This is a genomic window from Flavobacterium sp. ZE23DGlu08, from assembly GCF_030505335.1.
GTDB classification, from domain to species: Bacteria; Bacteroidota; Bacteroidia; order Flavobacteriales; family Flavobacteriaceae; genus Flavobacterium; species Flavobacterium algoritolerans.
The window spans coordinates 3459381-3690066 of record NZ_CP130045.1; the positions used below are offsets into that span (position 1 = coordinate 3459381).

The following is a 230686-nucleotide window of genomic DNA, read 5'->3' on the forward strand; positions in this document are numbered from 1 at the left end:
GTTATTCTGGAGTTGCCCCATTTGAATGCAGCTCCGGCTCTAGTATAAAAGGCAGGACTAAAGTAAATCATATGGCTGATAAAAAAATAAAATCCTTGCTGCAAATGTGCGCTATGACCACATTGAAGTATGATCCTCAATTAAAAGAATATTACAATAAGAAAAAGGCTGAAGGAAAAAATTCTATGCTTGTTTTAAACAATATTAGATGCAAACTTATAAGCAGGGTTTTTGCTGTCATTAACAGAGAAACTTCATATATAAACACGTATAAATTTGCATCGTAGTTTTAACAATTTTTACTTGTTTTTCATCATAGAATGCGATATCGAACAGGCGAAGCAAATCATCCCAAATCCGTTGTAGGAGCTGTTATGGGCAGTTATTCTTCTGCAAAAGTTATTAAATCTTCATTGTCACATTTTTTGCAAACCTGTTTTATTTTGTCTTTCTCGTATTCTATCAATTCGAATTGTAAACTTCCACATTCTGAACAAGCTAATTCTTGATCAAATCCAAGGTGTTTAAAGAAAAGATTCTCAATTAAACTTACGGTTGTACAAGTAAATAATAATGCAATTTTAGCATCAGGATACTTTTTGTTTTGTGAATGAAGAATCATTGAATTATAACTCCATGTACTATCAACTATTTTTCTTGAATAATTTCTCAAGTCTGAATTTTCACTTCCAGGAATGTAATAATCTATGAAAGCGTTAGCAACACCTTTGAAGTCTGACTTTTTCAAACCTTTTTCCTTTACAAGTTCAGGATTTCTTTTACAAAGTTCTTTAGCCAAGTCGATTAGACTTTCTCTACATAATAACCCTATAGATTGAAATTCTTCTGGCTCTAAATCTATTGATAACTTTTCAGAAGCCATGTTTAGCTTTCTGTTAATTGATTTCAAATGACCTATATTTAATGGAATTTCCTCAATAATATGCTTAAATTCATTTTTCTGTCTCTTTTCTAATCTTTGCATTAATCCCATATGAAATGAGTATGCTTCATCAGCCGAAAAGTAATTTGCGTTATGAGTATACAAATTCATAGGTGTTTCTTCTCCTTCAACCACCCAAAAAGCTTCGTTTTTAGTTTTAACGTTCCAGACATTTACGATAACTCCTAAGTCAGTAAAAGTTTCTTCACACTTAATGTTTAAAATTTCTTTTATATCTTCAAATGACTTGAAATATTCTTTAATATGATTTTCGGCTTCAATTCTATATTCTGGTGTCATATTTAATATTTAGTTGTGATATAATTACATGTAACGTTCTGGTACTATAGCGGGTTTGGGGTTAAATCAATCTCATTATTCGAATTTGACAAATCATCCCAAATACAAATCCAACTTTTCATTAAGCCAATTGTCCAAATCCATTTTAGTGTCTGTTACCAGCAGTATTTTATTCCCATTCAGTTTCTGTTCCTAATTTGGTTAATTTTGAATACACAGCACTTAATCCATAAGTACCGCTTAATCCGTAATCTTTTATTTTCTTGACTGTACCATTTTCAAAAAAAATGTCAAGAGTCACTGTCGGAGCATCAGTATAATTTACTTCATAGTAATCATTCAATTTCTTGACTTCTATGTAATTTAACATATTAAAAATTTCGTCAACACTTTTTTGAATTAATTGTTTTATAGATTTTCCTTTAAAATTAGTCAGTTCAATACCAAGAAATTCTGCTTGACCATTTTTGTTAATAGTAAGTTTATAAGCAGGACAAATTCCAAAGCATAAATTTGTTTTAAATTCTATAAATTTAATTTTATTATCAATGATTGCTTTGTCGTTAAGTTCAATAAAAGAATCATACTTGTATGTTAAGGTGTCTATCTTGATATATTTTTCAATATTGTCATCAAAGTCAAAGGGCAAATTTACTTTTCGAATTCGTAATTCATTTTTATCTTGAACTTTTATTGGTTTAATGTATTCGCATTCATCAAAATTAATAATGTTTCTAATTAATTTGAATACGTTTTTTCCTTTATCAATTATTACATTTTGCGTGTATCCATAAAAGTGTGAAATGAAAATCAAATCTGTTAATCCGTCATTGTCAATATCAATTTTTTGCCAATTTTTGATTTCATCTATTTTGAATATTCCTTTACATTTTAATTGATTATAAATCGAGTCTATAGATTCAATATCAAATATTCCATATTTAAAGTCTTTATGTCTTATTATTCCATATTCGGGATAAACAGTTTTTACAAACTCAATAACATCGTTTGTTGTTTTAAGATTGTCAATTTTATTTCCAAAAACTATATTTGAAAATAAAAATGTTAATATGATTGTGAATTTTGTCATAATTTTGCCTACAAATTACATATAGACGAAATAGACCTTCGTTTATACACCTAAAAATGGGTAGATTATCGAAGTTTTGGTTCGCCTTATATTTTCTCAAATATATTAAAATTTTCTTACAAATTATCGATGAATTTTTTTATTCCAATATGATTTATAACACAATCTAACTTTAATAAAACACTTTTTTCAAAATTTTATTCTGGAAAAAACTCGTTGTCAAATAGCCCCGATGGGAGCAAGTATCCTTTTTATAAATGTAACCCGATAGGGTTGCGTTTATAAAAAGATACTGCGGACAGCGGGACAACTCGTGTTGAAAAATTAGAAATGTTCTGCTCCTAAAAAAGCATAAAAAAACACCAACCTTTTGACTGATGTTCTCCTAGTTTTTGAATTATGTATGGAGCTAAAATGTATTCAATTGCTGCTTACTTTTTGCCAATGATCTTTTTGAACAGGGTTACAATTCCCAAAACAATTCCCCCGATTATAAGTCCTATTAAAAATTCGGTTACGATGGAAGGTAATTGCGGTAATACGCCATGTAAAAAACCGATGTTGTGTACAAATATGCCACCAGCCACTAATAATAAAGCGATAGTTCCTATTACGGATAAACTTTTGATGACCTTTGGGAGTGCTTGTACCAGAATGTTACCAATTGTTTTTGTAAAGCTTTTTTCTTTGGAACTCAGTTGCATCAATTTCAAACCTGCTTCATCCATTCTTACAATTAGGGCTACAATCCCGTAAACACCTACGGTTGCTATTATTGCAATGATGGAAACAACCAGAATCTGTGACAAAATAGGTTTTCCAATAACGGTGCCCAGCGCAATAATTACGATTTCTACGGATAAAATAAAATCGGTTACGATGGCTGATTTTATTTTTTCTTTTTCAAAGGCTAAAATTTGTTCTTCGGTCATCGGTTCCAACAAAATTTCGTGCTTTGCATGTTCGTGCGGAAAGAAGTATTCGTATATTTTTTCGGCACCTTCGTAGGCTAAATAAAGTCCGCCAAGCACTAAGATTATGATAACAGCCACCGGTAAAAAAGCACTCAGCAGAAAGGCGATGGGTAAAATGATTACCTTATTAATGAAAGAACCTTTTGCAATTGCCCATAATACGGGAAGTTCTCTTGAGGAGATAAATCCGGAGGCTTTTTCGGCATTTACGGCTAAATCATCGCCTAAAATACCAGCCGTTTTTTTGGCTGCAAATTTACTCATTACTGCAACATCATCCATAATTGCTGCGATATCATCTAATAGTGCGAAAAAACCTGATGCCATTTTGATTGTTTTAGAAACTGCGTTTATTTTGGTATTGCTTTGCCAAAATCTAATCTGCGCGTTTTGATTGTTTATTGATGCGAATCTAAAACTTTTTTTATTTACTCTATTTATAAAACGGGTGAATTTTTAGTTAATATTCACCCAAAACCTTTCTGTAGTAACGATACTGTTTTTAATTACTTTTGAAATAAAAATAATTATGGGATTTAAACATGTATTTAAAGCTAAATTAGATTGGCTTTTTTCCGAAAAGGAAGCGGCGACGTATACTAAAAGTCATACCATAACGATTGATGGTAAGGCTGTTTTACATGTTTCGGCTGCTAAAGCTTTCAAAGGAGATCCGGCTTTGTACAATCCCGAAGACCTATTATTGAGTAGTGTGGTTTCCTGCCATATGATGTCTTACTTGTATGTTTGTAAACAAAATGATATCGATGTGGTGTCTTATACAGACGAAGCAGAGGCAACTCTGGAGGTTTCGGCTGACGGTAGCGGTCGTTTTATTGCGATTAAACTGAATCCGAAAGTTCGCATTACTAACAAAGAAAAAATAGAGGAGGCACTTAGCTTGCACAAAAAAGCGAATAAACTTTGTTTTATAGCCAATTCGTGTAATTTTCCAATTCTGCACTTTCCAACTTGTGAAATTGAAGCTATAGATTAAAGTGGTTTCGCATTAAATTGATCCTAAAACAGCAATTAAATCAGAGCTGGTTTACTTCTAAAAACAGAATGGTATAAAAAAAACACCAGCCTTTCGACTAGTGTTTTCATAAGTTTAAATGTTCAAGATTCTTAGGAAACTAACTCGGTTTGATTTCTAAAAACCAGTTTTCCATCAAAAGCATCGATCAAAACAATGCTGTCTGTTGTTATTTTTCCGGATAGAATTTCTTTGGATAATTCATTGAGAACGTCTCGTTGAATCACTCTTTTAACTGGTCTCGCTCCAAATTGCGGATCGTATCCTTTCTCAGATAAATAGGCAATAGCTTCCGGAGTAGCGTCCATAGTGATGCCTTGTTGTGCCAGCATTTTAGTAACACTTTTCAGTTGTAACCCTACGATTTGAGCAATATTTTCATTGGTTAATGGCGTGAACATTACGATTTCGTCAATACGATTGATGAATTCCGGACGCACCGTTTGTTTTAACAGCCCAAGAACTTCTACTTTAGCCAATTCGGTTGCAGCTTCCACGCTTCCTTTCAGGTTTTCAAATTTATCTTGAATAATCTGGCTTCCCATATTTGAAGTCATGATGATAATCGTGTTTTTAAAATCTGCCAAACGTCCTTTGTTATCTGTCAAACGTCCTTCGTCCAAAACTTGTAGCAAGATATTAAACGTATCCGGATGCGCTTTTTCAATCTCATCCAATAAGATTACAGAATACGGTTTTCTACGAACGGCTTCGGTCAATTGTCCGCCTTCATCATAACCCACATATCCCGGAGGCGCACCCACCAAACGGCTTACGCTATGGCGTTCTTGGTATTCGCTCATATCAATTCTTGTCATTGCATTTTCATCGTCAAATAGATACTCTGCTAAGGCTTTTGCCAATTCCGTTTTTCCAACTCCCGTTGTTCCAAGGAAAAGAAAAGTTCCCACCGGTTTTTTCATATCCTGCAATCCGGCACGGCTTCTGCGCACGGCATCACTCACGGCTTGAATCGCTTCTTCCTGTCCTACAACTCTGTGATGCAATTCATCTTCCAGTTTCAGCAGTTTTTCTCGTTCGCCTTGAAGCATTTTCATTACCGGAATTCCAGTCCATTTGGCCACGACTTCTGCAATATCTTCGCGTGTAACTTCTTCTTTTATCAATGAAGTTCCCGACTGGTTTTCTTGTAATTCTTTGAGTAAAATGGCTAAACGTTCTTGCGCTTCCTTGATTTTACCATAACGAATTTCCGCTACTTTTCCATAATCACCATCGCGTTCGGCACGTTCTGCTTCGTATTTGAAGTCTTCAATTTCTGTTTTTACGGTTTGAATATTATCGACTACATCTTTCTCTGATTTCCATTTGGCGTAAATTTCGTTGCGATCTTCTTTGAGATTCGCCAAATCCATTCCCAAAATTTTGAGTTTACTTTCGTCTTTTTCTCGTTTAATGGCTTCAATTTCAATTTCCAACTGCATGATTTTTCGATCCAAAACATCCAGTTCTTCGGGTTTTGAATTGATTTCCATACGCAGTTTTGAAGCTGCCTCGTCCATTAAATCAATCGCTTTATCCGGAAGAAAACGGTTCGTAATATACCGTTGTGATAATTCGACAGCCGCAATAATAGCGTCGTCTTTGATTTGGACTTTATGATGTGTTTCATATTTTTCCTTGATTCCACGCAAAATAGAAATGGCACTTTCGGTATCCGGTTCTTCGACCATTATTTTTTGGAAACGTCTTTCGAGTGCTTTGTCTTTCTCAAAATATTTTTGGTATTCGTCTAATGTGGTTGCCCCGATAGCGCGAAGTTCTCCACGAGCCAACGCTGGTTTCAGAATATTTGCTGCATCCATGGCACCTTCGCCACCGCCAGCTCCAACGAGTGTATGGATTTCGTCAATGAATAAAACAATATCACCTTCGGCAGAAGTCACTTCTTTTACCACGGATTTTAGTCGTTCTTCAAATTCCCCTTTGTATTTGGCACCGGCGATTAATGCACCCATATCAAGGGAATACACGATTTTATCTTTCAGGTTTTCAGGAACGTCTCCGTCAACAATTCGGTGCGCTAATCCTTCCGCAATGGCGGTTTTTCCCACTCCGGGTTCACCAACCAACATGGGGTTGTTTTTGGTTCTACGGGTTAGAATTTGTAACACGCGACGAATTTCCTCATCACGGCCAATAACAGGATCGAGTTTACCGGTACGGGCTAATTCGTTGAGGTTTTTGGCGTATTTATTTAAAGAATTATAGGTTTCCTCAGCAGATGCCGAAGTTACTCGTTCTCCTTTTCTCAATTCATCAATTGCTGCTTTTAGTCCTTTTTCGGTAACGCCTTGGTCTTTTAGGATTTGGGCGACTTTACTTTTAGAACCAAATATGGCTAAAATTAAATGCTCCACAGAAACGAATTCATCATTCATTTTTTTTGCAATAATCTCGGCTTCGTTCAGCGTTGAATTTGCAGTTCTGGAAAGCATAATTTCACCACCGGAAACTTTCGGGAAGCTTTGTATCGTGCTGTCTATTATTTGTTCCAATAAACTCACATTTACGTTGAGTTTTTTAAGCAGAAAAGGAGCCACATTTTCATCTACTTCAAAAATCGCCTTAAAAATATGTTCGTTTTCTATTTGTTGTTGCCCATGGCTTTGCGCCAATTGTTGGGAAAGCTGGATGGCTTCCTGGGATTTGATTGTAAATTTATTTATGTTCATGATGTTATTTGTTTTGTGGTTATTTGACTAACTTTGCGAATCAATATTCAATTTATATTCCAATACAATATTACCGACAAATTGACAGAAATTTCATGATTTTTATCATATTTCAAAGTCAAAATGTCTTAAAATAAGATAATTATGAGTTTTTTAAAAAATATGTTCAATAGTTCAGACGACAAGGATTTAAATGAAAATAAAATCAATTGGAATGAACTAACCGATTTAGGGCAACTGAATGAAATTATTGCTATTTCGAATGAAAAACCAGTAGCAATTTTTAAACACAGTACACGATGCAGTGTAAGTAGGATGGCACTGAAACAGTTTGAAAATGAGTTTAATAGCTCAGATAAAGTTACGCCTTATTTTTTAGATTTAATAGCATATAGAGCTATTTCTAATGCCATTGCGGATCAATTTGGAGTAACGCATCAATCCCCGCAATTGATTTTAATTAAAGAAGGAAAAGCCATTTATAATGTTTCGCACAGTGATATTGATGCGGAGGAATTAAGTAAAAAGGTATAAGAACCAACAGTCTAAATTTGGAATATAAAAAAATCCATCAGTCGCTGCTGATGGATTTTTTTGTGACAATTATTTTGGTCCTGAATTAATATGAATCGTCCATTTTCTTTTTTATGGCATCCAAACAAAGGTTGTTGATACTTCCTTCATGCGTATGCTTGGTTTCTTTTGGAGATTGAAAAGTGCCATTTTCTAATTGCTCAGCAACGGCTTTATAGGCATCTCTAAAAGGCATTCCTGCAACCACCATTTCGTTTAAGGAATCTACCGTAAACAAATAGTCGTATTTTTTATCGTCTAAGATATATTCTTTTACTTTAATGTCCTTGATAGCAAAAATTGCGATATCCAAACAGGCTTTCAGGTTTTGAATCGCTGGAAACAATCCTTCTTTCAATAATTGCAAATCCCTGTGATAGCCACTTGGAAGATTATTTGTGATTAAAGTGATTTCGTATGGTAACGCTTGAATTTTGTTGCATTTCCCACGAATCAATTCAAAAACATCCGGGTTTTTCTTGTGCGGCATGATGCTCGAACCGGTTGTAAGATGTGAAGGCAAAGTGATAAAATCAAAATTCTGACTCATATACAAACAAACATCCATCGAGAACTTTGCCAAAGTTGCTGCCACGCTACTCATAGCAAAAGCGACTGTCTTTTCTGATTTTCCACGGCTCATTTGTGCCGCTACCGAATTGAATTTTAAAGTCTCAAAACCCAATTCTTCTGTGGTGAATGTTCTGTTGATAGGAAACGAGCTTCCGTAACCTGCAGCCGAGCCTAATGGGTTTTGGTCTACAATTTTCAAAGCGGCATTCAACATCGTTATGTCATCAATCAAAGTTTCGGCGTAAGCAGAAAACCACATTCCGAAAGAAGATGGCATTGCAATTTGAAGGTGCGTGTATCCTGGCAATAACACATTTTGATGTTTTTCAGCTGATTCCATCAGTAAATCAAAAAGGCTTTTTACTTGCTCTTTCAACTCTTTAACGACATCTTTCAAGTATAAATTAACATCAACCAGAACTTGGTCATTACGGGAACGGGCAGTGTGAATTTTTTTTCCGGCGTCACCCAATTTTACTGTTAGTAAATATTCAATTTTGGAATGCACGTCTTCAAAGCTGTCTTCGATTTCGAATTTTCCGTTTGCAACGTCTTTTATTATTTCTTCCAAAGCTAAAACTAAAGAGACTGTTTCGGAGTCTGTTAAAAGCCCGATTTGTCCCAGCATTTTTGCATGCGCAATAGAACCCAAAGCGTCATATTTAGCCAGAACTAAATCCAGTTCTCTGTCGTTTCCAACGGTGAAATGTTCGATTTGCTTATCGGTTGGTATTCCTTTTTCCCAAAGTTTCATAATTAGATTTTTAGATTTTTAGACAATTAGATTTTTAGACTTCTAAGGAGTTTAAAAATCTAAGAAGTCTGAATAAAGAAGTCAGAAAGTATTTTGATATACAATTGAATTCCTTCTTCTATTTCGTTTATAAATATAAATTCGTCTGCTGAATGTGATCGCAGGGTTTCTCCTGGTCCTAATTTCAAGGATTGACAACTCAAAACCGATTGATCCGAAAGGGTAGGCGAGCCATACGTGGTTCTTCCCAGGGCAATTCCGGCTTGCACTAATCCGTGTGCAACAGGGATTGATGACGCATTCAAATGCATCGAACGCGGATTGACTTCTGCAGTCAAATGCTTTCTCACGGTATCTAAAATTTCTTGATTGCAGTAACAATCATTAACTCTAATATCGACAACCAAATGACATTCCGCGGGAACTACATTGTGTTGTTTTCCAGCAGATATTTGCGTTACGGTCATTTTTACGGGACCTAAAACCTCCGATATTTTTTCGAATTGATAGCTGTTAAACCATTCCATAACGGGAATCGCATTGTAAATAGGATTGTCCGGATTGTTGTGTGCAGCGTGACTGGCTGTACCTTTTACGATGACATCGAGTACCAATAAACCTTTTTCGGCTACGGCCAATTGCATCAAAGTGGGTTCTCCCACAATCGCACATTCCAGTTCAGGTAAATGTTTTAAAACGCTGTTTAATCCATTTTTTCCGCTGCTTTCTTCTTCGGCTGAAGCGACCATCACAATATTGTATGGCAGATTTTCATTCGAATAAAAATGTACAAAAGTGGCTAAAAGCGAAACCAAACAACCTCCCGCATCATTGCTTCCCAATCCAAATAATTTACCGTCTTTTACGATGGCTTCAAATGGATTGTTGGTATAGCCTTGGTTTGGTTTTACGGTATCGTGGTGAGAATTAAGTAAAAGCGTAGGTTTGGACTTATCAAAATTCTTATTGAAAGCCCAAATATTATTATTCTCTCTTTCGAAAGGGATACTATTTTGTCTAAACCAATTTTCGATTAAAAGTGCTGTTTGGTCCTCTTCACTTGAAAATGAAGGCGTTTCAATCAGCGACTTTAATAGCGCAATGGCTTCTTGTGTAAGGATTTCTATACTCTTCATAGTGTAATTGTAGTGTACAATGCGGTCTTGTCTTGCAACATGCGGTGATGACCAATTTTTATTTTTTGAACTCCTTTAGACAAACTATTGAAACAGTTGTCTAATTTAGGAATCATACCAGAATGTATCGCTTTTTCGGCTTTTAATTTGGAATATAATTCTTGATTGATGTTCTCAATTACGGAAGAATCGTCTTCGGCATCATATAAAACGCCCGGTTTTTCAAAGCAATAATTCAAAGTGACATCAAAAACTTCCGATAAAGCAATCGCTAATTCACTGGCAATGGTATCTGCATTCGTATTTAATAATTGTCCTTTACCATCGTGTGTAATCGCACAAAATACGGGTACTATACCGTTTGAAAGCAATGTTTCCAATAATTGTGTGTTCACTTTTTTCACATCGCCCACAAAACCATAATTGATGGTTGGGTGGTTTCTTTTGTCCGATTGAATTAAATTTCCATCAGCCCCAGAAAAACCCATTGCGTTGGTGGAATTTGCTTGTAATTGAGCCACAATATTTTTATTGATTTGACCTGCATAAATCATCACAACTACATCAAGCATAGCGGCATCGGTGATGCGTCTTCCATCAATCATTTGATGAACTAAACCAATGCTTTCGGCCATTTTGGTAGCTGATTTTCCACCACCATGAACGAGCACTTTATACCCTCCAATCTTCGAAAAATCAGATAAAAATTGTGATAATTCCGTTGGATTATCAATTATGTTTCCACCAATTTTTATTAGCGTTACCGGTTTTTTATTTTCCATTTTCCAATATTTTTTGCAACACTAATTGTGCAGCATAGGTTCTATTGTTGGCTTGTTCGATAACAATAGAATTTTCGCTGTCGATCACTTCATCAGTAACAATTACATTACGTCTTACTGGCAAACAGTGCATGAATTTAGCATTGTTGGTCAGTTTCATTTTATCGGCAGTTACAGTCCAATTTGGATCAGAATTTGTAATCTGACCATACTCATTATAATTACTCCAGTTTTTGGCATAGATAAAATCGGCATTTTCGAAAGCTTTGTCTTGGTCGTATTCAATCTTGGAATCTTTCGTGATTTCAGGATTCAATTCGTAGCCTTCGGGGTGTGTAATTACAAAGTCTGCATCTTGTAACTGCATCATTTGCACGAAAGAATTGGCAACTGCTTGAGGTAACGCTTTAGGATGTGGCGCCCAAGTCAAAACTACTTTTGGCTTGTGTTCTGTTTTGTATTCCGCCATAGTTATGGCATCTGCAAGCGATTGTAACGGATGTCCCGTAGCACTTTCCATATTGACAACAGGTACTGTGGCATATTTTAGGAACCCGGAAAGTACGATTTCGGCATTGTCTTTTTCTTTGTCTGTCAATCCGGCAAAAGCTCTGATAGCAACAATATCGCAATATTGAGAAACTACCGCAGCAGCTTCTTTAATGTGTTCCGAAGCACCAGAGTTCATGATGGCTCCATCTTCAAATTCTAATGTCCAACCTTCACTGGTAAAATTCATTACCATGACGTTCATTCCCAAATTCAAAGCGGCTTTTTGTGTACTTAAACGCGTTCTTAAACTGGAATTAAAAAACAACATTCCTAAGGTTTTGTTTTTACCTAGTTTTTTGTTTTTAAGAGGTTTTTTCTTGATTTTTAATGCTTGTTTCACCCATTTATCAAGTGAATCTATGTTTTGTATGGAGATGTAGTTCATTGTCTTATTTGTTTAATCGGTTATTTGTTTAATTGATTAACCGAATTAGCGATTAACCGTATCAACATTTTATAGAATTTTAGTAAAAGGTATTTCGTTTTTTAAAGCTTTCAAAATAAAATTGTCTTCTAGTCCATTGACAATCCAGGTTTCGATAGTGGCGTCTTTGGCAATTGCCGAAGCTTCTATTTTAGATTGCATTCCGCCGGTTCCGTGCGAGGATTTAGAATCGCCAATCTCTTTTTCCAATACTTTTAAATCGGTTACCAAAGAAATGGTTTCGGGAACGGCATCATTAATAGATGCTTTGGTGTAAATCCCGTTTGTATTGGTAGCGATGATCAGAATGTCAACATTTAATAAAACGGCCGTTAAAGCGGCTAATTTATCGTTATCACCAAACCGAATTTCATCCGTAGCCACCGTATCATTTTCATTGATAATCGGAATGTAATTATTTTTGACCAACACATTGATGGTGTTCACGATATTTACTTTAGATTGTTCTTTTTCGAAATCAGAATAAGAAAGCAAACACTGCGAAATCAGCAATCCTAAATCGCTGAAGTTTTCATGATAAATCCGCATTAAATGGGGCTGACCAATAGAAGCTAATGCTTGTTTTACAAAAACATCTTTGTCTTGATTTTCCAGTTTTACAAATTGTTTGGCTGCGGCAATCGCACCTGAACTTACAATGATGAACTCGTAATCGTCTTGTAAAGCGGCTATTTGCATCCCAATATCTTCAATCTTTCCTCTCGAAATGTGATTGGTTTCTTTGGTTAACGTATTGCTTCCTAACTTTAATAAAATTCTTTTTTTTGCCATTTTTTTAACCGCAAAGTGCGCAAAGTTAATTTTCAAACGTAACAGTGTTAAACGCTAAGTTCGCAAAGTGTTGTGTTAATATTCTGAATTCTTCTTTTTTCAATCTTCAATCAAAAATCGTTAATCTTCAATCAAAAATCCTTTACCTGATTTGTCCATTTCCGTAAATATACCACTTATTAGTAACTAAATGCTGCAAACCAATTGGTCCACGTTGGTGTAATTTGTCTGTGCTTATCGCCAATTCTCCTCCTAAACCAAATTGTCCTCCATCAGTGAATCGGGTAGAGGCGTTTTGATAAACAGCTGCCGTATCCACGTTTTCCATGAATTCCTGAGCAATTGCATCATTCTTTGTGATTATGGAAGCCGAATGTCCGCCACAATATTTATTTATTTTGTCAATCGCTTCTTGATCCGAGTTGGTTGTTCCAATAACAATTTTATAATCTAAAAACTCTTCGTACCAAATTAAATCAGATTCAATCTGAGGAACATTTGTTGCTCTGGAAATTGTTTCATCTCCTAAAACGGTTACGTTTCTTTGTTGTAATTCGGTAATTATTTTCTTTGCAAAAGCTTTCCAATTGTCAAGATTTGTATCAATTAAAACTTTATCTAAAGCATTGCAAACAGATATATTTGAGGTCTTTCCGTTAATAATAATGTCAATTGCTTGATCTAAATCAGCTTCCTTATTTACATACGCAAAATTATTTCCACGGCCACTTATAATCACTGGGCAAGTGGCGTGTTTTTTTACAAAAGCAATCAATTTCTCACCACCACGAGGAACGATTAAGTCCACTTTTTGTGTTGGTTTCTCCAAAAATGCCTGCGTTTCTTCTCGATTGTAATTCAAGTATTCCACCCATTCTGTAGCAACATTGTTTTCTTTTAAGGCTTGATGCCACAATTCCACAATTTTTAAGTTTGACAGTACCGATTCTTTTCCGCCTTTCAATAGAATTTTATTTCCGGATTTAAAGGCGATTCCGCCTGCTTCAACAGTAACATCAGGTCTGGATTCATAAATAATCATTATGGTTCCAAAAGCCGCTGTTTTATTGATGATTTTTATTCCGTTTTCATGGTCGAAATTAAAACGCTCCACACCAATAGGATCTTCTTGACGGGCTAATTGTTGCATAGATAAAATCATGCCGTCAATTTTGGCATCATCAACCAATAAACGTTTTTCCATGGCCAAGTCATCTCCAGAATAATTATTGATATCCTGTTGATTCACCGTTTTAAGGTTAGCTCTTTCTTCTTCAAGAAGTTCGGCCATGCGACTTAAAACTGCGTTTCGTTTTTCTATTGGTAATAAGTGGTTCATTAGTTTTTGGTTTTACTATTTTAGAAAAAAAATCTAAACATATAAGTCATAAGTCATAAGTTTAAGTGCTTATATGACTTATATGTTTAAAAAATCATTTCAATTCTGCCAATGTTTCTTTTAAAGCGATAATAAAAGTATCAATTGCTTCTTTCTTGATTGTCAATGGCGGAAGAATTCTTAATAAGTTTTTATTATTAGCATTTCCTGTAAAAATATGTTTGTCAATAATCATTTTTTTACGAAGTGTACTTACGTCAAAATCAAATTCTACACCTAGCATTAATCCTCTTCCTTTTACTTGGATCACTTCGGGAACTTGTTTGATTGCTTCTAAAAAATAAGCGTAAACGTCATTTACGTTATCCATTAATTTTTGGCTCTCAATCACATCCAAAACTGCTATTCCGGCAGCACAAGCCAAATGGTTTCCACCAAAAGTAGTTCCCAATAATCCATAACTCGCTGTGAATTTTGGAGAAATCAAGATTCCACCAATAGGAAATCCGTTACCCATTCCTTTCGCCAGACAAATAATATCGGCTTTGATGTCATGATGTTGGTGTGCAAAAAACTTTCCGCTTCTTCCGTATCCTGATTGCACTTCGTCCAAAATCAAAACGACATCGTAAGCGGCACATAGTTTTTCTAATGCCTGAAAAAATTCAGTTGTTCCTTGGTCTAAACCGCCAACTCCTTGAATTCCTTCGATAATAACAGAAGAAACATCTCCTTTTTTTAGTTCGTTTTCTACCAACTCGATATTATTCAATGGTAAAAAAGTAACGATTTGTTGTGCATTGATTGGAGCAACAATTTTTTTGTTATCAGTAACCGCAACTGCCGCCGAGGTTCTTCCGTGAAAGGAATTATCAAAAGCAATTACACGCGATTTATTGTTGTGAAAAGAAGCCAGTTTCAAAGCATTTTCATTGGCTTCAGCTCCAGAACTGCACAAGAATAAAGTGTAGTCTTCCAATCCGGAAAGTTTCCCTAATTTTTCTGCCAGTTCTACTTGCAATGGATTCTGAATCGCATTGGAATAAAAACCAATATTGTCCAATTGATTTTTTAATTTGGCAACATAATCCGGTTGTGTGTGTCCAATGGAAATTACTCCATGACCACCATATAAATCTAAATATTCCACTCCTTTTTCATCTGTAATAGTACAATCCAGTGCTTTTACAGGAGTGATGTTGTATAATGGGTAAACGTCAAATAAGTTCATTTTCTTTTTTTGTTTAAATGGTTTAAGGTTTCAAGTTTCAAGTTACGTGTGCAACCTTAAACTTTAAACTTGAAACAAATTTTTAGAATCCAGATGGTTTCAAATGCAATCCCGTGGTTTCATCCAATCCAAACATTAAATTCATGTTTTGGATGGCTTGTCCTGAGGCTCCTTTTGTTAAATTATCAATTACTGAAGTAATCAATAGCCGGTTTCCTTTTTTCATTAAACTGATGATGCATTTATTCGTTTGAACCACTTGTTTCATGTTGATTCCGGTGGTCGTAACGGTTACGAAAGGTTGGTCTTTGTAAAAAGCCTCATATTTAGCTACTACATCTTCCAAGTTTTCTTCGATTGTTGTGTATAATGTTGCAAAAATCCCTCTTGCAAAATCCCCTCTGTTGGGTACAAAAATCAATTCGTTTGTATAATCCGCTTGCAATTGGTTGACACTTTGGTTTATTTCTCCCAAATGTTGGTGTTCAAAAGCTTTGTAATGCGACATATTGTTCGATCTCCAGCTAAAATGCGTCGTTTCCGAAGGTGAAACTCCAGCTCCTGTGCTTCCCGTTGTAGCATTGATATGAACATCAGTCGTAAGCATTTCGTTTTTGGCCAAAGGCAATAATGCCAATTGAATCGCTGTTGCAAAACAACCAGGATTAGCGATAAATTGTGCGTTTTTGATAACCGTTTTATTCAATTCAGGCAAACCGTAAACAAAAGATTTACCTTCGAAATCTTTGTCTTTTGTCAATCTGAAATCATTTCCTAAATCGATGATTTTGGTATGACTTGCAAATTGATTTTGCTCTAAAAATGATTTTGATTTACCATGACCTAAACACAAGAAAACAACATTCACATTTGGATTTACAGTATCGGTAAAATTCATTTCGATATCGCCCATCAAATCATGATGCGCCACCGAAAGTGGTTTTCCAGCGTTTGTTGTACTGTAAACAAAATCAAGTGTAGCATTGGGATGAAACATCAATATTCTGATGAGTTCTCCCGCAGTGTAACCTGAACCGCCAATTATTCCAATATTAATCATGTGTCAGTTTGTTTACAGATGAAAATATGTTTTGGGCATTCCCAAGAATTTTGATAAATCCTTTAGCATCGTCAGATGTCCAAGCGTTGTTCATTTCTCCATATTGTCCAAAACCGGTATTCATTAAATCATTTTCAGATTCAATTCCGTCCAATGTAAAGTGATATGGTTTTAGAGAAACGATAACGGTTCCATTTACAGTCGTTTGAGTGTCTTCTAGGAAAGCCTCGATGTTTCTCATTACAGGATCTAAAAATTGTCCTTCATGAAACAACATTCCGTACCAGTTCCCCAGTTGTTCTTTCCAGTATTGTTGCCATTTACCCAGCGTATGTTTCTCTAATAAATGGTGCGCTTTGATGATGATTAAAGGCGCAGCGGCTTCAAAACCAACTCTTCCTTTAATTCCGATAATAGTATCGCCAACATGGATATCTCTACCAATTGCATATGCGCTGGCTAATTTTTCTAATGCAACAATGTTTTTTGTTGGTGTGTCCAATGTCCCGTTGATGCCTACTAATTGTCCTTTTTCAAATTGTAGCGTCACTTTCTCTTCACCCGTTTTTTGCAATTGAGAAGGATATGCTTCACTTGGTAAAGTTTGATTTGATGTCAATGTTTCTTTACCGCCTACGCTTGTTCCCCACAATCCTTTATTAATGGAATATTGTGCTTTTTCCCAAGAATAATGAACTCCGTTTTTAGATAAATAATCAACTTCTTCCTGTCTTGATAGTTTTAAATCTCTAATAGGAGTGATGATTTCAATTTCGGGAGCGATGGTTTGAAAAATTAGATCAAAACGAATTTGGTCATTTCCTGCACCAGTACTTCCGTGGGCAATTGCTTCTGCACCAACAGATTTTGCATATTTAATCGCTTCGATAGCTTGAAAAACACGCTCGGCACTTACGGATAATGGATACGTATTGTTTTTTAATACATTTCCATAAATCAAATATTTAATGGCTTTATCATAATATTTATCTACAATGGTAAGATTTGCATGTTGCGCACTTCCTAATTCGTAGGCTCTTTCTTCAATAGCGGCTAGTTCAGCTTCATCAAATCCTCCTGTATTTATAAGAACGGTATGAACTTCATATCCTTTTTCGTTTTTTAAATATTTCAGGCAATATGAGGTATCTAATCCTCCACTATAAGCTAATACAACTTTTTTCATGATATTATTTTTTTAAGAACAAGGCTTCTTTAATTGATTTTAATCTGTTTAATACTCTGACATTAAATGGATGTTTAGGCGGATCTTTAGGCTTTTCTTTTGGGTCATAAAGCATTCCGGTACACAAACACATTTTATTGTCTTTGCTTTTTAGGATTTCATAATTGGTGCACGTTTGGCACCCTTTCCAAAAACTTGGATCGCTGGTCAATTCTGAAAAAGGAACAGGTTTGTACCCCAAATCGGAATTTATTTTCATTACAGCTAAACCAGTAGTGATTCCGAAAACCTTAGCGTCTGGATATTTCTCTAATGAATAGTCAAAAACAAATGATTTGATTTTTTTTGCTAAACCTAAATTTCTGTAATCAGGATGTACAATCAATCCGGAATGTGCTACAAATTTTCCGTGTTGCCAACTTTCGATATAGCAAAAACCGGCAAATTTCCCATTATCTAATGCGATAACGGCATCTTTACTTTCCATCTTTTTTTGGATGTATTCAGGAGTTCTTTTTGCAATCCCAGTACCTCTCAATAAGGCGGACAATTCAATAGTATCGCATATTTCTTGCGAATACTTATAATGTTCTTCCTGAGTTACAATGATAGAAATTTTCATTTCAAGCGATTATTTTGAGTTAAAAAATGATTCGTGTATTTGTTTTTGAAATGCATTTTCGCCAAATTCAAATATAATACTAAAACAGTCGATTGTTTTGCAATAAATTGAACTACAATACGATAGTGATAAATAAGTATTAATTTTTGGATGTATTAATCCAATGGAAAATAGCGGTAATTTCAAAACGGAAAAAATGAAAAATGAATAAAGATACGAAACAGCTTTTGGGTACTATAGGGATAGTATCCGTACTTCGGGAGAAGTAGTGGGTCTGTTTGTCCGTGACAAAGAAGTTATATGTAAACTTGTTTTATTCATTGGTGCAAAAGTACACATATTTTTAAAACATAACACTAATTTTGTGTTTTGTAACAAAATTTTAATGTATTGTTGATTTTTTAAATTAAAAAACTCCTAGATAGGCTTAACTATCAAGGAGTTTTATGTAATGGTATTAATTTAAAATATTAGTTTCTAAACCTGTTTCTGCTGATTACATCTTTTATTTTGGCTTTTAAATCTTCTCCGGTATCATAAACTATTTGTTCGTTGCTAGGAAAAGCTACCGCTCTTTTGTCAAAATAAGAGTAATAATTATCGTCAGAAGCGCGTCGGTCTCCTTTATATGTTGCATAAATATTTTCGAAAATAAACTCACTGGCTATTGGGAAAGATTGTAATAATTGATTGCTTTTAAAGTTGATGTAATCTACTTTGGCAGTAATTTTACAGGATTTAAACTGTCTGAATTCATAAATGCGTACAGTTGCATTTCTCATATTATCCACCATCACCACTTTGCCTTTTTCGTCCAAAACTTCTTTTCCGTTGGCGTCAATTAGTTTTTTGACACCATCTTTTATAATGCGGTCTTTTACAAACTCTCTTTCTTTTATTTGCTCAGGCGAAATATAAATATGTCTAAAGTTAATTACCATTCCATAATCATAATCAATTCCTTTTTGTTTGTTGCTGTGGTAGACAGTCCATTTGTCGTTCAATCCATAGGTGCTAAAATCCAATAAGTCATTTTGAAGACGAACCGGGATAATCATATTCGTTTCGTTTTTGGTGTAAACCGAAACATAATCAGAACCTTTGAATTTAGCTTCATCCATGAGTTGTAAAACGTTTTTATAATTTGGAGTTATTTGGTTTAAATATTCCATATCATCATACGCTTTTCGGTAATTCATTTTGTCTGAAGTTCCCATTAATTTTTTTGCATTAGCATACAAATAAGCTGATAAGGCATTTTTGCTGTCAATGATTTGGTCGTTATAATTGTCAAATGGAAAAATTGCATTTCGTCCTTCTTTAAGTAGTTTTAAAGGAAGTAACGGTTTGATTTTTTCCTGACGGGAATTCAATTGTAAATACGTATTGTACATTTTTTCCAATTGAGCAGGATTAGCATCTTTTGCTAATAAATTAATGGCATTTAAATCACGTTCTTTTGCTTTGGCGAAAGCCTCTTCCAGCAAGTAAACATAATCTTGTTTGCCTTTTTTATCTTTATTGGTTCGCAAATTTGAAACGGCATTATCAATTGCTTGATCGTAATTTCCAGAGCTTAATAAATTTTGGGTTTGTTTCACGCCACAAGAGGAAATAAGGAGAAACAGGGATAATAAAAGAGTAATTTTTTTCATAAGCTTACAGTTAAGTAAATGATTTTTCGAAATTGTTTCTACTGTTTTTAAGCAGTTTTACGGGTTTTGAATTTTAAAATCCAAAAATAATGCCATAAAAAAACCTAACAAAAATAGAATAAATGTTAGGTTTTAAAAAGTGTATTTCTAATTTTTTATTGTCTCACAAAAGGAGGCAGTAATTTGCTGGAAACTTCACCAAAACCAATTCGGACCTGACCATTTTGGCAAAAACCTTTCATGATTACGGTGTCATTGTCATTGATAAATTTACGCTCTGTTCCGTCGCCCATTTTTATTGGATTTTTTCCGCCCCAAGTTAATTCTAACATGGAACCAAAACTGTCTTCAGTTGGGCCGGAAATAGTTCCTGAACCCATCATATCACCAGAATTTACACGACAACCATTTGAGGTGTGATGTGCTAATTGTTGGCACATTGACCAGTATAAATATTTAAAATTAGAGTGCGAAACTACTGTTGGTTTTGCATTTTCAGGCTGAATTGCCACTTCTAAATTGATATCAAAAGAATGTTTTCCTTTTTGTTGCAAATAAGGAAGTGGAGTAGGCTCTTGTTTTGGTCCTTTGGTTCTAAAAGGTTCCAAAGCATCCATAGTAACTATCCAAGGGGAAATTGAAGTTGCAAAGTTTTTTGCCAAGAATGGTCCTAATGGTACATATTCCCATTTTTGAATGTCGCGGGCACTCCAGTCATTCAATAAAACCATCCCGAAAATATAATCTTCAGCTTCAGTTACAGCAATGTTTTCTCCCATTATATTTACATCCGTAGTAATAAAAGCAGTTTCAAGTTCAAAATCGACTGAACGTGAAGGTCCAAAAACTGGTGTGGTTTCTCCGTTTGGTAACGTTTGTCCCATTGGTCTGTGAACCGGAATTCCTGATGGAACTATGGTAGAACTTCTGCCGTGATATCCTACAGGGATATGAAGCCAGTTTGGTAATAATGCATTTTCAGGGTCACGGAACATTTTTCCTACATTAGTTGCGTGCTCTTTACTGGAATAGAAGTCAGTGTAATCACCAATGAGTACCGGTAATTGCATTTCAACATCTTCCATTTTGAAAATTATTATATCTCTGTCTTTAGTATTATCTTGTAGTTTCGAATTTGTCACATCAAAAAGCTCCGCAATTCGGTTTCGAACCAAACGCCATGTTTTTTGACCATCAGAAATAAAATCATTCAAAGTATCCTGCATGAACATATCATCCGTCAGTTCAATACCTTCAAAATAATTTAATTGTTGTAAAGCTCCCAAATCGATTGCGAAATCTCCAATTCTTGTTCCTACGGTTACAATGTTTTCTTTGGTAAGGAAAACTCCAAAAGGAATATTTTGAATAGGGAAATCACTGTTGACAGGTACTTCTAGCCATGATTTTCTATTGGTATCGTTAGCTGTTATTGGCATATTTTGTTAATTATTTTGTTAAAAAATTACTCATCAAATATATTATAATCTAACTATTAACCAAACGTTTTTTTGTATTTTTGCATCAAATTAACGAAAATCAAAAAAATGCAACGCGACGAACAAATTTTTGACCTTATTCTAGAAGAACAAGAAAGACAAATTCACGGATTAGAACTTATTGCTTCGGAAAACTTCGTAAGTGACGAAGTAATGGAAGCAGCTGGTTCTGTTTTAACTAACAAATATGCTGAAGGATATCCTGGCAAAAGATACTACGGCGGTTGTGAAGTAGTTGATGTTGTTGAACAAATTGCTATTGACAGAGCCAAAGAATTATTTGGAGCTGAATATGCAAATGTACAGCCGCACTCTGGTTCACAAGCTAATACAGCGGTTTATCACGCTTGTATCAAACCAGGTGATAAAATTTTAGGTTTTGATTTGTCTCATGGAGGACACTTAACCCACGGTTCACCAGTTAATTTTTCGGGACGTTTATACACACCTTCATTTTATGGTGTAGATAAGGAAACAGGAAGATTAGATTATGATAAAATTCAAGAAATTGCAACTAAAGAACAACCAAAATTAATCATAGCAGGAGCTTCGGCTTATTCTCGTGATATGGATTTTGAGCGTTTCAGAGTAATTGCAGACAGTGTTGGCGCTATTTTATTAGCAGATATTTCTCATCCTGCCGGACTTATTGCAAAAGGATTGATGAATGATCCATTGCCTCATTGCCATATTGTAACTACTACAACGCACAAAACGTTACGTGGTCCTCGTGGTGGTTTGATTATGATGGGTAAAGATTTCGAAAATCCATTTGGTTTAACTACTCCAAAAGGAGAAATCAGAATGATGTCTTCTTTATTAGACTTGGCTGTTTTTCCTGGAAATCAAGGAGGTCCTTTAATGCACATTATTGCTGCAAAAGCAGTAGCTTTTGGTGAAGCTTTGAAAGATGAATTTTTTACATATGCTTTACAATTACAAAAAAATGCTAACGCTATGGCGGATGCTTTTGTAAAAAGAGGATATGAAATCATTTCTGGCGGAACAGATAATCACATGATGTTGATTGATTTAAGAAACAAGAATATTTCTGGAAAAGATGCTGAAAATGCATTGGTAAAAGCAGAAATTACCGTAAATAAAAACATGGTTCCATTTGATGATAAATCACCATTTGTAACTTCAGGTATTCGTGTAGGAACTGCTGCTATTACCACTCGTGGTCTAGTTGAAGAAGATATGGAAACTATTGTTGCTCTTATTGACAGAGTATTGGTAGACCACACTAACGAAGATGTTATCGAAGCGGTAGCAAATGAAGTAAACGAAATGATGAGCGAAAGAGCTATTTTCGTATACTAAAAAGTTCAAAAAAGTTTAAAGTTTAAGGTTTAAGGTTTTGTGTTTACGAAAAGTGATCGCAATTTTTTAAACTTTAAACTTTTTTTATTTTAATGTAACTTTAAACTTTAAACAAATTGTATAAATGTCTGTACTAAGATTAAAATTACCAACGGATCCAAGATGGGTCAATATTGTAGAAAAAAACATTGAGGAAATCTTGACAGATCACGCTTGGTGTGAACAAAAAGCTGCTACAAATGCCATTACGATTATCACAAACAATTCAGAGCATCAAGATTTAGTGAAGGATTTATTGACTTTGGCCAAAGAAGAAATCGATCATTTTGAGCAAGTTCACAATATCATTATTAAGCGTGGCTTGAAATTGGGGCGTGAACGCAAAGATGAATATGTGAACGAATTGTATTTGTACATGAAAAAAAGCAGTGATGGAAGCAGAGTGTCCAGTTTAGTGGAACGGTTATTGTTTTCAGCAATGATAGAAGCCAGAAGTTGTGAGCGTTTCAAAGTACTTTCGGAAAACATTCAAGATGAAGAATTATCTGTTTTTTACAGGGATTTGATGGAGAGTGAAGCGGGACATTACACTACTTTTATTACTTATGCAAGAAAATACGGAGTAGGAATTGACGTTGAAAAGCGTTGGAGAGAATGGCTCGAATTTGAAGAAAATATTATAACAAATTACGGTAAAAATGAAACAATTCATGGGTAGTTTTTTATTATAGCCGATTTTAGTTCTAATTTTTAGTAAATAATGAACGATTTAAGAAGCTTAATAATCAGTTATTTATATTTATTGCGTTTAAAAGAAGACAATGTTTTGTATTTAAAATAAATTATTTGTTACCAGATTAATATTTTTTGATTTACATTTATGATTTAATTTTAACCTTAACACTTGTTTATTGATATGAAACTCAATTTTAATTATGATGGAAATATTGCTTGTAAGGCAATATTACAAGATCAATTAGAAAAATTCGATATTAAATATCAACTGTTGGATTTAGGACAAATTGAAATTGGAGATAGTGTTTCTGAAGATGTTTTGGCAGAACTTCAAGTTGGTTTAACAAAGTATGGCATTCAGATTATTGATAATCCAAAAGGACAATTAATCCAAAAAATTAAAGACGCTATAATTGAGATTGTCTATGAAAAAGAGAAATTTCCAAACATAACGATTTCTCAATATTTATCGGATAAACTGAACTTTAGGTACGGTTACATTACTAATGTTTTTTCGGAATATACATTTACATCTATTGAGAATTTTATTATTATTCAAAAGATTGAAAGAGCCAAAAAGCTTATAATTGAAGAGAAACTCACCTTAACCGAAATTTCTCATGAGTTAAACTATAGTAGCGTAGCTTACTTATCAACTCAATTTAAAAAAGTAACAGGATTAACACCCTCAATGTTTAAAAGGATAGTAGGTAAAAAGAGAGAGTTATCTAATAATGATTAAATAAAAATTAAAAATATACCCTATATTTTATGATTACACACCAAGATTCAATGCATATTCTTTTAGCTGACGATGACGAAGATGATCGCACTTTTTTTAGTGAAGCTATACAAGAGCTTAAAATGAATAATAAGTTGACTCTATTTAAAGATGGTAATGATCTAATGGATTATTTAGTGCATCCTGAAATTAAGTTGCCTCATGTTTTATTTCTCGATTTGAATATGCCAGGAAAAACAGGAATTGACTGTCTGAAAGAAATTAGATCGAACACTCGTTTTAGAGATGTTTCGATTGCCATATATTCTACCTCTTCATCAGAAAAAGATATTGAAGATACTTTTATTGAAGGAGCAAATATCTACATTAAAAAACCCAATGACTTTTCTAAACTTAAAAAAGTAATCAAGGAGGTTGTAAATATGAATTGGCAATTTCATACCTCAGGTTTAAATATCGAGACTTTTTTCTTTAGCATATAATAAGGAATAAATGAAAATTCTTGGACTATATAAAAACTCACAAGTGTTTAAAATAGCTTTAGCTATTGCAATTGTTGTTGTTTGTTACATAGCCTCGATGTTTTATTCCCAAATGAAAAAGCTTGATTCAACGGTTGAATTAATTGCAAATTCAAATGAGACGCAACTCGAATTAGAAAAACTGTTATCCGTAATGAGTAATTACGAAACGAGCCTGCGAAGTTATATTATCACAAAAGATGCTGCTTATATACAAGATCGTTTTTTGAGCAGGGGTAAAATTGAAGAAAGCATTACAAAGCTTAGGTTGTTAACTGCAAATGACACTGCCAGATACAATGATATAGACCGATTAAAAAGACTTATTGATCTTAGATTCAAAATATTCAGGAAGACCTTACTTCTTGCACAAAGTAAAAATTCTGGTCCTGTAGCGATAAATGCGATGTTATTGGAGAACAGTAATGTTACTGAAATGATGAAATCCTTTGTCACTAAAATTATATTTTCTGAAAGTGCAAAAACGGAATTTGAAAACAATAATCATCAGTTTGAATTACAAGATTCAATCATTACCGCTTTTTTATTAGTTATTCTTTCGCTAATGATATTATTGCTTTCGTTCCAAAAAATGAATGTTGATATTGATGAACTCAAAAAGGCGAATGATCAACTAAAACTGCTGAATGAGTCCTATAATTCTGCTGAAATGACAGCCAGTTTTGGGCATTGGATGACTAATTTAGAAACTAATACCTATACTTTTTCAGATAATTTATTTCGATTGATGGGAGTTGAACCTAATTCTTTTGAACCTAATTTAGAAAATTCAATTAAATATATTCATCCAGATGATTTAGAATATGTGACTAAAGTACATACTGATTCTTTAGTTAACCATCAATCTACCTCAACGATTTTCCGATTTTTGACTCCAAACGGTGATATAAAATATATTATGGGCGTTGGTAGTTTTACTAAAAACGGTAATGGAGATTTGATTAAAATAGGAGTTAATTATGATATTACAAGCCAGTATAATAAAACACTCGAGCTTGAAAATAATAATAAAGAACTTAAATATATAAATACGGAACTCGAGGCTTTTAACAATATTGTAAGTCATGATTTGCAGGAGCCGCTTCGCAAGATTCAAATGTTTATCTCCAGATTAGAAGGAAAGGAATCGGACTTGCTTACCTCTCAAGGGAAAGAATATTTCTCAAAAATTCGTGTAACTGCCAATAGAATGCAGACCTTATTAATTGATTTAGTAAATTATTCCAGAACAATAAAAGGAGATAAGGTTTTTGTGAAAACGGATGTTAATAAAATTATAGAAGAAATACTTCAAGATTTATCTTCTAATATTGAAGATAAAAAAGCCATAATCACAATTGGAAATTTGCCTACAATTAAAGCGATACCTTTTCAGGTGAAGCAGCTTTTTATAAATTTAATTTCAAATTCCCTTAAATACAGTAAAGAAGATATTGCTCCAGAAATCAGTATTGCTTCTAAAAAAATTACAGAAAAAGAAATGCTTGATTATAAAATCGCCAATAAAAAAGATTACCATAAAATTGTAATTTCTGATAACGGAATTGGTTTCAAACAAGAGTATTCAGATAAAATATTCCTATTGTTCAAGCGATTGGAAACGGATCCTAAATATTCTGGAACTGGACTTGGTCTGGCTATTTGCAGTAGAATTGTAGATAATCACAAAGGATTTATAAAAGTAAAAGCAAAACCAAATGTAGGTGCTAAATTTTATGTTTTTATTCCAAAAGGAGATTTGCTTTAATTTCAATAATAAATCACAATGTTACTAATAGCTGACGCCGCCATACACGACTTTAAAACTATCCGAGAAATTGCCTATAAATCCTGGCCAATCGCTTACGGTTCTATTTTATCGAAAGAACAAATTGATTATATGCTCGATTTGTTCTATTCAGAGAAAACCTTACTTAAAAATTTAAACGAAAAAGGACATCGTTTTCTCTTGGTAAATGAGGGAGAAGTTTGTCTTGGTTTTGCTTCGTATGAACACAATTATTTAAACGAAAAATGCACTCGCCTTCATAAAATCTATATGTTGCCTGAGGCACAGGGAAAAGGAGCGGGTAAGTTGCTTATTGAAGCTGTAGAAAATTTTGCCAAGGAAAATCATTCGGTTGTAGTTTCATTAAATGTAAATAAATTCAATAAAGCCATTTCGTTTTATAAAAAAATAGGATTTGAAGTAGTTTCAGAAGAAGAGATTCTATTGGAGCATGGCTACAAAATGGAAGATTACAAAATGGAAAAGAAACTTTAATTATCCTATTGTCCTCATTACCCAACGCTTTTTATCTCATAATTTTACAACAATGAATTTTAACTTCAAAATGGATATTGTCGTATATTTATAGAAAGAATTTACAACAACCTATACCGTTAAATAAGAAGCGAAATGAGTTTGAAATTACGATCCCTATTTTGTTTATTAGTTCTTAGTTTATTTTCTTGTTCTAAAAAGGAAACAGATGGAATTAAGCCAACAGTAGGAGAAGTTACGGAAAGTGTTTATGCTTCCGGAGTTATAAAAGCAGATGGGCAGTACACGGTTTATGCAACCGTAAACGGCACATTACAAAAAGTAAATGTTATCGCCGGTCAATCCATTACTAAAGGCCAATCACTATTTGAATTGGAGAGTGGTAAAGCGGAACTTAATACGGAAAATGCTCGATTAGCGTATCAATTGAGTCTGGAAAGTAGTCGTTATATTCAAGATAAAATTGCCGAAATGGAAATGAAAGTCCAATCAAGCAGAGACAAATTGTCTTTGGACGAATCTATTTATAACCGAAATAAAAATATAATAAATCAAGGAGGAATTTCGGAAGTTGATTTTGAAAGAGTCGAATTAGCTTATAAAAGTTCCAAGATTAATTACGAATCGGCTAAAAATCAATTGGCACAACTCAAAGCCCAATTGAAGAATGATCAAAGCAGAAATAGTATCAACCTAAAAATCAATCAGAAATCCCAAAGTGATTTTATCGTTAAAAGCGTCTTCTCTGGAAAGCTATTTGATGTCTTGGTAAAAGAAGGAACATTAGTTACACCACAAACCCCTTTGGCAATAATTGGTCAGGAAAATTCATTTTTGTTGGAACTGGAAGTGGACGAAAATGACATGGTTCGCGTGAGAACGGGACAAAAAGTATTGGTGACAATGGACAGTTATAAAGGACAAGTTTTTGATGCCGTCATTGATAAAATTTACCCGATAATGAACGAACGTTCCCGTACTTTTAAAATCGAAGCGCATTTTATAAAACCACCCGAGAAACTCTATCCAAATCTTACCGCCGAAGCCAATATTATCATTCAGATTAAGCAAAATACCATTACGATTCCAAAAACATATTTAATAGAAGGCAAATATGTTTTAGTAAATAAAGACGAAAAACGCGAAATAAAAACGGGCTTAAGCGATTATCAGAAAGTGGAAATAGTATCGGGATTAACCGCGGAAGAAATGATTTATAAACCCAAATAATGAACTTTAAACTCATATTAAACATTGCACTACATTTGCTTCGGGCGCGATTAAAACAAACGATTGTCGCTGCTATTGGAGTAACGTTCAGTATAGCTATGTTTATTGCTTTGGTTAGTTTTATGAATGGTTTGAATGATTTATTGGATGGCTTAATGCTAAACAGAACTCCCCATGTGTTGCTGTACAACGAAATTAAACCTTCAGAAAATCAACCTGTCTATTTATCTAAAAAATTCCAAAAGAAGACCAATTTTGTTCGTTCGATTAAACCGAAAGATCGTGGGAAATCCATTTACAACAGTAAAACAATTTTGGATGTTTTAAAAAAAGATCCACGTGTCATTGATGTTGCTCCAAAGGTGACTTCACCGGTTTTTTTTAATTCAGGAACTATTGAAATCTCAGGGATAATTAATGGAATTGATGTTTTGCCCGAAGATAAGTTATTTAAAATCAGCGATTATATTACAGAGGGAAAAGTAGCTGATTTGCTTCAGAATAACAGTATTATTATCGGGAAAGGCTTGTCAGATAAAATGTTGCTTACCAAAGGAGATATCATCAAGATTACCACTTCTAAAGGGAATTTAGCTTCGCTCAAAATTGTGGGTATTTCTGAAATTGGAATTGCTGAAATCGACAATATAACGAGTTATACTTCTTTGGCTACAGCCCAAAAATTGCAAGGCGAACCTACAAATTACATCACGGATATACAGATAAATTTATATGATATGGCTTCAGCACCTGCTGTTGCAAAAGAGTTTCAGAATACTTTTAATTTGGATACGATTGATTACCAAACTGCAAATTCTCAGTTTGAAACCGGAAGTACGGTACGAAGTATTATTTCGTATTCCGTTGGAGTAGTGTTGCTGATTGTTGCCGGTTTTGGAATTTATAATATTCTGAACATGATGATTTATGAAAAAATGGACAGTATTGCAATTTTGAAAGCCACTGGATTTTCTGGGAATGATGTGAAATGGATTTTTGTTTCGCTTTCTATAATTATTGGACTTGCCGGAGGATTGTTTGGTTTGCTGTTTGGTTACGTTTTCTCATCTATTATAGATGTTATACCGTTTGAAACGGCTTCGTTACCTACGGTAAAAACTTACCCTATTAATTACAATCCCATATATTATGGAATCGGGATTACTTTTGCATTATTTACAACGACCATTGCCGGACTTTTCCCCGCTTTAAAAGCCAGTAAAGTAGATCCGGTAGAAATTATCAGAGGAAAATAACGATGGAAAACAATACTGTTTTAGAGACAATTGGACTAAGTAAATATTTTTACGACCCTGTAAAATTTCAAGTTTTAAAGGAAATTAGCATGCGTGTTAATCATGGTGAATTTGTTTCGATAGTGGGCAAATCAGGCTGTGGAAAATCGACGTTGTTGTATTTACTTTCTACGATGGATACGAATTATGACGGAGAGATATTGATACATAACGAACTTGTTACGGGGAAAACCGATAAAGAATTAGCATTAATCAGAAATGAAAAAATAGGTTTTGTGTTTCAGTTTCATTACTTACTCGCAGAATATAATGTGCTGAAAAATGTGATGCTTCCGGGGATGAAATTAGCTAAATATTCGGATAAAGAATTAGAGCATCGCGCCATGGAACATTTGAAAACACTCGATATGGAAGATCAGGCACTGAAAATGCCAAATCAATTGAGCGGTGGGCAAAAACAGCGCGTGGCAATTGCGCGTGCTTTGATAAACGATCCATTGATTATAATGGGGGATGAGCCTACAGGGAATTTAGACAAGAAAAACAGTGACTTGGTTTTTGATATTTTTAATAAATTGACTCAGGAGAAAAATCAGACTTTGTTGGTAGTTACCCACGATACTGATTTTGCTCAAAAAACGAATAGAATTATTACTATGGAAGATGGGAAAATAATTTCGTAATATTATTGCACTATAATTTCATGTTTGTAAAGCAATCCTTTTAATCCTTCTAAAGCAAAGACTGCTTTTTTTAACTTTGTTGTTTTTGGATCAATCGTATAGTTATAGCTTGTTTTGAAATCAGCCTTGTTAGCAATTGCTTTCGCAAATTCTGAACGATATAAATCGCAATTGTCAAAAATAACTTCGGTTAAATCAGTGCTCATAAAATCAACTGCAATAATACTACAATTGGTAAATGAAGTCCCTTTGATCTTTAGAGTGTAAAATTTGGAGAAATCCAAAATACAATTATTAAAAGTAATTTCGAAAATTAATTTATCGCACATAGCAAAATTGACATCTTTGATTTCACATCGATTGAAAGTCACAGTTCTAAAGGCTACATAATTTATTTTGGCGTTACTGAAAGTACAATCATTGAAGATGCAATCAATGAAAGTAACCGCTACAAAAGCACATTGAGAGAAATTACAATTGGTAAACGTACAGCACTCAAATTCCTTGAAATTGACTTCTTCCTCTTGGTACGTGATATCATTATACTCAATATCTAGAAAATATTCTGCCATTTATGGGTTTTAAATTCAGCTTTTAGTGCTGTTTTTCGGAACAAAGAAACAAAATTCTGAATCGTTATATTGGATAAATTGGAGTATTATTTTTTGTATTTAAACTCTTTCGTAGTCGCCTTTCCAGTGCTGAATCACTTTTTTAATTTCCTTTTTCGAAAGATTTTCATTCATCGCTTTTTGCGTAAGCTCAGGAAATTCATCGTCTGAGGCAAAACGTAACGCAAATAATTGGTCGTCATTTAATCGATGCTCAAAATCCTCCAATCTTTTTCCTGTAATTGAAAAATAGCGGTATCGAAGTTCCAGACGCACGATTCGGTTTTGCAAAGTCAAGGCATAATGTTGGCGTAGCATGAAAGCCAGACAAAACAGAACAACGAAAATTCCACTTATAAATGACCAAATTAATGAATCTTCGGTGGTGCAACTAAAATATATGCTGAATGCTAGAAATGTCATTATTATAGGATAATAAACAAAATGATGGGGTGGGTAATACCGAATATGATTTTTATAGGATTGTGTTTCCATGATTTTATTTTAACCCAACTTGCAGACTTTAGCTTGTAAACCTTTGTTTAAAAAGGAAATCTTGTTTTAGGATTTCAGATTTGGGGACTACAAATTTTTTCCTGGTAAAGGGACATTTTTTATAGTTTAGGGCTAAGTAAATTTCCTTTAGTTTAGGGCTTGGCTCTGAACATTTCTTAATTTCGATTGTGTTTTCAAGTACATCTTTTATCTCTGTTGTAACTAACTTTTGAGTATTTGCAATTCTCATAATTTCTTGCCAATCGTGATTTATTTTTTTTACTTTTAGTTGATATCTAATCGTATTTACGATCCAATAGGCTAACAATCCAAGGTTTAAATGTGCCATAGTTGACTCATCGTTCTGATGATAAATAGGTCGTAAATCCAAGTCTGTTTTTAACGTTCTAAAAGTACTTTCAATTTCTCGTATGCAATTGTATATTCTCCAAATTGTTTGCTCATCCCTTTCTTTTAGAGACGTTTTTATAAAATAAACGCCATGTTCTTTTTTCTGATTTATTTGACTTTCTTTGACCTCCCATTTCATAGAAGTTACCTTGCTCGTTTTTTGGTCAACCAATAAATCAATTTGGTAATGCTTGGCTATTGAGGGATATTTTTGTTGCAATCGCCCTATTTTTTGATTTATAATTTCTTGCTTTTTTATCCCCGATTTTTTGGCTAATCCATTGGCAAGTTTGGTTAATGTGTCTTCATAAAGGGTTTTAAATTTGCGATTCATTGAACGTTCTTTCATTGCTTTCATGTCGCTTTTCACCTTGAAAACACACTGATTTTGTTCTTCACCTTCAATTTCATTCAGCTCTATTTTCTGATTTTTTTTGTCATAAACTATTGTAGGGATTTCATTTTTTAAGGCATATTTTTTGGGTTTAGTACGGCTTACACATAAATAATCATATCCTTTTTCTGTCACCAATTTCAAGTTTTCGTCAGTGGCAATACCAGCATCCATAATCACCAAAGCCTTTTTTGTGGACTCACTCGTAGCCTCACGAAGGCTATCAATCATATCGGACAAGGTCTTGCAATCGGCCATATTCCCTTGGTAGATATTGGAATATTTCAAAAAGCCTTCTACATTTACAACAGCTGCCAAAACAACTAGTTTGGCATCGGTTCGCTTTTCCTTGCTACGTCCGTACTGAGCTAAATCACTGTTCTTTTTCTGACCTTCAAAATAGGTATTGGTTAGGTCATACAAATAAAATTTATCTTCAATATCAAATAATTCATTGGTCTTTTGAGACAAATATTTTTCCATCTCATCTTTAACTTGATACAAATTTAAGGCAGATTGATATAATTTATCCTTTGTTATTTTTTTGATAGGATAAGCGGTTAATTCACAAATAGCCGAATTTTCTTTTATCCATTTACTGGTTCTGTTTTCGCTCGCGGGATAAACGGCTCTGCTTATAATTTGAGTGAGTGCCAATTGAACTTGTTCTTCCGGCCAATTTTTATCCAATAAAAACTGGTCTATTTTTAGTTGCTTCAATGTTTGCAAACTCATCCATTCACCTCCTAGTTCACGTGCTTCAGTGTGTTTTAGTGTGTTCAAATCTACACTGTGAATGTCTTTTTGGGAAGAATGAGAATTATCTATTTTGTTTGATTTTAGTATTTTGGAATACAATTCATCAATATACTCCCAAAGATGTTCTTGAAAATCATCTTCAAACAAGCTGTTTTTTCCATTGAGTTTTTCAGTCAATTTTTTCTGGATATAATTCAATTCCTCAGCCGTTAAATGGTCTATAAATCCAGCAGTTACAATAGTTCTGTTTCTAACAATATCGTTTTGATCACGAAAACTCTCTACCAATCGGTAGTAGGATTCCATTTTGCCTGTTTCAGGATTTCGACGAAAAGTAGATTTGAAATACATTTAGTAAAAATCGGAAATATCCCCATTAAAGACAAGATTTGCTGGGGACTACAAAACGGAATTTACCTAAAAAACACCTGTTTTGAATACAAAAAATACCAATTTTTAAATAAAAACTTACAGAAATGATTGTTAAAATGATGTAATTAACAATTAATTAACTTTTATCGTCATTCAACCCTGCAAGTTGGGTTAAAGTTTTTTAAAGATAGTCAAAACAGCTTATTTTGAAGGCATCAGGTTTTTTAATTATGAAAATTCCAAAATTATATATGTTTTGGCAGCGGCTAATAATAAAAAATAAGACTTGATTTTTACAAAAAAGCCCTGTCATTTTACAATGTACAGGGCTTTATATTTTTAGGATTTAAATCCTAATACTGTAATAGATACACATTAGTTGCTTTATTTTTTTTCAATCGATCTTTCAAAAAACTCATACGTTCGCAGCATTTGATCTATTCGTTGACGGTTGTCACCATTTCTGGTAATTTCATGAGTTGCACCGGGATGTACTACAAATTCTACTGGACAATTCAATACTTTTAAACTGCGAAACATCATTTCTGCCTGAATAAAACCGGTACGACGATCGTTACCACCATGAAAAATAATGAAAGGCGTTGTGATATTTTGAACATAGCTTATCGGTGATTCACGAGTTAGAATTTCCTTTACTTTTGGTTCCCATGGATACCCTCCAAAATAATTTGGAACTAATCTCCATGCATTTCCTTCTCCAAAAAAGGTTGTAAGATCATAGACACCGCGTTGGGCGCAAGCCGCTTTGAAACGGTTATCATGACTTATAATCCAAGCTGTCAGGTAACCTGCATACGAACCTCCCGTAATGAGTAACTTGGATTTGTCTGCCCAGCCTTCTTCAACGGTTTTATCTAATGCTGTCAGTACATCACTAGCCGGACCTTTGCCCCAATCGTTGATATTGCCTCTTAAAAAATCCAAACCATATCCACCCGAACCTCTTGGATTACTATAAACGATGCCATATCCTTTACTGCAAAAATATTGGTACTCATGCCACATACTTTCTTCACCGGGACCCCACATTGCTGATGGACCCCCATGAATTTCTAACAATAATGGATATTTTTCTCCTTGCGTGTAGTTGGATGGTTTCATAATCCAATATTCTACAGTCATTCCTAAATCGTTAATGAATGTTTTCTTTTCAGGAAAGGATAGTTTTTTATTGATAACCCAATCATTAAAATTACTTACTTTTTTTTCATTTTTTAGATTAGCATCAGCAAAATATAATTCGGAAGGATTTGATACTTGAGTTTTTGAAAATACAATCGTATTGTTTACAATGTCGAAACTTGAAATACCAGTATCAACGCTTGACAAAGCCTCTATTTTTTTTGTTAATCGGTTAATTCTGTGCAAAACATTACCACCGTTCATCTGAGAGGTAAAGTACAGGTATTTATCATCTTTACTCCAGGTAAAATTTGTTTTATTACGATCAAAAGGGATTGTTACAATATCTTTCTCCGTACCGTTCAATGGCATTATTGACAATGAAGGAACACTAATAAAAGAAGTATTGCCGGACAAGAAAGCCAGCCATTTCCCTGAAGGCGATATTGTGGCGCCATTGTATCTTTTTCCGTTTTCCCCTAGTAGCATTTTAAAATTCTCGCCATTGGTATCCATTATAAAAATCTCACCTTCTAATGATCGGTCCTGATTTTCTTCAGTGTCTACATCTCCTGATACAATTATTTGTTTTCCGTTTGGCGTGTAGTCTGCATTGTTAAAACTATAAAATCCTTTAGTGAGCAAACGCGGTTCAGCATCTTTGGAGACATTTATTTCAAAAAAGTGATTGAAATTCATTTCTGAAGAGACATTCGATTCACTTTGGAAGTTTAATTTATTCAAGACAATTGCTTTTTTGTCTACTGCGTTTTTATCTAAATAAGCTCTTATTTCAGATAAACTTCCGTTAGGATTTGGTTTTTCTTTGTTCGTTAGTAAATGTTCATTTTTGTCAAAACCGGGCTTTTCCATTTTCCAAGTAGGAATTGCATTCGATTTATTTAAAGTAGAATCCTGAAGTAATTCTCGTAACGGGATGCTTGATGAAAAAAGTATTCTTTTACCGTCTGGTGACCACTTTGGATTGGATGCGCCGTATTTATGTTTTGTCAATTGCATGGGTTCACCACCTTCCATAGATAATATAAAAATTTGCGTTTTGTCTTCTACAGAACGGGTAAAAGCAATTTGTTTACCGTCTGGGCTCCATGCCGGTCTTGTCGCTCCATCTTTATTTGTGGTCAGTTGTACAGGTACGGAATTGTTTAAAGTATTGGTAGTGAAAATCTGTGTGCGGTATTTGTAATCTAATTTATTATTTTCATCGGCTTCGATAGAAGTCACCGTAAAAGCAGCTCGTTTTCCATCTTTTGTAAGTGTTATGTTGCCAACAGTTTTAATTTTTAACATATCAGTAATGGCAACAGCTTCTGTTCCATTTTGAGCGATTGAAGATTGTAATTGTATTAAAAAAAATAGTACGATTGAAAATTTTCTCATAGATAGGATTTTATAAGTATTGGTTTATTATCAGTTAAGCCTAATTGAGCCTAATGTGTTTTATATAATGGTTTAATAGGTTAACTATTTAGTAAAAATATAAAATAAAAATCGGTTATCTGTATAATTTCTACTCAGCAGTATTTATTGGTAACGGAACAAGTGATTATTTAATTTGTTCATTTTCCCAATTATCCATATACGTTTCAAACACGCTTAAAGGTACTGAACCAACCTGCAAAATGGCATCATGAAATTTTTTGATTTCAAACTTTGGACCCAAGCTTTTAATATATTTGTTTTTCAATTCCGTTATTTTCAATTCTCCTGTTTTATAGGAAAGTGCCTGTCCGGGCATTGCCATATATCTTTCTGTTTCAGAAACAGAAGCATTTTTCTCTCTTCCTCCTTTTTCCATCATGTATTGGATTGATTCTTCCCTTGTCATAATTCCGGTATGCAATCCAACGTCTGTTACTAATCGTATCGCTCTAAATAGTTCTGATTTGTATGCCGCCAATTTTTGATAAGGATCAGTGTATAATCCTAATTCTTCACCCAATGATTCCGTATATAAAGCCCATCCTTCAGAAAAAACGGAATATCCAGCAAATTTCCTAATTTTAGGCATCGATTGATTCTCTTGTTGAAGGGACAATTGAAAATGGTGTCCAGGAATGGCTTCATGCATAAAAAGATTATCCATACCTAATTTATTGAATTTAGCAGCGTCAACGATGGGAACATTAAAATAACCGGGTCTGCTGCCGTCCGTAGTGCCTCTTTCATAATTGGCTGCAGAAGTAGCCGCTTTAAACTTTTCAATTGCCCTTACCTCGAATGCTGTTTTGGGTACAATATTGAATAATTTTTTCAGGTTGGGTTCTATTATGGGCAAGATGGCTCTGTAACTTTCTAATATTTGTTCGTCAGTGGTAAAAGGAAAAAAGGAAGGATCGGTTAAGGCATGATTGAAAAATGCGGTTCTGTCTCCCTGAAAGCCAATTTTTATCTGGAGGTCATCAATTTCTTTGGTAATTCGTTCCACTTCCCTAAGTCCCGTTTGGTAAATTTCATCCGGTGTTTTATCAGTAGTAGTACTTACGCTAACCAAATATTCATACATTGCTTTTCCATTTGGTAAATCATTATAGCCTGACGTAGTTCTGGCTTTTGGCAAATAAACATTTTTTAAATAATCAGCCAGTTTTCGGTAAGTAGGGATTATTTTAGTAGTGATAGCATTTTGATAAGCCAATCGTATCGCTTTTTTTTCTTTTGCAGAAAAAGAGGTTGGCATATTTCGGGCGGGTTCATAAAAAATATTCTTAAGGGTATCTGTAGTAGTTTGCGCTTCCAGTTGTGGAATCATTTTAACAACTAATGCTTTGGGAAGTACCATTCCTATTGCAACACCTTTGTCAAAATTGGCTATAGCAGTATCAGCCCATATCGTAAAACCCTCTATTCGTTTGATCCAGTTTTCGTAATCTTTTACTGTTTTAAAAGGTTGAGCGCCCTTACCTGAACCTAGAGAAGGTAATGCTCCAGGAAATCCCCTAAACTGGCTAAAGGGCATGTATTCAAAATGGAATTTTTCTCTTTCCAGGGCCTGTCTTAATTGAAGGCTAGCAATATCGAAAGCAATTTTATCAAAGTAATTGAGGCTTTTTCTATCAAAAGTTTCTAACCGTTTTTGATATTTTATGGTGAAGTCGTGTTTCTTTTTCAGATACGGTTCTGCGATATCGTTTGGTAATAAATCGTTGTATCTGTTGTCGCCTCTTGACGTGGCAGAAATAGGGTCAAATAGCAATCCTTCTTCGTAATAATCATCCAGAAATTTATTGAATGTAGCATTGTTGGCTGGTTTTTGTGCCAATAGAAAAGTACTGCATAAAACGAACAGGATTACTGTCGTTTTTCTAAAAAGGCTTTTTACTAGATTCATGTAAGAATTGTTTAAAAAATGATTAAATGATGTGTATTAGATTTTAATTTTTATAAAAATCTGATAGTGTGGTGAGTATGCTTAAAAAAAACGTTGTTAGTATGCGCTAATTTATGCTTTATTTTATGAACTATAACAATTTTCTCCTTCAAAAATGGATTATATATTATACAAATGTTAACTATCTGTTATTTAAAAAGGATTTGGTCTTATCTGCTTTTTTGAATTTGATTTTAGCAAATTGTGCCAAAGAATTATTAGTGACGTACTTTGTTTGAACATTTTTTTTAGAGGCAAATAATAGAATAAAAGCAGCTTTTGAAGACTTCTTCAATACCTAAAAAATGATAACGAAATTCATGACAAACATCCTTTATTTCAGTTGTTTATTGGTGAATGTAATTTGATTTTACGTTCGTTGAGTTCGTAATCGGGAATAGCAGTAGCAACTACTTTATTTCATAAAAAAATCACGGTTAGTATGCTTTTTAAATACTTAATTTCTATCTGGTTTAGTTGTGATTGTACCTCTTTTATTTTTTCTTTTTTTACTGTCATACACTTTTTTGTTTTTGAAAAATTTACTTTTTGTTATTTCGCAATTAACATAAGTTTAGCAAATATCGATTCTATTTGTCCATTATAAATAAATTGATAAAAGATGAAAAAAATTAGATTTTTGATGCTATTCTTTTTAACCGTTTTCTCTGTTGCTGCTTGGGCTCAAACAGAAGTGGCAGGAGTAGTATTAGATGATGCCAATTTTCCGTTACCAGGAGTTAATGTGTTAGTAAAGGTGCAAATTCCAGTGATATTGACCACCCAATTCCAATTTAAAGTGAGCACCTGATTCCAATTCAAAATGACCACCCAATTCCGGGGCAAAATGACCACCCCATTTTTCATTAAAAACTACTCTTTTTCATCTGTTAATTAGTGTTCAAATATACTTAAATATTATCCTTTGTTTATCCCTCTTTTTTTTCTCATAGATTCTCCATGTAATTCGAGTCGATGAGATTGATGTATCAGCCTATCCAAAATTGCATCAGCTATGGTTTTTTCTCCAATGATGTCATACCAGCCTTGCACTGGGATTTGTGAGGTTACAATGATAGAACCGTTATTATGCCTGTCTTCAATGATCTCTAAAAGGGTAATTCGGTTACTGCTATCCAAAGCTTGGAGTCCAAAATCGTCTAATATAATAACATCTTGCCGTTCTATTTTGGCCAATTCTCTCAGGTAAGAACCATCTGCTTTGGCCATTTTTAATTTAGCAAACAGCTTCGAAGTATTAAAATAACTTACTTTAAAACCTTGGATACAGGCTTGATAACCTAATGCTGTGCCTAAATAACTTTTGCCTACACCAGTGCTTCCCGTTATTAAAATGTTTTCATTTTTTTCGACAAATTCACATTCTGCCAGACGCAGTATGGTATTTCGATCCAGATTACGGGTTTGGTCAAAATTGATACTTTCAATATTTGATTTGTAATGGAATCGGGCGTTGGTGATACTGCGGGCAATACGCCGATTGTGCCTTTCATCCCATTCGGCATCAATAAGCATCGATACAAACTGATCGAGCGTGTAATGGTCTGTTTTTCCGCTTTCAATGGCTGTTTTAAAAGCATTGTGCATGCCGTAAAGCTTCATTTGTTTCATTTTTGTTACTGTGGATTCATTCATGATTACTGTGTTTTAATTTAATTATAATACTGTTTTCCTCTTATGTTAGCGTGAATTGGAAGTTCCTGCTCAGGTTCTTGTTCAAATTCGATATGATCTAAGTTGTTTTCTAAAATATTTTGAATGGTCTTAAAATTGTAAATTTTAAAATCAAGTGCCCGCTTACAGGCATTTATTAATCGCTCTTTCCCTACCTTTTTCTCGAAGTTTAATATTCCCAAACAACTTTTATAAGCCTGTTCAGGATGGTTTCTACTTTCAATTATTTGCATAATATATTCTGCTACTGACTCGTCAATACTACTGGCCCAATCAATGAAGCGGGCAGCACTCCACTGAGCTACAAATTGATGCGTGCTAGCCATATGTTCCGGGATTGTGGTATAGATATAAGGTTTGTAATTCCTTGGATGGATGGCTATTCGATTGTATTTGTGATAGATCTCTACCGTTGATTTGGTATACAATAGTTTCGCTTTTTTCTTGACATATTGATACGGAACGCTATAGTAATTTTTGTCCTGACTTAATTGAACATGCCCATTTTGCATTACTGTTGCAAAGGATTGGTATTTGATTTCAAAACGTTCTTGTGGTAATGGACTTAGTTTTTGTTGTTCATCTTCTAAAAATAATTCTATCCGAGAGTACGGACGTCCTGTGAGTTTTCGACTGTTATGAGCATCCAATAAATCCCATATTTGCTGGTTTAATTCTTCCAGAGAAAAGAATTTAGTTTCTTTTAGATTTACATAAATCCTTCGATACAAGATCTTAACAGCTCCTTCAACCAATGATTTGTCTCGGGGTTTATAAGCCCTGGCAGGCAAGATTGTAGTTTGGTAATGTTCGGCTAAATCAGCCAAGGTTTCATTAATGGTGGGTTCAAAACGACTGCTTTTTATCACTGCAGATTTTAAATTATCCGGAACAATTGCCGCAGGAGTACCTTCAAAAAAACGCATAGCATTTTCTACCGATGTAACAAAATCTTCCTTTTGTTGGCTCATGGAAGCTTCGGCATAGGTGTATTGACTGGCTCCTAATATGGCTACAAAAAATTGTACTTCTTTAATTTCTCCCGTGTCTTTATCAATGATGGAGAGTGTTTTTCCAGCATAATCCACATACATTTTATCACCCGCTTTGTGATTCATGTGCATCACTGGATTGACTCGTTTGCTCCATATTTTATAATGATGTCCAAATTGCGAGCTTCGGTAACCATTAGGATTTAGGACAATATATTGCTCCCACATGTGCTGTATGGTAACGCCAACTTTTTTTAGTTCGCGTTCCATTTTAGGAAAAAAATCATAAAGAAGCTGCAGTTTGGGACTGATTGATTCCACGGTAGTGTGTGAGAACAAAAGTTCTAACTCAGCATCAGTTTTTTCACTAATTACTTCAAAACTTAATCCTAGCACTTCAAATAAAGAAATATACTTCTTTACCGTATTTCTAGAAAGAGATAAGTACTTACTTATGAATAACTTACTTTTTCCGTTACAGTAGAACTTAATTGCTTTTCTAATTTTACTCATGTCTGTTATTTTGTTTGCCATAATCCGTCTTTTTTTAACGAATGTATGGTGCTAACAACATGAAAAAGTAAGTAGTTTTTGATGATCAATTGTACCCCAAAATTAGGTGGTCAATTTGAACTGGAAAGTGGTGGTCAGTTTGCTCCGAAACTGGTGGTCAATTTGCACTGGAATAGGATGGTCAATTTGACTGGTTTTTCCAGTTAATGGGAAACGCATTGACAAAAGCACAGGTAAATATATTGATCCACTCAAATGGTCAGTAGAAGGAGCTAAAATGAAAGGAACATCGGAAGAAGCAAGAACAATAAACAGTCATCTTGATTTTCTAAAATCAAAAGTCTTAGATGCGGAAAAAGATTTGCAACGATTTGGTGAAAATGTAGTTGCGGACAAAATTAAAAAAAGCTAAATGGTATAGACGAGAGGGAAAGAATGTTACTTCAAATATTTCAAGATCATAATGATAAAATGGAAATTTTAGTTGGTCAGGAATATGCTCCAGGAACATTGGAACGCTACAAGACATCTTTAAGCCATACCAAGGATTTTATCAAATGGAAATACAGTCTTTCAGATATTAATATTCTTAAAATTGACCATGCATTTGTTACCGAATACGAGTTCTATTTGCGGAGCGAACGAAAGTGTGCCAACAATACAGCGGTTAAGTACATTAAAAACTTCCATAAAATCATCAATCAATGTTTGGCAAACGGATGGCTGGATAAGGATCCATTTACGAATTACAAATCTAAAGTGAAGGAAGTAATTCGCGAGTACCTTAGTGAAAACGAAATTGAAGAAATCATCAATAAAAAGTTTGCAATTGAGCGGTTAGAACTTGTGCGCGACATCTTGTTATTCAGCTGTTTTACCGGACTGGCCTATATTGATGTGAAACAGCTGACACAGGACAATATTTCAACAGGAATTGATGGCGACAAATGGATTTTTAAAACCCGCCAAAAAACAGATACTACTTCCAAAATTCCACTTTTACCAATGGCACATGAAATCATCAATAAATACCAGGATCATCCTACAAGTATTAATGAAGGTCGTCTTTTACCTATAGTGAGTAATCAGAGAATGAACTCTTATCTGAAAGAAATTGCAGCTGTTTGCGGAATCAACAAAGAACTTACTTTTCACATTGCCAGACATACTTTTGCCACTACCGTGACGCTCTCCAATGGCGTACCCTTGGAAACAGTTAGTAAAATGTTGGGGCATACGAACCTTAAAACCATCCAACATTACGCTAAAATCCTGGACAGTAAAATAAGCGAGGATATGAAGATTCTTAAATCAAAATTCAACGCTCCATTGAACAAAGAAAACGCTTCTTAAATAAATTTATTTTCTTTAAAAAGACAGTTATATATTGTCTTTTTAAATGTTTGATTTTCAACAATTTAAATAGTTAAACATTTTTTTATGTAAACATCCAATTATTTAATAGTATTAATCGTAATAATATTGTTATTATTGAGATGTATAGTCCCAAATAAACTCCAAAATATAAAAAACTATGATTATGAATTTTATTTATGAAGTATTTTTTAATGAATTAGAATTTAGCCAACTTAAAAATTCCGAAACTGAGCCAATTCTACAGGCCCAAGTGATACTTGTTTTTTTAGAAGAAAGGCTCAAGGTGCTTAATAAATGGCTTAAATACCATGTTTTTGAATCCGCTCAGGAGCAAATACATTTTTTCAAACTGTTGAAGCCCTCTTTATTTTCTAAAATCATTTTTTATAAATCTATGCTTAAAACAGAATCGCATGTCCCTATCAACAAAAAGGAAAGGTGAAATATTTCAAAAAATCATTGAAAAAAATTCATGATTTAACGGTCGAAAATCACACCTTCTACGCTTATTTTAGAACCGGTTCATCATTTATGGATAATGATTATTTCCTTCGAAAAACTTATAAAGACATAATTCAGGATGATCTGATGCTTTTGAGTTTCGATTCTAAAATATCCACCTTTTATGATTATCTGATGGCTCAAATGGTAACAGCTGGGATTTTGACAAAATATTTCGAAGGAAGAATTGATCAAATTCAATATAATACAGTCGTTTAGCTGGCTATTGTTTCGATGATCTTGGTGCCGAACAGCAAAGCAAGCATTACGGTAATGAGTGCAATGTAATGGGGGAAATTCTCCTGAGCCGATACTACCATTTCATAGGTAACAAATCCATCACGCATCTGACAACAAATCTATCGGCCACCGAAATCGAAAATTATTACGGCAACCGAGTCCGCTCCCGGATGCGGGCTATGTTCAACCTCATTGCCTTTGATAAAAACACCAAAGACAAAAGATGAAAATGTCACCAAAAGTGGGTATTTGAATAGTGGTATGGTAAGTTTTATTTGAATCGATTACGTAAATTTCAATCAAACTAAAATGTAAAAACAACAAACAAAAGAGTGTAGAAATTGAAACTTAAGTCAAGTTATTAGAAAAGTAAAAAGCATTTTTGGAAAGGCAAGCTGATGTTGCAGAAAAAAACTATTCTGTTTGATGCGATGATTGACTTGATAGAAAAGAATATGGTATCGATATATAAAAAACTCTTTATCTAACAATCGACTACTTGAAAGTAAAAACGCAATGAAATTTTTAGAATTTGTGTGTTTATAATTTAGGGTCGAATTGATTTTTACACAGTATTGAAGCTTTTTTTAGATTGTAAATTGACATTATAGTATCAATACTGGAATTAGAAAAACTTTAATTTTACATAATTACTATTTAAATTCCGTATAAAAATGATTTTTAAAAAAAAAATCTTGTTCTTACTTCTTTATCTTAGTTTATCTTGTTCTGCTCAAGTACATGAAACAAGACTCCCTTTTCATTATTCAGGAAGAGTGGAGCATCTTACCGATAATAAAGTGCTCTTAATTGGTTCAGCATCTTCTGTTTCTTTTTATTTCGAAGGGAATTATGGTGAGATAAGTTTGCAAAGTGTGGATTCTTATGAACACCATAATTATGTTTCAATAGAATTGGATGGAGAATATATTGGAAGAGTTCGAATTGAAAAAGGGGCTGTCCAACATTTTCCTATAACTGTAACGAACAAAAACAAAAAACATCATTTAGCCATTTATAAAGCTACGGAAGCTGTAAACGGAGCTATTTTGTTTGCAGGTACTACGGTAAAATTGATAAAAAGCACTACTCCAGAAAGAAAGAAAATTGAATTCATAGGTGATTCCATTACTTGTGGTTTTGGTAACGATACCGCCGAAATGCCCTGTGGAACTGGTGATTGGTACGATCAACACAATGCGTATTTAGCATATGGACCTGTAGCTTCACGTGCTTTGAATGTTGATTTTGTATTGAGCGCTGTTTCTGGATTTGGGATGTACCGTAACTGGAATGACGAACATAAAGACGAAGCTATTATCCCTGATGTTTATGAAAATTTGTATTTGAATAAAGACAATTCTAAACCTTATGATTTTGCTTTTCAGCCAGATTTAGTGAGTATTTGCCTAGGAACGAATGACCTTTCAGATGGCGACGGCAAAAAAGAGCGATTGCCTTTTGATGAAGATAAATACGTTTCGAATTACATCAACTTTATCAAAACAGTTTATGAACATACTCCCAATACCCGAATTGTATTGTTGAACAGTCCAATGGTTGATAAAGACAGAAATATTACAGTAGTACGCTGTCTGAAAAAAGTGATTAATGCTTTTGAGAATGACACACAAAATAAGGCTATTGCTTTATTCGAATTTCAACCCATGAAGCCAAATGGTTGCGGCTCTCACCCGGATATAGCTGATGATAAAATTATGGCAGACCAATTAACTCCTTTCTTTAAAAAATTACTAAATGAAAAATAATATAATTGCTTTTGTTCTTCTTCTAATCTTGTGTCATTCTGCTTTCGCAAATGTTACACTCCCGAATGTGTTTTCGGACAATATGGTATTACAACGCAATACCGAGGTTAGTATTTGGGGTTGGGCGAATCCTCAGGAAGAGGTAGTTGTCACTCCAAGTTGGGATCATGAAACATATAAAATAAAAGCCAGTAATCAGGCCAAATGGGAAATTAAGATGCCAACTCCAAAAGAAGGTGGGCCTTATACGATTTCCATAAAGGGCTACAACGAGATTGTATTGACGAATATTTTGATTGGCGAAGTCTGGATTTGTTCAGGGCAATCAAATATGGAAATGTCAGCGAGTTGGGGAATAGAAAATGGTGATGAAGCGGTAAAAAAAGCCGCTAATCCCATAATCCGTTTTTTTTCGATACCTAAATTAACCGCCACTTCACCGCAAAATAATGTGTCTGGAAACTGGACCGAATGTACACCTGCTACCATGAAGTATTTTAGTGCCAGTGCTTACTTTTTCGCAAATCGTTTACAAGAAGAATTACAAAATGTACCTATCGGTTTGATTTCATCTAGCTGGGGAGGAACTCCTGCGGAGATTTGGATGCCAGAGGAAATCATTCAAAACGATGCTGTTTTACTAGAAAGTGCCAAAACTAGAAAAGAAGAATCTTACGGACCCAACCAAGCGGGACGTGCTTTTAATGCGATGATTTATCCTTTGGTAGGATTTAAGATTGCAGGGGTGATTTGGTACCAAGGCGAATCAAATGTGGGTTCAGCGGTTTATGACAAAACCTTTGCGGCTTTGATTACTTCTTGGAGAAAATTATGGAATTATGAGTTTCCGTTTTATTACGTTCAGATTGCGCCTTATCAATATGGAGAAAATCATTTTGGTGGAGCTGAAATTAGAAATGCACAACGCAAAGTGCTGAAAGTAATTCGTAACACAGGAATGGTAGTGACAACTGATATTTCAACAATTGATGACATTCATCCAAAAAACAAAAAATCTGTAGGAACGAGACTAGCTAATTTGGCTTTGGTAAAAACATATAAGGCTAATTCGGATCTTGTTAACGGGCCTTTGTATAAGGGAATAAAAATAGAAAAGAATAAAGTTATTGTGGCTTTTGATCATGCAGAGGGATTGCATTCCAAAGATGAAAAATCAAGTCAATTTGAGATTGCAGCTACTGACAATGTGTTTTATAAAGCAGATGCCCGTATCAAGGGGAATACTGTGCTATTGCAATCTAAAAAAGTGAAACATCCTGTAAAAGTTCGTTTTTCTTGGAAAAACACAGCACAATCTGACTTGTTCAATAAAGCAAATTTACCCGCTTCGTCATTTATAACAGAATAGAAATAATTAAATAATAATACTGCGTGAGGGATTACTTCACTATACTCTTATTTTGAAGAGGAGTTCAGTGAATATATTTGAGGCGGTATCCTCGTAGTCCCGACCCTTCGGGACTACGAGATAAAGCCGAAAGCCCGACCCGAAGTTTTTACGGAGGGACACGCCCTAACCTAACCAAAATAAACTATGAACACTAAAAATTTAATTGCAACGGGGGTGTTTACCCTGATTACCATTGGAAATATGAATGCACAAAAAAAAACACATTTAGACAAAACAAAACCTACTGAGGAACGTATTAATTTGTTGATGAAACAAATGACACTGGAGGAAAAAGTGGGACAGATGAACCAATACAACGGTTTTTGGGAAGTAACTGGACCAGCACCAAAAGGAGGAAATGCCGAGTTGAAATATGAGCATTTGCGTAAAGGTTGGGTCGGTTCGATGTTATCTGTACGTGGTGTGAAAGAAGTAAAAGCGGTACAGAAAATTGCGGTGGAAGAAACGCGTTTGGGGATTCCGTTAATCATAGGATTTGACGTAATTCACGGCTATAAAACCTTGAGCCCTATTCCACTGGCTGAAGCAGCAAGCTGGGATATGGAAGCGATAAAGAAATCGGCTCAAGTGGCTGCGACAGAAGCTTCGTCAGTAGGTATCAACTGGACTTTTGGTCCAAATGTTGATGTTTCGCATGATGCGCGTTGGGGTCGCGTGATGGAAGGTGCGGGTGAAGATGCCTATTTAGGAAGTAAAGTGGCAATTGCCCGAGTTACGGGTTTTCAAGGCGATACAAGAGCTGATTTGGCTAAAGTAAATACGATTGCGGCTTGCGCCAAACATTTTGCAGCATATGGTTTTGCCGAAGCGGGAAGGGATTATAATACGGTAGATATCAGTAATTCAAGATTGTATAATGAAGTTTTGCCTTCGTTTCATGCAGCGGCTGAAGCAGGAGTTCGTACGTTTATGAACTCCTTTAATATCCTGAATGGAATTCCTGCAACGGGAAACAGTTTTTTGCAAAGAGACATTCTGAAAGGGAAATGGAATTTTGATGGATTTGTGGTTTCAGACTGGGCTTCGGTTCGTGAAATGATAGCGCATGGATTTGCCAAAGATGGTGCAGAAGCGACTCAAAAAGCAGTGATTGCAGGTTCTGATATGGATATGGAATCGTATTTGTATGTAGTTGAATTAGCAAATTTAGTTAAATCCGGAAAAGTAAAAGAAGCTTTGGTTGATGATGCGGTGCGCCGAATTCTAAGAGTGAAATTTGAGTTGGGATTGTTTGATGATCCGTATAGATATTGTGACGAAAAACGCGAAAAAGCGACTATTGGGAGCAAAGCTAATAATCATGGGGTTTTGGATATGGCCAAAAAATCGATCGTGTTGTTGAAAAACGAAAAAAACTTGCTTCCGCTACAAAAATCAGGACAAAAAATTGCTTTAATCGGTGCTTTGGCAAATGATAAAAACAGCCCTTTGGGAAGTTGGAGAATTGCATCAGATGATAATACCGCAGTTTCCGTTTTGGAAGGAATGCAACAATACAAAGGGAATCAATTGACTTTTGAAAAAGGAGCGGATTTGACAGTTGGGAAAACAGCTTTTGTGGATGAATTGGTTTTCAATACGACTGATAAAAGCGGATTTGATGCTGCCAAAAAAGTAGCTGCTAGCGCTGATGTAGTGGTTATGGTTTTAGGAGAACATGGTTTTCAATCAGGAGAAGGACGCAGCAGAACGAATCTTGATTTGCCGGGTGTGCAACAGGAATTATTAGAAGAAATTTATAAAGTAAATCCAAATATTGTTTTGGTTTTAAACAATGGAAGACCATTGGCTTTGCCTTGGGCAGCAGGACATATTCCTGCCATTGTCGAAGCTTGGCATCTGGGAACACAAACTGGAAATGCAGTAGCTCAGGTGCTTTATGGCGATTACAACCCAAGCGGAAAATTGCCGATATCATTCCCAAGAAATGTAGGTCAATGCCCCATTTATTACAACAATTACAGCACAGGAAGACCAACTAATGGGGAAGGAAATGTGTTTTGGTCTCATTATACTGATGTGGAGAAAACACCGCAATTTCCTTTTGGTTTCGGATTAAGTTACACGACTTTTGACTATAAAAACCTTAAAATTAATAAACCCGCTTTCGCAAAAGGGGAGTCTGTTCTGGTTTCAGTGGACGTTAACAATTCCGGAAATTATGACGGAAAAGAGGTGGTGCAATTGTACATTCATGATGATGCAGCGAGTTTGGCAAGACCGGTAAAAGAACTAAAAGGATTTGAATTGATCGACTTGAAAAAAGGAGAAACGAAAACCATTACGTTGACATTAACCGATAAAGAACTTGGTTTTTATGACAACGACGGAAATTATTTGGTTGAACCTGGAACTTTCAAAATCATGGTAGGAGGAAGCTCAGACAAAGGGTTGGAAAGTGGTTTTGAGTTGAAATAAGTCCTCATGACTTCTAAAACCTCGGGACGTTCCAAAGAATATGGAGAAGTAATGTTTACTGTCGCTAGTATCAATTATAATAAATTAAACCCGACTTGTTATTAAAACAGGTCGGGTTTACTTGCATTATATACTTATGAATGCGAATTTTACAAATTATAAAATTGAAAATCAAATCTTTAAATTGATACAATGAAATACAACAGATGTGGGAAAAGTGGTTTGTTACTGCCACAAATTTCTCTTGGATTATGGCATAACTTCGGTTCAGTAGATAGTTTCGAAAATGGGGAAAACATTGTTAAAGCCGCTTTTGACAAAGGAATTACGCATTTTGATTTGGCCAACAATTATGGACCGGTTCCGGGTTCAGCGGAAACTAATTTTGGTAAAATCCTGAAGAATAATTTTCAAGGAAACCTGCGCGATGAAATCGTGATTACGACCAAAGCCGGCTACACGATGTGGGACGGTCCTTATGGGGATTGGGGTTCCCGAAAATATTTATTATCGAGTTTAGACCAGAGCTTGAAACGTATGAATTTAGAGTATGTGGATATTTTTTATTCGCATCGTTTTGATCCGGAAACGCCTTTGGAAGAAACCATGATGGCGCTTGATTATGCGGTACGAAGCGGGAAGGCATTATATGCTGGAATTTCTAATTACAATGCAGAACAAACCAGAGAAGCCACCGAAATCCTAAAACGATTGGGAACACCTTGCCTGATTCATCAAGTGAAATATTCTATGTTTGTTCGCCAGCCAGAAGCTGGTTTATTAGATGTTCTGGAAGAAAAAGGAGTAGGCTGTATTGCTTTTTCACCTTTGGCACAAGGTCTTTTAACGGATAAATACCTGAAAGGGATTCCTGAAAATTCAAGAGCTTCCAATCCTAATGGTCATTTACAATTAGAAGAAGTATCTGATGAGAAAGTGGTCAAAATAGTAGCCTTGAATGAAATTGCAAAAAACAGAAATCAATCTTTGGCACAAATGGCTCTGGCCTGGTTGCTAAAAGACAATAGAATTACTTCAGTATTAATAGGAGCAAGCTCTGTAGGGCAGTTAAACAACAATATTGATAGTTTGCAAAATCTTGCTTTTACTCCAGATGAGTTGAATGAAATTGAGCAAATTTTAAAATAAACAAACGCTATTCCGTACTTACCAAATTTAAGATTAAAAACTAAGGCTCCGTTTTTTAGAATTGGAGCCTTTTTTTAATTTTAGGGTAAATTGATTTAAAACGATACCTAATTTTGAGGTATTGTCTAATCAACTGTATTAGTTTAAAATTAGTCTTTAAAAAAGTGTATTTCGGTAATTTACTTAAATTTGAATTAGAGTTGGTTTTAAAAATAATGGATTGGTTTTTAAATGTTTTTTTCTTTTTTCACCTCGTACGGAGCTGAGTTAAATATGTTGTCGATTTAGGGGCGGTGATTGCTTCTTTGGTTCCCCATCACTCATTTATAAATTGAGTAAAAATAAAACAAATAAAAGCCAAAAAAGTTGTATTTTTTTACTGTATTACAGGCTTGTTAGTTTGAGTAATATGCTTGTATGATTGGTAAAAATTCTAGATAAAAAAATAATATCCGCAGGGGTGATCTTATCTGAGAATCAATTGACAAAAAAGTATCATCATATTTAGGTTTATAAGCTTAATTTTCAGAATTCAAATAAATATTTTTAATTATGAATAAAAAAGTATTTTATAATACTCTATGTACAGTATCCTTTTTATTGGCAGGAAATTTTGTTTCCGGTCAGATCGACAAAGATGCAACTAAAGAAACCAAAGCCTTATACAAAAACCTGAAGGATATCTCTAAAAGGAGCATACTTTTTGCACATCAACATGCTACTGAATATGGCCATGGTTGGAGTGGTGATGCCAATCGCTCGGATGTAAAATCGGTTACGGGATCTTTTCCTGCAATGGTTGGTATCGATTTTAGCGGATTATCTGGGAGATCAGAAGCAGATATCGAAAAAACTAAAGAAGACTTAAGAAAAAATGTTGTAGATACCTACAATAGAGGTGGGGTAACTACAGCTGCATGGCATTTTTCAAATCCAGCTTCTAAAGATGGGTTTTATTGGAAAGATGGGGTATCTTTAGCTTCAATGCCATTGATCAAGCCTGGAGGTTCAAAACACGAAGAGTATAAAAAAATTTTAAAGACTATTGCAGATTTTGCTAATTCTGTAAAAGGGAGTAACGGCAAATTGGCTCCTATAATCTTTAGGCCTTATCATGAATTTGACGGAGAATGGTTTTGGTGGGGAAAACCGTATACCTCTCGTGAAGATTTTATCGCCGTCTGGCAGTTCACAGTTTCTTACTTAAGAGATACTTTAAAGGTTCATAATTTTATATACGCATTTTCACCCGATAACAAATTTAATACGGAAGAGGAGTTTTTAGAGCGTTTTCCCGGTAATGATTATGTGGATATGGTAGGGATGGATAATTATGGTGACTTTGGAAGAGATGGGAATTATAATATTGAAAGAGCTATCAAGAAACTTAAAATAGTTTCAGACTACGGTATTAAGAATAATAAATTAGCGGCGTTAACAGAAACTGGATTAGAATCGATTCCAAATCCAATATGGTGGACAGAAACTTTATTAAAAGTATTGAAGTCTGAAAACATGCAATTGTCATATGTGTTAGTTTGGAGAAATGATACACAAAGTCCAACACATTATTATGCGCCATTTCCTGGGCAAAATAGTGCTCCTGATTTCTTGAAATTTTATAATGACCCCTTTACTATTTTTGAAAAAGATTTAAAGAAAATATACAAGCGTAAATTTTTAGGAATATTCTAATTTTTCAAAATATACTGTCCAGAGCTGAAAGAGCGATAGTGGATTAATAAAAAATAAAAAGTATAATTTTTTAAACGAGGCCGTCTCATAACTTAAATGTGAGACGGTTTTTTTATTTATAGCTTTTGGTTAATTTTTCAAAGGAATTAAAAAAATGGATAAAATTGCCTTTAAGCGGCAATTTTCTTTCTTAGGTTGTGTGCTAGTGCCATTAATCCGAACTCTAATTCTACTTTTTTAAGTCCTTTTAGAGAAAATCGTCTAAAACCATGATTGTGCTTGAGTTGTGCAAATACAGGTTCTACATCGGCGGTGCGTTGTTTTCTTTTTTGTATCCCTTGTTCACTTAGCAGAAGCTTTCTGGTTTGTTCTTTATGCCTTTCCAGGTTATGGTTCCGCTCTATACTTCTGTTGCCTTTTGCTTTGTAGCATTGTCCCCTGAGTGGGCAGCCATTGCAGTTCTTGGCTTGATAATGGCTTAGATTTTGTTCATATCCCGCTGCTGTTGTACGTTTGCTTTGGTGGGTCTTTTCCATAGGTTGTCCCATTGGACAGATGTAAAGATCTTTTTCTTGATCGTAGTGTAAGTTTTTTTTACTAAATGCTTTGTGTTTTTGTTGATACCCCTTGTCTTGTTCCTTGTCAAAGGTGTTGTATTTTACAAAAGCAGTGAGCTGCTTTTACTCCAAGTAGTCATAATTCTCTTCGCTTCCATAACCTGCATCAGCAGTGATTTCTTCTAATCCTTCTAATGCTTTTTCTCCATAGAGCTGTTCAAAATCTTCTAAATGTGGTTTTAAAGTTTTTGTGTCGGTTGGATTCTGATGTATGGTATAATGTACAATGATTTGGTTTTCACTTGATATTTGAGCGTTGTAACCTGGTTTTAGTTGTCCGTTGAGCATATGGTCTTCTTTCATTCGCATAAAAGTAGCATCTGGATCGGTTTTACTATAGGAGTTTCTTTCCCCTAGAATTGCTTCTTGCTTTTCATATTTTTCAAGATTACTCACAAAGTTCTTCTTAATATAAAGCAGTTTAGCTTTGGATTTAGTACTGGCATTTTTATTACCAGTTAGTTTAGCATCTATTTGGGCTACGGTTTTTTCAATAACTTCTTTGCTGATTTCTTTAAATTTAGGTGGTTCTGGATTGTTATCATCTCCATCCTCTTTAGCCACACTTTGGGCATACTTCCATAATTCTTCCAACTGAATAAGCATTTTTGATTTATTGGTCTTAATGCTTTTGCCCCAGACAAAACTGTATTTATTGGCTTGTGCCTCTATTTTTGTACCATCTGTATAGACTTGCTTTAAGGTTATTAATCCTTCATCGGCCAACATTAAAACTACTTGTTTGAAAATTTCTTTAAAGCTCTCTTCTAGTTTTTTACCTCTAAATCGGTTGATTGTATTGTGATCTACTATGGTCATTGAAGATAACCACATAAAATTGATGTTCTCCCGAAGGGCTAGTTCTATTCTACGACTCGAATAGATATTGTTCATATAAGCATATAACATCACTTTTAACAACATCTTTGGATGGTAACTTGGATTGCCTTCCTTTTTGTATGTTTTTAAAAGCGGTTGGATATATATGGCTTCAACTACCAGGTCAATAATGCGCACAGGATGTTTCTCTGGAATTAAATCATCAAACGAATAAGGAAAAAGCGCTGTTTGATTTTGGTTATACGGTCTAAAATTCATAGCTAACTACTTATAAATCACTAGTTAAATATACGAAATAACCTGCAAACACGCAACAAAAAAGCATAAAAAAACCGTCTCAAATTTTTAGTTATGAGACGGCCTCGTTTTTTTTGTGTTATAAGTTCTTATTTTGATTTGATCATAAAATTAACCTGTTGGTCGTAATTCGAAAAATATTTCTTTTTACTAATGATTTTGGAGAAAGAATTTTTGCTGCAAAAGTAAATTTAAAACTACGTCCGGAACAAGAAAAAATTCATGAACTGGAGAATAGACTCAAAAATGCCTAGTTAGAGCGAGATATATTAAAAAAAGTAATAGGTGTTTTTGCCAATAGCGGTCGATGATCTATAGTTTCATTAAAAACAGGAAGTGCTAAAAATTAAAAAGGACAACATTAAAGCCTATGTCTTTATCTTATGAATTTAAAATAGTGGACTATGATTCTATTTAAGTTTCAAATTATATTTTTTTACCAATTCCAATGTTAATTTGTCTGTCGAGAAAACAGTATTTAAACCTTGTGGTTCCTGCGGTGGATCAGTAGTAAAAGGGTCACCAATATTCCATTTCCCGGAAGTATTAACAGCTTTTCCTTCGCCGCCAAAACCCCAAAAATTAACACCCCGCAACGTCTCATTATTGCTGCGACTTAAAACTAATTTTTCAAAGAAAGCTTTGTAAAATGCGTTTCTATCCAATACCGAGGAATTTGGTAGTAGGCTTTCATAGGCTCTTGGTAATCCAAATTCTTCAATAACAATGGGGCGACCTAATTTTTTGGCTACTTCGACATGCTCGTTTATGTATGCTGTAGCTTTTTCAATCGCAATTTGCAAAGTAGTTTTTGCGTCTTCAGCGTTGAACCAACCCCAGTTTTTTGGCCAGATATGCATAGTTAAATAATCAATTTTCGGATTCATATGCGTGCGTTCATAGGTAGCCAAATCATCATTTGATCCCGCTTTACCTTCAGAACCTGTTGAAATCAAATGATTGGAATCTAAACTATCAATCAAATCAACAGTTTTGTTCAACCAAGCCGTAAATTTTTTTTCGTTTTCGATACTAAGAACGCGGGGTTCATTGCCTATTTGCCAAGCCATAATCGCATTGTCTTCAGTATATTTCTTGTTCGTATAGGCATTTGTTCGGCCCAAAATATATTTTATATGATTTTCAAAAGCCACCATACAAGGCTCACAACTGTGGTACTGTTTTACATAATCCATGAATTGAGGCCAAGTGTTAGGAGCTATATTAGGAATAGGAATAGGGCCATGACCATTCCATTCTAAATATTGTGACATTCCGCCTGACCATTCCCAGTTATTAGTCAGGTAGAGTACTGCATACATTTTGCGTTTGCCCATTTCAGCTAATAAATAATCTAGTCCGTCAAGCAAGTCTTGATTGTATTTTCCTTGCTCGTATTGCAAAGCGGGTTTAACTGTAAAATCATAATTACCCCCTTCTGCACCCACTAATATCCTTAAATTGTCAATTCCATTTTTCTTCATTAAATCCAACTCACGACCCAAACGATCTCTATCACCAATTGATTTTGAAGCCAATAGAGAGCCGTACCAATAGTTAGTACCTACATAAGAATAGGGTTTGTCCCCTTTGAAAAATTGATTTCCTTTAACCGTTATTCTGGGCTGATTTTGCGCAAATGTAAAATTTGATGTTAAAAAGGAACTTATTAATAATAATGAGACTATTTTTTTCATATTAAATAATTTTTTATTGTGGCAATACATACATTTTTGGAATGGAGTTTAATAATGCTGCCTTTGGTTTTGTAGCAAATCCTGCAAAATCAGATACATTTGAGGTTCCAGGAACAGGTACATAGTAGTTTGATTTAGCACTTCCTGTATCTTTATAATTACCATTATTCCAAAACATAACAAAGCTTATTTGAATGTTGTTTGCCGTTAATGTATTGTATAAATAATTGGAAAACCAACCTGATACTGGGGCAGTAGTACTTGTTACTTGCCAGCCCGTTTCAGTCATAGCCGCAATTTTTACTTTAGAAATAGCATATTCAGACATGTACTTTAGTTTGTTGTTTGCCAAATCAGATCCTGTTTGACCTCTACCGCTCGCTAAATCACCGTAATTATCCATTCCAAGTACGTCAACATAACTATCTCCTGGATAGCGGCTTAAATAACCAGATTCAGTTGTATACGAATTGTCTGGGGAAAAAGAGTATAAAATATTATGTAGGCCTTTTGTGTTTTTTAAATAATCCACAGTAAATTTAAATGCTATTTTATAATCATCAGGTGTGCAATAACTAGCTCCCCACCAAAACCAATTTCCATCAAACTCATGAAAAGGTCTGAATATGATTGGAATTAATTCGCCGTTTGCTCCTTTAAGATTTGCAACTACAGCAGCTATTTTATCTAATTTTCCTTTATACCAATCATGATTTGAACCTCCAGGTAAAATACTTTTAAAAGCAGTAGCTTTCTCAGTTGCTGTTAAGTCTTTTGCATAAAAACTATTTTCATTGAAGGGTTCTCTAACATGCCAACAAAAAATATTAACCATTCCTTTAGCATAAGCTTCTTTTGTGTCAGCAATGATCTTCTTTTGTTCTCCATACCACCAATTTCCATCAATTCCAGTGTTTTCTTTAGCCGTAATTCTCTCTAAATCGGAGCCTAAAATAACAGGGTCAAATCCGGTTGCTTTTTTGATGTCCGTTGTTCCTGAATCATTATTATAGAAATAATTTAAAGCATCTTGTTGTCCTATTGCAAATTTTGTTTTCCCCAGTTTTTTTAGATTGTAAAATAGGGCCACTGTTTCGGCAGTTGCATTAGGATCAACCATGTAGGTTTTTACATTAGTAGTTGTCAGAACATCTGGAACAATTACAGGCGGATCAACTACAACAGGAGGAGTTGTTGGGTTCGTTTTTACCTCATCTTTTGAACAGCTACTAACCATAATGGCCATGATAGCACAAATAAATATTGAATATATATTTTTCATTTTTATAAAATTATTTTCTTATCATTTAATTCTGCTAATTAATTCTAAACAGCCTCTGCTATTGTGATAAGGGCACTTCCAAAATCCAGCTTTGTCTTTTTGCATTACGGAATAGTCTGCATTTACACCCCAAATCCATTCGCCCTTTAGGGTGTCAATGATATATTTTTTTACAAAATCCCAGTTTTCAAGAACTATGTTGAGATAAGCCTCATCACCAGAAATTTGATAGGCATTAAAATAACCAATCATAAGCTCAGCTTGTGGCCAGGAATGTTTTTCAGTAACTAATTTATTGTTTTCTGGATTTAATTCGTACCATAGACCACCATCAGTATCTATACCTTCTTGGGTTACATCGGCTATTTGAATTGCGTGTTTTTTATACCTCTTTATGAGATTTTCATCTTCAACAATTTCTGCACATTGCAATAGGAGCCATGCGGCTTCAATATCATGTCCATAGGATATAACGTCTGGTTTTTCGATCCAATTTTCATCAAAAAACATTTTTAAATGACCCGTAGTTTCATTCATAAAATAGGTGTCAATTACTTCAAGTAACTCGATGATGTCCTTTCTTAAAGTTGCATCTTTCCATATTTTATAAAGATTGGCATACCCTTCAACTATATGCAAATGGGTATTCATTGTCTTTTTCTCGTTGGCATCTTTATCGCTCAAACGCAAATCATCAATGGGCTGCCAATCACGAGTAAAAGCTTCAAAATAGCCTTTCATTAAAGGATCATAACTGTATTTTTGTATCTTTTTATACAAAGCAATAGATAGATGTAAGGCTTTTTGATCTTTAGAAATTTGATAATATTCAGACATGCCGTAAATTACAAATGCTATTGCATATATTTGATTTTTAGTATCATTTGGAGTAGCATCGTAATGCAAACTCCAAAAAACACCACCATATTCTTTGTCATAAAAGTGCTCTGTAATGAAGTCAAAGGCTCTTTTGGCAATTATTTTGTACTCTTTATTTTTTGTATGTAAATAAGCAGCCGAAAATGCCCAAAGAATTCTTGCATTTAAAACAGCCCCTTTTTCAGACTGATAATTTTTAGTATCATTATAATCTATTTGACCTATAAAACCACCGTTTACAGCATCTACAGTATTTTCAGACCAATAACTGAGTATGCGATTAAGTTCGCTTTCTAATTCGGTTTTTAGATGTTGTAATTTTGTAGACACAGCTTATTCTATTTCTTTATTCTTATTTACTTGCTCAATTATGGTATTTACAGATCCAGAAGAGATAAAGGTATCTTCGGGTGTATTTATAACATAATCTACTAATTGTTCAACAGAAGAAACGGCAACATGCATTCTAGTATCTGATGAAGCGTAATAGATAAATACAGTACCGTCTTCATCTTCAATCCATCCATTAGAAAACAATACATTCGAAACATCACCTACTCTTTCCCCTTCTTCAGGAGCCATAAAATGTCCTGCAGGCTTGTGAATTACTTTTGAAATATCATTTAAATCTGTCATGAACATATAAAGGGTATAGCGCAAGCCAGCGGCTGTGTTTCGTACACCATGTGCTAAATGCAACCATCCTTTGGAAGTTTTAATAGGAGCTGGTCCCAAACCATTTTTAAGTTCGTACACAGTATGGTATTGCTTACCGTAAATAATAGTTTCATCTTTTACTACTGGATTGCTCATATCATCGATATAACCTAGTCCAACACCACCACCGTTTCCGATGTCAATAAATCCATCTTGTGGGCGGGTATAGACGGCATATTTTCCGTTTACAAATTCAGGATGCATAACTACATTTCTTTGTTGCCCAGTATTTGAAATTAAATCAGGCAAACGGTTCCAATTAACTAAATCTTTAGTACGAACTATTCCTGCATTTGCAATGGCAGAGCTAGTATCTCCTTTAGGGGCATTAGGATCTTTTCTTTCGGTACAAAAAATACCATAAATCCATCCGTCTTCGTGCTTTACCAAACGCATATCGTACACATTTGTATCTGGGTTTCCTTCTATTTGTGGAAGTACACAAGGTTTCTCCCAAAACTCAAAATTGTCAACTCCATTTGGACTTTCGGCAATGGCAATAAATGATTTACGATCATAACCTTCTACACGAACAGCGAGAACATATTTGTTATTCCATTTTATAGCTCCCGAATTTAGAGTGGCATTGACACCGATTCGTTCCAATAATAAAGGATTTGTATTTTCGTTTAAATCATATCTCCATTCTATAGGAGCATGCTTAGCTGTTACAATAGGATTTTTATAACGTTTAAATATACCATTGTCAACGTTTGATTGAGGCTCATTTTTTTGCTCTATTAATTGTTGGAATTCATTGTTAATTTCAATTTTCCTTCTTTGGAAATCTGTGTTTATTGTTGTTGTATTCATGATTGAACGTTCTAAAATCAAGTATTAATTATTTAAATTTCTTTTTTCGTTAAGGTCTTGTTCGATGAGTTCTAATTTTTTTTCTGTAAGAGGGTAGAATAAAATAAAAAGCAAAGAAATAACTGCTGCAGCTGCGGGAAGAATACTTAGCATCAGTTGGATTCCGTTTTGTGTTACGGCTGTTTGTTCAATATTGGCCTTAAAACCATAAAATGCCAAAAGCCATCCTGTTGCAGCCCCTCCTATTGTCCAACCAAATTTTTGAGACATCGAGGAAGCTGAAAATATTAATCCAGTAGCTCTTCGACCTTGTTTCCATTCTGAATAATCAGCACTATCAGCATACATCGACCATATTAATGGAAAAATACATCCTGCACAAATGCTTATTAATACTTGGAATGCCATAATAAGTAAAAGATCCTCTTTTCCAAAAAAGTAAAAAATAACACTTAAGATAGCTGCTAAAAACATAGCCCCTAAAAAAGTATTTTTTTTACCTATTTTGTTGGCGATTGGTGTAGCGGCAATTACTCCAATAATATTAGCTGCTTGTCCCAAAACCAAATATAATGAGGTAGGCGTCATGGCAAAATTTTCACCAAAGAGATTAACACTATAACTTACCGTATCACTTACATAATATTTAAAGTAATAAACAGCGGCACCATCGCGGATCGAATTGAATACTAAGGCTCCGATTCCTGCACCTAGTAAAATCCACCAAGGTCTGTTTTTCAAAAGATCATTGAGGTCTTCCTTCAAAACATTTTTTTCATCCGAAATAGGCTGAACTCTTTCTTTAGTTAAGAAAAAACAACCCCAGAAGAAGATGGTAGTGATAATTCCAAAAACAATTATCGTATATAACCAGCCTTTTTCAGAATTCATGTTTCCTCCAAAATAATTGACCAATGGTTCAATTAGCCAAAGGGCCAATAAACTTCCAGCAAAAGCAAAAACCATTCGATAGGATGATAGCGTAGTGCGTTCTTTTCTATCAGATGATAGTACACCAAGCAATGATGCGTATGGGACATTGATGATAGAATACACCATCATCATCAATGAATAGGTTACATAGGCGTAGATGATTTTTCCTTTTTCATCAAAATTTGGGGTGTAAAAGGTTAGTACTCCTATAACGGCAAATGGTATAGCTGTCCATAGAAGATACGGTCTGAATTTTCCCCATCGTGTTTTTGTACGGTCAGCAATAATGCCTACCAAGGGATCAAAACAAGAATCCCAGATTCTAGTTATTAAGAACATAGTTCCAACTACGGCTGGAGCTAAACCGAAAACATCGGTGTAAAAAAACATGAGATACATACTGAAAATTTTCCAAAACATTGATGAAGCAGCATCTCCTAAGCCGTAACCAACTTTTTCTTTTATACTTATTTTATTGTGCATTTCTGATTGTTTAAATGTCTAAAGGTTAATTAATTTTTAAGATTTAGTTTTGCAGCATCTTTTTCGAATAAAATTTTATCAAGATTATAAAAATTGATAAAGTCTTTTTCACTTACTTGTCCTTTGTAAGGTGCATAATAATGCATTTTTTGTTCTTTTTCTTGCCATCCATGGTTTCTCCATAATAAAACATACGAAATTTTATAATCTCCTATTGCTTTCATTAATGTTTGAGTCCACCAATTAGCATATGGAATTGCTTCATAACCAGTTTCAGCAAAAGCCATAATTTTATTTTGATCCTTAGTCACTTCATCCATTATTTTAAATTGTCTTTGGCAATTTTCTATAAATGAATTGTCTTTTGTTGGATCACTGTATTGGTATTTGTCAAAACTCAATATATCTGCATAATCTGAACCAGGATAATATTCTAGATATTCTTCTTTTGAATTAAAGTCGGCTGTATTGTATACATATATTAAGTTATGTACTCCTTTTTTCTTAAAATAATCAACCGTAAATTTCCATAATGTTTTAAATTCTTCTGGGCTTCCATTGTTTTTACACCACCAAAACCAGTTACCTGTAAGTTCATGGTAAGGACGAAATAGGATAGGTATAGCTTTTCCATTTTCGTCTTTTAGAGATAAGATATATTTAATACCTTCATCTAACCATAATTTATATTTTTCATGGCTTTTACCTCCCGGTAAAGCAGATGCTAATGAGTTTGGAGAATTATCCCATGCATTTTTATTGGTCAAAGGATTATCAATATGCCAACTTAGAGTATTAATACCTCCTCTTTTATTTACTTCTTTAATGTATTGTTTCATTTTGTCAAAAGGAACGCCATCAATATTTTTAGATTCTTTTTTTTCTAGTCCAGATAAATCCCATCCATAAACTGCAGGATAGTCCCCAGTTATCTCTTTCACATCACTTCTACCATCTTCATATTTCCAGTTAACTCCATAGGCTAAATCATCTTGATGACCAAAAAAGATCCCTTTATCAATTGATTTTTTTAGATTTCTGTATAATTGTTGAGTTTCAATAGTTGATTTTGTATCGGAAAGAGACGATTTAGTATCATTAGGTTGTTTTTTTGAGACACAAGAAGTAAAAAAGTAAAAAAGAGTAAAAAGTGCAATAATATTTTTTTTCATTTTGGTAGTTGATTTGAGTATATATTAATTGGTACTCTGCTATTGTAAATTAATGTGAAAAATAGTTTTTTTAGGTTATCAAAATAATTGGTGTTTTAAGGAATGAAATTATTAAAACGATAAAAATAATGTATAATAAAAATGATTCGTATTTAATATTAATATAGTTTTTAAAATTTTGATAAACGTATTTTTCAAAGATAATTGGATGACCCACTTTTAATTAATATTATTTTATCAATTATATATCATATTATTGCAAATAAAAAAGTTAATATGAGTAATCTTAAAAATTTTTATAGAGAAATACCACCGTTATCATCAGGGGATAGTTTTTTAGTGTTTGATAGAGTCAAAGATAATTTTGATTTTCCTGTTCACTATCATCCTGAATTTGAGATCAATTTCATTCAAAATGGTAAAGGAGTGAAGCGTGTTGTGGGAGATAATATTGAGGAAATTGAAGATATTGAGCTGGTTTTAATAGGACCTAATTTATATCATGGATGGGAACTTAATAAATGTAAAAATAAACAAATTCATGAAATAACGATTCAGTTTCATAATGATTTATTTGATGACACCTTATTGTCTAGACGCATAATGAACCCTATAAAGGATATGTTCAATCGTTCGATTCATGGTATTTTATTTTCAAAAAAAACGGCTGAAGAACTTTCCTCCCGTCTTGTTAAAATTTCAAAACTAGACGGTATAGATTATTTTTTAGAGATTATATCTATTTTATATGATTTAGCTAACTCAAGGAATCAGAGGTTGTTGTCAACTTTTACCGTTGATCATGATACATTTGAAGATTATGACAAAATGAAATTGGTATATGAATATGTACAAAAGAATTTTGCTGAAAAAATTACTTTGGATGATGTCTCTAATGTTGCAAGTATGTCAAGTATTTCTTTTAATCGTTTTATAAAAAAGAGAACTGGAAAAACTTTTGTCAACTATATAAATGATATAAGAATTGGTTATGCCGCAAGATGGTTGGTTGAAAAGGACCTGAGTATTTCTGAAGTTGCATTTAAATCTGGATTTAATAATATCGCAAATTTTAATAGAAGTTTCAAGACTATTAAAAAATGTACACCAAGCCAGTACAGGGAAGATTTTTCTGGGTTAAAGCGCATTTTATAAGGTGTATTATTTGTTTAGACAATAATTTCCCTCTGTTTCTTATGTTTTTTTTTATATTAAGGACGTGTGTTTTTATCCTTCCTCAACTTTTACAATAACCTTTAATTATTAAAGGTTATATTTTTTTTACCCAAATTCATTTCTTTTTATCGCATTTTTTATATCAATTAATTATGTATTGTATAATTAAAAATGCATTTTTTTTGAAATACATATATTTTTCGGGTATAAAGTAAAAATATTATCATTAAATGATATAATACTATTAATATGATGCTTGCTTGTGTTATAGATTTGTTAATTATAAATAATTAAAATTAACATGTATTCTAATATCTAATTTTTTCCCTTTTAGAAATTAGTATTCTTAACTAACCAAACATTTATTATGAAAAAATTATTGTCTAATTTGATTCATTGGAAAATCAATCATCGCCTGTTTCCTTTGATGTTATTTTTATTACTAACAAGTAGTTTTGTAGTTGCTCAAACCAAAATTTCAGGAGTAATAAAAGATGCTAATGGGCTAACAGTCCCAGGTGCAAATATTGCTGTCGTAGGGGCGAATAAAGTAGTATCAACTGATATTGATGGTAAATATGAAATTGATGCGCCGTCTACAGCGACATTAACATTCTCTTTTATTGGATTTGATACTCAAAAAATTGCTGTAAAAGGCAGAACAAAAATCAATGTGACTTTAGTGAGTGACTCACAAGCTTTGAATGAAGTTGTTGTTATTGGATATGGAACTCAAAAAAGGGGAGATATCAATAGTTCAATATCATCTGTTAAAGCTAAAGACCTTGAGAATATTAAACAAGTTAACATTGATCAAATGTTACAAGGTAAAGCAGCGGGTGTATCTATAACAAATAATTCAGGTTCTCCAGGTGGTGCAGCTTCAGTAAGAATTAGAGGGACAACTTCTATATCTGGAACTAATGAGCCTTTATATATTATAGATGGTATTCCTATTTCTGGTGATGCTACTGGAAGATCTACAAGTGGTCAAGCATTAGCGGGAAAAGATGGATTTTCTTCTACAGGTGGAGGTGGTAACAGTGCTGTGAGTCCTTTATCAATGATAAACCCAAATGATATTGAATCTATTGATATTTTAAAAGATGCTTCTGCTACAGCTATTTACGGTTCTAGAGGTGCAAATGGTGTTATTATTATTACTACTAAATCAGGAAAAAAAGGAGCTGGTAAAATTTCATATGATACTTATTCATCTTTTATTTCAAATTCTAAGTCATTAGATGTGATGAATTTACGACAATTCGCACAAAATAAAACGGAATTAGCTAACTTATATGGCTTCGAAGTTAGACCTGAGTTTGCTCATCCAGAATTATTAGGGTCGGGTACTAACTGGCAAGATGAAGTATATAGAACAGCATTAGCAAAGAGTCACCAATTGTCATTTTCTGGTGCTAAAGAAGGTACAAATTATTATTTATCTGCAGGATATCTAGATCAAGAAGGAACTATTATTGGATCTGGTTATAAAAGATATACAGTTAGGTTGAATGTAGATTCAAAAGTTAAAGACTGGTTAAAAGTTGGTTCTAATTTAACTGCTGGTATAACAAATGAAAAAATTACTGTAAACCAAAGTTTTCAAGGTTTAATTAGTAATACGCTTTTACAATCTCCTGATATACCAGTAAGAAATTTAGATGGAACTTTTGCAGGACCTCCAAGTTCAGATCAGAGTGTAACTTATTACAATCCAGTTGCTGAAGCACTAACAAGAGAAAATTCATTAGTAAGAAAAAACTTTTTGGGAAATATCTATGCTGAAATAGATATCATGAAAGGATTAAAGTATCGTGCTGAAGTTTCGGCTAATACTGAATTTTCTGAAAATAATGATTTTAGACCATCTTATAAATGGGGATCTCAAGTTAATTTATTAGCTGATTTAAACATTAGAAGACAAAATTGGTATTCAACAAACATTAAAAACTTGTTGACTTACGATAAACAAATAAATAAACATAAAATAACGGTTCTTTTAGGACAAGAAGCAAATGATAGTCACTGGGAAGGGTTAATAACTTCATCAGAAGGATTTCAAACTAATGAAAACCATACTATAAATTTAGCTAATATAGATAATAACACAGTAACTGGATACCAAGGAAGTGCATCTTTATACTCACTTTTTGGACGTTTTATTTATGATTTCGATAGCAGATTTAGTTTGAATGCTTCTCTTAGAGCAGATAAATCATCAAAATTTGATCCAGCTAATGGAGATAAGCAGTGGGGAGTTTTTAGAGCGGTTTCTGGTTCTTGGAAATTGTCTAATGAAGCTTTCATGGAAAATACTCGTGATTATATTGACAATATTAAATTCAGATTAGGTTATGGTGAAACTGGAAATCAACAAATTGAAAACAATAGATATACTGCATTATTAGGACAGCAGAATTCAGGTTTAGGAAGTGGATTTTTAGTTTCTAACTCTCCAAATCCAGATTTAACATGGGAGTCTCTTAATCAAAAAAATGCAGGACTTGATTTTACTTTATTTAATTCAAAATTATCTGCTAGTATTGATGTGTATGAAAAAATATCTAAAAACTTTTTGTTTCAAGTGCCATTGCCAATTTATTTAACAGGTGGAGGAGGTCAATATGGAGGAATTTCGGCTCCTTATTCTAATCTTGGAACTATGAGTAATAAAGGATATGATATTACTTTAGGGTATAATTCAAAAGGGAATGATTTTAATTGGAGTTCATCTTTAGTGTTTTCACATTATGTAAATAAACTAGTGGATATTCAAAATGGAATTATTTTGACTCAACAAGTTAATACTAATGGATACCAGCCAGTTGTGGCAACTAATACAGTAGTAGGACAACCAATAGGGATGTTTTATGGCTATGTTGCAGAAGGAATTTTTAATGATATGACAGCTTTAAATGCAGCTCCATTACAATTTGGTCAAACTGTTGGAACCGGTGCTGGTCAAACATATTTAGGAGATGTTAAATATAAAGATGTAAATGGTGATGGTGTAGTTGATGCATTAGATAAAACTTTAATTGGAAGTCCACATCCTGATTTTACTTTTGGATTTACAAATAATTTTAATTACAAAAACTTTGATCTTTCTGTTTTCTTACAAGGTTCATATGGGAATGATGTAATGAATTTAACTAGAAGAGCAGGTACAACTAATGCTTCTTTATACGAAAACCAATTAGTAGAGGCTGCAAATTATTGGACTCCTACTAACACAAATACTGATGTTCCAAGACCAATTGCAAATTCATCTAATACCAACCTTGTAATTTCAAGTCGTTATCTTGAAGATGGTACTTATATGAGAATTCAAAATTTAACTTTTGGATATTCATTATCTCAAGATATTATTTCAAAATTAAAAATGTCAAGATTGAGACTTTACGGTTCAGTACAAAACTTGTACACGTTTACAAAATATTCAGGTTATGATCCTGAGATCGGTTCTTTTAATCAGAATCCTCTTTTGTCAGGTATTGATAATGGAAGGTACCCTTCTCCAAGAACATTCACAGTTGGAGTAAATGTTGAATTTTAAAAAATAACAAATAAAAAGATGAAATATAAAACTTTTTTTAACGTATATAAATTGCTTAGTGTAGCAATTGTATTTTTAGTTTTTGGGTCTTGTCAAGAAGACTTCACTAACAGACCTCCAGAGGATGCAATAAGTTTAGATTCTTATTATAGCACTAATGAGCAGGTAGCATCAGCCACTAATGGTATGTATAGTAGAACATGGTTTCAAATGTACAATAAGTTCTTTTGGGCTCTTGAAGTAGGATCAGGAAACATGTATTCAGGTTCACCAGATGTAAGTGGTTTAAGAACATTTTCTTTGAACGGTAGTGATCCAGAATTAGAAAATGGTTGGGCTTCTCTTTGGGCTAACGTTGCTCAATCAAACGCAATAATTAATTTCTTAGAATCAAGAGTAGGTTCAGCAGTTAATCCAGCTGTTGTTCAAAACACAATAGGAGAAGCGTATTTTATGAGAGCTACTGCTTATTTTGATTTAGTTAGAATTTGGGGTGCTGTGCCAATTATTGAAAACAATTTAGACTTTTCTAACAATCCAAATGTTAATACAAATACAGTTGAGGATATCTATAAGTTGATTACTTTGGATTATTTACAAGCTATAGATAAATTAGCTGATAGAACTAGAGGGGCTAATTATGGAGTGAATGGTCACGTATCTAAAGGATCTGCTAAAGCATTCTTAGCTAAAGTGTATTTATACCAAAAAGATTATGTTAATGCTAAATTGATGGCTGAAAGTGTAATTAATAGTGGAGAGTTCAAACTTCTTGGAGGTGATCAATTACCAGATAAAAGTTTTGCTGATTTGTTTTTGTATAAAAACAACAATAATGAAGAATCAATTTTTGCATTACAATGGAAAGGTGATGGGAATTATGGTTCAGGAAACAACTGTAATACCCAATTTGGTATAAGTTCTTCTACAGTATCTACTTCTAATGCTTCTTACGGTGGTGTATTTGGTCCTTCCCAAGAAGTGATGACTTTATATGTTTCAGGTGATAAAAGAAAACATGAAACAGTTATGACTCCGGGTGATGTATATCCTAATATGAATACAACTACAGGAATTGGATTTACTGTTCCTGATGAAGATAATGCACAAGGTTCTGGTGGAGGTATTAAAAAGTATTGTATTGGTGTAAAATCTGATGCTACTGGGCCTACTGATGCATGGGCTATGATGGATAATAATAGTTATGTAATGCGTTATGCAGAATTATTGCTAATTCATGCAGAAGCGGTTCTAGCTGGTGGAGCTAGTACTGGTGATGCAGCTGCATTACGTTCTTTCAATGCTGTTAGAAATAGAGCTGGTTTAGCTAGTAAAACTTCAATTACTTTTGATGATATCTTCAAAGAAAGAAGATTAGAATTGTGTTTCGAAGGTGATTATTGGTTTGATTTAGGAAGATTAGATAAAACTAAAGCAATTGCTATTATGGCTGCTCAAAATAGAGGAGATAAGAATGGTGCAGTTTATTACACTCCAAATTATGATCCAGTAAATAGACAAGCTAATGATTTTTTAATGCCTTACCCGGATAATGATGTTGCCAAAAACCCTAAATTATTGGAAGCTCCAGTTCCTTATACTTTCAAATAATATTAAAAAACAATGATTATGAAAAAATTAAAAATTAAGTACTTATTGAGCTTTCTGATGATAGCTTCAATATTTAGCGTACTATCATCATGTTCAAATGATGATAATAATGGTAGCGCATCATCAGTTTTGGCAATTGAAAGCGTTAGTAAGTCAGAAGCGGGTGATTTAGTAGCTACAGATTTTGGATTTGCAAATAACGTTTATATCATTAAAGGTTCTGGTTTTAGTTCTGTTCAAAAAATATATTTTAACGATACAGATACTTATTTTAATCCAACTTTAGTAACTGATACAGCAATTTTTGTAACTATTGATATTAATACACCCTATGCTAATGCATCTAATGAGTTAAAGATTGTTACTAAAACTGGATCTATAACTTATCCATTTGTTGTTGCTCCACCGGCACCAGTATTATTATATGGATTTACACCTATTAATGCAGCTGAAGGAGATGTTGTTACAATTTATGGAAACTTCTTTCTTGAACCTGTCGTGACTTTTGGAACAACTGCAACACCAGTTATTTCATCTTCTTTAACAGAGATTAAAGTTAAAGTTCCTGCAAATTCAAATAGTAAATATGTTACCGTAACGACTATTTCTGGCTCAGCTACATCTACTTCAGCTGTTGGTTCAGCACTTTATGATGATGCATTACAAGGCGATACTGGTCATTGGATGTGGAATGGAGCAGATACTTTTGATACTAATTTTACTTCAGATAAAGCACAAGGTTTAAAAAGTATAAAATTTATATTTGGAGGATGGAATGGAGCTGATATGAAGTTTGCTTCAAGAGATGTGTCTAAATATAAAGCTTTTAGAGTACGTGTTAAAAGTATTTCAACAAATGCTGATGCTAGTATTAAATTTGTTTTTGGAGGATGGGCTTATCAAATTACAAAACCATTTTCTACAGATTGGACCTATATTGAAATTCCATTTTCTGAAATAGGAAATCCTACTACATTTGATCAGTTGACTTTACAAGAATCAGGTGGTTTTGGAGGAAATACAATCCTTATGGATGACATGGGATTTGTCTTAAAATAATATTTTGTTTAAGTGAGTTTGGTTAAGATGTTCCCTAATTGAAAAGTTAGGGAATTTCTTTTTTATTAAAATAAATAAAAAATAAATGAAAAAGTATAATTGCTTATTAATGATAGTCTTACTGTCATTTACTACGTTTGGTCAAGGAAATAAATATGTTCAAGGAAATGGCAAATTTGAAGGTTTAGCTATGTCACCGCCAATGGGCTGGAATTCATGGAATACATTTGAAACTAATATCGATGAAAAACTAGTTAAAGAAACCGCTGATATAATGGTGGCTTCGGGGATGGCGGCTTCCGGATATAATTATATTGTTCTTGACGACGGCTGGATGGCCAAAGAACGAGATGCAAACGGAAATCTAGTGCCGGATCCTATCAAATTCCCAAACGGAATGAAAAATTTGATTGATTATGTTCATTCCAAAGGATTGAAATTTGGATTGTACAATTGTGCAGGAACCAGTACTTGTGCGGGGTATCCAGGAACACGAGGTTACGAATACCAAGATGCTAGGTTTTACGCTAATTTGAATATCGATTATTTAAAATACGATTGGTGTAATACAGCAGGAATAAATGCTTCGGAAGCTTATGCCACTATGAGTAACGCGCTTAAAACAGCAGGTAAACCTATTGTTTTTAGCCTTTGCGAATGGGGAGATAACAAGCCATGGGATTGGGCAAAACCAATTGGGAATCTCTGGCGAATTTCAGGAGATATTTATCCTTGTTTTGATTGCGAGTACCACCACGAAGAAGGTAACTGGTCGTCATGGGGATTTATGAAAATTCTCGAAATGCGCAAAGACATTCGTAAATATTCGGGTCCTGATCAGTGGAATGATTTTGATATGTTAGAAGTTGGAAATGGTATGACCGTTACCGAAGATAAATCTCATTTTGCAATGTGGTGCATGGTGTCATCTCCTCTTATTGCCGGGAATGATGTTAGGAAAATGTCAAAAGAAACATTAGCAATCTTAACAAATAAAGAACTAATTGCTGTAAATCAAGATAAATTAGGAATTCAAGGTTTTAAACTTTCTGAAGATGATGGATTAGAAGTTTGGGTAAAACCTTTAGCTGAAGGAAATTGGGCGATTACTTTTTTAAATAGAACTGAAGAGTTTAAAGAAATCAATTTTGATTGGAAAAAGAATCTAATCAAAGATGTTGATTTTGGCTTTGAAGCCGATTTTAATACAACAACTTTCAAAATTAAAAATCTTTGGAAAAACAAGGAAGTTGGAACTACTAAAAAGAATTTCTCTTCAGAGATTGCTTCTCATGATGTAATTGTTTTGAAATTAACTAAATAAAAAAAAGTATGAATATTATTAATAAGACTCTTGTAGTATTGCTCCTAATTTGTTTCACTTCCTCTAAAGCACAGTTTGTAAAAAAACATGGACAATTGAAAGTTGTAGGAACACAACTTGTTGATGTAAATAATGAACCTATTGTATTGCGAGGAATGAGCTTTGGTTGGCATAGTATGTGGCCAAGATTTTATAATGAGGGAGCTGTAAGTTGGTTAAAGAAAGATTTTAAATGTACCATAGTTAGAGCGGCTATGGGATTTGAAGCAGGTGATTATTCCTATATTAAAAAACCTGAATTCTCAAAAGAAAAAGTTGAGGCAGTAGTTCAAGGAGCTATTAAGTCAGATATATACGTAATTATTGATTGGCACAGTCATAGTATTAATCTCGAGGAATCGAAATTGTTTTTTGATGAGATGTCAAAAAAATACGGAAAATATCCTAATGTTATTTATGAAATTTTCAACGAACCAGTGCAACAAAGTTGGGAGGATGTCAAAGCCTATTCAGAAGAAGTAATCAAAGTAATACGAGCGAATGATCCTGATAATATTATTCTTGTGGGCTCTCCACAGTGGGATCAATCTGTCCATTTGCCGGCAGCAAACCCTATAAAGGGAGTCGACAATTTGATGTATACTATGCATTTTTATGCAGCTACTCATGAAAAATGGTTACGTGATAGAACAGATGAAGCTATTAAAAGTGGTTTACCCATTTTTGTTTCGGAATCTGCAGGTATGGAAGCTACCGGTGACGGTCCGTTAAACTATGTAGCTTGGAAGGAATATATAGATTGGATGGAAAGCCGTAAGTTAAGCTGGATTACATGGTCGATTTCTGACAAAGATGAAACCTGTTCAATCCTTAAGAAATCTGCAAAATCAGATGGGAATTGGAAGGAACGTGATTTGAAAGAATCTGGATTAAAAGTGAGGGAGTATTTACGAAAGTATAATACTAATAATTAATAATAAAACAAGAGAAGTAAAGTTGCATTGTAATTTACCTTACCCAATTAATAAAAATGGATCTTAACATACCAAATGAATTAAAAAAAAGTGCTGTTTTTGAAGAAATTTCAGCAGCTTTAAAAAAGGAGAATTTTACTATTGTAAACAAGATGAAGCCCGTCATGGTCCTTTAAAATATTTAGAAACATATAACTAGATTGTTTTGTTTTAGCTCTTCAATGTCCTGATGATAAATATTGGGACTCTGATCAAATATACTTATTAATAAAAAACATTTTAAAAATTATTTCCTTCTGCATTAAACAAATAGAATTAACAACAATTATTGAATACACAAAATAAAAAAGAAAATTATGAATTTTAATATCTCTAATGAATTAGAGAAAGACAGCGTTTTTGAACAAATTGCTTCCTTCTTAAAAAGTGAAAACTTAACTGTAGTACAACAAGATCAAACACGTCCTTGGGGTGGTTTTTTTGTAATTGCTGAAAAGCAAGCACAATCTTTTGTATCTAAATTTTTCCCACATCTGAAAATGTCAGAAATTCAAATAACCCATAAGTTGAGTCCAAAGATTTTAATTGTCGCACCCCAAAAACGATTGTCTTGGCAATACCATTATAGAAGAGCTGAAGTATGGACTATTCTTTCAGGTGCGGTGGGTGTAAAAACTAGTGCAACAGATGAAGAAGGAGAGCTACAAACGCTAACTCAAGGAAGTTTTATACAAATGGAAAAAGGAGAACGTCATCGTCTTATAGGGTTAGATTCTTGGGGGATTGTAGCTGAAATTTGGCAGCACACTGATTCTGAAAACCCTTCCAACGAAGATGATATCGTTCGTTTGCGGGATGATTTTGGAAGGTAATATTTTACAATAGATTTATGTAGCTGTGATGCTTTTCGATTAAAAGATGTAAAAAAGGAGGGAATTAAAAAAAGTAATTTTTAGTGACCTCTTTATTTATTCTGTAACACTTTCAATATTTTAATTAAGTAGATGTGTTATTGTTCGATACATTTCTTAAAGTATCCAATGGGAGTACAATACTGTTTATTGCCCGTGATGTTTATGAGATTCTGTTTTCTTATTTAAATGCATTAGTCATAAATTCTTGTTCTGCGCTTGAAATTCCAATTTCTTTAACGATGATTTTCTAGTTGGTATTTACTTGTAACACTTTTTGTATAATGGTTTGCATTAGGTTTTTGGATATGCAAACAAAAACTGCACATGTAGTTCAGCTACACTTTTGTAATGTCTTTAATTTTTATAAAAGTCTGATCCATTTTTTAGCGGGTTCCTATTTTCTTCTTCTTCTTTTGTTTCTTTTTTTGTTTCTTTTTTTGTTTCTTTTTTTGCGCCTCAATAATTTGCGCAAATTTATATTCCCAACGCTGGATTATAGAATAGTCAACTTGAACTCCTCTCATTTTCATTATCTCCTCAGTATCTCGATAGTCTAGCTTAAACCTAAATTTTAAATATACTGCCTAAAGAATAATATGCTTCGCTTAAGAATAAACTTTGGTATTCATGAATTTTAGAATTTAGAAACTTAAAGATACAACGTATCGAGGTGTTACAAAGCCGTACCTGCACCTTATACATAAATCACTATGCCATTGGGTGACTTATGGAATATTGTTTTATCATTTGTTTTAGATATAGGATTTTGGTTTTGCATTCATCACAAAAATAATTCCTAATACCAAACGTTACTTGGTGAAAAATCGTATTTGCTGAAGGGTTCTCAATATTATGACATAGATTACAATCTCTGGCAAAATTTGTTTTACAAAAGGTAAACTTAGTATGATTGCATTTTGAAGTTTTGAAGTATTTTTTCAATTATATAGAGGCTAGATATTTCAAATAATATAGATCTATTTTGCTGGAGTCGATAATATCTACAAACTCTCGCCTTAAAATGAATAGATCTGATAATAATTTTGTGAAGTCTAAGAAGACATCTTTACACCTCTGATATTAATTATTCTTGACATTCTAATTTATCACAGTTTATTTCGCTTCAATTTCGAACATGTATACAACTTGAGTATAATTTAAACATCAACTTCATTTTTATTATTGTTGTAAGTGTTTTGTTATCAGTTGATTAAGTTAAAAAATGACCATATTCAACAATTTTGAAATAGATTGCCACATCTGTAAGAGTAAATACTATTTTTTACGAATACTTTAGCAAAAGAGATATAAAATTATTGATACTATAAAAAAATATTAATAACAATAACTCGATTCCTTTGTTTTTGAAAAATTGTTTTTCAATAAAGTAACGGAATTTAAATTTACTAATTTTTTAATAGCCCTAAATAAATAATAGCGATAAAGTGGGATTTATCAATTCATAATGATAATTTAATATGATAAAAAAGTCGTTAATATTAGTGTTTTTTTTGGGGATAGTAGGATCCCTATTATTATGCAAAAAAAGTCTAGATAAAAATGAAGTAAGTAATCAAAAATCAATTTCCAAATCTTCAGAAGAAGAACTTTATTGTCCTAATTTTCACTTTTCACCAAAAAAAGGTTGGATGAACTATCCTAACGGAATGTTCTATTACAATGGTTACTACCATTTATATTTTCAATACAATCCTAATGAAAATACATGGGGATCAATGCATTGGGGACATGCTGTAAGTAAAGATATGATAACTTGGAGAGAGCAGCCTATTGCTTTATATCCGGATGTATTAGGAGATATATGGTCGGGTTCTATAGTCATGGATTCAAACAATAGTGCTGGTTTCGGTAAAGCAAATAATATCGAGCCGATCGTAAGTGTGTTTACCTATTCCAAAAAAGATAGTATAACAAATATTTTATCTCAAAACCAAGGTATTGCATATAGTTTAGATGAAGGAAGAAGCTTTACTAAATACAAGAATAATCCAGTTTTAAAAAACCCAGGAGTGAAAGATTTTAGGGATCCAAAAATATCATGGGATACTATAAATGAGAAATGGATTATGATACTAGCAGCTGGCGATAAGACTATGTTCTATAGTTCTAAAGATTTGAAAAAATGGGAACTACTTTCTGATTTCAAAAAGTATATAGGAAACCATGAGGGTAAATGGGAATGTCCTGATTTCTTTCCCTTACAGTTAGAAGGTTCCGAAGAAATAAAATGGGTTCTTTTGGTAAGTAAAAACTCTGGGGGATTTAATGGAGGCGGTGGTACTCAGTATTTTATTGGGGATTTTGATGGGACTCGATTTACGTTAGATGATAATTTCAAAAAATCCTTAAGTAAAAATAAAGCTTTTTGGATCGACTACGGTAGGGATAATTATGCAGGAGTCACTTGGTCAAACATCGCAGCTACAGATGGGAGAAGGCTTTTTTTGGGGTGGATGTCTAACTGGGACTATGCGCTTAAAGTACCTACTAAAGGTTGGAGAAGTTCAATGACGATTCCTAGGGAATTAAAGCTTGTAAAAAACGGAAACGGTTATTTAGTAAGTTCTATTCCAGTTAAAGAGTTGGGTAACTATCGTGAAAAAAAATATAAAAGAGAAAATATTACCATAAAAGGAGAAGTCGAGTTAATCAATTCAAAAATGACTGATTTATCAAGTGTTGAAATCAAATTCAATATTAGACAGTTAGGACACGGTGTATATACTTTTAAGTTTTCAAACAAAGAAGGGGATGTACTTTTATTTGGATATGAATTTTTAAAAAATCAGTTTTTTATAAATCGCATAAATTCAGGAAGAACGAGTTTCTCAGAAAAATTTGGGAATACTACAAGTATTGCTCCAAGAGTATCAAAAAGCAAAAATTTAGCAGCTACCGTTATACTAGATAAAACTTCCATTGAATTATTTTTTGATAATGGAAAAACTGTAATGACAGAAACATTCTTCCCTAATGCACCCTTCGAAAGACTGACAATATTAACGGAGAATCAAGAAGTAATACTTGATGATGTAGAAGTAAATCAATTAATATTTGAATAAATTAATTAATGTTAAACCTGAAATTTTTATGAAATTAAAACTATTAATCTGTAAACAAAATTTATTATGAAATTAAAACTATTAACCTTTAACCAAAATTTATTATGAAATTAAAACTATTTATTTTAACATTCCTCTTCATTCCTCTGAGTTATTTATCGGCTCAAGTTTCAACAGTTACGGGTAAAATTATATCTAAAGAGGATGGTATGCCCTTACCTGGTGCCTCAGTTTTAGTTGTGGGTACCACAAACGGAACTTCAACAGATATTGACGGTAATTATACGATTCAAAATGTGAGTAAAAACGCTAAATTATCATTTATTTAATTAACAGTAGTTATGATTACCTTTAACTCCAAAATAAAACCCTATTTTTTTTGTGCTAACCTTTAAACGATTAGTAATAGCAAAAAACACTTTTATTTAAGACTAATTTCTAATAAATAATTTGAATGTTTTAAAAATATTATCCTAAAAATTGATTTTGTTTTGCCAATTTATATTCATTAGTGTCTCTCAATGCATTCATAAATAAACGGATATTACCAATAGTCAATTTTGATAAAACCTCATAACTTTTTTTGTGGCATTTTCTATACTTTTTACCACTACCACAAAAGCAATCAGAAACTCTATCTATCTTTTTTCCTTCAAGTATTTGATTCAATCCAAACTCAATATTAAAGATATTTTCGGTCATAAATGTTTCTTCAAAAAACTCAATCCAACCTTTACTTCCGTGAGGCCTCTCTTTCAAAAAGTAACCATTTTGATTTCGGAATGTTTGACTATAAAAATAATTTTTAACTTGATTTTCAATAAATTGCAATAAATCAATTCCAGTATTACAAAGGATATATTCTTCCGGAGGAGAAGCAATACAACAATTTCCATTTTTTTCAAATATATGCCAGTCAATATTTCTTGGGATGCGTCCTCCTGTTTCAAATAGCAAAGGAAAACTATAAGGATAATCAATTACAGCCTTAATCTCAATTTGATAAGTATCTTCAATGCTCCCGGATTCATCAGCTAAAATAATAGCCCCGAATACACAAGGAATTCCATCTTCAATTTTAAAAGACAATTCCTTATATTTCTCAACAACAGCTGTTACTTGCTCTTCAAAGATTTTATAACCATTCATTTTTTATTTCCCCCAAGGTTTTGATAATGCAGCGCCGGTTGTCGTTGCAGAATTACTATTTGATTGTTCATTTTTATCTTCTCCATCGGAAAATCTATTCCCTAAATGTTTTTGCCATAATTTACTGGCTTTAAGATGATTTTGCTCTTTCAATGCAGCTTCTGCATCGGCGAGGAAACTATCCAAATTATTTAGAAAATTAGTTTTTCTTGTTTCATCATAATCAGCAAATAAGTTATCTTTTGGAGTGACAGGAACAATACATTCAAATTTTTGAGCTAAAGTTTTTTTAATTTCTCTCAAAATATCGGTCAATAAAATATCGTCTCTATCATTTAGAACAATATTATTTTTTGCATTCACAGCTAAAATAGTCATTGCAAGTCCGCTTGGCATTTTATTTCTTTTATAATCGCACCAAGCCTTCAATTCTTTTATGACTTTAACAATCTTGCCATTAGCATCTTTATTTTCATTAAACCAATCAATAAGTGATTTTGGATCGCTATCTTCCCAACCATTATTTTTAACAGCAATTTTATATTCTTGACCGCTCACTTTATAATAAACTGGAATATCAATTTCATAATCGCCGGAAAAGATATTTCTAATACATTTTTTTCTATGTTCTGGAGAAGTTACTGTATATCCATTAACGGCATCCCAAATCCAATTTTGTAATGTCGTTGCCGTAACATCTGGAGTCCTAAAAAAATAAACACCATCATCTAAATCACAAATATCATCTTTGGTTCTAATACCTGTTTTCATTTTATAAGAACCTTGTATATAAAACTTTGGGTTGTATTCAGAATGATTTTCTCTAAAATATTTTCTAATTCTTTCTCTAATACCGTCTTTAGAGGTTGTCATTTTTGATTTCTTATTCGATGTTAGAGAAATTTCGGTATTAAATCCTCCAAACAAATTGTGACAGTTTGCCATATTAATTGTTTTTATAATTTTTAATAGTTTTGAAAAATTCCAAGACTTCAGGTTTTGTAGCAAATGTATTGCCAACTTGATTTCCCAGCGTTTGTATTGTTAATAGTGTATTTTTATCCGCTCTATCCATAGTAATAACATTCATTTGAGCTTTCGACAATTCAGGAGACTTTATTCTAAAATAATTTCCTTTAGGAGTTATTTTTGGTACAATTTTCAGTAAAAAATAATCTGTAAAAAACGATTGTCCATCCAATGCTGTTTGAAACATCTTTTCTTTCCATCCAATAATTGACTTTGATTTATTTGAAGTAGATATCCAACCGTTTGGATTAGCTATACTAGAAATTGATAAAATACTAAAATCATCATATTCTTTTCCTTCTCCAACATAATAATCAATAGCTTCTAATAGTCCACAAAGTGATGGATTGTTTGCCCAGACACCTCCGTCAGTATATAAAAAGTTGTTATGTTCGTGAACTGGATAATAACTTGGAGCGGCAGAAGTAGCTAATGCAATATCTACAAGCTTTATATTTTTATCTACAAAATGTTCCGTTTGATTACCAGATTTTTTAAAAACTTTTGGTTGTCCATTGGTTAAATTAAAACTTGGAATACAAAGTAAATTATTGGCATCATTCATTGTTTTATCTCCAAACAAATCATCAAGTATTTTTTTCAATGGCTTGACTGAATGCTTATTGGAGAAAAATATTTGCTTAATTGTTTTATATGAATTCTGAAAACCTCTAACAAAATAACTATTTGAAGTAGGGAATATTCTAGAACCTTTAGTACTATATAAATCCACTAATGATTGAGCACTCATTCCATTGGCTAAACCAATTGCGATTAAACCACCAGTAGAAGTGCCACATATCATATCAAAATGATCCGTAATGTTTTTTCCTGTTTTATTTTCAAAAGATGCTAAAATAGACGCACTATACAACCCTTTAATTCCACCACCATCAATAGATAAAATTTTAAACGTTTTACTTTCCATAACTACTATTTGATAAAGCGAATACTAACCCAACGAAACCAATTAGTAATCCAGCTGATACTTGAGGACTTTTTATTACATTATGCTGTATATCATTACAGAAACTTTCACAATTATAGTTTATCAAACTATATGGTTTACCTAATTTAGTCAATGCCTTCTGAACTATTTGTTTTCTTTCAAAATTGTTTCCTTGAAACTTTTCTATGCGTGTCACATTTTTTACATCATAAAAAAAATCTTCTACTCTAGTTAGTTTTACACCAACACCAAAAACGTTTTCACAAATAAGATGCTGTCCTAAATTATTATACCCTAAATACAATGCATGATGTTGCACTAAACCTAAAAGACTTTTTGGAATAATTATCCTGTCCCCAGGTTCTAAATTAAAGTGTTTTACTATATTCATATTTTTTTATTTTATAGGCTTCATACTAATCAAATTATCTAAATTATCTTTTACAGAAGCGTTAGCGACCGTTCTTAAGTATTCGATATTTCCAATAGTAACAACCGTTACTAATGCGCCAATTTGCCAGTCAGGATAACCCCATGTAATTGTTTTAATAGTTTTTTTTGATTTCAAAAAAATTAATTGCATTTAATTCAGATGTTTTTGCACCCATATTAAATGAATTATTTTCGTTTACAGTATGTAACATTACATCTGTGATTCTTTCAGAGCTGTCTTTCCAAACTCCCGAGATAAAGTAATCCGCTAATTTTGTCATTTTTAATATTTTTTATTGTGTTATACATTGAAATGCTATGAAAAAGTGATAAATTGCCATCGCTGTGGAAATTTTAAGATAAATTAAAGCATTACTATATAAATGGGAGTTGAATATCGAAAAGTTGCAACTTTTGACGAGAAATGTAAGGCCATTCAGGAGGTGTTTACTCCTGAATTCAATACGTTATTGATGAAACATTGTATAGTGAGACTAAATAGTGTATTTAAAATTAAATATGATTTGGGAAAAGGTTTTCGTGGGCTTATGATTGAGGATTTTATTAGTGAAACAATTGAATCATTTCTTAAAATTAACGGTCGCAATTGGTATCCTGAAAAATTTCCTGATTTTCGAAAACAAATTATAAGTGGATTAGATAGTGTTATTTCTAATAATTTGAAGACAGAATTAGAAAAAGTAAATTCCACATTCGAAATTTTAGATAATGATACAGAATTATCGTTTGATGATTCCAATTATCAAGAGATGTTATCAATCTGTAACGATGAATTAATTATATTAGGTGCTACCGATGAAGAATTATTATTATTTGAACCTTATATTATAAATGGCATGAAGCGACAGGATTTAGCAGAGTTATTTGGTATAAGCCTTGAAGAATTGACCAATATAAAGAAAAAATTAGAAAGAAAATTACCAGTTATCAGAGAAAAACTCAAAGTATTGAATTATGAAAAATAATTTCATAAATAAAATAGACAACGCCATAATTTCTCAAATTAGTGAAGGAGATTATTCGTCTTATGATTCTATCCTTATAGAGCAAGGATATGATTTAGACTTGATTGAAAGTCAATCTCAAAAAAGTTTCAAAAAACAAGCATTTATATTAAAAGGGATGATGAACAAGCAAAAAGATATGATATTGTTGGAGAAAGCATCTAATCTTTTACGTGAAGCTATTGAAAAAAACATTGACAAACCTATAAGTTACTTAAAAGGATTAATTACTAATAATCAGTTTCAAGTTCAATACAGAAATCTTGAAAATCTAGATATAGAAGAAATAAAAGAAATTATAAAGGATCAAAATTTGATTGAGCTATTAGAGGAATTGGAAAATGATAAAAAATAGTAAAGGCTCTAGAAAAGCTAAAGAACTATTGCTTGAAATTGGTTTTGAAGAAATCACAGATATACCAATGGATATATTTGTTGCTGGTCTTGGAGCAACACTTATTGAAATACCATTAAAAAATTCAGATGGTAAGATTGTACGAGGAAATTCTAAAACTCTAATAAAAATCAATTCTGAAATTCAATTTGAAGAAAGAAAGAGATTTACAATAGCCCACGAAATTGGTCATTTTTTACTGCATAGTAAGTTAGAACTTGAAGTCCATAATGAAAATTCAAATACTTTAAATTGGTATAATACTGCTTTACATCAAGCAAAAAAAGGTATTCAAGAATGGGAAGCAAATGATTTTGCATCAGAACTTTTGATGCCGGAAGAACTTATTAGAAAAGAAACATTTAGAAAAAAATTCTCTCCAGAATTATTAAAAGAACTGTCATTAAAATTTAAGACTAGTTTGACCTCTACAATTTATAGACTTTTATCATTGGATATTTATCCCCTTTTTGTAGTGTTTATAAATAAAGGTGTTGTACGATATTGGAGTAAATCAAATAATTTCTGGGTCAAAATAAAAGATATTACCAAACTACCTCCTCCTGAAGATTCCGTAGCATTAGAATATGTTGATGCTGGATATGAGTATCTTTATTCTGGAAAAGATAAAGCTCAACAAATTTACAAATCTACATGGTTCGAGTTAAAAGACGATGAAGATGACACTGATTTTTTTGAATATTGTATCCCCACTAAACAATATGAAACTATTATTAGTGTAGTTTGGGAAAAGTAAGGAGATTTTATTTCTAAAATGAAAAAAACTTTAAAATATTAGATTTTTAATTCTCCCCGATGAACTACCAATTCTAATAACTGATTGAATTTGCATATATAACTGGAATTCTTTAGAATTCGAATATCAAAAATAGTTTAGATTTCATTTTGAATAATTATGATTTGAAAACTACTAAAATTCAAATAGGTTCATTCAAAAAATATGTTGAAGTTTTTAATGCGAATTAAAGCTATCAAAAAATAAAAAATAGTTAAAAAATACTTAGTAGCTTTACTGCTTTAAAAAGCTCAACAATAAATGCAAGAAACCGTCGTAAAAATATTTGAGATTCTACAAGATTATCATTGTGACAACCCTGAGACAAAACATAAAATGTCAGTTGAGCATATCATAAATTGGGCAAACCAATTTGGTGATGACGCAGAATTTATTCTTTCTGAATTGTTGCATTTTCTACCTCAAATTTACATTTCAAAAAGTAAAGCAATCGAATTACTAGAAAAGCGTTTAGTCGACTTTCAAGCTTTTTACAAATATCAGACAATGCAGGAATTTATCATGAATACGCATTTTATTGATGTTCAGAAAGCTGAGAAAAGCCAAAAAGAAATTCTTCCAGTTGTCAAAGAAATTCTTGATAAACATTTTGGAATTAATTACGATTTATTAATTGACCAACCTAAAAAGCATTATATCTACTTCGATGATGTATTAGCTACTGGTGGAACTGTCTATAAAGACCTATCAAATTGGTTATCAGAATCAAACAACCTCAAAAAGGTATTAAACAAAGAAAAAACAATAGCTTTGAGTTTATTTTGTTATCATAAATTAGGATTTGATAATATCGAATGGAGATTGATGAAAGCTTTTGACGATAAAATTAAAAATTTTTTGTTAGTAGGATTTGATTATAAAATAGAAAATCAACTGAAACCGAAATGGGTTGCAGAAAAGCAAGCATTAAATTGTATTTATCCTATAGAAAAACAGCCTAAGGAAATTTTAGAATATTTAGCATCACTTGAAGGAGAGAATACTAGCATTGCTGCTTTCAGGCCAGTAAATTTACCAACTAAGGAAATCTTTTTTTCTAGTCCTGCAAACAGAATACGTTTTGAAAATATAATATTAGAAAAAGGGTTAGAGCTAATTCAAAAAATCAAAAAGGCTGATCCTGATCCTCGAAAAAGACCACTTGGTGATACCGTTAAATCACATCGTACTTTAGGTACGGGTACGTTGTTCTTTACATGGCGAAATATATCAAATACTTGCCCAATTGTATTTTGGTGGGATGTGCCTGGGCACGAATGGATTCCATTATTTTGTCTTAAAAATAGAGGAACTAATTAATTTTTTCATTAATTTGCAGTATGAAAGTTTCAGAAAGAATATATAACAGTTCTGAGGTTATTGCTTTTAAAAGCACTAAAGAAGAATTTGGAGGATTATCAAATATGGCTCCAGGGTATTCTCTGCGTGTTAATGATGTAATTATTCCTTCTGCTGAAGCTTTATATCAAGCTTGTAGATTTCCCTTGTTCCCTCATATTCAAGAAGAAATTATAAATCAAAACAGTCCTATGACGGCTAAAATGATTAGTCGTAAATACAATGACCACACAAGACAAGATTGGGAAGAAGTAAAATATGATATAATGTATTGGGTATTAAAAGTAAAACTTTCTCAAAACTCTGAGAAATTTTCTAATCTATTAAGAAAAACTCGAGATAATGCAATTGTTGAATTATCACACAAGGATAAAGATTGGGCTGTAGTTCCTGATGGAAATAATACTTTAAAAGGCAAAAATGCACTAGGAAGGTTATTAATGCAATTGCGGTCTGAATATATTCATAAAAACAATACTATTGATTGTGTTTTTCCTATAAATATAAATGGTTTTATGCTTTATGGTTCCGAAATTGAAACAGTTTGCAATCCAGAAATGGAGTTTAAAAACAAATTTCTTTTTGACTTAGATTACGCCTAACACACTAGCAATCAATTCGTCTCTCTTCGGTCGTTCTCTTTGTTCTGTTCGGCAGCTCCAGTCAGTCATCCTTATTTTTTCATCAGAATATTTTATGATACTATAACCTCAGTACACTTTATCATTAGTTAGGTTTCCCTCCATTCCGCAGGCACTTTACAGTACTAAAAAAAACAGCAGCTTGAAAATAAGCAGCTGTTTTTTTGCACTGTTTCGTTCCTCATCTTCACACGTTCACTTCCTGCGTTCGGCAGGGCTACTACAGCCACAATACCGCTTCATTTCGTTACACTCCGCAGGCTCCGTTCCACTGCATTCCAGCAGTATCATGTCTGTCGCCCTTTATTTTTTCAGCGGTTGCTCCTTCGCACAGCCATCGGGGTTGGCGCCGTTCCGTAAAACTTCACTTTGCCCTAAATCAAGGAACGCCTCTGGCTATCTTATGTTTTTTCCCCGCCGTTTCACGCTCTTTCTCCTTCATTTTGCGTCTCGTTCCTCGCCAGCTACAATTCTCGGCTTCAGGTGGCTGTTCGATTGCCGCAACCCCGCCACTGCGCTCCTCACAATAAATAATCTCCGCTTCCGCTTCAATTATTCTTTGTTCCGGTGCTTGGGGGTGTTTGATTGCCGTTTCCATAACAACGTTCCAAAAAGAACTTAACAAAGACGATAGTACAATTTCTTGAAAAGAAAAAGAAAAAAATCCAGCAAACATAGCATCCATTCCTCACTTTCAGTCGGTTCACCCTGAACATGTTTCAGGGTATGTTTAAAAACCAGTTTCAGGGTCGCCCTCCATTTTCGTTCGTCATTTCTGCTGTTATAACGGCTTTCTTTTTTTCTCTTTTTTCTTTTCAAAAAATTAAGGTCGAATCCCTAACACCAATGTACCATGCCAAATTTCATCATTAAAACACATCAAAAAAATGCAATTTACAGAACAAACCAAATCTTCATTCTCAACAAAGGGATGAACAGTGGCAAGCCTCAAAAAGAACCTTTTACCAATAGCTTTGTTATCCTATTTCAAAACGAAGAAGATGCCGAAACAGTATATTGGTTGGCTTATAGTCTATGGAAAACAAACTTTTGGCATCAGTCACTAGTTGGATCCGTAATTCCATTTTTACGACTTCCGGACTTCAAAAACGAGTTTTATACAAAAGCTAATCTGATGATGCAGGAGCATGATGAACATATAAAAAATGTTGCCGCTCTCAAACTTTTAGAGCAAAAGGAAAAGCAATTTCATGAAAATATAAATCTTATAAATGACTTACGAAGAGTCATTTTGTACCGGTATTGTAGGAAATAATTATAAACTTAAAGCAATTAAAAATGAAATCGTCACTAACAACTTGTTTGTTGCAAACAAACACCAATAAATATAAGGCGATAACATATCTGACCGATAAAAATTAAACTATACATATATGAAACTTTTTATTTTATACCAAACCGATATTTGGAAAACCAAAGCATCAAGAGTTTGCTTTGGAGTATTCGATAGCAGAAATAAGGCAATTGACAGTGCAAAATACAATGGGCTGTATTGTTCTTGTGCTGAAGTAGTTATTGAAGAAGTTACTTTAAACTTATTTGAAGAAAATTAATTTTTAGAAATAAAAAATGCCCAATCCAATCGGAAAGGGCATTTTAATGTCTAATTCTAGGTCACCACAACTCGAATTAAACTATTTTTTGTGCTTCTTGATAAAAAATTTGAGCACCATTGATATTCCAAAACTGACTATTGCTCCAATCGTTGCTAATAAAACAGTTTTCAAAACATCTTCCGAATGTAAATTCGGTACAATACTCAAAAAAGTACCGCCAGCGGTACCAATTAATGTTGGATTACTGACTTGCATTAGCATCTTCGCTGATAGTGGTAATCTGACTAACTGCCGATAATACACCTCCAGCAACAGCCAAATAACCCGCAATTGAACTAATAACAACCGGCAAAGCAACAGGTGCGGCCAAAACAGTTCCGCCAACAGCAGCCAATGCCAATCCTATATTTCGAAGCACTTTGAAAAATTTTGGAGTTGGAGCTTTCGCTCTTTTTATTACATTCATCATCTATGAATTTAAGATTTAACAATCAATTCAACACTTTCGCCTTTTTCCAAAGCTTTATAAACTAAGTTTTTCACTTTAGCAAAAGCTTTTCGAGACATCAGACCTAAACCAGGCCCGGAAAGTTTCGTTACAGGAGCAATACAACCATTCAATTCTTTTTGAGCATTATTGGCTGGATGAAACAAAATAAAACTTCTGTTTTTTACAGCAACCACCTCAATATGCCATTGAAATTTCCGACTATAGCGCTTTTTTAATAAATATTTCCCTTCCGGAATGCAGGAAACCCTTTTCTCATTATTTATCCAAGGCAATTCAATTGTAGAACAGATGAATTTGCCCTCATATTCGAGTTTTCCGTTTGTTCCATCAGGGAAATAAGTTCTGGTTAATACCAAAACCATCTTACAATCCGCTTACTTGTGCCAATGCCAATGGGTTGTAGGCACCATTTTTTAAGGAATACATTTGCCCATTTACTTCTTGATAAAACTCAACTCCCAAAGCCAAAAACAAAGGTTTTGTACTCGCTGGAGTTACTGGATTAGTTTGACTGATAGCAACTGTTGGAACAGCATCCCATGGTAGAATGGCAGTTTCTGAATTGGTAACAACAAAAGTTTCTGCTTCAAAATCAATTTCTGCACCTGCTGAAATAATTTTAAAGTGAGTAGATCCACTTGGAGCTGCAATCATATTCGTTGGAACAAAAGGAGCTAAATCAACGGTTATAGTTCCCGTAGCACGGTCAATTGTTCCCACAAAAGGAGCAAATAAACTGGTTCCCAATTTCCCTCTAATGTTGAACTCAAAACCCGATAGCAATTCTGCTTCTCCATCGATAACATTTCGCAATCCTCTTTCACTGACAACATCAGCCTGAATAACTTTGACCATTTGCTGGGTAAGTCGACTTACCATTCTACCGTCAGCAGAATTTATCAAAACAGCTCTCAAAGCCGTTCTTAAAATTTTTCCAGCTTTTCCGGCTCTTCCAAATTCAGACCCATTTTCACGGGTTCTCTGAAAAGCAGGATCATTCTTAATTCTGCTAGCGTCAATTCCACCTTTTTCACGCGCCAAATGACCGTCCTGGGTTTTATAAAAAGTAATATCTCCGATAGTACCTTTCAATTTAATTATGCCTTTCTGTCTTGCCATAATTGCTAAAATTTAGATTAATTTTTTTACTTAAAACTCTTTCAATCATCATCCTGTTGCAACACCGTTCGATTGATTATGAAACAAATTTTAGTCAATTAAACCACATAAAAAAGACTCCCCTATTCCATATGTCACTTTGTGACACAAATGGCAGAAATCGACATAAATACCATTTACACCCATCATAAATAGGAGTAAATTGCCGCTTCTGTACGAAAGGAATTATTTACTATTTTTATGGAGCACAAGAACTTGAACATAGAGGTTTCAAGTTAAGCAAAGCCCAATCAAAGCTATAGATAGAGTATGAGAACCGAAAACAAGAGATTATGTATCTACCCAAAAGATATACAACGAATAACTGGAAAGAGTTACCGTCAGAGTATTAGAATATTACAAAACATAAGAAAGGAGCTCAATAAGCTCCAGAATGAATTAGTGTCAATCGAGGAATTTTGCCAATACACGAGCCTAAAAATGGAACAGGTCGAACCACTGATAATTGGTTAGGAATTGTTTTAAACCTTTTAAAATAATTAATCTGAATAGCTATTGCAATTTATAAGTAAAAACGAGAAGCCCGAACTTTCAACTAGGCTTCTCGTTTTATGGAGTAAAGGATCTTAAGCAAAAAAAATACTTATACCTAATTTATTAATCAATTGTATTACTCTGTTTTTGAAATCCACTGATCCTCAATTCCCCACTTTTTATTAGGTAATACTCCAGTTTCAATGATTAGGGTTCCACCATTACTAATCTCTTCCTGCGACAACCAATTTCTAAATAAAGGCTGACCGTTTAAACGAGCCGATTGAATATAAAAGTGATTTTTATTGTAATTACGAACTTTAATATGAAATGATTTTCCGTTTTCCCAATTTAATTTTACGGTCTCAAAGATCGGAGCGGTCAAATAGTAAATGGGACTTCCAATATTTGCCGGAGACAGACCTATACTGCGCATAACAAACCAGGATGACATCGTACCGGCATCATCATCCATAGTGCGGACATAAGCTTGAGGTTCGTTCTTATAGATCCTTCCAATATAGGAATCAATCCCTTTACTGTTATTGGAAAAACCAGTCAAATTGACCATCCTATTCCAGTGCAAATTGACCACCAGTTTCGGAGCAAACTGACCACCACTTTCCAGTTCAAATTGACCACCTAATTTTGGGGTACAATTGATCATCAAAAACTACTTACTTTTTCATGTTGTTAGCACCATACATTCGTTAAAAAAAGACGGATTATGGCAAACAAAATAACAGACATGAGTAAAATTAGAAAAGCAATTAAGTTCTACTGTAACGGAAAAAGTAAGTTATTCATAAGTAAGTACTTATCTCTTTCTAGAAATACGGTAAAGAAGTATATTTCTTTATTTGAAGTGCTAGGATTAAGTTTTGAAGTAATTAGTGAAAAAACTGATGCTGAGTTAGAACTTTTGTTCTCACACACTACCGTGGAATCAATCAGTCCCAAACTGCAGCTTCTTTATGATTTTTTTCCTAAAATGGAACGCGAACTAAAAAAAGTTGGCGTTACCATACAGCACATGTGGGAGCAATATATTGTCCTAAATCCTAATGGTTACCGAAGCTCGCAATTTGGACATCATTATAAAATATGGAGCAAACGAGTCAATCCAGTGATGCACATGAATCACAAAGCGGGTGATAAAATGTATGTGGATTATGCTGGAAAAACACTCTCCATCATTGATAAAGACACGGGAGAAATTAAAGAAGTACAATTTTTTGTAGCCATATTAGGAGCCAGTCAATACACCTATGCCGAAGCTTCCATGAGCCAACAAAAGGAAGATTTTGTTACATCGGTAGAAAATGCTATGCGTTTTTTTGAAGGTACTCCTGCGGCAATTGTTCCGGATAATTTAAAATCTGCAGTGATAAAAAGCAGTCGTTTTGAACCCACCATTAATGAAACCTTGGCTGATTTAGCCGAACATTACCAAACTACAATCTTGCCTGCCAGGGCTTATAAACCCCGAGACAAATCATTGGTTGAAGGAGCTGTTAAGATCTTGTATCGAAGGATTTATGTAAATCTAAAAGAAACTAAATTCTTTTCTCTGGAAGAATTAAACCAGCAAATATGGGATTTATTGGATGCTCATAACAGTCGAAAACTCACAGGACGTCCGTACTCTCGGATAGAATTATTTTTAGAAGATGAACAACAAAAACTAAGTCCATTACCACAAGAACGTTTTGAAATCAAATACCAATCCTTTGCAACAGTAATGCAAAATGGGCATGTTCAATTAAGTCAGGACAAAAATTACTATAGCGTTCCGTATCAATATGTCAAGAAAAAAGCGAAACTATTGTATACCAAATCAACGGTAGAGATCTATCACAAATACAATCGAATAGCCATCCATCCAAGGAATTACAAACCTTATATCTATACCACAATCCCGGAACATATGGCTAGCACGCATCAATTTGTAGCTCAGTGGAGTGCTGCCCGCTTCATTGATTGGGCCAGTAGTATTGACGAGTCAGTAGCAGAATATATTATGCAAATAATTGAAAGTAGAAACCATCCTGAACAGGCTTATAAAAGTTGTTTGGGAATATTAAACTTCGAGAAAAAGGTAGGGAAAGAGCGATTAATAAATGCCTGTAAGCGGGCACTTGATTTTAAAATTTACAATTTTAAGACCATTCAAAATATTTTAGAAAACAACTTAGATCATATCGAATTTGAACAAGAACCTGAGCAGGAACTTCCAATTCACGCTAACATAAGAGGAAAACAGTATTATAATTAAATTAAAACACAGTAATCATGAATGAATCCACAGTAACAAAAATGAAACAAATGAAGCTTTACGGCATGCACAATGCTTTTAAAACAGCCATTGAAAGCGGAAAAACAGACCATTACACGCTCGATCAGTTTGTATCGATGCTTATTGATGCCGAATGGGATGAAAGGCACAATCGGCGTATTGCCCGCAGTATCACCAACGCCCGATTCCATTACAAATCAAATATTGAAAGTATCAATTTTGACCAAACCCGTAATCTGGATCGAAATACCATACTGCGTCTGGCAGAATGTGAATTTGTCGAAAAAAATGAAAACATTTTAATAACGGGAAGCACTGGTGTAGGCAAAAGTTATTTAGGCACAGCATTAGGTTATCAAGCCTGTATCCAAGGTTTTAAAGTAAGTTATTTTAATACTTCGAAGCTGTTTGCTAAATTAAAAATGGCCAAAGCAGATGGTTCTTACCTGAGAGAATTGGCCAAAATAGAACGGCAAGATGTTATTATATTAGACGATTTTGGACTCCAAGCTTTGGATAGCAGTAACCGAATTACCCTTTTAGAGATCATTGAAGACAGGCATAATAACGGTTCTATCATTGTAACCTCACAAATCCCAGTGCAAGGCTGGTATGACATCATTGGAGAAAAAACCATAGCTGATGCAATTTTGGATAGGCTGATACATCAATCTCATCGACTCGAATTACATGGAGAATCTATGAGAAAAAAAAGAGGGATAAACAAAGGATAATATTTAAGTATATTTGAACACTAATTAACAGATGAAAAAGAGTAGTTTTTAATGAAAAATGGGGTGGTCATTTTGCCCCGGAATTGGGTGGTCATTTTGAATTGGAATCAGGTGCTCACTTTAAATTGGAATTGGGTGGTCAATATCACTGGAATTTGCATTTAAGCTTGTGACCATTAAGTTGGAAAAACATCTTTCAAAAAAATACCCACTTTATCATAAAGCGAATATTTTTAGTATTTGCATAGATGAAGCAAATTATTAGTGCGTAGTATTTGTTTTTAACCATAGATCTACGTCATCAAACATTTGCTTATTTATACTATGACCCTCATCATATTGGTGGAATTCAGGCTTTATCCCCTTTGTTTGAAGGTAGGCTTGAGCATCAGTTGCATATGGGAACTGCAGTACCGCATCTTGTCTGCCATGAGAAATGAAAATTTTAAGTTTTTCAAGACGTTTCTCATCAGCAATTAGTGGTTTAACCTCAGGAAGGAGCCTGCCGCTCATTACAGCAATTCCTTTGATTTTTTCAGGTGCAGTAAGAGCCACACTGTAACTCATTATGCCTCCCTGGCTGAATCCCATTAAATAAACTTGCTTACCATCAAAATCAAGTTCGTTTTTCAGACTTTCAATAAAATCAAGAATAGTTACTCTCGCGTCTTCAGCCTGCTGTTCGTTTATCTGCGGGCGTCCGGTGCTAAAATTTACCTGAAACCAGGCATAGCTTTCAGGTCCTAAAGTAAGCGGGCCACGGGCTGATACCACTAAATAATTCTCCGGTAAATCGTTTGCAAAAGAAAAAAGGTTTTGTTCATTTCCACCCACTCCATGTAATAGTAACAACAGAGGAGGATGTGTAATTTTTATTTTGGGCTGTCTTACTAGGTAATGCAGTTTGGGCTGTTCTTTGCTGGAATTCATAATGGTAAAGCTAAAGATTGAAATTAAAATAAGGATACTAATGCATATCCAAAAATGTTTTTTTATAATCATGCTTTGTCTATTTTAATAGACAGCATATTGAGTGATCCGGCTACCAAGGCGTCATTGAAAACAGTAGCCTTTTCATCTTTTTCTTTCAGTGCCAATGTATAAAGCATTGGAATATAATGTTCAGGAGTCGGTACAGCCAGCTCGAATTCGCGTCCCTGTTTGTCAAAATTGATAAGAGACTGGTGGTCATCTTCCAAAATCATTTTTTTCATTTTTTCATTTGCAATATGTGCCCATTCGTAAGCATATCCGGGAACCATCATTTTATCCCAGGCTGCAAGCTGCAAATTGTGTACAGAATTTCCACTGCCAACTATAAGTACGCCTTTGCGTCTTAGTGCAGCCAGCTCTTTCCCCAGTTCGTAATGATAGGAAGCAGGCTTGGTATAGTCGATACTCATCTCTACCACAGGAATATCTGCATTAGGATACAGGAATTTTATCACTGACCAGCAGCCGTGATCCAGTCCCCAGTCGTTACTGAGTCCTACAGCCGTGGAAGTGATTAGCTGCTGTGTTTCCAGTGCAAGTTCGGGACTGCCTGGAGCTGGATATTGAAGGTCGAAAAGTTGTTTTGGGAAACCGCCAAAATCATGGATGGTCTCAGGTTTTTGCATTGCTGTTACAAAAGTCCCCTTGGTTTCCCAGTGAGCTGATATACAGAGAATAGCCCTTGGTTTTGGTAGTGTTTTGGCTATTTGTTGAAAACCTTGTGTAAAACTGTTATCGGCCAAAGCATTCATCGGATTACCGTGTCCAAGAAAAAGGACGGGCATCCTTTCGGTAGGACCAAAAGCATCAGTGGCTGTTTTAAGGGAGCTGAGTTGCATCGCAGCAGCTCCCAAAGGTAAAATTGCCATGGTTTTTAAAAAATCTTTTCTTTTCATAATGCATCAATTTTTAATGATACAAAGTTGGGGAATAATGACAAGGTAAGGGTAACGATTTTCGGAAGAATGGTTGTGTTTTTAGGAAAGCATCTTCTGCATTTCTTCCCTGAACTCAGTAGGAGTCATACCTGCCTTACGTTTAAAAGCATGGGTAAAATAGCTTTTTTCATTAAACCCAAGTTCATAACCTATTTCGGCCACATTCTTATCAGTGGACATCAAGAGATTCTTGGCCTCTGTAAGTTTGCGGATTTCGATAATTTCCGAAACACTTTGCTGTAATATATTTTGGCAGATAAGGTTCAGATTACGTGAGCTCATAAAAAGTTTATCTGCATAAAAATTGACATCCTTAGGTTCCTTATAATGTGCTTCCAATAGTCTTAAGAAATTTTTAAAAGTGGAGCCTTGTATTTTCTTAGACTCATCATTGTCCAGATTCAGCTTTCGGCGTTCGGATTCTATGATAGTAAAAAGGGCACTTAGTAATTGTCTGATTACGGCCAGGTCAGGAGCATCTTGCAGATATTCCTCAAAAATTATTTTGCAGATGGTGTCTAATTTCTCAAAGCATTTAGTACTCTGCATTGAGATGTTGGCCTTGTCGTGGAATGATGCGTAAAGGCTGAAGGTAGTTTCTGCAATAAATTCACTATTGAACCTTAATACCCACATATCGCATTGGCCATCTTTAAGAAGCGGCTTGACGCGATGAATTTTTCTCTGAGTTACAAAACTAATAAAAGGTGCGTCCATCAAGTGGGATTTAAAATCTATAAAATGTTCCAGTTGACCTTGCCCACCTATGATGAGTTCTTCAAAAGTGTGGGCATGGGGCTCATTCACAGAATGCATTATCTTCTCCGATTCTGCCGCTGTAACACGAAACATTTTAAAAATTTCCGTCATTGTCTGTTTTTTAAGGAGGTGTTAAAGGTAATTATATTTATAATAAGTTTTAGCTCATTATCGCTTATGTGAGGCCTTATATATCTGTTTACCTGAAATGAACAAGTGTTTTATAAAATTATAAAATTGAAACACGGTAAAGGATTAATCTAGTTTAAGAAGTTACCTTTTTAAGAATGACAACCCATTAAATATAAGTATTTTAAAATAATAATCACTGCCTTTAATCATCACAAAATAACAGCATTAAAACTCAAATATTATGGAACTCAATAAAAACAATACAGCAGTGGTTGTCACTGACCCACAAAATGACGTGTTAAGTGAGAAAGGAATCGCCTGGGGATTGGTAGGCGACAGCATTCGGGAAAATAAAACCGTAGAAAACCTTGAAAAACTTTTTCAGGCTGCTAAACAAAACGGGTTTGAAGTTTTTATTTCTCCGCATTATTATTATTATTATTATTATCCGACAGACTATGGATGGGAATTTGGCGGGCCTATTGAAAAGATGATGAAGGATACAAAAATGTTTGCCCGTAAGAATGCATTGAGCCTGGACGGATTTTCAGGACGGGACAAATTCTAAAATAAAACTCTTTAGAGCAAATCAAAGAGGGGTGGTAGATGTAAAATTCTTTCTCTTTAGAATGGAAAAACTTTTTGCTTAATCCCCATAAAATTTATATGACCCTTTTTCTGTTCATAAATAACTACCTTGAGATAAAAGTTGCCGTCAGTTATCTCTAACATTTTTCTTACCTTGGCACTTTAAATAAACACCTCAATTTATGAAACAGAATGTTATTTATCTAAAGGTTCGTCAAGGATAGAAATAAGAAAAGAGACTACCTTTTAAAGATAGCCTCTTTTTTAATAAATCCGTTTTTAATTAGTCCTTGTCATCCAAGTCACATTCATTTTCTAACAAATCTCTTATTTGCTCTCCAATATCATGATGTCCATCATCGTTATCGGTACTAATTTCGATAACACCATCTCCATCGGTATCTAGCAATAGGTTCTGATTAGCTAAAGTTGTTAATTTTGCCATTAGAGCATCAAGTTGTATTTTAATATTAAGAGTTACGTCATTACTATTAACTGTAAAATCTTTAGTTGGATCTGCAAAATCCATTTCAAGTTCAGCATCTTTGCCACTCCAGATGATAAAGTTTTTACCGTTTATTGTCCCTTTAATTAAAAAAGTTTTACCTTCCATTTCGCCGGGCATAATACTTTTTTCAAACTTAAATTTAATTTCCTCATACTTGGCATTTGGAATATTAACAGAAGTAATAAATTGACTCAAAGTTTTGTTTGGATCAAGCAGATCTAATAAAAAGGGGCCTACAAGTTTTACATCATCATCATAAATAGAATCTGTATGATGCATTTCACCTTCTTCATCTAGTTCAAATTTTATCTTACCAATGTTTATTTTAAAATCCGTGATCACCACTGTTGATGCAGCTGTACGAGCAGTGGTAGAAGTTTTTCCTGTTGCAGAAACGGCCGAAGCTTTTAATGTCACATTTCCGCTTGTAGATGGATTATCCGTACAAGAACTTATCATAATGACAAGTAATGCTAAAATTGTTGTTTTTTTCATTTTTTTCATTTTTTTAAAGGTTAAGTAATATATAATTAGGGTTATTAATTAATGTTCTTGGCAAATGATTTTAATAAATGCATTTATAAAAAATAGTTCTTTGAAATTTAAAGTAATTAATAGGGTTTATATTTAGTTTTAATTAGTTTTTAGTAAAATACAGATAATCAGTTTCTCCATCGCTACTGCTTTTATTTTTCAGTCTAACGTTAGTAGTTGTGTATTCCGTAATTTTCCAATCGTCTTTCAATTCATCTAATTTACTGTCATCAAATTTTAACAGAAACATATCTTGACCACTATTTACAAAAGTTGACCAAGTTCCTCCAATATTATTTGTTCCTTTTACAGCCACAACAGTCCCATTAGAATTGAAAGCAAAATTATAACCATTGTAATTTGAAGTTTCATCAGTGTCGTCAAAATAGTAAGAAACATGCCATGTTCCATCTGTCAAAATCGAAGTGAAATTCTGATTTCCTCCAGTGCTTGAATTAGTATTACAATCTTTAATCCCATCTTCTATACTGTTTTCAAAATCAGAGTTATTTGTAATTACAACATTTTGACCATTAAAGTTTGTAATAGAAACTGGATAGTTGATAGAAATAAACACATTGCTTTCTATATCTTCTAAAAAGTTATATAAATCGGTATCGTTTTGAATAGTAATCGTATTTGCAATTTGATTATCTGAATTATAAATATTAATCTTTATTGGGTAATTTATATGTATACAGTCAATCTCATCAAACCCATCATCTTCATCACAATTATCAATAACATCATCTAATTGATCAGAATTTGTAATCAGTTGAGTTTTGAAATTTTGATATTGAATCGTTATTGGATAAACAAAGTTTACAATATCATCATCATTTGAAAAAGCATCTAATGCAGATTGAACTGTTACATAATCATTTTGGTCAGATACTGTAATTTGTTTTCCATTTACAATAATAATAACTGGCAAATGAACATTAAAACAACTAGAATTATCCAAAACATTATCCTTTGAAGTAGGGTTTTGTGACACCCTAGAAATCAAACTCGTAAGAGGAGATACGGCCATTAAGTTTTGAGTAGTATCTTGAATAATCAATGTTTCCTCATTTTGACAAGAAATAAATACTATTGCTGCAAAGCTCATTAATAAATATTTAATTGTTTTCATATGTAGCTAATATTGGTTTTTTAATGGAATATAGAATTGATGACTTTTTATATAGTTTTTTTTGTGTCATCGAACTCCGCTTCGTATATCCGCGTCGGTTTTTATAGCAAGTTTTCATTACGCTTATTTCATATTAAAAAATTAACGGTTTAATAGTAAAACAGCTTACATCAACATTACCCTACCAAAATTTAAAAATAAATATATCTTTGTAAAGTAAAAAATTACGAAATAAATGACAATAAATTCATTATCAAACACTTGCGATAAAATTATTTTTTCAATATTTTTCAAAAGTCATGCGAAAGCACTTCGCAATTTTCTTTTTTATAAATATGGAAACAAAGACCAAGCCGACGATTTAACCCAAGAAGCTTTCATTAAACTCTGGCAAAATTGTGCTGCGGTCCCCATTGAAAAAGCGAAATCTTATATATATATAATTGCAAATAATAACTCTCTTAACGAAATTGCACATCAAAAAGTAGTTTTGGAATATGAAAAGAATTTTACCGGTCTTGATAAAACAAATGAAAACCCGGAATTTATACTCGAAGAAAAGCAATTCAAAAGCAAGCTCTTAAAATCAATTGAAAATTTGAATGAAACACAGCGAGTTGCATTTTTGATGCATCGAATAGACGGCAAAAAATATAGCGAAATTGCAGAAGAATTAAATATAAGTGTTAAAGCAGTAGAAAAGCGAATACATTTGGCTTTAGTTGAACTGAGAAAAGAAATTGATATTATAAAGTAGGGTAAATTTGTTTTTACTTGTTTTAAACATAATAAGATTAATACAATGGAAGAGAATCACATTTTAGCAAAGTGGCTAAACAACGAATTGACAGAAGCCGAATTAACTGAATTTAAAGCTAATCCTGACTATGAAAAATATGAAAAAATTAAAAACTATACTGCTCATTTAGAAGTACCGGATTTTAATGAAGCGAAAGTTTTAGAACATGTTATTAGTCATAAAAAAATTGCGCCTAAAGTGATTCCTTTGTACAAAAACTGGCTGTTTAAAGTGGCTGCCGTTTTAGTTATCGGGTTAGGAATTACATTTATGATGCAAAATTTTGCCTTACAAACCCAATATGCACCTAATGGTAAAAGAACCACTTTTTCGTTACCAGATAATTCTCAAGTAGTTTTGAATGCTGGTTCAGAAATTGAATATAAAAAATGGAATTGGAACAATAACAGAAACCTTGAGTTAGATGGTGAAGCATATTTTAAAGTAGCAAAAGGCAAAAAATTTGAAGTTGCAACTGATCTTGGAAAAGTTGCCGTTCTTGGAACTCAATTCAATGTTAAAGTAAGGAAAAATCGTTTTGATATAACTTGTTTTGAAGGAAGAGTAAAAGTAAATTACAAAGATAAAGAGGTAATTTTAACCCACGGGCAAAGTGTTACTTTTGAAAATGGAAAGCAGATTAGCACAACCGTTAATACTTCTAAACCGGAATGGCTAGAAAACACAATTGCTTTTAATATAGAAAATTTACGCAACATATTAGATGAAATTCAAAGGCAGTACAACGTTTCTATTGAAGTGAAAGCAAAATACTCTGATGAATTATTTACTGGAAAAATTCCTATTGACAATCTTGATGTTGCCCTTCAAATTATTGCAACTACCTATCATTTAGAACCGAATAAAATTGCTCCAAACAAAATAATTTTTGAAGGAAAATAAATGGTTTTTATTAAACGTATTTATGTCTTATTTTTTTGCTTTGTTTTTGCCTTGAGTATAAAAGCCCAAGACAGAAGCAAAGCGATTGCATTAAAAGATATTTTGCAATCCATAGAAAAACAACATCACATTTATTTTAATTATATTGATAATGAAATAGTTGTTTTTAAAATTGTACCTCCAAAAAAATCTTTATCCTTGAGCAAGAAGATTAATTATCTTCAAAAAAAAACCAATCTCTTCTTTGAAAATATAGACAATAAATTCATTAATATTTTTAGCAATAATGCATTAGATGCACAAAATATTTGTGGATATGTATTTTCGAAAGAAGATAATTCTCCATTGGAAAATGTGAATATTAAGTTTGTAAATGGTGTCGGTACTTCAACTAATGAAAAAGGATATTTTGAACTAAAAAAAGAAAAGGTAACTGATTTATTGGTTAGTTGCATTGGATTTACCACTAAAAAAATTTCTGTACCTGATTTGCAAAATAAAAATTGCCTAAAAATTTATATTGAAGTTGAAGTTTCTGAACTAAATAATATAATAGCGAATCATTTTTTGACATCTGGAATTTCAAAAAAAAATGATGGAACATTTGAAATAAAACCAAAGAGACTCGGAATCTTACCCGGTTTAATTGAACCCGATGTTTTACAAACCATGTTGCAAATTCCTGGTATTTATAGTGCAGATGAAAGTATTTCGAGTATTAATGTGAGAGGTGGCACGCATGATCAGAATTTATTTTTGTGGAATGGAATAAAAATGTATCAAACGGGACATTTTTTCGGATTAATTTCGGCGTTCAATCCTAATTTAGCCCATACTATTTCCATAACTAAAAATGGAAGTTCTGCTTTTTTTGGAGAAGGCGTATCGAGTGTTGTGGATATTTCCTCTAACCCAAATAAATTTGAAGAAAACAGTTTTGGTGCAGGAATAAATATGATTAATGCTGATATTTATTCAAGGTTTAATGTCACCAAAAAAGGTTTCTTGGAAATCGCCGGAAGAAAATCCATAACTGATTTAGTAAAAACGCCTACCTATAAAGAATATTATAATAAAGCTTTTCAAAACACAAGTATTACTAATTTTTCCAATAATCAAAATATAGATTATTCTAGTGACGAGAAATTTAATTTTTACGATATTACGGCCAAATATTCTCAAAAAATTGGACAAAAAGACCATCTTATTTTAGACTTTATAACTATAAATGATCAACTTAAAGTTTTTCAAACAGCTAGAATTAATACTATAATTCAGTCGGAAAATAATATTTTATTTCAAAAAAACCATGGAGGTAATCTTTCGTGGAAACGAAATTGGAATGCAAAAAATAGTAGCAATTTTAATGTTTACACTTCGTCCTATGAACTTAATGCCCAAAAAAACAAAATACAAGATAATCAAACTGTAAGACAGGAAAATAAAGTGTTAGACAATGGTTTTAAGCTTGAGAATAGTCATATAATCACTTCAAAATTTACTTTTAATAATGGATATCAATTAAACGAAATTGGCACTATAAATTTAGATGAGATAAATAGCCCAATATTTTACAGAAGAATTAAAGAAGTTCTGCGAACTCATGCGCTCATAGTTGAGGGAAAATATAACGATACCTTATCCAAAATATATTTTAATACAGGATTGCGATTAAACTATATTGAAAAATTTAAAAAATACCTTTTTGAACCAAGATTGCAGTTTAATTATGCTATCACAAAACATTTTAATTTAGAAGTATTAGGTGAATTCAAAAGTCAAAATAGTTATCAGGTTATTGATCTGCAGAAAGATTATTTTGGAATAGAAAAAAGAAGGTGGATATTGGCAAACAATACGACTATTCCTATTCAAAAAAGCAAACAAGCATCAATTAGTTTGTTTTATACTAAAAACAATTGGTTATTTACTTTAGAAAATTTTTATAAAAAAGTAACTGGAATTAACAGCTCAAGTCAAGGATTTCAAAACCAATTAGAATTTGTAAAAATTAATGGTGATTATGAAGTCTTAGGAATTGAAATGCTAGTTCAAAAAAAAATAAATCATTTTATTACTTGGTTGAGTTATACTTATAATAATAACAATTATCACTTTCCAAATTTAGAGCAACCTGTATTTCCAAACAACTTTAAATTAGATCAAATTATCACTTGGGCTGGAATCTATGAAAGAAAAAATCTAAAAATAGCATTGGGTTCAAAATGGTATTCTGGAAGACCCAAAACAACTCCTATAAGTTCAGCAATAAATTATAGTAATTTCTCAAATCCAAAAATTGATTACAATACCCCAAATAATAAAGTCTTAGATGACTTTTTTCAAGTTAATTTTTCGACAACATACAAATGGGAAAGCTTGAATGAAATTCAATACAAACTAGGTTTCTCTGTATTGAATGTATTTAATCGAAAAAATGAAATCAATGAATATTATAGAATAAATACGGTTACTAATTCTATTGAAGATGTAAAAACTTTTTCACTTCGACGCACTCCAAATTTAAGCTTTAGAATAACGTATTAAACCTTGACGGTTGTTGTTATTTGATCTTATATATTTACCACAAATGAAATTGATCCATTTCTTCCATCAGATGCCCATATCCCTGGACCCGGATAAAATAAAGGTCGTTTAGTGAAATATTGCTTATTAAAAACATTATTCAAACTTGCTTTAATTTCAAATTTGGAATTTATTCTTATCGTTGAATTGAGATCAAATATTCCATATGAAGGAACTAAACCAACTGCACCGGTTGCTGTTGGTACAGCTGTATTTAATGCATCGGCAAAACTTGTGGATGTATAACTATAGAGTCCCGACAAACTTATTTTCCAATAATGAACTGTAATTCCATTTCTGGAAATAATGTTTGGTACACTTTCAATTTTGTTGCCTTCAATATTTACATTTGAATTTCCTGTTTTAACATTTCCTGTTGTGTAACGACCATTCATAAACGAAGTTGAAGTAAATAATGAAATTTCTATTTTTTTATTTAAAACCCAGTTTCTTTCAACAAATAATTCAATTCCTTTAGTCAAAGAATTTCCAATATTTGTTCTATATGTGTAAAAAACTCCTTCGTCATCAGTTAATGCCAAAGTTCCAAAACGATTATTGTATCGAAGTAAAAAACCTGTAATGTCCCACTTCAAAGATTTCCAATTTCCCCTGAACCCTAATTCTGCATTATATCCTCTTGCATCTTTGATATTCTCATCTATTTTTTCATACATAGAATTTGGAACAATGTCTTTGAAAAGCATAGGTCTGTATACTTGTGAAAAACCGCCATAAACATCTGTGAAATTTGTTGGCTTATAGCTAAAACTTGTTCCAAATAAAGGATATTTATGTTTTATACTAACCGGTATTTTATTTTCAGGATAATAGTTTATCGTTCCTGACATTTTGCTTTCGCCAATTTCAACTCTTGTACCAACATTGATTGAAATATTTTTAAGAATTATAAAGTTGTTTTCAGCAAAAATCGCCATATTTTGCGTTTTAAAATGAATATCTCTACCCCAATTTGGATCAACAAGTGTTAAGTCAAAATCACTTCCGGTAGTACCTTTTCCTAATTGTGTTCTGTGTAAATCGTTATTCATATATTGCACACCCGCAGCAAGTGAACTTATTTGATTTCCTAATTTATATCGTTGAAGTACCCTTAACTCGTTGGTAAAGCTTTTAAAACGATCAATATCAACTTGTCTGTTTGCATAATCAAGGGTTAGAGGATTAATTGCATCATCTACATTTGCAGGTTTATCAAATAAAACACTATTTCTTAAACCAATTACAGCTGATGAAATAAATTGAAATTTTGTATTGTTTTTGATTTTGTAATTTAAAGTAAATGATGGGATATTAATATCTGGATTAAAATAATTTCTTGATCTGGTCGCTTGCTTTGGGTCTGTTGCAAACATAGCATCTGTTAGTGGTCCAGGAATGCGATAAACATAATTAGATCTTGTCCATTCTAAACGAAGTGATAAGCTTTTATTAGGATCATAAGTAATTGTAATTCCTTCTGAATCATAATTTGTATGTTCTATTTTACGATAACCATCACGTGATTTTTTTAAGAAATAGGCGTAATACTTTATTCTACCAATTTTACCATTTATTGCATTATAAGAACTTAATAAATTAAACGAACCAATTGTATTGAAACTTTCGAAATTAAATTTTTTAATTGTGTCAGCTTTTTTAGATACATAATTGAGCATTCCTCCAAATTGTGCTCCATATTGAAGTGAAGCAGTTCCTCTGACTAATTCAATTCGCTCAGTACTTTCTAATGCAATACTATAATGGCTAGCAGGATAAGCATACATATCAGAATTTGTTAAAATGCCATCTTTACGGATGTTGAATTCCCAGCCTCTGTGAGGATCTAGTCCTCTAGAAGAAATATTGATCTGATTTCCTGTACCATCCATATCATATACAAAAACTCCAGGTACTTTTGCAAATATCTGCCTTCCAGTTTTATCTGTGATGTTCGCGTCAATTTGAGTAAGCGAAATAACTTCGTTTTTCTTTCCTGAAAAAATATAAGTTCCTACTATAGGTTCAAGTCTGGTTATTGTGCTTCTAGCTAATAATCCTTCAATAATGACTGGCGAAAGTTGGTTCACTTTTATAGTGTCTTTTGTCTGACCAGATGAGGTTAAAATAGTAAAAGTGAGTCCAATTGCTAATATTTTTTTTGTCATTAGTTGTATTATTTTATTAAACTCTCTCATTTTTTAAATTTTGCCCAAATTTAAATAATATAAATATCTTCTTTACATTTATGCATAGATTTATAGTATTACTAAAAAAATTTTGAAGGTTCAAAAAAATCATTCCTGTTAATAATATAATAATTCTTCTACATTAAAGAGACTTATTTACTCTCTTATAAAGAAAGTAGCAATATAAAATATTCAATAGTGCGCCAATAATTTACTATTTTTACTAGTACTTGCCTTGCAAATGTACAAATTAGTTGTGTATTGGAAACAGCCTGAATCTATAAAATATTGTACAATAATTACACTTATCACAATCTAATTAAATAGTGTATTTTGTAAAGTTGAATGTGTTTTTTTAAATAAATTATATTTATTTAAAATCAATAATTAAGAGTTTAATTAAAATAAAAAGTATTTAATCATCCCGTATTACTGCGAAATTTTAAGGGTGTTCACGAGGAATGAAAAAGCGAGCTGATTTGTATTTTATAAAATGTAATGAAAATGAAAAAGTGAGAAACCTTTGCTGATAAGCGAACCGTACTCTAATGAGGATTTGAAAATATTAAAACCCTAATGAAAAAAGTATTGATTTACCTTTCAAAAACTAAAAGACATAAAAATTATTCATTCATTAAAAAGCAATTTAATTTATGCAAATTCAACAAACGATTTAATGAAAACTATAGCTAAAAATTCGTAATTGTTTTTGTTCTTGATTTAAATATCATATCAGTGGAATTATAAGCTCAAAAAGATTATTGATTTGAAAAAATATGCATTTTATAGAATAAATCCAATAGAAATGCAATCAGCATAAAACACTAAAAAGAATCTTTTTTAAGATCTTCTAAACTTATTTTTTTAACTTGTTATTAAAGAATCCATTACGATATGTTTTTTTTTTACTATTAATTTTTATCAGTAAATTTATTATGAAAAATAAGACTTTTAGTATTTCAAAAACATTAAAATACAAATTCAAGAGTAGTATAAAAAGTTCTAGTATCTGACGGAATGATTCCTGGACCTGGATAACCAGTGGCTCTTCTTGTAAAATAACTATTGTTTGTGAAATTAGTAATTCCAGCTTCCAATTTCCAGTTTTGCCATTTGTAGGAGGTGGAGAAATCAGCTACGTAATAGGCTGGGATTTGCCCAAAAATGCCATAAGTATTGTCACTTGAATCTGTTTTACTGTTGTTTGCTTCCGTAAATTGAGAAGATACATAAGTAAATTGTACACTCGAAATAAAGTTTTTATAACCAATTCCTGTTCCTGTTTTTATGTTGTAAAGCGGTACAAATTCGACCTTGTTCCCTTCAATATTCGGAGCTTCCGATTTTAAATATTCCGAATTGGTAATAGCTATATTGGAGAATACATTCCAAACAAAGTTGTCGTTTTGTTTGAAAAAGGTTTTATTTAAACTCCAATCGAACATCGTTTCAAAACCATACGTCACAGCAGTTCCTATATTGTCCCTAAACCTTACAATTGCCGCTGAACCATTGGGGTTTCGGGTTTCATATTCACCAATTTTATCATCATAATACAATCCGTAAACACTTGCGTCAAAAGTTACTTTGTCGCCTATTTGCCCGCGAATTCCAATATCCGAAGTATAGCCTTTTTCATCTGTAATATCCTCATCTATAACTTGACTTGGACTTACGGTTCGAATATCATTAAAAGTTACAGAGCGATAATTTTGTGAAACATTTCCATAAAATTCAATTCTGTTTTGTGGTTTATAGCTTAATCCAACTCCTAATAAAACAAAGTTTCGGTCTTTTATATTATTCTCAAACTTAGTTTCGTCTAAAATCACATTTCCGGCTAAATCCAGATTTATTTTTCTATAAGAACCTTCGGCTTGTGTTTTTATTTTTTCAAATCTGAAACCTGGAGTAACAGAGAAGTTAGGCGTTATTTTAAAGATATTCTCTCCAAAAACAGATAGGTTTAAATTTGGATACGTATAATTGGATTGGTTAGCATAAAAAGGGAATTCTGCATCAGCAACATCAAAATTTGCATCACTACCGGAGCTTCCCGGTCCTTGAATTCCAGAATTTTCAGATTGGTAATATTTAGTTCCAATTAAAAAAGCACTGGTATTTTCTTTTATTTTGTAGCGTTTTAAAAATCGTGCTTCTGCTCCCCAATTGACAAATGCACCCACTATTAAATCTCTTTCCGTTCCTACTACATCAGGGTTTGAAACTCTATTTGAGCGATATCCAACAGCTTTTCGGCTTGCATCTAAACCAAATAATTGCAATGAAAAATCGGCAGTAGCATTAAATTTATGTTTCAATCGCAAAGCAAATAAATTCCAGTTTACTGCAAACCAATTCCGGGTTCTGTTGCTTTGTGTAGGGTTATCGTTAAACATCACATCAGTCAATCCGCCGGCTTGTTGGGCTAAATAATCAAAATAAGTGTAGTCCAAATGCAAGGAAGTTTTATCGTTGAATTGATAATTTAGATTCCCAAAATAGTTTTTACTCTCGAATTCAGAATTGGATCTAAAACCATTTCCTTGCTTGTAATTATAAAAGGTATAGTAGCTGAATTTATCTTTTGTACCGCTTAATGAAGTAAAATTGGTAAACAATCCATAAGACCCAATAGTATTTCTTGTCGTAAATTCGAATGGTTTTTTGCTGGGTGTTTTTAATTTAAAATTAACTAATCCACCAAATTGCGTTCCGTATTGTAAAGATGCTGCGCCGCGAACTACTTGTATTTCTTCTAATGCTTCGGTGGGTGTGGCATAATAACTTTCAGGATAACCCAAAACATCAGCACTTATGTCATAACCGTTTTGACGGGTATTAAAATTCGATGTTCTGTTTGGATCTAATCCTCGTCCACCAATACTTAACTGCAAACCGCCATCGGAACTTTCGTTGATTGTTAGTCCCACAACTTGTGCAAATATTTGACGGGCATTATTGGTTGCCTTGTTTGCCGTAAGTTTGTTTAACGAGATTACTTCTGTTTTCTTTCCGGCATAAATGGCCGTTTCATCAATGTCTTTTAATTTATTGAGTGCAAATATTTTTTCCTTTTGTTTATTGATAACTACTTCCGAAAGGCTGGTAACTTTATCCAAAACAATGACAATGCTTTCTTCAGATGTTGAAACTGTTTTTTCTAAAACAGCATAGTTTCCTTTGTAAAAAACAAGTTCATAATTCCCCGATTTGTCTGATTCTATTGAAAACTCTCCTTTAGAGTTAGAAAGATATTTAGTCCCGGAAGTTTTATTATATACTTCAACTAACGGTATTTTATTGCCATTCCCATCTGTAATAACTCCCGAAATTTTATTTTGGGAGAAACTATTTATCGTAAATAATAAAAATAGAATGCAACTAAAATCCTTTAATTTCGTCGTTAAAAGGTAATATCCAAGTTTTGTGGTGGAATGTTTCATTTTCTTTGGCTAGATTTATTTTTGGATTGATATATTTTTGGCTTAACCTTCCGTTGAGAGCGACGTAACTTTCTACTCTAACTTCGGGGTCATGAATGCCTTGCTTTTGGTAATAATCATGTAAAAAATGTGCGTATTCCAAAATAAAATCCGGTTGAAACGACATTTGCTTTTCCTGAAAAGTGGTTAAAAAATGACTGTTATTTATCATTACATTCTCTTTTGTTTTCGCATCGGTAACAATAAATTGGGTGTAACCGGCTTTTTCCATAAGCATCACGCGCCACGAAAACCGAAATCCTTCTTCTGTCCAAAATAATTCGTCCGGATACAATACATATCGAAAAGGAAACAATAATTGGAAAGTTATAGAACAGGTTAAAAAGGCTATTTTAGTTTTATAAATTCCATTGAAATTCTGAATTTTTTCTTTTCCGTTCTCAAAAACAGTTATACTGAAATTGAATAATTTTGAAACAATTTGTAAACACTTTTTATGAAAATCCGCATCAAAAAAGAGTAATGAACTTACGATCATTATGTACGGAAAAACACCAATGGGGAAAAGAATTTTAGTCAGAATATGAAATACTACCACTAAAACAAAGGCGAATAATCGAGTTCTTTTATAAAGTAATAAAAAAGGGATGCTTAAATCATAAATCATTCCTGTCCAGCTAAAGGCATAATGCACCCAGTTCTCGTTTAATAAAGAACCAATTATGGGTAAATTAGAGTTATTGGGTAACCAGATTTTGAGTGGCATAGCTTCAAAAAGCCAGTCGGAATTGAGCTTAGCCAGGCCTGCATAAAAATAGACAACCGCTAACAAAAGTTTTAAAATATCAGTGCTCCAACTCGGGATTTTTTGAAAGGCAGTTCTTGGATTTCTATAGGCATCAACAGAAAAATAGGCATTTGCGGGTAAAAAAATCAGTACAAAACTCACTACCGTAATAAAATAATAATGGTTTAGGTATGTGGTTTTATCCATAAATTCAATGTAGGTAAAGCTCAGGAAAAAGGTAATGATCGATAATTTATATTTGTATCCAATGGCGACAAATAAAGCAGCTAATCCTGAAATAAAAAACAATAAATACGTATAAATTCCTAATGGCTTTACCCACTCAAAGCCATAATACGTAAAGTGAAATTGGGGTTGGATATAAAATTTATCAATCCAACCGTAACTCACAAATCGTATTAGACTTAAAACCATCATAAAGCCAAACGCTAGCCTAAAAAAAGCTAGCGTTGATGCCTCTGAATATTTATTTAGATATTTTGTTGTACTAAAACCCATAATTAATCGCCATCGCCATCTACATAATCAATAGTGATGTTTAATGCTTGCATCATATCTAGTTTTGTGTAGATTACATTTTGCTGTAAAGCATCATAAGCGGCAATCATTTTTGAATTATCAGTATTTACTTGTTGTGAAAAACTGTTGTTAAGCGTATAGTTTACTGTATAAATAGTTGCAAATTGATTGTTTATAATATCGCTTAATTTTTGACCATTTCTAATCGCATTTAAAAAATCTAAATAGGTTTTTAGACCTTCGCCAGTTGTTGTACTATTGAAATGTTTTCCATTAAAAAAATCTTGTTGTGCTTTTATTGAAATATTCAACAACTCTTTTGAAATATCATTTTTATAATACCCTTCAACTTTTTCCGGATATTTGACACCGCTTGAAAAAATCCCTGCGGGTATCCCTAACTTACCGGTACGAATGTCTTTTTCAAAGTTTTTTACAAATAAATTTGTTGTTTTGTTTACTGAACTACTTACCGAAGTCCCGTTATTAGCTACATAGCTATTTCTAAATCCTGAATTCCAATCTGTTACGACTGCATCAATATTTGTTTTCAGTTTGTTCACAACAGCTGTTAAGTACTGCTTGTAATTTGTAGCATTTGTATTTGTAGTATAAAAACCAACAATTGATGCATCATTTGTGCTCAAACCATTTATCAAATAATCCAATGCTGGAAAACCTTGTTTGTCAAGTTGAGACAACAATGCCAGATTGTAAGTTCCAGAGGAAATATTTGATTCTATACCAATTGCATTTGACGGATAGGTATTGGAAGCCATATTAAGATTAATTTCCTCTGCTTTACCCAAATTATACATCGATATATATTGATATGCCTTGTAGGCTTCCAACCAAGAAGTTCTTAGAATTTGAAGATTTGCTTCAGTTGGAGTTGCAACAAAAGTGTTGGTATTAGACAGCAATATTTGAACCTTTGCTTGATAATTTACATAACTTGGAATAATGATATTATCAGCCCAGTTGGTTAAAAGCGCTGTTCTATCATAATTATTCCCGTCCGTATTGTTTTCACCATCATTTGATGAGCAAGCTACAAATACGGCAACAAAACTTAAAATTAATAGTGTCTTTTTCATATTCTTAAAAATTTACGCAAAAGTACAAAAAGCAAGAGGGTTAATTTCTCTTGCTTTGTTTTTTTTACTGAATTAATTTACTGTTGCAGCTTGAGCAACTGTAAACCCAAATTTTGTTGCAATTTGTGTAGATATGGCATCTAATTTTGCTCCCAAAGTATCGATAGCCCACAAACCATTTGTTCCGCTTATCATAGAGGCCAACATAGCATCTACTTCTGCTTTTGTAAAATATGGATTGTTTGTTCCCGGTTTATTGGTATATCTTAAAGACATGATGAAACCGTAACCTTCAGAAAGGTCATGAAATGCAGCAGCGCCATTATCGGTAACCAATTTTGCTTTACCAGTTTGCATATAGAATACAGATCTTACAGCAACCACTAGAGCCAATTTTTCTTTGATGATTTTAATTTGAGCATCACGAGAAGCGTAGTCATTTGCAACTATAGCAGCTCTTCCTTTTCTAAAAGCCAATGATATATCATTTTTAACCGTGTTAAAATCTACATCAGCATTTACTTTAGTAATGTATTCAGATAGGAATTTATCACCAGTAGCACCAAAAACATATCCATAAGCCTCATCCCAATTATGCTCCATTGCCGTATAAGACTTCCCGGTTACTAAAATTTTAGCGGTGTTATCTGCTTTATTAGTCGATTCGTCAAGTTTGTTTAAACTCAAATAATTATTGACTACCTGATCTAAAAATGTAGCTCCCATCATTCCTTTCAAAAACACTTGAACTGGTTCTAAACCATTAGCTTTAAAATATCTAGTGGAAGAACCTGTTCCATATTTTCCGGCAACACCGGCACTTGCATTCGCACCTTGACTAGCTGAGTTCAAATCAGTAAAAGTACTTTCAAAATAAGTTCTAACAGCCGTCTGTTCTGTTATAGAACCACCACCTTGGTTTAGTGAAAAATAATCTTTTGAAGCAGCCGTTTTGTCTTTTAATTGTTTCCCTGAAGTATTTAGACCTGCACCTGCAAACGCACTGTTCGTATTGGTGTACATCGATTGCAATTTTACGTTATCAACCGCAAGGCTTGAGGTTGCTTGTGTTTTCACATAGGCACTCATTTCATCAAGCATCAACAATCGGCTCGATTGCCCTGAAAAATCTACTGTTGCTGCTCCACTTGCATTCACGAAAACATAGGTTTCAGGAACGGTATAATTAGGAGTTTCCTCGACTGGAGTATCGTCATTAGAACAAGAAGTTATAGATAAAAAAAGGACAGGCATCCCTACTAATAGTAAATTTTTAAATTTCATGTAGTTGTTTATTTAGATTGAATTAAAATAATTTTCTGCAAATATAAAACCTAAACTAGAATAAACAAATTTTTATTTGAATTTATTCTAAATAAAATTTGACTCTTTAACAAACAAGAGGTGTCCCAATTACCGATGAATATGTTAACCCGATAACTAAACTAGGTATTTATATCACTTGTTTAATGATTTGTAATATTTGTAAAATTGACGAAAATGCGTCTGAAGAATTAGAAACATTATCACAGGAGGTTAGAAATTACATAATAGGAATTTATAATGCAATAAAGAAAATATAAAGCTTACCGCCAACGATGAGGACTGTTGAGTAACATTTAGGCTTATGATTCTCAAAGTCCTCTATATGATTAGGAGCTTACTTATGCATTTCGTGAATTAGTTCCATTTGAAACATTATTATCCTGTTTAAAATTACCCAATTTGGATTTTAATAAATCCATATCCTCGCTCACTTTTTTATCTAAGATTTTAGCGTAGTGTTGTGTGGTTTTAATGCTTTTGTGTCCCAACATTTTGCTTACGCTTTCTATGGGTACACCATTTGTAAGTGTTACAGTCGTTGCAAAAGTATGTCGGGCAATGTGGAAGGTTAAATCTTTTTTAATGCCGCAAACGTCTGCTATTTCCTTTAAGTAGCTATTCATTTTTTGGTTGCTCAAAATAGGTAACAGTTTATCTTCATTTATGCATTGTGGGTGATTGGCATATTTCAGAATTAATTCTTCCGGAATAGGAAGGAGGGGAATGCGAGAAGCTGTTTCTGTTTTTTGTCGATGGGTGAATATCCATTTTCCGCCATCAATACCCGTACTGATGTTTGATACCGTTAAGTTTTTGACATCTATATAAGCAAGGCCAGTGAAACAACTGAAAACGAAAATATCTTTTACCAGGTTTAATCTTTCGGTTACAAATACTTTAGAATAGATATCCTGAACTTCTTCTTGTGTCAGATAATCTCTTTTTACTTCACGAATTTTTGATTTATAGTTTGCAAATGGATCTTTATCTAGCCATCCATTTGAAATACAGATTTTGATAATTTTTTTGAAGTTTTTAATGTATTTGACTGCGGTGTTGTTGGCGCATTTGCGGACACTTCTCAGATAGAATTCATATTCTGTTATGAAAGGATGGTCTATTTTATTGATTTCAATATCGGATATATTGTATTTCCACTGCAAGAAGTCTTTCGTGTGCTTAAGTGAGGTTTTGTATCGCTCTAGTGTTCCAGGTGCGTATTCGAGCCCCAAAAGCTCTTCTACTTTCCGGTTGTGTTCTCCGAAAATAGGGATAAGCATATGTTGATGTTCTTTGATGCCAAGAAGTCTATTTTTAAAAACTTCAATTGTGAGGAGTTCGTTGCGGTGTATTAATTCCATTTGGATGTCGAATATTTTTGATTTCATTAAATCAAGGTATTCATTTAATGAACGAGCATTCTCTGTATTGCCTTTCATTTTTGACATCTCAGATGACCATTTAGCGGAATCTATAAATTTTTTGGTACTGAACTCCATTCGCTTTCCATCAACAGTTAATCTTACATAGATAGGGAGTAGACCTGCAGCATTAACTTTTGTGCTCTTCGCATAAAAGTGCAATGTGATTTTAGTTTTCATAATGGTGACCTTTTAATTATTATTCAATTTAGATTTCTAAAGAATATCAAACAAGATGTTTAAATAGTGGACTAGTGATAAACTAGCCATTGAACAGGTTGTTTGAAATTTTTAAGTTGATTTAGCGAGACCCTGGTTTTAGAATAATTGTAGGGTCTCGATTTTGTCTCGTTAAGAATGAGATTAGATGAATAATTTGAATATGTAGTAAAAGCAAAAACCCCGTAAATCATAAGATTTACGGGGTTTTGATACCATTTGTTTTTGTACTGGCGGAGAAAGAGGGATTCGAACCCCCGGACCTGTTACAGTCAACAGTTTTCAAGACTGCCGCATTCGACCGCTCTGCCATTTCTCCAGTATGTCGCTTTCATTATCTGATTGCGAGTGCAAATATAAGAACCTTTTTTGGTTATGCAAATCTATTTTTAGAAAAAAAGCATCTATTTTCAGGGCTAATTTTTAAAGGTTTCATTTTCTTTACTTTAGATGAAACTTATTTTTATAAAATAGTAATGAATGGGGTTAATACTTTACATATTCGGTTATCTCTAGCCCATATCCAATCATTCCTACCCGTTTTGTTCCTTCAGTATTGGATACTAATCTAATTTTTGAGATGTCAATATCATGTAATATTTGCGCTCCGATACCAAAATCTTTGCTGTCAATAACAATTTTAGGCGCTTTCATTTCACCTTGCGCTTGTAATGATTTAAGTTCAGCGATACGATTCAATAAATTTACGGATTGCATGTCCTGATTGATGAAAATAACAGCACCTTTTCCGGCTTCGTTTATTACTTGAAACATATCATCCAGTTGTTGGTCTGCGTTATTGGTCAATGTGCCTAACAAATCATTATTCACCTGTGACGAATTGATTCTGGTTAAAATCGATTCACCCAAATTCCAAGTTCCTTTAGTTAAAGCAATATGTATTTGCTTATTAGTCGTTTGTTGGTATGCTCTTAGTCTAAAAGTACCAAAACGAGTCTCAATGTCAAAATCTTCTTTTTTAACGATCAAACTATCGTGTTGCATTCTATAGGCCACTAAAGCTTCGATGGACACTAATTTCAAATCGAATTTTTTAGCCACTTCTACTAATTGTGGTAAACGAGCCATCGAACCATCTTCGTTCATGATTTCTACAATCACACCTGCTGATTTAAATCCAGCTAATCGAGCAAAATCTATAGCGGCTTCGGTATGTCCTGTTCTTCTTAATACACCACCTTGTTTTGCAATAAGGGGGAATATATGTCCCGGACGTGCTAAATCATGTGGTTTAGTTTTAGAATCAACTAATGATAAAATAGTTTTTGCTCTGTCTCCAGCAGAGATTCCTGTAGTTACTCCATTGCCTCTTAAATCTACCGAAACAGTAAAAGCGGTTTCCATTGGATCCGTATTGTTGCTTACCATTACATGCAATCCCAATTCTTTACAACGGCTTTCTGTCAGTGGAGCGCAAATTAATCCTCTACCGTGTGTTGCCATGAAATTTATCATTTCTGGTGTCACTTTTTCGGCTGCAGCCAAAAAATCTCCTTCATTTTCGCGGTCCTCATCGTCAACAACAATGATTATTTTTCCTTGGCGAATATCTTCTATCGCTTCTTCAATTGTGTTGAGTTGTATGTTATTTGTAACCATTTGTGTTGTTAATTTTGTGATGGTAGTATTTTTTTAATTATTTTTTGGAATGGAGCCAGAATAACGTCCATATTTATTAATCCAATATCGTTTGTGGCTCTATATGTTAATAAAACCGCTAATGGAGTCAGGATAAATGAGGATAACCAAGCTCCCATAAAAGGAGTCATTCCGTTTTCCTGTGCTATTCTTTTTCCAAAAGTATTTATAAAGTGAAATGTAATAAAGATTAAAATTGCAAAAACAATTGGAAGTCCTAAACCACCTTTTCTGATGATTGCTCCTAATGGTGCTCCAATGAAAAACATTAGAAAACAGGCAAATACAATTACAAATTTATCGTAAAAAGCCAATAAATGTTTATTGATATTTTTTTGTTTGTTGTCTAGTTCTGCTTTAGTGGTATCGATGGAGTAGGTTGTGCTGGCAAGATTACTGACCGCTATTTTTAAAATATCCGATTTTTGTTCTAAAGTATACAAAGACAAAATATCTTTAGGAAGCGGTTTTCTTTTTGGTGCTTTCTCCAGTTTTTTATTTAAAGGAATACCAACTCGCATGTTGCTATTTTCAGAAAATGAAATAATGTCATTTTTTATGTTTTTGTTCAATGAATCCAAAGTGTATTTTAATTCATTAACAGTAAGCATTGTGTTCGTATTTGCCACACTTTCATCGGTTACATCGGTCTTGTTTAATTCAGATAAATCGATGTTTATGATGTGTTTTTTAAAGGAGCTTTTGGCAAAAGGCATTTTAATGCGATCTTCATACTTTTTAGGAACAATATCCTCGTAGTAGTATCCGTCGTTAAGCACCAATTGTAAAATACTGGATTGTTCACTGCTGATTAACTCACCATCTTTAGCTTTGATTACGGTTTTACTTCCGTCACCAATGTTTGATTTTTTGTGAATTGTCACACCGGTAAGAATATTGCCTTGTTCACCGGATTTTTTATTTACCTTAATGTTGTAAAAACCCACATCGTTAAACTGACCTTCGGCTATAGCCAATGCCGGTTTTACCTGCGCAATGTTTTTTCTGAAATTGATGAATTTGTATTCAGCATACGGAATCACATTATTCGAAAAGAAAAAGGCAACAATACTTAATAAAATGATGAATACAGTCAGACTTCTCATGGCTCTTTGCAACGAAATCCCAGAAGATTTCATCGCTGCGAATTCATAATTTTCAGCTAAATTACCAAAGGTCATTATGGAAGCCAATAGTATAGAAAGAGGCAATACCAATGGTACAATTCTAGGCATGGAAAATGCCAGGAATTTAATAATCATTAATAAATCTAAATCTTTTCCAGCCAATTCTGATATGAATAACCAGACGGTTTGAAGTATAAAAATGAAAAATAGGATTACAAATACCGTAGTAAATGTAGTCAAGAATGTTTTTAATAAGTATTTGTCAAGAATTTTCACCGAATAGATTAATCTAATTTGTTGATGTAGTAATTTGGATATTTACTTTCCGCAAATGTAAATTGATTTTTTGACAAAGGTTGGTTGGTTTTGAAAGAATTAACCGTTAAAGTTGTTTTTGTACCTTTTTTACCCACTTCTATTAAGTTATAGATGTGTTTGGTTTGGATATCAATCCCTAGTAATACTTCTTTTCTCTGATCTTTAGAATTGGTAGGAACCAATTTTATATACTGAATTTTTCGGCCTTTTACGTTCTGTAAAATATCCATATTGTATTTATAACCGGTATTGAAAAAAGTTAACATTTTTGAAGGCGTAATGGCATTATCGTCTTTTTCGTTGACTTTAGAAATAGTAATTTCCTCATCTTCCGGTACAATGGTGTATGTTTTTTTACCATCAAAAATTTTAGTCACTCCCATGAAATTCAAGACATATTGATTTCCCTTCATGGTTACATTTCCTTTACTGTCCTGATTGATGTTTTCTTTAGCGTTATTCAAAGAATACTTGAAATCGATTACGATTGTATTGTAGCTTTTTACTTTGGCGGTAACTTGATCTAAAAGTTCTTTTGCTTTTTTGTCTTGTGCTTGTATTGAGAAACTAAAAAATAATAATGCTGCAATTAAAAGAAATTTTTTCCCCATATTTTCTGTATTGTTTTTTTTAGATTCTTGAATTTTTGATTTCATGGTATTAGTTGTTTTGTTCATTGTTGAAAAATTGATCAAGAGAACTCATGTCCAGAATGTTTACACTGCGTGCTTTACTTCCTTCAAACGGGCCTACAATTCCTGCAGCTTCGAGTTGATCAATCAATCGACCTGCTCTGTTGTAGCCTAGTTTTAGTTTTCTTTGTAACAATGAAGCCGAACCTTGTTGTGCATTTACAATGATTTCGGCAGCTTCTCTAAACAAAGTATCTCTATCGGAGATATCCATATCAAGATTAATGCCACTTTCCTCCCCAACGAACTCAGGAAGTAAATAAGCTGTTGCATATGCTTTTTGTGAACCAATAAAATCAGTGATTTTCTCCACTTCGGGAGTGTCGATAAAGGCACATTGTACTCGTACCACATCATTTCCGTTAGTATAAAGCATATCACCACGACCTATTAATTGATCGGCGCCTTGAGTATCCAGAATGGTTCGGGAATCAATTTTTGAGGTAACTCTAAAAGCTATTCTCGCAGGAAAATTGGCTTTTATTAAACCTGTAATTACATTCACAGACGGTCTCTGTGTCGCTATAATTAAGTGAATTCCAATAGCTCGCGCCAGTTGTGCTAAACGGGCGATAGGAACTTCGACTTCTTTACCGGCAGTCATAATCAAATCGGCAAACTCATCCACTACCAGAACGATATAAGGTAAAAAGCGGTGTCCGTTTTCAGGATTCAGTTTTCGAGCCTTAAATTTATCGTTGTACTCTTTGATGTTACGCACCATCGCATCTTTCAACAAAGAATAACGGTTGTCCATTTCCACACAAAGTGAATTTAATGTGTTGACCACTTTTGCATTATCCGTAATAATAGCATCATCCATGTCAGGAAGCTTGGCTAAATAATGTCTTTCAATTTTATTAAAAAGTGTTAGTTCAACTTTTTTAGGGTCTACCAAAACAAACTTAACTTCGGCTGGATGTTTTTTGTACAAAAGAGAAGTCAGAACGGCATTCAAACCAACAGATTTTCCTTGTCCTGTAGCTCCCGCCATCAATAAGTGAGGCATTTTGGCTAAATCCACGACAAATGTTTCGTTCGAAATTGTTTTTCCAAGAGCGATTGGTAATTCCATTTCGGCTTCCTGAAATTTGGCAGAGCCAATAACACTTTTCATAGAAACCATCGTTGGATTCTTATTAGGAACCTCGATTCCTATAGTTCCTTTTCCAGGAATAGGAGCAATGATACGAATTCCTAATGCCGAAAGTGACAACGCGATATCGTCCTCCAGACTCTTGATTTTTGAAATACGAATTCCCGCTTCCGGAACAATTTCATATAAGGTAACCGATGGTCCAACGGTCGCTTTTATCTGTGCAATTTCTATTTTGTAATTGCGAAGCGTATCAACAATTCGGTTCTTATTTTCTTCTAATTCTTCTTGGTTGATGGTAATTCCTCCGGTCGAATATTCTTTTAATAAATCAATCGTAGGGAATTTGTAATTGGATAAATCCAAAGTTGGATCAAATAATCCAAAATCAGCAACCAATCGAGAGGCAAGATTTTCCTCTATAATATCTTCTTCCGGAGCCGATTCTATTACAAAAGATTCGTCAGCATTCGCTATAACTTCTGGAGTTGCAACTGGTGTAACTTGCATATCAAGTGGTTTTGCAACGGGATCTCTGTTGATATCCGATGAATTACTGATAGTTGGTTTCAAGGCTTCCTTGTTAATTTCGAATTGTGAACCATTCGTTTTTAAATGAATGTCATCCAGTTCGTCTTCAACAACAGCAAATTCTTCCAAGTTATAACCACTTTTGCCATTATTTAGCGGATTAGTGATTGGAATCGCCTTCATTTCTTTTTTGGTAGTATCAAAAAAGGACTGAATACTTTCCGGCGAAAGCTTTATTTTGAAAATTATATAAATGATTAGTCCGAATAGCAAAATCAATAATGTTCCTGTTTTTCCGATGTAATCCTGTAGGAATAAATTCAATTCATATCCAACAGTTCCTCCTAATTCAGGTGCTGAAGTGGCAAAAAATCCAAATAAAACAGATAAAATAATAATCACGAATAAATCCCAAAACCAAATATTCTTGAGTTTTACTAAAGAAATGCCAAGAACCATGTATATTCCAGTTAGGAAAAATAAGCGTACAAATATAAATGCAGCAATTCCAAAACCTCTGTAAATAAGTAAATCAGCTAAAAATGCACCAAATTTCCCCAACCAATTGTGAACTATTTCAGCCCTGTTAGTTAGTTCTCTAACAGCGCTTTGATCTTGTTGTCCGTAAATGAAAAAGGAAATAAACGCAAATAATAAAGCTATTGAAAATAATACCAAAAGAGATCCAAAAACAATTTTGTGTTGTTTGGTGATTCTTAATGGATTATTCCCCTCAGCTTTAGCATCGTTTTTTTTATCTAAAGGTGCTGTTTTTTTTATTTTTGCCATTCTTGATTATAATAATATCTAAAGTAATATTGGGATATATATGATTAAACCGATTGCTATCGCTGTTAAAGCAGCAAAAAATACTGCTCCTGCAGCAATATCTTTAATGAATCCAATTCTTTCATGATAATTAGGATGAATAAAATCAGCTACTTTTTCAATTGCTGTATTTAAACCTTCGATACTCATCACCAAACCAATGGCTAAAGTTTGAAAAAGCCATTCCGTTTTAGAGATGCCAAAATAAAACCCGGCAATGGTCATCAATATTCCTATTGAAAATTGTACCATAATACTGTGCTCTGTGGTAATCAATTTTAAGGCACCCTTAAAAGCATAAGTGACACTTTTTAATCTCCCGGTAAAGAAAGTATTATCTTTTTGAAATTCCATTCGGATGCTGTTAAAGTACCGCTAATGCAGCTTCGTAGTTTGGTTCGTCAGCAATTTCCGCAACTTGTTCCGTATGTGTAATTGTTCCGTTTTCATCAACAACAATAATAACTCTTGAATGTAATCCAGCCAAAGGTCCGTCAGTAATTTCTAAACCATTTGTTTTACCAAAACTTCCTTCTGAAAAATCAGATAAGTTAACTACATTTTCAAGTCCTTCCGCACCACAAAAACGTTTTTGAGCAAATGGTAAATCTCTTGAAATGCATAAAACAGTAGTATTCTCTAAAGTACTGGCACTTTCATTAAATCTTCTAACTGATGCAGCACAAGTTCCAGTATCAACACTTGGAAAAATATTTAGAACTAATTTTTTTCCAGCAAAGTCCGCTAGTGAAGTGTATGAAAGATCTGTTCTAACTAATTTAAAATCAGCGATTTTTGTTCCTACTTTTGGTAATTCCCCTGAAGTCTGTACTGGATTTCCCCCTAATGTTATTGAAGCCATAGTGTTTGTTTTTTAATGAGGTTCAAAAGTATGAAAATTATTTAAGAATTTGTCCTCAAATGTCGTGATAAGTTTACCATTTGGGTTCAAATTATCAACCGTAAGATTCCAATGTGTTCAATAAAAAAACGCACTCGTTGCGGAGTGCGTTTTAGAAATATTGAATTAAAAATTCCTTTATTTGTCGATAGAACCCAAAACACGTTTCATGAAAGTGTTTAAAGCTTCTTTTTTATCAGTTCCGGTTTTCACCAGTTTGTTAACTTCCAAAGCGCCGTACATATTAGAAATTAATTCCCCTATAACATCTAATTCTTCATCTTTCAATGACGAAATTTCAGTCATTGCTTCCAGAACTTCGATTGTTTCTATGATGTAATCTTCATCATTTTCTTCTATAAACTGCGTTAAATGCTTAATTACGGGTAATTTCATATTTTTAAAAGTTTAAAGTTTAATGTTTTTAAAGTTTTTAAAGTTTTTAAAGTTTTAAGGTTTTTGAGCTGCTGTTGCAGTATACTCTGTAAGTTTAGCATTAAACTTATTTATAAAGTCAGGCAACTTTAAACTTTAAACTAAGAAATGATTAAACTATTTCGTTTACTAATTCAATTAGTACTTCTTGTTTATTGGTTTGTGTTTCGTTTACCAATTTACCATTTACAAAAGTGGCAAAAGTTGGTAAATTACTCACATTCGCTAATTTTCTGGATTCTGGAAAATTCTCAGCATCAACAAGAGCAAAAGTAATTGCTTCGTTTTCTGAAGCTAATTTTTTGAATTTTGGCTTCATAATTCGGCAATTTCCGCACCATGATGCCGAAAATTGAACGACTACTTTCTCGTCTTTTGCAATTAAATCCTGTAACGTATCTTCGGTTAATTCGATTAACATATTTATTGAATTTCAAAATGCAATTGCAATAGCAATATTCAATGTTTTAATTGAAATTTGGTATTGCAATTGACATTGTTATTGAATTAGTTTAAACTTAAGTATTCAGCAGTACTTTTTCTGTCAGCACTCATTGCTTCTTTTCCAGCTTCCCAGTTTGCAGGACAAACTTCTCCTTTTTCTTGAATGTGTGCATAAGCATCAACCATACGTAAATATTCATTTACATTACGACCTAATGGCATATCGTTTACACTTTCGTGGAAAATTTTTCCAGTTTCATCAATAAGGTAAGTTGCTCTGTATGTTACATTAGAACCTTCAATAATGATAGAATCAGTATCTTCGCTGTAGCTAGTTGATTCAACATCAAGGATTCCTAAAATATTAGATAAGTTTCTGTTTGTATCAGCAAGAATTGGATAAGTAACACCTTCAATTCCTCCATTGTTTTTTGCAGTATTTAACCATGCAAAATGCACTTCATTGGTATCGCAAGATGCACCTATAACAATTGTATTTCTTTTTTCGAATTCTGGTAAAGCTGCTTGAAAAGCATGTAATTCAGTTGGGCAAACGAATGTAAAATCTTTTGGGTACCAAAATAAAAGTACTTTTTTGTTGTTATTTACAGCTTCTTCGAAAATGTTGATTTTTAAATTATCACCCATTTCAGAGATAGCGTCTACTGCAATACTTGGAAATTTTTTACCTACTAATGACATTTTATTTACTTTTTTAGTTATTTTTTTGATGGTGCAAAAGTAGTTATACTAAAAGTAAATAGGAATAGCAGTTGATTATAAATATTTATTTCAAAATAGGGAATTACTATACTGTTATTTTCGAAAGATTTAAGGTGTTAATTATAGGAAGTTAACCTCCACAGGAAGAGTTCCTTTGCATTTTGTGTTTTCCAAAAGTTGCTCTGCCGCGGCTTCTTGAAATTCTGCAAAATCTTGATACATTTCTATAATTCCCAAAGCATGTTCTAGATTTGGAATTATTTGTAATGCATACGGATTCCCAAAAACATACAAAACACATTTTTTGGTGGTGAATAAGTTGCCTAAAAATTGAAGTACGGAGTCTTCAATGTCAAAATTATTTAGAGGTTTTGCCTTTGGAACAAATAAAGAAATGACTAGTGTGTCAAATCTATTTAAATTTGTTTCTAATTCCTTCAAAACGGATTCCCCTCCAGTTTCATAACTAAATTCTGGGGAAGGCAAAGCGTTTGTCAAGCTTTTAAAAAACACAGTGTCGGTATTTTTATAAATGCTGATTTTGGCGAAATCCTCTCTGTTTTTAGCATCAAAAACGGTCACGGTATTGTGATTGTCTTTTATTTTTGTAATGGAGTTTTGAGCAATTTTCAGGTTTAATTTCGAAGTGGTTTCAAAATCAAAATCATTTTCTGAAAGGTTTGGCAAGTTCAGATTTCCGTCTGTGATTCCTGCTTTTTGTTTGCATTTCCAAATGCGTTGAAAACTGGCTTCAATTCGCTCCGGAGTTGCGTTTTTTAGGATTTCCTGAATTCCTTCGGGAACATTTTCGGCAAAGCATAACACATCATTTCCGGCATTGAAAGCTTCCCATTCCAATAGTCCTTTTTGATCATATAATTTAGAAACGCTGTGCATGTTCAACGCATCCGAAATCACTAATCCATCATAGCCTAACTGCTTGCGCAAAAGTGTTTCGATCACGGATTTTGATAACGTTGCCGAAGTATCTTTTCCTTCGTTCAAAGCTGGAACGGCCAAATGGCCAATCATAATTGAATCGACATTATTCTCGATTCCTTTTATAAATGGAACTAATTCATTGGTTAGTAATTCGTCCAATGTTTCTTTTAAAACCGGTAATCCTAAATGCGAATCGACATTAGTATTTCCGTGTCCGGGAAAATGTTTGAGGCATCCTAAAATCCCGACATCATTCATTCCTCTGAGATATTCCAGCGCAAAATCAGCTACTTTTTCTTTGTTTTGACCAAAAGAACGATACCCAATTACCGGATTATTCGGGTTGTTATTGATGTCCGCCAATGGCGCTAAATTATAATGGATTCCAACGGATTTTAAGTCTAAACCTATTTGTTTCCCTACTTCGTAAACCAAATGTTTTTCACTTTCAGGCAAAGCGCCAAGAGTAATTGCATATGGATATTGAGGTGTTTTTTCGACGCGCATGGCTAATCCCCATTCGGCATCGATACTCATTAATAACGGAGTTGTAGCGCAATTCTGGTACCTGATAATGAGTTCCTTTAAACGTTGAAAACTATCATCATTCAGGACTACTTTTTTCTTGGTTTCATAATTCGTTGCGGCACTGGCTCGGCTATGAAAAAAAGTCAATCCACCTATATTATAATCTCTAATTAATCGTTCAGTAGCCTGAATATTTTCCTCGGTATCATTAATGAAAACGGCTGGAAAGAAAAATTGTCCTATTTTATGTTCTAATGTCATTCTGAAACAACTTTAAATGGTAAAATTAAATATCTGATTTCTTTCCAAAATCGGCTGGAAAAATTAAAAATCGGGATAAAATTAATCCTGGTATGGTTGCTAAAAACACCCAAATAAAGAAATTTCCATACCCCAAATATTCTTGGATATAACCGCTTATCATTCCCGGAAGCATCATTCCTAATGCCATAAATCCGGTTGCAATGGAGTAGTGGGACGTTTTTGATTCTCCATCGGCCACATAAATTAAATACATCATGAAAGCGGCAAAACCAAAGCCATAGCCGAATTGTTCTGCGATTACCGTTGCATAAATATAAAAAACGGAGCCAGGGTGAAAATGTGACAATAAAATGAATCCAATTATGGGTAAGTGCATGGCTAAAATCATGGGTAACATCCATTTTCCTAATCCATCTCTAGAAATAACAATGCCTCCTAAAATTCCTCCAATAGTAAGCGAAATCACACCAAAAGTCCCATAAATAACACCAACATCCTGAGTGGTTAAACCCATTCCGCCTGCAGTTATTGGATCTATTAAAAAAGGAGTCAGCATTTTTAACAATTGGGATTCCCCTAATCTGAATAATAGAATGAACGCCAAAACTAAACCAATTTGTTTCTTTTGAAAAAAAGTTGCAAAAACAGCTCCGAAACTCTTATTTGGAACTGATTCTGTTTTTGTTTCTGAGATTTTTGCTTCAATTTTTGGAGTCGAAAAATAATTATAAATTGTAATGACAGTCATAATTAATCCTACAACTACCATCGTATACGACCAAGCTTTTTGTTTATCACCATATTCTTGTTCCAAATAACCGGCAATAACCACGATTAATCCGTTTCCGGTAAGCATGGAAAGTCTGTAAAAAGTACTTCTGATGCCTAGGAAAAAGGATTGTTGGTCTTTTTCTAAAGCCAACATATAAAAGCCATCACTCGCCACATCATTAGAGGCAGATGCAAATGCGGCAACCCAAAAAACGGCTAAACTGATAACGAAAAAATTATTCAAAGGAATCGTTAAACCTACAATCAAAAAAGCTAGTGAAATGAGCAATTGCATACCTAAAAACCACTTTCTTTTAGTAGAATAAAGATCAATAAACGGACTCCACAACGGTTTAATTACCCAAGGTAAATACAGTAAACTGGTATAAATTCCAATATCCTCATTGTTGATTCCGAGGTTTTTATACATAATCACCGATACCGAAATAATAATGGCATAAGGCAATCCGGAAGCAAAGTTTAAAACGGGAATCCAATACCAAGGTCTATTGTCTGTTTTCATTTTTAGCGTATTATATTCGATTAAATTTTATAGCGTAAAGTTCACTAAAGTTGGGTCACTTTCATTACCATAAAAATCAATGAATGTAATCGCGCAGGTTGTGTTTTTGTCTAATTTGTATGTTGGAATCACAATTTCCACAGTATCAACATTGTCTTTGAATGCTATTTTATCAAGAATTTGGCTTGGATCGTTGACATCAATTTTTGAATTGAATTTGGCACCATAAACCATAACATAACGCACTTTACTGTACAAAGGATACGTAACATTGAATCTTGATGAAATAGGATCTATCAAAATGTTATTCGCTGTGGGTACGATAGCCATTTTTTTCACAGAACTAGGAACCACAGTAGGAAGAGCAGGATATTTGTATTGGTTTTCTGTTAGTAATTTAGTCACGCTTTGATTTTTATTCAAAAACGATTTGGCACTAAAAAAAGCATTTCCCTGAATGTTCTTGTAAGATCTGGTGATGTCTATTTGATTCGGAATTTCATTTGGATTATTCCATCTTTTATCAGAATCCGTGTTGATTTTATACGTTCCGTTTCCAATGTAGATTGCGGTATTTGTTGAATTTTCAGACCACCAACGCAATAATTTTGAATAAGAAGCTTTTGGATGATCCATGCTCCAGTACAATTGAGGAACAAGGTAATCAATCCATTTGTTTTCCATCCAAGCCAACGGATCAGCGAATAAATCATCGTAATTAGTTTGTCCGGCCTCTGTTTCTGAACCTTTTGGATCCACAGATTTATTTCTCCAAACTCCAAACGGGCTGATACCAAATTGTACCCAAGGTTTGATGTTTTTAATAGAAACTGAAACATCTTTCACAAAAGTATTTACATTCGAACGTCTCCAATCCTCTATACTCATTCCGTTTCCATATTTTTTGAAAGAATCGGTATCATTAAATACTTCTCCTTTTATTCTGTACGGATAAAAATAGTCGTCAAAATGTATGGCATCAATGTCATAATTTTGAACTACTTCTTCCACAACGGTCAATAAATGTTTTTGAACTTCTGGTAATGCGGGATTGTAATAATATTTTCCACCGTATTTAATCATCCAGTCCGAATGTTTGAAATAGTCATGTTCCGGACTTAATAGTGCGGTATTGTAATCCATTGTAGCACGATATGGATTTAACCAAGCATGAAATTCAAATCCACGGGCATGAGTTTCAGCAATCATCCAAGCCAATGTGTCAAAATAGGGTTTTGGAGCTTGTCCTTCTTTTCCAGTCAAAAAACGGGACCAAGGCGCTAATTTTGTTGGATAAAAAGCATCACCGACACTTCGAATCTGAACAATTACAGCATTATAATTTAGTTTTTTATACGTGTCTAAAATCTCAATATAATCTGCTTTTTGTTTGGCTACATTATCAGTACTGGTTTTTGGCCAGTCAATATTTACCACGGTAGCAATCCAAACGGCTCTAAATTCATTTTTTGGATTTGTTGCCATTGCTTGTGCGTTACCATTCCAAAAAGAAAGTAAAAGGAACGAAATAAGCAAAAGGGTGTGCTTGTAATTTTTCATTAGAGTCTTGTTTATAAAGTATTCAAAAATAGTTTTTTTAGTGAAATTTACCAGTTAAAATGGTTTTAAAATTTGACTTATTTTAACAGCGCAATTTCTTTGCCAATTTTTTCTAAATCCGTTTGAATGCACTTTCTGACAAACCATAAAAGGATTTGAATATTTTGAATTTTTCTTATTTGATTTTTTAACTTATAATAAGGTATATATTTATATTTGTGAAAATAATAGCAATTTACTCCACTAAATGTCAATCACGCCTCAATTACAGCAATTATCCGAATCATTAGAAGGAACTCTTTTATATGATGATCTCCATAAAACATTGTATGCCACAGATGCTTCTGCGTATCGGATTATGCCAGTTGCGGTAGCGATTCCAAAATCAGAGGAGGATATTGTCAAAATTATTCGCTTTGCAGCAAAAAATAAAATTTCAATTACGCCCAGAACTGCCGGAACTTCATTGGCAGGTCAAACAGTAGGTAACGGAATAATTGTAGATGTTTCGAAACATTTTACCAAGATTGTCGCTTTTGATTCTTCAAAAAAAACGGTTACCGTACAGCCAGGAGTGATTCGGGATGAACTGAATTTGTACTTAAAAGAACACGGATTGTTTTTTGGACCCAATACTTCAACTTCAAATCGATGTATGCTTGGAGGAATGGTAGGGAATAATTCATCGGGAACTACGTCGATACGCTATGGGGTTACCCGAGATAAAATAGTGGAAATTAAAGCGGTTTTGAGTGATGGAACTTCGGTAGTATTTAAAGAAATGACTTCGGCGGAATTCATTGAAAAAACAAAAGGGAACACGCTAGAAAACTCCATTTATAAAACCATATATGAGGAACTTTCGAATACAGAAAACCAAAAAGAGATTGTAAAGGAATTTCCAAAACCTGAAATCCATAGACGAAATACCGGTTACGCAATTGATTTATTATTGAAATCAGAACTTTTTGGAGGAACAGAAAATACGATAAATTTAGGGAAACTCCTTTGCGGAAGCGAAGGAACTTTAGCGTTTACTACAGAAATAACGCTGAAAGTGGACAATTTGCCACCAACAAATAATGTTATGGTAGTGGCTCATTTTCATACCATTCAGGAAAGTTTAGAAGCTGTGGTTACTGCGATGAAACATCATTTGTATACCTGTGAAATGATGGACGATACAATATTGGATTGTACGAAAACCAACAGAGAGCAAGCCAAAAACAGATTTTTTATACAAGGTGAACCAAAAGCGGTTATTATGCTCGAAGTAGCTTCGCATATTAGTATGGAAGATGCCGAAAGACAAGCGAATGATTTGATTGCAGATTTGGAACGAAATAATTTTGGGTATGCTTTGCCAAAAATTTATGGAGCAGATATTGATAAAATAAATGAGTTACGAAAAGCTGGTCTGGGACTTTTAGGAAGTATTGTAGGTGATGACAAAGCCGCTGATTCTATTGAAGATACTGCTGTTGAGTTGAGTGATTTACCTAATTATATTGCTGAATTCTCTGCAATGATGGAGCGTCACGGGCAAAGTGCGATTTATTATGCTCATGCCGGTGCCGGAGAAATTCACTTGCGACCAGTTTTAAACTTAAAGACAAAAGAAGGGCTGCATCAATTTAGAAACATTGCTACCGAAGTGGCTATTTTGGTAAAAAAATACAGAGGATCATTGAGCGGGGAACACGGAGATGGAATTGTTCGAGGTGAGTTTTTGCCTTTTATGATTGGAGACCAAAATTATGAATTGTTGAAAAGAATCAAACATGCTTTTGACCCGAATACCATTTTGAATGTGGGGAAAATTGTGAACGCTTTCAAAATGGATGAAAATCTTAGGGTGGAAGCAGGCAGAGTGGAACCGGATATACAAACGATTCAGGATTTCTCTGATAGTTTGGGGATTTTGCGTGCCGCGGAAAAATGCAATGGTTCCGGTGATTGCAGAAAATTACCTTCGGCCGGTGGGACTTTGTGTCCAAGTTACCGTGCTACCCGAAATGAAAAAGATACTACTCGTGCCAGAGCCAATGCGTTGAGAGAATACCTGACGCATTCAGAAAAAGATAATAAATTCGACCACGAAGAATTATATAAAGTATTTGAATTGTGCGTAAGTTGCAAAGCGTGCGCGAGCGAATGTCCCAGTAATGTGGATGTAGCAGCTTTAAAATCGGAGTTTTTGTACCAATACCAAAAAGCAAATGGATTTTCATGGCGTAATAAAGTTTTTGCTTTTAATGCCAAACTGAATGGACTGGGAAGTATCACTCCAAGGTTCACTAATTTTATGGTGAATTTACCTTTGGTGAAAAAAAGTATGGGAATTGCACCAAAAAGAGAAGTGCCGCCTTTGGCTCCACAAACTTTTAGGAAATGGTATGAGAAAAATTGGAATCGGGCGCCAAGTGATTCTTTTGTAAACGGAAAAGTATGTTTGTTTTGTGATGAATTCACTAATTTCTATGATGTTTCGGTTGGAATCGATGCGTACGAGTTATTGACAACATTAGGATATGAAGTGATTCTGGTGGATCATGAAGAAAGCGGAAGAGCTTTTATTTCTAAAGGTTTTCTCGAAGAAGCAAAAGCAATTGCGAATATAAACGTTGGCATTTTTTCGAATTATATTACTGCTGATTGTCCGTTGATAGGAATTGAACCTTCGGCGATATTAACCTTTAGAGACGAATATATTCGATTGGCTGATGATAAAGAAGGTGCTGAAAAATTAGCCAAAAACGTATTTACGATTGAAGAGTTTTTCAAAAATGAGATTACTTCAGGTAAAATTCATGCAGAGCAATTTTCTGAGGAGGCGAAAACGATAAAAATTCACGGACACTGTCATCAAAAGTCATTGAGTACGATTGAAGCGACTTTTGCGATGTTGAATGTACCAAAAAACACTTCGGTTACCATTTATAATTCGGGTTGTTGTGGTATGGCAGGTTCTTTTGGATATGAAAAAGAACATTATGAAATCAGCATGCAAATGGGTGAAGATACATTGTTTCCAAAAATTAGAACAACAGACTCAACAACAACTATTGCTGCGGCGGGAACCAGTTGTCGCCACCAGATTTTTGACGGAACAAGCAGAAAAGCATTGCATCCGGTGACAATTTTAAGAAGTTGTTTGAAATAATCAGCAAATCAGAATACGTTTTAAATAGGGCGGAAAAATACTTTTCAATTTTAATAGATTTTCTTTTTTAATGTTAAAATTATTTTATTTGACTTTTTTAGTTGAAAAATAAATCATTTTAAACGTATTGAAAAATAATAAAAAAAAATAGTTGGAGAAACGGCATTAGTTCAATTTGTTTTATACTTTTGATTTTTGAAGATTATTTGCATAATATCTAACATAAAAACATATAATTTACAGTATATTAATTTTTAATGATAAAATTTACAATATGGCGTTAAACGGTTTATTCAGAAAAAAGACAGTACAGGATATTTTAAAACAAGTTGAGAAAAATAATACTGATGGACATAATGCCTTAGGTAAACATTTGACTGCACGAGATTTGACTGCTTTTGGAATCGCTGCAATTGTAGGAGCCGGTATTTTTAGTACCATTGGAAAAGCAAGTGCCGATGGAGGTCCTGCAGTTATCTTTCTATTCTTGTTTACTGCTATAGCCTGTAGTTTTGCTGCTTTTGCTTATGCTGAATTTGCCTCGATGGTTCCCGTTTCCGGAAGTGCTTATACCTATTCGTATGTTGCTTTTGGTGAAATTATTGCTTGGATTATTGGTTGGGCATTGATTATGGAATACTCCGTAGGTAATATAACAGTTGCTATATCGTGGAGTGATTATTTTACTGGTTTGCTCGAAAGTGGAGGTCTTCACTTGCCACAATGGGTTCAAATGGATTATTTATCTGCTTCTAAAGGATTTGATGAAGCTACAGCATTGATGCAAGGCGGAAAAACATACGGAAACTTAAGTCCTGCTATTCAAGATGCTTATGTCGCCTGGACAACTTCACCAGTTATTGGGTCGTTTCATTTCGTAGCCGATCTTCCGGCATTATTAATTATTGTTTTAATCACAGCATTGATTTACCGTGGGATGAAAGAGTCTCGAAATGCGAGTAATATTATGGTGGTAGTGAAACTGTGTATCGTTCTTTTGGTAATTGCCGTTGGTGTTTTCTATGTAGATACTGCTAATTGGGATCCATTTGCACCTAATGGAGTTACAGGAGTTTTGAAAGGAGTTTCAGCAGTGTTTTTCGCTTATATTGGATTTGATGCTATTTCAACAACAGCAGAAGAATGTAAAGATCCGCAACGTGATTTGCCAAGAGGAATGATGTGGGCCATTATTATATGTACCATTTTATATATTGCCATAGCTTTAGTGTTAACTGGAATGGTTAGTTATGATCAATTGAATGTAGGTGATCCTTTAGCTTTTGTATTTGAAAAATTAGACCTAAAATGGATGTCAGGAATTATTGCAGTGAGTGCAGTAGTGGCTATGGCGAGTGTCTTATTGGTTTTCCAAATGGGGCAACCGCGTATCTGGATGAGTATGAGTCGTGATGGTTTGTTACCAAAGCGTTTCTCAAAAGTGCATCCAAAATACAAAACGCCATCTTACGCAACAATTGTAACCGGTTTTGTGGTTGCGGTTCCTGCTTTGTTTTTGAACCTAACTATGGTTACAGATTTGTGTAGTATTGGGACTTTATTCGCTTTTGTATTGGTTTGTGCAGGAGTTTTAGCTTTGCAAAATAAGACTGATATTCCAAGAGGAAAGTTCAAAACACCGTATGTAAATTCAAAATTTATTATGCCGGTTTTGCTTCTTATCGGGTTGGTATTTGCTTTTGGATACAATAAGAAAGCGACGATGGATTTTATTACGAATGAAACTCAAATCAATAATGCTGCGGATATAATTACATCGTTGAATAAAGAAGAAACTCAAAAAGTGTATGATTATTTAGTAACAATTGACGCTAAAAACAGTACGACCGAAACACCGGATTTAGAACATTTGTTAAGTCAGTACCAACAAGATGATGCAAAATATGCGTCAGTTATTGCGGGTTTACCAATTGCCGATTCTGTTAAATATGAAAGTGGTTTTGGTTTGTTCAAACATAAAATTCCAATGTGGATTTTCCTAGTTGTTTTAGTTGGATTGATGGTTTGGTCTTACAAAGAAAATTTATCTTTGATTCCACTATTAGGCTTGATTTGTTGTTTGTATATGATGGCAGAACTTAGCGTTTGGAACTGGATTTATTTTGGAGTTTGGCTTTTAATTGGATTGGTAATCTATTTTAGCTTTAGCCGAAAAAACAGCAAGTTGAATAGTATAGAAATTTAAAAATAACCTCATTTATAATAAAAACCGTCTCGTTAAAACTAGACGGTTTTTTTTGTGCTTTTTAGTTAAGTATTAAAGTGGTATTGTGTCCAAAATTAATTTATTAGACTTAAGAAATGTATTGGTTTTACTGTTGTGAGAGCACGATTAAAACAATCGCTATTAAAGCTAAAAACAGCCCTATAAAATTCATTTTGCTCAGTTTTTCTTTAAAAATTAGAACGCCTACAAGACTGCCAATAATAATCACTCCCATATTCATACCCGCAAAAACGGTTGAAGGGTTTTTTGAAAATTCCTGATGTGCTTTAAGGTAGAAAAGAATATTCCCAAAGTTGAAAATACCAACTAAACCACCAAAAAGAATGTTATGGATATTTAATGTTACTTTTTTAAAAATTACTTCATAAGCAACCACAGTAAACATGATACACATTGCTATTCCTAGGATGACAAATAATGAAGTGGTGTAAGGCAGGCTGGTATAAGTGGCAATTTGTTTGAAGAGAATGTCAATAATTCCAAAGCCAATCAAGACTACAGCGGGATAACCCCATTTATTTTTAGTGTTTTCGGTGTTTTTAGTGAGAATAAGCAACAGTGCCGGGATTGCCAATACGAAAGCCGAGATTTTCAGCATACTGAATTGTTCTTTGAATAGAAGCCAAGCCGCAAGAATAGGGATGAATAATGACAGTCTTTGGGCTGCATCAGTTTTTACAATTCCCATGTGTTTGATGGATGCCGCCAAAAAAAGGAATATAGAAGGTAATAAAATACCAATGGTTATATAAAGCCACCAAGGCGCAGTAGATTCCACTGTATTTAAATCCGGGCTGAATGACAGATAGCAAAGTGTTCCAGCAAACACATAATTCCAAGCGACTATTTGGGTGTGGCTGATGGTATATTTTCGGGCGACTTTAAATATCACACCCACGGTAACACTGCAAATAATACTTAAGATTAGAAATAACATAGATTTATATATTTATGCTGCAAAATTACTATTTATATGTTTGGATTGCATATCCCATCCTATGAAAAAGGAATCGCATTAGTTTTTTGTGTTACTTTTTTTAAATCGGTACTACTAACTGTAAAGTAGTATGAGCACTGTATTGTAAACAAAGTTGTTAGATAATTTCTATAGAATTCTTTTATCTTGTGAATGCCTCTGATTATCCCAAGACTCTCTTAAAATAGGTGTTGGTCGAAAAAGTTACAATTAGAATAATAAATTAGTTTAACATTGTACTGCTGCAAGTTTGATAACAGAATATTAATTACAGTTGCCATGAAAAATGTTTTACTAATACTAAGTTTTTTTTGCATAATACCAATAATTAGCTGCCAGGAATTGGTAAAATCTCCTGAAGCATTTGGTCCGTTACCAACACAAAAACAATTGGATTGGCAAGAAATGGAATCGTATGCTTTTGTCCACTTTTCGTTAAACACATTCACTAATAAAGAATGGGGTTATGGCGACGAATCTCCACAATTGTTTAATCCTACTGCTTTAGATGTGCGTCAATGGGCTCGAGTGGCTAAGGAAGCTGGAATGAAAGGAATTATATTAGTGGCTAAACACCATGACGGATTTTGTTTATGGCCATCGGCATATACAGAACGCTCCGTGAAAAATTCTCCTTGGAAAAAGGGAAAAGGCGATGTTGTCAAAGAATTAGCAGCCGCTTGTAAGGAGTATGGTCTGAAATTAGGACTGTATCTTTCTCCTTGGGATAGAAATCATCCGGAATATGGCAAGCCAGCCTACATTACCTACTTTAGAAATCAACTAAAAGAATTGTTGACTAATTATGGGGATGTTTTTGAAATGTGGTTTGATGGTGCCAATGGTGGTGATGGATATTATGGTGGAGCCAATGAAACAAGAAAAATAAATACACTGGAATATTACAATTGGGACGAAACGTATAAATTAATCTATAGTATAGCTCCCAAAACATTAGTTTGGGGAATTGGACCTTCGGAAGCACGATGGATTGGAAATGAAGAAGGATATGCTAATGAAACAAACTGGAGTCTTTTACGTCAAAAAGATGAGTTGGCTGGTAAAGTTCATTATACCGAATTTATGTCAGGACATGAAAATGGTGAAAAATGGGTGCCGGGAGAAACAAATGTATCTATACGTCCAGGTTGGTTTTATCATGCTGTAGAAGATGATATGGTTCATTCTATAGATAAAATGGTCGATATTTATTATCAATCTATAGGTCGTAATTCAAATCTGTTGTTAAACCTTCCTCCAGATAAAAGAGGATTAATTAATGAACATGATGTCGCAAGGTTAAAAGAGTTCTCTGCAATTATTAAGGCTGATTTTAAAACTGAATTATTAGTGAAAACAAAGGTATCAGCCGATAATATTCGAGGCAATGACACTAAATATGCAGCTGCTACAGTAATCGATGGCGATAAAAATACCTATTGGGCTACTGATGATAACGTAAAAACAGCATCTATCACCTTTGAATTTGATAAGCCAACACCCATTAACCGAATCTTGCTTCAAGAATATATAAAACTGGGACAACGGGTTAAGGCATTTACTGTTGAAGCTAAAGTTGATGGAGAATGGAAAACTATTGCTACTGAAACTACTATCGGTTATAAAAGGATTCTAAGAACCAATAGAGTTACAGCTTCGGCACTGAAAGTAAATATTACAGCTTCTAAAGCGTGTATTCTTATTTCGAATATTCAAGCTTTCAACGCGCCTACTTTTGTGAGAACTCCAGAGGTAAAACGAGATAAAAATGGTGAGGTTACTATCAAATCTGAAGAAGGAAACAATATTTATTACACTCTTGATGGCTCTAATCCATCAGTGAAGAGCCTATTGTATACAGAACCATTTAGATACAATAAAGCAGTTGAAATAAAGGCAGTTGCGATAAACAAAGCAGAAAACAGAAGCAGTTCCATAAAAAGAGCTAAGTATGGGATTTCTAAAGAAAAATGGAAAATAGTTACTGCCTCAAGCGGTGATTTGAATACCGTGAATCGAACTATAGATGGTAATCCAAATACAGATTGGAGTTTTGGAAGCGATAGTAATAAACTTCCTCAGGAAATAATTATTGATATGGGAGTTTTACTTCAAATAAAGGGATTTACCTATGTCCCGCAACAAGTAGGGAATACTCTTAATTTAATTGCTAATTACGAATTCTATACCAGTACAGATACTATAAACTGGACTAAACAATCTGAAGGGGAGTTCTCAAATATTAAAAACAATCCTATAGAGCAGCTGAAATTTTTTACTGGAGTTAAGACTAGATACCTGCGTTTTGTGGCTAAATCAGCAGTAGAAAAAGGACAAACTGTTTCTATTGGTGAAATAAATGTTATTGAATAACATTACGTTAGACTGAATTATTATATAAAAACAATTTTAAGTTTATAATTATGTCTTTTGCCGAAGGCTACTAGCTGTTAGTCGAATTTTTGATAGTTAAAGATTTATAAATACTTAATTTTATTTTAATTAATTAAAAGAATAACTGGCAAATGATTAAAGAAGGTATAAGTTTTAAAGAAGCAGGAAAGTTTGAAGAAACCCGTTTTGAGAAAATTCACAATGTTATTTTCGATTCATCTCAAGAGGCTTCTGTATTAGTTGCACAAGAAATAGCAAATATAATTCAAAGAAAAGAAGAATTAAAGGAACCTTGTGTTTTAGGGTTAGCAACTGGATCTTCACCAATAAAAGTATACGAAGAACTGGTTAGATTACACAAAGAAGAAGGTCTGAATTTTTCTAATGTAGTGACCTTTAATTTAGATGAATATTATCCGATGGATAAGGATAACATTCAGAGTTATTATCAATTTATGCATGAGCATCTTTTTAATCATGTAAATATTCCTTCGGAAAATATTAATATTCCTGACGGAAAAGTAAGTAATGAAGATTTACATCAATATTGTATCGATTATGAAATGAAGATTAAATCCTTAGGAGGATTAGATTTTCAGCTTTTAGGTATTGGTAGAACAGGACATATAGGATTTAATGAGCCAGGATCTCACGTTAATTCTGGAACACGAAGTATTACCCTTGATCATTTGACACGTATGGATGCGGCATCTTCCTTTTTAGGGATAGACAATGTGCCTAGAAAAGCAATCACAATGGGTATTGGCACGGTAAGAAATGCCAAAAGAATTGTGCTTCTTGGTTGGGGAATCAGTAAAGCGGGAATCATAAAAAAAACCATCGAAGGAGAAATTTCTTCCCGAGTACCAGCCACTTATTTGCAAGAACATAGCAATACAACATTTGTTTTAGATACTGAGGCTTCATCGGAATTAACAAGAGTAAAAACACCGTGGTTAGTTAGGCCGTGTATATGGTCAGATGAATTAAAACTAAAAGCGGTGGCATGGTTGAGTGAATTAACTAAAAAACCTTTCCTTAAATTAACTGATAAAGATTATAACGATAACGGTATGTCCAGTCTTTTAACCGAGGAGGGAACTGCATATGATTTAAATATTAAAATGTTTAATAAAATGCAGCAGACCATCACCGGCTGGCCAGGAGGAAAACCTAATGCAGATGATACTTACCGACCGGAGCGTTCCACCCCGGAAAGAAAGAGAATTATTATTTTTAGTCCACACCCGGATGATGATGTTATTTCTATGGGAGGAACTTTTGACAGACTGGTAGAGCAGGGGCATGATGTACATATTGCTTATCAAACTTCAGGAAATATTGCAGTTTCAAATGAAGAAGCTTTAAAATTTGCTGAAATTTCGATGGGATTAAACAGCAACTCCAGTGAAGCAGAAAGTATCATAAACTTTTTGAAGAGTAAAGCGAATAATGATATTGATTCATTAGAAGTCAGAAAATTAAAAGGATTGATTAGAAGGAGTGAATCTTTGGCAGCGACCAGATATTTAGGTTTATCGGATTCAAATGTAAATTTTCTGGATCTCCCTTTTTATGAAACGGGTACTGTAAAGAAAAATAATCTTTCTGAAGTTGATATTGCTATTATGTGTGCTATTATTGAAAGGATAAAACCACATCAAATATACGCTGCAGGAGATTTAGCAGATCCGCATGGAACCCATAAAGTTTGTTTGGATAGTTTGTTTGAGGCTTTAAAACGAGTAAAACATAACAGTTACATGGATGATTGTTGGGTATGGTTATATCGTGGAGCTTGGCATGAATGGGAATCATATCAAATCGAGATGGCAGTTCCTATGAGTCCAGATCAAGTGCTTAAAAAACGTCATGCTATTTTTTATCACCAATCTCAAAAAGATGGAGTTATGTTTCAAGGAGATGACAGTAGAGAGTTCTGGGTGCGTGTTGAAGATAGAAATCGATTAACAGCAAAGAAATATCATGATTTAGGATTAGCAGATTATTCGGCTATTGAAGCGTTTAAACGATATTATTTTTAATTTGTTTTATTGTTTTGTACAAACAGTAAGTTATTAATATGGTTTGTTTGGTTGGTCACCTGTTTGTTGAAAATGCAACCTTTTTGGTTGCATTTTTTTGTTTATTGTAGAGAAATACAGATAATCAAGATAGAGTACAATTTCTTTTAATACAGTAAATATTAAATAGAGGAATTTAAAATTTTTTGTTTTACATCATCAATATAAGATCTTCCTATTACATATCTAAGGCCTTCTATTTCAATACTATTTCCTTCAACCGCATCAATTTTATCAATAGCTATGGTATAGGATCGGTGTATTCTTATGAAGTCTCTTTCAGGTAATAAGTTGGTAAAATCAGATAGTGTGCTGTGAATGATGTATTTTCCAGTTAAAGTATTTATTTTCAAGTAATCTTTTAAGCTTTCGATGACCAAAATTTCATTTAAAAAAATTTTCTTCATTTTCTTTTTGTCTATTTTAACAAAAATGAATGGGTTTTCTTTGCTGTTTTCCGGAATAACTTTACTGGTATTGTTGAGTCTTTTGTTAATCTTGTTTACCGCTTTCATCAATCGGGGAAACTCAATCGGTTTAACTAAGTAATCCAAAACATCGAGTTCGTAAGTTTCTATTGCAAATTGATCGTATGCACTGGTAATAATTAGCAAAGGTGGGTTTTCTAAACTTTTTATAAAATTTATACCATCTAAAACAGGCATATTAATGTCTAGAAAAATCACATCAATTGTATTGTTTTTTAAGAAATTTAAGCCTTCTATTGAATTACTAAAGGTGTTTATTAATTCTAAATCTTCAATTTGCTCAATGTAATTTTTAATAACGTTAATCGCCAATGGCTCATCATCAATAATCAAACACTTTATTTTCATTTCTATTTTATTAGTTTTAGGTCGAAATAATTGAGTGGGGATAGTTTAAAAAAAGATAAGCTACATTACGATACTTTAATTATTAGCTTCACGACAAAATTATTCTTTTTATTCTTAAAAGAAAGCTTATAGTCATTTATATTATACCCTAATGCAATTCTTTTTTTTACATTTTCTATTCCAATACCGCTTGATATGTTTAAATTATCTTTATGTTTTGTAATGGTAGGCATTGGGTTTGAAATGGTAAAATGAAGAAAATCCTCTTTAATGTTAAAGTTAATATCAATTTTTACTTTTCCGGTATTTTTATTTACGCCATGTTTAAACGCATTTTCAACAAAAGTCAGCAATAAAATAGGGGCTATTTCCTTATCGTGAATATCACCGGAGATAGCTATGTTTACTTCTAATCGGTCATCATTTCTGATTCGCTCTAAATCCAGGTAGTTTTGAATGCAGAGTATTTCGTTTTCTAAAGTTTGTCTCTTGTTTTTAGTTTCATAAAGCATATAACGCATTAACTCCGAAAGCTTTAAAATTATTTTGGGTGTTTTAGTGGATTTTTCAACCGATAAAGAATAAATGTTGTTCAGCGTATTGAAAAAGAAGTGTGGAGAAATTTGTGATTTTAAGAAAAGCAACTCTGTTTCTAATTGTGATTTTTCAAGATCGGTTACTCTTTTTTGTTCCTTCAAAAAGTCTAATGTAATTTTAATTGCCGTAACAAATGTAATTACATAAAGTTCCCCCATCATCATATCAATAGTATAGTTCAGCGATAATTTATCAATAGTTTCGGGTCCTTCAGGCCAAACATTATGGGTTATGAGTAAGTAGGTGAGGTTGAATTTTATAAAGACCATAATAAATATGGCTGATAAAACAGCAAGTATGTATAACAGGTATCTTTTTCGGTAAACCAAATACGGCATAAGAACTAAAATATTCAAATACGTTAAGGTCATGTGAATAGGAAATCCTAATAAATTTGTTTTCAAGGAGTATAAATAATCATTGAAATAGCTTCCCCAACGAAATGTGTTGAATAAAAAATAGGTTAGCCAAAAGATAATGTGGTAATGTAATGGTATTCGGTATAGTTTACTGCTGTTGAAAATCATGATGGAAGGAAAGTATGGTTTGTTACTATTTTTTTGATGTTTAGGTTAGTTTATATGTTATCCGTCTAAATTAATTTTAACAGACGTTAAATTTATATAAATTTAAAATTAAATTAAGATTGTTTGATATGAAGAATTTTTCCTTGCTTATTTTGTTTGTAATTTTAATTACAAGTTGTAAAATAAAGATAAATAAAAATAACCTCCAAGAAGATATTTTTGTTGACCATGTAAATCCTTTTTTAGGTACCGGAGGTCATGGACATACGTATCCGGGAGCAACTGTTCCTTTTGGGATGTTGCAAGTAAGTCCTGATAATGGTGTCTCGAGCTGGGATTGGTGCTCTGGTTATCATTATTCAGATTCGATTGTGGCAGGTTTCAGTCATTTGCATTTAAGCGGAACCGGTATTGGAGATTTGACCGACATCTTATTTATGCCAACAAATAAAAAAGTTGATTTAACTGTAAAAACAACTTCTCGCGATCAGCTTCCTTATAAATCATCGTACAGCCATGCTAACGAAAAAGCTTCTCCGGGTTATTACCAAGTTTACCTTGAAGATCCTAAAATTAATGTAGAGTTAACATCGACCCAGCGAACTGCCTTTCATAAATATACTTTTGCAAAAGAAGATAAACAAGCTGTTGTCATTGATCTTGGTTTTGCAATTAATTGGGACAAAGCCTTAAAAACGGCTCTTACAATTGAAGATAAGTATACCATTAGTGGGTATCGTTTTAGTACCGGATGGGCAAAAAATCAAAAAGTGTTTTTTGTGGCAAAATTTTCTAAACCTATTTCCGAATCCGTATTAACAGCCAATCAAAAAATAGTTTCAGGCACTGCATCTGAAGGAGAACATACTACAGCACAATTGTTTTTTGATGCTGCCGGCAGTGATGAGGTATTGGTAAAAGTCGCATTATCCTCTGTTAGTATCGCTAATGCAAAAGACAATTTAGAAACGGAGAGCTTCAATTTTGAAAATGTAAAAGCAAAAGCAACCACTACTTGGAACACGGCTTTAAATAAAATTACTGTAGAAACTCCGGTAGATTCACTCAAAACAATATTTTATACTGCGATGTATCACACGCAATTAGCGCCTGTGACGTACAGTGATAAAAATGGGCAATTCAGAAAAGAGAATGACGAAATTGTTACGGCTAAAAATTACACTGCCTATTCTTCTTTGTCGCTTTGGGACACTTTTAGAGCCGAAAATCCTTTATTGACTTTAATTGCTCCAGATAAGGTTTCAGATCTTGTGAATTCTATGTTAGCGTATTATGATACTAAAAAAATATTACCCGTTTGGACGCTTTATGCTAACGAAACCAATACAATGACAGGATATCACTCAATTCCAGTAATTGTAGATGCTTATAAAAAAGGAATTAAAGGTTTTGATGCCGAAAAAGCCTACACTGCGATGAAAACAACCATGATGCAAGACGAACGTGGATTGAATTTGTATAAACAATACGGGTTTATTCCTTATAATTTGTTAGACGAGTCGGTTACCATTACGTTAGAATATGCTTATGATGACTGGTGTGTAGCACAAATGGCGAAAGCGTTAGGGAAAAATGAAGATTATCAATTTTTTCTAAACCGTTCCAAAGCGTACCAACATCTATTTGATCCAAAAACGGGATTCATGAGAGGAAAATCAGCAGATGGTAAATCATGGAATGAACCTTTTGATCCCAAACATTCAAACCACAGAGAACAAACGGACTATACCGAAGGAAATGCATGGCAACACAGCTGGTTTGTACCGCAAAATGTAGAAGATTTTATTTCGTTACACGGAAGTAATGAACTTTTTGCAAAACGTTTAGAACAGTTATTTACTGAAAGTTCAGAGATTACAGGTAGTAATGTATCAGCTGATATTTCAGGATTGATAGGGCAATATGCACATGGAAACGAGCCAAGTCACCACATTGCTTATATGTTTAATCGCGCTGGTCAACCTTGGAGAACACAATATTGGGTACGTCACATTTTAGATACGCAATACAATACCACACCAAACGGATTAAGCGGAAACGAAGATTGCGGACAAATGTCGGCTTGGTATGTATTTAGTTCTATGGGATTGTATCCTATGAATCCTGCTTCGGGAGAATACGAAATAGGAAGTCCAATTTTCGAAAAAGCAACAATCAATCTTCAAGACGGAAAAACGTTTGTAATTGAAGCCAAAAATGTTTCAAATAAAAACTTTTATATCCAGTCAGCAACGCTTAACGGTGTACCATTTAATAAAACAGCCATTACGCATCAGCAAATAGTACAAGGTGGAATTTTACATTTTGTGATGGGCTCTGAACCTAATAAAAACTGGGGTTTAACAAAATAACCAATCAACTAACCAAATTAATTAACTAATAAATAAATATATTAATGGATATTATTGACGTATCAATCATCGTAGCTTATATTCTACTATCGGTAGGAATAGGAATTTGGATTTCAAGAAAAGCATCAAAAGGATTAGATGACTATTTCCTTGGCGGAAAAACAATCAAATGGTATTTCTTAGGTCTAAGTAATGGATCAGGAATGTTTGATGTTTCAGGGACTTCCTGGATGATTGGAGTATTATTTTTATACGGTGTAAAAAGTTTCATGTTTATGTGGCTTTGGCCAATTTGGAATCAGATTTTTGTGATGATGTTTCTGGCTGTTTGGATAAGAAGATCGAAAGTTATGACAGGTTCCGAATGGATTTTAACTCGTTTTGGAAGCGACAGAGCCGGAAAAGCATCGCATATTATTGTTGCCATTTTCGCCATCATTTCTACCATTGGTTTTATTGCTTACTTTTTTGAAGGAATTGGGAAATTTGTAACCATCATTCTTCCTTGGGATTTAACGCTTCATTATGGAGATTTAATTGTATTGACTTCAGAACGTTCTTATGCTTTGATAATTATACTTTTAACTACGATTTATACCGTTAAAGGCGGAATGTTTTCTGTAGTGGCGACAGAAGTGGTTCAATACATCATTATGATTATTGCGGGTGTTTTAATTGCAGGTTACGCTTTTATCAACTATTCAGAAATGCAGATTAATTCGGTTATTACCGAGGAATGGAAAAATGTGTTCTTCGGATGGCAGTTTGAAACCCAATGGAGTGATAAATTTCAAACCTTCAATAGTTTAATAGATTCTGAAGGATACAAAATGTTTGGTGCCTTTATCGGAATGACTTTGTTCAAAGGTTTCTTTGCCAGTGTTGCAGGACCAACGCCAAGTTACGATTTGCAACGAATTCTTTCTACAAAATCAGTAAAAGAAGCGGCTTACATGAGTGGTTTTACCAACTTAATTTTATTCATTCCAAGGTATTTATTAATTACAGGAATAGTAGTAATCGCTTTAATGAATTTAGCACCAGAATTAAATGCAAATACTGATTTAACGGGAGCAGACTTAGAATTATTAATGCCTAAAGTGGTTAATTTATACATTCCTGTTGGAATTAAAGGAATTTTATTAGCCGGTTTATTAGCCGCTTTTATGTCTGGATTCTCCGCTTTTGTAAATGCAGGTCCAGCTTATATTGTAAATGATATTTATAAAAAATACTTCAAACCCGTTGCAACAAATGCACATTATATCAAAGTGAGCCAAATTTCTTCTTTCTTGGTTGTTGGTTTAGGTGTTTTCATGGGATTTTTTGCTGATTCCATTAATTCACTAACCTTGTGGATTACAAGTGCATTGTACGGAGGTTATGTGGCTGCCAATTTCTTAAAATGGATTTGGTGGAGATTTAACGGTTGGGGTTATTTCTGGGGAATGTTTGCCGGATTAATTGTAGCTTCTTTCCAGTTTGTTTTAGGTCAAAATAAAGGAAACTTTGCACCGGGATCATTTTTATATGATTTATCAGAAGTGCAGGCGATTTATTTATTTCCAGTGATATTTGGTTTTTCTATTTTGGGTTGTCTTTTAGGAACCTTTTTAAGTAAACCAACAGATATTGAAGTATTGAAATCTTTCTACAGCAATGTAAGACCTTGGGGATGGTGGAAACCGGTTTATAAATTATTAAGAGAAGAAGATCAGACTTTTGAAAAAAATAATGATTTCTGGAAAGATATGATGAATTGTGTAATCGGAATTGTATGGCAGTCCAGTATGATTTTGCTTCCAATATTCTTCATTATCAAAGATTATCCAAAGGCTATTATAGCATTAATAGTATTTTTAGTGACAACAACAATCCTAAAATTCACTTGGTTGGATAAAGTTCGAAAAATAACAGACTAAGAATTACCACAACTTTGTCAAAATTTTGAACTTTGACAAAGCTTTAAAAAATAAAGAATAAAAAATAAAGTTTAATAATTAAGAAAGAGATAATGAGTACAATTCCTTGGCAAGACAGACCCGCAGACAGCAACGAAGTAATTTGGAGATATTCTAATAATCCAATTATTGACAGATATGCTATTCCATCATCAAACAGTATTTTTAATAGTGCAGTAGTTCCTTTTGGAGATGGATTTGCAGGTGTTTTCAGATGTGATAACAAAGCAGTTCAAATGAATATTTTTGCCGGTTTTAGCAAAAACGGTATCGATTGGGATATCAATCATGAGCCTATAGTAATGCAGTCCGGTAATACTGAAATGATTGAATCTGCTTATAAATATGATCCTCGTGTTGTTTTTATTGAAGATCGGTATTGGATAACTTGGTGTAATGGTTATAATGGACCAACAATTGGTATTGGTTACACTTTTGATTTCAAAGAATTTTTCCAATGTGAAAATGCTTTTTTACCTTTCAACAGAAATGGCGTTTTGTTCCCACAAAAAATAAACGGAAAATACGCCATGTTAAGTCGACCAAGTGATAATGGACACACTCCTTTTGGCGATATTTGGATCAGTTATAGTCCGGACATGAAATATTGGGGTGAACACCGTTGTGTGATGAAACCAACTCCTTTTGAAGACAGTGCGTGGCAATGTACCAAAGTTGGAGCAGGACCAATCCCTATTCTTACAGATGAAGGCTGGTTGATGTTATACCACGGAGTTATCAATACTTGTAACGGTTTCCGTTATGCGATGGGAGCAGCTATTTTAGATGAAAATGCACCAGATCAGGTAAAATACAGAACGCAACCGTATTTATTAGGGCCAGCAGAAATTTACGAGCAAGTAGGAGATGTTGGTAATGTTGTGTTTCCTTGTGCCGCTTTACATAGTATAGAAGAAGATAAATTAGCTGTATATTATGGCGCAGCAGATACCGTTGTAGCTATGGCATTTGGTAAATTAAGTGAAGTAATTCAGTTCACAAAAGATAATAGTTTATAAAAAAAGCATGCGTATAAAATTTAAATGGTTAACGGTCGCTTTAGGATTTCTGTCCATCATTGGTTATTCACAATCAAAAAACGGAATTGTGCCCAAAAGTTATGTGGCGTATAAAACGACAGAGAAAATGATAATCGATGGAGATGAATCTGATGCTTCATGGGCTAAAGTAGATTGGTCTGATCCTTTTATAGATATCGAAGGAATCCAAAAACCAAAGTATGGTACGAAAGTGAAAATGCTTTGGGATGAAACCAACTTTTATATTTTAGCAAAGCTTGAGGAACCACACGTTTGGGCAAACCTGAAGCAACGCGATACCATTATTTTTTATAACAATGATTTTGAGGTTTTTATTGATCCGGATGGTGATACTTTTAATTATTATGAATTAGAAATCAATGCTTTAAATACAGCTTGGGATTTATTTTTGTCAAAACCATATCGTGAAAATGATAATGTGGTTTTGAACGATTGGAACATCACGGGTTTAAAATCGGCAGTAAAAATCAACGGAACCCTTAATAATCCCAATGACACCGATGGAGGTTGGGTACTGGAAATGGCAATTCCTTGGGCAGCTTATAGAAAATCCTATAATGAAAAAAATGTGCCGGCAGATAATTTTTGGAAAGTCAATTTTTCCAGAGTTAATTGGCAACATACGGTAACCAATGGAAACTACGAGCGCAAGAAAGATGCAGCTGGAAAATTTTTACCGGAGTACAATTGGGTTTGGTTGCCCATGGGAGTTATAAACATGCACGAACCTGAAAAATGGGGCTATGTTTATTTTTCTTCCAAAGCAGGAAAAGACAGTTTTACAATTCCAGAGGAAGATAAACTAAAATGGGAATTGTTTACTTTGTACCGAGCTCAAAAAGAGTATTATCAAAAACACAAAGCATGGGCGACATCTTTAGAAAGCCTTACTAAAGAATCCATTCGTGTTGAAAATAAAATTTTAAAACCGATACTGGAAAATCATAAAACAGGTTATACTATTTCGGTAAAAAGTCCTTTTTCAAATAAAACATTAATTATTAGACAAGATGGTAAAATTATATCAAACTAAATCAGCTATGAAGCTAACGAAATTATTTGGTGTTGTACTGGCACTAACGTTCATTTCTTGGGTAAGCAAAGAGGAAAGTAACAAGGAGCATCTAGCTGCTACAACTGGAGTTACAAAAACGCCTTTCGAATTTGGGGTTTGGATTACTGCCGATGCCAAAAGATCAAATGAGGAATACACTCAGGAATTTCAAAAATACAAAAGCGCTGGGATTGATGAGGTTTTAATAAACACGGGAACAGATCCAAAACTTTTAAAAAGATTAGTGCCAATAGCCAAACAAAATGGGTTAAAAGTACATGCTTGGATTATGGCCATGAACAGACCGGGCGATCCAGTAGCGCTTCAACATCCTGATTGGTATGCGGTTAGTAAAGAGGGAAAATCTTGTTTTGATACGCGTCCGTATGTTGATTACTATCAGTGGTTGTGTCCTACAAGAAAAGAATCCAGAAACCACATCTTAGGTTTGGTTGAAGAATTGGCAAAAGTTGATGGTATCGAAAGTGTACACTTAGATTACATTCGTTTTTCAGATATTTTCTTGCCGATAGGTTTACTTCCTAAATATAATTTGGTTCAAGAGGTAGAATTGCCTCAATTTGATTTTTGTTATTGTGATGTTTGTATTAAAGAATTTGAAAAAATTCATCATAAAAATCCAAAAAACAGTCCCAATACGTCAATTGACATGGAATGGAAAAACTTTAGATTGAATGCTATAAAAGCAGTGGTTGATGATGCTTACAAAATTGTACACAAGTATAACAAAAACTTGACAGCAGCTGTTTTTCCTTATCCTGAAATGGCAGATCATATGGTGCGTCAACGTTGGGATAAATGGGATATTGATGAAGTGTACCCAATGATTTACCATGGTTTTTATAATGAAGAAGTGGACTGGGTTGGTTATGCTACAAAACAAGGTGTAACTGATTTAAAAGGAAAACAAACAAAGGTTAATACCGGCGTTTATTTACCGGCTTTTCAAACGGGAGAAGAATTGAAAGCAGCTATTTTATTAGCCAAAGAAAACGGCGCTAAAGGAGTTACTTTTTTTGATGGCCCGGCATTAACAGCAGATCAATTAAAAACGATTAAAGAAACCAAAGCAAGTTTAAAATAAATAATGAAGAAACAGTATCTGAAATATATACTATTTGTATTGCTTTTGTCTAATTGCGGACTACATAAAAATCATGTTCAATTAACTAAATTAACTGATTATGTAAACCCATTCATTGGTACAGCTGGTCCCGGAAATACATATCCCGGAGCAACTGTGCCTTTTGGAATGGTTCAATTAAGTCCGGATATTGGGATACCAGGTTGGGACAGAATTGCAGGATATTATTATAAAGATTCCATTATTTCCGGATTTTCCCACATGCATTTATCGGGAACTGGCGCGGGTGATTTATACGATATTTTAGTAATGCCCACCAACAGCAGATTTTCAAAACGAATTAAAGACAATAACTTTATACCGTTTTCCAGATTTTCACATGATAAAGAAACAGCAATTCCAGGATATTATGCTGTAGATTTATTAGATTTTGGAATTAAAGCAGAACTCACAACAACAGCACGAACAGGGATTCACAAATATACTTTTCCTAAAGATGATGCATCACAAATTCACATTGATTTGGGCTATGCCTTAAATTGGGATGCGCCTACAGAAACCTATATCAATGTTGTGAATAAAACTACTATTGAAGGCTATAGAAAATCTACAGGCTGGGCCAAAGAGCAACGCGTGTATTTTGTAATAAAACTTTCAAAACCGTTTAAATCCTATCAGATTTTCAAAAATGATTCGCCTACAACGAATCCTTCAAAAGCAGTTAAAACCAAGATAGTTTTAAATTATAATACGGTTGATGACGAAGAAATAGTTTTAAAAACAGGACTTTCTACAGCAACTATTGCGGGAGCTTATAAATCTTTAGCAGTAGAAACTTCCGATTTTAATTTTGAAAATTATAAAGCAAAAGCTTCGGCTCTTTGGGAAAAAGAACTGCGTAAAATTCAAATTGAAACACCGGACGAGACTAAAAAGAAAATCTTTTATACGATGATGTATCAATCGATGTTAGCCCCCACGTTGTTAAGTGATACTAACGGAGATTACAAAGGCGCGAATGGCAATATAGAAAATGCCAAAGGCTTTGATCGATACGATACGTTTTCGTTATGGGATACCTATAGAGCGGCGCATCCATTGTATACTATTTTGCATCCAAAACGTGCTTCGAGTATGATCAATTCTTTATTGGCACATTATAAGGAAACAGGATTATTGCCCGTTTGGTCAATGCAAGGAAATGAAACGAATATGATGATAGGCAATCACGCAATACCTGTTATTGTTGATGCTTATTTTAAAGGAATTGAACATTTTGACACTGCATTAGCATATAAAGCGTGTATAGAAAGTTCTATGGTTAATTCAAGACAATTAGACAGTTATAAAACATTAGGTTATGTGCCTGTTGATGAACATAATGAAAACTGGTCAGTTTCAAAAACGCTCGAATATGCCTATGATGATTGGTGTTTGGCACAATTTGCCAAAGCATTAGATAAATCAAGAGATTACGACTATTTCTTGAAACGTTCTGAGAACTGGAGAAACATGTACGATTCTGTAAGTACATTTATGCGTCCAAAATCGAAAAACGGGGAATTTATAAAAGACTTTATCCCAAAAGAATATACGCCTTATTTCTGCGAAAGCAATGCATGGCAATATTTTTGGTCCGTGCCTCAAAATATTGAAGGTTTAATAAAGGCGGTGGGCGGAAATCTAACTTTTGAAAAAAAGCTAGATACCATGTTTACCTTAAATCCATTGCCGGAAGACAAACTGCCTATATTTAGTACAGGAATGATTGGGCAATATGCACACGGAAACGAGCCGAGTCATCACGTGGCTTACTTGTATAATTATATTAATGAACCTTGGAAAACGCAAAAGTTAGTTAGGGAAATTTTAGAAAGTCAGTATAAAAATACTCCTAATGGACATTGCGGAAACGAAGATTGCGGACAAATGTCGTCTTGGTATATCTTTAGTTCTTTAGGTTTTTATCCCGTAAATCCAGCCCAAGGAATTTATAGTTTTGGCTCGCCATTATTTGACTCAGCCACGATTAATTTAGAAAACAATAAAACATTTGTTGTTCAAACAAAAAACAACGGCAATGAGAATATGTACATCCAATCTATTGAATTGAATGGTAAAAAAATAGATAGAAACTACATCACGCACAAAGAGATTACACAAGGAGGAACCTTAATTTTCACAATGGGTAAACTTCCAAATAAGGATAAGAGTACCATGGCATTATCTTCGGAAGTGTTCAATTAAAAAAAAGTAATGAAAAAAACGGCATTCATATTGACATTTATACTGGCTTTTGTAGCATCCTCTAAAGCGCAAGAAAGTGTTCCGTTTTGGTTAAATGAAAAAATCAACGAGGAAAACAGAGTTCCAATGCACGCTTCTTATTTTGTTTTCGAAAACGAAGCATTAGCAACAAAAAATAATTGGAAACAATCTGAAAACTATCTGGATATAAATGGATTATGGAAGTTTAAATATGTAGAAAGCCCAAATGATTTACCAAACGGATTTGAGAAAAGTACTTTTGATGATACTGCTTGGGATACCTTTAAAATCCCTGCCACTTGGGATGTAAATGGGTATGGTTTTCCGGTTTACACCAATACGACTTACGATTTTGCTAAATATATAACGATAAATCCACCTTTGGTTCCTGTAAAATACAATCCCACAGGAGTGTACAGAAGAGAAATCACTATCGATAAAAGTTGGGAAGGAAAAGATATTTTTCTTCACATCGGTTCAGCAAAATCAAATCTTACCGTTTGGGTAAATGGCATTTATGTCGGCTATGGCGAAGATGGTAAATTACCTCAGGAATTTAATCTCAATGCCTTTTTAAAAACGGGAAAAAATACCATTACCCTAAAAGTGATGAAATGGAGTGATGGTTCGTATTTAGAATGTCAGGATTTTTGGCGAATGAGCGGTATTACCAGAGAATCGTATTTGTATGCCAGAAATAAAGCACATCTTAAAGATTTTGAAATCATTCCGGATTTAGATGCTTCTTATGTAGATGGCACTTTGAAAATTGTAACTCAGTTTTCTGATTTAAATAAAAAAGACAACTATACTTTAGAAACGCAACTAAAAGATAATGAAACACTTATTGTCACTAAAAGTTTCAAAATTAATGCTGAAACTAAGAAATTAGCTTTTGATTTGGTTGTCAATAATCCAAAAAAATGGTCGGCTGAAATTCCGAATCTGTACCAAATCAATTTTATTTTAAAAGATAAAAAAGGAAATGTAGTAGAAGTGATTCCTCAAAATGTTGGTTTTCGAAAAGTAGAAATTAAAGGCGGACAATTATTGGTAAACGGGAAGCCGGTATATATCAAAGGCATCAACCGTCAAGAAACAGATCCAACTACTGGACAAACGGTTTCTAGAGAGCGAATGGAGGAAGATATAAAAGTGATGAAGCAATACAACATCAATGCACTCCGAATGTCGCACTTTCCTAATGATGAATACATGTATGAATTATGCGATAAATATGGGATTTATGTTGTGGATGAAGCCAATTTAGAATCGCATGGAATGGGATATGATATTGCCAAAACATTGGGTAATAAATCCAATTGGGAACTGGCACATTTGCAACGTATTACCAGAATGGTCGAAAGAGATAAAAATCACCCATCGATTATTATTTGGAGTATGGGGAATGAAGCAGGGAATGGCTACAATTTTTATCGAGCGTATTTATGGCTGAAAGATAGGGATGCTTCAAGACCCATTCAGTATGAAAGAGCTTCTTATGCCGCATGGGATGGGAAAAACTTAAAATTTGATTGGAATTCAGATATTATCGACCCACAATACAGTGCTCCAACTGCAATGGAAGAATATATTCAAGCCAATCCTAATCCGGAAAGACCTTATATTCTAAGTGAATATGCTCATGCGATGGGGAATTCTTTAGGGAATTTTAAAGAGTACTGGGATGTTATCAGAGCGCATGGGAATTTTCAAGGCGGTTTTATTTGGGATATGATAGACCAATCGATTTATAAGAGAAGAGAGGACGGAACTGTTGTTTTTGCCTATGGAGGTGATTTTGGTCCAAAAGATGTCCCAAGTGATAATAACTTCTTGAATAATGGGATATTTAATCCGGAGCGACAACCCAATCCACATGCTTTTGAAATGCGAAATGTGTATCAAAACATTTTAACGTCTTGGGCGTCTTCAGAAACAGCAACCATAAAAGTTTTTAATGAATTTTTCTTCAGAAATATAAACAATGTGAGCTTGCATTGGAAATTAGTACTTGATGGGGTAGAAACTATTAGTGGTACGATTGATACTTTAGACATCAATCCGCACCAATCTAAAAACTATGTTTTACCGATTAATTTAGAAGGAAAACAGTATAAAGAAGCTTTTATAAATGTGAGTTATCATTTGAAACAAGAAGAACCTTTTTTGCCTCAAGGATTTGAAATTGCTACAGAACAACTTCACTATAAAGGAAATTGGAAAAACGATATACGAATTGAAGGTGTTGCCAAAATGCTGGTGCAAAAATCTACCAATAACATTGTTTTTAAAAGCGATAACACCGAAATCACTTTCGATAAAAAAACAGGTTTTGTATCCGGATATACATTCCACAATCAGCCTATTTTGAAAGAAGGGTATCAATTGCGTCCTAATTTTTGGAGAGCGCCAAATGATAATGATTTTGGAGCTGGATTACAGCATCGACTTTTGCCTTGGAAAACAGCCATGCAAAACCCTACATTACTAAGTTGGTCTTATTCTAATACAAAAGACAACAAATTTTTGGTAAAAGCCACCTATAGTTTGCCCGAAGTCTCTTCTGAATTGGTTTTGAACTATGAAATTAATAGCAATGGGGAACTCAGTGTTCAGCAAGTAGTAAACATCGATAAAACTAAAGAAGTAATCATGTTGCCTCGTTTTGGAATGGAAATCGTATTGCCAAAAGACTTCAATACGATGCAATATTATGGTAAAGGACCGCATGAAAATTACCTTGACAGAAATTACAGCGCTCCAGTTGGTCTTTACAATCAAACGGTTTCAGAGCAATATTATCCGTATATCCGTCCGCAGGAAACAGGAAATAAAACAGCCGTAAGATGGTTGAATTTATCTAATGAAAAGCTACAGATAAATGTTCAATCAGATGATTTATTGAGCATTACAGCGTTACATGTTCTAACGGAAGATTTAGATGATGGATTAGAAAAAAATCAAAGAAATGCGGCTGATATCAAAGAAAGAGATTTAACAAGTCTTAAAATTGATTACAAACAAATGGGCGTAGGTGGGATTGACAGCTGGCAATCTTGGCCTATGGAAAAATACAGACTTTTGGATAAAAACTACCAATATCAATTTAAAATAACACCTTCTTTAAAATAATTAAAATGAGAATATTAAAATCAATCCTTGTCGCTGTCTTACTGATAAGTTGCTGTTTTAGTCAAAAAATGGTAGCACAAAAAGATATTAATCTATTTCCAAAGCCAGTAAATTTGGTTCTTAAGGAAGGCGTTTTTCAGTTTTCTAAAAACACCAAATTTGTAGTAAATAATGATTCTCAAAAAGAAATAGCAACTGCTTTAATTAGTAAATTTGGACAGTCAGCAGGTTGGATTCCGGAAATTTCTACTAAGATTCCAAAAAGTAATTACATTCAATTCAAAGTAAATGAAAGCCTCAAGAATGAAGCTTACAAACTGGAAGTAACGACCAAAAGCATTGTGATTTCGGCCAAAGGAAATGCCGGTTTTATTTACGGTTTAGAAAGCATACGACAATTACTTCCTACGGCTATTGAAAGTAAAAAACTGGTGTCTAATGTAAAATGGGAGATTCCAAGTGTTATCATTACTGACGAGCCTCGTTTTCAATGGAGAGGATTAATGCTAGATTTATCGCGTCATTTTTTCGATAAAAACTACATAAAAGAAACCATCGATCGTTTGGCAATGCTTAAAATGAATGTGTTGCATTTGCATTTAGTTGACGATCAAGGTTGGAGAATTGAAATTAAAAAATACCCAAAATTAACTGAAGTTGGTGCTTGGAGAGTGAATCAGGAGAACTTGATTTGGAACTCGAGACTTGCTGTAAATCCGGATGAAAAAGGGACTTACGGAGGGTTTTTGACACAAGAAGAATTGAAAGAAATTGTAAAATATGCCCAATCAAAAAATATAGAAATCATTCCGGAAATAGAAATGCCTGCTCATGTTAGTTCTGCAATTGCTTCCTATCCGGAGTTAGCTTGTTTCAATCAACGCATTGGAGTGCCATCAGGTGGAGTTTGGCCTATTACTGATATTTATTGTGCCGGAAAAGAAACTACTTTCGAATTTTTACAAAATGTATTGGATGAAGTCATGACTATTTTTCCTTCAAAATACATTCACATTGGAGGAGACGAAGCCACTAAAACCAATTGGAGCAAATGTCCTCATTGTCAAAAAAGAATCAAAGAGGAAGGCTTGAAAGATGTGAATGAATTGCAAAGCTATTTTGTAAAAAGAATGGAAAAATATATCAATTCTAAAGGCAAAAAAGTAATAGGTTGGGATGAAATTTTAGAAGGTGGTTTAGCTCCAGATGCAACTGTAATGAGTTGGAGAGGGACAAAAGGCGGTATTGAAGCTACAGAACAAGGACATAACGTAATTATGACTCCGGATTCTCATTGTTATTTTAATTTTTATCAAGGGCCTCAAAACGAAGAACCTCTAGCTTTTGACGCTTATCTTCCGTTGCGTAAAGTATATGATTTTGATCCTGTTGTAGATTCCATGACTCCTAATCAAGCCAAACATGTTTTGGGAGGTCAAGCCAATTTATGGGCAGAATATCTTTCTAATCCCGATGATTCTGAGTATATGATTTTCCCGAGATTAGCCGCTTTGGCGGAAGCCGTATGGAGCCCAAAGGAAGCGCGTAATTGGAATAATTTTATTGATAGATTACCTTATTTATTAGAACGTTATGATTATTTAGGAGTTAATTATGCTAAAAGTGCCTACTTGGTAACGGCTTCATATACCGCTGATTTAGATAAAAAAACAGTCAAAGTGGCTTTGAAAAATGAGTTGCAAAAAACAGATATTCGTTATGTTTTGGGTGATAAAAGTGTCGTTGAAAAGGCTTCTAAATTTATTGATCCTATAGCAATTAATGAAACGACTATTGTAAAAGCTTCATTATTCGAAAATGACAAACCAACAGGCAAAACGTTTATCGATACGATTCAATTTCACAAAGCATTTGGAAGTAAATTAAAGTTTAAATCTCCGTATAATGATAATTATAAAGGCGATGAACCATTAAGTTTGGTTAATGTCATCAGAGGAAGCAAAAACTTTCATGATGGGCAATGGCAAGCTTGGTTGGTCAATGATATGGAAGTAGTTGTTGATTTAGAAAAGACGCAAACTATAAGTCAAGTAACAGTTGGTTCAATTGAAAATCAAGGAGCTGGAATTTATTTTCCAACGGCAGTAAAAGTGTTGGTTTCAGCTGATGGAGTGACTTATAAAGAAGTGCAACAAGTGCTGCGTCCATTTGCTATAAATTCAAATTCGGAGTTGAAAGATTTTAAAATTAAATTTGACAAACTCAACATCAGATTTGTAAAAGTAATTGCGACTAATTTGAAAAAGAGCCCAAAAGGAGAAGATTCCTGGTTGTTTATAGATGAAATTTTAATTAATTAAGAAATGAAGTATTTAAAAATTGTACCGGTTTTTGTGGGACTACTGTTTTTTTCGTGTTCCAATAAAAATATTGAACTTATAAAAACGGCAGACAAAACAACAAATGTTGTTGATTATGTGAATCCATTAATGGGCACCGATTCTGATTATAGTTTATCAAATGGGAATACCTATCCAGTGATTGCGACACCTTGGGCCATGAATTTTTGGACACCAATGACTTCTAAAATGGGAGATGGTTGGGCATACAAGTACGATGCCAATAAAATTAGAGGAATCAAGCAAACGCATCAGCCAAGTCCTTGGATCAATGATTATGCTGCGTTCTCATTGATGGCAGTAACAGGTGATTTAAAGTTTCAGGAAGACGAGCGCGAATCTTGGTTTTCTCACAAGGCTGAGATTGCTAAACCCTATTATTACTCGGTATATTTAGCCGATTATGATGTGCTTGCCGAAGTGGCACCCACAGAAAGAGCGGCCCAATTTAAGTTTACTTTTCCGGAGGCTAACAAATCTTATATCATGTTAGATGCCTTTTTTAAAGGATCGATGGTAAAAATTATTCCGGAGCAACGTAAAATCATTGGATACAGTCGCAATAATAGTGGTGGTGTTCCAGAGAATTTTCATAATTATTTTGTTGCAGAGTTTGATAAAGATTTTGAAATCAATCATACTTGGACAGATGGTTGGAAATTAATAGAAAATTCAACTTCCAGCACAGGAAAACACGTTGGCGCGATCATAGGTTTTAAAACTAAAAAAGGAGAAGTTGTACATGTAAAAATTGCGTCATCTTTTATCAGTCCGGAACAAGCCCAATTAAATTTATCGAGAGAAATTGGCTCCGATTCTTTTGAAGAAACAAAAGAAAAAGCAAAACAAACTTGGGAAAAAGAATTAAGTCGAATTCAAGTTGAAGACGATAATGTTGACAATCTAAGAACTTTTTATTCCAGTTTATACAGAGTATTGCTTTTTCCAAGAAAGTTTTATGAATTTGACAAAAGCAATAATGTGGTGCATTACAGCCCTTATAACGGGAAAGTAAGCGCTGGATATATGTTTACAGATAATGGGTTTTGGGACACTTTTAGAGCTGTTTTTCCATTTTTTAATATGATGTACCCAGAATTAAACAGTCATATTATGGACGGACTTGCCAATACTTATAAAGAATCTGGTTGGTTGCCGGAATGGGCAAGCCCTGGACATAGAGATTGTATGGTGGGTTCAAATTCGGCTCCCATAATTGCAGATGCTTTTTTGAAAGGTTCTAAAAATAAAGATGCTGAATTGTTATTGGAAGCCATGTTGAAAAACGCTACTATTGAAGAGGGAAGACCTGTAAGTTCTGTAGGTAGAGCTGGTTTAAGTTATTACAATAGTTTAGGTTATGTTCCTTATAATGTTGGGGTTAATGAAAATGTAGCGCGAACTTTAGAGTATGCGTATGCTGATTTCACCATTGCTAAAATGGCCCAGAAACTAGGAAAAACAACCATCGCTGATACTTATCTCAAGAAGTCGTTAAACTATAAAAACGTATTTGATACATCAACAAATTTGATGAGAGGAAAAAATAAAGAAGGTGATTTTCAAAGTCCTTTTAATCCTTTGAAATGGGGTGATGCATTTACCGAAGGCAACAGTTTGCATTACACATGGTCAGTATTTCATGATATTCAAGGGTTAATGGATTTGATGGGTGGGAAAGAGAAATTTGCTTCAAAATTAGATGAAGTATTTCAAATGCCACCAACTTTTGACAATTCTTATTACGGTCAAACCATTCATGAAATTAGAGAAATGCAAGTGGCAAACATGGGGAATTATGCACATGGAAATCAACCAATTCAGCACATGATTTATTTGTACAATTATGCCAATCAACCGTATAAAGCACAATCAAGAATACGCGAAGTACTGACTAAATTATATGCTGCTACTCCAGACGGGTATTGTGGAGATGAGGATAACGGACAAACATCGGCTTGGTATGTGTTTAGTTCGTTAGGTTTTTACCCTGTTACGCCAGGAGTAAATCAATATGTGATAGGAAGCCCGTTATTTAAAAAAGCCACTATTCATTTAGAAAACGGGAATACGTTTGAAATTGGTGCCAAAAACAATTCGAAAAGTAACTTTTACATTCAATCCGCAAGCTTAAACGGAAAAGGATATTCCAATAGTTTTTTAAATTTTGATGACATTCAAAAAGGAGGAAAATTAGAGTTTAATTTGGGAGATACTCCAAACAAAGATTGGGGAAGCAAACCTGAAAACGTTCCTTATTCTTTAAGTAATGAATTAAAAAATTAGGTATTAGCATAGAAAATACAAGCATATTAAAAATTATAAATCAATTAAAATGAAAAAAGGAATATTCATAATCGCACTATTATTTTCGGTTCAAATGTTTTCACAAGCCATTTATGAGGATGAACGTTATGTGCCGGAAACAGACCCGTTAGTATTAAAAAAAATAGATGAATGGCAAGGTAAAAAGTTTGGTTTGCTAATGCACTGGGGAACGTATAGTCAATGGGGAATTGTTGAATCTTGGTCAATATGCCCTGAAGATTATGGTTGGTGTGAACGAAGACAGGGAAGTGATCCAACTAATTATAATCAGTATGTAAAGGATTACGAAGGATTGAAAAAAACATTCAATCCAGTAAAATTCAACCCGGAGAAATGGGCGAAAGCGGCTAAAAATGCTGGAATGAAATACATGGTATTCACCACAAAACACCATGATGGATTTTCTATGTTTGATACTAAATATTCTGATTATAAAGTGACAGATGAAGAATGTGCTTTTAGCAGCAATCCAAGAGCAAATATTGCTAAAGAAGTTTTCAACGCTTTTAGAAATGAAAAACTATGGATAGGCGCTTATTTTTCTAAACCAGATTGGCATAATGAGAATTATTGGAATCCTTATTTTCCGCCTTTTGACAGAAATGTAAACTACGATCCTATTGCTTATCCTGAAAAATGGAAAAAGTATGTAAACTTTACTCACAACCAAATCTTAGAATTGCTTACGGATTATGGAAAAGTAGATATCTTATGGTTAGATGGTGGTTGGGTTGCAAAAACAGCTCAAAGTGATGTAAAAAAAGGGTACAATGAGAAGTTTGCTGAGAATGAATCAGGGAATGGATTTATTAAGCACAGAGTTGTTGACCAAGACATTAAAATGGATGATTTGGTTGTAGAAGCACGTCAAAAACAACCGGGATTAATTGTGGTGGACAGAGCTGTTCATGGAAAAAATCAAAACTATTTAACTCCGGAAAATCGTGTTCCTGAAAAAACATTGCCTTATCCTTGGGAATCTTGTATTACCTCTGGTGGCGGGTGGTCTTACACTCCGGATGCTAATTACATGACCGGCAGACAAGGAATTCACATGCTTGTAGATGTTGTTGCCAAAGGCGGAAACTTATTGCTGAATGTCGCTCCGGGACCTGATGGAGAATGGCAACAAGGCGCTTATGATTTACTGGCAGAATATGGTGCTTGGATGAAAGTAAATAGCACTGCTATTTACAATACAAAACCAATAGCACCTTACAAAGAGGATAATATCTGTATGACTCAAAATAAAGCGGGAAATGTTTTCTTGTTTTATTTGGCTAAAAAAGGAGAAAATAAAATTCCTTCTGAAGTTGTTGTACAATCTATCAGTCCAAAAAAAGGAACAAAAATCACTATGTTAGGTTCTGGTACATCATTGAAATGGACCAAAGTGGATAACGGTTTTAAAGTTATAATTCCAGAACAATTAAGAAATAATTTGCCGTCAAAAGAAGCTTGGACATTAAAAGTTGAAGCGATTAACAGATAGAAAAATTAAAAAGTATGTTTTTAAATAACAGGATAACAATGCGAGCGACGCTTTTTTCTTTGATGCTGTTTAGTAGCGCAGGAATGCTGTTTGCGCAACAACCAGCAGATTTTGTAAATCCGTTTATTGGAACTTCAAATTATGGCGCTGCCTATCCAGGTCCCATTGCACCAAGAGGAATGGCAAGTATTAGTCCGTTTAATGTAGCGGGACCTCAAAATTTACCATTAGAAAAAGACAGCCGTTGGTTATCGAATCCATACGTAAATGAAAATAAATTTCTAACAGGATTTAGTCAAGTCAATTTAAGTGGCGTGGGTTGTCCGGAATTAGGCGTTATTTTATTGATGCCAACCACGGGAGCTGTTGAAACCAATCATTTAAAGTATGGTTCCACTTATTCTCATGAAGTGGCAAAAACGGCGTATTATAGCGTAAATATTGATAAGTATAATGTAAAAGCAGCATTTACGGCATCCAAAAGAGTAGGAGTTAGTAAATTTACTTTTCCAAAAGGACAATCTAATGTTTTATTAAATCTTGGTTTAGGTTTAACCAATGAAGAAGGCGCTATGGTAAAAATTGTGTCTTCAACCGAAATTGAAGGAATGCGTTCCGTAGGTTCGTTTTGTTACAATAGCCCGGAAGCGGCTTATCCGGTATATTTTGTTGCCAAATTTTCAAAGCCGGCAGCGAAGTTTGGAGTTTGGAAAAAACCATCAAAATATGAAGGAGTCGAAGCCCAATGGATGACATATAACGGCAAAACCAGAATGATGGATAATTCCACCAAAATGGTTGTTGGTGACAGCATTGGAACTTATTTTTCCTATGATTTCGATAAAGAAGAAACGGTTGAAGTGAAAGTTGGAGTTTCTTATGTAAGTATCGCAAATGCCCGTGAAAATTTAGAAAAAGAAACTGGAAGCAAAACCTTTGATGCAGTTTATAAAGAGACTTATAACGAATGGAACGAAGCACTTTCTAAAATTTTGGTCGAAGGCGGTTCCAAAGAAGAGAAGACTATTTTTTACACAGCCTTGTATCATACTTTAATTCATCCGAACACCTTAAATGACTTCAACGGAGATTATCCTGAAATAAAAACAGGGAAAATAGGAACAACAGCAGGAACCCGATATACGGTATTTTCGCTTTGGGATACGTACAGAAATTTACATCAGTTAATGTCATTGGCTTATCCGCAGCAACAATCTAATATGGTTAAAAGCATGTTGGAAATGTATGATGAAAACGGCTGGTTACCCAAGTGGGAATTAAATTCTACTGAAACATTCACAATGGTTGGTGATCCCGCCAGCATTGTTATTGCGGATACGTATTTAAAAGGAATTCAGGATTTTGATGTCCAAAAAGCCTATAAAGCCATGCTGAAAGGTGCGGACCAAATCGAAAATAATCCGTTGCGTCCGGGATTAAAAGATTATATCGAAAAAGGGTTTTTGACAACCAATGATCGAGGACCAGTTTCTACAACGCAAGAGTACAACGCATCAGATTATTCTATTTCACTTTTGGCGAAAGCTTTAGGCAAAAAAGAAGATTATTTGCGTTTTAAAAACCGTTCGTTATCCTATCGAAAATTATTTGATAAAGATTTAAAATTACTTCGCCCGAGATTAGCTAATGGAAAATGGTACGAACCATTCAACCCGGTTTCGGGAGCTAACTTTGAAGAAAATGTTGGTTTTATCGAAGGCAATGCTTGGCAATATGCTTTTATGGCGCCTCACGATATTAAAGGACTTATAAAACTCATGGGTGGCGATAAAGCGTTTTCAAACCAATTACAAAAAGTATTTGATATCAAGCAATTTGATATGGCAAACGAGCCGGATATTGCGTATCCTTATTTGTTTAATTACATAAAAGGAGACGAATGGAAAAGTCAGGAATTGGTTAAAAAATTAGTGGGAACCTATTTTCAAAATAAGCCAAATGGATTACCAGGAAATGATGACACCGGAACCATGTCTGCTTGGTTGGTGTATTCTATGATGGGAATATATCCTATTGCTCCCGGAGACCCAATTTATACCATTACCACACCAATGTTTGATAAAGTAACCATTCAATTAGACCCAAAATACTATAAAAAGAAAAGTATTGTAATTGAACGCGAAGTCAACAATGACGGTAAAATCAAGCAAATACAATTAGACGGAAAAGCACTTAATAGTTATTTTATTTCTCATGATGATTTTGTGAACGGAACAACATTAAAAGTGATTCAAAATTAATTAATACACTACCAAAAATACCACCTAAGAATGAAAAAAATAACCCTTGTTTTAGTACTGTTTCTTGGTTTTTTTAGCCAAGGCTTTGCGCAAAAAAAATATCCGTATCAAAACCCTAAATTACCCGTCGAAGACAGACTAACTGACTTGTTGAGCAGAATGAGTCTGGAGGAAAAAGTACGCCAAATGGATATGTACAAAGGCGAGTACTTTAAGGAAAAAGAAAATTTTTCTAAAACGAAATCGGATGTTAAAATTGGAAATCTTGGAATAGGCGCTATTCATGACATTTATCCGCGTTCGGCAAAAATGATTAATGACCTTCAAAGTGAAGTTATAAAAAAGAACAAATGGGGAATTCCAGCACTTATCATGTGCGAAATGCTTCATGGTTATTTAGATGACGAAAGTACGGCTTTCCCAATGAGTATTGGTTTAGGTGCGACTTGGGATACGAATCTTATGGATAAAGTAGGTAAAGTAATTGGAACCGAAGCCAGAGCTCACGGTGTTCATTTTGGTTTAGGACCCAATCTTGATGTAGGCCGCGAACCACGCTGGGGAAGAGTTGCTGAAACCTTTGGCGAAGACGTTTATTTAACGGGAGAACTAGGTTTATCGATGATTAAAGGAATGCAAGGGGATGATTTAACTTCAGATCGTTCTATTATTGCGGAACCAAAACATTTCGCCGTTCACGGTATTCCGCAAGCAGGAGGAAACTCATCACCGGTATTGGTGGGAGAGCGTTCAGCGCGTGAAGATTTTTTACCTTCATTTGAAAAAGCATTTAGAAAAGGAGGCGCATTAGGAACAATGTGTGCGTATTCAGAATTAGATGGAATTCCTTGCGCTGCCAACCATTGGTTATTGACTGATGTACTTAGAAAAGAATGGGGTTTCAAAGGAATTGTAGTTTCGGATTTGGGTGCTATTAAATACCTTCAAACGACACATTACGTTACCGATTCTCCAAAAGAAAGTATCAGACAAGCTATTGCTGCCGGCGTTGATATGCAATTTTATGATTTTACAAATGAGTTTTGGCAACAAACTATCATTGAATTGGTGAATGAGAAAAAATTGACAATGGAACAAATAGACCGTGCTGCGGGCGGAGTTTTGAGACTTAAATTTTTATTGGGTTTATTTGAAAATCCATACACCGATAAGAATTTGATTAAAGAGCGTTTTCATACCAAAGAAAATCAGGATTTAGCATTAGAAGCAGGACATAAATCTATTGTTTTATTGAAAAATGAAAACAATATTTTGCCTTTAAAGAAAGATGTTGAAACCATTGCGGTTATTGGTCCAAATGCTGATGCGTCAAGATTAGGTGGATATTCTGTGAAAAATAAAGTTGGAACGACAGTTTTGGAAGGAATTAAACAAGTTGTCGGTACAAAAACAAATGTGCTTTATGAAGAAGGCGTTTCTCTTATAGTGAAAGGACAGGTTATTCCATCAAAATTTTTGTTCACACCAGATGAAGCACAAAACGGATTAAAAGGAGAATATTTTAACAATAGAAATGTAGAAGGAAATCCAGTATTGACGCGTATTGACAGTCAATTAGAATTCGATTGGCCATGGTCACCGGGTGATGGAGTCAGTGATGATGATTTCTCTATTCGTTGGACTGGTTATATAAAATCAGAAAAGGCATTTGATGGTTGGTTCGGTTTAAGTTCTGATGATGGAATCAGAATGTGGATTGACGATCAGTTGGTTATTGATAATTGGACAAAAGGTGCTACTAATATGGTTACTACTCCAAAAAATATTGAAGCAGGTAAAAAATATAAAGTTCGCATAGAAATGTGGGAAGGAGGTTGGGGAGCCAGAGCACACTTGCGTTGGAACTTAGAAAAAGTAAATTTTCAACCAGCGATTGATATTGCTAAAAAAGCTGATGTTGCTATTGTAGTTTTAGGAGAATCGAATGAATTGGTTGAAGAAAACAGAGATGTGGCTACTTTAGATTTACATGGTATGCAACAAGAATTGATAGAAGCCATTCAGAAAACCGGCACTCCAGTAGTTTGTGTGTTGTTAAACGGTTGTCCGCTTTCTGTAAATTGGATCAATGAAAATATTCCTGCCGTTGTTGAAGCTTGGTTTCCGGGAGAAGCAGGAGGAAAAGCAGTTGCCGATGTTCTATTTGGGGATTACAATCCAGGGGGAAAACTTCCAATTACCTTTCCTAAATCGGTTGGGCAGTTGCCTATTTATTACAACCAAAAACCTTCTGCCATTCATAGATATGTAACTGAAAGTGAAAATCCATTGTACACTTTTGGGTATGGATTGAGTTATACCACATTTGAATATTCAAATCTAGCCTTAAGTACTGCAGCAATTAAGGCTGACGGTGAATTAAAAGTTAGTGTAGATGTTAAAAATACAGGAAATTATGACGGTGATGAAGTGGTGCAATTGTATATCAATGATGTTTATAGTAGTGTAACGACACCATTGAAAACTTTAAAAGGTTTTAAAAGAATATTCATTAAGAAAGGCGAAACCAAAAATGTAACGTTTACATTAACACCTGATGAATTGGCTATTTGGAACCGAGAAATGAAAAGAGTGGTAGAGCCAGGAGATTTTGAAGTAATGGTTGGAGGTAATTCGGTTGATTTACTTAAGACAAATTTCAAGGTTTTGGACTAATTGAATGTATTTTATAAAAGAAATTGTTAATTTTTTTTATCACATTTCAGTAATAACAGAAAAACATTAATCTTAAATTTAAGATTGATGTTTTTCTTTTTTTATACAAGAATGGAAGCTTATTAAATAGTTGCTAATTTGTATAATTCATTGGTAATTACGTATTAAAAAAAAGCAATAATTGTCAAAAAAAAGATAAAATTGACAAACACCTATTCAAATTTGTTATTGGTCGAAATAATTTTCGGGTAATGCGGCATAGTTTTAAATTTAAGAAATTATTAACGTTAGGTTAACCAATTAAAAAATAAATTATTAACACAAAAACCAAATTATGATTCAAAAAGTATTTAAGTTACTGTTTGTGTTTTGCTTATTCAGCTTTCAATTAGCTAAGGCACAAACCACAGTATCAGGAAAAATTACCGATGGAAGTACTGGTATGTCATTACCAGGGGTAAACGTTGTTGTTAAGGGGACAACAAATGGAGTTTCAACTGATTTTGAAGGGAAGTACAGTATCAATGTTCCAAGTCGATCAGCGATTTTAGTATTTTCTTTTGTAGGTTATGCTGAAAAAGAAATTGCTTTTACTGGGGCAACTACTTTAAATGTTTCTTTGACAGAAAATGCAAATCAGTTAGGAGAAGTTGTAGTAACAGCTTTGGGGATTTCTAAAGATCAAAGAAAATTAGGTTATGCCGTAACTACTGTAGGTGGGGATAACTTAGACAAAGCTAGAGAAACGAACGTAGCTAATGGTTTAGCAGGTCGTGTTTCGGGTCTTGTAGTAAGAGGAACTAATAGTGGTGCTGGTGGAACTTCAAAAGTGCTTTTGAGAGGTATATCAGGTATTACTAGTGGAGGTTCTCCATTATTTGTTATTGACGGTATTCCAATTGATAATACACAGAGAGGTTCTGCTGGAGAATGGGGTGGAGCGGATCAAGGTGATGGTATCGGTAATATCAATCCGGACGATATTGAGAAAATGACAGTACTTAAAGGTCAGTCAGCATCTGCTCTTTATGGAGCCAGAGCTGTAAATGGTGTTATTATTATTACTACTAAAAAAGGTAAAAAAGGTGGTGATTACGCTATTACTTTTAATTCTAATTTCATGGCTGACGCACCAGTTGATTTTACTGATTTTCAAGATCAATATGGTCAAGGTACAGGTGGTTCAAAACCTTTAACTACTGGTGCTGCATTAGCAACAAACAGAAATTCTTGGGGAGGAAAATTAGACGGTAGCTCAGTAATTGGCTTTGACGGTCAACAATATTCATACAGTAAAGCTAAAGAAAGTTACATTGATTTTTATAAAACAGGAACTAACCTTACCAATACTGTTTCTGTATCTAAAGGTCTTGGAGATGGAGCATTTCGTTTGTCATTCTCTAATTTAGATTCTAAATCTATTGTGCCAAATAGCGGTCTTAAACGTACTACGATAAATTTGAGCGCAGATCAAAATATTACTGATAAATTAAATGTGGCTGCTTCTGTAAATTACACAGATGAAAGATCAAATAACAGACCTTTTTTAAGTGATGGTCCTAAAAACCCAAATAACTTTTTATTATTGGCTCCCAATGTAGACCATAATATTTTTGCTCCTGGTTATGATCCTATAACTGGTGCTGAAGTTGTTTTCAGTGATGATAATTATGTTACAAATCCTTATTTTATAGTAAATCAAGGCGTTGAAGATCCTACAAGAAAAAGAACTATTTCAGTATTATCAACTAAATATAGCTTTACAGATGATATCTATGCAATGGTAAGATTAGGAAATGATGTTTCTAATGATACAGAATTTAGTGTTAATCCTTGGGGATTAGATTATACTACTAATAAACGTGGAAGCTTAGACAGTAAAGGACAATCAACTCGTTCTGAGTTAAATCTTGATGGACTTTTTGGAGCTAAATTTAAAATTGGCACTGATTTCTCAGTAGATGCATTAGCGGGTGGTAACATTAGACAAAATAAATATGAAAGAATTAAAATAGGTGGTGGTCCATTCGTTTTACCTTATTTATATACTCCAAACAATGTAGTTAATATCAATAGAGAGTATAATTATACAGGAAGTGAAAGCCACTCTGCATTTTACTCTTTTGATTTTGGATATAAAAAATACTTAACATTATCTACAACAGGTCGTTACGATGTTTATTCTTCATTGTCTTCTGCAGCTTCTTCTGATAATGCAGTATTTACACCTTCAGTTTCTGGAGCGTTTGTTTTCAATGATTTATTACATATCGATGCGTTAGATTTTGCTAAAGTAAGATTGTCTTATGCTGTAACAAGTGGTGAGGCTACTCCTTATACAAACTCTTTATATTTCAATTCAGGAAATTCATTAGTAAGTAATGGTGTAAGTTATGCTACAGGTTCAATTCCTTCAACGCTTCCAACTCTTTTAAAACCATTTACGGTAGACGAGGTTGAATTAGGTTTAGATCTTAGATTTTTCAAAAGCAGATTGACATTTGATTTATCATACTATGAGAAAACATCACATGATGAGATTTTAAATGCGGAGTATAGTAGATCAACTGGATTTGCTACAGGTGTAGTTGCAAGTGCTTCTATCCAAAATAAAGGTTTAGAAATTGCTGTAACAGGTATTCCTGTTAAAACGGATAATTTTACTTGGACAACTAGTTTAAATACAACAAATTTTAAAAACAAAGTATTGGCTACCAATGCAGATGAAACTCCAATTGTTTTAGGAAGTAACCGTGGAACTTTAGGAAATGCTGTTACTGCTTATGTAGTAGGTGAAGCTGGTCCACAAATTAGAGCATATGATTATGCGTATAATACAGATGGAAGTATTCAAGTTGATGCTGCTGGTTTACCGGTAAGAGGAGAGTTTAAAAACTTCGGTTCTGTTTTACCAACTTTTTATGGTGGATGGAACAATGAATTCAAATACAAAAACTTTAATCTTGCGTTCTTAGTTGACTTTAATTATGGAAATAAAGTAATTTCTGCTACGGAATACTATTCTCGTCTAAGAGGATTGAATCAAGCTACATTAGTAGGGAGAGAAACAGGTGTTACAAATAGTGGAATTACTGCTACAGCTGAAAATTATTATCAAGCAGAAGCTCGTAACATTACAAGTACAAGTGTTGTTAGCGGAGATTTTATCAAACTTAGACAATTATCATTTGGATATTCTTTCCCTAAAAGCGTAATGGGTAAAATCTCATTCTTAGAAGGAATTGACATTTCATTTGTAGCTAGAAATCTTGCTATCCTAATGCGTAAAGCGGATAATATTGATCCAGAAAGTAGTTTTGGTTCTAATGTGAAATATTATGGAATTGAAGGGACTAGTTTACCTTCAACAAGGTCTTTTGGTCTAAATGTTAACTTTAAAATAAAATAATTATGACTAAATATATTAAAATATTGTTCGTTGTTGTTAGTGGTCTGCTAATTTCATGCGATAGTGATTTCGAAGAAATTAATACCGATCCAACTAAAGCGGGATCTGAAATATTTGATCCAAATTTACTTTTACCAAGAGCTCTTTATGATTATGGACAAAGAACTGTAGGTTACGAAGGCCCAATCTTATTTCAAAGTATGTGGGTACAACTTTTAGCATCGCCTTCAACTGGAGGAGCTAATTATTATGATGGTGGAGATAAATATGTTACTACTGGTGGTACTTATGATTATGTTCAAAGAATTTGGAATGGTGTTTACACAGCTGCTTCAACAGCGAATCAAATGTCTAAATTGGCAAATCAAAAAAACATGCCAAATTTAGCTGCTATTGGAACAATTGTAAAAATCATGTCTATTTCTTATATTTCAGATGTATATGGTGATGTTCCTTATTCTGAGGCTTTAATGTTGGATCAAAGTATTTCTCAACCTAAATACGACAAACAACAAGATTTATATCCTCAAATGTTAGCTGATTTAGATGCTGCAATATTAACTTTAGATGCTTCTAAAGATAAACCAACAAGTGATATTTACTATGGTGGAGATATTGCTAAATGGCGTTCTTTTGGTTATTCATTGATGTTGAAAATGGCAATGAGATTAACAGTTGCTGATGCTGCCAATGCTAAAAAGTATGCTGAAAAAGCGGCTGCAGGTGGAGTTTTTGCTTCAGTTGCTGATGAAGCTATTTCTCCTACTGATGATGCTAATGGTTTTGATAATGGTAATGGAGCTTCATTCACAGTTTCTGCTGATGTTTATGAAGTACGTTGGTCTAAAACATTGATTGATTATTTAAAATCTAACAATGATTTACGTTTGCCTGTTGTTGCTGAAGTTCCAGGTGCTGGACTTGCTGCAAATTATTTATATACTGGTGGTAATACAAGTACAGCTGCTCAAATAGGATTCCCTAATGGGTATGATACTAAAGGAGGCGCTAGAGATGTAAGTTTAGAGCCTAATTATCCTGGTTCAACTGGATCAGGTAGTGATGTTGCTGCTATCGGTAATTACTCTAGACCTACACCAATGTATAGAAATAGAACGACACCAGTTTTTATTCTTACGTATGCACAAGTACAATTATTGATGGCTGAGGCAGCGGTAAGAGGATATTCTGTATCAGGAACTGCAGCTCAATACTTTAACAATGGATTAGTAGGGGCAATGGTAACTTTAAATAAATTTGGTGGAACACAAATCACTAATGCAAATGCTGTTTTTTATGCTGCTGCACATCCTTTGAATGTAACTTCAACTACTGCTTCTTTGAAAATGATCAACGAGCAAATATGGGCAACTACTGGTTTAACCGGTAACTGGGTTGAAGCTTGGAACAACTGGAAAAGATCTGATTTCCCTGTACTTACTCCGGTAAATTACTCTGGAAACTTTAGTTCAGGTCAAATTCCTACAAGACAAGTTTATCCGTCTACTGAAGGAAGTAATAATACTGCTAGTTATAATGCAGCAGTCTCTAATATGGGTGGAGACACTTGGATTACAAAAATCTGGTGGGATAAATAATAAATTGATTTTTTGATTAATAATTCTGTTAAAAGGAGGGGAAACTCTCCTTTTAACTTTTTTTCCTATTTCATTGTCAAAAAAATAAACAATTACTCTCTTTTTATTTAATCTGTTGGAAATTAGATAGCACTAATTTGTGTCTATTACTATTGTTTTAAAAAAAATATTCAGCTATAAATAGGTTCTTCTTCATATCAATCTGCTCTTCATTTACAAAATGCAGATGCATATTGTATCAAGTTATGTTCTGTAGTAGCGATATGAAATCTTCATACTATTTTGTTTAAACATTAAAAAACAGTTTTTAATATATGAAGTTGGCTGTCAAGTAGTAATGACGCTATTTCTTTTAGAAAATGGAAGCATTAAAGAACTGAAAAATAAAATCTAAATAATCAAACACCTAAAATTTAAATTATAAAATTAGTATTATGGCTAGCAGTAACCAATCAGTAGCACAGGAAAAAAACACCACATTAATTCCAATTATGATAATTGGAGGGCTATTTTTTATTTTCGGATTTGTAACTTGGATTAATGGGGCATTAATTCCGTTTATGAAAACCATAAACGAATTAACATCAGCTCAATCGCTTTTAGTAGCATCAGCATCCTATATCTCTTTTGTGGTAATGGCCTTGCCAGCATCTTATATTTTAGCAAAAATTGGCTATAAAAAAGGAATGTCTTTGGGATTGTTTATAATGGGAATAGGAGCTTTAGTTTTTATACCTGCCGCCGAGGCAAGAACCTATTGGATGTTTTTAACCGGAATTTTTATTCAAGGAACCGGGATGACCTTATTGCAAACGGCATCCAATCCGTATATTACGATTTTAGGACCTATTGACAGTGCGGCTAAGCGTATCGCAATTATGGGAATTGCTAATAAGATAGCCGGCGCTTTAGGATCTCTTATTTTTGGAGCTCTTTTATTATCTGGAATAGACGAAATTAAAGAAAAATTAGATGTTGTTGATGCTGCCGAAAAAGTACAATTGTTAGATACTATGGCAGACAGTGTAGTGGCTCCGTATGTAATCATGGCAATTGTTTTATTTGTTTTAGGTCTTTTAATTCTAAAAGCACCTTTACCAGACGTAGAAGCTGAACCTATTGAAGTACCAAAAGAAGGTGAAACAACAAAAACAAGTATTTTTCAATTCCCACATTTGTGGTTAGGTGTACTAACTCTTTTTATGTATGTTGGGGTTGAGGTTATTGCAGGAGACACCATCATAGCGTATGGTATTGCTCTAAACTTTCCTGTAGCCGAAGCTAAATTTTTCACCACATTTACATTAATGGCAATGGTAGCAACTTATGGTCTTGGAGTATTTTTAATTCCAAAATACATAACCCAAGCTTTTGCCTTAAAAGCAAGTGCGGCTTTAGGAATTGTATTGTCGTTTTGTATTGTTTTTTCTTCCGGATTTACCTCTGTTTTATTTGTAGCTGCGTTGGGTATTTCAAATGCTTTGGTATGGCCGGCAATATGGCCTCTCACTTTAAAAGGACTAGGCAAATTTACTAAAACAGCTTCTGCATTGTTGATTATGGCTATTTCTGGAGGAGCAGTAATTCCGCCTTTATATGGTAAATTGGTAGATTCTAATAAAGCAGATTATATTGCCCAAGGAATGAGTGATGCATTGGCAACAGCAAATGCTTCCACCAAAGGATATTGGATTTTATTACCGTGTTATATCATAATACTATACTACGCCATTGCTGGACATAAGTTAGGATTAAAGAAAAAATAATTATCTGTAAAAACAAGCTAAATAGCAATTTATAATAAACGATGAATTTAAACCTAAAGCATCTCGGAATTATATTGGTTTTAATGTGTTTTTCTTGCTCTTCGGTATCAAAGAAGCCAAAAGCAAGTAACATCACTTCTACTTTTATTATTGACAAACCCATAACCAGTAGTAGTCATGCGGCAACATTGGTTGAGTTGAAGCCAAACCAACTTATGGCAGCATGGTTTGGCGGTAAATATGAAGGCGCTAAAGATGTAGGGATTTATGCAGCAGTTTACAATGGGAAAGCTTGGTCTGCACCTTATAATCTTATTAAACCCTTAGTTACTCAAGGAGACACGTTGCCTTGTTGGAATCCAGTATTGTTCAAAAGTAAAAGCCAGCGTTTGTATTTATTTTACAAAGTTGGGAAAAATCCCAGAGAATGGTTTGGAGCCATGACAGTATCAAAAGATAATGGAACTACTTGGAGCGCTCCTAAATACTTGCCTCAAGGAATGCTTGGTCCCATAAAAAACAAACCTATTGAGGTAACTCCGGGTGTGATTTTGTGCGGGAGCAGCACTGAAAGTATCGATAATAAGGAATGGCGCGTACATGTAGAAATGTACACGGAAGCAACTGATAGCTGGGAGAAGATTGCCGTTGAAAATGAAAAAGGATTTGATATCATTCAGCCCACATTTCTTGTTCATTCTGCGAATACTATTCAAATGTTATCTAGAAGTAAGCATAATAAAGTCATCAGTAGTTGGTCTGCTGATAAAGGCAAACAATGGAATCACACTGACAGCCTGAATGTGGTCAACTCAAACTCAGGAATTGATGCGATATCTTTATCCAAAAAATCTTTTTTATTGGTCAATAATCCATTGCCGCAAGGCAAAGACTGGTTCAATGGCCGTAATGTTCTGGATGTTGAACACTCTAATGACGGAGTGCATTGGGAAAAGCTTTTGGATCTTGAAAATCAAAGTGAAGGAGAATTTAGTTATCCGGCTATCATTCAGACTTTAGACGGGAAAATTCATGTTTTATATACTTACAATCGAAAATACATTAAGCATGTGGCTTTTAGTATATAATTAATTGAGAATTTCTAAGACATTTATAATAGCAATTAAAAAAATACTTTTTTAAGATTCATTGCACAGAATGTGAAATTGGCTTAAACTTTTATGTTTAGTTTTTGTAGTTTTATAATTTAAGAAGACATTGATGCCTGTCATGGGAATTCATTTTTAATACACAAAAAATATGAAAAGAGTTTGGTTGTTTATTGGGTTGAGTTTATTGGTTTTTTTACCTGTTTTTTCGCAACAGACAAAATTATTTTCTATGCTGCCTGCTGAAAAAACGGGTATTACTTTCAATAATCGGCTTCCGGAATCTCCTCAGCTTAATATTATCACTTACGAATATTTTTATAATGGTGGCGGAGTGGCATCCGGTGATTTCAATAATGACGGATTGATAGATTTGTATTTTACGTCTAATCTTCAACCAAATAAAATGTATCTCAATAAAGGAAACCTAACTTTTGAAGATATCACAAAAAAATCAGGTACTGAAGGGCGTCGAGGATGGAAAACAGGGGTAAGTGTTGTCGACATAAATGGTGATGGTTGGCTGGATATTTATGTTTGTTATTCGGGAGATATTGAACCCGAAAAAAGAAGAAACCAGTTGTTCATCAATAATGGGCCTTCCTCATCGGGCGAAATTACATTCAAAGATAAAGCGGTGGAAATGGGAGTTGCCGATGAAGGATACTCTACACAATCGGCTTTTTTTGATTATGATAATGACGGAGATTTGGATCTTTTTGTGTTGAATCATAATATCAAAGCACTTCGTAATTTTGATGCTTCTTTTGTAAAAAAAATGGTAGATCCTGATGCGGGAGACCGTCTTTATCGCAATGATAACAACCATTTTACCGATGTTACCGTGCAAGCGGGTATTATTTCTAATCCTCTTGGATATGGGTTATCAGTTATTGTGAGTGATTTAAATAATGATGGTTGGGCAGATTTATATGTGTCTAATGATTATGTCGAAGAAGATTATCTCTATACCAATAACGGAGACGGAACTTTTACAGATAATTTGCAAGAGCAAATAGGACATATTTCTAATTTTTCTATGGGTGCCGATATCGCCGATATTAACAATGATGGCTGGCCTGATATTTATACGCTTGATATGCTACCTGCCGATAACAAAAGACAAAAATTATTGTATGCCCCAGATAATTATGAACTCTATAATAATACTTTAAATAACGGATTTTACCATCAGTTGATGCGCAATATGTTGCAGGTAAATAACGGCAACGATACCTTTAGCGAAACTGGACAGTTAAGCGGAATCTCTAATACGGATTGGAGTTGGTCTGCTTTATTTGCTGATTTTAATAATGATGGTAACAAAGATTTATTTGTTTCCAATGGGTATGCAAGAGACATGATTAATCGCGATTTTGTCAAATTCTACGCTAGTGAACGATTGAAACATTTGCGTGGCGAAACCGAAGACAAGATGTTCGCAATGTTGCAGGGAATTCCTTCGACACCGCTTCATAATTATATTTTTGAAAACAAAGGAAATCTTCAGTTTAAGGATTCTTCAATGGATTGGGGACTCGAAGATGAAAACTTTTCGCATGGATCTGTTTATACTGATTTGGATAATGACGGCGATCTTGATTTGGTAATCAACCGAATGAATCAGGTTGCGGCTGTCTATAAGAATAATGCCGTTGAGATGGGGAATGGAGGCAATTATATCAATCTGGAATTGCAAATGCCAGGACAAAATAAAAATGCTTTGGGAGCTAAAGTAAAAGTATTTACTCCTAATGGTACTGTTACTCTGGAAAATTATCCCGTTCATGGTTTTCAAAGTTCCATGCAACAACCCATGCATTTTGGTTTGCCTTCAGCAACGATTGATTCGATTGCAGTGTATTGGCCTGATGGGAAAATGGAGATAATAAAAAAGAATCTTGCAGTTAATAAATCGATTAAACTTCTGTATGAAAAAGCGAACCTTACTTCAATTGTTCCAGAGGTTAGTAAGAAAACCGTTTTTTCTTCGGCTACGACTGCAATTCCGTTTCGACATGTAGAAGAAGAAACGAATGATTTCAAGGTACAACCTTTAATGACCAATATGCTTTCTTACAGCGGACCACATATTGCAAAAGCGGATGTAAACAAAGATGGATTGGAAGATATTTTCATTGGTGGCTCCAGAGGGCAAGCAGGCCAACTTTTGCTGCAGCAAGCCAACGGTGATTTTGTTCCTTCTGTCCAAAAAGCATTCGAACAGGACATTGCTTCTGAAGATGTTGATGCGTTGTTTTTTGATGCGGATAATGATGCCGATATGGATTTGTATGTAGTCAGTGGCGGATATGCTTTTGACGAAAATGACTCCGCCTTACAAGACCGACTTTATATCAATACCAATGGGGTTTTTGAAAAAAGTTTGGATGCATTACCAATAGAAACCAAAAGTGGCTCTTGTGTTAAAGCTGCCGATGTGAATGGAGATGGAAATCTTGACTTATTTATAGGAAGTCGTGTGATTCCTGGGAAATATCCTGAAACTCCGGAGAGTATGTTGCTCATCAATAATGGGAAAGGAATTTTTACCAATCGTACCGCTACATTAGCTCCTGCATTGCAACAAATAGGAATGATTACTGATGCTTTGTGGATGGATATTAACAAAGATGGTCAACCGGAATTGATTGTTTGTGGCGAATGGATGAAAGTGAGTTGTTTTGAAAATAAAAAAGGAATACTTACAGATGCCACTTCAAAATATTTTCCTGATTCTTTGGAAGGTTGGTGGAACCGATTGGCTGCCGATGATTTAGATAATGACGGAGATCTTGATTTGGTTGCGGCCAATTGGGGAACAAATAGCCAAATTCAAGTTAGTGCGAAAGAACCTGTAACGCTTTGCTATGGAGATTTTGATAAAAATGGTTCTATAGATCCTTTTGTTTCCTGTTACGTTCAGGGAAAATCATATCCTATGGCCAGCAGAGATGAATTGACTGACCAAATTGTTAGTTTGAGACAAGGATTCCCTAATTACGAATCGTATTCAGAAGTGACTATTAATGAAATTTTATCCCCAGATCAAATGCAGTCAGCAAAGCATTTAAAAGCGAGTACGTTTGAAACGGTTTGGTTCGAAAATAAAAACGGTGTCTTTATTAAACATATTTTGCCTGTTCAGGCCAATTATGCTCCTGTATACGCCATTGGAATTGAAGATTACAATAATGATGGTAAAGCAGATATTTTATTGGGTGGTAATATAGAGAAAACAAGAATAAAAATAGGCAAGATAGACGCTAATTACGGTGTTTTATTGACTGGAGACGGAAAAGGAAATTTCAATTATAATCCACAGTTAAGTTCAGGTTTGAATGTTAACGGATGCGTAAAGGATATTATTTCTTTACCCTATAAAGGTAAAAAAAGAGTTCTTTTTTCTGTAAATAACCAGCGTCCTGCGGTATATAATTATTAATACAAATCCCTATGAGAAAAATCTATATCGTTCTATTTGCCATTTTTACAGGGAGTATATTATATTCCCAAAATTCAGCGCAATTCACTTCAAAAGACTATGTTTCTTCTTTAAAAAAAGTAACCGATTTGATGGTCAATGATGTTGCGTCACCGGTAGCAGCAGCAAGGTATTATGCTTATGTTACTCTTGCTTCAAATGAAGTGACGTCATTGTTTCAAGTACCTGCAAATTCTTTTTCTAAATCGCTCCGACACTATCAAAAACTGCAAGTTTCAGATACGCTAATTGCCAAAAGTAATGCTTCTTTTGCCACCATATTTACCGTTTTTAAAATGGCGGAAAAATTGTTGCCATCGGGTTCTAAGTTCGCTATCGATGCCGATTCTTTAACGCATTTGGCCATAAAAAAAGGAATTCCTATAGCTCAGGTCGAAAATACCTCTAAGTTGGTTCAAATTGCTGTCAATCAAATGATGCAGTATGTAAAAGCTGATGGTTTCAGTAAGCTCAGCAGTTATAAAAAATACACTCCCTTAGTCGGAGATGGTCATTGGCAACCTACAGCTCCCGGATACATGCAGGCTTTGGAGCCACAATGGTATCGAGTGAGAACCTTTTTACTAGATTCGTCACAGCAATTTAAGCCAAAAGCACCCGCTGCTTTTGATATTAACAAGACGTCTTCTTTTTACAAACAAATGTTTGAGGTTTATACCATTGTAAACCAGTTGACAAAAAAAGAAAAAGCAATTGCCAGTTTTTGGGATTGTAACCCTTTTACTTTACAGCAGATTGGGCATGTTGAATTTGGTTTGAAAAAGATTTCTCCCGGAGGACATTGGATAGGAATTACCGGTATTGCTTGTTTAAAAAAGGAAACCACTTTACAACAAACTGTTTTTATTCATACAGCGGTTGCTTTAACGTTGTCTGATGCATTTATTTCTTGTTGGGATGAAAAGTATAGAAGTAATAGAATAAGGCCTGAAACAGCAATCAATAAATGGATTGATATTCGATGGCGATCATTATTGCAAACGCCTCCTTTTCCCGAATATACTTCTGGGCACAGCGTAATCTCAACTGCCGCCGCTACAATACTCACTCAAATTTTAGGTGATAATTTTTCTTTTACAGACAAAACAGAGATTGAATTTGGTTTACCTGAACGAAAATTCAAATCCTTTTTGCAAGCATCACAAGAAGCTGCCATTTCCAGATTATATGGAGGAATTCATTACAGGGATGCTATTGAAAACGGCGTTTTACAGGGAGAACAAATAGGGAAGTACATTGGTCAAAAAATATTAAAATCCAATGATGGGAGTTTTACCTTTAAAAATTAATTAGCATACTATTTATATCTTTTTCCAAAATAAAATTATGGATATGATTTCATTTTGGCTTGATTGATATAGTAGGGATTTTATAAAGCATAAAAAAACGCAACACCTTTATTTATTGGGTATTGCGTTATTTTTTTATTTAAATTTGTGACCTTGACTGAACCACAAACGTTGCAATCGTTTAAAATTAATTACACTTTTATTATTGCAAACATACCAATAAATTCTATGATTACAGGGGTTTGCGAAAAATAGATTTATTTAATAGATTGTTTTAAAATGCAACTAATTGTATTTAATCGTACGGTTATCGTACAAATTGAGTATTTTTGTATTGTTCAAAATTTCAATACTATGGCAACAGTTAATTTTTTATATCGTTCTACTAAAGACAAAGCAAATTTGCAAATAAGATTACTTTACCGTTTCAATGATACTGATTTTGTCTTTGGAGCAAATACAAAGTTTGAAACTACAAAAGACTACTGGAGCAAAGACCATAAAAGAAAGTCAAGGGATATAATTTTAACCAACAAACAGACCGAAGTTAATACGGAACTTAATAAAATTGAAAACCACGTTTTAAACTCTTTCAATGCGTTCAGTCCTTATGCAATAAATAAAGACTGGCTACAAAACGAAATTGATCATTATTACAACCCACCACAGGAAGCCGAACCTTTACCCAAAGGACTTTTAAAGTATTTTGAATATTTTATTGAGTGCAAAAAAAATGAAATTACAAACGGTACATTAAAAAAGTATAATGTTTCTAAACATTTATTGCAACGGTACGAACTGGAGAAAAAAACAGCAATTCAGATAATTGATGTAAATGACAAATTCAGATTAGATTTTGAAAAATATTGTTTAAAGCATAATTACGCCCCAAACACAATTTCAAAAGATTTAAGGACTTTAAAAACTGTTTGCAATCATGCCAAACATAACGGGATAAAAACTAGCCACCAATTAGAAACAATTAAAACCCCGAACTATAAAACAGAAAAAATTTACTTAACCTTTGAGGAACTTGTAAAGATTGAAAGCATAGATAAAAGACGGTTAAATGATAATTATGACAATGCTAAAGACTGGTTAATTATTAGTTGCTATACGGGGCAAAGAATTAGCGATTTCATGCGTTTTACAAAAGATATGATACGTTATGAGAAAAACAAAGACGGGGTTTTAAAGCCGTTTATTGAGTTTACTCAAGTTAAGACTGATAAAATTATGACCGTTGCATTACACCCGAAAGTTATTGAGATACTGGAGAAAAGAAACGGTAATTTCCCAAAGGTAATTTCAGACCCCAAATATAATTTGTATATAAAGCAAGTTTGCAGAATTGCCAAAATTACCGAAAAGATAAAAGGCAGTAAATTAAATGACCTTAAAAAAGATGAAGAAGAAAAGAAAAGTAAAAAAGATGATGTTAAGCAATACCGTAAAGAATCGGGAATGTTTCCAAAGTGGGAATTGATAACCTCACATATTGGAAGACGTTCTTTTGCTACTAATTTTTACGGAACAATCCCAACAACCTATTTAATGAATGTAACAGGACATAGCACCGAAGTAATGTTCTTAAATTATTTGGGTAAAAGTAATAAGGATTTAGCAATGGGAATAACTAGCTACTTTTAACAAAAATAAAAGTTTTATTTTAGGTGCATATTTTACACTTTTTACACGAATACAAAAATGAATTACTTAGAAATAATATTACGAGGTTACTATAACGAAAACGACAGAAAATTTTTGAATAAATATTTTATACGTGAATGCGAAAAAGCAAAAAAAGAACATTACGATTTAGAGGAATTTTTTAATGTTTTAACAAATGGTATTGAACTATTAAAAAGAGAAATTCAAGACCGCTTATATAAAAGGCAACACGAACTATATCTTATACAAGATAACGGTAATGAGGAATATATTGAGTATTGCGAAAATGAGTTATCGACATTAAGTTTTGAAAAATTCCCAATAAATTTATTACTTCTTACAAATGATAAATTTAGAGGAAATTTATATTATAGCGAAGTTTTATTTATAGATGAAAAAATTAATGAAGCACAAAAAGAATTAAACCAACCTCAACAAACCCAAGACCACGAAAGCGTTAGCAATTATGAGGTTTATAAAACTCAAAATTTATTCAAAGTAGGATTATTATTTGCAAAAGGCGAATTGAATAAATATTTTACGGTAAATGCTAAAAAGACGACTGTAATGAACGAGGGATATAGTGCGCCAAAAATAGCAAACGAATTAGGTAATGTCAGTTTTAACAAATGGGTTTTAGCCACAATAAACAATTACCCAACCGACAATGTAAACGGTAATAAAAACGTTTTTAATTCATTGGAAATGATGACTAAAATTATTGACCATTGCAAAGCTAACAATTTAGCTATTGACCCGTATTTTATAAACCGTTTACCTATTGATTAAACCTAATACAAAAAACAGTACTGAAACGGTACGAGTACTGCAAACAGTACCAACCCAATAAATCAATATTTGCCTATCAATATTAAATGATATGGCATTATGGAAACAAACTCAATCTTACTTCAAAATTTAAGTACCGACCAATTAACGGACTTAATCGGAAATGTATTTGATACCAAACTCAAAGCATTTCAAGAAAACCAAAACACCAAAACCAAAACCGAAAACGATGACCTGATGACGCGGGAACAGGTTTTGGAACTACTACAAATTAACGCTTCGACCTTGTGGCACTGGCAAAATAAAGGGCGTATTACAGTCTATAAGTTTGCAAATAAATGCTATTACAAGCGTTCAGAGTTAATGACTTCTATAACACCATTAAATAAATAAGCCGTATGAATAGCAAAGACACTATAACACACGGATTGAATACTTTAGATGGTAAAGATAAACTAAAAGACCTAATTACTAAAGACGTTAATCTATTAACTGATAGTATCGAAATAGTTAAAAATTCTACTGATGACATTTTACAGGAACTTATAAATAGTATCGGAATAATAGATTTTCAAATATTAGCATTTCCCGAGAGTGAAAATTTACAAAAAGAGTATGCAAAACTTAAAAACGAATTATTTGGAGAGTCGCCAATTTATACAGACAGTCAAAGTAGTGAATACAAAGAAGTTTTTAAGCAATGGCAGAAAGTTAGTAAGGAATTAAGTAAATGTAAACTCACTAAAGACCATTATTTAATCCTTTGTATTGAGCAACTTCTTAAAATTGCTATTGCTAATAAATGGGGATTGTGTAAAAAGAACGGTTTTATTTATTTGTACAATGGTAGTTACTGGAGCGAAATAGACAAAGAGCGTTTTCAATCTTTTTTGGGTAATGTCGCCTTAAAAATGGGAGTTGAAAAATTCAAAGCTAAAATTCACACGTTCAAAGAAGAGTTGTTTAAACAATTTATGGCAGAATCTTATTTGCCTACACCCAAAGGCATAAAGGATTGTATTTTAATCAATTTGCTTAACGGTACTTTTGAGATAACGCCAACAAAAAGAGGTTTAAGAAACTTTGAGCAAAAAGATTTTATTACCCACCAATTACCGTTTGAATATGACCCCGAAAAAACCTCCCCAATGTATCAAAAGTATTTGGATGAGGTTTTGCCCGACAAAGACAAACAAAGAGTATTTGCGGAATATTGCGGTTATATTTTTATCAAACCTAGTGTTTTAAAACTTGAAAAAATGTTAATCCTTTTCGGAACTGGAGCAAATGGCAAAAGTGTATTTTTTGAGATACTTAACGCCCTTTTGGGAACTGAAAACATAAGCAACTATTCATTACAAAGTCTTACTAATGATAACGGTTATTTTCGTGCCAAAATAGGCAATAAACTGGTAAACTATGCAAGTGAAATAAACGGCAAACTGGAAACTGATATTTTTAAACAAATGGCAAGTGGCGAACCAATAGAAGCACGTTTACCTTATGGTGACCCTTTCATATTGACGGAATACGCAAAGTTAATATTCAATTGTAATGAATTGCCAAAAGACGTGGAGCATACAAACGCTTATTTCAGACGGTTTATGATTATTGGTTTTGATGTTACTATTCCTGAAGATAAACAAGATAAACAACTACCAAATAAAATAATTCAAAACGAACTATCGGGAGTATTCAACTGGATTTTGCAAGGGCTTGACAGGGTAATGGAGCAAAAACATTTCAGTAAATGCGAAGCCGTGGACAACGCCCGAAGCGATTACGAAAAGCAAAGTGATAGTGTTCAATTGTTCATTACTGAAATGGAATATAAGACCTCCACTACTGAATATATTTTGATTTCGGAATTATACCCAAGATATAAAACTTTTTGCATTGAAGACGGTTACAGACCAGTAGGGAAGACCAAATTTATACAGCGATTGAATCATTATAAAATATTTGTCAATCGTATAAACGTGGGTAATGTGGCTTATTTGACTAATTAACGCAAAAAAAAGATTGTTTTTGAGGTGCATATTTTACACTTCTTACACTACTGTAAAAATCAAAAGTGCAAAACGTGTAAAATGTGCGTCCAAAACAAAACATTTATTTTTATGGAACAATATAAGTACACCCTCGATAAAAGCAGTAAAAAACATATTTGCCACAACTGTAACAAACGAACCTTTGTTTTGTATGTGGACAATGAAACTGGTAACTATTTAACTGATGACTTTGGAAAATGCGACCGCTCGACAAATTGCGGTTTGCACAAAGCACCACCAAAAGGCAAAAAGGCTTTTAATATTCCTTTTTTGCTATTGAAAAGTATTTCACATAAAGCACACAAATTGACTGATATAAACGGTATTATTTCGATAGTACCAAACTCACAAATACTAGAGCAAACAAAAAATGATTGTTGGATTTCGGAATGGTATTTAAAAAATAGTCTTATTCCATATTTGGCAAACGAAAGCAAATATTTTAATACTGATGAAATAGGTTTTGTAAATGTAATTACAACCAAAGAACCACCGCCCGAGATTGTTCCAAGTTTTCACAGTTTGGAATTATTAGACAATATGTATTTTGAAAAGCCACAAATTGACAATTTAACCGAGTTTCTAAAAATCCATTTTTCAAAAGATGAGGTTTTCAAAGCAACCCAAGATTATTTTATAACTGGAACAAACCATTTTTGGAGCAACTCAACGGCATTTTGGCAAATTGATGACAAAGAGAAAATTCACGCTTGTAAAATTATGCAATACGATAGGCATACAGGCAAAAGAATTAAAAAGCCTTACAATCATATAAACTGGCTACATAATGCAGTCAAAGAGCCTGATTTTAATTTACAGCAATGTTTGTTTGGGTTGCATCGAGTTAATGAAGACTATCATAAGACTATTGCAATTGTCGAAAGCGAAAAGACCGCAATAATAATGAGCCTTTTTATTCCTGAATTTATTTGGATTGCCACAGGAAGTAAACAAAATTTAAAGTTTGAATTATTGAAACCTATCAAAAAAAGAAACATTGTTTTGTTTCCTGACAAAGGGGAGTATTTCAACTGGTTAAATAAAGCCACCGAGATAAACACTTTAGGTTTTAAAATTGCAGTTAGTGAATTGATTGAGCAAACCGATTTTGAAAACGGTTTTGATTTAGCAGATTATTATTTACAATCTATCCCGAATTAAAAGCAAAAAATAATAGTTATTGTTTTATAGAAAAATTCAATAACTCTTTGGGTTCAATCTGTAAAGCGTTGGCGATTTTTACTAAAGTTCGTACCGTTGTATTTACTTTTGCTCTTTCAATTCTAGCAATTTGAGATTTTGGAATACTACAATCATTTGCTAAATCTTGTTGAGATAGATTTTTCTTTTCACGCAATTGTCTTATGTGAACCCCAAGATTTATAATAAAAGTTTCTTCTGAAATATCCATATTTCAAAAGTCACAAGATTTAATTTTTAGTTGAACGCATAAATGCCTATGATTTGTTATATTTGAAAAAAAACAACAAATGAGAAAAATGCTATTAATAACTGTACTATTCTTTAGTACAATAGGATTTGCGCAAAACAAGAACTTTGTAATTGAAGACAAGTTAATTGTATGGAAATTGATATATCAGGATTCTACAAACATTTCAGAATTAAAAAATAATCCACGATTAGAATTCAGCACCGATTCGACTGGATTTATTAAAAAAACTAATTTCGAAGACAAAAAACTTAATCAGTTGACTGGAGAATTTAAAGTTGAATCTAAAAAAGGAAAATACCGTGTTTCTGTATTTAATATTAAATTCTTTGTAGAGCCAGTTGGTTTATATTCTGGTGGTATTGCAATGCAAACAATTTCGGAATTCACAATTGAGAAGTCTTTATTAAAAAAGAATGGAACAATTAGAGAATCATCATTTGGATATAATTTGACTGAAACATTGAATCCGCATTTATTAGAATTATTTACGATTAAGAAATTAATTAAATCAGAATGGTAAAATAAAAAAACTAATTCTAACTGAATATGTATCCCTCAATTTAAAACTAACATTCCTATGGAAATTTTAAAATGGCTTTTTGGTAAGAAAAATGAAAACGTTAAAGAAATAGAGAGTCAAGAAAATAATAATTTCAAAATTACAAAAGGGGAAATTGAACCTGAAGCAATATGCCCATATTGTAAAACTGTATTGAAGAAATTCCCACTTAGAAAGACCAAATGTTTTAATTGTGGAGAAAATATTTATATTTTAAAATTCAACAATTACAAAGAGAAAAAACTTATTACGGAAGATGAAAAACTAAAATATGAAACTGAGCAAAAAAGAATAAGTTTTAGGAATAGATGGTTGACCGATTTACAAAGATTTGGAATAAATGAGTATAATTTTAATGAAAGAAAAGAACAGTTTTTTAAAAAATCCGGAATACAAAATAATGACAATGATGTTATTTGGTCATTCTTTAATGAGTTAGTATATAAAAATCATAGTAATTTCAATCAATTACAGATGCTATATTATTCGATGGCTTTGTTTGTGCATGAAGAGGGAAAAGATAATTTTTATTTGTTAAAAGAATGTGCGAAAGCATCGTTAAATAGAATCCAACTAGAAACTGATTTAACAAGCAATTTAGTTTTTATGGTAACAGTTGTTGCGGGTTCAAACTCTTGTGACATCTGCAAAAAATCAAATGGGATACAAATGACTATTGCGGATGCTTTTAAAATAATGCCGATTCCATGTAAAGAATGCAATCATTCTATTGGTTTTTGTAGATGCTTTTATTGTGCTGTAACCAGTCGAGATAGTGAGGGAATGTTGATACTTAAGAAATGAGTTGTTTTTAATGATATTAAAAAATCTTACAATGAGGAAAACCGTAAATAAAGTTTCTTCTGATAGGTTAACATTGTATAATTAATTATAGGAAAAATGAAAAGAATATTAACTCTATTAACATTGTCGGTTGTTTTGTTTTCGTGTAAGGATTCAGAAAAGAAAAATCAACCTAATGAAATTGTAAAAACTGAAACTAAAATTGACTCCAGTAAAATTATGAAACAAGAAGCTATAAGACTGCTAAATGAAGCAGATGGTTGGGTAAAAAAAGGAGTAATGAAAGAAGTATCCACTTCAAAAGTTAATGAGAATATTAATCCGTTAATGAAGAAATTTGAAGCAATCCTTTCTAAGTTGGATAAAAAAGATTCTTTAGCCGTGCAAGAATATAGGATTAAGCAGATTAATAAAATGATTGATTTACAAATGCAACAATAAAACAAAATGAAAAAATTATTATTATTATTAGCTTTAAATTTAACTCTATTGTCTTGTTCTGATGACGAACAAAAAAATGAGCAATGTGGTACAATTGTTCTAATTCACGAAAACCAATCAAAGTCAGGTTTTACAATTCAAGTTAAGACTGATACAGGATACTATTTTACTTATGACGATATTATGAATAAGCCAGTTATGGGAAGTGAATATTGTAGAAATAATTAAGGATTGAATTTACTAAGAATTAAAAAAAAACAAAAAGGCGAACCAATTAAGGAACGCCTTTTTTTGTTCAAATAGTCAAACCACAGGCAATGCGGTAAGCAGTTACAAATATAAACTAAATTACGTATTTTTGTTATATGTTTAATCTAAAGTAGTTTAAAATAGTTACAAATGGCAAATACAACAAAGCAAAAATTTGGCGGGCAAACCAAAGGAACGACAAACAAAACCACAGCAGAATTAAGAGAAAAGTTTTCTTTGTTGTTGGAAAGTAATTTTGATAAACTTCAAAAAGATATTGATTTACTCGAACCTAAAGACAGAATTAAAACTATTTTAGAACTTGCAAAGTTTGTCGTGCCTACACTAAGAGCCGTAGAGTTAAGTACAGAAGACGGAAACGGATTTAATACAGTGATAAACTTAGGAAGTGGAATAAGTCCTGAAGAAATAAGATACATTCAAGCTGAACTGGAAGCAAAGTATTAAAAATGTAAAATAGTTATGGTACTATTATTAAATTAAAACCCTGTTACAGTAAAATGTTATCGGGGTTTTTATTTAGTGTAAAAAGTGTAAAATGTGAACCCAAAACAAAACATTTATTTTTGTTGAAAAGGTGCTTTTTAAGGGAACTTTTAATCCACAATACAAAAATCGTACAAATTAAGAAATAAAAAATCCTTAAACTCCTGATTAACAGTGTGTTTAAGGATTTTTTTAGTGACCTTGACTGGATTCAAACCAGTAACCTCTTGAGCCGTAATCAAGTGCGCTATTCAGTTGCGCCACAAGGCCTTTATGCGGGTGCAAATATAGGCATAATTGTGTAATTTGCAAGTCTAAATTTATAAAAAAATAAAAAAATATGCCACTAAAGAATTATATACGTGATATTCAGGGATTTCCTAAAGAAGGAATTTTGTTTAAAGACATAACTCCGTTGCTAATTGAGCCTGAAGCAAGGAATAAATGCCTTGAAATATTGGTTTCATCCTTAAAAGATAAAAAAATTGACAAGGTAATAGGAGTAGAGAGCCGTGGATTTTTCTTTGGGATGTTGATTGCACAGGAATTAAATGTTGGTTTTATTCCGGTTAGAAAACCTAACAAGTTGCCTTACGAAACAATTTCGGCAACGTATGATTTGGAATATGGAACCGATACTTTAGAAATTCATACCGATGCGATTCAAAAAGGAGACCGAATTCTTATTCACGACGATGTTTTGGCAACTGGAGGAACGGCGAAAGCAGTTTGTGAATTGGTAGAACGATTGGGTGGCGAAATCGTGCAATGCAATTTCCTTATGGAATTAGCTTTCTTGAATGGAAGGGCGAAAATCAAAGGGAATGAAATTTTTGCTGCGATTACGTATTAATCCAGCGCACGTGTGGTTACATAATACCTAAAACCAATAATTGTCATTTGCCATTTCTTGGCTTTCGCCAAATCCAACCGCTGTTTGGTAAAACTAGGTAAAATGACTTTGTTGATTTGTGCCAGGATTTTATACATACCGTTTTGTTTTGGACAAAGATATAAAAAAAGACGGTCTTGATTAGGACCGTCTTTTTTGGTTTTATGAGGATATTATTTTTTTCTTTCGCGTTCCAAGTTAGAATGGTATTCTTCCATTTGTTGTTCGTACACTTTCATTTTTTTCTCAAAAGCTTCCATTTCTTTATTGAATGGTTCCATTTTTTTATCAAATTCTCCCATTTGCTTATCGAAAGCTTCCATTTGAGGCTCCAATTTTTTCATTTTAGCCTCGTAGTCTTCCATTTTCTTTTCAAACTCTTTCCAAGCTTTTTTATCTCCTTTAATTGGGTCGCCTTTTGGTGCTTTTGGCGCTTTTGGAAATGCAGGAGGAGCTGGAGTTTTAATATTAAAAACTGGCGGTGTTGGAGGTGTTGGAGGAACTGGTAAATTTTTCTCTTGAGAATATTGGATTCCATTTTTGGTTATAATTCGGATAGTTTTACCATCTTTATTAACATCCATTCTCTCAATTGTACTTTGATCTAAACGGTCTAATTCATTTTGAGACACTTTTTCGTTGTTGATGTAAATGTCATTCTCGTTAATCATTTTCTTATGATTATTAGTAATGATTCGGATTTCCTGTTTGTCATCATTCTTATTGACATTCATGGTCGCAATTTCTTTAGGATCAATTTTATCTAAATCATCTTGACTTACTTTTTTGCCGTTGATAAAAATTTCTTTTTCAGTTACTGACGGTGCATTTGGAGCAATAACAATACTTTCTTGATTAATAATTGTTTCATCCGAACCAAAATTCACAGTAAGCATTCCATTATCGTCTTTAGATACTATAATTCCAAATTCATTTATTGCCTCAGTTCCTTTTGTTTCCATTTTCTGTGCAATTTCTTTTCCCTTTTTCAAATCAACTTTTATTGCGGTCAATTCGTTTTTGGAATTTCTTTTGATTCCGGAAAAAGTAGCAATTATGGCATAATTTTCTTTTAAATTGCTAGATTTTTCTTTTAATTCCTCATCAGTAGTATTTTTATTTATTTTGTAAACATCCACTGATTTTTCATTTGCCTTTATGATTTCTGTTGTTGCTTGGACAGCTGTTTTCTCCTGTGCAATTACATTTACTTGGAAAAGTATCACAAATGCCACTAAAGCGGGAATTATTAATACATACTTCCAAGAATTCGATTTTTTTGATTGATTTTTGTTTAACATAACGATTCGTTTTTTGATTAATGATTGATAAAAATGATTGGTAATGGCAACACAATTCTCGTGTGTTGTTATTTTTAAAAGTGTAAACTGATACGCTTTTTTGTCGGATATATTTTTCGTGGCTTCGTTATCGGCAATGAATTCCAGGTTTTGTAAAATCGCTTTTTTATACAACCAAATTAACGGATTGAACCAAAAAAGAATACAAAATAGTCTTGAAATCAATACGTCTACAGTATGATTTTGATCGCTATGCACTTTTTCGTGTTCCAAAATATTTTCTAATTCGGAGCTGCTGTATAAGGACGAGTTGTAAACGATAGTATTAAAATAAGAAAATGGAGCAACGTTTTCTGTGGTATCGATAAATTTAAAATCAGCTTGATTTTGGATGGTTTTTCCTTTCAAAACGGTATTTAAACTATAAAAATCGAACACAAATTTTCCCAGAAATAAAATTATTCCAATTGCGTATGTAATTCCAAAAATTATATACCAATTGATTTCAAAAGTTTCGTTTTCGATACTATTTGTTACAGGAATTCTTGACCAATCAATATTCTTGGAGCTTGATTCTACCATTATTATTTTGGTATAAACCACTAACGGCAAAACCGCAGAAGTGAATAAACCCAATAAGAGAAACCAACGATTACTCGTGAAAAAGGTTTCTTTTCGCAACATAAAATAATAAGCCAAATAAAACAGTGCGATCAACCCACTGGATTTGATAAGGTAAATGTATAATGCTTCCATACGATTCTTGATTTTATTCTGGAGTTGTTTTTTTTAAGAAGGATTATTTTTCTTCTTTTTGAGTTTCTATCATTGCCAAAATCTCACGTAATTCGGCCGCAGAAATTTTCTCTTCTTTGGCAAAATGGGAGACCATGTTTTTATAGGAGCTGTTAAAATAATTATCGATTGCCGTGTTCATGAAGCGTTTTCTATAGTCTTCTAAACTCACGATAGGATAGTATTGGTGCGTGTTCCCAAAGGCATTGTGCGATACAAAACCTTTTTCTTCCAGATTGCGCACAATAGTAGAAAGCGTGTTGTAATGGGGTTGCTCTTCTGTGATTTCTGCCATGACTTCTTTTACGAATGCTTTTTTGAGCTTCCATAAAATGTGCATGATTTCTTCTTCTTTGTTCGTCAGTTTTTGCATGATTTTTTTATTTGAATCAAACTTACAACTATATTTTTAGTTACGCAACTAAAAATATAGTTAATTAACTAAAAAAACAGGTTTCATGCCAAAATCAAATTTGTTTTAGCATAAAATCATCAAAATCATACCTGTAAATAGGAAACTATTTGTTTTCCTGTTGGATTAATTTTTGCAACCAAATGCAACCGACAACCGAAAGAATTCCTAAACTTCCCATGACAAACCAATTGGTTTGGTAGCCAAATACTGCAATGATTTCCAGTCCGGTTTTGGAACTCGCAATATGCGCTAAGCTGAAACTCATTGTAAACAAAGCCATATAGCGACCTTCGTGACCTTTTGGTGCTCGGCTTAAAGCGAAAGAATTGGAGAAAGGAAAGATGAACATTTCTCCAAAAGTGATAAAAAGAATACTCACAATTAATATTCCAGCCCAAATATTAATCATTAAAACATAGAAACTAATAGACATTAGCAGCGAACCCCAAAGAATAATTTTGAGTTTATCGATGTTTTTTCTTTGGCTGATACTCACGATTGGCATTTCCAGAAAGAAAATCAACAGTCCGTTTAATGATAATAAAAGTCCGCTTTGAAATTCAGTCAGCCCAAATTTTTCATTGTGATACAAGGGTAAAGTGGTAAAAAGTTGAAAGAAAAGCATTGCCGTTATAAAACAGATAAAGAGAAAAATCCAAAATATCTTGTCTTTGAAAACGGAAGCAGGTATTTCGGTTTCGCTATCTGCCGTATTCAAATCGGCTGGTTTTTTGCGTTCTTTTACCAATAATGTAAAAATCAAAATAGATACAATACAGGAACTTCCATCTACCCAGAATAATCCGCTGTAGCCTAAATTCATAATGATTAATCCTCCCAAAGCTGGTCCTGCAGTAAATCCTAAATTAACTGCTAATCGAACTAAAGTCAATGCTCTGGTACGGTTTTCAGGTTTTGCATACGTCCCAAGAGAAACAAACATAGCAGGACGAAACATATCGGCAACGGTCATAATGAAGAACATTGCAAAACACAATCCCCAAAAAGTTCGTACGTATTGTACTAAAAACAGCAATATTCCGCTGGTGAATAAGCTGAAAACCATGATTCTGTAAAAACCTATTTTATCGGATAATTTCCCGCCAAGCCAAGATCCTAACATAGAACCAAAACCAAAAGCAACCATAATCCATCCTACTTGAGCATAGGAAAAATTTAAATCTTCTTTTAAATATTTGGATAAAAAAGGCAAAACCATCGTACCGGCACGATTGATAAAAGTAATCAGCGTAAGAATCCAAACTTCTCTTGTAAATCCTCTGAAATTATTTATGTAGCGTTGAAAAGCAGTTTTGAGCATATCTAAAGTTATAATTTCACAAAGGTAGAAAACTTTGTACCGATGCGTCTTTGTGTCCTAGTAACTTTTAAACTATTTTTGCATAAAATTATATATGATTGTCCGCTAAGCAGACAAAAATTTTTATTTTATTTTTTTAACCATTAAGAGATTAAGGAAATTAAGTTTTTTATCCTTAATGAACCTTAACTTCTTAATGGTTCAAGAGAAAATAACTTTATTTTTTTAAGACCAACAAAATTTCGATTTTTATTAATAACGGATAGTCAAAAATTATAAATATGAGAACGCTATTTACTTTATTGCTTTTGGTACAATTGAATTTTGGCTTTGGCCAAGAACAATTTGACGTTTCGGCTGTGGCCAAATTTCAAAAGGAACTAAATACAGAATATGCGGATGCAAAGACAAGTCCTTTGACTGCAGAAGATTTAGCGGTTTTCAAAACACTTGATTTTTATCCTGTTGACGGGAAGTTTTTTGTGACAGCTACATTTGTCAGAACAGAAAACGAGAAGCCTTTTGAAATGAAAACGTCAACGGACAGGAAACCATTGTATGTAAAATATGGGGAACTTTCTTTTACAATTGATGGTCGGGATTTGAAATTGAATGTTTATAAAAACATTGAACTTTCCAAAAAAGAAGAATATAAAGACTATTTATTTCTGCCGTTTTCAGATTTGACTTCAGGCAAGGAAAGCTACATTGGCGGTAAATATATCGATTTAAGAATCCCAAAAGGAGATACGATTGTGATTGATTTCAATACATCATACAATCCGTATTGCGCTTATAATCATAAATATTCCTGTCCAAAAGTACCATTGGAAAACGATTTGAATATTGAAATAAAAGCTGGGGTTAAAAAGTTTCACGACTAATGGAATTCTTTAATCTGCATACGCATAAATGGACCAATCAGCCCAATGTGTTGGAATTAGTGAATCAATATCCACAGGAATTTGATGCCACAATTCCGTATTATTCCATCGGGATTCATCCATGGTTTATCGTTGAAGAACGACTAGAAGCTGATTTGGCGATAATCGAAAGTAAATTGCAAGAGACAAATTGTCTCGCTGTAGGCGAATGTGGATTGGATAAACGTATCGATATTCCAATGGAATTGCAACAGTTGGTTTTCGAAAAGCATTTGCTTTTGGCGCAGCAATATCAAAAACCAGTGGTGATACATTGCGTTGCGGCTTTTCAGGAATTGATTGCAATTAAGAAAAAGATGAATATTACGGTTCCAATTTTGATTCATGGGTTTTCCAAAAATGCTCAAGTTGCTAAACAATTACTGGACAATGGATTTCATATTTCGTTTGGAAAATATTTATTGCTAAATAAGGAATTAGAAACGGTTTTTAAAAGCGTTCCTGATAATCGATTTTTTTTGGAAACAGATACAGTTGAAGAGGGAATTGAGGCAGTTTATAAATTAGCTGCAAAATACAAAGGAGTTTCTGTCAAAGAAATACAGAAACTAGTGAGTAGTAATTTTTTGGAAGTATTCAATATTGAACTATAATTGATTTAAGAATGTAGATTAACGATTGTTGATTTCAGATTTTTGAGAGCAACAAACTATAAACAATAAACTAAAGAAAATGGCAGAATGGACAGAAAGAGCCGAACTTTTATTCAAAAAAGAAGGTTTAGATAATTTGAAAAATGCAAATGTATTGGTTGTAGGATTGGGCGGTGTTGGTTCTTTTGCAGCTGAATTTTTGGCAAGAGCAGGAGTGGGAACCATGACTATTGTTGATGGTGACGTAGTTGACATTACCAATATAAACCGACAATTGCCCGCTTTACATTCGACAGTAGGGCAACCTAAAGTGACTATTGTAGGTGATCGATTAATGGACATCAATCCAGAATTGAAATTGACTCGCGTACAGGAATTTCTTTCGCCTGAGCGTGCTTTCGAGATTGTTTCAGAGGAATTTGATTATGTTTTGGATTGTATTGATAGTGTGACTCCAAAGTTGAATTTGATTATTGGCGCCAAGCGAAAAAGAGTAAAAATCATCAGCAGTATGGGCGCTGGCGGGAAAATGGAAGCTTCTAAAGTGAAAGTGACGGATATTACCAATACCGTGAATTGTTACTTTGCTAAAACCATCAGAAGACGATTGAAAGAAGTGAAAATTGATAAATTGAAAGTGGTTTTTTCTTCTGAGATTCAGGACGAAACGAGTTTGAAAATGACTGATGGATCCAATTTCAAAAAATCATTTTATGGAACAAACAGTTATATGCCAGGGTTATTTGGTTTGTATGCCGCAGAAACCGTGATTCGCTATTTACTTAAAAAATAGGGATCAGAATTCAGTTCTAAAAAATAAACAGTCTTAAAATCTAAAAAGTTTAATAATCTAAAAAAAATGATACAAACCGTAATTTTTGACATGGATGGTGTAATTGTCGACACTGAACCCGTACACCGTTATGCTTATTTCAAACAATTCGAGGAATTAAATATTACTGTTACAGAGGAAATGTATACTTCATTTACCGGTTTTTCTACTCGAAATACGTTTCAGAAATTGAAAGAAGTTTTTGTGATTGAACAGGAAGTAGAGGATTTAATTCAAAGAAAACGGAACATCTTTAATGATGCTTTTGACAGTAAAGCTGATTTAGAATTACTGCAAGGTGTTGAAAATCTTATTAAAGAATTGCATCAAAATGGTATGCAGCTGATTCTGGCTTCTTCGGCATCCAAAGTTACTATTGAACGCGTGTTTAGCAGGTTTAAGTTACATGACTATTTTACGCATGTGGTAAGCGGAGAAGATTTTCCTAAATCGAAACCACATCCTGCTATTTTTGAACATGCAGCAAGTTTATCAATTGCTCCAAAAGAAAGCTGTATCGTCATTGAAGACAGCACGAATGGGATAAAAGCGGCGAAAGCTGCCGGAATTTTGTGTGTAGGTTACAACAGTATTCACTCTGAGGCGCAAGATTTATCAGAAGCAGATTTTGTTATTAATCATTTTAACGAATTAGGTTTTGATGCTGTTAAGAATATTGATTCTAAATTAAGGAATAATTAACATTTGAAAGCCACTGAATTTGTAAATTTGGAAATCATAAAAATTTAAAACATGAAAAAAATAATCATTGTATTTGCCATTATTATAGCAAATTTCACCATTGAGGCACAAGTGAAAACACCTCAGTCAAGTCCAAAATCGACAATCATGCAAGCCGTAGGTTTGACAGATGTTGAGATTAATTATTCAAGACCAAGCGCAAAAGGAAGAGCTGTTTTTGGTAACTTGATTCCTTTTGGAAAAGTATGGAGAACTGGAGCTAATGAAAATACAACCGTATCTTTTAGCGACGATGTTGTTATTGATGGTAAAACCTTGAAAAAAGGAAAATATTCTTTGTACACTATTCCAAAAATAGAAAGCTGGGAAATAATATTTTATAAAACTACTGATAACTGGGGGAATCCAGAAGAGTGGAAAGAAGAGAATGTGGCGCTTAGAGCTACTGTTAAACCAGAAACTTTGAATAAAAGTGTGGAAACTTTCACTATTGGAATTGGAGGTTTAGATAACAATTTTGCGTTTTTAGAAATATACTGGGAGAACTCATATGCAGCTGTAAAATTTGAAGTACCTACTCAACAAAAAGCCACAGCTAATATCGAGAAAGCATTAGCGGGACCAACTGGAGCAGATTATTTTTCTGCTGCTCAATTTTTGTTTCAATCGAATGGAGACAATGCAAAAGCATTGGTTTATGTAAACAAAGCGTTGGATATGTCTAAAGACAAACCATTTTGGTACAACAGATTGAAGTCACTGATTCAAGCTAAACTTGGAGATAAAAAAGGCGCTATCGAAACGGCTAAATTATCTCTTGCAGCGGCTGAAATTGCTAAAAACCAAGACTACGTAAAAATGAATAAAGATAGTATCGCAGAGTGGAGTAAAAACTAATTATTCTAACTGTTTTACAAAAAAATCCCGTCTTGATTATCGAGACGGGATTTTTTTTTGAACTTTTAGACTGTGTAATTTATTAGATGTTTGCGTATCAAGTATTCATAGAATTATCATTGCTTTGCCAGTTTGTTATTGCTCCTCTTCCAAAGTAGGAGAGATTTTCTCTATAGAAGTTACATAAGCAACATTCAAAAGCTAAAAAAATAACCGCAGATTCACAGATTAGCAATATAAAAGTCTGTGAATTTGCGGTTAATAGTTTTTAAAAACTAAAACAATAATTTGTTTTACTATTTTTATTTAGGCTGTAATCGCTTTCTGTTTTCTGAAAATAGTCCATTGTAACAGCAACGAAATAACAATCGTTAACATTGCTCCAATGAAATTAAGCCATAAATAACCCAGTTTTTCTTCTCCGCTTGGGAAAATATAAATAGCGTAATAGTAAATGATAAAAATAGTAATCTGACTTACTACGGCACTGTAAAAAATAGCTTTGGACTGTACCTTGTGTAAATAAAAACCAACCAGAAAGATTCCCAATACAGTTCCGTAAAATATGGATCCAATGATGTTTACCAATTGAATTAAATTTTCAAACAGCGTTCCAATACACGCAAAAAGTATTGCAATAACTCCCCACAATAAGGTAAAGAATTTTGTAGCATACAGATAATGTCTTTCTGATTTTTCTTCTTTTACATTCCGTTTGTAAATATCAATTGCGGTTGTAGATGCCAATGCATTCAGTCCTGAAGCGGTAGAAGACATGGCAGCTGAAATGATAACGGCCAACAACAAACCAATAAGTCCTTTGGGTAAATAATTAAGGATAAAATGGAAAAACACATAATCTTTATCATTGGTTTCACTGTTGCTATCGGCTTTCAGGATTATTTCTTTAGCCCGATCTCTTAAATCTTTTTCTTTATTGGACAAAGCCACTAATTCTTTTCTAAGAATGGGATTGTCATAATCTTGATTGAGCTGATCAATATACAAAAGGTTAATTACTTTTTTATCTTCGGATAAGTCACCTAATTTTTTCTCCAAAGCATTGTATTCACCTTTGTAAGCCGATTTTTCAATCATGGCTTTGTTGTTTGGATTAAAATTTAACGGAACAGGATTGAATTGGAAAAAAACAAAAACCATAACTCCGGTCAATAAAATAAAGAACTGCATCGGTACTTTTAAAAGTCCGTTCATGATTAGTCCCATTTGACTTTCTCGAACTGATTTCCCTGATAGATAACGCCCTACCTGCGATTGGTCAGTTCCAAAATAAGCCAATGCTAGGAAAAAACCTCCTGTGATTCCGCTCCAAAAAGTATATTTTTCCTCTGGGTCAAAAGAAAAATTGACAATATTCATTTTGTCATTTGCGCCAGCGATATGCAACGCACTGGTAAATGTCATGTCATTAGGTAAATAATGCAATATCAGAAAAAAGGTGATTAGCATTCCCGACATAATCACAAACATTTGTTGTTTCTGAGTTACATTGACTGCTTTTGTTCCTCCCGAAAAAGTATAAATAATAACCAATACACCAATAATAATATTCATGTAAGTAAGATTCCAACCTAATATTGCCGACAAAATAATTGCTGGCGCATAAATGGTTAATCCGGTTCCTAAACCTCTTTGGAACAAGAAAAGAATGGCAGCAAGGGAACGGGTTTTTAAATCAAATCTTTTTTCGAGGTATTCATAAGCCGTATATACTTTGTATTTGTGGTATAAAGGGATAAAGGTGACGCAAATTACCACCATAGCAATTGGTAATCCAAAGTAGAATTGCACAAATCCCATTCCGTCATGATAGGCTTGTCCTGGAGTGGAAAGAAATGTAATTGCACTGGCTTGTGTTGCCATAACAGAAAGTCCTACAATGTGCCAAGGTGTTTCATTACTACCCAGAATAAAGTCTTCAACATTTTTACTTCCTTTAGTTTTCCAAGCACCGTAAATTACGATGAACAATAAAGTAACTATGAGTATAACCCAATCAAATAATTGCATAATTTAAGAGTATAATTTCATGATGAGACAAAAGATCAGGATGTATATTGCATTGGCTACAAGTACCCAGGTATAATTCTTCTTCCAGGTTTTTATTTTTTTTGTTTCCATTTTAGATTGGGTTAAGGCTTGATTTTTTGTGGAGGAATAGTTTCAGATGATTTTAGCGAAATGATATTGGAAATTAATTTATACGCACCGGTAACGCCTTCGGGTAATTCTCTAAAAAAGCTTAAGCCCGTATAAATATAGTGTCCTTTTCCGTAAGGAGCAATTAGCAACGCACCATTTTTTGGTGTTTCTCCTTTATCATTGGAAGATAGAATAGGAGTGAAGGCTTTGTCGTACTCACTTGGGTAATACAACCCTTGTTCTTGTTTCCAACCTTGAAAATCTTTAGAAGTGATTTTGTTTGGGAAATTCAAAACGGGATGGTTTGGTGCTAAAAATCGAACTTCAGCATTTTCTTCGGTTACACGGTCGCGGGACAGTTTTAATGGATAAGGTGCAATGTTTTCGGTTATAAGATCACCTGCAGTATTGTACTGAACTAGCATTGTTTTTCCACCTTTTACAAAGTCAAAAAGTATCGTTTGCTTATTTGCTAATGCTGTAACAGTATTGTAGGCACGAACACCAGTCATTACTACATCAAAGTTTTCTAATTTTTCGGGTGTTATTTCTTCGGGTTTGATCAGTGTAACTGTGTAACCCAACTGAGTCAGACTACTTGGAACTTCATCACCAGCACCCATAATATATGCAATTCTTTCTTCATTCGTTTTTAAATCTGTTTTGATGCATTTGGCTTCAGCTGATTTTAAAACTTGCTGTTTGGTGATGTGGTCATAATTAATGATGATTTGTTCTTTGTCAAATCGTTTATTGTCAATTATCGCCACGCTTTTGGCCACAGCTTCTTCAGATTTATTTGGCGCAGTTACTTCAAAATAAACAACTTGCTCAGTTCCCTTTTTTTGAATGTTAAAAGGAATCGATTTTGGAGAAACACCCCAGTTTTGAGGAAGTTCAAGCTGCAGATTTCCCTTTACGGCATCTTTACCAGCTTTGATTTTTACACCTACATACTTGATTTTGGTATCTTTAAAAAGCAATACTTTGTCTAGAATTGAAGTGGTAACTTCAGGAACGATGTCCAGATAATTATACACTTCGCCTTTTACATCGTCATTGTATTTATAAACTACAGTTCGCTCAAATGGGATTTCGATTCCGTTGATTTGAACGTTAAATACCACTTTTGCTTCCCGAATAATATCCGGAATTCCTATATTTTGTTGCTGATTTACGGCATACATCCCAACGGTTCCGTTTTCTCTTAACCAATACGGTTGTGTGTAGTTAATTGATTCGGGTAACTTTAAATCTAAGTTGATGTTGTTTAGAATATTATTTTTTAATTCGCGGTTTTGAGGAGTGCTTATTTGTTCAGGTAAAGTGGTCACGCTCACTAATTGTATTGGCGCTGAACTTCTGTTAATGGCTTCAAGTTTGAGTTTTATAGTGCTACCGGGAGTCGCTTCCTGATTTTGGGCTACGGCTTCAAGATACAAACCGGAACAGGCTGCTATAATTTCTTTTATGGCTGCGGATTTCAATGGTGCCCAGTGATTTTCATCCAAAGCTTTCATCATAGTGTAGGCTTTCGCCAAATTTGGAATACTTGCCGAAGGATTATTGTGGTTGAACTCAGCTGCAATAGTTGTTAATAATTCTCCTATGGCTTTTCCTCCTTTTACTCGGTTCCAAGTGGTGTCAATTCCTTCAAAAAGAGATTTTTTTTCTTTTAAAGCATCTCCATTTATAAACTCTAAATATTCTGTTTCTTCACCACGCGCTCCTGTGCTTCCAAAACCTTGCGATTGATGACGGCTGCGGCTTAATGCTGCTATTTCCTGATTTGATTTTCCTAATCCGGCATAATAAACTCCAGTTTGCAGGGCAATTAAATTCTTTTTATCGGCTGCATTAAATTTTTCGATAGTTCCATAAAACCACCACGAAGTATTAAAAAACTGGCGTTTGGTTTGCCAAGGTTTTACAAATTGTAATTGTTCCGGAAAAATAGTTGGGTCGTTGGCCAGTTCAAAGCTTTCTACACTCAACATTGCCGATGAAGTATGATGACCGTGTGTAGTTCCTGGAGATCGATGATCAAACCTGTTGACAATTACATCGGGTTGAAATTTTCGGATGGCCCAAATAACGTCTGCCAATACTTTTTCTTTATCCCAAATTGCTAATGTTTCTGTTGGGTTTTTCGAAAATCCAAAATCATTGGCACGAGAAAAAAATTGTTCTCCTCCATCAATTTTTCTAGCTTCGATAAGTTCTTGGGTTCTTATTACACCTAATAATTCCCGCAATTGTGTCCCTATTAAGTTTTGACCACCATCACCGCGTGTCAATGACAAATATCCCGTTCTGGCTTTTTGCTCATTGGACAAATAAGAAATTAATCGGGTATTTTCATCATCAGGATGTGCTGCTATATAAAGTACCGAACCAAGAAAATTAAGCTTTTGGATTTGATTGTAAATTTCAACAGAATTTGGTTTTTGGGGTTGTTGCGCAATTGTTATTTGGCAACATAAAAGAAAGGTTAGAATAGCTGATACGTATTTTTTTTGCATTTTTTAAAATTTAATTTGCAGTAACTTCAAATGTAGGAATTAAATAATTTCTTCTGAAATGTTTTGGGTTTTCTTTAATAATAAAAAAAGAGAGAAAAACCCATTTAGGCTCCCTCTCTCTTTTAAATAATATTGTGATTAATCTCTATCACGTCCGTTTCCGTTACCACGACCATTTCCATGTCCGTTTCCATGACCATTTCCGTTATTTCGGTTATCATGTTTTTTATATTCTCTACGGTCATCATTATCATATCTTCTATGATTATCATTTCCTCTTTGGTTTACATATACTCTACGGTTATTGTTATACCCTATATTTCTTTGTTCTCTTCCATGATATCCTCTGTAATATTTTACTTTATGACTTTTGAAATGGTTGTAAGGTCTTGAACCATGATAATCGTTTAATACTACTTTGTATCCACCATATAAATCATAGTTTCTATATTGGTTTGGTAGGTATCTTGAACGTATCCATCTTCCTCCACCAAAATAAATAAACTGTGTGGCTCTTACGTCATAATAAGCTTCTACATCTGGTAAATAATAATATTCTGCTTCTGCATATCCTACCGGTCCCCAAGATGGAGCAGTACCTATGTTTAAACTTACTGAGACTTGTGCATGTATAGTACTTGATGCAAAAAGGATAATTCCTACGGCGATTAGTTTTAATGTTCTCATTTTTTCAAATATTTAATTAGTAATAATTTTTTTATAATAGCTCGTTATTACGATGCTTTTTGAATAAAACCAACAACTGTGCCAAAACGAAAAAGTTAACATTAAGGATTAACGTGCTAAAAAAAAGAGAGCCTCATTGCTGAGACTCTCTTTATTAATGATATGAAATCGGTATTAATGTTTTCCATTTCCATTATTCCCTTTTCCACCTTTGTTCCCGTTTCCGTTCCCATTATTTCCGTTTCCGTTATTCCCTTTATTCCCTTTACTTTGGTATACTTTGTTATTATTACCACGATTAGAACCGATAGATTTTTGAGGTTTACCTTTGTATCCTTTGTAATATTTTACTTTATGGGTATTAAAGTTACTGTATGGTCTTGAACCATGATAATCGTTTAAGACTACTTTGTAACCATTGTACAAGTTATAGTTTCTGTATTGATTAGGTAGATTTCTGGAACGAATCCATTTTCCTCCACCAAAATAAATAAACTGTGTGGCTCTGATATCATAATAAGCTTGAATATCCGGTAAATAATAATAATCTACAGCTGAGTAACCAGCGGGACCCCAAGCTGGTGGAGTACCTATATTTACATTTACTGAAACTTGTGCTTGCATCGTATTTGCGGATGCAAAAAGTATAATTCCTGCGATGATTAATTTTAATGTTTTCATTTTTCAAAATTTTAATTAGTAATTAATAGATAGTAATTTTTAGTTACTATTTTATCTCCTCTTGTGATAAAGCCAACAATTGTGCCAATATCATATATTTAACATTTTATTGTGTTATTTTACTTCATAAAAAAAGGAAACGAAGGCTCGTTTCCTTTTTCTACAGTTATAAATTTATTTACAATAAAAGGATCAATAAAAGGATAACTATTATAATTGCACCTACAGATAAGTATACACCATTTCCTGTAGATTTTAATTCGGCTTTAATGGCACGTACTTCTTTTCTTAATTCTTTTTTCTCTGAAGAATTCAAAGAAGATTTATCCATTGCTTTTATTTCGTCTAGACGATTAAGCAATACTTTAACTTCAGCAGGAACTTCTTTTGGGTTGTTTGAAACCGAAGTTGGATTTTTTTCTGCAGCTAACATTTGAGTTGGAACAACACTTAATGATAATACCATCATCATTAAATAAAAGGTGACTTTTTTCATTTCTTTTAGAGTTTTAGTTATTAATTTAATACATTATAAAAGTAAGCAATATTAACAGATGAAGTCTTATATAATTATGATATTAAATTATATAATTTACACTATTAGATTATTTTTTTTACTTTAATGTTTTTAAAATTAGGCCTTTAAATTGGTTTTATCCAAAATTAAGATTGCCGGATTCACGTTTGTTATTTGAAAATAACAGTACGTGGCTTACCTAATTCAAAATCCTGAAAGCCAAAATCAGTGGTTTCAAAAGAGTTGGTTTTGAAAATATTTTCACCATTACCCGGTATGGACGGATAGTAGGAAAGTGAAATTTGGAAAGAGCTAAATACTAAAAAATCATTGTTTATTATTAACCCAATCCCAATTTTGGAATATGCTTTATTTTCCAATAATCCTTTTTCGGGATTTCCCAGCATAGCAATTGAATAGTTAAAATAGGGGTTTAATCGAAATCCCCAAAGATTCCATGGTGCATAGGCTTGAGTTTGCAACGTTAGGATTGCTTTTTCGGTTCCATAATTAGCACTATTAAATCCTTGAATTCCGTAATTTTCATTAATATTAAGTTGGTCACCTATAACATTTACGCGATTGGAACCAATAATTAATTGAGGTTTAACAAATTGTCGCAATTTCCATTTCCCAATGCTCATCAAATTAGTAAAATAATTAGCTTGAAAAGAAAAAGCATTCTGTTTCGTGTTTGATTTTTCAAAAAAAGTACCCAGCTCAAAATTAGCACTTAGAAATCCCCATTTGTAAAAATTTCCAAAAGCTGCCCGAGCGCCTAGATAGTAACGTCCTTGATTGTTTTTATGTTGATAGCCAGAAGTTATTCCAAATATTTTTCCAATGGGTACATCTTCTATAATTCCATTCTTGAAAATGTAGCTGTCTTGAACGAACTTTCGGGAGGTGATTCCAATTCCGATAAGCGAAAATTTTTCATCAGAATAAAAATCATTGGGATCGTAATCAATTGTTGGACTCTCCAGGTATTTTACATTCAAAAACCGACCGGCAACTACTAAATTTGTAGTTCGGTCACTCTCCGTATTACTTTTAAAAATCCTAAAGGCACGACCAAACCATACATCCTGTGAGTTGTATTTGAAATTTTGGTAAGCAAAAGCGGCATTACTATCAGGAAGTGTATCTTTTCTAAACTGTTTGTCAAAATAGATTCCGCCAGCCCATTTTGTAAATGGAGAATAAAATAGGCGTTCAATATTGATACTTTTACCATAATAATCGTCGAAATCTATACGATAATTTACAGTGGTTTTAATGAATGTATTTTTGAAATTTGGAATCGTGTAGGCTACGCGATAAGCATTTTTACCATCACTGAATCTGTTTCTGAATTCATTATTAAATTCATGACCGGAACCCAGAATATTTCTGTCGTTCAGTTCAAAACTGCTTCTGGAACTTGATATGGAACCTTTTGGAATTATACTCCAAGAATCTAAAACCCGAATGTAAATATCTACGGAATCCTTATTGTTTTGAATTAATTGCGGAGTTACATCCACACGGCTGATATAGCGTTGTGTTCTTATCAAACGTTCAGATTCTTTTACCAATAAGGAATCTAAAGGCTTGTTTTTTTTGATAAGCAATAAATTCTTAATGGCAAGTCTGTTCGTTTTAATGTGAATTCTGTTTCCGGTTCGCTCAGCCCAATTTCTAGCTTTTTTTGTAGTGTCAATTTCGGAATAGCCAAATGGATCTAAAGTAACAATATTGATGTTCCTGATAATTTTTCCTTCAAAGTCTTTGAATTTTTTCGGAACTATTTTTTTCTTTTTGGTTTTTACATTAACAGGTCTGAAAACTAATTTATGAAGAAGTTTGGTAAATTTATTTTTCTTGGAATAGGTCTGGATTTGTTTATACATCCCTGAAGAATCTTTTTCCTTTTTGTCTACTTGAGAAAAAGAAATCTGATAGCAGCAGAAAATCAAAATAATTAGAACCAGTCTTTGTTTTTTAAACATGATAAAAAAATAATTTTAAACATTGTTAACGAAACAAAAGAAAAAATCTTTTAGTATGAGTTCGAATTAACAAAATTCAGAATTTGAATAGTCGAATATACTATTTTAGAAACTATTCATTGGTTTTATTCGCTTCTTTTTCGGTTGTTGTTTCAGTAAATACAGGAACTACAATATCGGTTTTGATGATAGTTTTCTTTGGTGTTGATTCAGAATCAAACAACGGTAATTTAATATTATGCCAGGTATACGTTTTTGGTAAATGATCTCCCATCAGGTATCCCCAAGGTTCTAAAAATTCAATTCTATCAAAAATTACTTTAAGGACCGCGAGAATCGGAAGTGCTAAAAACATACCGGAAACTCCCGCAATTGCACCACCTATGATAATTCCAATAATCGATACAAACGCATTTATTTCTACTTTAGAACTTACAATCAAAGGAACTAGAATGTTATTATCAATTAACTGAACAATTATTGTAATCACAATTACACCAACAATTATGGATAAATCCGGAGAACCGGTTAGCGAAGCTACAATACTTAGCACTCCTGCAAAAAGTATTCCTATATAAGGAATCAGATTTAAGATTCCAGTGATAATTCCCAGCAAAATAGCGTATTTTACACCTATAACCATAAATCCAAGCGTTGTCATTGTTGAGACTAAAATCATTTCAATGATTAAACCCACGATGTAACTGTTGATGGCTACTCTTATGTTTGTCAAGATATCTTTCAATTGTTCATGGTTTTCTTTTTTGAACAACTTGGATAAAAACAGTAAAAAATGAGTTCTGTATAAAAGAATTAAAAAAGTATAAATAGGTATCAATGTCAAATTTACCAAAGTATCCGTAAACGACATTAAAGTAGTTCCAATCAACTCTTTTCCTTTTTCCATGGAATCCTCAGTGGCAGTATCAATATATTGCTTCTGTTCCCAAGAACTTAAATGAAAATTGTCTCTGATAAATCCTTGAATATTTCGGAGATGAATGTTGATGTTTCTTTCAATTTTATCAAAATCAGCTGCAAAATCACTAATTTGAAATGATAGAAAAACAAAAAGTCCAATGAAAATCAACACAAATAAAATTACTGCCAACATTACCGCCAAAACATGTGGAAAATAGAGTTTTGATTTAAAAAATTGAACGATAGGATACAATAAAATAGCAAATAAAAACGACATCATTATGGGAACCAAAATATCCTGACCGATATAAAATATAAAAGTAAGCGCTATTAAACCCAATAAAACCAGGGTTAGTTTGGCATAAAACGGAAATTTTAAGATGTCATTCATATTTTCTTATTTTTTAAATAACGCATTTACCATTCAATCCTGAATCGTACTGTTTTTAATTGACAAATATGAAGAATTAAAGAAATTAAAGTATTATATATTTCTCATCAATAGTTGTAAAATTATCACTTTTAATCAATCGATTTGCAAAATAGAATGAATTGATAATTATATTTTTATAAAATGCTGATTAATCCATGAATTCTTTATCATCAAAATGGTCTTTCAGTATCGAAATCCCTTTTTGCAAGAGCAGATTATTAGGGTAAATGATTTTTTCTCCATCGATAGTTTTTAAATATACATGAAAAGCTCCAATATCCTCAATCTCTGCTTCAATGGGAAAATCTTTATCATGGATTTTTATTACGTCACCAATTTTAAACGGAAAAGAAAAAAACAAAATAACACCAGATGTGATGTTACTCAAAATTGACCATTGAGCAAACATCGCAACTCCCACAACAGTTGTGATAGACGAGAGTGCAATAAAAATATCTTTGGTCTGAACTCCCCAAATGATTATTAAGGCAATAACCACCAAAATATTGATGAATAAATGAATGTATTTAATCACTAAATTGGTTCTGTGTTCCAGCGTTTGATTCGATTTTGCATAGCTTCGAACCAGTTTTGTAGAAAGAATACGAAATAATATCAGCAAAATTCCCAGAATTCCAGTTGCAATCAGTTCTCTTGTGTATTCTTGAAAAAAGGCCATATCCATAATTTAATTATGCTAATTTACTTAAATATTCATATACTTTATCCGTAGGCATTCCCATCACATTTGCATAGGAACCTTCAATTTTTGAAACGCCAATAAAACCAATCCATTCCTGGATACCATAGGCTCCGGCTTTATCATAAGGTTTGTAGTTGTCTAAATAATAACGAATCGATTCGTCGCTTAATTCATTGAAAGTAACTTTGGTAACTTCGTGCATTACATCCGCTTTTTCATTGGTTTTAAAACAAACGGAAGTGATTACTTCGTGCGTTGTATTTGATAATGATTTTAAGATTTCAAAGGCATCTTGCTCATTTTTTGGTTTACCCAAAGCCGTATTGTTATGCCAAACGATGGTATCGCTGGTTACCAGAATTTCATTCGGTTTTAACTCTCCTTCAAAAGCGCTTGCTTTCAATGCAGCTAAATAATTAGTGATTTCCTCTGCTTTCAATTCTGGAGGATAAATTTCTTCAATTTCTTTCAATCGAATTTCAAAATCCAAGTCTAAATCCTTGAAGAATTGCTGGCGTCTCGGTGAACCCGAAGCCAGAATTAAAGTGTATTTTTTTAATTTATGTTTAAGCATTATATTTTATATTTAAACTTATAACAACAACAGACAGAATTCCAAATAACAGAATCCATTTTAACAGCAAGCTCAGCGCATGAAACTCTTTTTTGGATTTTGCAGTCCAAATTTTTACGGTGAAATAAAACAATGGTCCCACGACAAAAAGCAATAAATATACAGTTGTAAACACTAACTCAAGTAGGTATTTATTGATGTAATACAGCATAAAAAGAATAGGAATAAAGCTCAGTCCAAAAACTATTTTTGCAGTTCTGGATTTGCCTATTGCAATTGGCAATGTGTTCATTCCCTGGTTATAATCACCATCAATATCTTCTAGATCTTTAACAATTTCTCTCATGAAATTAAGAAAGAAAGTGAATAGGGCGTAGTCTAAAAGAATAGAAAAAACAACTCCCAATTGTTGTTGGTTTCCTTCATGAATCGTTGGAAATAAATCAAAAATCCCAATGATAGTCACACTAAAAGAAAGCAACAATGCCACAATAACATTACCAATAATGATCATTTGTTTCAGGCTTGTAGCATACAAATAAAGCGTCGCGGCAATCAAAATAAAAATAGACGCAAAGCCTGGTTTTACTATAACATTTGATAAATAAAAGCCAATAGCTACACCAGTAACAGTAAGACCAATGTATAGATTATAGGCATTGGTTTCAGAAATGGTTTTGCCTACAATTACGTTGTTCGGTTTGTTTATAGTATCTGTGTTTTGATCAAAAATATTATTGATGACATATCCACCTGCAGCGATAAAAATGGTTGATAAAACCAATAATCCATATTGCCAATCAGCTAATGCCAAAGGAATATTCTGAAATTTAAAAAAAACATACCGGAAAATAAGCTGCATAAAAGCAAGCATCAGTAGGTTCTGGTATCGGATTAGTTTAAGGAACTTCATATTTAGTGTTCAGTATTCAGATTAGAGGATCTAGTATTCAGGGGTCAGTTCTTATGGTTTATGTAAAATTCAGTGTTCAGAAAAAAAAAGAACTAAATTACTTTTTAATAATCATTGCAACTGATTACTAAAAACTGACGACTGATTACTAATTAATCGTGTTTCCCATCAAAATGAGCCATCCATTTTCCTTGCGCTTTCATCACTTGTTCGATAACATCACGAGCAGCTCCTTTTCCTCCGTTTTTGTGTGAAATATATCTGGAAATAGCTTTGATTTCAGGGCTTGCATCCTGAGGACAAGCGGGTAATCCCACTAATTTCATCACGTGATAATCAGGAATATCATCGCCCATGTACAAAACGTGTTCTGGATTGATATTGTAAACATCGGTATATTCATCAAATGTTTCTACTTTGTTTGGTATCCCTAAATGAATATCTGTAATTCCCAGATTACGTAATCTAACGCGCACACCTTCGTTACTTCCTCCCGAAATAATACAAACATTATAGCCGCTTTCTACGGCAGCTTTCATAGCATAACCATCACGAATATTCATGGTACGAAGAATTTCTCCTTCATTGGTTACAAAAACAGAACTGTCAGTAAGTACGCCGTCTACGTCAAATATAAACGTAGTAATATCATTCATTATTTCTTTATAACTTCTTGCCATTATGTTGTATAGATTGTGTTAGTGTTTTATAAATTGCGAGGTGGTTTTCATTGGACAAAAAAACTTCATGTGCTTCGATAGTTGCAGTATCATTGCGTTTAGCCGGTCCAGTTTGAGCTTCTGACGGCGAAAGTAACATTATTTTTTGAGCTGTTTCTGTAATTAAAGGGTTTAAAATTTCAAAAGGAACCTGATGCTCCTGACAAATTTCCTGACCTATTTGGTACAAATGATTCGTGAAATTATTGACAAAAACCGCTGCAACATGCAAGGCTTTTCTTTGTTCGGAGTTGATAGCGAATATTTTATCAGAAATTGATTTGGCCACTTTATCCAATAATTGATAATCGGTTGCATTTTCGCTTTCTAAACAGATTGGAATAGTTCTGAAATCAACCGGCTTGTTTTTGGTAAAAGTCTGTAAAGGATAGAAAACACCTTTTCGATTATTGTCATCCAAAACATTCAAAGGAACACTTCCCGAGGTATGAACCACCAAGCGATTTTTGAAAGGAAGTTGTGAAGATATACTTGCAATGGCATCATCAGAAACCGCAATAATATACAAATCAGCTTCAGCTAAAGCATCTAAATCATTTGTAATCTGACTTAAATCGAGTAGGTGAGAGACGCTTCCTATTTGTCTTGAAAAAACTTGAACCAATTCGATTTCAGCTCCCATTTTTTGGGAATTTTGAAATGCTGCAATCAAATGTTGTGCTACATTTCCTGAACCAATAATAATTACTTTAGTCATTTGACAAAATTAGCAAAAAAATATTAAGAGTTTTATTCAATTTTGGATTGGCTAATAAACTGTAACTCCAATTAAAATATACTTTTATTCCAAAAAACGAAGCTACTTAATTTTGGATTAAATTAACAAATGTGCGAATATAGAAGTCAACATTTTTAAGTACTTTTGTGGCACTTTTATAAAAACATAATCCCTTAAAAATGGATAAAAAAATATTTTCTTTTTTGTTTTCTACTCGATTAATGGCTTTTTTATTTATTGTATATGCGGTTTCCATGGCTACTGGAACTTTTATCGAAAGCAAATACAATACCGACACAGCAAAAATTTTAATTTATAACTCATGGTGGTTTGAGGCCATACATGTATTTTTCATGATTAATTTCATTGGAAATATCAAGCGTTATCAGTTATTGAAAAAAGAAAAATGGGCTACTTTATTACTCCATTTATCTTTTATCTTCATTATTGCCGGTGCATTTGTAACCCGTTACATCAGTTATGAAGGGATGATGCCTATTCGCGAAGGCGCTGCTGAAAATCAAGTTTTTTCAGATAAAACGTTCCTGACTGTTTTTGCAGATGGGGAATATAAAGGAGAAATGAAACGCAGGGTTTTTGAAAAACAAGTATTGCTTTCTCCAGCGACTAACAATGATTTCAGTATTTCAGGTAAATTTGCTGATACACCATTTGAAGTAGAATATGAAAACTTCATCATGGGTGCCAAAGAATACATTAAACCAAATCCTAATGGGACTGTATTTTTAAAAATTGTAGAAGCCGGAGACGGAGGTCGTCACGAGCATTTTTTGAAAGACGGTGAAGTTCAAAATATTCATAATGTATTATTTGCTCTAAATAAATATACTGACGGAGCCATAAATATCAATACAACAGGAAGTGCCTATACTATTCAAACGCCTTTTGAAGGAAACTTCATGAGAATGGCTGATAAATTACAGGGTAAAGTCACTAAGGATAATGCACAACCATTGATGATGCGTTCACTGTATTCTATCGGCGAAATGCGATTTGTATTTCCTGATCCTGCGGTAAAAGGTGTTGTTGATTATGAATCGGAAAATGATTTTAAAGCAAAGAATCATGAAGATGCATTAACTGTAAAAATCTCTGCCGAAGGTCAAGAAAAGACAGTTACAGTTTTAGGTTCCAAAGGTAAATTAGGAGATTCTAAAACAGTGAAAATAGGAAAAATCGATTATACTTTTTTCTACGGAAGTAAAGCCTACGTTTTGCCATTCAAGATAAAATTGAATGATTTTATTGCGCAGAAATATCCAGGAACAGAGAAAAGTTATTCTTCATTTGAGAGTAAAGTTACTGTTCAAGACAAAGAACCATTTGATGCCAGAATATTTATGAATAACGTTTTGGATTATGATGGATACCGCTTTTTTCAATCGGGTTTCGATCCTGATGAAAAAGGAACTATTCTATCTGTAAACCACGATTTCTGGGGAACTGCAATTACGTACAGCGGTTATTTTATGCTGTATTTTGCAATGATGGCGATTATGTTTACTAAATATTCCCGTTTTGCGGATATTAAACGCAAATTAGAAGTTGTAAAAATGAAGAAATCTAAACTCTTGACGATTCTGATTTTGTTGTTCAGTTTCAATAGTTTCGCGCAAGAACAAGAACACAATCACGCAGAGCATGAAGGTCACGCTCATACCGAAGCTGCACCTGCAACACATGCCAATCACACTAAAAAAGTATTTAGTCAAGACGAACTGAATGCTTTGATTACTAAATATAAAGTTCCAGAAGTACATGCTGCAAAATTTGGTAGACTTGTAATTCAAGACGGTGGTGGTAGAATGAAACCTATCAATACGTTTTCTTCTGAATTGTTGCGTAAAGTAAGTCAGGATGATTCATACAATGATATGAATTCAGACCAAGTTTTCTTATCAATGACTCAGTATGCCAGTTATTGGATAGAGATTCCAATTATCTATTTAAGAAGAGGTAACGACAGTTTAAGAAAAATAATCGGTGTTGATAAGAAAGCTAAATTTGCACCTTTTGTAGCTTTCTTTGATGCTAAAGGGAATTATAAACTTTCTAAATATTTAGAAGAATCATTTAAATCGGCTAACCCCAATCAATTTGAAAAGGATTTTATCGAAACAGATAAAAGAGTAAACTTGATGGAATCTGCGTTAAGCGGACGAATATTGAAAATTTTCCCTATTCCGGAGGATAAAAATAATAAATGGATTTCTTACTTAGAATTGAACGAATCGGGATTGAAAGGAATGGAAGCTACGTATACTAAAAACGTACTGCCATTGTATTTTGGTTCGTTAGCTAATGCTTCTGTTTCTAATGATTATAAAACTGCCGATGAATTACTGGAAAGTATGAATGGTTTCCAAAAACGTTTTGGCAGTAAAGTGAGACCAAGTGAAGAAAGAATTACATCAGAAGTGCTGTATAATAAATATGATGTTTTCAATAAACTTTTTTATTGGTATGTTTTAGCGGCGATTTTGATGTTGTTTTTTACGATTTTGCAAATCTTCAAAGAGCGCAAAGTATTAGCTATAACAGTAAATACAATGCATATTATTATAGGATTATTATTTGCATTGCATACTGTAGGCTTAATTGCCCGTTGGTATATTTCCGGTCACGCACCTTGGAGTAATGCGTATGAATCGATTATATATATTGCTTGGGCTACCATGTTTTTTGGTTTGGCTTTCGACAGAAAATCAAAACTTACTGTGGCTTCATCAGCTTTTGTAACCGCAATGATTCTTTGGGCAGCAAATCTAAACTGGATTGATCCGGAGATTGCAAATCTGCAACCAGTTTTAAATTCGTATTGGTTGATGATTCACGTTGCAGTAATTGTAGCTAGTTATGGCCCGTTTGCATTAGGATTTATTTTAGGAGCAGTTTCATTGTTGCTGATTTTGTTTACCAATGAAAAAAACAAAGCCAAAATGGATTTGAATATTCAGGAAATCACTTATATCAATGAGTTAGCATTAACGATAGGGTTGATTATGTTGACTATTGGAAACTTCCTGGGCGGACAATGGGCCAATGAGAGTTGGGGACGTTATTGGGGATGGGATCCAAAAGAAACTTGGGCCTTGATCAGTATTATGGTCTATGCTTTTGTAATTCATGCTCGATTTGTTCCTTCTTTACGAGGAAAATGGATTTTCAATTTGATGAGTATGTTTGCTTTTATATCTATTTTATTCACCTATTATGGTGTAAATTTTCACTTGGTAGGATTGCATTCGTACGCAAGTGGAGAAGCGCATTCATTGAGTTGGATCTGGTATTCTCTTGGAGGAATAACTTTATTTGGAGCTATTTCGTATCCAAAATACAAGAAGTATTATAAGAAATAAGATTTAATTATTTCATCATAAAAAAGGTTCAACTTATAAAGTTGAACCTTTTTTTATTCCTCAAATTCTGTTCTATTCATTTTATAATATTCCAATGGAGATACACCTGCAATTTCTTTGAAACTTGTAAAAAACGGATTGTATGAAGTAAATCCAACCTTTTTTGATAAGGAATCTAAAGTGTTATTTTTTAAGTAGTTTAACTCAATGTGTTTGATGGCATCATGTATGCGAATTACTTTTTTATATTCAGAGAAAGAAATTGTCGAGTGGTATTTAAATAAATACGAAATATGGCTTTTGGGAATTTGTAAGCTGTTAGCTAAATCAGTTATTGTCAAATTTGCATTTCTGAACAATTCAAATTTCAATGATATGCTTTCAATTTCCTTGATATAGTTAATAATGTTTTGATCTATTTTTTCTTTAAGAATTAAATGTTGGCTATTATTTAATTCAATATCAGGAGTCATTTTCCAAATATTATTCAATACTAAACTGTTGTTTTTATTCTCATTGATCTTTTGGTGTAGCACATTATATCCATAAAGAATTTCAGGAGAAATTAATATTTTGAATAAAATGGTTAACCAAATCATAGCCGATATCCATTGGTAACTGTGTCCTTTGATACTTTCATCGAAATATATTTCTATGATGATTGATATAAAAAGTCTGGATATTGTGAGTACAAGAGCACTAAATAAAAATAGTGTCCAGTTGTTAATTAATTTATTTTGCTTTTGAATTACTTTGATTTCACCTTTTCGGGTCCAAATTTTAGTCTTTAGTATTCGAAAACATAAAATAACATAGACTATTGCAAAAATAAAAAATAGTCCATATAAAATAACTCCTGTCCTTTCAGAATCAAAATTGAAATGATTGCGATTAATTATAAACAGAAAAAAAGATACAGGAAAGATAAAATGCAAGAGCTCCTTCGAGTTGATTTTCTTTCTATTCTCAGACAAATTTTTAAAATACAGATAGCAAATAGGAATTACGACTAATGATAGGTTTGAATATTTAAAATAAGTATTTCTAAAAGATGGGTCGAAAATAAAATAGGTAAAACCAGATAAGAAGAAACGTAATGAAATTATAAGTATTAATAGAATGATGTATAGGTTCATTATTCTATTGGATTTATAATTTGTAAAAATTAAAAAAGTGGTTATAAAACCAATAATACCAGTAATTATGAAAAATAAATTTGAAAGCATTTTTGTTTAATTTTTATACGTTTAAAATTACAGTTTTTAATTTAAAGCTGAATTATTAAGTTACTAAAAACTGAAAAATAACACATTTCTAATCAAGAAAAGGTTATTGTTAAAAACCATTTAGTTGAAAACAGCATGGGTTTATGGACCCATTTCAAGCTTTTCTTTTCTTCTTATTCCGATTTTAGAGTTACTAATAACTGAAAAGTTCTTACTAATTACTTGTATTTTCGTTTAACGGCATTTTTTATCGATGAAATACATTAATTTAGTTTAATATTGTTTAAAATAAATTTTTATGAGGTACTTGCTTATATTTTTTACCGTCACCTTTCACGGACAAGTTTTACATCATCAAATGCTATCTTCACAGGGTACATCTAAAAAATTACAAGATGGAATAGTAGTTACCCAAACTATTGGTCAACAAAGTATCTCAGGAACTTCCAGTAATAATTATGTTGTCATGCAGGGATTTCAACAAAGTTTTTGGGGCAAATACATTGCTTCAAACCCAACTGAAGTGATCACCGCAACAACATTCCCTAATCCATTTGTTCAGACGGTGAGCTTTGAATTTTCAAAAGTCATTACCGAAGAAATAAATATCAACGTTTTTGATTTAAGCGGACGCTTGGTATTTGAACAAAAGAAAAAAGCAGACAATATGATTCTGACTATTCTACTTCCTTTATTACCAGTCTCCGAATATCTAGTTCGACTAAATACTCCAAGCTTTAGTTATTTCACTAAAATCATTAAACTATGATAAAAAAATACTTTTTATTTATTACTCTTATCGCAACATGTCAAGTTTTTTCTAAAGAAGTTTACCGCAGAATAGAAAAGAATTTTACCCAATATGCTTGTGACGCCGCTTTTGGAAAATCAAATTTAACTCCTTTTGATTTCTTTACTAATTCGTATTATTTAGGTGTAGCTAACTCATTTAATGATGTTAGATGCTATTCCTTTTTTTCGTGTTGTAATAATTCCTCAAAAAATCTTGATTATTTAATTCAATCAGGATTCATTGGGTCTACGACGTATTTAAGAAAAGGAAGAACGGCATAAGAATTTAGTATTGGCTTTAATTTTATAAAACTTAAATAGCTTTATTACTGTCAAAAAAAAGTTACCACTTAACACTAATCGAACCGGATTTTGAATTCATTTCACTATAAATCAATTTAATCATGAAAAAAATAATTTTACTTTTTATATTTTTTTTGTGCGCTAAGAGTTTTGCGCAAACCAATGGAATAACGTATCAAGCTGTAATTTTGAACCCTAATGGAGTTAAAACATCAGATTTGAATAATTCTAATTTGCCATTGGCCAGCAAGGATATTTGCATGCAGTTTAAATTTATTGATGAATTTTCAAATATTGAATATCAGGAAGTTATTAGAACTAAAACGGATTCTTACGGAATGGTTAACCTGATTATAGGAACTGGAACGCAAACTTCAGGATACGCCACTTCATTTGATAAAATTTCATGGAATTCACTTGATAAGAGTTTGGTAGTTGATATAAATGTTAGTGGAGACTGTTCTTCATTTACGGAAATTAGTAAACAACCCTTCAATTATGTTCCTTTTGCTTACTCGGCAATAAATGCTGTTAATGTTACCGGTGTGGTAGCAATTGAAAATGGAGGTACAAATGCAACTACAGTTCTTGGTGCAAAAACTAATTTAGGACTAGATAATGTTGATAACACCACAGATTTGAATAAACCAATTAGTGATGCTTCAAAATTAGCACTGGATTTAAAAGAAGCTTCGGCAAATAAAAGTACTAACATAATTACTGATGGAAATTCGGATATTAAATTTCCAAGTGTAAAATCAGTTAATGCAAATTCCAGTGATATTGACCACCCAATTCCAATTTAAAGTGAGCACCTGATTCCAATTCAAAATGACCACCCAATTCCGGGGCAAAATGACCACCCCATTTTTCATTAAAAACTACTCTTTTTCATCTGTTAATTAGTGTTCAAATATACTTAAATATTATCCTTTGTTTATCCCTCTTTTTTTTCTCATAGATTCTCCATGTAATTCGAGTCGATGAGATTGATGTATCAGCCTATCCAAAATTGCATCAGCTATGGTTTTTTCTCCAATGATGTCATACCAGCCTTGCACTGGGATTTGTGAGGTTACAATGATAGAACCGTTATTATGCCTGTCTTCAATGATCTCTAAAAGGGTAATTCGGTTACTGCTATCCAAAGCTTGGAGTCCAAAATCGTCTAATATAATAACATCTTGCCGTTCTATTTTGGCCAATTCTCTCAGGTAAGAACCATCTGCTTTGGCCATTTTTAATTTAGCAAACAGCTTCGAAGTATTAAAATAACTTACTTTAAAACCTTGGATACAGGCTTGATAACCTAATGCTGTGCCTAAATAACTTTTGCCTACACCAGTGCTTCCCGTTATTAAAATGTTTTCATTTTTTTCGACAAATTCACATTCTGCCAGACGCAGTATGGTATTTCGATCCAGATTACGGGTTTGGTCAAAATTGATACTTTCAATATTTGATTTGTAATGGAATCGGGCGTTGGTGATACTGCGGGCAATACGCCGATTGTGCCTTTCATCCCATTCGGCATCAATAAGCATCGATACAAACTGATCGAGCGTGTAATGGTCTGTTTTTCCGCTTTCAATGGCTGTTTTAAAAGCATTGTGCATGCCGTAAAGCTTCATTTGTTTCATTTTTGTTACTGTGGATTCATTCATGATTACTGTGTTTTAATTTAATTATAATACTGTTTTCCTCTTATGTTAGCGTGAATTGGAAGTTCCTGCTCAGGTTCTTGTTCAAATTCGATATGATCTAAGTTGTTTTCTAAAATATTTTGAATGGTCTTAAAATTGTAAATTTTAAAATCAAGTGCCCGCTTACAGGCATTTATTAATCGCTCTTTCCCTACCTTTTTCTCGAAGTTTAATATTCCCAAACAACTTTTATAAGCCTGTTCAGGATGGTTTCTACTTTCAATTATTTGCATAATATATTCTGCTACTGACTCGTCAATACTACTGGCCCAATCAATGAAGCGGGCAGCACTCCACTGAGCTACAAATTGATGCGTGCTAGCCATATGTTCCGGGATTGTGGTATAGATATAAGGTTTGTAATTCCTTGGATGGATGGCTATTCGATTGTATTTGTGATAGATCTCTACCGTTGATTTGGTATACAATAGTTTCGCTTTTTTCTTGACATATTGATACGGAACGCTATAGTAATTTTTGTCCTGACTTAATTGAACATGCCCATTTTGCATTACTGTTGCAAAGGATTGGTATTTGATTTCAAAACGTTCTTGTGGTAATGGACTTAGTTTTTGTTGTTCATCTTCTAAAAATAATTCTATCCGAGAGTACGGACGTCCTGTGAGTTTTCGACTGTTATGAGCATCCAATAAATCCCATATTTGCTGGTTTAATTCTTCCAGAGAAAAGAATTTAGTTTCTTTTAGATTTACATAAATCCTTCGATACAAGATCTTAACAGCTCCTTCAACCAATGATTTGTCTCGGGGTTTATAAGCCCTGGCAGGCAAGATTGTAGTTTGGTAATGTTCGGCTAAATCAGCCAAGGTTTCATTAATGGTGGGTTCAAAACGACTGCTTTTTATCACTGCAGATTTTAAATTATCCGGAACAATTGCCGCAGGAGTACCTTCAAAAAAACGCATAGCATTTTCTACCGATGTAACAAAATCTTCCTTTTGTTGGCTCATGGAAGCTTCGGCATAGGTGTATTGACTGGCTCCTAATATGGCTACAAAAAATTGTACTTCTTTAATTTCTCCCGTGTCTTTATCAATGATGGAGAGTGTTTTTCCAGCATAATCCACATACATTTTATCACCCGCTTTGTGATTCATGTGCATCACTGGATTGACTCGTTTGCTCCATATTTTATAATGATGTCCAAATTGCGAGCTTCGGTAACCATTAGGATTTAGGACAATATATTGCTCCCACATGTGCTGTATGGTAACGCCAACTTTTTTTAGTTCGCGTTCCATTTTAGGAAAAAAATCATAAAGAAGCTGCAGTTTGGGACTGATTGATTCCACGGTAGTGTGTGAGAACAAAAGTTCTAACTCAGCATCAGTTTTTTCACTAATTACTTCAAAACTTAATCCTAGCACTTCAAATAAAGAAATATACTTCTTTACCGTATTTCTAGAAAGAGATAAGTACTTACTTATGAATAACTTACTTTTTCCGTTACAGTAGAACTTAATTGCTTTTCTAATTTTACTCATGTCTGTTATTTTGTTTGCCATAATCCGTCTTTTTTTAACGAATGTATGGTGCTAACAACATGAAAAAGTAAGTAGTTTTTGATGATCAATTGTACCCCAAAATTAGGTGGTCAATTTGAACTGGAAAGTGGTGGTCAGTTTGCTCCGAAACTGGTGGTCAATTTGCACTGGAATAGGATGGTCAATTTGACTGGTTTTTCCAATCTGGATTACTTTTTTGTGTATTTTTTCGATAGGAAGAAGGATTTTTTCCTCTACTCTGCTTGAATATTCTCGTAAAATGACTTTGATCTGAAAACCCAGTCATGTAGGCTATTTTAGTAAGCGTATAGCTTGAATTTTGAATAAGAGTAATTGCTTTTTCAGTTCGTAATTTCCTAACATAATCCCCAAAATTAAGATTTTCAAAATACTTTGAAAACTCTCTTGATAAATAGGAAGGATTCAGCTCTAAATCATTAGAGATTTTTTTTAGGTCAAAAGTAAATTGGGTGTCTATTTGATCTGATATACTACCACAAATGAAATTGATCCATTTCTTCCATCAGATGCCCATATCCCTGGACTCGGATAAAATAAAGGTCGTTTAGTGAAATATTGCTTATTAAAAACATTATTCAAACTTGCTTTAATTTCAAATTTGGAATTTATTCTTATCGTTGAATTGAGATCAAATATTCCATATGAAGGAACTAAACCAATTGCTCCGGTTGCTGTTGGCGTAAGTGTATTTAATGCATCGGCAAAACTTGTGGCTGTATAACTATAGAGTCCCGACAAACTTAATTTCCAATAATGAACTGAAATTCCATTTCTGGAAATTATATTTGGTACACTTTCAATTTTGTTGTCTTCAATATTTACATTTGAATTTCCTGTTTTAAGATTTCCTGTTGTGTAGCGACCATCCATAAAGGAGGTTGAACTAAATAATGACATTTCTATTTTTTTATTTAAAACCCAGTTAATCTCAATAAATATTTCAATTCCTTTGGTTAGAGAATTTCCAATATTTGTTCTGTATGTATAAAAATTTCCTTCATTATCAGTTAAAGCCAAAGTTCCAAAACGGTTATTGTATTGAAGTAAAAAACCTGTAACGTCCCACTTTTAAAGATTTCCAATTTCCTCTAAACCTTAATTCTGCATTATATCCTTTTGCATCTTTAATGTTCTCATCTACTTTTTCGTATATAGAATTTGGAACAATGTCTTTGAAAAGCATGGGCCTATATACTTGTGAGAACCCTCCATAAACCTGTGAGAAATTTGTGGGCTTACAGCTAAAACTTGCTGCAAATAACGGAAATTTATGTTGTATACTTGCTGGTATTTCATTTTGAGGGTAATAGTTTATTGTTCCTGACATTTTACTTTCACCAATTTCATGCATTATTAATTCTATATGCGGGCACAGTTTAGCATGTCTAGTCTTGGATGGAGCTCCTGAAAATGACAGAGATCTCATCAACAACTAAATTTTATTTATGCTGGAAAACACCAAATTATCAAGAAAAGAAATGATTTTTGTCTCGTCTTTATTTACCCCAAAATCGGTAAGTGAAGGCAGGTTGTTCATGAAAAAATTCTGAAAATGCGCCATTTCAATGATAGTGGAAGCTAATGATTTAGGGTATTTGTATTTCGGATTGCATTCTGAAATTAAATCTCCAATAACGGCACAAAGATCTTTGTATGGTTTAAAAAAATGGTGTCTATTGTCTTCGCTTACATGCTTTGTTAAGTATGCTTTTGAACCTTCTGAAATAACAATTTGATGCAATAGGCTCTCGTTGACATAACTTGTTTTTTCATCATGTTTTACTGTTGTGGCTAACAATTTAATTACCATTTTTAATCTAATTATGGGGTCACTAATGTTATTGGTATTAAAGCCTATCTGGTATTCAAGCCAACTCCAATACCAAGCTACAATATATAACAGCAAGCGATGTTTGTTTTCAAAGTATCGGTAAATACCCGCTTCGGTTGTACCAATGTCTTTTGCTAATTTTTTAAAGGTGAACGCTTCAAATCCATTTTTATAGATTAATTCAATGCTGTGTCTAATGATTTTTTTGCCTAACTCCGACTGTTCAGGGTTGCGCAGAAATAATGCTTCATTCATTTTTATTTGTAACTGTAACTCCATTTTAATCCTTGTATTGATTGGTCTTCGTATAATAAATTGCTAAAAAGAAGATGTCTCATCTTTCTTTGGCAAATATAGCTAAAAATTATTTTACAATTATTAATGATAGTATTGCTATCATTAATAATATTATATCTATCTTTGTCGCGTTAATCTAAAAGATATAATCATGTTGCTAATTCGTAAATTACAGGAATTGCCAGACCCAATTAATAGTTTTGAATTAATATATTAATATATAAAGGAAATCCAAAAAATTTATCGAATAATTAGAAAAGTAAAAAACTAAAACCTAATAATTAAGTATAAAATGAAAAATCAACAAGTCTTTAAATTAATAGATGGGGTTTTTACTCCGGTAGAAGCAGGGAAAGTATTAACTGCATTAATAAACAGTAAGATTAACCACCATAATCTAGAGGATTTTAGCAATCATATTCGTTTCAATAATGACATCACTCACTCCAAAAAAAGAGTAGTGGAACTTAACGAAGCTAAAGAAAAAATTAAAAATTTAGTGGAAGTTGCAGAAGCAAATGGATTAAATTTGGTTGTAAATAGTACGATTGAAATAAGTTTTAAAGAATAACTAATATGTTTCAAGGTAGAAAACCTCTTATAGCAACCAAGCATAAAAAAGAAAATGTGATTGCACCGATTTTTGAAAAAGAATTAGGCATTATTTGCTTTGTCTCTGATAAATTTGACACTGACATATAGGGAACTTTTTCGGGAGAAATTGTGAGAAAAGATAGTGCATTAACGACTCTTTGCAGTAAATGTCTCCTTGCGATGAAAGAAAATGATTGTGATTTAGGGAGTCCTAAATAAAACTACTACAAAAAGAACTGTTTTATTTAAGAAATAACATAGATGAAAAAAAATGGAATTTAAAATTGGAAGCAGTAATTAAAATAGAAAAATGAATCAATTAGTAATAAAAATAGCTATTTCACTAGTCGCAATGATTGTTTTACTTGTTATGGCTTTAACAACACATGACGTAATTAACAGTGAACTATTTGCGTCTTTTGCCATAATACTTGGAGCATATTCTTCTAATCAGTTATCAAATAAAAACAACCAAAATTATGAATAGAATCGAAAATTTAACACTTATTGACGGTAACTTCTCGGAAGTTGAGGCGAAGGAAATTTTAATTAGTATTTTTTCTTCCAAAATAAATTTCCATAAGATAAAAAATTGGAGTTCACAGGAACGATATGGAGAAGACGATGAAATTGCTCAAAAAAGAATTCCTGAGCTAAAAAATGAGATTGAAAAATTGCAGAAGATACTATCGGAGGCGAAAGCCAAAAACAAGAGATTGTTAGTTAGTTCACAAATAAACATTTCACTTATTGACAATTAGTAATTTATGTTCAAAGGTAGAAAACTTCTTATAGCAACTAAGCATAAAAAAGAAAACGTGATTGCCCCGATTTTTGAAAAAGAATTAGGCGTAAGTTGCTTTGTCTCAGATAAATTTGATACTGACACATTGGGAACTTTTTCGGGAGAAATTGAGAGAAAAGATGGCGCGGTAACGACTCTTCGCAATAAATGTCTCCTTGCTATGAAAGAGAATGATTGCGATTTAGGTATCGCCAGCGAAGGGTCTTTTGGGATGCACCCCACAATTTTTTTTGCCCATGCCGATGATGAATTTTTAATTTTTATTGATAAAAAAAATGAGTTAGAAATTATAGTAAGAGAACTCAGTATGGATACCAATTTCAATGGCAGCGAAATTAAAACTGAAGTCGAGCTACTGGAATTTGCTGCTAAAGTAAAATTTCCATCGCACGGACTTATTTTAAAACCATCGGAAAAGGATATTTCGAAAATAGCTAAAGGAATCACTGATGAAAAGATTTTAAAGGAAAGCTTTAATGAAATGATGAAAGAATTTGGGAAAGTATATGTCGAAACCGATATGCGCGCACTGTACAATCCAACACGAATGAAAGTGATTGAAACAGCGGTATTAAAATTAGTAAAGGCAATTCAGTCGTTATGTCCTATGTGTGAAACACCTGGATTTGTGGTTTCTGATGCCAAAATGGGATTACCGTGTGAATGCTGTAATTCGTCTACGCGTTCTACTTTGAGTTTTATTTATACTTGTAAAAAGTGTAACCATACTTCTGAGGAATTGTATCCACATAAAAAAATGACCGAAGATCCTATGTATTGTGATTTTTGTAACCCTTAAAACGAATTATGACAATGGTTTCAAAAGACATATCAAAAGCTGCCAAGATTTTAGTCCAAGAAGATTTGGTTGCCATTCCTACAGAAACGGTTTATGGGTTGGCTGGAAATATTTACAGCGAAAAAGCCATAAAAGCGATTTTTGAAATGAAACAAAGACCTTTTTTTAATCCTTTAATTGTTCATATTAAATCAATCGAACAATTAGACGAATTAGCAAAAGATATACCGAAAAAAGCTAGATTGTTAGCTGATAAATTTTGGCCGGGACCTTTGACTATGGTGTTGAAAAAACAAGAAGCGGTTCCCGATTTAGTTACTGCAGGAAAAGATTCTGTGGCTATTAGAATTCCAAATCATGCTACAGCTTTGGCATTGTTGGAAGCATTAGATTTTCCATTAGCTGCTCCAAGTGCCAATCCTTTTGGGGCAATAAGTCCAACAAATGCTTTGCATGTTGCGGAATATTTTAGTGAAAAATTACAGATGGTTTTAGATGGAGGCGATTGCCAAAACGGAATAGAATCTACGATAATTGGTTTTGAAAATGAAGAACCGATATTATATCGATTGGGTTCTATTTCTGTGGAAGATATTGAAGAAGTTATCGGGAAAATCCAAATTAAAAACAAAAAAGAAAACGCACCAGATGCGCCTGGAATGTTATCACGACATTACGCACCAGCAACCACCACTTTTTTAGAAAGTGATGTAGCGCAATTCATCAGGGGATTTCCAGATGAAAAAATCGGATTGTTACTTTTTAAGGAAAGGATCGAAAATGCTACTGTTTTTCATCAAGAAATTTTATCCAAAAAAGGAGATTTAAAAGAAGCTACCTCACATTTGTATGCTGCAATGCATCGATTGGATAAAATGGACTTAGATATGATTGTTGCGGAACGATTTCCGGATTTTGAATTAGGAAAATCCATTAACGACAGATTAGAACGTGCAACAAAAAAATAAAAATAAAAGATGAATTTAGATTTACTACTAGATAATTTAACAAATCCGGCTTTATTGTTTTTCCTTCTTGGTATAATTGCCACAAGATTGAAAAGCGATTTAGCAATTCCAGACAATACATCCAAGTTTATTTCTTTGTATTTATTGTTTTCTATTGGATTTAAAGGCGGACAAGAATTGGCGCACAGTGATTTTCATATGGAAATCATTTGGGCAGTCTTATTTGGGATATTAATTGCGGTTGTCATTCCTATTTATTGTTTCTTTATCTTAAAGCAAAAGTTTAGTGTTGAAAATTCGGGTGCAATTGCGGCAGCATATGGTTCGGTTAGTGCGGTAACTTTTGTAACAGCAGTAACTTTTTTGGAAATTCAAAAATATACTTTCAGCGGACATATGGTAGCCGTAATGGCATTGATGGAAGCACCAGCAATAATCATCGGAGTAATTTTAATTAGATTATACAACAAGAAAGAAGTTAGTTCCAGTAAAATGAGTTCTGTCATAAGACATTCTTTAACCAATGGAAGTGTTTTATTAATTCTTGGAAGTTTGGTGATTGGTTTTTTAGCTAGCGAAGAACAAGCTATGGGAATTAAACCCTTTACCACTGATATTTTCAAAGGGTTTTTAGCAATTTTTTTATTAGACATGGGTATTGTAAGTGGAAGAAAATTAGACGATTTCATTAAAAGTGGATGGTCTACCTTGGTATTTGCCATTGTAATACCGCTGATTAATGGGGTAGTAGTAGCTTTTTTAAGTCAACTAGTGACTGATGAGGTTGGCAACCGATTTATTTTTGCCATTCTAGCAGCAAGTGCTTCCTATATTGCGGTTCCTGCTGCCATGAAAATTGCAGCACCAAAAGCCAATCCAGGTTTATTTTTGCCTATGGCATTAGCCGTTACCTTTCCGTTTAATATTACTTTTGGAATGCCTATCTATTTGTCTATTATTCTTCGTTGTTAAAAAATAATAATTGTAATCACTAATAGAATAAAAAAACTATCAACCAAATCAATCAGTTCATTTGTTGTAAATTAGCAATAATAAATTAAACCTTATATAACCATTGAAATTCAAATCATAATTTTACTTTCATCATTAAATAGATTTAGAAGTTATTTTAAAAATTGATATAGTCTAAACATTAAATATATTATTATGAAAAAACACTTTTTGATCGCTATTGCATTGTTATTAATTCAAAATATCACACATGCACAAACAGAAAAAGCTAACAAAAAAAAGGCTAGAACTCTAATGGCAATTGATTCTGTTAAATGGAGGGTTGACCATTATATTGTAAATAGGGATTCTGCTTATGCAAATCCTCGTTACGCACTTAAAAAACTCCAAGGGGGTAACAGACGATTTATTGAGAGCAAAAGTATACGCCCAAGACAAGACATTAGCTTTATCAAAAAATTAGAAAAAGGACAAGAACCATTTGCTACAATTGTAGGATGTTCAGATTCACGTGTTCCAAATGAATTAATTTTTGACCAAGGTTTGGGAGATTTATTTATTATTCGTACAGCAGGTCAAGTTTCTGCGGCTGCTTCTTATGGTAGTATGGAGTTTGCTGTTTTAAAATTAAATACAAAATTAATAGTTGTACTTGGTCATACAGAATGTGGCGCGGTTGATGCAGCAGTTAAACGTCCTGAAAACGTACCTGGTCATATTGTTACGCTTATCAACGAAATAAAAGGAGCAGTTGCAAAATCCTCTCATATTGCTGGTAATGCTACTAATAATGCTGTGAGACAAAACGTAATTGACCAAGTAGCGGATCTGAGAGACTTGGACCCAATATTACACAAAAAATATATTGATGGCGAAATTTTAATAGTGGGTGCCGTATACGATATTCATACAGGGAAAGTAGAATTTCTGGAAGAAACTCTATTAAATCTGCCACAAAATAAGTCTAAACAATAATATTGAACTATATGATTGCCGCTTTAGAAACAACTTGGTATTAGTTACGGACAGTCATATTTATTTTTATTCTAACACTATTTCTACACAATTATACTTATTCGCAAGAACAGAGATTGTCTGACCATAATAGTATTGGCTGGCTTGCCTATACCGGCACCTTAAAAATACATCCAAAAATTGCTTTGCATACCGAATACCAATGGCGCAGAGTAGATGGGCTAAAAAATCCGCAACAAAGTTTGCTGCCAACAGGGGTGAATTATGCCCTGAGAAAGGATGTAAGTTTAAATGCAGGTTATGCTTTTGCCGAAACGGATCCTTATGGCGATTATCCAAATGCAAATGCTTTCTCTGAACATCGCATGTATGAGCAAATAGTTTTGAAAAATCCAATAGGAAAAGTGGAGGTGTCCCATCGGTTTACCTTGGAACAACGGTTTCTTGAAAAATTCATTACTCAAAATGGAGTAACTAACACAGACTGGGTTTTCCTGAACAGGATGCGATACAGGTTAAGAACGGAGATTTCTATATATAAAAATAGTACCGACAATAACAGCGTGAGCATTATTTTATTGGATGAGGTGTTTGTCGGTTTTGGTAAAAATGTCGGAGCGAATGTTTTTGATCAAAATAGATTGGCTGCTTTAGTCGGTTATAAAGTAAATAAAAATGTAAAAATTGAAGCAGGTTATTTGAGTCAGATTTTGCAACAAGGAAAAAGGGTAAATGACAAATCGGTATTTCAATATAACAATGGATTTATGCTTACCACGCATTTGTCTTTTGATGCCGTGAAATAGTCGTGTAGCTTATCTAAAATTAGAAACTTTCAGTAAAATCAAATGTCATTTCTTTGAATATTAGGGATGAATTCAAATAACAACCAAAAGTACCACCTATGCATCAATCTATAGTAATAAAAAATGTTAACATCGTCAACGAAGGTCAGATAAAAAGTACTGACGTTTTTATCCAAAACGGCTTTATCCAAAAAATCGGCAATCTGTCCGGAGAAATCACAAAGGATGCTAAAACCATTGATGGAACCGGCAAGTACCTGTTTCCGGGTATTATAGATGGGCAAGTGCATTTTAGGGAACCCGGACTAACCCATAAAGGAGATCTCTATACAGAAAGTAGAGCAGCTGTTGCGGGCGGCACAACTTCTTTTATCGATATGCCAAATACAGTTCCCAATGTATTGACCACTGAAATTCTAGATGAGAAATTTCGTATTGCCTCAAAAAAATCTTGGGCTAATTATTCTTTCTTTTTAGGGGTTAATAACGACAATTTAGACAGTGTACTTCAAATGGATACGTCTCAATTCATAGGGGTTTCTGATGATGGACTTTATTTTACCAAGAAGGGAAATTTGCTTGCCGATAGTCCAGACACTATGGAAAAACTTTTTTCGAATTGTAAATCCATTATTGCCATTCATTCAGAAATGGAAAAAATCATAGAAGAGAATGAGGAAATTTACAGAGCAGAATATGGTGAAGATGTGCCAATTGCATGTCATCCATTAATTCGCAGTGAAGAAGGATGTTATCAATCTACCAAAAGAGCTATTGCCATTGCCGAAAAACACAAGGCAAGGTTGCATATTCTGCATTTGACCACAGAGGCCGAAACCCATTTGTTCCGAAACGACATACCGCTAAGAGAAAAGAACATTACCACCGAAGTATCGGTTCAAAATCTTTGGTTTTCAGACAAAGACTATCAGCGATTGGGAACCTTGATAAAATGGAACCCTGCCATAAAGACGGAGCAAGACAGAGTAGGTCTTTTGAAGGCTTTGCTGGATGACCGAATTGATATTATCACTACGGACCATGCACCGCACAGCTTGGAAGAAAAGGAAAAGCCATACTTCCAATCCATGTCGGGTGCGCCAATGGTGCAGCATTCCCTGTATATTATGCTTGAATTATACAAGCAAGGGCTTATCTCTTTAGAGAAAATCGCCGAAAAAATGTGTCATAATGTAGCGATACTTTATGGTATCGAAAAAAGAGGCTTTATCCGTGAGGGTTATTTTGCCGATTTGACATTGGTTGACTTGAATTCACCTTGGACAGTTGGTAAAGAAAATATTTTGTACAAGTGCGGTTGGTCGCCATTAGAAGGCGAAACATTTCAGTCAAAAGTGACCCATACGTTTGTTAACGGAAATCTAGTCTATGAGAATGGTAATTTTTCCGAATTCATTCCGGGGCAAAGATTAGAATTCAAGTAACTATTCAGGTCTCAATTATAACTGCTAAGTCGAATAATAAAAAATTGCCGCAAAGACACAAAGGCTCAAAGGAAATAGTTGGAAAAGAATAAGAGATTAAGTTGATTACTTAAATTATCAAATTAAATGACTTGAAAACTTAGCGCCTTTGTGTCTTAGCGGCAAAAAAATGTCTATTATTTGTGGTTACTGAGTAGTCACGAATTCAATTAAAAAAACACAACATAATGAAAACATATTTTATAACAGGAATTGGTACGGATATAGGAAAAACAATCGTGTCAGCCATTCTCGTCGAAGCGCTAAAAGCCGATTATTGGAAGCCTATTCAATCCGGAGATCTGCACCAAACAGATACAATGAAAGTGCAGGGACTTATCAGTAATTCCACTTCTGATTTTTTCCCTGAAGCGTACCGCCTTACAGAACCAATGTCTCCACATGCCGCTGCCGCTATTGATGGCGTTACAATTAATTTAGATTCCATTAAAGTTCCACCAACCAACAATAATCTCATTATAGAAGGAGCAGGCGGTTTGATGGTTCCGCTCAATAATGATTCTTTGGTAATTGACCTTATAGAAAAATTAAAAGTGGAAGTTATTCTGGTCTCCAGAAATTATCTCGGAAGCATAAACCATACACTGCTTTCCGTCGAAGCTCTTCAACGCAGAAACATTCCCATTAAAGGAATAATATTTAACGGGAATCCTGTAAATACCAGTGAGAAATTCATTTGTGAATACACGGGGCTGAAATCTTTATTTCGCATTGATAATGAAGAAACAATTGACAAGCAAACCATTTTAAAATACGCCTCTGAACCAAATATAAAATCACTACTTTAAAATTTAAGTGGGTTTTTATTTCAAACCTTAGTCTAGAGTAAGTTAACCCGTTTGAACGATGGTTGGGTATTTTACCTTTTGGTAAATCAGGTTCGTCAGCAAGCAATGGCGCAAAAAAACGAAATTTGGAAAGTGGGAAATAGAAGCATGAAAAAACTAAATCGCCGAACTTAAGCTGACAATTAAAATGTGGAAAGTGGAAAAATAAAACTTACGCAAAAAAAACAAAGATCCTACAAAATTGTCATAGTTGTTAAACATAAAACATCGACAACATAGGATTAACGTTTTGCTAACCAACAAGCTAATGTTTCTGTATTTTGCTAACAACCAATTAAAAAAAAACAAAAAAACAATTATATTGCTAAAAGGACACATTTTTATAACTAAATTTACTTGTAATAGCAGGACTTTAATAGCGTAAAAGACAACCCTGATAAAATTGACACGGAGGACAAACATAAAATATCGAAAACTTAAGATCAATTTTCGGAGGGCTTTTTGCCGATTTGACAAGCCAACGCTTAAAAATTGAAATAATTAATCTCCAACTTTAATCTGTTAAAAAAAATACTATGAAGAGCGATGATAAATTTTTAAGAATAATTATAGCCATTAATAAAAATATAATTCGTGTTTTAATTGGAATTATGACTTTAATTTTAATATTGGGCACATTACATCTTTACTATTTAGAATTTAAAAAAATTACCGCTCCACCTTATTTATTGATTGATGTTTCCACTTTATTCGAAGTGTTTAATTTGATATTGATTATTGCGGTTGGATATGAGCTTATAAAAGCATTGCTATTAATTATTTCATCCGATACAATTCCTACTATTCCAATTATAGAAATCTCAATTATTGCTATTTCAACTAAAATAATCACACTAGATATACAGCAAACAAATAGTAATACTATTGTAAGTTTAGCTTTGTTAATTGCTGCGCTCGGTCTTGCTTATTTTTTGTTGAAATATTGTAAGACACCACAAAACAAACCCTGAACAAATTTAAGTAGCACCTATTTCTGAATGATTTTAATTGTTTTTTAGATAATTAAGTAACGATAAATGAAGATTTTATGAGTAGCATAGTCCAAAATAAAGAATGGCATTCAGTTTCATACAGTAATGTATTAGAGAGTCTCGATACTTCCTCTGAAGGTCTTAGTACAACAGAAGCTGGGAAGCGCTTGAAAAAGGAAGGACCTAATATCATTTACAGGCAAAGTAGAGAAAGTGCCTTTAAAATTTTGCTGAGGCAATTTCTTAACCCGCTTATATATGTTCTACTTACTGCTACCATCCTTGCTATAACTATGGGCAAAATCACAGATGGTATAGTGGTGTTTTGTGTAATAATTATTAATGCCATTATCGGGTTTGTTCAGGAGTACCAGGCTGGAAAAACCATTCAGGGGCTTCTCCAATTAATTCCGGAAAATGCTACAGTGATTAGAGATGGAAAGCAAAAGAATATTCAGGCTGCTGAACTAGTTCCCGGTGATTATGTATTGCTTCAGGCTGGCGATAAGGTATCGGCAGATATGCGGCTCACATTCGTAAAAAATATGCAGTGTAATGAATCTATCCTTACAGGAGAATCCTTGCCGGTGGAAAAAAACACGGATATTATTGACGCAGATGCAGGAGTTGCTGATCGTAAAAATATGGTTTTTAGCGGCACATTGATTACTTCCGGCACAGCAGAAGGCGTAGTTGTTTTGACAGGCATTAAAACCGAGATTGGTAAAATTTCCGCACTTCTTCAAATTACCACATCAGTCAAATCTCCACTGACAAAATCTCTTGAAAAAATTGCACGGGGAATTACCTATGCCATCATCCTTGTTGGTATTTTAGTTTTTCTAATAGGAATATTTCGTAATTATACATTCATAGATGCAATATTTTTTGCCATTACTCTTGCGGTAGCAGCTATCCCAGAAGGACTGCCTGCCGTAATTACTATTGCATCAGCTATCGGTATTATGCGAATGGCAAAGAGACAAGCTATTATCAAGCATTTATCTGCTGTAGAAACCTTGGGTAGCACCACTGTAATCTGCTCAGACAAAACGGGAACGCTTACCCTTAACGAAATGACCGTTCAGGTACTTTGGAATGGAAAGCAAAAATTCAATGTTACAGGAGTAGGCATTAATACTGATGGTAAAATTTTAAAAAATGATTCCGATGAAGAAGGAACAGATGATGAAATTGGTGAACTTATTAAGGCTGCAGCACTGTGCAATGACGCAACACTTCATAAAAAAGAGGGTCATTGGAAATCAGTAGGAGACCCTACAGAGGTTGCCCTGATAGCAGTAGCTGGAAAGTTTGGAATAAACGAGGACGAACTAAGAAGCAAATGGCGGAGGTTGGATGAATTACCCTTTGATTCCGAAAAAAAAATAATGGCTACGCTCCATCTATCCCCTTCCGGAGAAAAAATGATTTACCTTAAAGGCGCACCTGAATCAGTTATTCCACTTTTATTAAATAGTGAAAATTCATCCATTGTCTTTGACACAGAACAGGTACGAACGGAGGCTTTACAATTAGCAGGAACAGGAATGAGAGTATTGGCTTTCGCTTCCAGAAAGTTGGATAGCGAACATTCATCACTCATTACGGAAGAGGATCTTTGCGATTTTACTTTTTTAGGGATACAGGCCATAAGTGACCCTCCAAGGATGGAAGTAAAAGAAGCGATCGATTCGTGTCATAATGCAGGTATTACGGTGAAAATGATTACCGGAGACCATCCTGCAACAGCCGCAGCAATAGGCAGGGAACTTGGATTTATAAATGCAGACAGGGTTATCACCGGAAAGGAACTTCAGAATTTGAATGCCCAGGAGATTCAAGAGGTAGTAAAAAACACCAATATTTTCGCACGGGTATCCCCCGAAGATAAATTAAATCTAGTAAAAGCCCTTCAGGCCAACGGGGAAGTGGTAGCCATGACAGGAGATGGTGTAAATGACGCCCCAGCACTTAAACGTGCAGATATTGGCGTAGCTATGGGTATCAGTGGTACGGCTGTTGCCAAAGAGGCGGCAGACATTATCCTGGCCGATGATAATTTTGAAAGTATAAAGGCTGCTGTTGAAGAAGGACGCAGAGTATTTGATAACCTTTTGAAATCGATTGTATTTCTTCTGCCTACAAGTATAGGATTGGGATTGGTTATTTTTATTGCCGTGTTATTTTTTCCCTCTGAAGGGGGAATTCTACTCATCCCAATACAGCCTGTTCAGGTATTATGGATCAATCTTATAACTGCCGTTGCCTTGTCATTGCCGCTTGCACTTGAAGCAATGGAACCCAATGTAATGAATCGTCCTCCACGTAAGCCCAATAAACCTTTATTAAGTTCTTTGATAATTTTCAGGATGACACTGGTTTCTCTGGTAATGGCAGGTGGAACAATTGGATTATTTCTTTGGGAATATAATATTGAACTGTCCAGAGGCATGGAACACTCACTGGCCATTTCGGAAGCTCAAACAATGGCTGTAACAGCAATGGTTTTATTTCAGGTGTTTTACCTTATTGATTGCCGATCTCTTAATTTTTCAGTCAATCAAATCGGGCTTTTCTCCAATCCATTTATTTATATCGGAATTGCAACAGTACTGTTTGTTCAAGCCGCTTTTGTTTATTTTCCATTTATGAATCGTTGGTTTCATTCATCTCCATTAAAAGCTGAGGCATGGGGGATGTCAGCCATGGTAGCTTTTTCAATTCTAATAATTATCAGTGTTGAAAAATGGATTCAAAGAAAATATTTTAAAAATGTTAAGATGTAATACTTGTTGTGAAGTACATGTTTTATATGCGAGGAAAAACTTGTTGTCAAGAAGTGTTTTACAAGGAGGAAGAATGGATTGTAGCATAGTAAATGAAATGTTTTGTGAACCAATCAACAAAAACCTAAAACAAGATGGATATGATCCTTATGCCGATGAAATAAAAAAACATAAACACTGAACTCATGAAACTACTTTGGCAATTACTGTGAAACAACACAGCAACAATTTGAACAATTTAGAGGTCATACAGTTTGGAGTATTGAACAAGGTTTTTATGCCGCAACATTTGTGTCAAACTTACAGAGTATTATAGAAAAAAAAATCGAACCGAATATAAACAATAGAATATGAAATATGACTATAATCAATAGTATAGGTATTACAAACTATAAAGGATTCATACAAGCATCAAGTTTTTTCATGCTATAAAATTTTGTTAGGCATTTGCCAAAAAGTTCATTACCTTTAAGAAGCGTTTTCGTTCAATACAGTTTGTACAAGTAAATCCCGAACAGCTTGTAGACGCAGACTGTCAGACCATCGTTATAGAAAAGTATTTTAGTAAGATTCAATAGACAAACATTTTGGTAAACCGTAAAAATCGACCAAATGAATTTGGTAAAACAAGAGGAGTCGAAAAATTAAACAAGTACAAGTATGCAAACGGATTTGAGTTTTTGGATTGGTTTTAACGTATTTGTACTGCTGATGCTGGCATTGGATTTAGGGGTGTTTAACCGCAAAGCGCATGAAGTAAGCATTAAAGAAGCCATGATTTGGACGGGGGTTTGGATAACACTTGCCATGTGTTTCAATGGGCTTATTTATTACTGGCAAGGCGAGGTAAAAGCATTGGAGTTTTTTACGGGTTATGTGATTGAAAAAGCATTGAGCGTAGATAATATTTTTGTATTCGTTTTAATTTTTTCTTATTTCAAAATTCCGGCTATCCATCAGCATAGAATTTTGTTTTGGGGAATTATCGGAGCTTTAATAATGCGGGCTGCATTTATTTTTGCGGGAGTCGCGTTACTCGAAAAATTCCATTGGACAATTTATGTTTTCGGGGCGATACTGATTTATACGGGATATAAGATGCTTAAGCAAAAGGAGATAATAATTGAGCCAGAAAAAAATCCCCTTATAAAATTATTCAGAAGAGTAATGCCTGTTACTAATGAACTGCATGGTGGTAAATTTTTTGTAAAACAAGATGGGAAACGGTTTGCAACGCCTTTATTTTTAGTATTGGTGTTGATTGAAACCACCGATTTGATTTTTGCGGCGGATAGCATTCCTGCAATACTGGCAATCACACAAGACCATTTTATTGTTTATACTTCAAATGTGTTTGCAATACTTGGCTTGCGCTCTTTGTATTTTGCACTGGCGGGAATGATGGATAAATTTCGGTATTTGTCGAAGGGACTTGCTTTGATATTAATATTTGTTGGACTGAAGATGTTGCTGGCTGATTTCTACAAATTGCCAATACAAATTGCTTTGTTGGTAATTCTCGTTATTTTAATCTTGAGCATTGCAGCATCATTGATGTCTCGCAAGAGATGATAATAGATTTAATCGGTCAATTGAATAGTGTTTTGCCATAATAACAATTAACATAAAAGATAATGGATAAAATTCTTGTTACCACCGATTTTTCTTCAAATTCAAAAGCAGGTTTGCGTTTTGCCATTCAATTGGCATCCCAACATAAATTTGAGTTGACTTTTTTTCATTCCTACTACATGGCAAATCTCACGTCGTTAAGCAATCTTGCCTTTGCTGATTATGAAAGGAAAGAAGCGGATAAAATTCAAAAAAAACTAAACCAATTTGTAGCATCGGTTTATAGGGACATGGATGTTGTTTCTATAAATAAGAAGTGTATAATAAATAGTGCTGTTCTTGCGGACAGCAATATCCGGGAATATGCCCAGGAAAATAAATTCAGTTTTATCTGCATCAGCACCAGAGGCTCAGGAAAACTGAAAAAAATATTCGGCACAAACACTTCCAGTCTAATCTCCCATTCAACAGTTCCTGTTATAGCCGTACCCCAGAATTATCGTCGAAGTGAGATAAAGAGCGTTATTTACGCCTCCGATCTTGTAAATCTTGAAAATGAACTGAAAAAAGTAATTGAATTCACGAAGCCATTAAAGGCAAAAGTTGAAATACTCCATTTCAATTTCCCCGCCGAAATAACAACCAACAAAAACACCATAGATGAATTGGTAAAAAAAAATTCAAAGCATAATATTAAACTGCATATCGAAAATATCAATCTGGCCAAGAGTTTAATTTCAAACATAGAGGCGGTAATTAAGCAGTCAAAACCTTCCATGATGATTATGTTCACGCAACAAAACAGAAGTTTTTTCGACAAAATATTTTTCTCCAGTAACTCAGCCAATTATTCCTTTAAAGCCAAAGTACCGTTACTCGTTTTTAATAAAATATAAGTCCAAGAAATGGAGAGATGAAAAGAACGGTAAAATACTCATAGGCAACTTCCCGTAATTTACTGATTTTAATACTTACCAACAACTTTAGGAGAAGATCAGGGTAAGCTTTTATTACTCTAAAACACAAATTCTAAAGTTGTGTAAAAAGTTCTAGTATCAGAAGGTATTATTCCTGGTCCTGGGTAGCCAGTTGCTCTTCTTGTAAAATAACTATTGTTTGTAAAGTTGGTGATTCCAGCTTCCAATTTACAGTTTTTCCATTTGTAGGAGGTGGAGAAATCAGCTACATAATAGGCTGGAATTTGACCAAAAATGCCATACGTATTGTCATTTACATCTGTTTTACTGTTATTAGCTTCCGTAAATTGAGAAGAAACATAGGTAAATTGTACACTCGAAATAAAGTTTTTATACCCAATTCCTGTCTTAATGTTATAAAGCGGAACAAACTCTACCTTATTTCCTTCAATATTTGGTGCGTCTGATTTTAAATATTCCGAATCGGTGATAGCGATATTGGAGAATACATTCCAAGAAAAGTTGTCGTTTTGTTTGAAAAATGTTTTATTTAAACTCCAATCGAACATCGTTTCAAAACCATACGTGACTGCTGTTCCAATATTATCTCGGAATCGTACTATTGCTGCTGAACCATTGGGATTTCTAGTTTCATATTCACCAATTTTATCATCATAATACAATCCGTAAACACTTGCGTCAAAAGTTACTTTGTCGCCTATTTGCCCGCGAATTCCAATATCCGAAGTATAGCCTTTTTCATCTGTAATATTTTCATCAATCACCTGACTTGGACTTACGGTTCGAATATCATTAAAAGTTACAGAGCGATAGTTCTGTGAAACATTTCCATAAAATTCAATTCTGTTTCGTGGTTTATAACTTAATCCAACTCCTACTAAAACAAAGTTTCGGTCTTTTATATTATTCTCAAACTTAGTTTCGTCTAAAATCACATTTCCTGCTAAATCCAGATTTATTTTCCGATAAGAACCTTCTGCTTGTGTTTTTATTTTTTCAAATCTAAAACCTGGAGTAATAGAGAACTTAGGTGTTATTTTAAAGATATTCTCCCCAAAAACAGATACATTCAAGTTCGGATATGTATAATTGGATTGATTTTGATAAAAAGGGAATTCTGCATCGGCAACATTAAAATTGGCATCAC

193 protein-coding genes, 2 tRNA genes and 3 pseudogenes (2 of these 198 only partly in view) are annotated in these 230686 nt (G+C 33.5%); 103 read left to right on the forward strand and 95 right to left on the reverse strand.

From position 1 onward, the window contains the following. Nucleotides 1-287: the 3' end of a transposase gene (locus tag Q1W72_RS15120; RefSeq protein ID WP_099714043.1), read on the forward strand. Its footprint begins 715 nt before the window's first position; 287 of the gene's 1002 nt are visible here — the last part of the coding sequence; its start codon lies off the left edge, out of view; the stop codon is at nt 285-287. Nucleotides 288-382: 95 nt separating this feature from the next. Here Q1W72_RS15120 and Q1W72_RS15125 read toward each other — a convergent pair whose 3' ends face one another. The 3 genes from Q1W72_RS15125 to Q1W72_RS15135 all read right to left on the reverse strand — a co-directional run bounded on the left by Q1W72_RS15125 (nt 383) and on the right by Q1W72_RS15135 (nt 3634). Beyond that, nucleotides 383-1243, reverse strand: a complete 861-nt coding sequence (locus tag Q1W72_RS15125) for a hypothetical protein (RefSeq protein ID WP_099715128.1) — start codon at nt 1241-1243, stop codon at nt 383-385. Nucleotides 1244-1412: 169 nt separating this feature from the next. Further along, nucleotides 1413-2333 (reverse strand): DUF6438 domain-containing protein, encoded by a 921-nt coding sequence (locus tag Q1W72_RS15130; protein ID WP_302136171.1) that lies wholly within the window; start codon nt 2331-2333, stop codon nt 1413-1415. A 431-nt stretch (nt 2334-2764) separates the two neighbouring features. Next, complete coding sequence (locus Q1W72_RS15135) at nt 2765-3634, reverse strand: DUF808 domain-containing protein (RefSeq protein ID WP_302136172.1); 870 nt, start codon at nt 3632-3634, stop codon at nt 2765-2767. 202 nt (nt 3635-3836) lie between these two features. Between Q1W72_RS15135 and Q1W72_RS15140 the strand changes: the two genes are divergently transcribed. After that, on the forward strand, nt 3837-4304 hold the full coding sequence (locus Q1W72_RS15140; protein ID WP_302136173.1) for an OsmC family protein: 468 nt from the start codon (nt 3837-3839) through the stop codon (nt 4302-4304). 131 nt (nt 4305-4435) lie between these two features. On the opposite strand, the gene clpB is transcribed toward Q1W72_RS15140, so the two are convergent. Further along, nucleotides 4436-7039 carry an ATP-dependent chaperone ClpB gene (gene clpB, locus Q1W72_RS15145; RefSeq protein WP_302136174.1) on the reverse strand — a complete coding sequence of 868 codons (2604 nt, stop codon included), beginning with the start codon at nt 7037-7039 and terminating at the stop codon, nt 4436-4438. Between the two features lie 144 nt (nt 7040-7183). On the opposite strand from clpB, the gene ytxJ reads away from it, so the two are divergent. After that, nucleotides 7184-7573, forward strand: coding sequence for a bacillithiol system redox-active protein YtxJ (ytxJ, locus tag Q1W72_RS15150; RefSeq protein ID WP_302136175.1), 390 nt, complete (start codon nt 7184-7186; stop codon nt 7571-7573). A gap of 85 nt (nt 7574-7658) precedes the next feature. On the opposite strand, the gene argH is transcribed toward ytxJ, so the two are convergent. The 12 genes from argH to fahA all read right to left on the reverse strand — a co-directional run bounded on the left by argH (nt 7659) and on the right by fahA (nt 21157). Next, nucleotides 7659-8939: an argininosuccinate lyase gene (gene argH / locus Q1W72_RS15155; RefSeq protein WP_302136176.1), complete on the reverse strand. Its 1281-nt coding sequence runs from the start codon at nt 8937-8939 to the stop codon at nt 7659-7661. A gap of 59 nt (nt 8940-8998) precedes the next feature. Beyond that, nucleotides 8999-10075: a M20 family metallo-hydrolase gene (locus Q1W72_RS15160; RefSeq protein ID WP_302136177.1), complete on the reverse strand. Its 1077-nt coding sequence runs from the start codon at nt 10073-10075 to the stop codon at nt 8999-9001. Then, nucleotides 10072-10857, reverse strand: a complete 786-nt coding sequence (gene argB, locus Q1W72_RS15165; protein WP_302136178.1) for an acetylglutamate kinase — start codon at nt 10855-10857, stop codon at nt 10072-10074. Before argB ends, Q1W72_RS15160 begins: the two co-directional genes overlap by 4 nt. After that, nucleotides 10847-11794: an N-acetylornithine carbamoyltransferase gene (locus tag Q1W72_RS15170; protein WP_302136179.1), complete on the reverse strand. Its 948-nt coding sequence runs from the start codon at nt 11792-11794 to the stop codon at nt 10847-10849. Before Q1W72_RS15170 ends, argB begins: the two co-directional genes overlap by 11 nt. Nucleotides 11795-11863: 69 nt before the next feature. After that, nucleotides 11864-12625, reverse strand: coding sequence for a glutamate 5-kinase (gene proB / locus Q1W72_RS15175; RefSeq protein ID WP_099715138.1), 762 nt, complete (start codon nt 12623-12625; stop codon nt 11864-11866). A gap of 142 nt (nt 12626-12767) precedes the next feature. Next, nucleotides 12768-13964 (reverse strand): glutamate-5-semialdehyde dehydrogenase, encoded by a 1197-nt coding sequence (locus Q1W72_RS15180; RefSeq protein ID WP_302136181.1) that lies wholly within the window; start codon nt 13962-13964, stop codon nt 12768-12770. 94 nt (nt 13965-14058) lie between these two features. Further along, nucleotides 14059-15195 carry an aspartate aminotransferase family protein gene (locus Q1W72_RS15185; protein WP_302136183.1) on the reverse strand — a complete coding sequence of 379 codons (1137 nt, stop codon included), beginning with the start codon at nt 15193-15195 and terminating at the stop codon, nt 14059-14061. 82 nt (nt 15196-15277) lie between these two features. Continuing rightward, a complete protein-coding gene (gene argC, locus Q1W72_RS15190) occupies nt 15278-16255 on the reverse strand; it encodes an N-acetyl-gamma-glutamyl-phosphate reductase (RefSeq protein WP_302136185.1) in 978 nt (325 codons plus the stop codon). Continuing rightward, nucleotides 16248-17441, reverse strand: a complete 1194-nt coding sequence (locus Q1W72_RS15195; protein ID WP_039110645.1) for an argininosuccinate synthase — start codon at nt 17439-17441, stop codon at nt 16248-16250. Before Q1W72_RS15195 ends, argC begins: the two co-directional genes overlap by 8 nt. A 4-nt stretch (nt 17442-17445) precedes the next feature. Next, nucleotides 17446-18063 carry a GNAT family N-acetyltransferase gene (locus tag Q1W72_RS15200; RefSeq protein WP_302136187.1) on the reverse strand — a complete coding sequence of 206 codons (618 nt, stop codon included), beginning with the start codon at nt 18061-18063 and terminating at the stop codon, nt 17446-17448. Between the two features lie 470 nt (nt 18064-18533). Then, nucleotides 18534-19718, reverse strand: a complete 1185-nt coding sequence (locus tag Q1W72_RS15205) for a hypothetical protein (RefSeq protein ID WP_302136189.1) — start codon at nt 19716-19718, stop codon at nt 18534-18536. A gap of 155 nt (nt 19719-19873) precedes the next feature. Continuing rightward, a complete protein-coding gene (gene fahA, locus Q1W72_RS15210; protein ID WP_302136191.1) occupies nt 19874-21157 on the reverse strand; it encodes a fumarylacetoacetase in 1284 nt (427 codons plus the stop codon). Nucleotides 21158-21265: 108 nt separating this feature from the next. Between fahA and glyA the strand changes: the two genes are divergently transcribed. From glyA to Q1W72_RS15255, 9 genes are all read left to right on the forward strand, one after another. Continuing rightward, a complete protein-coding gene (gene glyA / locus Q1W72_RS15215; RefSeq protein ID WP_121342323.1) occupies nt 21266-22540 on the forward strand; it encodes a serine hydroxymethyltransferase in 1275 nt (424 codons plus the stop codon). A gap of 124 nt (nt 22541-22664) precedes the next feature. Next, nucleotides 22665-23258, forward strand: coding sequence for a tRNA-(ms[2]io[6]A)-hydroxylase (locus tag Q1W72_RS15220; protein WP_302136193.1), 594 nt, complete (start codon nt 22665-22667; stop codon nt 23256-23258). Nucleotides 23259-23456: 198 nt separating this feature from the next. Further along, nucleotides 23457-24017, forward strand: coding sequence for an AraC family transcriptional regulator (locus tag Q1W72_RS15225; RefSeq protein ID WP_099715147.1), 561 nt, complete (start codon nt 23457-23459; stop codon nt 24015-24017). Between the two features lie 29 nt (nt 24018-24046). Beyond that, nucleotides 24047-24499: a response regulator gene (locus Q1W72_RS15230; protein WP_282712628.1), complete on the forward strand. Its 453-nt coding sequence runs from the start codon at nt 24047-24049 to the stop codon at nt 24497-24499. Between the two features lie 10 nt (nt 24500-24509). Then, the gene (locus Q1W72_RS15235) at nt 24510-26306 is read left to right on the forward strand and encodes an ATP-binding protein (protein WP_099715149.1); all 1797 of its coding nucleotides are present in this window, start codon (nt 24510-24512) and stop codon (nt 26304-26306) included. An 18-nt stretch (nt 26307-26324) separates the two neighbouring features. Further along, a complete protein-coding gene (locus Q1W72_RS15240) occupies nt 26325-26822 on the forward strand; it encodes a GNAT family N-acetyltransferase (RefSeq protein WP_099715150.1) in 498 nt (165 codons plus the stop codon). 135 nt (nt 26823-26957) lie between these two features. Beyond that, nucleotides 26958-28052: an efflux RND transporter periplasmic adaptor subunit gene (locus tag Q1W72_RS15245; RefSeq protein ID WP_099715151.1), complete on the forward strand. Its 1095-nt coding sequence runs from the start codon at nt 26958-26960 to the stop codon at nt 28050-28052. Next, nucleotides 28052-29308 (forward strand): FtsX-like permease family protein, encoded by a 1257-nt coding sequence (locus Q1W72_RS15250; RefSeq protein ID WP_099715152.1) that lies wholly within the window; start codon nt 28052-28054, stop codon nt 29306-29308. Before Q1W72_RS15245 ends, Q1W72_RS15250 begins: the two co-directional genes overlap by 1 nt. Before the next feature lie 2 nt (nt 29309-29310). Further along, the gene (locus Q1W72_RS15255) at nt 29311-29991 is read left to right on the forward strand and encodes an ABC transporter ATP-binding protein (protein WP_099715153.1); all 681 of its coding nucleotides are present in this window, start codon (nt 29311-29313) and stop codon (nt 29989-29991) included. 2 nt (nt 29992-29993) lie between these two features. Here the strand turns inward: Q1W72_RS15255 and Q1W72_RS15260 are convergent, their stop codons facing one another. The 5 genes from Q1W72_RS15260 to Q1W72_RS15280 form a co-directional block, all read right to left on the reverse strand. Next, nucleotides 29994-30563, reverse strand: a complete 570-nt coding sequence (locus Q1W72_RS15260) for a pentapeptide repeat-containing protein (RefSeq protein WP_099715154.1) — start codon at nt 30561-30563, stop codon at nt 29994-29996. Between the two features lie 99 nt (nt 30564-30662). Further along, complete coding sequence (locus Q1W72_RS15265; RefSeq protein ID WP_099715155.1) at nt 30663-31097, reverse strand: DUF6526 family protein; 435 nt, start codon at nt 31095-31097, stop codon at nt 30663-30665. Nucleotides 31098-31125: 28 nt separating this feature from the next. After that, on the reverse strand, nt 31126-33012 hold the full coding sequence (locus Q1W72_RS15270) for an IS1634 family transposase (RefSeq protein ID WP_302134830.1): 1887 nt from the start codon (nt 33010-33012) through the stop codon (nt 31126-31128). A 405-nt stretch (nt 33013-33417) separates the two neighbouring features. Next, nucleotides 33418-35577 (reverse strand): S9 family peptidase, encoded by a 2160-nt coding sequence (locus tag Q1W72_RS15275; protein WP_302136200.1) that lies wholly within the window; start codon nt 35575-35577, stop codon nt 33418-33420. A 166-nt stretch (nt 35578-35743) separates the two neighbouring features. Continuing rightward, nucleotides 35744-37528 carry a DUF885 family protein gene (locus Q1W72_RS15280; protein ID WP_302136202.1) on the reverse strand — a complete coding sequence of 595 codons (1785 nt, stop codon included), beginning with the start codon at nt 37526-37528 and terminating at the stop codon, nt 35744-35746. Nucleotides 37529-38189: 661 nt separating this feature from the next. Here Q1W72_RS15280 and Q1W72_RS15285 point away from each other — a divergent pair. Further along, nucleotides 38190-38378 carry a hypothetical protein gene (locus Q1W72_RS15285; RefSeq protein WP_302136204.1) on the forward strand — a complete coding sequence of 63 codons (189 nt, stop codon included), beginning with the start codon at nt 38190-38192 and terminating at the stop codon, nt 38376-38378. A gap of 107 nt (nt 38379-38485) precedes the next feature. Here the strand turns inward: Q1W72_RS15285 and istB (Q1W72_RS15290) are convergent, their stop codons facing one another. Next, nucleotides 38486-39223 carry an IS21-like element helper ATPase IstB gene (gene istB, locus Q1W72_RS15290; protein WP_113667236.1) on the reverse strand — a complete coding sequence of 246 codons (738 nt, stop codon included), beginning with the start codon at nt 39221-39223 and terminating at the stop codon, nt 38486-38488. Nucleotides 39224-39240: 17 nt separating this feature from the next. Then, nucleotides 39241-40788 (reverse strand): IS21 family transposase, encoded by a 1548-nt coding sequence (gene istA / locus Q1W72_RS15295; RefSeq protein ID WP_158730039.1) that lies wholly within the window; start codon nt 40786-40788, stop codon nt 39241-39243. A gap of 60 nt (nt 40789-40848) precedes the next feature. Between istA (Q1W72_RS15295) and Q1W72_RS15300 the strand changes: the two genes are divergently transcribed. From Q1W72_RS15300 to Q1W72_RS15350, 11 genes and pseudogenes are all read left to right on the forward strand, one after another. After that, nucleotides 40849-40974 (forward strand): hypothetical protein, encoded by a 126-nt coding sequence (locus Q1W72_RS15300; protein WP_302136206.1) that lies wholly within the window; start codon nt 40849-40851, stop codon nt 40972-40974. A gap of 34 nt (nt 40975-41008) precedes the next feature. Then, nucleotides 41009-41179 (forward strand): hypothetical protein, encoded by a 171-nt coding sequence (locus tag Q1W72_RS15305; protein WP_302137955.1) that lies wholly within the window; start codon nt 41009-41011, stop codon nt 41177-41179. A gap of 23 nt (nt 41180-41202) precedes the next feature. Beyond that, on the forward strand, nt 41203-42120 hold the full coding sequence (locus tag Q1W72_RS15310) for a site-specific integrase (RefSeq protein ID WP_302136208.1): 918 nt from the start codon (nt 41203-41205) through the stop codon (nt 42118-42120). A gap of 187 nt (nt 42121-42307) precedes the next feature. Continuing rightward, nucleotides 42308-42586 carry a hypothetical protein gene (locus Q1W72_RS15315; protein WP_302136210.1) on the forward strand — a complete coding sequence of 93 codons (279 nt, stop codon included), beginning with the start codon at nt 42308-42310 and terminating at the stop codon, nt 42584-42586. Then, nucleotides 42583-42864 (forward strand): RteC domain-containing protein, encoded by a 282-nt coding sequence (locus Q1W72_RS15320; protein ID WP_302136213.1) that lies wholly within the window; start codon nt 42583-42585, stop codon nt 42862-42864. The genes Q1W72_RS15315 and Q1W72_RS15320 overlap by 4 nt, the downstream gene beginning before the upstream one ends. A gap of 5 nt (nt 42865-42869) precedes the next feature. Next, nucleotides 42870-43112: pseudogene (locus tag Q1W72_RS15325) on the forward strand (ATPase); the annotation flags it as partial. A 447-nt stretch (nt 43113-43559) separates the two neighbouring features. Next, nucleotides 43560-44654, forward strand: a complete 1095-nt coding sequence (locus Q1W72_RS15330) for an SGNH/GDSL hydrolase family protein (protein ID WP_302136215.1) — start codon at nt 43560-43562, stop codon at nt 44652-44654. Further along, on the forward strand, nt 44644-46023 hold the full coding sequence (locus tag Q1W72_RS15335; protein ID WP_302136217.1) for a sialate O-acetylesterase: 1380 nt from the start codon (nt 44644-44646) through the stop codon (nt 46021-46023). The genes Q1W72_RS15330 and Q1W72_RS15335 overlap by 11 nt, the downstream gene beginning before the upstream one ends. 186 nt (nt 46024-46209) lie before the next feature. Further along, nucleotides 46210-48504, forward strand: a complete 2295-nt coding sequence (bglX, locus tag Q1W72_RS15340; RefSeq protein WP_302136219.1) for a beta-glucosidase BglX — start codon at nt 46210-46212, stop codon at nt 48502-48504. 192 nt (nt 48505-48696) lie between these two features. Further along, entirely contained in the window at nt 48697-49653 is a 957-nt protein-coding gene (locus Q1W72_RS15345) for an aldo/keto reductase (RefSeq protein ID WP_302136221.1), read from the forward strand. 552 nt (nt 49654-50205) lie between these two features. Continuing rightward, complete coding sequence (locus Q1W72_RS15350; RefSeq protein ID WP_302136223.1) at nt 50206-51348, forward strand: glycoside hydrolase family 26 protein; 1143 nt, start codon at nt 50206-50208, stop codon at nt 51346-51348. Nucleotides 51349-51518: 170 nt separating this feature from the next. Here Q1W72_RS15350 and Q1W72_RS15355 read toward each other — a convergent pair. The 7 genes and pseudogenes from Q1W72_RS15355 to Q1W72_RS15385 form a co-directional block, all read right to left on the reverse strand. Next, a pseudogene (locus tag Q1W72_RS15355) lies at nt 51519-53063 on the reverse strand (IS1182 family transposase). 449 nt (nt 53064-53512) lie between these two features. Then, nucleotides 53513-54799 (reverse strand): cellulase family glycosylhydrolase, encoded by a 1287-nt coding sequence (locus Q1W72_RS15360; RefSeq protein ID WP_302136225.1) that lies wholly within the window; start codon nt 54797-54799, stop codon nt 53513-53515. Between the two features lie 13 nt (nt 54800-54812). After that, nucleotides 54813-56081 (reverse strand): glycoside hydrolase family 26 protein, encoded by a 1269-nt coding sequence (locus Q1W72_RS15365; protein ID WP_302136227.1) that lies wholly within the window; start codon nt 56079-56081, stop codon nt 54813-54815. A 21-nt stretch (nt 56082-56102) separates the two neighbouring features. Continuing rightward, nucleotides 56103-57290: an AGE family epimerase/isomerase gene (locus Q1W72_RS15370; RefSeq protein WP_302136229.1), complete on the reverse strand. Its 1188-nt coding sequence runs from the start codon at nt 57288-57290 to the stop codon at nt 56103-56105. A 3-nt stretch (nt 57291-57293) separates the two neighbouring features. Further along, nucleotides 57294-58490, reverse strand: coding sequence for a glycosidase (locus tag Q1W72_RS15375; protein WP_302136230.1), 1197 nt, complete (start codon nt 58488-58490; stop codon nt 57294-57296). A 24-nt stretch (nt 58491-58514) separates the two neighbouring features. After that, the gene (locus Q1W72_RS15380; RefSeq protein WP_302136232.1) at nt 58515-59906 is read right to left on the reverse strand and encodes an MFS transporter; all 1392 of its coding nucleotides are present in this window, start codon (nt 59904-59906) and stop codon (nt 58515-58517) included. Nucleotides 59907-59935: 29 nt separating this feature from the next. Further along, complete coding sequence (locus Q1W72_RS15385) at nt 59936-61078, reverse strand: glycoside hydrolase family 26 protein (protein WP_302136233.1); 1143 nt, start codon at nt 61076-61078, stop codon at nt 59936-59938. A gap of 276 nt (nt 61079-61354) precedes the next feature. On the opposite strand from Q1W72_RS15385, the gene Q1W72_RS15390 reads away from it, so the two are divergent. The 7 genes from Q1W72_RS15390 to Q1W72_RS15420 all read left to right on the forward strand — a co-directional run bounded on the left by Q1W72_RS15390 (nt 61355) and on the right by Q1W72_RS15420 (nt 71653). Next, on the forward strand, nt 61355-62233 hold the full coding sequence (locus Q1W72_RS15390) for an AraC family transcriptional regulator (RefSeq protein ID WP_302136235.1): 879 nt from the start codon (nt 61355-61357) through the stop codon (nt 62231-62233). Between the two features lie 388 nt (nt 62234-62621). Further along, on the forward strand, nt 62622-65813 hold the full coding sequence (locus tag Q1W72_RS15395; RefSeq protein WP_302136236.1) for a TonB-dependent receptor: 3192 nt from the start codon (nt 62622-62624) through the stop codon (nt 65811-65813). Between the two features lie 18 nt (nt 65814-65831). After that, on the forward strand, nt 65832-67424 hold the full coding sequence (locus Q1W72_RS15400; protein WP_302136239.1) for a RagB/SusD family nutrient uptake outer membrane protein: 1593 nt from the start codon (nt 65832-65834) through the stop codon (nt 67422-67424). Between the two features lie 18 nt (nt 67425-67442). After that, a complete protein-coding gene (locus Q1W72_RS15405; protein ID WP_302136241.1) occupies nt 67443-68483 on the forward strand; it encodes an IPT/TIG domain-containing protein in 1041 nt (346 codons plus the stop codon). Between the two features lie 85 nt (nt 68484-68568). Further along, on the forward strand, nt 68569-69807 hold the full coding sequence (locus tag Q1W72_RS15410) for a glycoside hydrolase family 27 protein (protein ID WP_302136243.1): 1239 nt from the start codon (nt 68569-68571) through the stop codon (nt 69805-69807). A gap of 38 nt (nt 69808-69845) precedes the next feature. Then, nucleotides 69846-70781, forward strand: coding sequence for a glycoside hydrolase family 5 protein (locus Q1W72_RS15415; protein WP_302136244.1), 936 nt, complete (start codon nt 69846-69848; stop codon nt 70779-70781). Between the two features lie 356 nt (nt 70782-71137). Beyond that, a complete protein-coding gene (locus Q1W72_RS15420) occupies nt 71138-71653 on the forward strand; it encodes a phosphoheptose isomerase (RefSeq protein WP_302136245.1) in 516 nt (171 codons plus the stop codon). Between the two features lie 837 nt (nt 71654-72490). On the opposite strand, the pseudogene Q1W72_RS15425 reads toward Q1W72_RS15420, so the two are convergent. Further along, nucleotides 72491-72625 (reverse strand): annotated as a pseudogene (locus Q1W72_RS15425) (IS1595 family transposase); the annotation flags it as partial. Nucleotides 72626-73344: 719 nt separating this feature from the next. Here Q1W72_RS15425 and Q1W72_RS15430 point away from each other — a divergent pair. Continuing rightward, entirely contained in the window at nt 73345-74778 is a 1434-nt protein-coding gene (locus Q1W72_RS15430) for a glycoside hydrolase family 32 protein (protein ID WP_302136246.1), read from the forward strand. A 104-nt stretch (nt 74779-74882) separates the two neighbouring features. After that, nucleotides 74883-75107 (forward strand): carboxypeptidase-like regulatory domain-containing protein, encoded by a 225-nt coding sequence (locus Q1W72_RS15435; protein WP_302136248.1) that lies wholly within the window; start codon nt 74883-74885, stop codon nt 75105-75107. Nucleotides 75108-75246: 139 nt separating this feature from the next. Here Q1W72_RS15435 and Q1W72_RS15440 read toward each other — a convergent pair whose 3' ends face one another. Genes Q1W72_RS15440 through Q1W72_RS15465 form a run of 6 tightly spaced genes read right to left on the reverse strand, consistent with a single transcriptional unit; the run spans nt 75247 to nt 78618 of the window. After that, on the reverse strand, nt 75247-75927 hold the full coding sequence (locus Q1W72_RS15440; protein WP_302136250.1) for a hypothetical protein: 681 nt from the start codon (nt 75925-75927) through the stop codon (nt 75247-75249). 3 nt (nt 75928-75930) lie between these two features. Continuing rightward, nucleotides 75931-76854: a nucleotidyltransferase gene (locus Q1W72_RS15445; RefSeq protein ID WP_302136251.1), complete on the reverse strand. Its 924-nt coding sequence runs from the start codon at nt 76852-76854 to the stop codon at nt 75931-75933. Nucleotides 76855-76873: 19 nt separating this feature from the next. Next, the gene (locus tag Q1W72_RS15450; RefSeq protein ID WP_302136253.1) at nt 76874-77884 is read right to left on the reverse strand and encodes a CBASS cGAMP-activated phospholipase; all 1011 of its coding nucleotides are present in this window, start codon (nt 77882-77884) and stop codon (nt 76874-76876) included. Then, nucleotides 77874-78296, reverse strand: coding sequence for a lecithin retinol acyltransferase family protein (locus Q1W72_RS15455; RefSeq protein ID WP_302136255.1), 423 nt, complete (start codon nt 78294-78296; stop codon nt 77874-77876). Before Q1W72_RS15455 ends, Q1W72_RS15450 begins: the two co-directional genes overlap by 11 nt. 6 nt (nt 78297-78302) lie before the next feature. Then, nucleotides 78303-78488, reverse strand: a complete 186-nt coding sequence (locus Q1W72_RS15460; RefSeq protein WP_302136256.1) for a hypothetical protein — start codon at nt 78486-78488, stop codon at nt 78303-78305. Beyond that, complete coding sequence (locus Q1W72_RS15465) at nt 78451-78618, reverse strand: hypothetical protein (RefSeq protein ID WP_302136257.1); 168 nt, start codon at nt 78616-78618, stop codon at nt 78451-78453. Before Q1W72_RS15465 ends, Q1W72_RS15460 begins: the two co-directional genes overlap by 38 nt. 102 nt (nt 78619-78720) lie before the next feature. Between Q1W72_RS15465 and Q1W72_RS15470 the strand changes: the two genes are divergently transcribed. The 5 genes from Q1W72_RS15470 (at nt 78721) to Q1W72_RS15490 (ending at nt 82513) form a co-directional block, all read left to right on the forward strand. Continuing rightward, on the forward strand, nt 78721-79323 hold the full coding sequence (locus tag Q1W72_RS15470) for a hypothetical protein (protein ID WP_302136258.1): 603 nt from the start codon (nt 78721-78723) through the stop codon (nt 79321-79323). Next, on the forward strand, nt 79313-79717 hold the full coding sequence (locus Q1W72_RS15475; RefSeq protein WP_302136259.1) for a hypothetical protein: 405 nt from the start codon (nt 79313-79315) through the stop codon (nt 79715-79717). The genes Q1W72_RS15470 and Q1W72_RS15475 overlap by 11 nt, the downstream gene beginning before the upstream one ends. Then, nucleotides 79704-80513, forward strand: a complete 810-nt coding sequence (locus Q1W72_RS15480) for an ImmA/IrrE family metallo-endopeptidase (RefSeq protein WP_302136261.1) — start codon at nt 79704-79706, stop codon at nt 80511-80513. Before Q1W72_RS15475 ends, Q1W72_RS15480 begins: the two co-directional genes overlap by 14 nt. Before the next feature lie 300 nt (nt 80514-80813). After that, nucleotides 80814-81872 carry a hypothetical protein gene (locus Q1W72_RS15485; RefSeq protein ID WP_302136263.1) on the forward strand — a complete coding sequence of 353 codons (1059 nt, stop codon included), beginning with the start codon at nt 80814-80816 and terminating at the stop codon, nt 81870-81872. 20 nt (nt 81873-81892) lie between these two features. After that, nucleotides 81893-82513 carry an NADAR family protein gene (locus Q1W72_RS15490; protein ID WP_302136264.1) on the forward strand — a complete coding sequence of 207 codons (621 nt, stop codon included), beginning with the start codon at nt 81893-81895 and terminating at the stop codon, nt 82511-82513. 418 nt (nt 82514-82931) lie between these two features. Here Q1W72_RS15490 and Q1W72_RS15495 read toward each other — a convergent pair whose 3' ends face one another. After that, a complete protein-coding gene (locus Q1W72_RS15495; protein WP_302136265.1) occupies nt 82932-83237 on the reverse strand; it encodes a hypothetical protein in 306 nt (101 codons plus the stop codon). 168 nt (nt 83238-83405) lie between these two features. Here Q1W72_RS15495 and Q1W72_RS15500 point away from each other — a divergent pair, with 168 nt between their 5' ends. Both Q1W72_RS15500 and Q1W72_RS15505 read left to right on the forward strand, forming a co-directional pair. Beyond that, a complete protein-coding gene (locus tag Q1W72_RS15500) occupies nt 83406-83828 on the forward strand; it encodes a hypothetical protein (RefSeq protein ID WP_302136266.1) in 423 nt (140 codons plus the stop codon). 118 nt (nt 83829-83946) lie between these two features. Next, nucleotides 83947-84126 carry a hypothetical protein gene (locus tag Q1W72_RS15505; RefSeq protein ID WP_302136268.1) on the forward strand — a complete coding sequence of 60 codons (180 nt, stop codon included), beginning with the start codon at nt 83947-83949 and terminating at the stop codon, nt 84124-84126. A gap of 244 nt (nt 84127-84370) precedes the next feature. On the opposite strand, the gene Q1W72_RS15510 is transcribed toward Q1W72_RS15505, so the two are convergent. The 4 genes from Q1W72_RS15510 to Q1W72_RS15525 all read right to left on the reverse strand — a co-directional run bounded on the left by Q1W72_RS15510 (nt 84371) and on the right by Q1W72_RS15525 (nt 86960). Further along, nucleotides 84371-84598, reverse strand: a complete 228-nt coding sequence (locus Q1W72_RS15510; RefSeq protein ID WP_367881671.1) for a hypothetical protein — start codon at nt 84596-84598, stop codon at nt 84371-84373. A gap of 8 nt (nt 84599-84606) precedes the next feature. Continuing rightward, nucleotides 84607-85002, reverse strand: coding sequence for a DUF5675 family protein (locus Q1W72_RS15515; RefSeq protein WP_302136269.1), 396 nt, complete (start codon nt 85000-85002; stop codon nt 84607-84609). Nucleotide 85003: 1 nt separating this feature from the next. Further along, nucleotides 85004-85759 carry a hypothetical protein gene (locus tag Q1W72_RS15520; RefSeq protein ID WP_302136270.1) on the reverse strand — a complete coding sequence of 252 codons (756 nt, stop codon included), beginning with the start codon at nt 85757-85759 and terminating at the stop codon, nt 85004-85006. A 670-nt stretch (nt 85760-86429) separates the two neighbouring features. Then, on the reverse strand, nt 86430-86960 hold the full coding sequence (locus Q1W72_RS15525) for a glycoside hydrolase domain-containing protein (RefSeq protein ID WP_302136272.1): 531 nt from the start codon (nt 86958-86960) through the stop codon (nt 86430-86432). 60 nt (nt 86961-87020) lie between these two features. Here Q1W72_RS15525 and istA (Q1W72_RS15530) point away from each other — a divergent pair, with 60 nt between their 5' ends. Further along, nucleotides 87021-88568: an IS21 family transposase gene (gene istA / locus Q1W72_RS15530; protein WP_158730039.1), complete on the forward strand. Its 1548-nt coding sequence runs from the start codon at nt 87021-87023 to the stop codon at nt 88566-88568. 17 nt (nt 88569-88585) lie between these two features. Beyond that, the gene (gene istB, locus Q1W72_RS15535) at nt 88586-89323 is read left to right on the forward strand and encodes an IS21-like element helper ATPase IstB (RefSeq protein WP_113667236.1); all 738 of its coding nucleotides are present in this window, start codon (nt 88586-88588) and stop codon (nt 89321-89323) included. 261 nt (nt 89324-89584) lie between these two features. On the opposite strand, the gene Q1W72_RS15540 is transcribed toward istB (Q1W72_RS15535), so the two are convergent. From Q1W72_RS15540 to Q1W72_RS15550, 3 genes are all read right to left on the reverse strand, one after another. After that, entirely contained in the window at nt 89585-90325 is a 741-nt protein-coding gene (locus Q1W72_RS15540; protein ID WP_302136274.1) for an alpha/beta hydrolase, read from the reverse strand. Next, nucleotides 90322-91212, reverse strand: a complete 891-nt coding sequence (ygiD, locus tag Q1W72_RS15545; RefSeq protein WP_302136275.1) for a 4,5-DOPA dioxygenase extradiol — start codon at nt 91210-91212, stop codon at nt 90322-90324. The genes Q1W72_RS15540 and ygiD overlap by 4 nt, the downstream gene beginning before the upstream one ends. Before the next feature lie 81 nt (nt 91213-91293). Continuing rightward, a complete protein-coding gene (locus Q1W72_RS15550; protein WP_302136277.1) occupies nt 91294-92124 on the reverse strand; it encodes an AraC family transcriptional regulator in 831 nt (276 codons plus the stop codon). A 262-nt stretch (nt 92125-92386) separates the two neighbouring features. Here Q1W72_RS15550 and Q1W72_RS15555 point away from each other — a divergent pair, with 262 nt between their 5' ends. After that, nucleotides 92387-92713, forward strand: a complete 327-nt coding sequence (locus Q1W72_RS15555) for an isochorismatase family protein (protein WP_302136278.1) — start codon at nt 92387-92389, stop codon at nt 92711-92713. A 303-nt stretch (nt 92714-93016) separates the two neighbouring features. Here the strand turns inward: Q1W72_RS15555 and Q1W72_RS15560 are convergent, their stop codons facing one another. Beyond that, nucleotides 93017-93736: a hypothetical protein gene (locus tag Q1W72_RS15560; RefSeq protein WP_302136280.1), complete on the reverse strand. Its 720-nt coding sequence runs from the start codon at nt 93734-93736 to the stop codon at nt 93017-93019. Nucleotides 93737-93878: 142 nt separating this feature from the next. Continuing rightward, on the reverse strand, nt 93879-94910 hold the full coding sequence (locus Q1W72_RS15565; protein ID WP_302136282.1) for a hypothetical protein: 1032 nt from the start codon (nt 94908-94910) through the stop codon (nt 93879-93881). 235 nt (nt 94911-95145) lie between these two features. Here Q1W72_RS15565 and Q1W72_RS15570 point away from each other — a divergent pair, with 235 nt between their 5' ends. The 3 genes from Q1W72_RS15570 to Q1W72_RS15580 are packed head-to-tail and all read left to right on the forward strand — an operon-like array spanning nt 95146 to nt 99159. After that, complete coding sequence (locus Q1W72_RS15570; protein WP_302136284.1) at nt 95146-95667, forward strand: RNA polymerase sigma factor; 522 nt, start codon at nt 95146-95148, stop codon at nt 95665-95667. A 45-nt stretch (nt 95668-95712) separates the two neighbouring features. After that, nucleotides 95713-96612: a FecR family protein gene (locus tag Q1W72_RS15575; protein WP_302136286.1), complete on the forward strand. Its 900-nt coding sequence runs from the start codon at nt 95713-95715 to the stop codon at nt 96610-96612. Next, a complete protein-coding gene (locus Q1W72_RS15580) occupies nt 96613-99159 on the forward strand; it encodes a carboxypeptidase-like regulatory domain-containing protein (protein WP_302136287.1) in 2547 nt (848 codons plus the stop codon). It begins immediately after the preceding gene. 26 nt (nt 99160-99185) lie between these two features. Here Q1W72_RS15580 and Q1W72_RS15585 read toward each other — a convergent pair whose 3' ends face one another. From Q1W72_RS15585 to Q1W72_RS15675, 19 genes are all read right to left on the reverse strand, one after another. Continuing rightward, nucleotides 99186-101366, reverse strand: a complete 2181-nt coding sequence (locus Q1W72_RS15585) for a TonB-dependent receptor (protein ID WP_302136288.1) — start codon at nt 101364-101366, stop codon at nt 99186-99188. 989 nt (nt 101367-102355) lie between these two features. Beyond that, a complete protein-coding gene (locus tag Q1W72_RS15590) occupies nt 102356-104833 on the reverse strand; it encodes a TonB-dependent receptor (protein WP_302136290.1) in 2478 nt (825 codons plus the stop codon). After that, nucleotides 104772-106139 (reverse strand): HTTM domain-containing protein, encoded by a 1368-nt coding sequence (locus Q1W72_RS15595; protein ID WP_302136291.1) that lies wholly within the window; start codon nt 106137-106139, stop codon nt 104772-104774. The genes Q1W72_RS15590 and Q1W72_RS15595 overlap by 62 nt, the downstream gene beginning before the upstream one ends. Nucleotides 106140-106141: 2 nt before the next feature. Next, the gene (locus tag Q1W72_RS15600; RefSeq protein ID WP_302136292.1) at nt 106142-107257 is read right to left on the reverse strand and encodes an imelysin family protein; all 1116 of its coding nucleotides are present in this window, start codon (nt 107255-107257) and stop codon (nt 106142-106144) included. 72 nt (nt 107258-107329) lie between these two features. Next, nucleotides 107330-108541, reverse strand: coding sequence for a DUF4856 domain-containing protein (locus Q1W72_RS15605; protein WP_302136294.1), 1212 nt, complete (start codon nt 108539-108541; stop codon nt 107330-107332). A 380-nt stretch (nt 108542-108921) separates the two neighbouring features. Beyond that, nucleotides 108922-110184 carry a site-specific integrase gene (locus Q1W72_RS15610; RefSeq protein ID WP_302136296.1) on the reverse strand — a complete coding sequence of 421 codons (1263 nt, stop codon included), beginning with the start codon at nt 110182-110184 and terminating at the stop codon, nt 108922-108924. Between the two features lie 270 nt (nt 110185-110454). Then, a tRNA-Ser gene (locus Q1W72_RS15615) sits at nt 110455-110542 on the reverse strand. Nucleotides 110543-110709: 167 nt separating this feature from the next. Next, the gene (ribB, locus tag Q1W72_RS15620) at nt 110710-111843 is read right to left on the reverse strand and encodes a 3,4-dihydroxy-2-butanone-4-phosphate synthase (RefSeq protein WP_099715175.1); all 1134 of its coding nucleotides are present in this window, start codon (nt 111841-111843) and stop codon (nt 110710-110712) included. An 8-nt stretch (nt 111844-111851) separates the two neighbouring features. Beyond that, nucleotides 111852-113285, reverse strand: coding sequence for an LptF/LptG family permease (locus Q1W72_RS15625; RefSeq protein ID WP_099715176.1), 1434 nt, complete (start codon nt 113283-113285; stop codon nt 111852-111854). A gap of 8 nt (nt 113286-113293) precedes the next feature. Further along, the gene (locus Q1W72_RS15630) at nt 113294-113983 is read right to left on the reverse strand and encodes an outer membrane lipoprotein carrier protein LolA (protein WP_099716312.1); all 690 of its coding nucleotides are present in this window, start codon (nt 113981-113983) and stop codon (nt 113294-113296) included. A 4-nt stretch (nt 113984-113987) separates the two neighbouring features. Further along, nucleotides 113988-116435, reverse strand: a complete 2448-nt coding sequence (locus Q1W72_RS15635) for a DNA translocase FtsK (RefSeq protein ID WP_302136301.1) — start codon at nt 116433-116435, stop codon at nt 113988-113990. Nucleotides 116436-116453: 18 nt separating this feature from the next. Then, nucleotides 116454-116828 (reverse strand): diacylglycerol kinase family protein, encoded by a 375-nt coding sequence (locus tag Q1W72_RS15640; RefSeq protein WP_099715178.1) that lies wholly within the window; start codon nt 116826-116828, stop codon nt 116454-116456. Nucleotides 116829-116838: 10 nt separating this feature from the next. Continuing rightward, nucleotides 116839-117336 carry a thiol peroxidase gene (tpx, locus tag Q1W72_RS15645; RefSeq protein ID WP_302136304.1) on the reverse strand — a complete coding sequence of 166 codons (498 nt, stop codon included), beginning with the start codon at nt 117334-117336 and terminating at the stop codon, nt 116839-116841. A 177-nt stretch (nt 117337-117513) separates the two neighbouring features. Further along, a complete protein-coding gene (locus Q1W72_RS15650; RefSeq protein WP_091172168.1) occupies nt 117514-117771 on the reverse strand; it encodes a hypothetical protein in 258 nt (85 codons plus the stop codon). Between the two features lie 151 nt (nt 117772-117922). Beyond that, nucleotides 117923-118231 carry a co-chaperone YbbN gene (locus Q1W72_RS15655; protein ID WP_099715180.1) on the reverse strand — a complete coding sequence of 103 codons (309 nt, stop codon included), beginning with the start codon at nt 118229-118231 and terminating at the stop codon, nt 117923-117925. Nucleotides 118232-118317: 86 nt separating this feature from the next. After that, complete coding sequence (locus tag Q1W72_RS15660; protein ID WP_099715181.1) at nt 118318-118956, reverse strand: peroxiredoxin; 639 nt, start codon at nt 118954-118956, stop codon at nt 118318-118320. A gap of 141 nt (nt 118957-119097) precedes the next feature. Next, nucleotides 119098-120708, reverse strand: coding sequence for a glycoside hydrolase family 3 protein (locus Q1W72_RS15665; protein WP_302136307.1), 1611 nt, complete (start codon nt 120706-120708; stop codon nt 119098-119100). A gap of 25 nt (nt 120709-120733) precedes the next feature. Beyond that, complete coding sequence (locus tag Q1W72_RS15670; RefSeq protein WP_121342292.1) at nt 120734-122005, reverse strand: MFS transporter; 1272 nt, start codon at nt 122003-122005, stop codon at nt 120734-120736. Between the two features lie 27 nt (nt 122006-122032). Next, on the reverse strand, nt 122033-123565 hold the full coding sequence (locus Q1W72_RS15675) for a glycoside hydrolase family 10 protein (protein WP_121342291.1): 1533 nt from the start codon (nt 123563-123565) through the stop codon (nt 122033-122035). 247 nt (nt 123566-123812) lie between these two features. Here Q1W72_RS15675 and Q1W72_RS15680 point away from each other — a divergent pair, with 247 nt between their 5' ends. After that, nucleotides 123813-126728 (forward strand): FAD-binding and (Fe-S)-binding domain-containing protein, encoded by a 2916-nt coding sequence (locus Q1W72_RS15680; RefSeq protein ID WP_302136311.1) that lies wholly within the window; start codon nt 123813-123815, stop codon nt 126726-126728. Nucleotides 126729-127002: 274 nt separating this feature from the next. After that, the gene (locus Q1W72_RS15685; RefSeq protein WP_302136313.1) at nt 127003-128934 is read left to right on the forward strand and encodes an amino acid permease; all 1932 of its coding nucleotides are present in this window, start codon (nt 127003-127005) and stop codon (nt 128932-128934) included. A gap of 127 nt (nt 128935-129061) precedes the next feature. Here the strand turns inward: Q1W72_RS15685 and Q1W72_RS15690 are convergent, their stop codons facing one another. Beyond that, complete coding sequence (locus Q1W72_RS15690) at nt 129062-129913, reverse strand: EamA/RhaT family transporter (RefSeq protein WP_302136315.1); 852 nt, start codon at nt 129911-129913, stop codon at nt 129062-129064. A gap of 318 nt (nt 129914-130231) precedes the next feature. On the opposite strand from Q1W72_RS15690, the gene Q1W72_RS15695 reads away from it, so the two are divergent. Together Q1W72_RS15695 and nagB are read left to right on the forward strand one after the other, a co-directional pair. Beyond that, complete coding sequence (locus tag Q1W72_RS15695) at nt 130232-132325, forward strand: alpha-L-fucosidase (protein ID WP_302136317.1); 2094 nt, start codon at nt 130232-130234, stop codon at nt 132323-132325. A gap of 152 nt (nt 132326-132477) precedes the next feature. Then, complete coding sequence (gene nagB / locus Q1W72_RS15700; RefSeq protein ID WP_121342286.1) at nt 132478-134391, forward strand: glucosamine-6-phosphate deaminase; 1914 nt, start codon at nt 132478-132480, stop codon at nt 134389-134391. A gap of 161 nt (nt 134392-134552) precedes the next feature. Here the strand turns inward: nagB and Q1W72_RS15705 are convergent, their stop codons facing one another. Both Q1W72_RS15705 and Q1W72_RS15710 read right to left on the reverse strand, forming a co-directional pair. Beyond that, nucleotides 134553-135266 carry a LytTR family DNA-binding domain-containing protein gene (locus Q1W72_RS15705; protein ID WP_121342285.1) on the reverse strand — a complete coding sequence of 238 codons (714 nt, stop codon included), beginning with the start codon at nt 135264-135266 and terminating at the stop codon, nt 134553-134555. Nucleotides 135267-135331: 65 nt separating this feature from the next. Next, the gene (locus Q1W72_RS15710) at nt 135332-136390 is read right to left on the reverse strand and encodes a sensor histidine kinase (protein ID WP_302136320.1); all 1059 of its coding nucleotides are present in this window, start codon (nt 136388-136390) and stop codon (nt 135332-135334) included. 128 nt (nt 136391-136518) lie between these two features. On the opposite strand from Q1W72_RS15710, the gene Q1W72_RS15715 reads away from it, so the two are divergent. The 23 genes from Q1W72_RS15715 to Q1W72_RS15825 all read left to right on the forward strand — a co-directional run bounded on the left by Q1W72_RS15715 (nt 136519) and on the right by Q1W72_RS15825 (nt 178811). Next, on the forward strand, nt 136519-138762 hold the full coding sequence (locus Q1W72_RS15715; RefSeq protein ID WP_302136322.1) for a GH92 family glycosyl hydrolase: 2244 nt from the start codon (nt 136519-136521) through the stop codon (nt 138760-138762). A 44-nt stretch (nt 138763-138806) separates the two neighbouring features. After that, nucleotides 138807-140684, forward strand: coding sequence for a sodium:solute symporter family protein (locus Q1W72_RS15720; RefSeq protein WP_302136324.1), 1878 nt, complete (start codon nt 138807-138809; stop codon nt 140682-140684). 92 nt (nt 140685-140776) lie between these two features. Next, on the forward strand, nt 140777-141742 hold the full coding sequence (locus Q1W72_RS15725; protein WP_302136325.1) for a glycoside hydrolase family 130 protein: 966 nt from the start codon (nt 140777-140779) through the stop codon (nt 141740-141742). Nucleotides 141743-141749: 7 nt separating this feature from the next. After that, complete coding sequence (locus tag Q1W72_RS15730) at nt 141750-142817, forward strand: carbohydrate-binding family 9-like protein (protein ID WP_302136326.1); 1068 nt, start codon at nt 141750-141752, stop codon at nt 142815-142817. A gap of 7 nt (nt 142818-142824) precedes the next feature. Further along, the gene (locus tag Q1W72_RS15735) at nt 142825-143943 is read left to right on the forward strand and encodes a putative glycoside hydrolase (RefSeq protein ID WP_302136328.1); all 1119 of its coding nucleotides are present in this window, start codon (nt 142825-142827) and stop codon (nt 143941-143943) included. Nucleotides 143944-143946: 3 nt separating this feature from the next. Further along, nucleotides 143947-146190: a GH92 family glycosyl hydrolase gene (locus Q1W72_RS15740; protein WP_302136330.1), complete on the forward strand. Its 2244-nt coding sequence runs from the start codon at nt 143947-143949 to the stop codon at nt 146188-146190. Nucleotides 146191-146199: 9 nt separating this feature from the next. Continuing rightward, nucleotides 146200-149346, forward strand: coding sequence for a glycoside hydrolase family 2 TIM barrel-domain containing protein (locus Q1W72_RS15745; RefSeq protein ID WP_302136332.1), 3147 nt, complete (start codon nt 146200-146202; stop codon nt 149344-149346). Nucleotides 149347-149351: 5 nt separating this feature from the next. Continuing rightward, on the forward strand, nt 149352-151667 hold the full coding sequence (locus Q1W72_RS15750) for a beta-N-acetylhexosaminidase (RefSeq protein WP_302136335.1): 2316 nt from the start codon (nt 149352-149354) through the stop codon (nt 151665-151667). A gap of 3 nt (nt 151668-151670) precedes the next feature. After that, complete coding sequence (locus tag Q1W72_RS15755; RefSeq protein WP_302136336.1) at nt 151671-153992, forward strand: GH92 family glycosyl hydrolase; 2322 nt, start codon at nt 151671-151673, stop codon at nt 153990-153992. A gap of 49 nt (nt 153993-154041) precedes the next feature. Beyond that, nucleotides 154042-155526, forward strand: coding sequence for an alpha-L-fucosidase (locus Q1W72_RS15760; protein ID WP_121342275.1), 1485 nt, complete (start codon nt 154042-154044; stop codon nt 155524-155526). 38 nt (nt 155527-155564) lie between these two features. Beyond that, nucleotides 155565-157787, forward strand: a complete 2223-nt coding sequence (locus Q1W72_RS15765) for a GH92 family glycosyl hydrolase (protein WP_302136339.1) — start codon at nt 155565-155567, stop codon at nt 157785-157787. A 30-nt stretch (nt 157788-157817) separates the two neighbouring features. Continuing rightward, the gene (locus Q1W72_RS15770; RefSeq protein ID WP_302136341.1) at nt 157818-160463 is read left to right on the forward strand and encodes a glycoside hydrolase family 3 protein; all 2646 of its coding nucleotides are present in this window, start codon (nt 157818-157820) and stop codon (nt 160461-160463) included. Nucleotides 160464-160797: 334 nt separating this feature from the next. Continuing rightward, a complete protein-coding gene (locus Q1W72_RS15775; RefSeq protein ID WP_302136343.1) occupies nt 160798-163872 on the forward strand; it encodes a SusC/RagA family TonB-linked outer membrane protein in 3075 nt (1024 codons plus the stop codon). A gap of 2 nt (nt 163873-163874) precedes the next feature. Further along, nucleotides 163875-165470, forward strand: coding sequence for a SusD/RagB family nutrient-binding outer membrane lipoprotein (locus Q1W72_RS15780; RefSeq protein ID WP_121342271.1), 1596 nt, complete (start codon nt 163875-163877; stop codon nt 165468-165470). Between the two features lie 434 nt (nt 165471-165904). Next, nucleotides 165905-167236 carry a sugar MFS transporter gene (locus Q1W72_RS15785; protein ID WP_121342270.1) on the forward strand — a complete coding sequence of 444 codons (1332 nt, stop codon included), beginning with the start codon at nt 165905-165907 and terminating at the stop codon, nt 167234-167236. A gap of 41 nt (nt 167237-167277) precedes the next feature. Further along, nucleotides 167278-168324 (forward strand): exo-alpha-sialidase, encoded by a 1047-nt coding sequence (locus Q1W72_RS15790; RefSeq protein WP_302136347.1) that lies wholly within the window; start codon nt 167278-167280, stop codon nt 168322-168324. A 172-nt stretch (nt 168325-168496) separates the two neighbouring features. Beyond that, nucleotides 168497-171790, forward strand: a complete 3294-nt coding sequence (locus Q1W72_RS15795; protein ID WP_302136349.1) for a VCBS repeat-containing protein — start codon at nt 168497-168499, stop codon at nt 171788-171790. An 11-nt stretch (nt 171791-171801) separates the two neighbouring features. Further along, nucleotides 171802-173139 carry a vanadium-dependent haloperoxidase gene (locus tag Q1W72_RS15800; RefSeq protein WP_302136351.1) on the forward strand — a complete coding sequence of 446 codons (1338 nt, stop codon included), beginning with the start codon at nt 171802-171804 and terminating at the stop codon, nt 173137-173139. 354 nt (nt 173140-173493) lie between these two features. Continuing rightward, nucleotides 173494-174789: a site-specific integrase gene (locus Q1W72_RS15805; protein WP_302136353.1), complete on the forward strand. Its 1296-nt coding sequence runs from the start codon at nt 173494-173496 to the stop codon at nt 174787-174789. A 57-nt stretch (nt 174790-174846) separates the two neighbouring features. Continuing rightward, nucleotides 174847-175599: a hypothetical protein gene (locus Q1W72_RS15810; RefSeq protein ID WP_302136355.1), complete on the forward strand. Its 753-nt coding sequence runs from the start codon at nt 174847-174849 to the stop codon at nt 175597-175599. Nucleotides 175600-175698: 99 nt separating this feature from the next. Continuing rightward, on the forward strand, nt 175699-175992 hold the full coding sequence (locus Q1W72_RS15815; protein ID WP_302136357.1) for a helix-turn-helix domain-containing protein: 294 nt from the start codon (nt 175699-175701) through the stop codon (nt 175990-175992). 5 nt (nt 175993-175997) lie between these two features. Beyond that, nucleotides 175998-177608 carry a phage/plasmid primase, P4 family gene (locus Q1W72_RS15820; protein WP_302136360.1) on the forward strand — a complete coding sequence of 537 codons (1611 nt, stop codon included), beginning with the start codon at nt 175998-176000 and terminating at the stop codon, nt 177606-177608. Nucleotides 177609-177719: 111 nt separating this feature from the next. Then, nucleotides 177720-178811 (forward strand): DUF6371 domain-containing protein, encoded by a 1092-nt coding sequence (locus Q1W72_RS15825; protein WP_302136361.1) that lies wholly within the window; start codon nt 177720-177722, stop codon nt 178809-178811. Between the two features lie 16 nt (nt 178812-178827). Here Q1W72_RS15825 and Q1W72_RS15830 read toward each other — a convergent pair whose 3' ends face one another. Next, complete coding sequence (locus Q1W72_RS15830; protein ID WP_302136363.1) at nt 178828-179061, reverse strand: helix-turn-helix domain-containing protein; 234 nt, start codon at nt 179059-179061, stop codon at nt 178828-178830. A gap of 79 nt (nt 179062-179140) precedes the next feature. Here Q1W72_RS15830 and Q1W72_RS15835 point away from each other — a divergent pair, with 79 nt between their 5' ends. From Q1W72_RS15835 to Q1W72_RS15855, 5 genes are all read left to right on the forward strand, one after another. Next, nucleotides 179141-179623 carry a hypothetical protein gene (locus Q1W72_RS15835; RefSeq protein ID WP_302136365.1) on the forward strand — a complete coding sequence of 161 codons (483 nt, stop codon included), beginning with the start codon at nt 179141-179143 and terminating at the stop codon, nt 179621-179623. 57 nt (nt 179624-179680) lie between these two features. Further along, nucleotides 179681-180466, forward strand: a complete 786-nt coding sequence (locus tag Q1W72_RS15840; RefSeq protein WP_302136366.1) for a hypothetical protein — start codon at nt 179681-179683, stop codon at nt 180464-180466. A gap of 96 nt (nt 180467-180562) precedes the next feature. Continuing rightward, a complete protein-coding gene (locus Q1W72_RS15845; protein ID WP_302136367.1) occupies nt 180563-180907 on the forward strand; it encodes a hypothetical protein in 345 nt (114 codons plus the stop codon). Between the two features lie 6 nt (nt 180908-180913). Further along, the gene (locus Q1W72_RS15850; RefSeq protein ID WP_302136369.1) at nt 180914-181135 is read left to right on the forward strand and encodes a hypothetical protein; all 222 of its coding nucleotides are present in this window, start codon (nt 180914-180916) and stop codon (nt 181133-181135) included. 171 nt (nt 181136-181306) lie between these two features. Continuing rightward, nucleotides 181307-181624, forward strand: a complete 318-nt coding sequence (locus Q1W72_RS15855) for a hypothetical protein (protein ID WP_302136370.1) — start codon at nt 181307-181309, stop codon at nt 181622-181624. A gap of 235 nt (nt 181625-181859) precedes the next feature. On the opposite strand, the gene Q1W72_RS15860 is transcribed toward Q1W72_RS15855, so the two are convergent. Next, a tRNA-Arg gene (locus tag Q1W72_RS15860) sits at nt 181860-181933 on the reverse strand. Nucleotides 181934-182003: 70 nt separating this feature from the next. On the opposite strand from Q1W72_RS15860, the gene Q1W72_RS15865 reads away from it, so the two are divergent. Beyond that, entirely contained in the window at nt 182004-182516 is a 513-nt protein-coding gene (locus tag Q1W72_RS15865) for an adenine phosphoribosyltransferase (RefSeq protein ID WP_099715253.1), read from the forward strand. On the opposite strand, the gene Q1W72_RS15870 is transcribed toward Q1W72_RS15865, so the two are convergent. The 4 genes from Q1W72_RS15870 to Q1W72_RS15885 form a co-directional block, all read right to left on the reverse strand. Continuing rightward, entirely contained in the window at nt 182513-182653 is a 141-nt protein-coding gene (locus tag Q1W72_RS15870; protein ID WP_302136373.1) for an SsrA-binding protein, read from the reverse strand. The two genes, Q1W72_RS15865 and Q1W72_RS15870, sit on opposite strands and share 4 nt — an antisense overlap. A 75-nt stretch (nt 182654-182728) precedes the next feature. Next, complete coding sequence (locus Q1W72_RS15875; protein ID WP_302136375.1) at nt 182729-184612, reverse strand: M56 family metallopeptidase; 1884 nt, start codon at nt 184610-184612, stop codon at nt 182729-182731. 43 nt (nt 184613-184655) lie between these two features. Then, the gene (locus Q1W72_RS15880; RefSeq protein ID WP_099715255.1) at nt 184656-185024 is read right to left on the reverse strand and encodes a BlaI/MecI/CopY family transcriptional regulator; all 369 of its coding nucleotides are present in this window, start codon (nt 185022-185024) and stop codon (nt 184656-184658) included. Between the two features lie 145 nt (nt 185025-185169). After that, nucleotides 185170-186387: an MFS transporter gene (locus Q1W72_RS15885; protein ID WP_099715256.1), complete on the reverse strand. Its 1218-nt coding sequence runs from the start codon at nt 186385-186387 to the stop codon at nt 185170-185172. A gap of 281 nt (nt 186388-186668) precedes the next feature. Between Q1W72_RS15885 and Q1W72_RS15890 the strand changes: the two genes are divergently transcribed. The 5 genes from Q1W72_RS15890 to Q1W72_RS15910 all read left to right on the forward strand — a co-directional run bounded on the left by Q1W72_RS15890 (nt 186669) and on the right by Q1W72_RS15910 (nt 190355). Continuing rightward, nucleotides 186669-187271 (forward strand): DUF1684 domain-containing protein, encoded by a 603-nt coding sequence (locus tag Q1W72_RS15890; RefSeq protein WP_099715257.1) that lies wholly within the window; start codon nt 186669-186671, stop codon nt 187269-187271. After that, nucleotides 187271-187924 carry a TatD family hydrolase gene (locus Q1W72_RS15895; protein ID WP_099715258.1) on the forward strand — a complete coding sequence of 218 codons (654 nt, stop codon included), beginning with the start codon at nt 187271-187273 and terminating at the stop codon, nt 187922-187924. The genes Q1W72_RS15890 and Q1W72_RS15895 overlap by 1 nt, the downstream gene beginning before the upstream one ends. Nucleotides 187925-188003: 79 nt before the next feature. Beyond that, a complete protein-coding gene (locus tag Q1W72_RS15900) occupies nt 188004-188717 on the forward strand; it encodes a ThiF family adenylyltransferase (protein WP_099715259.1) in 714 nt (237 codons plus the stop codon). Nucleotides 188718-188783: 66 nt separating this feature from the next. Next, a complete protein-coding gene (locus Q1W72_RS15905; RefSeq protein ID WP_099715260.1) occupies nt 188784-189458 on the forward strand; it encodes an HAD family phosphatase in 675 nt (224 codons plus the stop codon). Nucleotides 189459-189509: 51 nt separating this feature from the next. Beyond that, on the forward strand, nt 189510-190355 hold the full coding sequence (locus Q1W72_RS15910) for a DUF2911 domain-containing protein (RefSeq protein WP_099715261.1): 846 nt from the start codon (nt 189510-189512) through the stop codon (nt 190353-190355). Nucleotides 190356-190661: 306 nt separating this feature from the next. On the opposite strand, the gene Q1W72_RS15915 is transcribed toward Q1W72_RS15910, so the two are convergent. From Q1W72_RS15915 to Q1W72_RS15970, 12 genes are all read right to left on the reverse strand, one after another. Then, nucleotides 190662-192386: a sodium:solute symporter gene (locus Q1W72_RS15915; RefSeq protein WP_099715262.1), complete on the reverse strand. Its 1725-nt coding sequence runs from the start codon at nt 192384-192386 to the stop codon at nt 190662-190664. A gap of 122 nt (nt 192387-192508) precedes the next feature. Continuing rightward, nucleotides 192509-195040 (reverse strand): PIG-L family deacetylase, encoded by a 2532-nt coding sequence (locus Q1W72_RS15920; RefSeq protein WP_302136382.1) that lies wholly within the window; start codon nt 195038-195040, stop codon nt 192509-192511. Between the two features lie 138 nt (nt 195041-195178). Further along, nucleotides 195179-195727, reverse strand: a complete 549-nt coding sequence (locus Q1W72_RS15925; protein ID WP_099715264.1) for a hypothetical protein — start codon at nt 195725-195727, stop codon at nt 195179-195181. Nucleotides 195728-195901: 174 nt separating this feature from the next. Further along, complete coding sequence (locus Q1W72_RS15930; RefSeq protein ID WP_302136385.1) at nt 195902-196408, reverse strand: hypothetical protein; 507 nt, start codon at nt 196406-196408, stop codon at nt 195902-195904. A 178-nt stretch (nt 196409-196586) separates the two neighbouring features. Continuing rightward, nucleotides 196587-196904: a hypothetical protein gene (locus Q1W72_RS15935; protein ID WP_099715266.1), complete on the reverse strand. Its 318-nt coding sequence runs from the start codon at nt 196902-196904 to the stop codon at nt 196587-196589. Nucleotides 196905-197095: 191 nt separating this feature from the next. Further along, nucleotides 197096-198817, reverse strand: coding sequence for a hypothetical protein (locus Q1W72_RS15940; protein ID WP_302136387.1), 1722 nt, complete (start codon nt 198815-198817; stop codon nt 197096-197098). A 211-nt stretch (nt 198818-199028) separates the two neighbouring features. Further along, nucleotides 199029-200228 (reverse strand): AI-2E family transporter, encoded by a 1200-nt coding sequence (locus Q1W72_RS15945; RefSeq protein ID WP_099715268.1) that lies wholly within the window; start codon nt 200226-200228, stop codon nt 199029-199031. A gap of 190 nt (nt 200229-200418) precedes the next feature. After that, nucleotides 200419-200949, reverse strand: coding sequence for a mechanosensitive ion channel domain-containing protein (locus Q1W72_RS15950; RefSeq protein ID WP_099716316.1), 531 nt, complete (start codon nt 200947-200949; stop codon nt 200419-200421). 13 nt (nt 200950-200962) lie between these two features. After that, nucleotides 200963-201547 (reverse strand): Maf-like protein, encoded by a 585-nt coding sequence (locus Q1W72_RS15955; protein ID WP_302136389.1) that lies wholly within the window; start codon nt 201545-201547, stop codon nt 200963-200965. Continuing rightward, nucleotides 201540-202460, reverse strand: a complete 921-nt coding sequence (locus tag Q1W72_RS15960; protein WP_302136391.1) for a geranylgeranylglycerol-phosphate geranylgeranyltransferase — start codon at nt 202458-202460, stop codon at nt 201540-201542. Before Q1W72_RS15960 ends, Q1W72_RS15955 begins: the two co-directional genes overlap by 8 nt. A 152-nt stretch (nt 202461-202612) precedes the next feature. Further along, complete coding sequence (locus Q1W72_RS15965) at nt 202613-203140, reverse strand: HAD family hydrolase (RefSeq protein WP_099715271.1); 528 nt, start codon at nt 203138-203140, stop codon at nt 202613-202615. After that, nucleotides 203124-203897 (reverse strand): Rossmann-like and DUF2520 domain-containing protein, encoded by a 774-nt coding sequence (locus tag Q1W72_RS15970; protein WP_302136394.1) that lies wholly within the window; start codon nt 203895-203897, stop codon nt 203124-203126. The genes Q1W72_RS15965 and Q1W72_RS15970 overlap by 17 nt, the downstream gene beginning before the upstream one ends. Before the next feature lie 200 nt (nt 203898-204097). Here Q1W72_RS15970 and ccsA point away from each other — a divergent pair, with 200 nt between their 5' ends. Next, nucleotides 204098-207298: a cytochrome c biogenesis protein CcsA gene (gene ccsA, locus Q1W72_RS15975; protein WP_302136395.1), complete on the forward strand. Its 3201-nt coding sequence runs from the start codon at nt 204098-204100 to the stop codon at nt 207296-207298. A 53-nt stretch (nt 207299-207351) separates the two neighbouring features. Here ccsA and Q1W72_RS15980 read toward each other — a convergent pair whose 3' ends face one another. Then, a complete protein-coding gene (locus Q1W72_RS15980; RefSeq protein ID WP_302136397.1) occupies nt 207352-207897 on the reverse strand; it encodes an AraC family transcriptional regulator in 546 nt (181 codons plus the stop codon). 925 nt (nt 207898-208822) lie between these two features. Between Q1W72_RS15980 and Q1W72_RS15985 the strand changes: the two genes are divergently transcribed. The 3 genes from Q1W72_RS15985 to Q1W72_RS15995 all read left to right on the forward strand — a co-directional run bounded on the left by Q1W72_RS15985 (nt 208823) and on the right by Q1W72_RS15995 (nt 210425). After that, complete coding sequence (locus Q1W72_RS15985; RefSeq protein ID WP_302136398.1) at nt 208823-209293, forward strand: T9SS type A sorting domain-containing protein; 471 nt, start codon at nt 208823-208825, stop codon at nt 209291-209293. Next, a complete protein-coding gene (locus tag Q1W72_RS15990) occupies nt 209290-209598 on the forward strand; it encodes a hypothetical protein (protein WP_099715276.1) in 309 nt (102 codons plus the stop codon). Before Q1W72_RS15985 ends, Q1W72_RS15990 begins: the two co-directional genes overlap by 4 nt. Before the next feature lie 122 nt (nt 209599-209720). Beyond that, a complete protein-coding gene (locus Q1W72_RS15995) occupies nt 209721-210425 on the forward strand; it encodes a hypothetical protein (RefSeq protein WP_302136399.1) in 705 nt (234 codons plus the stop codon). Nucleotides 210426-210545: 120 nt separating this feature from the next. On the opposite strand, the gene istB (Q1W72_RS16000) is transcribed toward Q1W72_RS15995, so the two are convergent. The 6 genes from istB (Q1W72_RS16000) to Q1W72_RS16025 form a co-directional block, all read right to left on the reverse strand. Further along, nucleotides 210546-211283 carry an IS21-like element helper ATPase IstB gene (gene istB, locus Q1W72_RS16000; RefSeq protein WP_113667236.1) on the reverse strand — a complete coding sequence of 246 codons (738 nt, stop codon included), beginning with the start codon at nt 211281-211283 and terminating at the stop codon, nt 210546-210548. Between the two features lie 17 nt (nt 211284-211300). Continuing rightward, entirely contained in the window at nt 211301-212848 is a 1548-nt protein-coding gene (gene istA / locus Q1W72_RS16005) for an IS21 family transposase (RefSeq protein WP_158730039.1), read from the reverse strand. Between the two features lie 160 nt (nt 212849-213008). Continuing rightward, nucleotides 213009-213359 (reverse strand): helix-turn-helix domain-containing protein, encoded by a 351-nt coding sequence (locus Q1W72_RS16010; RefSeq protein ID WP_367881685.1) that lies wholly within the window; start codon nt 213357-213359, stop codon nt 213009-213011. Beyond that, on the reverse strand, nt 213323-213886 hold the full coding sequence (locus Q1W72_RS16015; RefSeq protein ID WP_099715203.1) for a TonB-dependent receptor: 564 nt from the start codon (nt 213884-213886) through the stop codon (nt 213323-213325). The genes Q1W72_RS16010 and Q1W72_RS16015 overlap by 37 nt, the downstream gene beginning before the upstream one ends. Before the next feature lie 13 nt (nt 213887-213899). Continuing rightward, the gene (locus Q1W72_RS16020; protein WP_302136400.1) at nt 213900-214220 is read right to left on the reverse strand and encodes a hypothetical protein; all 321 of its coding nucleotides are present in this window, start codon (nt 214218-214220) and stop codon (nt 213900-213902) included. Nucleotides 214221-214301: 81 nt separating this feature from the next. Next, nucleotides 214302-214955, reverse strand: a complete 654-nt coding sequence (locus Q1W72_RS16025; RefSeq protein WP_233206890.1) for a TetR/AcrR family transcriptional regulator — start codon at nt 214953-214955, stop codon at nt 214302-214304. Between the two features lie 334 nt (nt 214956-215289). Here Q1W72_RS16025 and Q1W72_RS16030 point away from each other — a divergent pair, with 334 nt between their 5' ends. From Q1W72_RS16030 to Q1W72_RS16100, 15 genes are all read left to right on the forward strand, one after another. Beyond that, nucleotides 215290-215568: a hypothetical protein gene (locus Q1W72_RS16030; RefSeq protein WP_099715206.1), complete on the forward strand. Its 279-nt coding sequence runs from the start codon at nt 215290-215292 to the stop codon at nt 215566-215568. 333 nt (nt 215569-215901) lie between these two features. Then, nucleotides 215902-216078 carry a hypothetical protein gene (locus tag Q1W72_RS16035; protein WP_158234597.1) on the forward strand — a complete coding sequence of 59 codons (177 nt, stop codon included), beginning with the start codon at nt 215902-215904 and terminating at the stop codon, nt 216076-216078. Further along, nucleotides 216071-216352 (forward strand): hypothetical protein, encoded by a 282-nt coding sequence (locus Q1W72_RS16040; RefSeq protein WP_099715207.1) that lies wholly within the window; start codon nt 216071-216073, stop codon nt 216350-216352. The genes Q1W72_RS16035 and Q1W72_RS16040 overlap by 8 nt, the downstream gene beginning before the upstream one ends. Before the next feature lie 6 nt (nt 216353-216358). Then, on the forward strand, nt 216359-217195 hold the full coding sequence (locus Q1W72_RS16045) for a DUF6671 family protein (protein ID WP_099715208.1): 837 nt from the start codon (nt 216359-216361) through the stop codon (nt 217193-217195). Between the two features lie 8 nt (nt 217196-217203). Continuing rightward, complete coding sequence (locus tag Q1W72_RS16050) at nt 217204-218163, forward strand: L-threonylcarbamoyladenylate synthase (RefSeq protein ID WP_099715209.1); 960 nt, start codon at nt 217204-217206, stop codon at nt 218161-218163. Nucleotides 218164-218172: 9 nt separating this feature from the next. Then, nucleotides 218173-219135, forward strand: coding sequence for a sodium-dependent bicarbonate transport family permease (locus Q1W72_RS16055; RefSeq protein ID WP_099715210.1), 963 nt, complete (start codon nt 218173-218175; stop codon nt 219133-219135). A 195-nt stretch (nt 219136-219330) separates the two neighbouring features. Beyond that, complete coding sequence (locus Q1W72_RS16060; RefSeq protein WP_199074795.1) at nt 219331-220110, forward strand: carbonic anhydrase; 780 nt, start codon at nt 219331-219333, stop codon at nt 220108-220110. A 116-nt stretch (nt 220111-220226) separates the two neighbouring features. Beyond that, nucleotides 220227-220916, forward strand: a complete 690-nt coding sequence (locus Q1W72_RS16065; RefSeq protein WP_158234598.1) for a DUF2490 domain-containing protein — start codon at nt 220227-220229, stop codon at nt 220914-220916. A 98-nt stretch (nt 220917-221014) separates the two neighbouring features. Beyond that, nucleotides 221015-222361 carry a dihydroorotase gene (locus tag Q1W72_RS16070; RefSeq protein WP_099715212.1) on the forward strand — a complete coding sequence of 449 codons (1347 nt, stop codon included), beginning with the start codon at nt 221015-221017 and terminating at the stop codon, nt 222359-222361. A gap of 224 nt (nt 222362-222585) precedes the next feature. Beyond that, entirely contained in the window at nt 222586-223209 is a 624-nt protein-coding gene (gene bioD / locus Q1W72_RS16075; RefSeq protein ID WP_199074831.1) for a dethiobiotin synthase, read from the forward strand. Between the two features lie 575 nt (nt 223210-223784). Continuing rightward, entirely contained in the window at nt 223785-224219 is a 435-nt protein-coding gene (locus tag Q1W72_RS16080; protein WP_099715214.1) for a phosphate-starvation-inducible PsiE family protein, read from the forward strand. A 77-nt stretch (nt 224220-224296) separates the two neighbouring features. Next, nucleotides 224297-227029, forward strand: coding sequence for an HAD-IC family P-type ATPase (locus tag Q1W72_RS16085; RefSeq protein ID WP_099715215.1), 2733 nt, complete (start codon nt 224297-224299; stop codon nt 227027-227029). Then, nucleotides 227016-227210, forward strand: coding sequence for a hypothetical protein (locus tag Q1W72_RS16090; protein WP_131909009.1), 195 nt, complete (start codon nt 227016-227018; stop codon nt 227208-227210). Before Q1W72_RS16085 ends, Q1W72_RS16090 begins: the two co-directional genes overlap by 14 nt. A 479-nt stretch (nt 227211-227689) precedes the next feature. Further along, entirely contained in the window at nt 227690-228601 is a 912-nt protein-coding gene (locus Q1W72_RS16095; protein WP_099715217.1) for a TerC family protein, read from the forward strand. Between the two features lie 62 nt (nt 228602-228663). Further along, the gene (locus Q1W72_RS16100) at nt 228664-229497 is read left to right on the forward strand and encodes a universal stress protein (RefSeq protein ID WP_099715218.1); all 834 of its coding nucleotides are present in this window, start codon (nt 228664-228666) and stop codon (nt 229495-229497) included. A 119-nt stretch (nt 229498-229616) separates the two neighbouring features. On the opposite strand, the gene Q1W72_RS16105 is transcribed toward Q1W72_RS16100, so the two are convergent. Then, nucleotides 229617-230686, reverse strand: the 3' portion of a protein-coding gene (locus Q1W72_RS16105) for a TonB-dependent receptor (protein WP_233206931.1). Its footprint extends 1291 nt past the window's final position; the window shows 1070 of its 2361 coding nt (coding positions 1292-2361); its start codon lies beyond the right edge, outside the window; the stop codon is at nt 229617-229619.

What these genes read in the sequence shown, in the direction of transcription:
- Q1W72_RS15125 (WP_099715128.1), bottom strand. Translation starts at nt 1,243, where the DNA reads ATGACACCAGAATATAGAATTGAAGCCGAAAATCATATTAAAGAATAT.
- Q1W72_RS15130 (WP_302136171.1), bottom strand. Translation starts at nt 2,333, where the DNA reads ATGACAAAATTCACAATCATATTAACATTTTTATTTTCAAATATAGTT.
- Q1W72_RS15135 (WP_302136172.1), bottom strand. Translation starts at nt 3,634, where the DNA reads ATGGCATCAGGTTTTTTCGCACTATTAGATGATATCGCAGCAATTATG.
- Q1W72_RS15140 (WP_302136173.1), top strand. Translation starts at nt 3,837, where the DNA reads ATGGGATTTAAACATGTATTTAAAGCTAAATTAGATTGGCTTTTTTCC.
- clpB (WP_302136174.1), bottom strand. Translation starts at nt 7,039, where the DNA reads ATGAACATAAATAAATTTACAATCAAATCCCAGGAAGCCATCCAGCTT.
- ytxJ (WP_302136175.1), top strand. Translation starts at nt 7,184, where the DNA reads ATGAGTTTTTTAAAAAATATGTTCAATAGTTCAGACGACAAGGATTTA.
- argH (WP_302136176.1), bottom strand. Translation starts at nt 8,939, where the DNA reads ATGAAACTTTGGGAAAAAGGAATACCAACCGATAAGCAAATCGAACAT.
- Q1W72_RS15160 (WP_302136177.1), bottom strand. Translation starts at nt 10,075, where the DNA reads ATGAAGAGTATAGAAATCCTTACACAAGAAGCCATTGCGCTATTAAAG.
- argB (WP_302136178.1), bottom strand. Translation starts at nt 10,857, where the DNA reads ATGGAAAATAAAAAACCGGTAACGCTAATAAAAATTGGTGGAAACATA.
- Q1W72_RS15170 (WP_302136179.1), bottom strand. Translation starts at nt 11,794, where the DNA reads ATGAACTACATCTCCATACAAAACATAGATTCACTTGATAAATGGGTG.
- proB (WP_099715138.1), bottom strand. Translation starts at nt 12,625, where the DNA reads ATGGCAAAAAAAAGAATTTTATTAAAGTTAGGAAGCAATACGTTAACC.
- Q1W72_RS15180 (WP_302136181.1), bottom strand. Translation starts at nt 13,964, where the DNA reads ATGAACCACTTATTACCAATAGAAAAACGAAACGCAGTTTTAAGTCGC.
- Q1W72_RS15185 (WP_302136183.1), bottom strand. Translation starts at nt 15,195, where the DNA reads ATGAACTTATTTGACGTTTACCCATTATACAACATCACTCCTGTAAAA.
- argC (WP_302136185.1), bottom strand. Translation starts at nt 16,255, where the DNA reads ATGATTAATATTGGAATAATTGGCGGTTCAGGTTACACTGCGGGAGAA.
- Q1W72_RS15195 (WP_039110645.1), bottom strand. Translation starts at nt 17,441, where the DNA reads ATGAAAAAAGTTGTATTAGCTTATAGTGGAGGATTAGATACCTCATAT.
- Q1W72_RS15200 (WP_302136187.1), bottom strand. Translation starts at nt 18,063, where the DNA reads ATGAAAATTTCTATCATTGTAACTCAGGAAGAACATTATAAGTATTCG.
- Q1W72_RS15205 (WP_302136189.1), bottom strand. Translation starts at nt 19,718, where the DNA reads ATGAAAAAAATTACTCTTTTATTATCCCTGTTTCTCCTTATTTCCTCT.
- fahA (WP_302136191.1), bottom strand. Translation starts at nt 21,157, where the DNA reads ATGCCAATAACAGCTAACGATACCAATAGAAAATCATGGCTAGAAGTA.
- glyA (WP_121342323.1), top strand. Translation starts at nt 21,266, where the DNA reads ATGCAACGCGACGAACAAATTTTTGACCTTATTCTAGAAGAACAAGAA.
- Q1W72_RS15220 (WP_302136193.1), top strand. Translation starts at nt 22,665, where the DNA reads ATGTCTGTACTAAGATTAAAATTACCAACGGATCCAAGATGGGTCAAT.
- Q1W72_RS15225 (WP_099715147.1), top strand. Translation starts at nt 23,457, where the DNA reads ATGAAACTCAATTTTAATTATGATGGAAATATTGCTTGTAAGGCAATA.
- Q1W72_RS15230 (WP_282712628.1), top strand. Translation starts at nt 24,047, where the DNA reads ATGATTACACACCAAGATTCAATGCATATTCTTTTAGCTGACGATGAC.
- Q1W72_RS15235 (WP_099715149.1), top strand. Translation starts at nt 24,510, where the DNA reads ATGAAAATTCTTGGACTATATAAAAACTCACAAGTGTTTAAAATAGCT.
- Q1W72_RS15240 (WP_099715150.1), top strand. Translation starts at nt 26,325, where the DNA reads ATGTTACTAATAGCTGACGCCGCCATACACGACTTTAAAACTATCCGA.
- Q1W72_RS15245 (WP_099715151.1), top strand. Translation starts at nt 26,958, where the DNA reads ATGAGTTTGAAATTACGATCCCTATTTTGTTTATTAGTTCTTAGTTTA.
- Q1W72_RS15250 (WP_099715152.1), top strand. Translation starts at nt 28,052, where the DNA reads ATGAACTTTAAACTCATATTAAACATTGCACTACATTTGCTTCGGGCG.
- Q1W72_RS15255 (WP_099715153.1), top strand. Translation starts at nt 29,311, where the DNA reads ATGGAAAACAATACTGTTTTAGAGACAATTGGACTAAGTAAATATTTT.
- Q1W72_RS15260 (WP_099715154.1), bottom strand. Translation starts at nt 30,563, where the DNA reads ATGGCAGAATATTTTCTAGATATTGAGTATAATGATATCACGTACCAA.
- Q1W72_RS15265 (WP_099715155.1), bottom strand. Translation starts at nt 31,097, where the DNA reads ATGGAAACACAATCCTATAAAAATCATATTCGGTATTACCCACCCCAT.
- Q1W72_RS15270 (WP_302134830.1), bottom strand. Translation starts at nt 33,012, where the DNA reads ATGTATTTCAAATCTACTTTTCGTCGAAATCCTGAAACAGGCAAAATG.
- Q1W72_RS15275 (WP_302136200.1), bottom strand. Translation starts at nt 35,577, where the DNA reads ATGAGAAAATTTTCAATCGTACTATTTTTTTTAATACAATTACAATCT.
- Q1W72_RS15280 (WP_302136202.1), bottom strand. Translation starts at nt 37,528, where the DNA reads ATGAATCTAGTAAAAAGCCTTTTTAGAAAAACGACAGTAATCCTGTTC.
- Q1W72_RS15285 (WP_302136204.1), top strand. Translation starts at nt 38,190, where the DNA reads ATGAAAAAAATTAGATTTTTGATGCTATTCTTTTTAACCGTTTTCTCT.
- istB (WP_113667236.1), bottom strand. Translation starts at nt 39,223, where the DNA reads ATGAATGAATCCACAGTAACAAAAATGAAACAAATGAAGCTTTACGGC.
- istA (WP_158730039.1), bottom strand. Translation starts at nt 40,788, where the DNA reads ATGGCAAACAAAATAACAGACATGAGTAAAATTAGAAAAGCAATTAAG.
- Q1W72_RS15300 (WP_302136206.1), top strand. Translation starts at nt 40,849, where the DNA reads ATGATCAATTGTACCCCAAAATTAGGTGGTCAATTTGAACTGGAAAGT.
- Q1W72_RS15310 (WP_302136208.1), top strand. Translation starts at nt 41,203, where the DNA reads ATGTTACTTCAAATATTTCAAGATCATAATGATAAAATGGAAATTTTA.
- Q1W72_RS15315 (WP_302136210.1), top strand. Translation starts at nt 42,308, where the DNA reads ATGAATTTTATTTATGAAGTATTTTTTAATGAATTAGAATTTAGCCAA.
- Q1W72_RS15330 (WP_302136215.1), top strand. Translation starts at nt 43,560, where the DNA reads ATGATTTTTAAAAAAAAAATCTTGTTCTTACTTCTTTATCTTAGTTTA.
- Q1W72_RS15335 (WP_302136217.1), top strand. Translation starts at nt 44,644, where the DNA reads ATGAAAAATAATATAATTGCTTTTGTTCTTCTTCTAATCTTGTGTCAT.
- bglX (WP_302136219.1), top strand. Translation starts at nt 46,210, where the DNA reads ATGAACACTAAAAATTTAATTGCAACGGGGGTGTTTACCCTGATTACC.
- Q1W72_RS15345 (WP_302136221.1), top strand. Translation starts at nt 48,697, where the DNA reads ATGAAATACAACAGATGTGGGAAAAGTGGTTTGTTACTGCCACAAATT.
- Q1W72_RS15350 (WP_302136223.1), top strand. Translation starts at nt 50,206, where the DNA reads ATGAATAAAAAAGTATTTTATAATACTCTATGTACAGTATCCTTTTTA.
- Q1W72_RS15360 (WP_302136225.1), bottom strand. Translation starts at nt 54,799, where the DNA reads ATGAAAAAAATAGTCTCATTATTATTAATAAGTTCCTTTTTAACATCA.
- Q1W72_RS15365 (WP_302136227.1), bottom strand. Translation starts at nt 56,081, where the DNA reads ATGAAAAATATATATTCAATATTTATTTGTGCTATCATGGCCATTATG.
- Q1W72_RS15375 (WP_302136230.1), bottom strand. Translation starts at nt 58,490, where the DNA reads ATGAATACAACAACAATAAACACAGATTTCCAAAGAAGGAAAATTGAA.
- Q1W72_RS15380 (WP_302136232.1), bottom strand. Translation starts at nt 59,906, where the DNA reads ATGCACAATAAAATAAGTATAAAAGAAAAAGTTGGTTACGGCTTAGGA.
- Q1W72_RS15385 (WP_302136233.1), bottom strand. Translation starts at nt 61,078, where the DNA reads ATGAAAAAAAATATTATTGCACTTTTTACTCTTTTTTACTTTTTTACT.
- Q1W72_RS15390 (WP_302136235.1), top strand. Translation starts at nt 61,355, where the DNA reads ATGAGTAATCTTAAAAATTTTTATAGAGAAATACCACCGTTATCATCA.
- Q1W72_RS15395 (WP_302136236.1), top strand. Translation starts at nt 62,622, where the DNA reads ATGAAAAAATTATTGTCTAATTTGATTCATTGGAAAATCAATCATCGC.
- Q1W72_RS15400 (WP_302136239.1), top strand. Translation starts at nt 65,832, where the DNA reads ATGAAATATAAAACTTTTTTTAACGTATATAAATTGCTTAGTGTAGCA.
- Q1W72_RS15405 (WP_302136241.1), top strand. Translation starts at nt 67,443, where the DNA reads ATGAAAAAATTAAAAATTAAGTACTTATTGAGCTTTCTGATGATAGCT.
- Q1W72_RS15410 (WP_302136243.1), top strand. Translation starts at nt 68,569, where the DNA reads ATGAAAAAGTATAATTGCTTATTAATGATAGTCTTACTGTCATTTACT.
- Q1W72_RS15420 (WP_302136245.1), top strand. Translation starts at nt 71,138, where the DNA reads ATGAATTTTAATATCTCTAATGAATTAGAGAAAGACAGCGTTTTTGAA.
- Q1W72_RS15430 (WP_302136246.1), top strand. Translation starts at nt 73,345, where the DNA reads ATGAACTATCCTAACGGAATGTTCTATTACAATGGTTACTACCATTTA.
- Q1W72_RS15435 (WP_302136248.1), top strand. Translation starts at nt 74,883, where the DNA reads ATGAAATTAAAACTATTTATTTTAACATTCCTCTTCATTCCTCTGAGT.
- Q1W72_RS15440 (WP_302136250.1), bottom strand. Translation starts at nt 75,927, where the DNA reads ATGAATGGTTATAAAATCTTTGAAGAGCAAGTAACAGCTGTTGTTGAG.
- Q1W72_RS15450 (WP_302136253.1), bottom strand. Translation starts at nt 77,884, where the DNA reads ATGGAAAGTAAAACGTTTAAAATTTTATCTATTGATGGTGGTGGAATT.
- Q1W72_RS15455 (WP_302136255.1), bottom strand. Translation starts at nt 78,296, where the DNA reads ATGAATATAGTAAAACACTTTAATTTAGAACCTGGGGACAGGATAATT.
- Q1W72_RS15460 (WP_302136256.1), bottom strand. Translation starts at nt 78,488, where the DNA reads ATGCAATTAATTTTTTTGAAATCAAAAAAAACTATTAAAACAATTACA.
- Q1W72_RS15465 (WP_302136257.1), bottom strand. Translation starts at nt 78,618, where the DNA reads ATGACAAAATTAGCGGATTACTTTATCTCGGGAGTTTGGAAAGACAGC.
- Q1W72_RS15470 (WP_302136258.1), top strand. Translation starts at nt 78,721, where the DNA reads ATGGGAGTTGAATATCGAAAAGTTGCAACTTTTGACGAGAAATGTAAG.
- Q1W72_RS15475 (WP_302136259.1), top strand. Translation starts at nt 79,313, where the DNA reads ATGAAAAATAATTTCATAAATAAAATAGACAACGCCATAATTTCTCAA.
- Q1W72_RS15480 (WP_302136261.1), top strand. Translation starts at nt 79,704, where the DNA reads ATGATAAAAAATAGTAAAGGCTCTAGAAAAGCTAAAGAACTATTGCTT.
- Q1W72_RS15485 (WP_302136263.1), top strand. Translation starts at nt 80,814, where the DNA reads ATGCAAGAAACCGTCGTAAAAATATTTGAGATTCTACAAGATTATCAT.
- Q1W72_RS15490 (WP_302136264.1), top strand. Translation starts at nt 81,893, where the DNA reads ATGAAAGTTTCAGAAAGAATATATAACAGTTCTGAGGTTATTGCTTTT.
- Q1W72_RS15495 (WP_302136265.1), bottom strand. Translation starts at nt 83,237, where the DNA reads ATGGATGCTATGTTTGCTGGATTTTTTTCTTTTTCTTTTCAAGAAATT.
- Q1W72_RS15500 (WP_302136266.1), top strand. Translation starts at nt 83,406, where the DNA reads ATGCCAAATTTCATCATTAAAACACATCAAAAAAATGCAATTTACAGA.
- Q1W72_RS15505 (WP_302136268.1), top strand. Translation starts at nt 83,947, where the DNA reads ATGAAACTTTTTATTTTATACCAAACCGATATTTGGAAAACCAAAGCA.
- Q1W72_RS15510 (WP_367881671.1), bottom strand. Translation starts at nt 84,598, where the DNA reads ATGATGAATGTAATAAAAAGAGCGAAAGCTCCAACTCCAAAATTTTTC.
- Q1W72_RS15515 (WP_302136269.1), bottom strand. Translation starts at nt 85,002, where the DNA reads ATGGTTTTGGTATTAACCAGAACTTATTTCCCTGATGGAACAAACGGA.
- Q1W72_RS15520 (WP_302136270.1), bottom strand. Translation starts at nt 85,759, where the DNA reads ATGGCAAGACAGAAAGGCATAATTAAATTGAAAGGTACTATCGGAGAT.
- Q1W72_RS15525 (WP_302136272.1), bottom strand. Translation starts at nt 86,960, where the DNA reads ATGATCAATTGTACCCCAAAATTAGGTGGTCAATTTGAACTGGAAAGT.
- istA (WP_158730039.1), top strand. Translation starts at nt 87,021, where the DNA reads ATGGCAAACAAAATAACAGACATGAGTAAAATTAGAAAAGCAATTAAG.
- istB (WP_113667236.1), top strand. Translation starts at nt 88,586, where the DNA reads ATGAATGAATCCACAGTAACAAAAATGAAACAAATGAAGCTTTACGGC.
- Q1W72_RS15540 (WP_302136274.1), bottom strand. Translation starts at nt 90,325, where the DNA reads ATGATTATAAAAAAACATTTTTGGATATGCATTAGTATCCTTATTTTA.
- ygiD (WP_302136275.1), bottom strand. Translation starts at nt 91,212, where the DNA reads ATGAAAAGAAAAGATTTTTTAAAAACCATGGCAATTTTACCTTTGGGA.
- Q1W72_RS15550 (WP_302136277.1), bottom strand. Translation starts at nt 92,124, where the DNA reads ATGACGGAAATTTTTAAAATGTTTCGTGTTACAGCGGCAGAATCGGAG.
- Q1W72_RS15555 (WP_302136278.1), top strand. Translation starts at nt 92,387, where the DNA reads ATGGAACTCAATAAAAACAATACAGCAGTGGTTGTCACTGACCCACAA.
- Q1W72_RS15560 (WP_302136280.1), bottom strand. Translation starts at nt 93,736, where the DNA reads ATGAAAAAAACAACAATTTTAGCATTACTTGTCATTATGATAAGTTCT.
- Q1W72_RS15565 (WP_302136282.1), bottom strand. Translation starts at nt 94,910, where the DNA reads ATGAAAACAATTAAATATTTATTAATGAGCTTTGCAGCAATAGTATTT.
- Q1W72_RS15570 (WP_302136284.1), top strand. Translation starts at nt 95,146, where the DNA reads ATGACAATAAATTCATTATCAAACACTTGCGATAAAATTATTTTTTCA.
- Q1W72_RS15575 (WP_302136286.1), top strand. Translation starts at nt 95,713, where the DNA reads ATGGAAGAGAATCACATTTTAGCAAAGTGGCTAAACAACGAATTGACA.
- Q1W72_RS15580 (WP_302136287.1), top strand. Translation starts at nt 96,613, where the DNA reads ATGGTTTTTATTAAACGTATTTATGTCTTATTTTTTTGCTTTGTTTTT.
- Q1W72_RS15585 (WP_302136288.1), bottom strand. Translation starts at nt 101,366, where the DNA reads ATGACAAAAAAAATATTAGCAATTGGACTCACTTTTACTATTTTAACC.
- Q1W72_RS15590 (WP_302136290.1), bottom strand. Translation starts at nt 104,833, where the DNA reads ATGAAACATTCCACCACAAAACTTGGATATTACCTTTTAACGACGAAA.
- Q1W72_RS15595 (WP_302136291.1), bottom strand. Translation starts at nt 106,139, where the DNA reads ATGGGTTTTAGTACAACAAAATATCTAAATAAATATTCAGAGGCATCA.
- Q1W72_RS15600 (WP_302136292.1), bottom strand. Translation starts at nt 107,257, where the DNA reads ATGAAAAAGACACTATTAATTTTAAGTTTTGTTGCCGTATTTGTAGCT.
- Q1W72_RS15605 (WP_302136294.1), bottom strand. Translation starts at nt 108,541, where the DNA reads ATGAAATTTAAAAATTTACTATTAGTAGGGATGCCTGTCCTTTTTTTA.
- Q1W72_RS15610 (WP_302136296.1), bottom strand. Translation starts at nt 110,184, where the DNA reads ATGAAAACTAAAATCACATTGCACTTTTATGCGAAGAGCACAAAAGTT.
- ribB (WP_099715175.1), bottom strand. Translation starts at nt 111,843, where the DNA reads ATGGTTACAAATAACATACAACTCAACACAATTGAAGAAGCGATAGAA.
- Q1W72_RS15630 (WP_099716312.1), bottom strand. Translation starts at nt 113,983, where the DNA reads ATGAAATCAAAAATTCAAGAATCTAAAAAAAACAATACAGAAAATATG.
- Q1W72_RS15635 (WP_302136301.1), bottom strand. Translation starts at nt 116,435, where the DNA reads ATGGCAAAAATAAAAAAAACAGCACCTTTAGATAAAAAAAACGATGCT.
- Q1W72_RS15640 (WP_099715178.1), bottom strand. Translation starts at nt 116,828, where the DNA reads ATGGAATTTCAAAAAGATAATACTTTCTTTACCGGGAGATTAAAAAGT.
- tpx (WP_302136304.1), bottom strand. Translation starts at nt 117,336, where the DNA reads ATGGCTTCAATAACATTAGGGGGAAATCCAGTACAGACTTCAGGGGAA.
- Q1W72_RS15650 (WP_091172168.1), bottom strand. Translation starts at nt 117,771, where the DNA reads ATGAAATTACCCGTAATTAAGCATTTAACGCAGTTTATAGAAGAAAAT.
- Q1W72_RS15655 (WP_099715180.1), bottom strand. Translation starts at nt 118,231, where the DNA reads ATGTTAATCGAATTAACCGAAGATACGTTACAGGATTTAATTGCAAAA.
- Q1W72_RS15660 (WP_099715181.1), bottom strand. Translation starts at nt 118,956, where the DNA reads ATGTCATTAGTAGGTAAAAAATTTCCAAGTATTGCAGTAGACGCTATC.
- Q1W72_RS15665 (WP_302136307.1), bottom strand. Translation starts at nt 120,708, where the DNA reads ATGACATTAGAACATAAAATAGGACAATTTTTCTTTCCAGCCGTTTTC.
- Q1W72_RS15670 (WP_121342292.1), bottom strand. Translation starts at nt 122,005, where the DNA reads ATGAAAACAGACAATAGACCTTGGTATTGGATTCCCGTTTTAAACTTT.
- Q1W72_RS15675 (WP_121342291.1), bottom strand. Translation starts at nt 123,565, where the DNA reads ATGAAAAATTACAAGCACACCCTTTTGCTTATTTCGTTCCTTTTACTT.
- Q1W72_RS15680 (WP_302136311.1), top strand. Translation starts at nt 123,813, where the DNA reads ATGTCAATCACGCCTCAATTACAGCAATTATCCGAATCATTAGAAGGA.
- Q1W72_RS15685 (WP_302136313.1), top strand. Translation starts at nt 127,003, where the DNA reads ATGGCGTTAAACGGTTTATTCAGAAAAAAGACAGTACAGGATATTTTA.
- Q1W72_RS15690 (WP_302136315.1), bottom strand. Translation starts at nt 129,913, where the DNA reads ATGTTATTTCTAATCTTAAGTATTATTTGCAGTGTTACCGTGGGTGTG.
- Q1W72_RS15695 (WP_302136317.1), top strand. Translation starts at nt 130,232, where the DNA reads ATGAAAAATGTTTTACTAATACTAAGTTTTTTTTGCATAATACCAATA.
- nagB (WP_121342286.1), top strand. Translation starts at nt 132,478, where the DNA reads ATGATTAAAGAAGGTATAAGTTTTAAAGAAGCAGGAAAGTTTGAAGAA.
- Q1W72_RS15705 (WP_121342285.1), bottom strand. Translation starts at nt 135,266, where the DNA reads ATGAAAATAAAGTGTTTGATTATTGATGATGAGCCATTGGCGATTAAC.
- Q1W72_RS15710 (WP_302136320.1), bottom strand. Translation starts at nt 136,390, where the DNA reads ATGATTTTCAACAGCAGTAAACTATACCGAATACCATTACATTACCAC.
- Q1W72_RS15715 (WP_302136322.1), top strand. Translation starts at nt 136,519, where the DNA reads ATGAAGAATTTTTCCTTGCTTATTTTGTTTGTAATTTTAATTACAAGT.
- Q1W72_RS15720 (WP_302136324.1), top strand. Translation starts at nt 138,807, where the DNA reads ATGGATATTATTGACGTATCAATCATCGTAGCTTATATTCTACTATCG.
- Q1W72_RS15725 (WP_302136325.1), top strand. Translation starts at nt 140,777, where the DNA reads ATGAGTACAATTCCTTGGCAAGACAGACCCGCAGACAGCAACGAAGTA.
- Q1W72_RS15730 (WP_302136326.1), top strand. Translation starts at nt 141,750, where the DNA reads ATGCGTATAAAATTTAAATGGTTAACGGTCGCTTTAGGATTTCTGTCC.
- Q1W72_RS15735 (WP_302136328.1), top strand. Translation starts at nt 142,825, where the DNA reads ATGAAGCTAACGAAATTATTTGGTGTTGTACTGGCACTAACGTTCATT.
- Q1W72_RS15740 (WP_302136330.1), top strand. Translation starts at nt 143,947, where the DNA reads ATGAAGAAACAGTATCTGAAATATATACTATTTGTATTGCTTTTGTCT.
- Q1W72_RS15745 (WP_302136332.1), top strand. Translation starts at nt 146,200, where the DNA reads ATGAAAAAAACGGCATTCATATTGACATTTATACTGGCTTTTGTAGCA.
- Q1W72_RS15750 (WP_302136335.1), top strand. Translation starts at nt 149,352, where the DNA reads ATGAGAATATTAAAATCAATCCTTGTCGCTGTCTTACTGATAAGTTGC.
- Q1W72_RS15755 (WP_302136336.1), top strand. Translation starts at nt 151,671, where the DNA reads ATGAAGTATTTAAAAATTGTACCGGTTTTTGTGGGACTACTGTTTTTT.
- Q1W72_RS15760 (WP_121342275.1), top strand. Translation starts at nt 154,042, where the DNA reads ATGAAAAAAGGAATATTCATAATCGCACTATTATTTTCGGTTCAAATG.
- Q1W72_RS15765 (WP_302136339.1), top strand. Translation starts at nt 155,565, where the DNA reads ATGCGAGCGACGCTTTTTTCTTTGATGCTGTTTAGTAGCGCAGGAATG.
- Q1W72_RS15770 (WP_302136341.1), top strand. Translation starts at nt 157,818, where the DNA reads ATGAAAAAAATAACCCTTGTTTTAGTACTGTTTCTTGGTTTTTTTAGC.
- Q1W72_RS15775 (WP_302136343.1), top strand. Translation starts at nt 160,798, where the DNA reads ATGATTCAAAAAGTATTTAAGTTACTGTTTGTGTTTTGCTTATTCAGC.
- Q1W72_RS15780 (WP_121342271.1), top strand. Translation starts at nt 163,875, where the DNA reads ATGACTAAATATATTAAAATATTGTTCGTTGTTGTTAGTGGTCTGCTA.
- Q1W72_RS15785 (WP_121342270.1), top strand. Translation starts at nt 165,905, where the DNA reads ATGGCTAGCAGTAACCAATCAGTAGCACAGGAAAAAAACACCACATTA.
- Q1W72_RS15790 (WP_302136347.1), top strand. Translation starts at nt 167,278, where the DNA reads ATGAATTTAAACCTAAAGCATCTCGGAATTATATTGGTTTTAATGTGT.
- Q1W72_RS15795 (WP_302136349.1), top strand. Translation starts at nt 168,497, where the DNA reads ATGAAAAGAGTTTGGTTGTTTATTGGGTTGAGTTTATTGGTTTTTTTA.
- Q1W72_RS15800 (WP_302136351.1), top strand. Translation starts at nt 171,802, where the DNA reads ATGAGAAAAATCTATATCGTTCTATTTGCCATTTTTACAGGGAGTATA.
- Q1W72_RS15805 (WP_302136353.1), top strand. Translation starts at nt 173,494, where the DNA reads ATGGCAACAGTTAATTTTTTATATCGTTCTACTAAAGACAAAGCAAAT.
- Q1W72_RS15810 (WP_302136355.1), top strand. Translation starts at nt 174,847, where the DNA reads ATGAATTACTTAGAAATAATATTACGAGGTTACTATAACGAAAACGAC.
- Q1W72_RS15815 (WP_302136357.1), top strand. Translation starts at nt 175,699, where the DNA reads ATGGAAACAAACTCAATCTTACTTCAAAATTTAAGTACCGACCAATTA.
- Q1W72_RS15820 (WP_302136360.1), top strand. Translation starts at nt 175,998, where the DNA reads ATGAATAGCAAAGACACTATAACACACGGATTGAATACTTTAGATGGT.
- Q1W72_RS15825 (WP_302136361.1), top strand. Translation starts at nt 177,720, where the DNA reads ATGGAACAATATAAGTACACCCTCGATAAAAGCAGTAAAAAACATATT.
- Q1W72_RS15830 (WP_302136363.1), bottom strand. Translation starts at nt 179,061, where the DNA reads ATGGATATTTCAGAAGAAACTTTTATTATAAATCTTGGGGTTCACATA.
- Q1W72_RS15835 (WP_302136365.1), top strand. Translation starts at nt 179,141, where the DNA reads ATGAGAAAAATGCTATTAATAACTGTACTATTCTTTAGTACAATAGGA.
- Q1W72_RS15840 (WP_302136366.1), top strand. Translation starts at nt 179,681, where the DNA reads ATGGAAATTTTAAAATGGCTTTTTGGTAAGAAAAATGAAAACGTTAAA.
- Q1W72_RS15845 (WP_302136367.1), top strand. Translation starts at nt 180,563, where the DNA reads ATGAAAAGAATATTAACTCTATTAACATTGTCGGTTGTTTTGTTTTCG.
- Q1W72_RS15850 (WP_302136369.1), top strand. Translation starts at nt 180,914, where the DNA reads ATGAAAAAATTATTATTATTATTAGCTTTAAATTTAACTCTATTGTCT.
- Q1W72_RS15855 (WP_302136370.1), top strand. Translation starts at nt 181,307, where the DNA reads ATGGCAAATACAACAAAGCAAAAATTTGGCGGGCAAACCAAAGGAACG.
- Q1W72_RS15865 (WP_099715253.1), top strand. Translation starts at nt 182,004, where the DNA reads ATGCCACTAAAGAATTATATACGTGATATTCAGGGATTTCCTAAAGAA.
- Q1W72_RS15870 (WP_302136373.1), bottom strand. Translation starts at nt 182,653, where the DNA reads ATGTATAAAATCCTGGCACAAATCAACAAAGTCATTTTACCTAGTTTT.
- Q1W72_RS15875 (WP_302136375.1), bottom strand. Translation starts at nt 184,612, where the DNA reads ATGGAAGCATTATACATTTACCTTATCAAATCCAGTGGGTTGATCGCA.
- Q1W72_RS15880 (WP_099715255.1), bottom strand. Translation starts at nt 185,024, where the DNA reads ATGCAAAAACTGACGAACAAAGAAGAAGAAATCATGCACATTTTATGG.
- Q1W72_RS15885 (WP_099715256.1), bottom strand. Translation starts at nt 186,387, where the DNA reads ATGCTCAAAACTGCTTTTCAACGCTACATAAATAATTTCAGAGGATTT.
- Q1W72_RS15890 (WP_099715257.1), top strand. Translation starts at nt 186,669, where the DNA reads ATGAGAACGCTATTTACTTTATTGCTTTTGGTACAATTGAATTTTGGC.
- Q1W72_RS15895 (WP_099715258.1), top strand. Translation starts at nt 187,271, where the DNA reads ATGGAATTCTTTAATCTGCATACGCATAAATGGACCAATCAGCCCAAT.
- Q1W72_RS15900 (WP_099715259.1), top strand. Translation starts at nt 188,004, where the DNA reads ATGGCAGAATGGACAGAAAGAGCCGAACTTTTATTCAAAAAAGAAGGT.
- Q1W72_RS15905 (WP_099715260.1), top strand. Translation starts at nt 188,784, where the DNA reads ATGATACAAACCGTAATTTTTGACATGGATGGTGTAATTGTCGACACT.
- Q1W72_RS15910 (WP_099715261.1), top strand. Translation starts at nt 189,510, where the DNA reads ATGAAAAAAATAATCATTGTATTTGCCATTATTATAGCAAATTTCACC.
- Q1W72_RS15915 (WP_099715262.1), bottom strand. Translation starts at nt 192,386, where the DNA reads ATGCAATTATTTGATTGGGTTATACTCATAGTTACTTTATTGTTCATC.
- Q1W72_RS15920 (WP_302136382.1), bottom strand. Translation starts at nt 195,040, where the DNA reads ATGCAAAAAAAATACGTATCAGCTATTCTAACCTTTCTTTTATGTTGC.
- Q1W72_RS15925 (WP_099715264.1), bottom strand. Translation starts at nt 195,727, where the DNA reads ATGAGAACATTAAAACTAATCGCCGTAGGAATTATCCTTTTTGCATCA.
- Q1W72_RS15930 (WP_302136385.1), bottom strand. Translation starts at nt 196,408, where the DNA reads ATGAAAACATTAAAATTAATCATCGCAGGAATTATACTTTTTGCATCC.
- Q1W72_RS15935 (WP_099715266.1), bottom strand. Translation starts at nt 196,904, where the DNA reads ATGAAAAAAGTCACCTTTTATTTAATGATGATGGTATTATCATTAAGT.
- Q1W72_RS15940 (WP_302136387.1), bottom strand. Translation starts at nt 198,817, where the DNA reads ATGTATAAACAAATCCAGACCTATTCCAAGAAAAATAAATTTACCAAA.
- Q1W72_RS15945 (WP_099715268.1), bottom strand. Translation starts at nt 200,228, where the DNA reads ATGAATGACATCTTAAAATTTCCGTTTTATGCCAAACTAACCCTGGTT.
- Q1W72_RS15950 (WP_099716316.1), bottom strand. Translation starts at nt 200,949, where the DNA reads ATGGCCTTTTTTCAAGAATACACAAGAGAACTGATTGCAACTGGAATT.
- Q1W72_RS15955 (WP_302136389.1), bottom strand. Translation starts at nt 201,547, where the DNA reads ATGCTTAAACATAAATTAAAAAAATACACTTTAATTCTGGCTTCGGGT.
- Q1W72_RS15960 (WP_302136391.1), bottom strand. Translation starts at nt 202,460, where the DNA reads ATGAAGTTCCTTAAACTAATCCGATACCAGAACCTACTGATGCTTGCT.
- Q1W72_RS15965 (WP_099715271.1), bottom strand. Translation starts at nt 203,140, where the DNA reads ATGGCAAGAAGTTATAAAGAAATAATGAATGATATTACTACGTTTATA.
- Q1W72_RS15970 (WP_302136394.1), bottom strand. Translation starts at nt 203,897, where the DNA reads ATGACTAAAGTAATTATTATTGGTTCAGGAAATGTAGCACAACATTTG.
- ccsA (WP_302136395.1), top strand. Translation starts at nt 204,098, where the DNA reads ATGGATAAAAAAATATTTTCTTTTTTGTTTTCTACTCGATTAATGGCT.
- Q1W72_RS15980 (WP_302136397.1), bottom strand. Translation starts at nt 207,897, where the DNA reads ATGATTTGGTTAACCATTTTATTCAAAATATTAATTTCTCCTGAAATT.
- Q1W72_RS15985 (WP_302136398.1), top strand. Translation starts at nt 208,823, where the DNA reads ATGAGGTACTTGCTTATATTTTTTACCGTCACCTTTCACGGACAAGTT.
- Q1W72_RS15990 (WP_099715276.1), top strand. Translation starts at nt 209,290, where the DNA reads ATGATAAAAAAATACTTTTTATTTATTACTCTTATCGCAACATGTCAA.
- Q1W72_RS15995 (WP_302136399.1), top strand. Translation starts at nt 209,721, where the DNA reads ATGAAAAAAATAATTTTACTTTTTATATTTTTTTTGTGCGCTAAGAGT.
- istB (WP_113667236.1), bottom strand. Translation starts at nt 211,283, where the DNA reads ATGAATGAATCCACAGTAACAAAAATGAAACAAATGAAGCTTTACGGC.
- istA (WP_158730039.1), bottom strand. Translation starts at nt 212,848, where the DNA reads ATGGCAAACAAAATAACAGACATGAGTAAAATTAGAAAAGCAATTAAG.
- Q1W72_RS16020 (WP_302136400.1), bottom strand. Translation starts at nt 214,220, where the DNA reads ATGCATGAAATTGGTGAAAGTAAAATGTCAGGAACAATAAACTATTAC.
- Q1W72_RS16025 (WP_233206890.1), bottom strand. Translation starts at nt 214,955, where the DNA reads ATGAATGAAGCATTATTTCTGCGCAACCCTGAACAGTCGGAGTTAGGC.
- Q1W72_RS16030 (WP_099715206.1), top strand. Translation starts at nt 215,290, where the DNA reads ATGAAAAATCAACAAGTCTTTAAATTAATAGATGGGGTTTTTACTCCG.
- Q1W72_RS16035 (WP_158234597.1), top strand. Translation starts at nt 215,902, where the DNA reads ATGAATCAATTAGTAATAAAAATAGCTATTTCACTAGTCGCAATGATT.
- Q1W72_RS16040 (WP_099715207.1), top strand. Translation starts at nt 216,071, where the DNA reads ATGAATAGAATCGAAAATTTAACACTTATTGACGGTAACTTCTCGGAA.
- Q1W72_RS16045 (WP_099715208.1), top strand. Translation starts at nt 216,359, where the DNA reads ATGTTCAAAGGTAGAAAACTTCTTATAGCAACTAAGCATAAAAAAGAA.
- Q1W72_RS16050 (WP_099715209.1), top strand. Translation starts at nt 217,204, where the DNA reads ATGACAATGGTTTCAAAAGACATATCAAAAGCTGCCAAGATTTTAGTC.
- Q1W72_RS16055 (WP_099715210.1), top strand. Translation starts at nt 218,173, where the DNA reads ATGAATTTAGATTTACTACTAGATAATTTAACAAATCCGGCTTTATTG.
- Q1W72_RS16060 (WP_199074795.1), top strand. Translation starts at nt 219,331, where the DNA reads ATGAAAAAACACTTTTTGATCGCTATTGCATTGTTATTAATTCAAAAT.
- Q1W72_RS16070 (WP_099715212.1), top strand. Translation starts at nt 221,015, where the DNA reads ATGCATCAATCTATAGTAATAAAAAATGTTAACATCGTCAACGAAGGT.
- Q1W72_RS16080 (WP_099715214.1), top strand. Translation starts at nt 223,785, where the DNA reads ATGAAGAGCGATGATAAATTTTTAAGAATAATTATAGCCATTAATAAA.
- Q1W72_RS16085 (WP_099715215.1), top strand. Translation starts at nt 224,297, where the DNA reads ATGAGTAGCATAGTCCAAAATAAAGAATGGCATTCAGTTTCATACAGT.
- Q1W72_RS16090 (WP_131909009.1), top strand. Translation starts at nt 227,016, where the DNA reads ATGTTAAGATGTAATACTTGTTGTGAAGTACATGTTTTATATGCGAGG.
- Q1W72_RS16095 (WP_099715217.1), top strand. Translation starts at nt 227,690, where the DNA reads ATGCAAACGGATTTGAGTTTTTGGATTGGTTTTAACGTATTTGTACTG.
- Q1W72_RS16100 (WP_099715218.1), top strand. Translation starts at nt 228,664, where the DNA reads ATGGATAAAATTCTTGTTACCACCGATTTTTCTTCAAATTCAAAAGCA.